General features: G+C 62.9%; 170 protein-coding genes and 3 pseudogenes (1 of these 173 cut by a window edge). 99 read left to right on the forward strand and 74 right to left on the reverse strand.

Annotated elements, in window-relative coordinates:
- Nucleotides 1-353, forward strand: partial view of a L,D-transpeptidase gene (locus tag DPM33_RS11515; protein ID WP_342634329.1) — the 3' portion only. It extends 295 nt beyond the left edge of the window; 353 of the gene's 648 nt are visible here — the last part of the coding sequence; its start codon lies beyond the left edge, outside the window; its stop codon occupies nt 351-353.
- Nucleotides 354-428: 75 nt separating this feature from the next.
- Nucleotides 429-1355 carry a LysR family transcriptional regulator gene (locus tag DPM33_RS11520; RefSeq protein WP_112097542.1) on the forward strand — a complete coding sequence of 309 codons (927 nt, stop codon included), beginning with the start codon at nt 429-431 and terminating at the stop codon, nt 1353-1355.
- A gap of 24 nt (nt 1356-1379) precedes the next feature.
- On the opposite strand, the gene DPM33_RS11525 is transcribed toward DPM33_RS11520, so the two are convergent.
- Both DPM33_RS11525 and DPM33_RS11530 read right to left on the reverse strand, forming a co-directional pair.
- The gene (locus tag DPM33_RS11525) at nt 1380-11027 is read right to left on the reverse strand and encodes a LysM peptidoglycan-binding domain-containing protein (RefSeq protein WP_112097543.1); all 9648 of its coding nucleotides are present in this window, start codon (nt 11025-11027) and stop codon (nt 1380-1382) included.
- 76 nt (nt 11028-11103) lie between these two features.
- A complete protein-coding gene (locus DPM33_RS11530; protein ID WP_245442084.1) occupies nt 11104-11952 on the reverse strand; it encodes a MurR/RpiR family transcriptional regulator in 849 nt (282 codons plus the stop codon).
- Between the two features lie 223 nt (nt 11953-12175).
- On the opposite strand from DPM33_RS11530, the gene DPM33_RS11535 reads away from it, so the two are divergent.
- From DPM33_RS11535 to sctV, 4 genes are all read left to right on the forward strand, one after another.
- On the forward strand, nt 12176-12358 hold the full coding sequence (locus DPM33_RS11535; RefSeq protein ID WP_142875995.1) for a hypothetical protein: 183 nt from the start codon (nt 12176-12178) through the stop codon (nt 12356-12358).
- Between the two features lie 114 nt (nt 12359-12472).
- Nucleotides 12473-13474, forward strand: coding sequence for a SctD/MshK family protein (locus tag DPM33_RS11540; protein ID WP_112097546.1), 1002 nt, complete (start codon nt 12473-12475; stop codon nt 13472-13474).
- Nucleotides 13471-13911 carry a hypothetical protein gene (locus DPM33_RS11545; protein ID WP_245442085.1) on the forward strand — a complete coding sequence of 147 codons (441 nt, stop codon included), beginning with the start codon at nt 13471-13473 and terminating at the stop codon, nt 13909-13911. Before DPM33_RS11540 ends, DPM33_RS11545 begins: the two co-directional genes overlap by 4 nt.
- A 325-nt stretch (nt 13912-14236) precedes the next feature.
- Complete coding sequence (sctV, locus tag DPM33_RS11555; RefSeq protein WP_112097548.1) at nt 14237-16399, forward strand: type III secretion system export apparatus subunit SctV; 2163 nt, start codon at nt 14237-14239, stop codon at nt 16397-16399.
- On the opposite strand, the gene DPM33_RS11560 is transcribed toward sctV, so the two are convergent.
- On the reverse strand, nt 16366-16710 hold the full coding sequence (locus tag DPM33_RS11560) for a tetratricopeptide repeat protein (RefSeq protein WP_112097549.1): 345 nt from the start codon (nt 16708-16710) through the stop codon (nt 16366-16368). The two genes, sctV and DPM33_RS11560, sit on opposite strands and share 34 nt — an antisense overlap.
- Before the next feature lie 112 nt (nt 16711-16822).
- Here DPM33_RS11560 and DPM33_RS11565 point away from each other — a divergent pair, with 112 nt between their 5' ends.
- The gene (locus tag DPM33_RS11565; RefSeq protein ID WP_112097550.1) at nt 16823-17863 is read left to right on the forward strand and encodes an EscU/YscU/HrcU family type III secretion system export apparatus switch protein; all 1041 of its coding nucleotides are present in this window, start codon (nt 16823-16825) and stop codon (nt 17861-17863) included.
- 32 nt (nt 17864-17895) lie between these two features.
- Here DPM33_RS11565 and DPM33_RS11570 read toward each other — a convergent pair whose 3' ends face one another.
- Complete coding sequence (locus tag DPM33_RS11570) at nt 17896-18576, reverse strand: peroxiredoxin-like family protein (protein WP_112097551.1); 681 nt, start codon at nt 18574-18576, stop codon at nt 17896-17898.
- A 19-nt stretch (nt 18577-18595) separates the two neighbouring features.
- A complete protein-coding gene (locus DPM33_RS11575) occupies nt 18596-21895 on the reverse strand; it encodes an adenylate/guanylate cyclase domain-containing protein (protein WP_112097552.1) in 3300 nt (1099 codons plus the stop codon).
- 356 nt (nt 21896-22251) lie between these two features.
- Between DPM33_RS11575 and DPM33_RS11580 the strand changes: the two genes are divergently transcribed.
- Nucleotides 22252-25113 (forward strand): trifunctional glycosyltransferase/class I SAM-dependent methyltransferase/polysaccharide deacetylase, encoded by a 2862-nt coding sequence (locus DPM33_RS11580; protein WP_112097553.1) that lies wholly within the window; start codon nt 22252-22254, stop codon nt 25111-25113.
- A 180-nt stretch (nt 25114-25293) separates the two neighbouring features.
- Here the strand turns inward: DPM33_RS11580 and DPM33_RS11585 are convergent, their stop codons facing one another.
- From DPM33_RS11585 to DPM33_RS11595, 3 genes are all read right to left on the reverse strand, one after another.
- The gene (locus tag DPM33_RS11585; RefSeq protein ID WP_112097554.1) at nt 25294-26679 is read right to left on the reverse strand and encodes a hypothetical protein; all 1386 of its coding nucleotides are present in this window, start codon (nt 26677-26679) and stop codon (nt 25294-25296) included.
- 104 nt (nt 26680-26783) lie between these two features.
- The gene (locus DPM33_RS11590) at nt 26784-27308 is read right to left on the reverse strand and encodes a GNAT family N-acetyltransferase (RefSeq protein WP_112097555.1); all 525 of its coding nucleotides are present in this window, start codon (nt 27306-27308) and stop codon (nt 26784-26786) included.
- A 178-nt stretch (nt 27309-27486) separates the two neighbouring features.
- Nucleotides 27487-28308 carry a hypothetical protein gene (locus DPM33_RS11595; protein ID WP_112097556.1) on the reverse strand — a complete coding sequence of 274 codons (822 nt, stop codon included), beginning with the start codon at nt 28306-28308 and terminating at the stop codon, nt 27487-27489.
- 206 nt (nt 28309-28514) lie between these two features.
- Between DPM33_RS11595 and DPM33_RS11600 the strand changes: the two genes are divergently transcribed.
- Nucleotides 28515-29930: an adenylate/guanylate cyclase domain-containing protein gene (locus DPM33_RS11600; protein ID WP_112097557.1), complete on the forward strand. Its 1416-nt coding sequence runs from the start codon at nt 28515-28517 to the stop codon at nt 29928-29930.
- A 21-nt stretch (nt 29931-29951) separates the two neighbouring features.
- Here the strand turns inward: DPM33_RS11600 and DPM33_RS11605 are convergent, their stop codons facing one another.
- The 8 genes from DPM33_RS11605 to DPM33_RS11640 form a co-directional block, all read right to left on the reverse strand.
- Nucleotides 29952-30431: a class I SAM-dependent methyltransferase gene (locus tag DPM33_RS11605; RefSeq protein ID WP_112097558.1), complete on the reverse strand. Its 480-nt coding sequence runs from the start codon at nt 30429-30431 to the stop codon at nt 29952-29954.
- A gap of 210 nt (nt 30432-30641) precedes the next feature.
- Nucleotides 30642-31823: an ABC transporter permease gene (locus tag DPM33_RS11610; protein WP_112097559.1), complete on the reverse strand. Its 1182-nt coding sequence runs from the start codon at nt 31821-31823 to the stop codon at nt 30642-30644.
- On the reverse strand, nt 31820-32818 hold the full coding sequence (locus DPM33_RS11615) for an ABC transporter permease (protein WP_112097560.1): 999 nt from the start codon (nt 32816-32818) through the stop codon (nt 31820-31822). The genes DPM33_RS11610 and DPM33_RS11615 overlap by 4 nt, the downstream gene beginning before the upstream one ends.
- A 2-nt stretch (nt 32819-32820) precedes the next feature.
- Nucleotides 32821-34719, reverse strand: a complete 1899-nt coding sequence (locus DPM33_RS11620) for an ABC transporter substrate-binding protein (protein WP_112097561.1) — start codon at nt 34717-34719, stop codon at nt 32821-32823.
- Nucleotides 34716-36611 (reverse strand): ABC transporter ATP-binding protein, encoded by a 1896-nt coding sequence (locus tag DPM33_RS11625; RefSeq protein ID WP_112097562.1) that lies wholly within the window; start codon nt 36609-36611, stop codon nt 34716-34718. Before DPM33_RS11625 ends, DPM33_RS11620 begins: the two co-directional genes overlap by 4 nt.
- Before the next feature lie 143 nt (nt 36612-36754).
- Entirely contained in the window at nt 36755-38095 is a 1341-nt protein-coding gene (locus tag DPM33_RS11630) for an adenylate/guanylate cyclase domain-containing protein (RefSeq protein ID WP_112097563.1), read from the reverse strand.
- 265 nt (nt 38096-38360) lie between these two features.
- A complete protein-coding gene (locus tag DPM33_RS11635) occupies nt 38361-39704 on the reverse strand; it encodes a nucleotide sugar dehydrogenase (protein WP_112097564.1) in 1344 nt (447 codons plus the stop codon).
- A 113-nt stretch (nt 39705-39817) separates the two neighbouring features.
- Nucleotides 39818-40996 carry a DUF3095 domain-containing protein gene (locus DPM33_RS11640; protein WP_112097565.1) on the reverse strand — a complete coding sequence of 393 codons (1179 nt, stop codon included), beginning with the start codon at nt 40994-40996 and terminating at the stop codon, nt 39818-39820.
- A gap of 74 nt (nt 40997-41070) precedes the next feature.
- On the opposite strand from DPM33_RS11640, the gene DPM33_RS11645 reads away from it, so the two are divergent.
- Nucleotides 41071-42153: a glycosyltransferase family 4 protein gene (locus tag DPM33_RS11645; protein ID WP_112097566.1), complete on the forward strand. Its 1083-nt coding sequence runs from the start codon at nt 41071-41073 to the stop codon at nt 42151-42153.
- A complete protein-coding gene (locus tag DPM33_RS11650) occupies nt 42150-42914 on the forward strand; it encodes a polysaccharide deacetylase family protein (RefSeq protein ID WP_112097567.1) in 765 nt (254 codons plus the stop codon). The genes DPM33_RS11645 and DPM33_RS11650 overlap by 4 nt, the downstream gene beginning before the upstream one ends.
- A 1-nt stretch (nt 42915) precedes the next feature.
- Here the strand turns inward: DPM33_RS11650 and DPM33_RS11655 are convergent, their stop codons facing one another.
- From DPM33_RS11655 to DPM33_RS11665, 3 genes are all read right to left on the reverse strand, one after another.
- Nucleotides 42916-43770, reverse strand: a complete 855-nt coding sequence (locus DPM33_RS11655) for an MBL fold metallo-hydrolase (protein WP_112097568.1) — start codon at nt 43768-43770, stop codon at nt 42916-42918.
- A 69-nt stretch (nt 43771-43839) separates the two neighbouring features.
- Entirely contained in the window at nt 43840-44289 is a 450-nt protein-coding gene (locus DPM33_RS11660) for a cyclic nucleotide-binding domain-containing protein (protein WP_112097569.1), read from the reverse strand.
- A 188-nt stretch (nt 44290-44477) separates the two neighbouring features.
- Nucleotides 44478-47192 (reverse strand): ABC transporter transmembrane domain-containing protein, encoded by a 2715-nt coding sequence (locus DPM33_RS11665; protein ID WP_112097570.1) that lies wholly within the window; start codon nt 47190-47192, stop codon nt 44478-44480.
- A 163-nt stretch (nt 47193-47355) separates the two neighbouring features.
- Here DPM33_RS11665 and DPM33_RS11670 point away from each other — a divergent pair, with 163 nt between their 5' ends.
- Entirely contained in the window at nt 47356-48027 is a 672-nt protein-coding gene (locus DPM33_RS11670) for a class I SAM-dependent methyltransferase (protein WP_112097571.1), read from the forward strand.
- Nucleotides 48028-48154: 127 nt separating this feature from the next.
- On the opposite strand, the gene DPM33_RS11675 is transcribed toward DPM33_RS11670, so the two are convergent.
- From DPM33_RS11675 to DPM33_RS11685, 3 genes are read right to left on the reverse strand one after another with little or no spacing between them, the layout of a single operon-like run.
- Nucleotides 48155-49348, reverse strand: a complete 1194-nt coding sequence (locus DPM33_RS11675) for a glycosyltransferase family protein (RefSeq protein ID WP_112097572.1) — start codon at nt 49346-49348, stop codon at nt 48155-48157.
- Nucleotides 49345-50589 carry a glycosyltransferase gene (locus DPM33_RS11680; RefSeq protein WP_112097573.1) on the reverse strand — a complete coding sequence of 415 codons (1245 nt, stop codon included), beginning with the start codon at nt 50587-50589 and terminating at the stop codon, nt 49345-49347. The genes DPM33_RS11675 and DPM33_RS11680 overlap by 4 nt, the downstream gene beginning before the upstream one ends.
- 1 nt (nt 50590) lies before the next feature.
- Nucleotides 50591-51805 carry a glycosyltransferase family protein gene (locus DPM33_RS11685; protein ID WP_112097574.1) on the reverse strand — a complete coding sequence of 405 codons (1215 nt, stop codon included), beginning with the start codon at nt 51803-51805 and terminating at the stop codon, nt 50591-50593.
- Between the two features lie 365 nt (nt 51806-52170).
- Here DPM33_RS11685 and DPM33_RS11695 point away from each other — a divergent pair, with 365 nt between their 5' ends.
- Nucleotides 52171-54555: a mechanosensitive ion channel family protein gene (locus tag DPM33_RS11695; RefSeq protein ID WP_245442086.1), complete on the forward strand. Its 2385-nt coding sequence runs from the start codon at nt 52171-52173 to the stop codon at nt 54553-54555.
- A gap of 201 nt (nt 54556-54756) precedes the next feature.
- Nucleotides 54757-55575, forward strand: coding sequence for a FecR family protein (locus DPM33_RS11700; protein WP_425373485.1), 819 nt, complete (start codon nt 54757-54759; stop codon nt 55573-55575).
- Nucleotides 55576-55644: 69 nt separating this feature from the next.
- Here DPM33_RS11700 and DPM33_RS11705 read toward each other — a convergent pair whose 3' ends face one another.
- Entirely contained in the window at nt 55645-57849 is a 2205-nt protein-coding gene (locus tag DPM33_RS11705; RefSeq protein ID WP_112097578.1) for a CHASE2 domain-containing protein, read from the reverse strand.
- 415 nt (nt 57850-58264) lie between these two features.
- Between DPM33_RS11705 and DPM33_RS11710 the strand changes: the two genes are divergently transcribed.
- From DPM33_RS11710 to apnL, 10 genes are all read left to right on the forward strand, one after another.
- The gene (locus DPM33_RS11710; RefSeq protein WP_112097716.1) at nt 58265-59287 is read left to right on the forward strand and encodes an ABC transporter substrate-binding protein; all 1023 of its coding nucleotides are present in this window, start codon (nt 58265-58267) and stop codon (nt 59285-59287) included.
- A 67-nt stretch (nt 59288-59354) separates the two neighbouring features.
- Nucleotides 59355-61838, forward strand: a complete 2484-nt coding sequence (locus DPM33_RS11715) for an ATP-binding cassette domain-containing protein (protein WP_112097579.1) — start codon at nt 59355-59357, stop codon at nt 61836-61838.
- Complete coding sequence (locus tag DPM33_RS11720; RefSeq protein ID WP_112097580.1) at nt 61835-62875, forward strand: ABC transporter permease; 1041 nt, start codon at nt 61835-61837, stop codon at nt 62873-62875. The genes DPM33_RS11715 and DPM33_RS11720 overlap by 4 nt, the downstream gene beginning before the upstream one ends.
- 110 nt (nt 62876-62985) lie before the next feature.
- Complete coding sequence (locus DPM33_RS11725; protein WP_112097581.1) at nt 62986-63813, forward strand: phosphogluconate dehydrogenase C-terminal domain-containing protein; 828 nt, start codon at nt 62986-62988, stop codon at nt 63811-63813.
- 404 nt (nt 63814-64217) lie between these two features.
- On the forward strand, nt 64218-65159 hold the full coding sequence (locus DPM33_RS11730) for a D-ribose ABC transporter substrate-binding protein (RefSeq protein ID WP_112097582.1): 942 nt from the start codon (nt 64218-64220) through the stop codon (nt 65157-65159).
- 83 nt (nt 65160-65242) lie between these two features.
- Nucleotides 65243-65905, forward strand: a complete 663-nt coding sequence (locus DPM33_RS11735; RefSeq protein WP_112097583.1) for a DUF2291 family protein — start codon at nt 65243-65245, stop codon at nt 65903-65905.
- Nucleotides 65902-67449 carry a sugar ABC transporter ATP-binding protein gene (locus DPM33_RS11740; protein WP_112097584.1) on the forward strand — a complete coding sequence of 516 codons (1548 nt, stop codon included), beginning with the start codon at nt 65902-65904 and terminating at the stop codon, nt 67447-67449. Before DPM33_RS11735 ends, DPM33_RS11740 begins: the two co-directional genes overlap by 4 nt.
- Nucleotides 67446-68510 carry an ABC transporter permease gene (locus DPM33_RS11745; RefSeq protein WP_112097585.1) on the forward strand — a complete coding sequence of 355 codons (1065 nt, stop codon included), beginning with the start codon at nt 67446-67448 and terminating at the stop codon, nt 68508-68510. Before DPM33_RS11740 ends, DPM33_RS11745 begins: the two co-directional genes overlap by 4 nt.
- A gap of 2 nt (nt 68511-68512) precedes the next feature.
- Nucleotides 68513-69547, forward strand: a complete 1035-nt coding sequence (locus tag DPM33_RS11750) for a Gfo/Idh/MocA family protein (RefSeq protein ID WP_112097586.1) — start codon at nt 68513-68515, stop codon at nt 69545-69547.
- Nucleotides 69544-71451, forward strand: a complete 1908-nt coding sequence (gene apnL / locus DPM33_RS11755; protein ID WP_112097587.1) for a D-apionate lactonase — start codon at nt 69544-69546, stop codon at nt 71449-71451. The genes DPM33_RS11750 and apnL overlap by 4 nt, the downstream gene beginning before the upstream one ends.
- A gap of 2 nt (nt 71452-71453) precedes the next feature.
- Here the strand turns inward: apnL and DPM33_RS11760 are convergent, their stop codons facing one another.
- Nucleotides 71454-72167: a transcriptional regulator NanR gene (locus DPM33_RS11760; RefSeq protein ID WP_112097588.1), complete on the reverse strand. Its 714-nt coding sequence runs from the start codon at nt 72165-72167 to the stop codon at nt 71454-71456.
- A gap of 187 nt (nt 72168-72354) precedes the next feature.
- On the opposite strand from DPM33_RS11760, the gene oiaX reads away from it, so the two are divergent.
- From oiaX to dhaL, 5 genes and pseudogenes are all read left to right on the forward strand, one after another.
- Nucleotides 72355-73605 carry a 3-oxo-isoapionate-4-phosphate decarboxylase OiaX gene (gene oiaX / locus DPM33_RS11765; protein ID WP_112097589.1) on the forward strand — a complete coding sequence of 417 codons (1251 nt, stop codon included), beginning with the start codon at nt 72355-72357 and terminating at the stop codon, nt 73603-73605.
- Nucleotides 73606-73607: 2 nt separating this feature from the next.
- A complete protein-coding gene (locus DPM33_RS11770; RefSeq protein ID WP_112097590.1) occupies nt 73608-74939 on the forward strand; it encodes a four-carbon acid sugar kinase family protein in 1332 nt (443 codons plus the stop codon).
- Nucleotides 74940-75044: 105 nt separating this feature from the next.
- Nucleotides 75045-75499: pseudogene (gene derI, locus DPM33_RS11775) on the forward strand (D-erythrulose-4-phosphate isomerase).
- A gap of 207 nt (nt 75500-75706) precedes the next feature.
- Entirely contained in the window at nt 75707-76714 is a 1008-nt protein-coding gene (locus DPM33_RS11780; RefSeq protein ID WP_112097591.1) for a dihydroxyacetone kinase subunit DhaK, read from the forward strand.
- Between the two features lie 5 nt (nt 76715-76719).
- Nucleotides 76720-77328: a dihydroxyacetone kinase subunit DhaL gene (gene dhaL / locus DPM33_RS11785; RefSeq protein WP_112097592.1), complete on the forward strand. Its 609-nt coding sequence runs from the start codon at nt 76720-76722 to the stop codon at nt 77326-77328.
- A gap of 168 nt (nt 77329-77496) precedes the next feature.
- Here the strand turns inward: dhaL and DPM33_RS11790 are convergent, their stop codons facing one another.
- Together DPM33_RS11790 and DPM33_RS11795 are read right to left on the reverse strand one after the other, a co-directional pair.
- Complete coding sequence (locus DPM33_RS11790; protein WP_167449030.1) at nt 77497-78672, reverse strand: acetate/propionate family kinase; 1176 nt, start codon at nt 78670-78672, stop codon at nt 77497-77499.
- Nucleotides 78673-78734: 62 nt separating this feature from the next.
- Nucleotides 78735-81116, reverse strand: a complete 2382-nt coding sequence (locus tag DPM33_RS11795) for a phosphoketolase family protein (protein ID WP_112097594.1) — start codon at nt 81114-81116, stop codon at nt 78735-78737.
- 440 nt (nt 81117-81556) lie between these two features.
- On the opposite strand from DPM33_RS11795, the gene DPM33_RS11800 reads away from it, so the two are divergent.
- From DPM33_RS11800 to DPM33_RS11815, 4 genes are all read left to right on the forward strand, one after another.
- Nucleotides 81557-82525, forward strand: coding sequence for a helix-turn-helix domain-containing protein (locus tag DPM33_RS11800; RefSeq protein WP_112097595.1), 969 nt, complete (start codon nt 81557-81559; stop codon nt 82523-82525).
- A gap of 146 nt (nt 82526-82671) precedes the next feature.
- On the forward strand, nt 82672-84189 hold the full coding sequence (gene adh / locus DPM33_RS11805) for an aldehyde dehydrogenase (protein WP_112097596.1): 1518 nt from the start codon (nt 82672-82674) through the stop codon (nt 84187-84189).
- Between the two features lie 66 nt (nt 84190-84255).
- Nucleotides 84256-84600 (forward strand): DUF779 domain-containing protein, encoded by a 345-nt coding sequence (locus DPM33_RS11810; protein ID WP_112097597.1) that lies wholly within the window; start codon nt 84256-84258, stop codon nt 84598-84600.
- Nucleotides 84601-84698: 98 nt separating this feature from the next.
- Nucleotides 84699-84905 (forward strand): DUF1858 domain-containing protein, encoded by a 207-nt coding sequence (locus DPM33_RS11815; protein WP_112097598.1) that lies wholly within the window; start codon nt 84699-84701, stop codon nt 84903-84905.
- A gap of 6 nt (nt 84906-84911) precedes the next feature.
- On the opposite strand, the gene DPM33_RS11820 is transcribed toward DPM33_RS11815, so the two are convergent.
- Complete coding sequence (locus DPM33_RS11820; protein ID WP_112097599.1) at nt 84912-85616, reverse strand: Crp/Fnr family transcriptional regulator; 705 nt, start codon at nt 85614-85616, stop codon at nt 84912-84914.
- A gap of 204 nt (nt 85617-85820) precedes the next feature.
- Here DPM33_RS11820 and DPM33_RS11825 point away from each other — a divergent pair.
- The 6 genes and pseudogenes from DPM33_RS11825 to DPM33_RS11850 all read left to right on the forward strand — a co-directional run bounded on the left by DPM33_RS11825 (nt 85821) and on the right by DPM33_RS11850 (nt 90926).
- Nucleotides 85821-87019, forward strand: a pseudogene (locus DPM33_RS11825) (NnrS family protein).
- Nucleotides 87020-87180: 161 nt separating this feature from the next.
- Nucleotides 87181-87627, forward strand: coding sequence for a pseudoazurin (locus tag DPM33_RS11830; protein WP_112097600.1), 447 nt, complete (start codon nt 87181-87183; stop codon nt 87625-87627).
- Nucleotides 87628-87884: 257 nt separating this feature from the next.
- Nucleotides 87885-88994 carry a copper-containing nitrite reductase gene (gene nirK, locus DPM33_RS11835; protein ID WP_112097717.1) on the forward strand — a complete coding sequence of 370 codons (1110 nt, stop codon included), beginning with the start codon at nt 87885-87887 and terminating at the stop codon, nt 88992-88994.
- A 71-nt stretch (nt 88995-89065) separates the two neighbouring features.
- Nucleotides 89066-89929, forward strand: a complete 864-nt coding sequence (locus DPM33_RS11840) for an SUMF1/EgtB/PvdO family nonheme iron enzyme (protein ID WP_112097601.1) — start codon at nt 89066-89068, stop codon at nt 89927-89929.
- A gap of 138 nt (nt 89930-90067) precedes the next feature.
- Entirely contained in the window at nt 90068-90400 is a 333-nt protein-coding gene (locus tag DPM33_RS11845; protein ID WP_342634330.1) for a group III truncated hemoglobin, read from the forward strand.
- Nucleotides 90401-90494: 94 nt separating this feature from the next.
- The gene (locus DPM33_RS11850) at nt 90495-90926 is read left to right on the forward strand and encodes a potassium channel family protein (protein ID WP_112097603.1); all 432 of its coding nucleotides are present in this window, start codon (nt 90495-90497) and stop codon (nt 90924-90926) included.
- A 15-nt stretch (nt 90927-90941) separates the two neighbouring features.
- Here DPM33_RS11850 and hemN read toward each other — a convergent pair whose 3' ends face one another.
- Entirely contained in the window at nt 90942-92321 is a 1380-nt protein-coding gene (gene hemN / locus DPM33_RS11855) for an oxygen-independent coproporphyrinogen III oxidase (RefSeq protein ID WP_112097604.1), read from the reverse strand.
- Nucleotides 92322-92426: 105 nt separating this feature from the next.
- Between hemN and DPM33_RS11860 the strand changes: the two genes are divergently transcribed.
- The 9 genes from DPM33_RS11860 (at nt 92427) to ccoS (ending at nt 101460) form a co-directional block, all read left to right on the forward strand.
- A complete protein-coding gene (locus DPM33_RS11860) occupies nt 92427-93140 on the forward strand; it encodes a Crp/Fnr family transcriptional regulator (RefSeq protein ID WP_112097605.1) in 714 nt (237 codons plus the stop codon).
- A 249-nt stretch (nt 93141-93389) separates the two neighbouring features.
- Nucleotides 93390-95000, forward strand: coding sequence for a cytochrome-c oxidase, cbb3-type subunit I (gene ccoN, locus DPM33_RS11865; protein WP_112097606.1), 1611 nt, complete (start codon nt 93390-93392; stop codon nt 94998-95000).
- Nucleotides 95001-95010: 10 nt separating this feature from the next.
- Complete coding sequence (ccoO, locus tag DPM33_RS11870; RefSeq protein WP_112097607.1) at nt 95011-95742, forward strand: cytochrome-c oxidase, cbb3-type subunit II; 732 nt, start codon at nt 95011-95013, stop codon at nt 95740-95742.
- A gap of 13 nt (nt 95743-95755) precedes the next feature.
- Nucleotides 95756-95905: a cbb3-type cytochrome c oxidase subunit 3 gene (locus tag DPM33_RS11875; RefSeq protein WP_112097608.1), complete on the forward strand. Its 150-nt coding sequence runs from the start codon at nt 95756-95758 to the stop codon at nt 95903-95905.
- A 2-nt stretch (nt 95906-95907) separates the two neighbouring features.
- On the forward strand, nt 95908-96771 hold the full coding sequence (ccoP, locus tag DPM33_RS11880; RefSeq protein WP_112097609.1) for a cytochrome-c oxidase, cbb3-type subunit III: 864 nt from the start codon (nt 95908-95910) through the stop codon (nt 96769-96771).
- A 171-nt stretch (nt 96772-96942) separates the two neighbouring features.
- A complete protein-coding gene (gene ccoG, locus DPM33_RS11885; RefSeq protein WP_112097718.1) occupies nt 96943-98502 on the forward strand; it encodes a cytochrome c oxidase accessory protein CcoG in 1560 nt (519 codons plus the stop codon).
- Nucleotides 98499-99014 (forward strand): FixH family protein, encoded by a 516-nt coding sequence (locus tag DPM33_RS11890; RefSeq protein WP_112097610.1) that lies wholly within the window; start codon nt 98499-98501, stop codon nt 99012-99014. The genes ccoG and DPM33_RS11890 overlap by 4 nt, the downstream gene beginning before the upstream one ends.
- Nucleotides 99011-101293: a cation-translocating P-type ATPase gene (locus DPM33_RS11895; RefSeq protein WP_112097611.1), complete on the forward strand. Its 2283-nt coding sequence runs from the start codon at nt 99011-99013 to the stop codon at nt 101291-101293. Before DPM33_RS11890 ends, DPM33_RS11895 begins: the two co-directional genes overlap by 4 nt.
- The gene (gene ccoS, locus DPM33_RS11900; protein ID WP_112097612.1) at nt 101290-101460 is read left to right on the forward strand and encodes a cbb3-type cytochrome oxidase assembly protein CcoS; all 171 of its coding nucleotides are present in this window, start codon (nt 101290-101292) and stop codon (nt 101458-101460) included. Before DPM33_RS11895 ends, ccoS begins: the two co-directional genes overlap by 4 nt.
- Nucleotides 101461-101573: 113 nt before the next feature.
- Here the strand turns inward: ccoS and derI (DPM33_RS11905) are convergent, their stop codons facing one another.
- From derI (DPM33_RS11905) to DPM33_RS11930, 6 genes are read right to left on the reverse strand one after another with little or no spacing between them, the layout of a single operon-like run.
- Nucleotides 101574-102029, reverse strand: coding sequence for a D-erythrulose-4-phosphate isomerase (gene derI, locus DPM33_RS11905; protein ID WP_112097613.1), 456 nt, complete (start codon nt 102027-102029; stop codon nt 101574-101576).
- 2 nt (nt 102030-102031) lie between these two features.
- Nucleotides 102032-102799 carry a triose-phosphate isomerase gene (locus DPM33_RS11910; protein WP_208648392.1) on the reverse strand — a complete coding sequence of 256 codons (768 nt, stop codon included), beginning with the start codon at nt 102797-102799 and terminating at the stop codon, nt 102032-102034.
- 16 nt (nt 102800-102815) lie between these two features.
- Nucleotides 102816-103778: a sugar-binding transcriptional regulator gene (locus DPM33_RS11915; protein ID WP_112097615.1), complete on the reverse strand. Its 963-nt coding sequence runs from the start codon at nt 103776-103778 to the stop codon at nt 102816-102818.
- Between the two features lie 32 nt (nt 103779-103810).
- Complete coding sequence (locus tag DPM33_RS11920) at nt 103811-104752, reverse strand: sugar phosphate isomerase/epimerase family protein (RefSeq protein WP_112097616.1); 942 nt, start codon at nt 104750-104752, stop codon at nt 103811-103813.
- Nucleotides 104752-106269 (reverse strand): glycerol-3-phosphate dehydrogenase, encoded by a 1518-nt coding sequence (locus tag DPM33_RS11925; protein WP_112097617.1) that lies wholly within the window; start codon nt 106267-106269, stop codon nt 104752-104754. The genes DPM33_RS11920 and DPM33_RS11925 overlap by 1 nt, the downstream gene beginning before the upstream one ends.
- A gap of 1 nt (nt 106270) precedes the next feature.
- Nucleotides 106271-107863 carry an FGGY-family carbohydrate kinase gene (locus DPM33_RS11930; RefSeq protein ID WP_245442087.1) on the reverse strand — a complete coding sequence of 531 codons (1593 nt, stop codon included), beginning with the start codon at nt 107861-107863 and terminating at the stop codon, nt 106271-106273.
- 807 nt (nt 107864-108670) lie between these two features.
- Between DPM33_RS11930 and DPM33_RS11935 the strand changes: the two genes are divergently transcribed.
- The 10 genes from DPM33_RS11935 (at nt 108671) to DPM33_RS11980 (ending at nt 120301) form a co-directional block, all read left to right on the forward strand.
- The gene (locus DPM33_RS11935; RefSeq protein ID WP_112097719.1) at nt 108671-109312 is read left to right on the forward strand and encodes a DUF2291 family protein; all 642 of its coding nucleotides are present in this window, start codon (nt 108671-108673) and stop codon (nt 109310-109312) included.
- Nucleotides 109309-110847, forward strand: coding sequence for a sugar ABC transporter ATP-binding protein (locus DPM33_RS11940; protein ID WP_112097619.1), 1539 nt, complete (start codon nt 109309-109311; stop codon nt 110845-110847). The genes DPM33_RS11935 and DPM33_RS11940 overlap by 4 nt, the downstream gene beginning before the upstream one ends.
- Nucleotides 110848-110868: 21 nt before the next feature.
- Nucleotides 110869-111921 (forward strand): ABC transporter permease, encoded by a 1053-nt coding sequence (locus DPM33_RS11945; protein WP_112097620.1) that lies wholly within the window; start codon nt 110869-110871, stop codon nt 111919-111921.
- 114 nt (nt 111922-112035) lie between these two features.
- The gene (locus DPM33_RS11950; RefSeq protein ID WP_112097621.1) at nt 112036-112983 is read left to right on the forward strand and encodes a D-ribose ABC transporter substrate-binding protein; all 948 of its coding nucleotides are present in this window, start codon (nt 112036-112038) and stop codon (nt 112981-112983) included.
- Nucleotides 112984-113126: 143 nt separating this feature from the next.
- Nucleotides 113127-113999 carry a DeoR/GlpR family DNA-binding transcription regulator gene (locus tag DPM33_RS11955; RefSeq protein ID WP_112097622.1) on the forward strand — a complete coding sequence of 291 codons (873 nt, stop codon included), beginning with the start codon at nt 113127-113129 and terminating at the stop codon, nt 113997-113999.
- Nucleotides 114000-114076: 77 nt separating this feature from the next.
- Nucleotides 114077-115603: an FGGY-family carbohydrate kinase gene (locus tag DPM33_RS11960; RefSeq protein WP_112097623.1), complete on the forward strand. Its 1527-nt coding sequence runs from the start codon at nt 114077-114079 to the stop codon at nt 115601-115603.
- Nucleotides 115600-116367, forward strand: coding sequence for a DeoR/GlpR family DNA-binding transcription regulator (locus DPM33_RS11965; RefSeq protein ID WP_112097624.1), 768 nt, complete (start codon nt 115600-115602; stop codon nt 116365-116367). The genes DPM33_RS11960 and DPM33_RS11965 overlap by 4 nt, the downstream gene beginning before the upstream one ends.
- The gene (locus tag DPM33_RS11970) at nt 116364-118064 is read left to right on the forward strand and encodes a glycerol-3-phosphate dehydrogenase/oxidase (RefSeq protein ID WP_112097625.1); all 1701 of its coding nucleotides are present in this window, start codon (nt 116364-116366) and stop codon (nt 118062-118064) included. Before DPM33_RS11965 ends, DPM33_RS11970 begins: the two co-directional genes overlap by 4 nt.
- A gap of 258 nt (nt 118065-118322) precedes the next feature.
- Nucleotides 118323-119282: a cation-transporting P-type ATPase gene (locus DPM33_RS11975; RefSeq protein WP_112097626.1), complete on the forward strand. Its 960-nt coding sequence runs from the start codon at nt 118323-118325 to the stop codon at nt 119280-119282.
- The gene (locus DPM33_RS11980) at nt 119279-120301 is read left to right on the forward strand and encodes an ABC transporter transmembrane domain-containing protein (protein WP_112097627.1); all 1023 of its coding nucleotides are present in this window, start codon (nt 119279-119281) and stop codon (nt 120299-120301) included. The genes DPM33_RS11975 and DPM33_RS11980 overlap by 4 nt, the downstream gene beginning before the upstream one ends.
- A gap of 240 nt (nt 120302-120541) precedes the next feature.
- Here DPM33_RS11980 and DPM33_RS11985 read toward each other — a convergent pair whose 3' ends face one another.
- The 5 genes from DPM33_RS11985 to DPM33_RS12005 all read right to left on the reverse strand — a co-directional run bounded on the left by DPM33_RS11985 (nt 120542) and on the right by DPM33_RS12005 (nt 125673).
- On the reverse strand, nt 120542-121675 hold the full coding sequence (locus tag DPM33_RS11985) for a substrate-binding protein (protein ID WP_112097628.1): 1134 nt from the start codon (nt 121673-121675) through the stop codon (nt 120542-120544).
- An 87-nt stretch (nt 121676-121762) separates the two neighbouring features.
- The gene (locus tag DPM33_RS11990) at nt 121763-122035 is read right to left on the reverse strand and encodes a hypothetical protein (RefSeq protein WP_112097720.1); all 273 of its coding nucleotides are present in this window, start codon (nt 122033-122035) and stop codon (nt 121763-121765) included.
- A 90-nt stretch (nt 122036-122125) separates the two neighbouring features.
- On the reverse strand, nt 122126-123592 hold the full coding sequence (locus DPM33_RS11995) for an HD domain-containing phosphohydrolase (RefSeq protein WP_245442104.1): 1467 nt from the start codon (nt 123590-123592) through the stop codon (nt 122126-122128).
- A 570-nt stretch (nt 123593-124162) separates the two neighbouring features.
- On the reverse strand, nt 124163-124774 hold the full coding sequence (locus DPM33_RS12000) for a cytochrome b (protein WP_245442088.1): 612 nt from the start codon (nt 124772-124774) through the stop codon (nt 124163-124165).
- A 62-nt stretch (nt 124775-124836) separates the two neighbouring features.
- Entirely contained in the window at nt 124837-125673 is an 837-nt protein-coding gene (locus DPM33_RS12005; protein WP_112097722.1) for a universal stress protein, read from the reverse strand.
- A 167-nt stretch (nt 125674-125840) separates the two neighbouring features.
- On the opposite strand from DPM33_RS12005, the gene DPM33_RS12010 reads away from it, so the two are divergent.
- Nucleotides 125841-126239: a c-type cytochrome gene (locus DPM33_RS12010; RefSeq protein ID WP_167449031.1), complete on the forward strand. Its 399-nt coding sequence runs from the start codon at nt 125841-125843 to the stop codon at nt 126237-126239.
- Between the two features lie 66 nt (nt 126240-126305).
- A complete protein-coding gene (locus DPM33_RS12015; protein ID WP_112097630.1) occupies nt 126306-127865 on the forward strand; it encodes a bifunctional aminoglycoside phosphotransferase/ATP-binding protein in 1560 nt (519 codons plus the stop codon).
- Here DPM33_RS12015 and DPM33_RS12020 read toward each other — a convergent pair.
- On the reverse strand, nt 127860-130559 hold the full coding sequence (locus DPM33_RS12020) for a bifunctional acetate--CoA ligase family protein/GNAT family N-acetyltransferase (RefSeq protein ID WP_112097631.1): 2700 nt from the start codon (nt 130557-130559) through the stop codon (nt 127860-127862). The genes DPM33_RS12015 and DPM33_RS12020 overlap by 6 nt on opposite strands.
- A gap of 150 nt (nt 130560-130709) precedes the next feature.
- Here DPM33_RS12020 and DPM33_RS12025 point away from each other — a divergent pair, with 150 nt between their 5' ends.
- From DPM33_RS12025 to DPM33_RS12045, 5 genes are all read left to right on the forward strand, one after another.
- Entirely contained in the window at nt 130710-131096 is a 387-nt protein-coding gene (locus DPM33_RS12025; protein ID WP_112097632.1) for a DUF302 domain-containing protein, read from the forward strand.
- On the forward strand, nt 131096-132967 hold the full coding sequence (locus DPM33_RS12030) for a heavy metal translocating P-type ATPase (RefSeq protein WP_245442089.1): 1872 nt from the start codon (nt 131096-131098) through the stop codon (nt 132965-132967). The genes DPM33_RS12025 and DPM33_RS12030 overlap by 1 nt, the downstream gene beginning before the upstream one ends.
- Before the next feature lie 14 nt (nt 132968-132981).
- Complete coding sequence (gene trxC, locus DPM33_RS12035; protein ID WP_112097633.1) at nt 132982-133431, forward strand: thioredoxin TrxC; 450 nt, start codon at nt 132982-132984, stop codon at nt 133429-133431.
- Nucleotides 133432-133515: 84 nt separating this feature from the next.
- Entirely contained in the window at nt 133516-133902 is a 387-nt protein-coding gene (locus tag DPM33_RS12040) for a hypothetical protein (protein WP_112097725.1), read from the forward strand.
- 27 nt (nt 133903-133929) lie between these two features.
- Nucleotides 133930-134520 carry an NAD(P)H-dependent oxidoreductase gene (locus DPM33_RS12045; RefSeq protein ID WP_112097634.1) on the forward strand — a complete coding sequence of 197 codons (591 nt, stop codon included), beginning with the start codon at nt 133930-133932 and terminating at the stop codon, nt 134518-134520.
- A 157-nt stretch (nt 134521-134677) separates the two neighbouring features.
- Here DPM33_RS12045 and DPM33_RS12050 read toward each other — a convergent pair whose 3' ends face one another.
- A complete protein-coding gene (locus tag DPM33_RS12050; RefSeq protein ID WP_112097635.1) occupies nt 134678-135166 on the reverse strand; it encodes a cupredoxin domain-containing protein in 489 nt (162 codons plus the stop codon).
- A gap of 254 nt (nt 135167-135420) precedes the next feature.
- Between DPM33_RS12050 and DPM33_RS36170 the strand changes: the two genes are divergently transcribed.
- On the forward strand, nt 135421-135699 hold the full coding sequence (locus DPM33_RS36170; RefSeq protein ID WP_167449032.1) for a PepSY domain-containing protein: 279 nt from the start codon (nt 135421-135423) through the stop codon (nt 135697-135699).
- Nucleotides 135677-136276 (forward strand): cytochrome b/b6 domain-containing protein, encoded by a 600-nt coding sequence (locus tag DPM33_RS12060; RefSeq protein WP_112097637.1) that lies wholly within the window; start codon nt 135677-135679, stop codon nt 136274-136276. The genes DPM33_RS36170 and DPM33_RS12060 overlap by 23 nt, the downstream gene beginning before the upstream one ends.
- A 60-nt stretch (nt 136277-136336) precedes the next feature.
- On the opposite strand, the gene DPM33_RS12065 is transcribed toward DPM33_RS12060, so the two are convergent.
- Nucleotides 136337-137320 carry a zinc-dependent alcohol dehydrogenase family protein gene (locus DPM33_RS12065; protein ID WP_112097638.1) on the reverse strand — a complete coding sequence of 328 codons (984 nt, stop codon included), beginning with the start codon at nt 137318-137320 and terminating at the stop codon, nt 136337-136339.
- An 89-nt stretch (nt 137321-137409) separates the two neighbouring features.
- Nucleotides 137410-137577 carry a hypothetical protein gene (locus tag DPM33_RS36175; protein ID WP_167449033.1) on the reverse strand — a complete coding sequence of 56 codons (168 nt, stop codon included), beginning with the start codon at nt 137575-137577 and terminating at the stop codon, nt 137410-137412.
- 225 nt (nt 137578-137802) lie between these two features.
- Between DPM33_RS36175 and DPM33_RS12070 the strand changes: the two genes are divergently transcribed.
- The 3 genes from DPM33_RS12070 to DPM33_RS12080 all read left to right on the forward strand — a co-directional run bounded on the left by DPM33_RS12070 (nt 137803) and on the right by DPM33_RS12080 (nt 139980).
- Nucleotides 137803-138450 (forward strand): helix-turn-helix domain-containing protein, encoded by a 648-nt coding sequence (locus DPM33_RS12070; RefSeq protein ID WP_112097639.1) that lies wholly within the window; start codon nt 137803-137805, stop codon nt 138448-138450.
- A 44-nt stretch (nt 138451-138494) separates the two neighbouring features.
- Nucleotides 138495-139010, forward strand: a complete 516-nt coding sequence (locus DPM33_RS12075; protein WP_112097640.1) for a GNAT family N-acetyltransferase — start codon at nt 138495-138497, stop codon at nt 139008-139010.
- 268 nt (nt 139011-139278) lie between these two features.
- Nucleotides 139279-139980: a CBS domain-containing protein gene (locus tag DPM33_RS12080; RefSeq protein ID WP_112097641.1), complete on the forward strand. Its 702-nt coding sequence runs from the start codon at nt 139279-139281 to the stop codon at nt 139978-139980.
- A gap of 127 nt (nt 139981-140107) precedes the next feature.
- On the opposite strand, the gene DPM33_RS12085 is transcribed toward DPM33_RS12080, so the two are convergent.
- Nucleotides 140108-140659, reverse strand: a complete 552-nt coding sequence (locus DPM33_RS12085) for a LysE family transporter (RefSeq protein WP_112097642.1) — start codon at nt 140657-140659, stop codon at nt 140108-140110.
- A 14-nt stretch (nt 140660-140673) separates the two neighbouring features.
- On the opposite strand from DPM33_RS12085, the gene DPM33_RS37870 reads away from it, so the two are divergent.
- Entirely contained in the window at nt 140674-141048 is a 375-nt protein-coding gene (locus tag DPM33_RS37870; protein ID WP_483466564.1) for a hypothetical protein, read from the forward strand.
- Between the two features lie 29 nt (nt 141049-141077).
- Here DPM33_RS37870 and DPM33_RS12095 read toward each other — a convergent pair whose 3' ends face one another.
- The gene (locus DPM33_RS12095; protein ID WP_112097643.1) at nt 141078-141338 is read right to left on the reverse strand and encodes a DUF6455 family protein; all 261 of its coding nucleotides are present in this window, start codon (nt 141336-141338) and stop codon (nt 141078-141080) included.
- Nucleotides 141339-141471: 133 nt separating this feature from the next.
- On the reverse strand, nt 141472-142167 hold the full coding sequence (locus tag DPM33_RS12100; RefSeq protein WP_112097644.1) for a VIT1/CCC1 transporter family protein: 696 nt from the start codon (nt 142165-142167) through the stop codon (nt 141472-141474).
- A 239-nt stretch (nt 142168-142406) separates the two neighbouring features.
- Here DPM33_RS12100 and DPM33_RS12105 point away from each other — a divergent pair, with 239 nt between their 5' ends.
- Genes DPM33_RS12105 through DPM33_RS12115 form a run of 3 tightly spaced genes read left to right on the forward strand, consistent with a single transcriptional unit; the run spans nt 142407 to nt 145451 of the window.
- Nucleotides 142407-143198 carry an FMN-binding protein gene (locus DPM33_RS12105; RefSeq protein ID WP_112097645.1) on the forward strand — a complete coding sequence of 264 codons (792 nt, stop codon included), beginning with the start codon at nt 142407-142409 and terminating at the stop codon, nt 143196-143198.
- 4 nt (nt 143199-143202) lie between these two features.
- Complete coding sequence (locus tag DPM33_RS12110) at nt 143203-143943, forward strand: FAD:protein FMN transferase (RefSeq protein ID WP_112097646.1); 741 nt, start codon at nt 143203-143205, stop codon at nt 143941-143943.
- Nucleotides 143940-145451, forward strand: a complete 1512-nt coding sequence (locus DPM33_RS12115) for an RnfABCDGE type electron transport complex subunit D (RefSeq protein WP_112097647.1) — start codon at nt 143940-143942, stop codon at nt 145449-145451. Before DPM33_RS12110 ends, DPM33_RS12115 begins: the two co-directional genes overlap by 4 nt.
- Nucleotide 145452: 1 nt before the next feature.
- Here the strand turns inward: DPM33_RS12115 and DPM33_RS12120 are convergent, their stop codons facing one another.
- From DPM33_RS12120 to DPM33_RS37600, 3 genes are read right to left on the reverse strand one after another with little or no spacing between them, the layout of a single operon-like run.
- The gene (locus DPM33_RS12120; protein WP_112097648.1) at nt 145453-146793 is read right to left on the reverse strand and encodes a sensor histidine kinase; all 1341 of its coding nucleotides are present in this window, start codon (nt 146791-146793) and stop codon (nt 145453-145455) included.
- Nucleotides 146793-147458 carry a response regulator transcription factor gene (locus tag DPM33_RS12125; protein WP_112097649.1) on the reverse strand — a complete coding sequence of 222 codons (666 nt, stop codon included), beginning with the start codon at nt 147456-147458 and terminating at the stop codon, nt 146793-146795. Before DPM33_RS12125 ends, DPM33_RS12120 begins: the two co-directional genes overlap by 1 nt.
- Entirely contained in the window at nt 147455-147799 is a 345-nt protein-coding gene (locus DPM33_RS37600; RefSeq protein WP_342634332.1) for a PepSY domain-containing protein, read from the reverse strand. Before DPM33_RS37600 ends, DPM33_RS12125 begins: the two co-directional genes overlap by 4 nt.
- Here DPM33_RS37600 and DPM33_RS12135 point away from each other — a divergent pair.
- Nucleotides 147798-148172, forward strand: a complete 375-nt coding sequence (locus tag DPM33_RS12135) for a hypothetical protein (RefSeq protein ID WP_112097651.1) — start codon at nt 147798-147800, stop codon at nt 148170-148172. The genes DPM33_RS37600 and DPM33_RS12135 overlap by 2 nt on opposite strands.
- Nucleotides 148173-148225: 53 nt before the next feature.
- Nucleotides 148226-148693, forward strand: coding sequence for a DUF2231 domain-containing protein (locus DPM33_RS12140; protein WP_112097652.1), 468 nt, complete (start codon nt 148226-148228; stop codon nt 148691-148693).
- Nucleotides 148694-148846: 153 nt separating this feature from the next.
- On the opposite strand, the gene mgtA is transcribed toward DPM33_RS12140, so the two are convergent.
- Nucleotides 148847-151528 (reverse strand): magnesium-translocating P-type ATPase, encoded by a 2682-nt coding sequence (gene mgtA, locus DPM33_RS12145; RefSeq protein ID WP_112097726.1) that lies wholly within the window; start codon nt 151526-151528, stop codon nt 148847-148849.
- A gap of 10 nt (nt 151529-151538) precedes the next feature.
- Complete coding sequence (locus DPM33_RS12150) at nt 151539-152348, reverse strand: universal stress protein (RefSeq protein ID WP_112097653.1); 810 nt, start codon at nt 152346-152348, stop codon at nt 151539-151541.
- Between the two features lie 252 nt (nt 152349-152600).
- Here DPM33_RS12150 and DPM33_RS12155 point away from each other — a divergent pair, with 252 nt between their 5' ends.
- Nucleotides 152601-154088, forward strand: a complete 1488-nt coding sequence (locus DPM33_RS12155; protein ID WP_112097654.1) for a PAS domain-containing sensor histidine kinase — start codon at nt 152601-152603, stop codon at nt 154086-154088.
- Complete coding sequence (gene fixJ / locus DPM33_RS12160) at nt 154078-154689, forward strand: response regulator FixJ (protein WP_245442092.1); 612 nt, start codon at nt 154078-154080, stop codon at nt 154687-154689. Before DPM33_RS12155 ends, fixJ begins: the two co-directional genes overlap by 11 nt.
- Here the strand turns inward: fixJ and DPM33_RS12165 are convergent.
- Both DPM33_RS12165 and DPM33_RS12170 read right to left on the reverse strand, forming a co-directional pair.
- Entirely contained in the window at nt 154686-154949 is a 264-nt protein-coding gene (locus tag DPM33_RS12165) for a hypothetical protein (protein WP_342634333.1), read from the reverse strand. The two genes, fixJ and DPM33_RS12165, sit on opposite strands and share 4 nt — an antisense overlap.
- 62 nt (nt 154950-155011) lie before the next feature.
- Nucleotides 155012-155314, reverse strand: a complete 303-nt coding sequence (locus DPM33_RS12170; protein ID WP_112097656.1) for an SDR family NAD(P)-dependent oxidoreductase — start codon at nt 155312-155314, stop codon at nt 155012-155014.
- Between the two features lie 385 nt (nt 155315-155699).
- On the opposite strand from DPM33_RS12170, the gene DPM33_RS12175 reads away from it, so the two are divergent.
- On the forward strand, nt 155700-156242 hold the full coding sequence (locus DPM33_RS12175) for an Hsp20/alpha crystallin family protein (protein WP_112097657.1): 543 nt from the start codon (nt 155700-155702) through the stop codon (nt 156240-156242).
- A 69-nt stretch (nt 156243-156311) separates the two neighbouring features.
- On the opposite strand, the gene DPM33_RS12180 is transcribed toward DPM33_RS12175, so the two are convergent.
- Complete coding sequence (locus DPM33_RS12180) at nt 156312-156503, reverse strand: hypothetical protein (RefSeq protein WP_112097658.1); 192 nt, start codon at nt 156501-156503, stop codon at nt 156312-156314.
- Nucleotides 156504-156715: 212 nt separating this feature from the next.
- Between DPM33_RS12180 and hemA the strand changes: the two genes are divergently transcribed.
- The 9 genes from hemA to arcC all read left to right on the forward strand — a co-directional run bounded on the left by hemA (nt 156716) and on the right by arcC (nt 165732).
- Nucleotides 156716-157993 (forward strand): 5-aminolevulinate synthase, encoded by a 1278-nt coding sequence (gene hemA / locus DPM33_RS12185; RefSeq protein ID WP_112097659.1) that lies wholly within the window; start codon nt 156716-156718, stop codon nt 157991-157993.
- A gap of 75 nt (nt 157994-158068) precedes the next feature.
- A complete protein-coding gene (locus DPM33_RS12190) occupies nt 158069-158497 on the forward strand; it encodes a DUF2267 domain-containing protein (RefSeq protein ID WP_112097660.1) in 429 nt (142 codons plus the stop codon).
- Between the two features lie 3 nt (nt 158498-158500).
- Complete coding sequence (locus tag DPM33_RS12195; protein WP_112097661.1) at nt 158501-159211, forward strand: phosphoribosyltransferase; 711 nt, start codon at nt 158501-158503, stop codon at nt 159209-159211.
- An 11-nt stretch (nt 159212-159222) separates the two neighbouring features.
- The gene (locus tag DPM33_RS12200) at nt 159223-159672 is read left to right on the forward strand and encodes a pyridoxamine 5'-phosphate oxidase family protein (RefSeq protein WP_112097662.1); all 450 of its coding nucleotides are present in this window, start codon (nt 159223-159225) and stop codon (nt 159670-159672) included.
- A gap of 91 nt (nt 159673-159763) precedes the next feature.
- The gene (locus DPM33_RS12205; protein ID WP_112097663.1) at nt 159764-161008 is read left to right on the forward strand and encodes an MgtC/SapB family protein; all 1245 of its coding nucleotides are present in this window, start codon (nt 159764-159766) and stop codon (nt 161006-161008) included.
- 115 nt (nt 161009-161123) lie between these two features.
- On the forward strand, nt 161124-162590 hold the full coding sequence (gene arcD, locus DPM33_RS12210) for an arginine-ornithine antiporter (RefSeq protein WP_112097664.1): 1467 nt from the start codon (nt 161124-161126) through the stop codon (nt 162588-162590).
- A 10-nt stretch (nt 162591-162600) separates the two neighbouring features.
- Nucleotides 162601-163815: an arginine deiminase gene (locus tag DPM33_RS12215; protein WP_112097665.1), complete on the forward strand. Its 1215-nt coding sequence runs from the start codon at nt 162601-162603 to the stop codon at nt 163813-163815.
- Nucleotides 163816-163826: 11 nt separating this feature from the next.
- Nucleotides 163827-164828: an ornithine carbamoyltransferase gene (gene argF / locus DPM33_RS12220; RefSeq protein WP_112097666.1), complete on the forward strand. Its 1002-nt coding sequence runs from the start codon at nt 163827-163829 to the stop codon at nt 164826-164828.
- Nucleotide 164829: 1 nt separating this feature from the next.
- Nucleotides 164830-165732 (forward strand): carbamate kinase, encoded by a 903-nt coding sequence (arcC, locus tag DPM33_RS12225; protein ID WP_112097667.1) that lies wholly within the window; start codon nt 164830-164832, stop codon nt 165730-165732.
- 43 nt (nt 165733-165775) lie between these two features.
- Here the strand turns inward: arcC and DPM33_RS12230 are convergent, their stop codons facing one another.
- Complete coding sequence (locus DPM33_RS12230) at nt 165776-166138, reverse strand: SHOCT domain-containing protein (protein WP_208648385.1); 363 nt, start codon at nt 166136-166138, stop codon at nt 165776-165778.
- Nucleotides 166139-166290: 152 nt separating this feature from the next.
- Here DPM33_RS12230 and DPM33_RS12235 point away from each other — a divergent pair, with 152 nt between their 5' ends.
- Nucleotides 166291-167544 (forward strand): MFS transporter, encoded by a 1254-nt coding sequence (locus tag DPM33_RS12235; protein ID WP_112097668.1) that lies wholly within the window; start codon nt 166291-166293, stop codon nt 167542-167544.
- Between the two features lie 44 nt (nt 167545-167588).
- Here DPM33_RS12235 and DPM33_RS12240 read toward each other — a convergent pair whose 3' ends face one another.
- On the reverse strand, nt 167589-168551 hold the full coding sequence (locus DPM33_RS12240; protein ID WP_112097669.1) for an alpha/beta fold hydrolase: 963 nt from the start codon (nt 168549-168551) through the stop codon (nt 167589-167591).
- 102 nt (nt 168552-168653) lie between these two features.
- Nucleotides 168654-169232 carry a hydrolase gene (locus DPM33_RS12245; protein WP_245442093.1) on the reverse strand — a complete coding sequence of 193 codons (579 nt, stop codon included), beginning with the start codon at nt 169230-169232 and terminating at the stop codon, nt 168654-168656.
- A 97-nt stretch (nt 169233-169329) separates the two neighbouring features.
- On the opposite strand from DPM33_RS12245, the gene groL reads away from it, so the two are divergent.
- Nucleotides 169330-170952 (forward strand): chaperonin GroEL, encoded by a 1623-nt coding sequence (gene groL, locus DPM33_RS12250; protein WP_112097670.1) that lies wholly within the window; start codon nt 169330-169332, stop codon nt 170950-170952.
- Between the two features lie 68 nt (nt 170953-171020).
- Nucleotides 171021-171209 carry a hypothetical protein gene (locus DPM33_RS12255; RefSeq protein ID WP_082048831.1) on the forward strand — a complete coding sequence of 63 codons (189 nt, stop codon included), beginning with the start codon at nt 171021-171023 and terminating at the stop codon, nt 171207-171209.
- A gap of 165 nt (nt 171210-171374) precedes the next feature.
- Here DPM33_RS12255 and DPM33_RS12260 read toward each other — a convergent pair.
- The 9 genes and pseudogenes from DPM33_RS12260 to DPM33_RS12300 all read right to left on the reverse strand — a co-directional run.
- A pseudogene (locus DPM33_RS12260) lies at nt 171375-172316 on the reverse strand (P-type ATPase actuator domain-containing protein); the annotation flags it as partial.
- Nucleotides 172317-173921, reverse strand: coding sequence for an MBL fold metallo-hydrolase (locus DPM33_RS12265; protein ID WP_112097671.1), 1605 nt, complete (start codon nt 173919-173921; stop codon nt 172317-172319).
- Between the two features lie 10 nt (nt 173922-173931).
- A complete protein-coding gene (locus tag DPM33_RS12270) occupies nt 173932-174768 on the reverse strand; it encodes a universal stress protein (protein WP_112097672.1) in 837 nt (278 codons plus the stop codon).
- 44 nt (nt 174769-174812) lie between these two features.
- Nucleotides 174813-175640 (reverse strand): universal stress protein, encoded by an 828-nt coding sequence (locus DPM33_RS12275; protein WP_112097673.1) that lies wholly within the window; start codon nt 175638-175640, stop codon nt 174813-174815.
- Nucleotides 175641-175712: 72 nt separating this feature from the next.
- The gene (locus DPM33_RS12280) at nt 175713-176138 is read right to left on the reverse strand and encodes a DUF3775 domain-containing protein (protein ID WP_112097674.1); all 426 of its coding nucleotides are present in this window, start codon (nt 176136-176138) and stop codon (nt 175713-175715) included.
- A 311-nt stretch (nt 176139-176449) separates the two neighbouring features.
- Nucleotides 176450-177706, reverse strand: coding sequence for a Do family serine endopeptidase (locus DPM33_RS12285; RefSeq protein WP_208648386.1), 1257 nt, complete (start codon nt 177704-177706; stop codon nt 176450-176452).
- 149 nt (nt 177707-177855) lie between these two features.
- The gene (locus DPM33_RS12290) at nt 177856-178152 is read right to left on the reverse strand and encodes a c-type cytochrome (protein ID WP_245442107.1); all 297 of its coding nucleotides are present in this window, start codon (nt 178150-178152) and stop codon (nt 177856-177858) included.
- A 99-nt stretch (nt 178153-178251) separates the two neighbouring features.
- Nucleotides 178252-180018, reverse strand: coding sequence for a PHA/PHB synthase family protein (locus DPM33_RS12295; RefSeq protein WP_245442094.1), 1767 nt, complete (start codon nt 180016-180018; stop codon nt 178252-178254).
- Nucleotides 180019-180136: 118 nt separating this feature from the next.
- Nucleotides 180137-180520 carry a phasin family protein gene (locus DPM33_RS12300; protein ID WP_112097677.1) on the reverse strand — a complete coding sequence of 128 codons (384 nt, stop codon included), beginning with the start codon at nt 180518-180520 and terminating at the stop codon, nt 180137-180139.
- A gap of 384 nt (nt 180521-180904) precedes the next feature.
- Here DPM33_RS12300 and DPM33_RS12310 point away from each other — a divergent pair, with 384 nt between their 5' ends.
- From DPM33_RS12310 to DPM33_RS12325, 4 genes are all read left to right on the forward strand, one after another.
- Nucleotides 180905-181438 (forward strand): flavin reductase family protein, encoded by a 534-nt coding sequence (locus tag DPM33_RS12310; protein ID WP_112097731.1) that lies wholly within the window; start codon nt 180905-180907, stop codon nt 181436-181438.
- A 104-nt stretch (nt 181439-181542) separates the two neighbouring features.
- Nucleotides 181543-182370, forward strand: a complete 828-nt coding sequence (locus DPM33_RS12315) for a universal stress protein (RefSeq protein WP_112097679.1) — start codon at nt 181543-181545, stop codon at nt 182368-182370.
- A gap of 67 nt (nt 182371-182437) precedes the next feature.
- On the forward strand, nt 182438-183871 hold the full coding sequence (locus tag DPM33_RS12320; protein WP_245442095.1) for an NRAMP family divalent metal transporter: 1434 nt from the start codon (nt 182438-182440) through the stop codon (nt 183869-183871).
- Between the two features lie 548 nt (nt 183872-184419).
- Nucleotides 184420-184896, forward strand: a complete 477-nt coding sequence (locus tag DPM33_RS12325) for a plastocyanin/azurin family copper-binding protein (RefSeq protein WP_245442096.1) — start codon at nt 184420-184422, stop codon at nt 184894-184896.
- A 99-nt stretch (nt 184897-184995) separates the two neighbouring features.
- Here the strand turns inward: DPM33_RS12325 and DPM33_RS12330 are convergent, their stop codons facing one another.
- Together DPM33_RS12330 and DPM33_RS12335 are read right to left on the reverse strand one after the other, a co-directional pair.
- A complete protein-coding gene (locus DPM33_RS12330; protein ID WP_112097682.1) occupies nt 184996-185400 on the reverse strand; it encodes a baeRF12 domain-containing protein in 405 nt (134 codons plus the stop codon).
- Between the two features lie 171 nt (nt 185401-185571).
- Nucleotides 185572-185913 (reverse strand): ArsR/SmtB family transcription factor, encoded by a 342-nt coding sequence (locus DPM33_RS12335; protein ID WP_342634334.1) that lies wholly within the window; start codon nt 185911-185913, stop codon nt 185572-185574.
- Nucleotides 185914-186038: 125 nt separating this feature from the next.
- On the opposite strand from DPM33_RS12335, the gene DPM33_RS12340 reads away from it, so the two are divergent.
- The 4 genes from DPM33_RS12340 to DPM33_RS12355 all read left to right on the forward strand — a co-directional run bounded on the left by DPM33_RS12340 (nt 186039) and on the right by DPM33_RS12355 (nt 191855).
- Nucleotides 186039-187331, forward strand: a complete 1293-nt coding sequence (locus tag DPM33_RS12340) for an NAD(P)/FAD-dependent oxidoreductase (RefSeq protein WP_112097683.1) — start codon at nt 186039-186041, stop codon at nt 187329-187331.
- A 27-nt stretch (nt 187332-187358) separates the two neighbouring features.
- A complete protein-coding gene (locus DPM33_RS12345) occupies nt 187359-187562 on the forward strand; it encodes a YgaP family membrane protein (RefSeq protein WP_112097684.1) in 204 nt (67 codons plus the stop codon).
- Between the two features lie 82 nt (nt 187563-187644).
- Complete coding sequence (locus DPM33_RS12350) at nt 187645-188655, forward strand: efflux RND transporter periplasmic adaptor subunit (RefSeq protein WP_112097685.1); 1011 nt, start codon at nt 187645-187647, stop codon at nt 188653-188655.
- Nucleotides 188652-191855, forward strand: coding sequence for an efflux RND transporter permease subunit (locus tag DPM33_RS12355; RefSeq protein WP_112097686.1), 3204 nt, complete (start codon nt 188652-188654; stop codon nt 191853-191855). Before DPM33_RS12350 ends, DPM33_RS12355 begins: the two co-directional genes overlap by 4 nt.
- A 571-nt stretch (nt 191856-192426) precedes the next feature.
- On the opposite strand, the gene DPM33_RS12360 is transcribed toward DPM33_RS12355, so the two are convergent.
- From DPM33_RS12360 to DPM33_RS37420, 6 genes are all read right to left on the reverse strand, one after another.
- On the reverse strand, nt 192427-194157 hold the full coding sequence (locus DPM33_RS12360) for an SEL1-like repeat protein (RefSeq protein WP_112097687.1): 1731 nt from the start codon (nt 194155-194157) through the stop codon (nt 192427-192429).
- A 24-nt stretch (nt 194158-194181) separates the two neighbouring features.
- A complete protein-coding gene (locus DPM33_RS12365; protein WP_245442097.1) occupies nt 194182-195537 on the reverse strand; it encodes an HlyD family type I secretion periplasmic adaptor subunit in 1356 nt (451 codons plus the stop codon).
- 67 nt (nt 195538-195604) lie between these two features.
- Nucleotides 195605-197935 (reverse strand): peptidase domain-containing ABC transporter, encoded by a 2331-nt coding sequence (locus DPM33_RS12370; RefSeq protein WP_245442098.1) that lies wholly within the window; start codon nt 197933-197935, stop codon nt 195605-195607.
- A 190-nt stretch (nt 197936-198125) separates the two neighbouring features.
- The gene (locus DPM33_RS37415) at nt 198126-201896 is read right to left on the reverse strand and encodes a DUF4347 domain-containing protein (protein WP_112097690.1); all 3771 of its coding nucleotides are present in this window, start codon (nt 201894-201896) and stop codon (nt 198126-198128) included.
- A gap of 93 nt (nt 201897-201989) precedes the next feature.
- Nucleotides 201990-202289, reverse strand: a complete 300-nt coding sequence (locus DPM33_RS12380) for a hypothetical protein (RefSeq protein ID WP_146770230.1) — start codon at nt 202287-202289, stop codon at nt 201990-201992.
- A gap of 780 nt (nt 202290-203069) precedes the next feature.
- Nucleotides 203070-206602: collagen-like domain-containing protein (locus DPM33_RS37420; RefSeq protein ID WP_483466565.1), on the reverse strand; the 3533-nt coding region annotated here is incomplete at its 5' end.

Consider the following 206602-nt stretch of genomic DNA (forward strand, 5'->3'; position numbering starts at 1 on the left):
GTGAGACGCAACCGAAGGGATCAATCGTGATCAACACCAGGGAGCGGCGTCTCTATTGCGTATTGGGAGGCGGCAAGGCGCTGCGATATGCGGTCGGCGTCGGCAAGGAAGGTCTGGAATGGTCCGGTCGCGATACGATTTCGAGCAAGAAGGACTGGCCGGATTGGCGGCCGCCGGCCGAAATGCGGTTCAGGGAAGCATCAAAGGGCCGCCTGCTGCCGGCGCGCGTCGCGGGAGGAACGAACAACCCATTGGGCGCACGCGCGCTCTATATCGGCAACACGCTTTATCGCGTTCATGGCACCAATCAGCCATGGACCGTCGGGCAGGCCAACTCCTCCGGCTGTATCTGAATGACCAATGAAGACGTTATTGACCTATATGACCGAGTGAAGATCGGCGCCCAGATTATTGTCCGGCATTGAATCGTGATCCCTTTCAACATCAAGCAGCTCGAAACCTTTCTCCTGGTGGCGACTTTCGGAAGCTTCCGGAAGGCTGCCGAACGCTTGAACACAACGCAGCCGGCGGTGTCGACGCGGATCGCCGGTCTGGAAGAAGCGCTCGGTGCCAAGCTGTTCGAGAGGCAGAGCGGCACCGTAAGGCTGACCGCCGAGGGCCAGCGGCTGCTGCCGCCGGCACAGCGGGTCCTGCGTGTCGCCGAACGGCTGCAATTGACGGCAAACTCTCTTTCAGAGACAGCGGGAGTGCTCAGGCTCGGGGTTGCGGAAACCATCGTGCACACCTGGCTTCCCGATTTCCTCAAGGAATTGCAGGCGAACTATCCGCTGGTCGACACCGATATCGTCGTCGACACGACGGCGACCCTTCGCAATGAGCTCATGTCCCACCGGCTTGATCTTGCAGTGCTGATGGGCCCCATTCAGGAATACAGCATCGAGAATATGGAGCTGCCCTCCTTTCCGCTCGTATGGGTCTGCTCGCCGTCCCTGAAATTGCCCAAGCGAGGCAAGCTGACGCTGAACGACCTGATGCAATTCCCGATCATCAGCTATGCGCGCACGACGCGACCCTACAGCGAACTTTACCGCAAGCTGACCGGCGAACTCGAAGCGGCGCCGCGTATCTTTCCGGCCAATTCGCTGGCCGCTTCCATCACCATGACGCTGAACGGGATCGGTATCGCCTCCCTCCCCAGGGAAGTCGTCCAGGATCATACCGCCAGCGGCACGCTACGCATCGTCGACTGCGAATGGCATCCCTCCGACCTGCGGTTCACCGCTTCCTACTCCTCCGAACCGACCAATCCGATAGCGGAGCGTGCGGCAAAGCTGGCTGGCTGCACCGCACATGCATTCGCCGCAAGAATCGGCAAGGCGCAGCCTGCCGACTAGCTCTCGAGGCGAGCCCGGGGCGTCTCAGCCGACCGCCGCAATCGGCAGGTAGATGCGGTCGCCGGAGAAGATCATATCCGGGCTTAGAATATGATCCATGTTCAGCACCACCGTATCCGCCACATCGGCGGAATGCGCCTTGGCGATCAGGCGGATGCTGTCGCCGCTCCTGACCTCGACCCACTGATAGCCGTCCTTCTCCAGTGTCGGGTTTGTGCGGCCCTGCGGATTGCTGCTGCCTTCGGGATGAACCTCGACATAGTCGCCGGAAGCCCAACCGCTGTGCATTTTGCCGTCCGGTCCAAAACCTTCGACGGGTATCCAGGCCTCTCCCGACGGATCGGTCGAAGGCTTCCCGGTCTGTTCGACGAACGAGCCGGGGCGCAGAACCGTGACGGCCGCGGAGTCGCCCTCGGGCTGGCTCCGCAAATTCAGGCCGTCGTCCGCCGACACCACGAGTTGCGGGAAGTGTTCGGGTGGGGTCTTCGGCTCGTCTGGAACGTCCGGATGATCGTCGGGCTTCTGGGACGCATCGCCATCCGGCTTGTTCGGATCTGGCGGGGCGGCCGGTTTCGAGTCCCATGGTTGGGCAAGCAGTGAGTCCAGCGAGAAGAGAAGCATGCCGATGCCGAAGGTGATGCCCAGCGTCCATCGATCCGCTGTGGTCCATCGTTTGTCGGACTTTGCAGCGGCCGCGATATCGGCATCGGTCCGCGGCACCGAGCGGCGGTTCATCCGGTCCGTCCTTATCGCCGACGCCCAGAACTCCGCGCAGCCGAAGGTGAACATGCCGCCCGCGATCGTGGCGATCGGCGCCGGCCAGGAGTGCAGCGTATAGACCGCGCAGCCGAGCACATAGCCGGGCCCCGCCAGATGCTCGGCCAGGTTTCGGATCACCGGCCTGCCGGTGAACGACTGCAGCATCGACTTCGTGCCATAGACGACGTTGCCGAGCGAGAACGTGCTGTTGACGAGAATATCCTTGCCCTGGACCATCCCGGTCGCGGCCCCTGGCGCCGCGGCAATGAACGTGGCGCCGCCGAGCGCATTGAGGAACCGCCCGAACGGCTTGTGACCTGCCGTCGCGTTGGGAAAGATCGCCTGCGCGCCAAACACGAACCCCCGCACGCCAAAGGCAACTGCTCCGGCGGTGGCGGTCCAGGTCGGAGGCAACGAACTCCACAGCACGTATGAGGTGGTCGACATGCCGCCAAAGGTGGCGAGAGCCTGAGCGTTCTCGCGCATCCTGGCATGGCTGAGCGCCAGGTCGACGCTGGCGGCCTGATCCGGCGTCATCGCCTTTTTATGGGTCGCTCGGAAGGTCGTCAGCTGCAGCACGGAGAGGGCGTTTTTCTGGTCCCCGCTCATCCACTCGAACTGCTCGGGCGTGAACTTGCGGAACTGGCCGGGGCTCGTTTCCTCGAACTGCTTTGGTGTCGCCGCTTCGATCTGCGGCTGGGTGAGAGCCTCGGTGTGGTGGATGGTGAAAGCGCCCCACTGATCGCGGGTCAGCAGGGGGATCTGCCTCTCGGTCAGCCACGGCACCTGCCTGGGATCGAGCTTCGCCACGTCCACGGAGCTGATCATGGCTTCGGGAATGGCTGGAACCTGGCGCTCGGTCAGGTTGTTCAGCAATCCGGCTTCGCCCAGATCCTTGAATTGCTGCGACGTGAACTTCGAGATCTGGCTGGGCTTGAACCACGGAACCTGGCGCCCTTCCAATGTCGACGCGTCGACGAGCCCGACTTTGTCCCCTTTCACCGCCTGCACCTGGGGTTTCGTCAGGTGACGGGTCAAGCCGGCCTTGCCGAGGTCATGGAACTGCTGGTCGGTCAGATTGCGGATATGGCCCTCGGTGAGCCAGGGAACCTGCTTCTCGCCGAGGCCCGCTATGTTGACGAAGCCTATCTTTGCCTTGGGGATACCGCGCAGCTGGCTCTTGGTCAGATAGGGCAGCAGGCCGGCCTGATCCATGTCGCGGAACTGCTGTTCGGTCAGTTCGGCCGCCTGCTCGCGCTTGAGCCATGGAACCTGGTTCGGCTGGAAGTCGGCCATGACGAGATCCGGCACCTGATCGAGCGGGGTCGCCCTAACGCCATCTCGCGTGAGCGGCCCGTTGTTCGAAGCCTTGTTTGCCGGTGCGGGACGGCCAGTTTCACCGGCGAGACCGGAACCCGAAGAGGTATAATCGTCGTACACGCCATCGGCGTACCGGCTGTAGAAATCCACGTAGGTTCCGTCCGCAGTGCTTGGCTCCTTGTCACCGAATAGCGCCGCCATCTCGTCAACGGCTTGTGTTCGATCAATCTCGCCAGCCTTGTAGCGGGCGAAGACATCGGCTTGGGCGGAATTCCAGTCGGTGCCGAGGATGGCTGCCGGCTTGCCGCCGTTTGCTGCAAGCTCGTCGGCAACGGCGTACTGAACAAATCCCGCCTCGCCCTCGACGTTCAGATAGGCGGAGACCACCGCATCCCTGTAGGTCTGCCGGTCCGGGAAATCCCCTGGATGGAGATCGATTGGAGCGTCCCCGACGTGCGACAATTCGTGGCCGAGCATGTCGACGAATTCGGCAAGCACGGTGTCGCCGTCCGCGTCGTCGGCACGGAACGTCTCGGCGTCGACAAAGACGACCTCCACGTCGCTGATATATTGTGACCCGGTCGCGGTCAGGTCGTCGCCTGACTGGGCGTCGGAAATCCTCAGATCGTGCCGCGCGGGATTTACGATGCGCACGTCTTTCGCGTGAGCGTCGCGCAACAGTTCCATCAATGTCGGAGACCGGCTGATCTGATCGATGAGATTGGTTTTGGTGACCTCCAGCATGCCGAGGCTCTGAGGGAGCATGTCATCGAGCAGGCTTGCCGCCTCCTGGCGGTTGGCGGCGATTTCGTCCTGCGTAAGCGGCTTGGCGGATGACGGACCTTTTGAGCCATCCGCCGCAAATCCCTGTCCTTTCGGCCCTGGCCTGGGCGCAGGCCGGATGCCCTCCCCACCGGCTTGGGGTGGCCCCGCTTGCGAGGAAAGGAACGTCAGCACGCCATAGGCAACGTCCTGGCGCATGAATCCGCCGTCGACGATCGACGGGCCGAAATCGCTCTTGAACTGCTCGATTGCTGCAAGCTTGTCAGGCTCCGCCCTTTGCTCAAGTCCGTTCAGGAACTCGTCCAAGGATGCCTTACTACCCTTTGGGATGCCGGTCGCGGCGCCGTCGCGCGAGGATTCCACCGCGCGGGCGAGCCACGCAGGGATCGTCAACTGGTCGGATTGTCCGTCGGCCCGATCGAAGGTCAGTGTCGCGTTTTCGCCCTTGGCGATCGAAGGAGCGGTGTTGGCCGCCTTCGACTTGTACTGGAACCTCACTTCGGCGCTGTAAGCCACCGCGCCTGCCGGCAGCGGAGGCGTGGAGAATGAAACCGTGTAGCGTGTCGCCGGGGTGCCATCGGAACCGTAGAGGTTCCTGTAGATGTTGCCGGCGCTTGGCATGTAGCGGGACTGTGGCGCCCCTTCGGATTGGAAACGCGCCGGAAGCCAGGACTGTAGCGTCGACTTCACCTTGTAGGTCGCGGAAGTGACCATCCGGTCCGGATTGAAACCCAGCGCGCCCGGCATCCTGCTGCTGTCGTTGAAGATGACGTCGACCAGCATCGCCTCGGGATTGACGACACGCGCTTTTTCGCCGGTCAGCAAGACAATGTCCGCCGTAGGCGATTTGCCCGGTATGGCTGAAAGCCGCAATCCGCTCAGCGTCGGCTCATCGACCAGGGACACGGTGTTCGACGGATCGATCTGGCCGGACTTGACGAGATCGCGGATCGACCGGATTCCATCGCCCTGCCCGATGGCCGTTATGAGTTCGGATGCCTTGGCCGGGTCCTCGATGGCGAACTGGATCTTCAGCTTTGTCGAGCCAAGCGCCGACTGAATCTGGTCGAACGCCTGTGCGGACACAACGTCGCCCGGCTGCAGCGTGTCCTTCACAGGCAGTTCGGGACGCTTCTCGAAACCGATACGCGGCATCTGATCGACGGCCGCGACATGATTGGCCACGATCGGCAGGCGTATGCCGGCCTTGGTCTCGGCCATGATGCGATCGAATGGAAGCGTGCCCTGCAGCGCGACATGGCCGGAACTGTTTTCCGCCGGCACGCCGAAGAAATCATGCTGGCCTGGCGCGAGGCTAACCTCCTTGCCGCCCAGCGAAGGCGTGTAGATCATCTCGATCACGGTGCCTTCCCCGTCGGGCGTCATGCCGACGATGGCGGCATCGACCGGCTTGGCCTCGTAGCCGTTGGCATCGTGGAATATCGCTTTGCTCGCCGCCGCGGACAGGTCGCTGCTGCGAACCGGGAAGGCCGTCTGATTGGATACCGGCCAGACACCAGCCTGAAGGCTGGTTATGTTCCTGTATTCCCGTGCCCGGAAAGACACCACGCCCTGGGTGCCGAGCGCGTCCTTGACCGGTGCCAGGCTGCGCTGGCCGACGCTGTCGAGGATCGACCATCCGATCATGCCGAAGTCGGTTTTGGTGCCGACGCCGAAGCCGACCGCGGCGATGGTCGGCGATCCGATCCCGAACGCCTGGCCCGTGTTCAGCCTCACCCGGAAGGTGACGCCGACACGGAAATCGGGCAAGGTCTCACGAAGCGGCGTGCGCGGTATCTGAACCCCGTCCGGACCATAACGCTCGGCCATCTCGCGGCTGGAATAATAGCCTTTCTCCTGTTCATAACGGTTCACCAGTTGCTCGGCGCTCAGGCTGTCGAGATAAGCCGACGGCGTCTTCGGATCCTTGCCGCTGGTGTAGACGTAGCCGCTCGTGTCGCGATCCGGCATGCCGGTGAAGCTGCGTGTCTGCGGATCCCACACCAGGCGTACCGGTGCGTCCGTTCCCGTTGGCTCGCCCGGCACGACGATGGGGTCGCCATCGGCGGGATGCGGTGTGCCCTGGGCGGTCGAGCCATCGGGGTCGCGGCCCGTCGGCACCGTCGGATCATTGCCGCCGACGTCATCGGTCTTGATCACTTCTCCCGGGATCACCGGGTGGCTGGGATCATGGAAGACCTGCTCTCCCGTCGGTCGGTAAACGCCGTCGGCGCCGATTTCATAAACGTTCATCGGACGCCCGGAGGGACCGGGGCCAAGCGCCGGCGGCGACTGCCGCGGGCCCTTGCCGCCGGGCGGCTGCTGAAACGGGCCGCCGTTGCCCGGCGGCGGATTGGCCCCGGGAGCATTGGGGGGCGCCTGCGTGCCCGTTCCTGGCCGCATCGTGCGCAGGCCGTGGATGCCGAGCCCCGTGCCGGTGACGCCGGTGCCAAGACCCGTCAGCGCGTTGGCAAGCTGGAGACCGTTCATCTGGTCTCCGTTGGCGGCGAGATCGTAGGCGGATGTCGCCAGCAAGGGTGCGCCGACAATCACCGAGCCGACATCCAGCCCCCAAGCCGCCTTGTTCAGTCGCGCGGTCGATTGCATGTAGGTGCGGGTTTCGGACGCCAACGCCCAGTCCGACCGCGTCGCGCCGATGCTGCCGGCGAAGGCACGCGGGCTGGCGGCAAGGCCCGCCAGGAACGACTCGCTCTTCGCCGCCATGCCGATGGTGCGCAGGCCGCTGGAGGCCATGGGCAGAACCGTCGCCGCGGCGCTGGCGATGTTGGTCAGCGACTCGGTGTCGTACCACTCGCCGCCGTGATCGAGATGGTTGACCTCGTTTATGACGGCTCTCGTTCCAAGATAGGCAGCACCCGTATAGGCCAGCGGCGCGGCGACCGGCGCGGCCGGCGTGAACGACAGGATGGTGGCGATGCCGGTGCCGATGCCGACCAGCGGATCGACGACCTTATCCCAGACCGAGACGTTTCGCGCCTTCACCACCTCGAGCGCGATCTTGCCGTCGGCTCCCGCCTTCATCTCCAGGTTCTTGGGAACGACGAGCTTGCCGTTCTCGCTGAACTGGCTGTTGTTGTCCTGGAAATCGCCGAGGTCATCGAACTTCTTGCCGGTGGCATCGACATAGCGGGTGTTGCCGTCCCCGTCGCGCACCGCAAAGAGCGTCACCTGCTGCGTTCCAACCTGGTCGTCGACATAGAAGATCGGCACGCTGCGCACAGACGGATTGTCGCCGCCGATGTCGCGGATCTCGTCCGTCACATTCTCTATCGCGTCGCGGCCGTCATCGGTCGAACCGTCCAGGCCGAGCGTCTTGGCGACCGTTTCATCAAGGGCCGTGCCAGGCTGTTCGTGGAACTCGTTGTCGTGACCCTTACCCTTGGCGAAGAGTTGCTGGTACTTCGGTTGATAGATGGCGTCGAGCGTCTGCTGCTCGTGCTCGTCCAGATAGGTCTTGTCGACCGTCGTGTTGTCATCCGCCAGAAGCGAGGGCTCGCTGAGCCGAAGCTCGTGATAAACGTTGAAGGACTGCAACTGTTTGCGCAGATCCTCGGCCTGCGATATCTGAAGCCTGACGGCACCCAGCTTGAGCTTGGCGACCGCCAGTTCGGGATCGACCCAGCGACCGCTGGCATCGTCGTCTTCCGTGTCGAGATCGATCCAGATCGCCTTCCCGCCCTTGGTCAGCGCATCGATCCCCGTCTTGTCGTAGTTTTGGGCAACGTCCGGCGCCACCTTGATCTTCTGCCCGCCCACGTCGATCTCGACCGGCTGCGCGCCATCGGGCAGCGTGCCCGCGGGGGCGTCGACCGTTCCCGGCTTGTGGTTCTTCAGCGCATTGTCGAAATTGGTCTGCAGCGCCGGCAGTTGGGTCTTGAGGTCGGCAATGCTGTCGCCGAGCTGCTTGTCCAGGACGTCGTTCAGGTTCTTGGCCGCCTGCTCCTCGCTGGCCCTCACCGATTGCAGGCCATTTGCCGTGCAGACCTTCGCGTTGGAATCATAGCCGGCCAGAAGCGTCTGCCAATCCTTGTTGAGTTGGCGATCGCGATATTCGTCCCTGACATTCTTGTCGGTCAAGCTGTAGGTCAGCTGCTGTTCGGTGGTTCCCTCGTCGAAATGGTTCACCACCCAGAGCTGGCCGTCGCGGATCTCGAGCGTCGAGTTCTTGTAATGCCCGAGGTAATCGCCGTTGATGCGATTGTACTTCTCGTCGAAGTTGAACTTCTGCTCGCCAAGATACTCGTTGGACAGCTTCTGCTCGAGATCCGTCTGCCGCGCGTTGACCTGCGTGGCATCGGCATGGGCGTCGAAATAGTTCTGGTAGGCCTGAGCCAGTTCGAGCTGACTGCCTGCCGTCGCCTGCAGGGCTTTGAGGTCTTTGTATTCCTTCGAGTCCACGGGAGCGCCGTTCAGTTCGGCTTGCCCCACGAGGAAGTCGATGGTGAGCTTGTCGCCCTTGCTCAGATGCAGGCCGACCTCGGAGAACAGCTTGTCGACGGCGGCATGGTCGGCGACGCCTTGGTCGTATCGCGGACGAAGGTCGGGGGTGCCCCGCGCACTGGCTGTCGGCGCATTCGGATCGCCCAGCGGCGTCAGCGGGCCTTGCCCGGCAATGGCGTCCTTGAGGACGCGCCCGGCATTCTCATATTCGCCGCGGGCGTCCCGCGCGTTCTGCAGCAAGGTGTTGGCCTTGGTCAGCCGCTCACGTGCATCGGCAAGTGAGCCCTTCGGCTTTTCCGGGGTCCATTGAAGGCCCTGAGGCGCCAGCGCCTTGTTCAGGATGATCTGCGCGCCATCGACCGCATCCTTGTAGGCGGGATCGAGCATATCGACGTTGAGCTGCTCCTGCCCCTGGCCTGCGAGAGCCCGCGTCTCGGTGACTCGCGACAGCGCGACGTTCTCGTCGATGATGGCCTGAGCGACCTGTGGATCGACCCAGGTCCAGACGCCGTCGACCTTCATCGGCGTCCATTTCCCGCCGGAGGGCGCGTTGCCCTGAGGCGGATCATCAAATGGGTAGACGACCTTGTTCTGCCCGTCCAGCTTGGGCTTCATGGGTGTGCCCAGATCGTATTTATCGAGCAGGGCCTGTTTGTCCTGCCCGGCTTTTTTCGCGGCGGCGATCAGGCTGGGCAAGGTCTCCCCGGCCAACAACCCCTCGACGAAGGTCTTCACGACCTGTCCTTCCTTCGCCTCCTCGGCGTTGCTGCTGTTGGGGTTCACAGCCAGCAGTGTTTTGGCCAGCGCCTCCTGCGTGCTTCCCGCCTCGATCTGCAGGTCGGTGCCGGTGGTGTCGTTGTGCAAGGTCGAGCTGCCATCGGGCTTGGTGGTCAGCGTATAGCCGTTGAAGGTGACCTTCACGGTGGTGCGCGTGCCGTTGTCGATGGTGACCTTTTCTCCGGCGTTGATGATGTTCGGATCGCGAGAGGAGCTGAAAAGCTCCGGATTCGCGCGCCTGAGATCATCCAGCGTCACGCCATATTGCTTTGCGATCAGGGTCAGGTTGTCGCCCGGCTTGACCTCGTGCTCGACGGGCTTGCCGCCATTGATCTTCTCGGTGATGGTCGTCGTCTTGCGCCCGTCCTTGTCGGTGACGGTCTTGGTTTCGGTTCCGCTGCCATCGATGGATCGCGAGGTTTGCTTGCCGTCGGCCGTGGTCGTTACGGTGCGTACGTCATGCTGATAGTCGTGCGAGTAGACGGTCTTGTCGCCGCTGCGCGGATCGACGATCTCGACCGACTGCGCGTCGCTGCTGTCGGTGGCCTTGACCTGATAGCCGGCGGCCTGCAGCTCGGCGATCACCTGCTGGTCGGTGAGGCCGTTTTCCTTTGCGATCTGGTCGATGCTTTTTCCGTCGGCAAGACCGTTCTTGATGTTCTGCGTGCTGGCCCCACCTGGATCCTGGGAGAACTTCAGAACGGTTTTGCTGCCGTCCGGCCCTGTGACGGTGGTCACGGGAAGAGAAGGACCGGCGCCCGGCGTCACCGTTTCCACCGACGCGCCGTTGGGCAATGACGTCCGCTCGGTGACGGTTCCAGTCCCGAGGTCGTCCTCATAGCGCGTCGTTACGGCGCCGGTGTCTGAATTGTAGCTGGTGGTTTCCTTGCGTCCGAGCCCATCCCGGATCGGTGAGGTCGTCGTCGCGCCACCGGGTTGTTCCTGGACGGTCGCATAGTAGCTGTCGTGCTGGTAGTCATAGAACTGCGTGACGGCGCGGCCGCTGGGATCCGTGATTTTCGTCGTCTGCGTGTCGCCGTTTGGCGCACTGCTGTCCGACACGGTCATCCCGCCGGACCTGAGCGCTGCAATAACCTGCTCGCGGGTCATGTGGCGGTCAGACGCGATCTGGTCGATGCTTTTGCCTCCGGTGACGTCGTTGACGATATCGCGAGCGGTGGTCGCTGCAGCGGGATCGTCCTTGGCCGGGCTCCCATCGAGGTCCACCAGGGTCACGGCCGGCGCCGCGAGATTGGTGTTCACGTAGAGTGCCGGCGTCACCGTCGTGCCATTGCCGGATGTGCCATTGCTGGCGTTCGCGACATTGACGCCCGGCGTGGCCGGGGCCGTTGCCGGCTTCGGCTGAAGGGAACTCAATTGCGTGTTTACATGCGCCAATTCCTGGCGAGCCTGTGCCGCCCAATCGCGCTCGCCCATTCTGTTGGCGAGCCTGATCTGCTCCCGCAGCGCCGCCGCCTGTGCCTCCAGCCGTGCGACCTGGGCGGCATCTGCGTTGGCATTGACCTTCTGCGTCTGGAGGGGCGGCTTGGTGAGCGTTATCGGGCGAACCATCTGGACGACCTCCGGAAATCACTGTTGCCGGCAGCCCGGCCGCCGTCACGCCCGCCCCGACCGCAGCCTTCCGCTGTTATCGAGGGGGCTTCCAATAGATGCCGAAAGCAGCAAGCTGTTCTTCCGACTGTTTCACGCGTTCCGCGGCATTCGTTCCCAACCGCGCCGCCGTCAGCGCCGCCAGGATTTCGACGGCGGCGAATGCCGGCGCCATGCTTCGGAAGAACGATTGCGAATTCGAGGTGACGATGATCGCTTCCCGCGCGACCCGGGTCAGCGGCGACACGCTGCTGTCGGTGATTGCCACCACGCCGACGCCCTGCCGGGCCGACTGGCGCGCCACCTCTATCGTCGTGCGCTCGTAAGGCGACATGCCGACGGCAAGCAGCACGTCGCCACGTCCCGCATGCTGGAGGGCCTCAAGACCTTGTCCGGCCATCTCGCCGACAAGCATAACCTTGCGGTCGCCGCCAGCCGCGAACGACATGATGTCGACGAAATGGCTCGCAACCGGATAAGCCGAGCGTAAGCCGAGGCCGAAAAGATTGCGCGATCCCGCGACGAGTTCGGCGGCCGCGATGAATTGCATGGCGTTGCCGTATTCGCCGAGACTCGAGATCTGAGCGGCGAGAGCGTCGGCGACGATGCCGGCCGTCGAGAATCCCGAATCGCCGTCCCGTTCGGTGCCCTGTCGAGCGGACCCGCCAGCGGTCGTCTCACGTAGCGCGCGCGCATAAAGACCGCGCATGTCCTCATAGCCTTCGAGGCCGAGCCATCGCGCCAGCCGCATCATCGTGCTGTGCGAAACGCCGGCCTGCTGGGCCTGCTCGCGCATCGACATCAGCGCCACGTCCTTGGGATGATCCAGCACAAAACGCGCCGCGATCCGCAGTTGCGGCGGCATAGTCTCAAACCGTTCGGCCAACAGCTCCGCCAAAGGACCTTTTTCCATTCCCATCACCCCATTCACCCCGTCGCTCAGGCTACTCCGTGAACGCCCGCAATGCAACAGTTGGAACAAAACTCACTAGAATATTCCAAGTGGACTTTCATTTTCGACCATCCTGCCCTAAATTGCTACGGCAAGGTCCTGGACCGCATGCATGAGCCCGGGCTTGCAACTTGAACAGCCCCTCAAGGAGACAATGATGGCTGCCACCCCTCCCATTACGTCCGGTTCTGCAGGGTCACCGGAGCAAAACCTGGACAAGATGATCAAGCAACAGGAACGCATGTTTAACCTGGAGATCACGAAAGATATCGCGAAATCCCAGCATGACATGCTGATGAGCACCGCCAAGACGCTCGGCGAATCGGCCGAGAAGGCCTGACGCGAAGGATGCTCGAGCCTATGCGCCGCCGACAGCAACCGGCGGCGCACTTGCATGGCGGAAGTCCATTGTCCGGCTGCATTTGAAATCATCATCGGCGGGAGATGAAGTGGCATGACCGCTAGTCCTATCGGCAGATATCTGGTCGCCGCGCCGGCGCGCCGGCTGCGATCGATTATCGCCCCGTCGCCGTCATCCGCACAGTCTGTCGCGCTCAGCGTGACGCAGGGTTTTCATGCCGGCGCCGAACTCCGTCTGGTTGAAGCCCTGTATACGATCGGCTCCAGCACCGAATCGGACATCGTGCTGAGGGATGCCGGCATCGCTCCGATCCACGCCAGACTGCGGCGCAAGGGCCACCAGTTTGAAATCGAAGCCGTCGGCGGCGATGTCGCGCTCGCCACAGGCGAAATCATTCATCAAGGACAGGGCAGCCGCTGCAGGTTGCCGTTCGTCATCGGTATCGGCGATGCCCGCATCCGGCTCGTCAATCCGGAACGCCCATCGAGCCGGTGGACGATCGGCAACCGCTCCATGCTGGTTGCCGGCAGCGTTCTCTTTGCCGTTTTCGCCGTTTCCGTCGCTGCCAACGGGTTCTCGCTCGGCAAGTCCGACATTGGCCCACAGGCATCTTCTCGAGACGATCAACCGGTCAGAATGGCTTTCGCCGGCGAGCGTGGGCAGGAAGTGCTGGACGATTCATCGCCGGCGCAAATTCAAACCGTCGCCGATGCGGAGAGCCAGCTCAAACAGCGTCTCGATCAGTCCGGCATAAGCAGCGTGACCGTCCAGCGATCGCCCGGGCGCCTCGTGGTTTCGGGCGTGATCCCGGATGACGAGAGCGGCGTCTGGACGGAGACGCAATCCTGGTTCGACCAGACTTTCGGCGCTCATGTTCCCCTCGTATCCAACGTCATGACCGGCAACGCACAGCAGGCACCGCGCCTGACGCTGCAGGCGATCTGGTATGGCGACCGGCCCTACGTCATCGCGGCCGACGGCGCACGCTATCACGAAGGCGCATTCACCGATGACGGCTGGACCATCAAGCATATCGGCGAGACGGAACTTCTGCTGACCAAGGGCGGCGCCACGGTCGCGCTGAAATACCCGTGAACCGCCGGCTTGAAGGGCCGCGCCTCGATTCGGCGAGGATGGAGACTGCCGGCCGCGACGTGCGTCAGGCCGAAGGCGTGCGCGGTCAAACGATCAGCCGGCGACGGATGAACGGTGCCGACAAAACCGCGAAGGGTGCTCAGGGGACGAAATCGGCGACCGCCGCGGAGAGGCCTGAAACGGCGGAATTCCAGGCTTCTCGAGATGCGGCCGGCGAATCGCTGGATGAAATCCTCAGCAACTTCGTCATGCCCGCCATTCCGGAGCCGGCCATCCTGCGCCGTTCGGTGCCCATTCTACAGCATTTCATCGCGAACCTGGTGCCAGACCTTGAGGGCGGCGAGCAACTCAAGACGCTGGCCAGAACGCTGATCGAGGATGAAATCGAACGTCATCGCGACCTGCTTGGCCGCATGCAGGAAGGAATCGAAATCTGACCGACCCGCATGACACCGTCCATCTGCTTCATGTCCTGGGCTACCTCTACGGCTGCCACGGTCAGGCCAAGCGGGGCGCGGCGTACCTGCTTATTGCTGCGCAGCTCTCGCCGGGAAATGCCGGCGTTCTCCGGACGCTGGCGCATCTGCTCATACTGGATGGCGAGGCCGAGAAGGCGCTTGCGACGATTGCCAGGCTGGAAACCCTAGAAGGAATGGATCACCCGGTGCTTGCATTGCTGAAGTCTCGCGCCCTGCTCGTGGCCGGGCGCAAAACCGAGGCGCACAGCGCGTTGCTCAGCTTCCTGTCGCATCGGGCCGCCTGATGACCGCGTCGGAGCGAATTCTGCAATTCCTTGCCGGGCTGTCACGCCGCAGCGACCTGGTCATCGCCGTCCTGATGCTCGTCGCCGTGGTGATGATGCTCATCCCATTGCCGACGTTTCTCGTCGACTTTCTGATCACCGCCAACATCGCCATCAGCGTGCTCATCCTGCTGGCGTCGTTCTACGTTTCTCATCCGCTGCAGTTTTCGTCGCTGCCGTCGGTTATCCTCATCGCCACCTTGTTCCGGCTGGCGATCACGATCACGACCACGCGACTGATCCTGCTGCAGGCCGACGCCGGCGAGATCATTACCGCGTTCGGTACCTTCGTCGTGGGAGGCAGCATCGCGGTCGGCCTGGTCATCTTCCTGATCATCACCGTCGCGCAGTTCATCGTGGTCGCGCGGGGCGCGGAACGCGTCGCCGAGGTGGCCGCGCGCTTCACGCTCGATGCGCTGCCGGGCAAGCAGATGAGCATCGATGCCGAGCTGCGCAACGGCGATATCGATCAAGCCGAGGCGCGCCGTCTGCGCCAGCAGCTGGAGCGCGAGAGCCAGCTGTTCGGCGCGATGGACGGCGCCATGAAATTCGTCAAGGGCGACGTCATCGCCGGGATCGTCATCATCCTGGTGAACCTTGTCGGCGGTTTCGCCGTCGGCACGCTGCAGCACGACATGTCGCTGGGCGATGCGGCCGCGACCTACTCCCTGCTCACCGTGGGTGACGGGCTGGTGGCGCAGATACCGGCACTGCTCGTCGCCATAGCCGCCGGCACCATGGTGACGCGCGTCGGCAGCGCGGATGGGACCGGCGACCTTGGCCGGCAGATCACCAGCCAGCTTTTGCGGGACTCGCGTGCTCTTGCCCTCGCGGCGGTGATCATGGTTGGCCTCGCCATGGTGCCAGGCTTTCCCTCCATCGTGTTCCTGGTCCTTGGCGCCTGCTTCGGCGCGGGCGCCTATGCAATCAATCGCCGCAGCGCTCAGGACTCCGAACCCCAGGACATCGGCCAGATCACGGTGCCGGAACAGCCCAGTGGTTCCGCTTCGCTTTCGGCAATCCCCACCGGAACGCTGCCTGCTTCCTACCGCGTCGTCGTACGCTTTGGAGCTGAACTCGCGGAGACCATCCCGGAGCCCGAATTTGCCGTGCTCGCCGATGGCGTTCGCCGCGAACTCTTCGGCGATCTCGGCATCGACGTTCCGGCCATCGGCATGCAGTCCGACGAGATGCTCTCGCCGCGAAGCATCCGCATCGATCTGGAAGGCGCCCCCATCCTGGACGCCGAGATTCCCGCCGGCCGTATTCTCGTCGAAGCCGACCCAACGCATCTCGATCTGCTCGAGGTGACTTACCAAAAAGCTGCGTCGATCGCCGGCCAGCGCAAATTCGTGTGGGTCGATGACAGCAGCAGGTCGACGCTCAAAGAGGCCGGTTTCGTTTTCTCCACACCCGCCGAAACGGCGGCCAGATGGACCGGAAACGCACTTCGGCTTTACGCGGGACATTTCGTCGGGATCCAGGAGACGCGCAGGCTTCTGTCGGACATGGAGCCGGATTATGCGGATCTTGTGCGGCAGGCGCAGGAGATCGTGCCGCTGCAGAAGATCGCGGAAGTGCTTCGCCGGCTTGTCGGCGAAAACGTGCCGATCCGCAACCTGCGCCTGATCCTCGAAGCACTGATCGAATGGGGTCAACGCGAACAGGACGTGGTCCTGTTGACGGAGTATGTCCGCACATCCCTGAAGCGCCAGATCAGCTTCCGTTCCGCCGGCCGCAACAACATCATCGCGGCCTACGTGCTGCAACGGTCAGCCGAGGATATTCTGCGAAACGCAGTGCAAAGCACATCGTCAGGCACATTCCTGAACCTCTCGGACGACGATGCGCAGGCCTTGGTAAGCGAGGTCGAGCGAGCCCTGTCGCACAACTCCACCGACGCCTCGCCGGTCGTGCTTGCCGCGATGGATGTGCGCCGTCACATGCGCAGCCTGCTCGCGCACAATGCCATCGAGCTTCCGGTCCTGTCCTTCCAGGAACTTGCGCAGGAATTCAACGTCCAGCCGCTGGCGACGATCACCGGCCGTGGCGGAAGATCCGGCGCGCGCGCCCAGGCGCTGCCGTCGGCTCAGGCGAAAGCCGCGCAGGAAGCAGCTTCATGACCAAGGCCGAGCATCGCCCTCCCGTCATTGGGAGCTTTTGCGAGGGCGGCCTGATAGGCCTTGGCGGCATCGGCCGGATATCCGGCCCGCATATAGGCATCGCCTGCCTTGACGAACACGACCGCCTTGGCGTCCGGCATCGTTGCCGCGCGCTGGTAGAGCGCAATCGCGGTATCACTTTCCCCGCGCGCATCGATATCGTCGGCAAGCTTGATCAGTCGATCCGACTGCGAGGACGGGGCTTGGGTCTTCGCGTCGATCGAGCCGGTTTTGGCCGTCTGGCAAGCGGACAGCGCCAGCGCGATAGCCATAGGCAAGAATACGACATGCAACCGCATATCCACCTCTCCGTATTCAAGCCCGGCGCCATCTTACACAGCCCATGGGCCGACTGGAACCACAACAGTGCGGTAAGATTGCAACATGGCCGAAGAAGCTGAGGAAAAGAAACTTCCGGCATCCGACAAGAAGCTGCGCGACGCGCGTCGCAAAGGCCAGGTTCCCCAGAGCCGCGACCTTATCTCGGGCTTCACATTCTTCGCAGTGCTCGCGTATCTTTACTTCTCCTGGCCGATGCTCTTCAGGCACCTTTCGGAACTCGTGCAGACCGTGACCGTGCCTGGCGGTTCGTTTGGCGATGTCAGCCTGCTCGCCATCCGGCATTTCTTCTCGCTGCTGATGCTTGCCATGCTGCCGCTGGTCGCCATCGTTGTCGTTTTCACCGCGGTCTTCGGCATGCTGGGGACGTTCGGGCCGGTCCTCTCGTTCGAGCCGCTCAAGCCGCAGTTCGATCACATAAACCCGGCCAAGGGCCTGCAGAAGATCCTTTCGCTCCGCAACGTCATCGAGTTTGCCAAAGGCGTGATCAAGCTGGTGATGCTGGCATGCCTCTTCGTCGTCATCCTGATCACATGGCTGCAGCCGCTTTTCGATGCGCCGGGTTGCGGTCCGTCATGCCTGGGGTCGGTGATCAAGGCAGTCCTGACGCCTCTGGGAATCGCCGCCAGCCTGGCTTTCGTCGTCATCGGCGTGATCGATGTCCCCATTCAACGCTGGCTGTTTCTTCGCGACATGCGCATGACGACGACCGAGTACAAGCGCGAACACAAGGATCTCGAAGGCGATCCCTTGATCCGCCATGAACAGCAGCGGCAGCGGCGCGAGGCGGTGATACGGCCAGCGAAGCTGGGCGTGAAAAATGCGGTCATCGTCTTCGTATCCGGTGACCGGGCCGTGGCGTTGCGTTACATCAGGGGCGAAACGCCGGTGCCAACGGTCGTCGGCAAGGGTCAGGGGCGCGTTGCCAACGAGATAGTGGCTCAAGCGCGCCAGGCCGGTATTCCGTTGGTCGAGGATAGCGCCCTCGCCGAAGCGCTCTTCGAGAATGCGAACACCGGATCATATATCGGCCAGCAGATGTTTGCGCCGGTCGTTCGCCATCTCGTCCGGCATGGCCTCACTTGAGGGCGTTCAGTGTCCCTGCCCCGTTCGCAAGCCTATTGGGCGACTTGGGACACGGCTGACATCAGTTCCTGCGGGTTTGGCGCCCCAAACATGTATCGCCCACCCTCCGGAACCTCCGTGAAGCTCCAGCGGACGATTCCCTGCCTGTCCAGCAGGAACTGACCGACCAGTTGTCCGTGTCCCGTCGCAATCATCCGCTCGTCGGCTTCGGTCAGTTCGTAGTGGTCCTTCTTGTCGAGGATTTCGCCGGCCGCCATAGGGTTCATGGGACCGGGCAATTCGCCTGGCATCTCGACCCGCATTTCCATGGCCGCCGCCATCGAGACCTTGTACGGCCAGACCGTCTCGGTTTCGGTGAATTCGAGATTGGGCAGGCCAAAAGCACGATGTGAAGCGCGTTCAGGGTCGGAGGCCGCAAGCAGATTCGGCATCGGGTGGTAGCGGAAATAGAGACGCGCCCGCTCGATCGGTGTGTTGACCACCGTCAGGCTCCCCACGCCCTTTTCGCGCAGCTCCGGATCTAGTCGCGCCTGGGCGGCGATATGGCGCCGGCAGAACGCGCAGTGCAGGCCCCGAAACAAGCCGATCAGCACCGGTTTTTGTCCGCGAAAGTCATCAAGCGCGATCTTGCCTTCCTGGGTGATGGCGTCGAGCACCACGTTCGGCGCGCGGTCGCCCGGCTGAAGCGGCATCAAGTCAATACGCGCGGACATTTCCAACCTCCCACCCCGGCTAGTCGAGAAAAGGCAGCACCACAAGCGTTTCCGGGTCGAGCCCGTGCTGAGCGCATATACCCTGCGCCAGGGAAAAGTAGCGTTCGGCCTCGGCCAGATTGTCGAGGTCGAGATTAAGCGTTGCCAGGCCATCATAGCACGGAAACAAAAGTTGCGGTTCACCCGTGTCGCGCGCCACGTCCAGTGCCTCGTGGAACAATCCAGCCGCCAGATCCGGACGGCCGTTGCATTGGTGGATCTGCCCAAGCACGATCAACGGCACGGGCAGGTGCTCTCGCTGGTCGAGTGCCCGGTCGATCTCGATCGCTTTCTCGGCGGCAGGCACGCCCTCCGTGGGACAGCGGTCTGTGAAAGTACAGCAAGCGACCGCCAGATTGACGAGAAGGCGGGCCTGGAAGCCCAGATCACCGATACGGCGCGCCACTTCGAGACCGCGGCGGCAGACCTCCATCGCCCGCGCCGGGTCGATGGTCGTGTACAGCACGCCGAGATTGGTGTAGCCCCGGCAGGCCGCGCCCAGCAGCCCGGCGGCTTCGGCCAATTCGATGCTGCGCTCGACCTGACGCACGGCTTCATGGTTTCGCCCGAGCCGGGCCAGCGCGACAGCCTTGGTGTTGAGCGCTTCAGCGGTCGCAAGCGTGGCATCACGCCCCATCTCCGAGACATGCTCCGTTGTCAGAGTGCCGACGCAATCCAGCGCCGCGTCTGCCCATTTCGCGGCAAGCGCGTGATCTCCGCTTCGGAACGCCTGCCGCCCACGTTCCTGCCAAAGATGGGCCTTCTCGACCGGGGCGTCGGCGCCGTCGAGGAGCGCTGCCGCTTCAGCATAGCGGGCTTCCGCCTTGTCGCGCTTGCCGACGTCCCAGAGCAGTCGACCGATCTTACGCAAAACGCGCGCCGAAGCGACACGATCGGTTGACTCGCGGTATGCCTGCAACACCGTCTCGTAGTGGTGGTGCGCGATCTCGCGGCGGCCAGCCGCGCCGCTCAGATCGGCAATGCGTTCTGCAATTGCCAGTTTGAGCGGTGTTTGCCCGATCGCACCCAACGCCGTCAGTGCTCGCTCGTAGAAACGAAGGGCGTCGTCGTTGGCGTAGATCATGCGAGCGCGATCGCCTGCAGCCTGCAGGTAATGCGCGCCCCTCTCCCGCTCGGCACTCTGCGCGAAATGATGACCGAGCACGGTCAAATCCTCGAGCCGTTCCGGCTTGTCGCCGAACAGTTGTTCCAAGGCAGCGCCGACCCGCCCGTGGATGTCGGTTCGGCGTTGCAGGAGCAGATTCTGGTAGATCACGTCCTGCAGCAATGTTTGCGTAAAGCGGTAGCTCTGCGATGAGACCGAGCCTGATCCAGCAACTTCCTCGATGATCTCCGCATCGCAAAGCAGTTCGCAGCCGGCTTCCAGCCGGCCGGGATCGGCTGTCACGGTTTTCAGAAGTGTGGCGTCAAAGCGCGGGCCGATTACCGCGGCCTCCTGGGCCAACCGGCGCACCTCTTGGGGCAACCGGTCGACCCGAGCAAGCAGCATGGCCTGGATGGTGGCGGGAATGCCGGTTTCGACTTCGCCTGCCACAGTCCGCCATCGCTGGCCCTCGCGCGTCAGTACCCCGCGATCGATAAGGCCGCGAACGATCTCCTCTACAAAAAGTGGGTTGCCGCCCGCGCGATCGAGTATCTGGTCGAGAAGCCCTCCTGCGGAGTTTACCCAGCCCTCGCCGAAAAGCGCCGCCAGCAGGCTGCGTCCGTCATCACTGTTGAGCGGTGAAAGCCTGAGCGCTGTGTGACTGACCCGACTTGAATCGAGCTGGCCGTTATCCGGCCCCGGACGATGCGTGACCAGCACCATCAGCCGCGTGCGTTCCAACCTGTCCATCACGAAACGCAGTGCCTCGAGCGACACGGCGTCGGCCCAGTGCAGGTCTTCGAGGACAATCAACAGCGGCGACAACGCAAGCCGCCGTTCGATGATCGTGCGGACGGCGTAGAGAATTTGCCGCCGCAGTTGCTCGGGCTCGACATGCTGCAAGGTGGCATCGGGGTCGCCAAGGCCAAGCACATGGTAGAGCAAGGGCAACAGCCGCTTCGCCTCCTCACCCTGTAGGCCAAGATCGGTAAGCAGGGCTGCGAGCTTCCCCCGCATTTCCTCTCCACTGTCGTTTTGCATCATCCCGGCGGCGCTACGCACCACTGCGCCCAAGGTGCCAAATGATTGTTCGCCCAGCGGTGAGCACGTGGCCTGCCGCACGGCGACGTTGCGAAAACGATCCTCGTCGCCGACGCGGGCGACGAACTCCTTCACCAGCCGCGATTTGCCGATACCCGCTTCTCCGACGAGGCGCACGAGCTGGGCCGAGCCGCCGCACGCCTGATCGAGGCACGCCAGCATTCTGTGGAGCTCCGCGCCACGACCTATCAGCGGAGCGCCGAGGCCGAGCGCCTCGAGTCCGCGCGCCGCGCGAGGCGCCGCGAGCGGTACGCCCAGACGATGGACGAGCACGCTGCCGGCCTTGCCACGAAGACCGACATCGCCCAGCGACTCGTAAGCGAAGGCATGCCGGGTCAGCCTGTGGGTGAGCTCGCCGACCAGCACCTCACCCGGTGCGGCCATCGATTGCAGCCGTTGCGCCGTGTTCACCGTGTCGCCGGTCACCGAATAGGATTTGGCGGTGCCAATGCCCAATCCGCCGGTGACGACCGGACCGGTGTTGATGCCGATGTGGAGCATCAGCGGCGAGCCGGAGCGGGGCGCCCTTTCGGCGAGCCGCGCCGTCCGGGCGATCATATCGAGAGCGGCGCGAAGCGCTCGTTCGGGATCGTCTTCGTGCGCGACGGGCGCACCGAACAGGGCAAGCAGTGCATCGCCCATGAATTTGTCGACGAAGCCATCAAATTTCTGCACGGCCGCCGTCAATTCCTGGAACAGCTCGTTCTGCAGCGTCTGCATCACCTCGGGGTCGAGCTGTTCGCTGAGTGTCGTGAAGCCGCAAAGATCGGCGAACAGGACCGTTACCGTCCGCCGATCGGCATCGGATGCCGGATGCCGCCTTTCTTCGCCTGCGATGTTCGCAAGCAGCGACGGAGGTCGAGAGGGCGGCGCAATGGTCCGGCTTGGTGGCGGGGCAGGCGCTTCCACGACTTTTGCGGATCCACCCATGCTTGCCCCACATTTCGGACAGAACCCGAAATCGGGCGCGCAGAGATAGCCGCAACTCGCGCATGGCACCGGCTGGCGCCTGCCGCACTTCGGACAGAAGGCGTAGCCGCTCTCGACCTCGTACCCGCACCCCGAGCAGTCCATGGAACAGACCTCACTTGGGCCGTTACGGCGTGATTCCGCTGCGCACGTCACGGTGTTCACTAGGATGAACCGATAGCTGTCGACCGGCAAGCGGCTGCGCAAATGAGCCTTGAGAACGCAACTCGCAAGCCCCGGCGTATCGACCTCGGATCTAGCTCCCAGGTTTCAAGCCACTCCTTTGTGCCTGCCTCCAATTCGCCCCGATCTTGACATGAGCATTGCTGCCATCCGATGCCGTCATTCGTTGACATCCCCCGACTCTTGCCGAAGAAAACGAAAGCTTGATGATCCAGGACAATGCCACCTCATGCGCTGCGGTATCGGCGCTCAGTGCCGGGCGAAGCGGGTAAGACGGCGTGACTTATATTCCCTTGGTTTCAATCGTGGTCCCCGCGCACAACGCCGAGGAAACGCTGGCGTTCGCGCTCGATTGCCTGCTCGATCAGGAAATAGCGGATTGGGAGGCGGTCATCGTCGACGACGCCTCCACGGACCGCACCCCCGCGATCATCGCCGGTTATGTGGAGCGCGATGCCCGCTTTCGGACGCTGAGCTCTTCCGCGTTTAGCGCCGCCGGCGCGCGCAATGGTGGGATTTCGACGGCGCGCGGCCAGTGGCTCATGTTTCTGGACGCGGACGACTGGGTGGATGCCAGCTTCCTTGCGAAAATGCTGGCTGCGCTGAAAACCGCTCCCGATGCGGTGGCCGCCTATTGCGGTGCCCGGCGTGTGATGCCCGATGGCGGACTTACCCCGTCGAGCATCTCGACGGAGGTTGCGGTCCAGCCGTTCGAAACATTCGCCCGCCGGTGTTCCATTCGCACGCACGCGCTGCTGGTCGACCGGGAGACAATCGTCGGGTTGGGCGGTTTCGATGTGTCGCTGCGCACCTGCGAGGACTGGGATCTGTGGCAGCGTCTCGCACGTCTAGGCGGAAATTGGGTGATGGTCGACGAGCCGCTCGCTTTCTATCGGATCAGCCCCAACTCGCTGTCGCGCACTTCGGCGCAGGTGATGGCAGATGCGGAAATCGTGATCGCCCGCGGCTTTTCTCCTGATCCCAGGGTCAAACGCCCCGCACCGGCTCACGCCAATGGAGCGATCGAGGCGAACGGCGGCACTGCTTCCGAAGCGCTCGCGTGGTTCGCTCTGTGGAACGCCGCGTCGGATTGCGGCAGCGGCTCGCGCCCGATCGACTTGCAGCCCCTCTATGCGCTGCCGGCAGGACGTAAGTGGGCGCGTGAGGCCGCCAAGGTGATCTTCGATGGGCTTATGGTCGGAAGCCTGTCGGCGCCAGCGCAACTGGCCGCCAGGTGGGACGGGTTCGGTGGCGCCATCACCGGGTTGATCGTCGAACTCGGCAAGCTCTGGGGCGATCCGGCTACGGGTCGCCGAGTTCAGTATTATCTTGAGCAAATGCTTCTCGACGTCGACGACCTTGCCGCGCCGCGCAGGCTGGCGCTGACATTGGGAATTCGCGTCGACGCTCGAAATCCGACCTCGGTCGAACTTCCGGAAGGAATCGATCAAATCTACGCCCATCTGATGATGGACGGCCAGATCGAGGCGCGCCTGCAGTTCGGCGCGCTCGGGACAGTGACGAGGCGTCACTGGATTGAATTAACCCCGAATTCCGTGCCCGCTGAGCAGCTTGTGCGCCGGCCTGATCGGGACAGCCACTTCGGCAAGCTAGCGCGATTGGCGGCCGAAGCGCGGGCGCTGGTCCGGTCGAGCGCCGAAGCTCCAGGACCCCTTGCAGCGCCGCGCCGTGCACGGCCTGCGGATGGGAACGACAAGGATCGCACGTCGTTCTGGAATCACCATTTCGCGACCGAGGATCCCTGGAACTATACTTCGCCCTACGAGCAGGAAAAATATCAGCGGCAGCTCGAAATTCTGCCTGCCGGTCCCATCGGCCGGGCGCTTGAACTGGCCTGCGCGGAGGGCCACTTCACGCGGCAGTTGGCGCCGCGAGTGGGCCGTTTGACCGCGACTGACATCTCCGCCGTAGCCATCGGGCGAGCGCGTGCACGATGCGGCGATTTGCCCAATGTCGAGTTCGGCGTACTGGATTTCTCCGCCGACGCGCTGCCGGGCAAGATGGACCTCATCGTCTGTTCGGAAGTGCTCTACTACCTGGACGATCTCGCCGAGTTGCGGCGCGTTGCCAAAAAACTCGTCGAGGCGTTGGCGCCTGGCGGCAGTTTCATCAGCGCGCACGCATTCGTCCTGCGTGACAATCTTGAAAGGACGGGCTTCGACTGGAACACATTCGGCGCACAAGCGATCTCAGAGACGCTGGCAGCGACCGAAGGCCTCGTCCTCGAGCAATCGATTGAGACCGAGCTCTATCGCATAGACCGCTTCCGACGCCTGTCGCCAGGCGATGTGGCGACGGAACCGATGGTTGATCATGTGCCCATCCGCGCGCCCGTCGAAATCGGCGTCGCGCGAAAAATCGTCTGGGGCGGAGCGCGGGCCTTGCGCCGCGACGTCGCACGTAGCGAGCGGCGACAGCATATCCCGGTCCTCATGTATCACAGCGTCGCCGACGATGGTCCGTCCGCGCTGGCCCGGTTTCGGTGCACGCCCGCCGCATTCGGCAGCCAGATGGCATGGCTGCGCGCCAACGGCTTTCACGCGATTTCGTCCGAGCAGCTGGAATCGTTCATCGCCAACCGTCAACCCTTCATTGGCCGCCCGGTGCTCATCACGTTTGACGACGGTTTCCAGAACTTTGCCGACCATGCGTGGCCGATCCTGCGCGCAAACGACCTGACCGCGGAAGTGTTTCTGGTGACGGACCTGGTGGGTGAAAGTGCACAATGGGACGCCGTCAGCGGGCCGCCGACGCCGCTTATGGACGCCGCGACGGTGCGCCGCCTCGCCGGCGAAGGCGCGTTCTTCGGGAGCCATCTGGCGACGCATCGCGCGATCGATGGCCTGTCGAGTTCCGACTTGGCCGCCGAGCTCCTGCGTTCCCGCATGTTCATCGAACGGTGGACCGGCCGGCCAACCACGGCGTTCGCGGCACCCTTCTCCGTCACCGACCGACGGCTTGGCCGGCTGGCCAAGGAGTGCGGCTATCGGATCGGCTTCGGCGGCAGACACGGTCCGGCGAACCTCGATTGCAATCCCATCGATCTTCCGCGCATCGAGATCCGCGGGGATCGCTCGCTCGATAACTTTGTCGGCATCATCGAGGCGGTGCTGGAATGAAGCGGCCGGATCAGACGCCTAGAGCAATTCCAGGAAAAGTGCGAAGCGGTTAGGTTCGGCGACTTGACCGTAGCCTCCGTCCGGAATTGCGTAAAAACAAAGGGATAGAGCGTTTCGCCGTTTCCGTGAAACGGTGAAACGCTCTAGAAAATCGACCTGAAGCAAAGCCTGGGCCGAGGCTCAGGTCGCCTTGATCAGCGCCCGGCCGATCTTGCGCCATCGGGCGTTTTCGCGAACCAGTTTCAGGTCGTCGGTCGTCTCGGCAAATGTCCGCGAACGATATTGCCGGAGCAGATGCGGGAAGAGCGCCCCTTCCGGCAGGCCGGCGAGTTGCTCGCGGACCGAGATCCTTTCATCGATGACCCGCATGCCCCAGGCATTTTCCCGAACCTGCAACTCCGCGGCCAGATCGCGCTCTTCCGGCTCGTTTTCGTCCAGCGCAGCCAGCAGGATCGAGTGGAAAATCGCTACATAGCCAATCTGTCTCAGGCCGCCCACGACCCGCACACGCGGCAATATGGCGAGAACGAGGAACATCAGGAACAAGTTCGGCAGCAGCACGCCGTCGAGCAGCGCCCGCCTGAGATGCAGCCGCTCGAACGGGATAGAGAGGCCGTGCGGCCTGTCGGGCTCGATCAGGTGCCCGTCCTCGAGGACGAGCTTGCGCACGCGCTCCTCGCGGATACCCCAGAAATAGGCCGTGGAATTGGGCAGGAATCTGCCAAACGGGCCCGATGCGGCCTCTTGCAAGGCACGTTCGAGACGCTGGCGCCTTGCGGGCTCGATGAGCAGCCTGGAAAGAAGGCTGCCGTCATGTTCCAGATGCCGGGCCATGGCAGCCGCGGCAAGCCGGTCGTCGATGAAAACCGGCAGGGCCATGCCGGAACAATCCCATTTGGCGACCAGATCCTCGTTGAGGGCTGTCAGCGCGTCGGCGGCGGTTCCAAACACCTTGTCATGGCTGGCAAGCAGTGTGCCCAGCCAGCGGCTGGCATCCGTTTCGTCGCCCACCGCTTCGAGCGCGCGCTTGTTGAGGGAGACAGGACCGGCCACGCAGGCACTTTTGCGGCACAGTTTGTGGCGCCCCATGCCAAACAGGTTGACCTTGTCGTCGCCGACATCGAGCCATCCCGGCCCCTCCCGGCCAATTGTCTCCATGGTCATAGTCGTTCCCACGAAGCCGAAGAAGGCCGACAGCCCGTTTTCGACCGCGCCGAGCCAGGCAAGCAGGACGGCATCGAAGGTGATCCGGTCCATCAGAAGCAGGCAATGCAGGCCGGACTGAATCACCGGCCTGTGCTCGAATTCGTCGAGGGCCTTGCCGATCGCGTCAGGCTGCATGATCACGCCGAGGCGCTGATGCAGGACTTCGCGCAGGATCGAGCGGGCAGCGATCGCCGGGCCGGATGCAGGCCTTGCCACCGGCCGCCACAGATGACGGGCGTAATCGGAAACCGGTGCATCCCAGTTCTGCTCGATGTCACGCACGACTTCCGGGCAGAGCAGCGACAGCACAGCCAGAATTTCCGCCGGGGGCTTAGGGGCTGGGTCAAATACGGCGGTCATTGGCCTCGTCTAACCGCTTGCGCTGCAAACGCCAAGGGAGACCAGACTTGCTGGATGCGGCCGCCCCACAACAAAGATCGTCCACTCTATCGAAACAGCGGATATCAGAACCGCAACCGGGCCATGCTCAGCAGATCGTGGTACTGCCCGTCGGTAAAACCGGCCTTCACATGCCGACCTTCGACCTCGAAGCCGTGGCTCGTGTAGAGACGGACGGCCGGTTCGTTGTCGGCATAGACGGTCAATTCGACCCGCTTCAGCGCGCGCCAGTTGTCGGCCACATCAAGCAGCGCGCCAAGTATGGCAGAGCCGATGCCCTTGCCGACGAAGGCATCGTCAAGGCCTATATTGATCTCGCCGATATGCGAACGGCGCGGCGAACTCTGCGCGACCAGGCTGCCATGGCCGACGACCTTGCCGTCCAGCTCGGCAACGATCCAGGTGGTTTCCTGGCCGGACTTGGCGATGCGCCGCTCGACCTGCTCCACCATTTCGAAGGGCATCCTGAGCGTGCCCGAGCGGAAGCCTGGCATGTTGAAGATGGCGCAAAGTGCCTCCGCGTCGCTTGGTCGGACGGACCGGAGCTGCGGCTGGATTTTCTCGGAGGAAGGCGAGGTCGTGCTGGTCATGGCGTTCCCGGCTACAGCAATTCCAGGAAAAGGGTGAGCGGTTTTCCGCCCGGAATTGCATCAGAACAAGTGATAGAGCAGTTCGCCGTTTCCTTGAAACGGCGAACTGCTCTAAGGCAATCGGCCCGGCACGATGCACCGGACGTCACCTGAAAATCCAGCCGTCTCTGCAAACCTATTATACCGACTGCGAGCCAAAATACCGGGAGGCCGCATAGAGTTTGAAGGCGCCGCTGATGCCGATCCAGCCGAAAAGGGCGAGCCAGCACAATGTCTTCGCCGCCGCCCAGTCGATCTTGTGCACTTGGGCGTCAGTGATCACGAGGCCAAGGATGGCAAGCAGGCCGACCAGAAACTGCGCCAGGCCGAGCACCAGCACTTCTTCGCGCGGCGCGCTTTTCCGGACGAGATATGTGCCGCCGGCGCCGGCGAGGAAGATGGCGCTGTAGACCTGGGCGTGGAAGGGATCGACCGGCCATGGCCAGCTGCTGCTGACTGCCAGGGGAAACAGCAACATGCCGACGCCATAGAGCCCAAGGATGGCCGTTTCCACCAGCATATAGCCGCGCCATGCGGGGTTTAGGGTCACGCCTTTTACTGAAGGACGGCCTCTGCCCCGCCACAGGAACAGCCCTGATACCGCGGCCGAGGCAAGATAGACCAGGAACCAGAGCCAGGCCGCTTTGCGCGCGAAATTGAAATAGCCGAGATTGACGAAAGAAGCCGCCGACACGATGACGGTGAAGATGAAGGCCATGACGAGCACCAGCCTGCCGGGCGACCAGCGATTCCACAACAACAGCGCCGCCATCACCGCCATTTCGGCGGTGTAGAAGCCGCCGAGGAAGCGAGCACTGAACGGCGTGACGGGCCAGGGCCAGCGCGGCTTGACCAGTTCAGGCGCGAAAAACAGGCCGGCACCCACGATCAGGACGATGATAACCCCAGCGGAGAAAAGGCGCAGGGCTGCGGGAAATGGCGGGTTGTCGGATGTCGGCATGGGAGAGAGCCCCGAGGATGAATGCCCCATGGACCATCATAGTGCCGCTTGCGGCCGGTGAAAATCGGCCGAATGGAAATTGAACTGTCACCAGGCTTAGCTATTCGAATGACAGTACGGTTCGTTTCGACGTAAAATGCGGCACTCGGACCAAAGACCGGTCCGGTCAACACTCCTCGGGGGGCGCATATTCCGGAGCCGGCACGATGAACGAAGCCCAGGATCTGTTCTCGCTTCTGCGGCAATCGACCGATATCGATCCACAGGCAATCGATGCGATCAAGCGAACCGTCGCGGAGGGCAAGGACCGGGAACTTTGCCGCATCAATGCGCCAACCTTCGCCGCCAAGCATGGCCTCGACGAGGAACGCGCCATCGGCGCTTTTCTCCATGCGGCACGGGTGGGCATCTTCGACATTTCCTGGAATGTTCTATGCCCCGGCTGTGGCGGCGTGCTCGACACCAACGCGACGCTGAAGACCCTGCAGAAGGACGAATACACCTGCGCGCTGTGCTCGGAGGGTTATTCGCCGACCCTCGACGAGATGGTCGAGGTGACATTCACCGTCAGTCCCCGCGTTCGCAGGATTGCCGCCCACAATCCACACGAACTGCCGTTGATGGAATATTTTCGCCAGATCTACTGGGGTTCCGGCGTCGATCTACCGGAAGAGGATTTCGCGAAGACGATGGAAGCGTTCTCGCTGGAGGATATCGAACTTGCACCCGGTGAACGGGCGGTTCTGCAAATACAGCTTCCGCCCGAATTCATCATCGTCTTCGAGCCGGTCACCCATTCAGTGCAGTTCATCGACGTGAAGGGCGAGGCAACAAGCGAGCGCCGAAGCCTCTCTTTGGTCTTCGACCGCGACCATATCCAGAACCAGACGCTGGAGATGCAACCCGGCCCGTTGCGCATTTCGCTGGAAAACAGGACCGACACTCGCGCGCTGCCGACGGTCTTCATCGCCGGCCACGAATTGCATGATCTCCTGGGCAAACGCCGGCCGTTCCTGACGGCCAAGCGCCTGCTCACCAACCAGACGTTCCGCGATCTCTATCGCACGGATACGCTCGACATAAACCAGCGCCTGAAGATCACCAGCCTGACCTTCCTGTTCACCGACCTGCGCGGATCGACCGCGCTTTACGAGCGGGTGGGCGACCTTTCGGCCTTCGATCTCGTGCGCGCGCATTTCCAGGTTCTGCACGAGATCGTCGCGGCTGAGGCAGGCGCGGTGGTGAAGACGATCGGGGATGCGGTGATGGCGACCTTCGCGACGCCTGACCGCGCGGTTGCCGCGGCTCTCAGGATGCGCGATGCCATGCGTGCGCTCAACGACAAGAGCGGACGCGAGGATCTGCTGCTCAAGATCGGAGTCCATGCCGGCCCCTGCATCGCCGTGTCCATGAACGAACGGCAGGACTATTTCGGCCAGACGGTCAACATTGCCTCGCGGGTCCAGAACCTCGCCAACGCGCAGGCGATCTTCGCCACCCGCGCGGTGGTCGACGACAATCTCACTGCCGATCTGTTGCACAGGAACGCGCTGACGCCGGTGCCCCACGAGGTCTCGCTGCGCGGCATTGAGCAAGAGGTAGCGGTATACACGATCCCCTGAAGCCTTGGGGCGGCTGGCCCCTCACACGCGCCTGCAGATGAAATAACGATCGGCGGGCACCGAAGGCGGCGGCGGGAGGCGTTGCAACTGCGGGTGATCGAGCGGCGTGCCGCTGACCGCGATGCCGCCGACGCGAAGCAGGCGCGCGGTCAGATCGGGAAGCCAGGTAGAGGTCACTGCATCGCGATCCTCATAGCCGGTGCCGATGTCGGCATGAACAAGAGCGGCGTCGATGCCAATGAACCTGCTCGCCGTCTCGCGTATTTCGCCGAGCACGAGGTTTTCAGCTTCGGGAATTGAGCTGGCGTGCGCGGCCAGCGCGCGGTCGAACGCCACGATCCGGCGTCCGGGCAGGCGCTCGCGCAGATGGTGGAACGTCCGGCCATTACCGAGGCCGAGCTCGAGCACGGGGCCCTCCATCTTCGCCACCTCGGCGCAGACTTGATCGAGAATGTCGCGCTGTGCGGTCAGCCTGCGGATGAAACTCTCGAGGCGACTCATATGCGTTTGTGTGTCCTGAACCAGCTTGGCGGATCGGCAATGCCCGCGACCAGAACGGTTCGCGGGTGTAACCCGAGGGCGACGTATTAAACCCGATCGAGCCTCGCCGCATATAGAGGCCAACGATGAACACTGCAACAACCCGAACGGGCTGTCGGCAAGGATCATAGCGGGTGGGTCGGCCGCCCGGCGAGCGGCGCGATTGCGACATCACTTGTAGGGGTCCGCGGCGTCCCGTAGGCCGTCGCCGAGGAAGTTGAACGCCAGGATGACGAGAATGACGGGAAGCATCGGCAAAAGCAGCCACGGATAGAACGCGATCACGCTGACGCTGCGCGCTTCGGTGAGCAGGATGCCCCAGCTGGTAGTCGGCGCCCTCAGGCCGAGCCCGAGGAAGCTCAGCGCCGTCTCGCCAAGGATCATGCCGGGTATGGAAATCGTCGCCGTCGCGATCAGATGCGACATGAAGCCGGGAATGAGGTGCCGCCGGATAATGCGGCTGCTGCTGGCGCCCATCAATTGCGCGGCCAGAACGTAATCCTCCTCGCGCAAGGCGAGAAGCTTTGAACGCACGGCCCGCGCCAGTCCGGTCCAGTGGAGCAGCCCGAGGATGACGGTGATGCCGAAATAGATCAGGATCGGACTCCAGGTTATCGGCATGATCGCCGCCAGAGCCAGCCATAGCGGAATGCTGGGGATCGACTGCAGAACTTCGATTATCCGTTGAACGATCAGGTCGAAGACACCGCCGTGATAACCGGCCAGTCCGCCGATGACGATGCCGAGCAGGAAGCTGACACTGATGCCGACGAGGCCGATCGTCAGTGAAATGCGTGCGCCATAGATGATGCGCGAGAACACATCGCGCCCCAACCTGTCGGTGCCGGCCAGAAACAGCTGGCCGTTTTCGGCAGGGCAGACAAAATGCCTGTCACCTTCGATCACGCCCCAGAACCGGTAGCTATCGCCCCTGCAGAAGAAACGGATGCGCTGAACATCATCCTGTTTGTCGATGTAGTTGCGCTTGAGCGTGTCCATGTCCAGCGTCATCTGGCGGCCATAGACGAACGGCCCGACGAACTGGCCATTGTGGAACAGGTGCACCCGCTGCGGCGGCGAATAGATGTAGTCCATGTTGCGCGTGTGCAGATTGTATGGCGCCAGGAACTCGCAGATCAGTATCCCTAGATAAAGCGCCGCCAGGAATATGCCGGATATGAGGGCAAGCCTGTGCCGTCGGAATTTCCACCACATCAGCCGCAACTGCGACGCCTGAAAGACCTTCGACTGCTCCGGCGTCATCGCCTCGACCGACTGCAGGTCAAAGGGCGCAATGGAAACGTAGTGTTGCAGTGGAGCACCCGGAGCGGGCAGCGGCGATTGCGTGTTCATTTGGTGCTGCCGCCCTGCAGACGAATTCGCGGATCAAGCAGCGCCAGCGCGATGTCGGAAATCAGGACACCGATGACCGTCAGGAAGGCGAGGAACATCAGGAACGACCCTGCCAGATACATGTCCTGGCTTTGCAGCGCCCTGATCAGCATCGGTCCGGTCGTTTCCAAGGACAGCACGATCGCGGTGATTTCGGCGCCGGAGATGATGGCCGGCAGGATGGAGCCTATGTCGGAAATGAAGAAATTGAGCGCCATGCGCAACGGATATTTGACCAGCGCCTTGAAGGGATGAAGGCCCTTGGCGCGGGCGGTCACGACATATTGCTTGTGAAGCTCGTCGAGCAGATTGGCGCGCAGCCGTCGGATCATGCTTGCCGTGCCGCCGGTGCCGATGATCAAGACCGGGATCCAGAGATGGGCGAGGATCGACTTCGCCTTGGCCCAGCTCATCGGCTCGCCGAGATATTGCTGGTCCATGAGATGGCCGATGGACGTGCCGAACCAGATGTTGGCGAAATACATCAGGATCAGCGCCAGCATGAAATTCGGAATGGCAAGGCCGAGAAGGCCGAAGAAAGTCAGGCCGTAGTCGCCCCAGCTGTATTGATGGGTGGCTGAGTACATGCCGATCGGAAAGGCGATGAGCCAGGTGACGATGATCGTGACGAAGGAAACCAGCACGGTCAGCCACATTCGGTCCCCGATGACGTCCCGAACCGGCAGCTCATACTCGAAGGAATAGCCGAAATCGCCGTGCAGCATCCCGCCGACCCAGTAGAAGTAGCGAATGACCGGCGGCTTGTCGAAACCATACTCCTTCCGCATCATCTCGATGCGATCGGAATCCACCGCTTCGCCCTGAGCCCGAAGCTCGGCGACATAGCTGTCGAAATAGTCGCCCGGGGGAAGCTCGATGATCGTGAACACCAGCGCCGAAATGATCAGCAGCGTTGGAACCATTACAGCAATGCGCCAGACAATGTATCGAAGCACGCTCAGGACTCTCCAAGCCAGAATGTATCCGGCATGTAGACACCGAAATAGGCGGTCGGGTCGTAGCCGTAGAGGGCCTTGTCAGGCAGATTGCGCAGCCGCGAGGATGCCAGAACCGGCTGGTCCGTTCCGTTCACCGTGCCGATCGAAAACACCTGATCGGTGTAGATCGACAGCATTGAATTCCAGATTTCGGCGCGCTCCGTGGCCCCGGTCGATGCGTTCCAGCGCTTGAGCAGAGCCATCAACTCGACCACGGGCGGAAGATCGGGCGCCTCGCCGGCCGTGCCATGAGACAAGTAGTGGGCACCCCAGAGCGGCCATTGCAGCTGGTCGTCGATGGTGGGAGCCAGCTGGTACGGATTCATGTCGGCGGTCGGCACGCCATTGTCGATGCCCGACCATATCGACATCATGATCTCGCCGCCAAGCGCGCGGCTGCGGAAGATGTCGCGCTGTGAAGTCCGGACGAACAGCGCGATGCCGATCTGGCGCCAGTGATCGGTGATGAGTTCGAGCGCGTCGGTTTCCAGTGTGCTTTCGCCGGCTGTTTCCACGATGATTTGCGCCGGGCGTCCGTCAGAAAGGATCCGCAGGCCGTCGTCGTCACGTGTCTGAAGCCCGACCTCGTCGAGCAGGGCATTGGCCTGGTCGGGATCATGGGCGACCCAGGCTTTCGCGAATTCCGGCCGGTAGAGCGGGCTCTCCGGCAGGACCGTATCGGCACTTTCCTGCGCCAATCCGTAGAACACGGCCAAATTGATCTCGCGCCTGTCGACGGCGAGCGAGAGGGCGCGACGCACGCGCACGTCACGAAAAAGGCCACGCCACACCTGGTCGGAACAATTCAGGTTGGGCAGCAGCGCCAGCCGCGAACCCTGTGTGCGTTTCCACAGATGCATCTTCACCGGGTAACGCTTCTCAGCATCCTTCAGGAACGAGTAATCGGCAAAGTCAATTCCCATGCACTGCAGGTCGCTCTCGCCCGCACCGGTCTTGGCGGAAATGATCGCCGACGAGCTGACATTCATGATCACCCGGTCAACATAAGGCAGTTGCCGGCCATTCTCGTCTATTCGATGAAAGAACGGGTTCCGCTCGAAGACGAACTGCTCGGCCGGCGGCTTGGTCCGGTTCTGCCAGGGGTCGAGCGTCGGCAGTTCCGGGTTCTCCGGGCGATATTGCCGCGACATGCGGATATGCAGGAGCGTCCATTTCTTGGCCCTGTTCTCCTCCATCAGGCCGGCGAGCCTGAATGGATCCTGGTATTTCTTGTGGAACTGCTTGAGATAGGCGGCCGGCAGAACCAGTGATAGCGGCGAAGCGGCAGCGAGCTTGGGCAGGAAGTCGGGATTGGGCGCATCCCAACTATAGCGGACCGTCGAGGGATCGACGATCTCGAATCGCGGCGGCTTGCCGTCCGCCAGCAGGGTCGGGGCGAGCCCGCCTTGCGTAAGCTCATCGTTCAGCCAGACATCTTCCCAGCAATAGCGAAAATCCTCCGCCGTCAGCAGGCTACCGTCAGACCATTTATGTCCTTCCCGTATCTTGAAAGTGAAGACGCGATCGTCCGCCACGTCGAAACTTTCGAGAATGTCGGGATGCAGGTTGAGCTTTTCGTCATAGCCGACCAGGCGGGCATATCCGTAGATCGTCATCATCCGGATATCTTTCTGGCTGCCGATGATCGTGCGCAGCGTGCCGCCATACTGGCCGGGCTGCCGGCCCATCGCAGCGAGGTTCAACACGCGCGGGCTCTTGGGCAGGCGTTCCGACAGTGCCGGCAGCGCCAGGGCCTTCAGCCGCGGCTGAAGAAATTCCGGCTCCAGATCGCCGGCGCGCGACGCGCTCGGCAGAAATGCCGAAGCCATGAGCCCAAGGACGGTGCGCCGGCTGATCAATGGCGTAGCTCGCTGACATTGGCCGTGCGTCGGGCCAGAACGAGGTGGCCGCCTCCAAGATCGAGCGGCGACAGCATGTCCTCTTCGCCCTCGTCGCGAAATTGCGGTCCCCATGCGCTGGTGTCGGAAGCGCCGCTGAGCTTCAGCGTCTTGAAATCCATCGGCCTGTCGAGATCGGGGAAAGGTACCGCGGCGACCAGTGAGCGCGTGTAGGGGTGGACCGGTTTCCTTAGCAGAATTTCGCGCGGTGCAAGCTCGACGATACGTCCGCCGCACATCACCGCGATGCGGTCTGCCATGTAATCCACCACCGCCAGGTTGTGCGATATGAACAGGTAGGTCAGGCCCAGTTCCTTCTGCAGGTCCTTCAGAAGGTTCAGGATCTGCGCCTGGACGGAGACATCGAGCGCCGAAACCGGCTCGTCGCAGATCAGGAGTTCCGGCCCCAGCGCCAACGCGCGCGCAATGCCGATACGCTGACGCTGCCCGCCGGAGAAACTGTGCGGATACCGCTTGATGAAGCGCGGATCGAGCCCGATTGCCTGCATCAGGCTCTTGACCGTGGCGAGTCTGGATGCGGCATTGCCACGTTGATGGATTTCCAGCGGCTCGCTCAAGATGTTCTCCACCGTCATGCGAGGTGAAAGCGACGAAACCGGATCCTGGAAGACCATCTGGATTTTTGCGCGCAGCTTGCGCAGGGCATCTCCCTCGCCCTCCCAGACGTCGATCGGTCCATCGCGGCCGCTGAAGATCACAGAGCCACCGCTGGGGGTGACAGCCCGCATGAGGATCTTGCTGACGGTGGTTTTGCCGGATCCGCTTTCGCCGACCAGACCCAGGCACTCACCCCGCCTGATATCGAAGCTCACGCCGTCCACGGCGCGAACAGAGGTCTGATGATCCCCGCCGAACCATCCGGACTTGCGGATGGTGAAGGTCTTCTTCAGATCCCTGACCGACAGCAGGATGTCGTCCGGCCCCTTCGACGCCGGCGCCGTCTGCTTGCCGAGCAGATTCTCGACATTCACCGGCACCTCGCGGAGCGCCTTCAGCCTTTCGCCAGGCTTCAGCTCGAAATGCGGAACGGCTGCCATCAGGCCTTTCAGGTAAGGATGACCTGGCCGGCGGAATATCGCCTCGACAGGTCCCGCTTCCATGATCTCGCCGTGGTAGATGACGACCACCTCGTCGGCGACATTGGCGACCACGCCGAGGTCGTGGGTGATCAGCAGCATCGCCATGTTCAGCTTGGTCTGAAGCCCGCGCAGCAATTGCAGGATTTGCGCCTGGATGGTGACGTCCAGCGCCGTCGTCGGCTCGTCGGCGATCAACAGGGCGGGCCGGCAGATAAGCGCCATGGCGATCATGGCGCGCTGGCGCAATCCTCCTGAAAGTTCAAAGGGATACATATCATAGGCGCGCTTGGGATTCGGGAAGCCGACAAGGCTGAGCATCTCCTCGGTCCGTGCCTTGCGCTCCGCCCGAGCCATGGGCGTATGAATCTGCAGGGATTCGCTGATCTGGTTACCGATCGTGTGCAGCGGCGACAGCGATGTCATCGGCTCTTGAAATATCTTGCCGATGCGGCTGCCCCTCAATGCCCGGATTTCGGGTCCATCGCGCGCCATCTTCAGGATATCCTGCGTCGTGCCGGGCTTTTCGGGATCGGAGAACAGGATACGGCCACGAACATGGGCGGAGTTCGGCAAAATGCCCATCACCGCCTGGCTGAGAACCGATTTTCCGGAACCAGACTCGCCCACTAGCGCGGTAACCTTGCCGGGCAGGACGCGAAGGTTTGCGCGCCTGACGGCATGCAGCGGTCCGCCGATGATGGCAAAAGAGATGCCAACATCTTCTATACGCAGCAGGTCAACACCCGAATTCATTCCACACCAGCCCCACTCTGGCATATCCAGAAGGGGAGACTACCGCATTGTCAGCCGGGAGCAACTTGGATTCGAAACGGTCGCCAGCGGCGGAACCGGCGACCGGACTGCCTGCTGAAGGCGTTCGGATCAGATCGTGGCGTTTACTGGAGCTTGCTCAGGTCGCCTGCCGACAGCCGCGCGCTATCGCGGTGGAGCAACATGACCTGCTCTGCGTCCGATCTATGGTCGTAAATCGGCTCCAGCACGCCGTCTTGGTCGAGCACCGGAGCACCCGACAGATCGGGTGATAGCACCGTCAGCTTCTGCTTGATGCCGGCCAGTTCCTCGCTACCGAGCGTCAGCCAGGTGTTGGCGCCGCAATAGCTGGCGAAGTCTTTGCTGGCGAGAACGCTGTGCGGATATTTCTTGGTCAGGGTCTGGAGGCGCTGGACCTCGTTTACAGCCGAGCCGAAGGCGGAGAATGTGAGCCGGTCGGTAAGCCCGACATTGCCGAACATCACATTGCCGACATGCAGACCGATGCCGAATTTTATGGCGCCCAACCCCTGCTCCTTTCTGCGCAGATTGAGATCCATAATGCGCGCGCTGGCCTTGTGCGCTGCCGCAAGGGCAGCCTGGCAGGCGATCTCGGACTGCGAGCGGTGCCTTTCGCAAGGGTAGACGGCAATGAAGCCATCACCAATGAAACTCATGATCTGCCCGCCTTTGCGATTGAAAGGCGCGGCGACGGCGTCGAAGAACTGGTTCAGCGTATCGATATAGATTTCGCGGCCGGAGGTTTCGGCAAGTCTTGACGACCCGCGCATGTCGCCCATGACCAGCGCGGCGCGGATCGTGTCGCCCTCGCCGCGCTTGATCTGGCCGTCCAGCACGCGCCTGCCGGCGTCGCCGCCGAGATAAGTGGTCATCATGTTGTCGGCGAGCTTGGTGAGCACTGCCATCTTGGTTGCAATGGCGAGATGGTTCTGGATGCGCAGCAGCGCCGAAATCATGCTGTCGCTGAAGCCTCCAGCACTGTCGGTGGACCAAGACCCCAACATGCCCTGACTTGTGTTGCCGCTGAAGTGCTGGACGAAAGCCATGTAATCGGTGATGCCCATAAGCCGGAGTTCATCGAAAACAGGAAACTCCGGCGGTACCGACGGGTCGAGCCGGCGTCGCAGATGGTCGAGCTTGTTGCTGAGCAGATGGTAGTACGGGCTGGTCAGGAACCTGTCGGACGGCACGCCGTCATTTTTGCGGAAGCCTTCCACTTCCATGCCCTGGCCGCGAAGCCAGGTGAAGCCAAGCGCATCATAAAGCGGATGCAGCATCGAAAAACTCAAATGCACCCGCTTCAGCGGCAGGCCGGCGGCGGCCAGCCGTTCACAAAAGCCCTTTACCAATGTCTCCAGGTCGTTGCCCGCCAACGCCGATTGGGTCAGCCAATCGGCAACCTTGTCCATGAGAATGGGGGAAATTTCTGCTTGCGCTGTGCTCATGCCATCTCGAAACCCGTCGAAGACGGGCCATTCTCCTCTGATCTGCCCACTACACAGTCCGCCAACGACCCAAGATAAGACCCTCGAAGTTAATGAGGCGGGCTTCCGCGGCAAAAGCCGGTGAAGAATTTCTCGAATGACCGTCCTTGCAGGCAAGGAACAGGCGTGACCGCATCTATTTCTGGAGCAATATGTGTAGAGGCTGCCGGCGGAGTGCAACCACGATCATGACATTCGGCAAAAGAATTTCCCGGCTCAGACGCCGTCAGGCCTTCACCACCGTCTCTCGGGCCAGCCCGAGGCGGCCAAAAACATTGCGTGTGTCGACGATCAGAAGGGCGTGATCAGCGATCGCCTGATAATCGATCGCGTCGTGGTCGGTCGCAACCACGACGGCATCGAAACCCTTCAAGGCCGCCTCCGTCAGTTCGACCGAGCGGCGCCCCTTGATCGCCATATGCTCCCGTGTGGTTGGGATCTCGCTAACATGCGGATCGTGGAATTCCGCCTTGCCGCCCCATTCCTCGATGAGTTCAATGAGCCGCAATGAGGGGCTTTCGCGGATGTCGGGCACATTCTTCTTATAGGCGAGCCCGATGATGAGAATGCGCGATCGGCTGAGCGCCTTGCCGCGGCGCCGGTCCAGTGCTTTCGCCAGTTCATCGACCACATGACGCGGCATAGCCGTGTTGATCTCTGCCGCCAGCTCGATGAAGCGGGTCGGCAGTTCGTATTCGCGCGCCTTCCACGTCAGGTAGAAGGGATCGATCGGAACGCAGTGCCCGCCAAGTCCGGGGCCAGGATAGAAAGGCATGTAGCCGAAAGGCTTGCTCTTTGCCGCCTCGATCACTTCCCAGATGTCGATGCCCATCGCGCCGAACACGACCTTCAACTCGTTGACGAGGGCTATATTGACCGAGCGGAAGATGTTCTCCGTCAGCTTGACCGCCTCGGCAGTCGCCGTGGTGGAAACCGGAACGACGATTTTGACCACGCCTTGGTAGAAAGCCCGCACGAGCGTCGCCGCGTCTATGCCGTCGCCTGCCACGACCTTGGGAATCGTCGCGACTTCAAAGCTGCGGTTGCCGGGATCCTCGCGTTCAGGCGAGAAGCCGAGGAAGAAGTCCAAATTCGACCGTAAGCCGGTTTCTTCCAGCATGGGCTTGATCACGTCGTCGGTGGTGCCGGGATAGGTGGTTGATTCGAGCACGATCAGCTGGCCGAGACGCAGATGCTTCGCGATGGTGCCCGCGGTGCTCCTGACAAAGGAGAGGTCCGGCTCACGGTTTTTCGTCAGCGGTGTCGGAACACAGATGACGATGACATCGCAGACGGCCAGTTCGGCGAAATCAGCAGTTGCGCGGAACCGTCCGCTCTCCACCTGGTCGGCAAGGGCTGTCGACGTCACCGCCTCGATGTAGGATTTGCCGTTGTTCAGGCTCTCGACCTTCTGAGCTTCGATGTCGAAGCCGGAAACCGGGAAGCCGGCGCGTGCGATCGCAACCGCCAGCGGCAACCCGACGTACCCCAGTCCGATAACGCCGACTTGCGCGGCGCGCGTCGAAATCCGGTTTAGAAGACGGTCATATATCGATTGTGGGGCGTCCAAGAATCCGCATTCCCGTGAATTCGAACAGGCCCTCCGTTCCCATGGCGAGGCTCACCTGTCCCAAGAACCATGGCCGAGGCATATTGCGGAAGATCGATTTCCGCAAGCCGTCATCAAACCGGCAGCTTGGCCTTCAGGCTTGCGGCAGCCATCGCATAGCCGCCGGCCGCGCCGTCGATGAAATGAACGTGATCGCGCTGCAGCGGCGAGGCGACGAGGCATGTCATCAAGGCTGATTTCTGGCGCTGCAGGCCATAGTTGCAGATGCCCGCCTCTTCCGCCTGTTTCAGCCGGTCTTCGATCCGCTGCAGCACATCCGCGTCGACGTCGATGGTCATCTTCAAGCCATCGTCGAACTTCCGGAAATCCGAATTGCTGGCCACGTCGCGCTTGTAGACCTTCGGATCGAAACTGCCGACCGTCCAGCCAAATCTGTCGGAGACGGCCGTAAGCGTCATCAGGAATATCACCCAGAGCTTCGACAGCCACCGCCGTCCTGGCGGCGCCACGGCCCGCGCCTCCACATCGAGGCCGGCGGGCAGCAAACTGTAGCCGGGCCCGTCCACCGGCACCGGGTGGCCATCGCGTTCCTGCCTGCCGGCAAGGGCGATGATGTCGGAAACCAGAAATTGAAAACCGCGCAAGTCGCGCGATGCACCCGGTATGGCTATGATCGAGACGATCTCGCCATGCCGTGCTTCGATCGGGTTCCAGCGGCAGGACAGGCCGGTCAGATCCGGCCGCGCGCCGGCCGGCGCAGGGTCGATGCGGTAGCGCCCGGCTTTCATCTCGGCCTCCGCCCAACTGCCGCCACCGCCGGCGAACATGGCATAGAAGACCGCTTCGGAGGCCTGGAACCTCGCAACGCGAACGTCGAGGCCTTGCGCTCTTATATCCGTTATCGGCACGATTGCGGCACGCAAGGTCAGGTCCAGTTCGTCCGCCACCCATCTTTGAACTGCCGCCAGCGCGTTGCGGGTGATCTCCAACGCCGAGCCGGGAAACGCCACGAGCGCTCCGTCGCCGCCGAAGACAAAGGGAAGGTCTTGCCGGCCCAGCGCATTGAGCAACGCCGAAATGACGCTGGCGCCGGCCATATTGACGGTTTTATAGCGTCCGGCCTGGATCGCCTTGGTCGAGCCGACAATGTCGGCGGTGGCCAGCGCCCAGCCATCCGGGAGAGGCCGGTAATTGTCGATATCGGCAACGCTTTCGAACTTTGCGAAAATCGGCAAAGAAGCGACAAACGGGTCGGACACGGCGGTTGTTTCCATGAGCATCAGATAGCACATTCCACTGCTTGAAGGTGAAGTCGATCGTGCTTCGAAATTGACTTGCGCCGGCTTTCCGATGATAGGGTCCGGCGATGCGAATTGCCTTCTACGCGCCGCTGAAGTCACCCAATCATCCCGTTGCCTCCGGCGATCGCCAGATGGCGCGGGCGCTGATCAAGGCGCTGGAGCATGGCGGGCATGACGTCGAACTGGCATCGGAATTTCGTGTGTATCTACGCGAGCCGGAGTCGAAAAGTTTCGATGCTCTCGAGATCGAGGCCCGGGAGGAAGCCGCGCGGCTGACAAGGCTCTGGGATCGTGACGGCAAGCCCGATCTCTGGTTCTCCTATCATCTCTATTACAAGGCGCCCGACCTGATCGGGCCCGAGTTGGCCTCGACCTTCGCTCTTCCTTATGTGACGGCGGAGGCCTCCCATTCGAGCCGCCGCAACGCCGGATTATGGGCCGATGCGCAAGCGCTGGTGGCTGGAGCCGTCGAGCAGGCCGCGCTAAACATCTGCTTCACGCAAAGGGATCGTCACGGACTGGCGGATGCAGTGCCCGACGCCGCTTTTGGCATGCTTTCTCCCTTCATCGACACATCGGCATTCCGGGAAACGCCGGCACGGGGTTGTCCGACGCGCCTGGTTACCGTCGCCATGATGCGCCCGGGCGACAAAGTCGAAAGCTACCGCATGCTGGCGCAGGCGCTCGGTTCGATCGGCCACCTCCCCTGGACCATGTCGGTCGTTGGGGACGGGCCTGCCTGTGACGAGGTCAGGGCGCAATTCGCCGGCTTGCCCGCCAACCGTATCGAATGGCTTGGCGCGATTGAGCCAGCCGCCGTGCCGGATGTCCTCTACAGTGGGGGAATTTACGTCTGGCCGGGTTTCGGCGAGGCCTATGGGGTTGCCTATCTTGAAGCACAAGCCGCCGGCCTTCCGGTGGTAGCTCAGGACATTGCCGGCGTGCCGGAGGTCGTGCGGGATGGCCAGACCGGGTTTCTCACCCCGCCGGGCGATGTGGCGGCGTTCACTGCTGCCATCGAACGGCTTCTGACGCGTAACGACGAAAGAACCCTCATGGCCGCAGAAGCCAGACGTTTCATCCTCGAAGAACGTTCCCTCCGTGCTGCAGCGGCGCATCTGGCCGAGCTTCTTGCGAAGATTCCATGACATCCGATCAGATCTGGCAGCCCTTGGTCGAAGAACTGGCGCGCCGGCAACGGGCGGGCCGTAAGGCAGAGTTCTGGCTGCGCGACGACGACGCCGTGGATCCGACGCCCGCGCTTGATCGGCTGCTCGACCTCAACGCTGAATTCGCGGTTCCGGTCACTCTGGCCGTCATTCCGGCCCTGACTGATGAGAAACTTGTCGTCCGGCTTGACGAGGCGCCGCATGCCACGGTCGCCATCCATGGCTGGGCGCACCGAAATCATGCGCCCGAGGACCAGAAAAAGCAGGAACTCGGCGCGCATCGGCCGCGCGAGGCGGTGCTCGATGATCTGGCTCGCGGGCTCTCGCACATAACCGGCCTGCACGGCGCACGTGCCGTTCCGATGCTGGTGCCACCCTGGAACAGAATCGACGCCGGCTTGGTGTCCGACCTTGGGTCGATAGGATTTGCGGCACTGTCGGTCTTTGGGCCGCCGCAGCCGGCTTCTGTGGCGGTCATCAACAGCAACGTCGACATCATGGATTGGCACGGCACGCGCGGCTGCCGCGATCATGGCCTGTTGGTTCAGGCTATCGTCGCGCAATTGCGGCATGCATTCGACGGCGGCGAGCCGGTCGGCCTGCTCACGCACCATCTCGTACATGATGAATCGGCGTGGCTTTTCCTCGACCGGCTGTTCACGGTCACCGCGCGGACCGAGGTCTGCGCATGGCTTCCGATCAGGACATTGATCGAGCGCGGCGCCGGCAGAGGAAAATAGCTCAGCGCTTTTCGTGCAATGAGACCGGAAATTTGAGCGTCTGGCCATCTCGCGCGGCAAAAGCGCCGGCAAACCTGTCTTTGGCCAGTTTCTCGATCGCGTCCAGCTCCTCGTCGGTGCGTGCCGGATCGTGGTGAAACAACGCAAGCTCCCGCGCGCCGGCCGCCTCGCAGAGCTTGACGCCCTGTTGCCATGTCGAATGCCCGTTACCGCGGCGGTGTTCCATTTCCTCCTCGGTGTAGGCGCAATCGTAAATGACGAGGTCGGCATCTTCGATCAGGCCGAGCACCGCCTGATCGAGTTTGTCCGGCTCATGCTCGGTGTCGGTGATCACCGCCACGACGCGGCCGCCCCATTCGACCCGGTAGCCTATGCAGCCGCCCGGATGGTTGAGACTGCCGGTTCGGACCACCACCCCTTGGCGCGGCCGAAGCACGTCTCCGGATACGAAATCGCGGCAGTCGATGCTTGCCTTGCAGATATCGAGTTTCACCGGAAACCACGGCGGCCGCATGAATTCGTCGACCATCTGCCGGGTCGTCATGCGTCCCGCAAGATGGCCGGACCAGAGCCTGACTTTGACACTGCGGTCATAGATCGGTTTGAAAGCCGGCAGCCCGATGATGTGATCGTAATGGCAATGGGTGAAAAACAGGTCGAAATCGGTGACGCCCGATGCCCGAAGCGCTCCGCCGGCAGCCCGCAGCCCAGAGCCCGCGTCAAACAGAAGCGTATGCTTGCCGCATCGCATCTCAATGCAGATCGTGTTGCCGCCATAGCGAGAGAATTCTGGCCCAGATACCGAAATGCTTCCGCGGACGCCCCAAAACCTGACCAGGAAAACGTCGTCGTCCATGCTACCCCTTCGCAGGTCGCCCATGGTGGCCGATGTCATCACGACGGCGAGGATTGAGCGCGTCATTCGTTACCTGGCGCTTCGCGCATCGATCAGATCCGCGGTCGTATGGCTTAGGCGATCGGCAAGCACCCGCACCATCTCGATGGTCATGTCCGGGAATTCCCTCATAAGCCTCAGGAAATGATCCTTGCGGATTCTCAGGACTTCCAGCGGGCTTGCGGCTCTGACGGTGGCGGTGCGATAGACGTTGCACAATATGGCGATCTCGCCAACGATCGAATTTGGAACGATCTCGGCAACTTTTATCGGACCGCTGTCGGAATCGACCAGAACATCCGCCTTGCCCGAAAGGATGACATAGGCGGCGTCCCCCTCGTCGCCCTGCCGGAAAAGGATCTCGCCGGCTCGGTAACTCACGCGATCGGACGTGAACGCAAGCAGCTTGAGCTTTGCCGGCTCGATGCCAGAGAACAAGGGAACGCGTTGCAGCATTCCAACCTCATCCTTGAGCAGCATTGTCGCAAACCTTCCCAAAATTCACGTCTGCCAGACTAGAACAACCTACACCCAGATGGAATCAATTCTGTTTCCGGCCAGCGGGACGAACCACGCGAAAGGTGGCGAACTCACTCAGTGGAAACCTCAATCCCTTGACCTTCAGCAAGTTCCCATCGGCAGAATGATCCCTTCTGGACGTCCAATCCCTATGACAGCAATTCCTTGAAGATACCGTTCCCCGCCAACAGTGTCTCGTGTGTTCCGTCTTCCACCAAACGCCCCAGGTCGAAGACGACAACGCGATCGAACATCATCCCCATCGCCGGGTTCGTCACGACCCACACAATTGCCGGCGAATGGCCGTCGCGTCTGGCTTCCTCGAGCACGTTTCGCAGCACCTTATCCTGCACCCGCTGGTCGAGCGCCGACAAAGGCCGGTTGAGAATGAGAAAATCGGGACGCTTGAGCAAGGCCCGGGCGACATCGAGCTTCTGTCGCTGTCCAGCGGTCAGCCGCCTGCCGCCGGCGCCGACGTTGAAGTCCAGGCCGACGTCCAGGAGCTCCGAATAAAGCCCCAGTTCGTCAAGAATGTCATAGACGATGGAGCGTATACGGTCCGGCGCGTCCGGATGGTTGTTGCCCACACGCCCGAATAGGACATTGTCCATGACGGTGGCCGCGGCAATGTATTTGGCAGGATCGTAGCGTTCGACCGCATTTTGCAGGTCGGGCGGCAGGTTTTCATAGAACTGGTTGCGAGCGGCGATGATCTTGCCCATCAGCTCCTCGCTCAAAAGGCCGAAGCGGTGCCGGGGTTCGATATAGGCAAAGCTCAAGCTGACGATCATGGCGCGGTCGTTCTCGGAAACCCCCTCGTAGGGGCGGTTCTTGAGCCGTTGCAGCAAGGTTTCGTAGGCAGGTATCTCCTCGGCGCTCATGAAAGCGAGTTGCTGAAAGAACTGATGATCGGGCGGCAGGTCGGCAAACAGCTCGATCGCCTGTTCGGCGATCTCCATGCCCATTTCGTAGAACGTGCGGTCGAGGCCGGCTTGCTTCAGCACGGAAGCAAAATAGGGATTGGCCGCCAGGGCCCTGTCTGCCAGTTCGGGGCCGGCGGCAGCGCCGAAGAGCAGGTTTTGGCCGATCGTTGCTTCCTTGTTGTAGGCGCCCGGTTCGAAAGGAACCACCAGCTCGCTCAATCCTTCATGTTCCAGGCGGGTTCGCAGCGCCGCGCGAAGTTCGACGATCCGCCCGGCAAGCTCCGAGTGACGCGTGAGGTCGGCCGAAGAGCGCAAGCCAAGATCCAGAATGTCGCGCGACAGAACAACCGCGTCGAGCACCCGGCGTATGGCTTCAAAGAGATCGTGCGGGCCGGTAGCGCCGGCGGAAGCATAGTCGATCCAGTCGCTGCGGACATCGAGATCCGTATTGCCCGACCGGCGCGCCTCGTTGATATTCCATCGGCGCTGATCTGCCGCGGCACCGTCATAAGTCACCGATGTCAGCGGTGCATGCTTCAACCCGTAGAGCAGGTTGTCGCGCAGGCTTGCATGGAACAGGAAAACGTCCGATGAGGCATAGGATATGCGCCGGCCGGTCACTGCTTCGGGGAGTTCAAGCAGGTCCTCGGCGCCCGAAGCGACCCTTCCGCTGTTTGGCCAGTCCAGCCGCGCGAAGGCTTCTGCAAGCGCCTCCGCTCCACCTGTGGCCGTGCTGACCAGCGCCACCGTCTCACCCCGCTTGACCTGGAGCGAGATACGATCGAGGAGCATTGCACCGCCATCGTCCGCCATCGACAGGTTGATCGCCGACAGCGGGTCGGCCATCGGACCGGGATCGTCGACCGTCAAGGCCCCGATTCTCGGCGAAATGACACCCTCGACGGTGAACTGTTCAACGACCTGCTGGTATTTGACCTGGACATCCTGCCGCGCCTGATCCCAGTCGATCAGTTCCTTCATCGGTCCGGGCAGGTCTTTGTAGGCGCTGATCACGGCCACGAGCTGGCCGACGTCCAGCCGTCCCAGGATGACCAGGTACCCGCCGATCATGTAGAATAGAAAGGGCGTGAGCTGGGCGAGGAAATTGTTGAGGAACTTCACCATGAATTTCCACTGGTAAAGGTCGAAGCGGATCTTGAAGATGAGCCCAAGCCTGGCAGCTATGTCCGCGCGCTCGTAGTTTGAGGTATCGTGGACGTGGACCGTGCCGATGCCGTCGACGATTTCACCGACCCGGCCCGAAAGCGCGCGCGCCGTCAGCTGCCTTTCGCGTCCGAGCACGATCAGGCGGCGCCGCATTCGCGGGATGAGCACGATCTGGATCGCCACGATGACGACCGCTATCATTCCAAGCCAGAAGTTCTGAACCATGATGAACAGCATGGCCGTCAGCGCCTGGCCGCCGAGCAGTACAGGCTGCAGAAAGGCATCGCCGATGAAGCCGCCCAGCGGCTCCACCTCGTCCTTCACCATGGTCGCCACTTCGGCGGATTTCACCCGCTTGAAATAACGCGGCGGAAACCGCAGCACACGATCGACCAGTTCGAAGCGGATGCGCCGCAGCATGCGCTCGCCCAGGCGGCCCTTGTAGGTGTTGATGTACAGCTTGAACAGCCCGTTGATGACGACCAGCAAGAGGAACACGAAGCTAAGTGCAAACAGCGTCTGCATCCGGTCGAGCTGAAAACCGTGAAAGAACTGGACTTCACCAATGAACGGAAGGTCATAGTGCAGCTTCAGGAATGGTCGGGTCGCGTCCGCTTGCTCGAAGCCGCGACCCTGGATCGGGCCGTTGACGATCAGCTTCGGCAGGTCGAAAGACATGAAATACGGGATCATCGAAAGCAAGACGATCAAAACTATCCCGACCTGCTGCTTCTTGGTGTGCGTCCAGATATAGCGGGCTAGGCTGGGTTCCATAAGCGATTGCGGGCCTTCAGTTTAAAGAACAAAGTAAAAGCACCTGCCGGCGAACGGCGCATCGGCAGTCACCGCCGGCGACACGATCGAAGCCTGCGAAGCGGCACTGCGGGGTCAGGAATGCGTTGTGTCGCCCGAAATCCCAACATACAAGGCGAATATGATGGATATCACGCAACCACGCAATGCCGGCATGGACGGGCACGAGCAAGCCCTGGACCTCACGCGGGGAATTGCCGCCTATGTCAACCACCCTCTCGTAGCAGGGTTGGCGCGCGTCATTGCCAAGCATCCGACGGCCGATATAGCCAACGCCTTCAACCACAAGCAGGTCGCCTGCAAGATGTGGGCGCTCGACAGGCTGTTCGAGAGCCTTGGCGGCCGGTTCGGGCGCATATGGGTTCTGGGTGGATGGTACGGCGTATTGCCGGCAATGCTTTTCAACGACGCCCGCTTCGATATTGCGGCAGTCGATAGCATCGACATCGATCCCGAAGTCGCGCCGGTTGCCCGGACCCTCAACCGGGAAGCCGGCGACCGGTTCCAGGCGCTGACGGCCGATATGTACGCAATCGACTATGCGGCTGGACGGCCCGACCTGGTGGTCAATACGAGCTGCGAGCACATAGCCGATCTGCGCGCCTGGCTTGCCCTGCTGCCGCGGGGCACGAATGTACTGCTGCAATCGAACGACTATTTCAGCGAGCCGACGCACATCAACTGCGTGGCTTCGCTTTCAGCTTTCGAAGCAATGGCGGCGCTGCGCGAGGTGCGGTTCTCCGGCGAACTGCCGACAAAGAAATATACGCGCTTCATGCTGATTGGAACTGTTTAGAGCAATTCCAGGAAAAGTGTAGGCGGTTTTCCGTCCGGAATTGCGTCAAAACAACGAGACGGAGTGGTTCGCCGTTTCCATGAAACGTGAAACGCTCTGTACATTTCGCCCCAGGAGCGTCGCTCGATCATCCATCGTCCGTTCGAGCGTGAACTTTTCCGAAGCCGGGTTCCAATTTCTGGGACCATGTGCGATACCGCTCGCGCAGGATTTGCGCCGAGCGACGCGCGCCCTCCAGATCGAGACGATGCGCGGATGGCCTCGGTGCTACAAGCGCCTGTTCGATCGCTTGCGCCAAACCTCCGGGCGTCAGGTCCTTCTCCATCAGCACCGTTGCAAGACCGAGTTCTTCGAGCATCAGGGCGCGAACCGTCTGTTCGGTTTCCCCGCCGGCTGCGAATGGAACGAGCAGGGAGCGACAACCCGCGCGCAGGACATCGCAGACCGTGTTGTAACCCGCCTGCGATACCGACAGGCGGGCGCCGGTCAGCAGGCTGGCGAAATCCTCGCGGAACCGAAAGATGGACAGGCCCGCCGGAACATTGCCCGCGATCGCGTCAAACTCGTCTTTCGGCAGGTTTGGGCCGGTGATCAAACACCATTTCCAAGCGTTGTCGGCATTCCGCGCCGCCGCGATGGTGGATCTGACGAGGCTCTTCCCGGCAGCCCCGCCACCGACCGACACCAGAACGTCGAAGCGCTCTGAAGTCGCGGCCGGTCGCGGCGCGGCAACGAGGCCTGTGTAGGCAACCTCGGCCCCGATCGCCCCAGCCAGTGGAAATGTCTTGTCGATGGTCGCGAAAGCCGGATCGCCGTGAACCATGACAAGGTCGAAATGTCTGTTGATGAGATCGACCGTTTCCTCGTTCCGGCCCGGCTTGACGCGCTCCTGAAGGATATCGCGCACGGATGTCGCCAGCAGCGGTCTGGGTGACGCCGCGTCGATGGCCTCGATCAGCGGCAAGAGTTCGAAACGCATCTGCCGGCGCCCAAATGGAAACGCCTCGACGATGACGATATCAGGCCTGCAATCGCGGAATGCCTGCAGCAGCATCTCTGAACGGCGTTTCTTGAATTCATCGTCGACGGGTTTGCCCTGCAGGTCGACAAGTCCGGAAAATCCTTCATCACCGGAGGTGACGGGTGGCAGCGTCACGGATCTTACACCCGGTCCCGGAAACCCCGCGATCGGCGCTCCGCCGGTCACCACGGTTACGTCAAACCCGTCGTCGGCCAGAGCCGCCGCGATGCGGCTGGCGCGCGCGAGATGCCCGATGCCCAGGAGATGCTGGACATAGAAGAAAGCGCGCGACCGCTTCATCCGGCGGCCCGCCACTCCCGCTCGAACAGATCCTTGAGCTGTCCGATGCTTGCGATATGATCGAAATTGCCGCGCACGCGCCGCTCCGCGGCGTCGCCGAGGCGGACGCGCAGCATGGGATCACGGATCAGGCGCTCCAGCGCCTTTGCAAGGGCAATCGGGTTTTCCGTCGGAACCAGCAGCCCGGTTTCATCCGGCGATAAAAGCTCCGGCACGCCGGAAATATCGGTCGACACGCAGGCAAGCCGCTGGCTGGCCGCCTCCACCAGAACATTCGGCAGACCGTCGCGGTCGCCGTTTGCGGTGATCCTGCAGGCCAGGGCGAAGATGTCGGCGCTGCGGTAGTGCTCGAGCACCTGCTCCTGCGCAAGCGCGCCTTTCCAGGAGACGCGACCGTCCAGGCCGAGCTTTCGCGCCAGTGCCTTCAGCCGTTCCAGTTCTTCACCGTCGCCGATATGCTCGAAACGCCACGCCAGATCACCAGGCAAGAGGGCAAGGGCCTCCAGCAAGGTGTCATAGCCCTTCTTTTCAACGGCGCGCCCGACACTCAGAACGATCACCGGTTCGTCCGGCGCCGAGCCGTCACGCTGTTTGCGCGCATCGCCGAAACTGCCGAAGCGATCAAGGTCGAGCCCATGGTAGCTCAGGTGCACGGACGAGTTGCCGTTGGCGAGCTTTTTCAGACGGTCGAAGCCGGTTTTCGTGCAAGTGACCGTCCAGCGCGCCGAGGAAAGCTTGCCGGCCAGATCCCAGTCCGCAGAGGTCCAGATGTCCTTGGCATGCGCCGAGCAGCTCCAGGGCAGGCCACGCAACTGGCTGGCATAGCGCGTCACCGATGCCGGTGTGTGCGCGAAATGTGCATGCAGCCAGCCCGCGCCTTCCGGCCATTCGGCTGCCAGCACGAGCGCTTGCCCGAAGCGCCGTACCCGATTGCGCGTAAAGTCGCGGGGGATATCGGCAATCAGCGATCCGAGCGCACGCCAGAAGCCCGGCCGCGGCAGACAGGCAAACAGCGAGCGAAGCACGCGCAGCGGCTCTTCATGCAGATATTCCGGCAGATAATGGACGGGCGCCTTGATCTCGTCATGCACGGGGTGGCGTTTTGCGTCGGTCGGTCGCCTGAGCGCGAAAAGTATCAGGTCGAACCCCGCACGCTCCAGACCGAGCAGTTCCTGCGCGATGAAGGTTTCCGAAAGCCGCGGATAACCCTTCAGAACCACGACGATCTTGCGATTTTGCAAGTCAGTTCATTCCTTCAATGACCGACAGGTGATGGCCGGCCCGCCGGTCTAGGAGTTCCGCGACGATTTCTGAAATATGGGGCAGCCCTTCGAGCGTCAGATGCGGATTGCTCTGCGATGGGCGGGGCCGGTCGGGCAGCGCCACCAGTGCATCGGCAAACCGCTGGGAATCCTTGGCTTCCTCCGGCAAAAGCATCTCGACGAGGCCGAGTTCGGCTGCGCGCCGGGCGCGGATCAGCTGTTCCTCGCGGGGCTCGACGCGCGGCACGATCAGCGCCGGCTTGTCGAAAGACAGTATCTCGCAATAGGTGTTGTAACCGCCCATCGCCACCACCGCCTTGGCGCCGGCAATGAGGTCTTCCATGCGGTTATCGAACTCGATGATCCTGACGTAGGGGATCTTGGACCCCTTCCTGAGCAGCTTGTTGCGCTTGCGCGCCGGCATGTAAGGCCCAAGCACGATCAGCGCCCTATGCTGCAATTGGGGATCCTGCTGATAGGCATCGATGACGTCGTGGATCAGTTCGGCGCCGTCACCGCCGCCACCGGTGGTGACGAGGATATAGTCGCCCTCGGGCCGGTGGCCGGGCAACTCGTTCCGCTGCAGGCTCCGTTGCAAGAAACCGACGAACCGCATCTTTGCCCTGACAGCCGGCGGCACATCCAGGCCGGTCAACGGATCGTAGAAATCCGGCGGACCATAGGCCCACACCTTGTCGTAGAACAAACCTATCTTGCGCATCACATCCCTGCGCGCCCACTCCGCTTCGAGCAGATGCGGCGCATCCATTACCTCGCGCAGGCCAAGCACGAGCGTGGTGCCCCGCGTCTTGAGGTAGGATAGCGTGTCCTCGATCTCACCGCGCAGGCCGAGCGGCTCCTTGTCGACGATGAAGATATCCGGCCGGAAGGTCTCGGCTGTGTGGCGGATGATCGACTGGCGCATCCTCAGCGTCTCATGCAGATCGATATCCTTTTCCAGCGAGGTGTATTCGCCGTTGCGCAACTTGATGACGCTGGGGATCTTCACGAAGTCGACACGAGCGCGGTAGTCGAAGGCGCCAGCGATGGTCGCACCCGAAATGATAAGCACCTGAAGTCCGTGGAAATCCTCGACCAGCGAATGCGCGATCGTTCGGCAGCGCTGCAAGTGGCCGAGCCCGAACGTGTCGTGGCTGTACATGAGAATTCGAGCGTTTTGTGCGTGCTGGGTCATTTCTGAACGTCTTTTGGAATTCTCGCCTTGGGAACCGGGGCGGCTGGGAAGCCAGCCTTGGGCCTAACCGACCTGTTGTGAAACATGAGGCGGCAATTTTCAATTCGTATTACTAAAGAGGGTCCATATGCTGAAGCCAGCAGGCTGTGTCTACTCCGTTGCCCGCTTGCCATGTGGTCGGAAAGAACCTGTATCACTTTGCCAATGCGTTGTAGCGGCAAATGCATGCCGTAGGAGCGATCGCATCGCGCGAACGCGGCTCCATGGAAGGCTGCGGATCTTGGGCGAGCATACACACCGCGAAGTGGGTGTCCTGAGTGAAATTCGCCGCCAGGCACCCGTCGCAGACTCGCAACGATGACGTCTTGAACCGCAACATCGGTTTCTTCAAGGTAAGGCAACGACGGACATGGATGTCGTTGATTGCCGATTTTGACCGGAAGGCTAACAGTACGATGCCACTCATAGATCGACGATTGGGAGCCAGGAACCCGGCGCGCCCGGCAAGACGTCTCGGAGATTTGACGGCGATGTTGGTCCTGATTGCCAGGTCGCTCGTCCCTGGGGTTGTCGCCCTCTTGTTGGCCGGTCCGGCACAGGCGCAGGCGCCGGCGACCGTCCCGCCCGAAAGGGTCAAACAACTGTTCGAGCTTCTCGACGACCCGTCGGTGAAGGCCTGGGTGGCCGAACAACGAAATCAGGGCGCCGGATCAACCGGAGCGCCTGCCGCGGCAGCAGCGGCTCCGCCGGCCGACGCGTCGTCCGACGCCGTGGCCGCACCAGGCCAGATGAACACGATGGCATCCTCGACGCTCGATCGGATCAAGCATCATATCGAAAAAATCATGCAGACTTTGCCCCTGCTGCCAGGCCAGTTCGCGCACGTTCGGGCAAACACCATGCAGGATATGTCCAGCAGGGGGTCGGCCGGCATATTCTTGCTGATCGCGGTGTTCATTGCAGCCGGCGTGGCGCTCACCTGGGCAACGTACAAGCTCACTCGCCCATTTCGTCTTTGGATTATCGCGCAATCGAAGGATACGCCCATCGGACGAGCCAAGAAGATTGGCGGACGCGCGCTTTATTCCAGCTTGCTGATCGCCTCGTTCGCATTGGGCAGCGCCGGCGCGTTCATGTTGTTCGATTGGCCAATGCTCATCCGTGAGATCGTGTTGACATTTCTGATGGCTGCCGTCGCTACGGCGGGTGTGCGCATGTACCTCGCAGCCATGCTCGTCCCATCCTTCATGAAGGTCGAGAACGCCGTTGAGGTTCGTGCTTTGCCAATCACCAACGAAGCGGCTGACCATTGGTTCTATTGGCTACCCCGGATCGTCGGCGTCTTTGCCTTCTTCGCCGCCGCGTTCAACCTCCTGCCTGGTCTCGGCATCGATCGGGATGGAATGGTGGTCCTGTCGCTAGGCGCCGATTTCGTAATGCTGTTGCTGTTTCTGCTTGCCGTTTGGCGTCGGCCAAGAACGCAGCGGGAAGGCGCGCACCACACGGCGGCGTCATGGATGTTGACGGCCTATTTCGTCGTTCTGTTCCTGCAGCGGATCGCCGGCCTATATATATTCTTCTGGTTTACCCTCGCCGCATTCTTCCTGCCTTTGGCAATCGTGCTGGCGCAGCGCGGGGTCAATTTCGTCCTGCGGCCGGGTTCGGAAGATCTCGGCCGGCCGACCATCCCGGCGGTGACCATCGCGGTCATCGATCGCGGAATCCGGATGATCTTGATCCTGGCGGCGGCTTACCTGCTCGCGCGCGTCTGGGGCCTGGACATGCAATCCATGCGGGGCAGCGACACGACGACGACCTTGATATTGCGCGGCTTGATCAATGTCGTGGTCATTGCCCTCGCAGCCGATTTCGGCTGGTCGATCATCAAAGCCTTGATCGAACGAAAGCTGGGCATCGAAGCATCGCACCCGGTGATCAGCGATGAAGACGTCCCGATCCCCGATCCGCAGCAGGCGCGGCTGCACACGCTGTTGCCGATCATCCAGAACATTCTGCTCGCAGTGATTCTGGTGATGGCGGTGCTGATGATGCTCGCCTCAATTGGCATCCAGATCGGCCCGCTGATCGCCGGCGCCGGCGTCGTCGGCGTCGCCGTGGGGTTTGGCGCACAAACCATCGTCAAGGACGTGATCTCAGGCGTGTTTTATCTGCTCGACGATGCTTTTCGTGTCGGCGAATACATTTCATCGGGCAGCTACAGGGGTACGGTGGAGAGCTTTTCGCTGCGCTCGGTGAAACTGCGCCACCATCGTGGCCCGCTGTTCACGATACCTTTCGGCGAACTCGGGGCGGTCCAGAACCAGAGCCGCGACTGGGTCACCGACAAATTCAACATCACCGTCGGCTATGACACCGATATCGAGTTCGCCCGCAAGCTGATCAAGCGCATCGGCCTTGAACTGGCGGAGGATCCCGAATTCAAACATTGGGTGATCGAACCGATCAAGATGCAGGGCGTACAGGAGTTCGGCGAGTACGGCATCGTCTTGAGGGTCAAGGTCACAACCAGACCGGGAGGCGCCTTCAGTATGAAAGGCAAATTCTTTCTACGCCTCCGCCAGGCCTTCAAGGAGCAGGGCATCGAACTTCCATTCCCGACCGTCCATGTCCAGGGGCTGCAGGATCCCCATGGGGCAGAGAATGCACCTTTGGAGATCACACCCGAGTTGCAGATGGCCGTCGCGCAGTCGCACACCAGGCGCAGAAAAAAAGCCAGCACGACGGAGTAGGAAAGCTTAGACACCGGTCGCATTTGTGGACTTTTGCCTTCCAGCGTCGCCTGATCGAACGAGCAATGTCCTACTTCAATTGAACTACGCCTCCCATTCAAGCATGTGCTAATAAAAGCATTGCAGGAGGATGCCATGCCGTCCCTGAGGTGGGCTGCTATTGTCGCCCTGGCCGCGACATTCAACAATGCGACACCGACAATGGCCGCCGAAGCAGTGGGCCAGGCGGTCGTGATCAAGACTGCCGTTACCGGCGCGACCGGACCGCTGGAAGTCAAGTCGCCCGTGCATCGGGACGAACGTATCAAGACATCCAATTCCGGGCTTGGCCAATTCGTGTTCCTGGATGGCACCAAGCTGGCGGTGGGATGGGGTTCTTCCGTCGTCATCGACAAATACGTCTTCAACGACGACAATTCAGTGAAGAACCTTACCATCCGCGCTGCCAAGGGAACGTTTCGCTGGATAAGTGGAAGCTCGCCTTCCTCCGCCTACCAGATCGTGACGCCTGCGGGCACGATAGGCGTGCGGGGAACGGCGTTCGATGTCCACATCGCGCCCAACGGCAAAACCGCCGTCGTGCTCCTGAAAGGATCGGCCCGCTTCTGTGGCGGCGGCGGATGCAGGGAACTGAAGCAGCGCTGCGATTGTGTGGTCGCGTCGCCATCAGGCGCAATGACCGACGTTGTAAAGGTCAATCGATCTGTGCTCACCGCACTCGGCACCCCGCGGGCATTGCCGTTCCTGACCGGCAGTCAGCAGCTTTCGGGAGGCCTTGCCGCAATCGGCGGAAATTGCGGGCTCAAGGCCTCCATTGAGAACGAAGGTGCCGCGCTGCCGCAGCGCAAATCTGCGGCACCCGGTCCACCCAGTCCGGGCACGCCCAATCCGCCGAGCCCGCCGGACCCGCCACCGCAAGGCGACACGGATGACGGCAACAATGGCCATGGAAACGGCCCGGGTAAGCACGATCCGAGTAATCCTGGAAAATCCAACGGTCCTGGCCGCGCCAACGGATAGGGAAAGGGGTGGCAACGGCAAGAGCCACCGAAAGCCGCTCTTTTTCTTGGCGTGTCCGGTATTCGGCGGTCAGGAACCGGAGCCGAATTGTTGCTCCGCATAGCCGGCATCCACTTCCACCGCCGCCCCTGCCCGTTTGGCAAGAAAATCACCCGGTCTGCGCGATATCCGGGCATAGAAGTCCTGCAAGCCTGCCGGCAGGCCCGCGGCCTTGGCTTTGGCAGCCGTCACGATCTTTCGGCTGCCCCGGGAGCGCGACTGCAGCGCCTCGACGAGCTTGCCGTGGAGGAGCCGCAATTCGGCAAAATCCGGCGACGACCCGACATTTTCATCGCCGACGACGGCATTGAGCCTCGTCCTCACCCTCTTTCCCTTGAGCTCCAGCGATCCCGCTTCGAGCAGGGCCCAGCCCGCCAGCGATCGCACTGTGTCGTCGGACGCGAGGATGTCGAAGTTCACCGCCTTGCACGCCGTCTCGATACGCGCTGCGATGTTCACCGCGTCGCCAACGGCGGAATAGTTGAATCGCGACTCCGCACCCATGTTTCCGACGCAGGCGATGCCGGTATGGATTCCGATACCGATGCGGATCGTCTGCCCGGCCCCGAATCCGAATGCATCGCTTTCGTTGAGGCGAGCAATCGTCTCGCGCATGGCCAATGCCGCGCGAACGGCCTTGGCAGGATGATCTGCGACATCGACCGGGGCATTCCAGAAGGCCATGATCGAATCGCCGATGAACTTGTCAAGTGTGCCTTCATTGGCGGTGACATGACGGCTGAGCGCATCGAGAAGCGTGTTCAGAAATCGCACGACGGCGGTGGGCGGAAGTGTTTCGCTGATCTCGGTGAAGTTTCGCACATCGACGAACATCACGGTCAGTTCGCGGTCGTCTCCGCCGAGACGAAGCGCGTTGGGCGTGTGCTCGATACGGTAGAGAAGCGATGGCGACAAATATTGGCCGAAGGCCCGCCGGACCGCGCGCCGCTCCCGGTCAGTCACCAGGAAGCGGAAAGAGGTTGTCGCGAAATGCGTGATCGTGCCCATGACGATCGGCGCAAACGGATCGAACAGCAGTCCCGCAAGCGAAAAGGCAAGCCATGATGCGACGAGCGCCAGGCCCGTGATCGCCAGGCCGCAGGCGAGCGCAATCGCGGGGCTTACGAAAATCGTGAGAATCACGAGGAGGCTGCCCAGCGTCGCGATCGACGCAATTTCCAGCCCGTTTGCCCAGTCGGGCCGCGACAGATAGTGGCCAGACAATATCTGCTCGACGATCTGCGCGTGGATGGAGACGCCCGGCACGTTCTCACCGAGCGCCGTGACACGAATATCCTGCAGCCCGGCGGCGGAAGTGCCGACAAACACGATGCTGCCCTCGATCGCGGCCCTTGTTTCTGGCGAGACGCCGCCGGGCGCGAGCACGTCCTTCGCTGAAACATACCGTTCCGCTCTGTCGGGACTGACATAGAGCCAGAGTTCGCCGGCCGAGGTCACCGGGATAACGAAGTCGCCGATCTTGACGGAGGTCATTATGCCCTGCCGATCCGGCGCGCCGGCTATGAGGTAGGTGGAGGCGCCCTGCGCTACCCTTATGGCTTCAAGGGCAAGATCAGGATAAAGCTGCTCGCCATCGGTCAGAAACAGTGGAGTTGCCCTCACCACCGCGGTCGATCTGCCCGGATTGAGGCTGATATGTCCGATGCCGGCGGCATTGGCCTCGAGCTGCGGCCGCAGCGGTGTGGCTGCCCCGATATGGGGAGGAGCATCGACCGGGCTCTCGCCGGTAAAGGCAATGCCAGCCTTCATTTGCGGCCGATAGTTCCCTTCGTTGGAGATGCCGTAGCCCAGGATAACCGGCTTGCCGGCGATAGATCGGGCGAAGATTTCGTCGTTGTCGGGCAGACGGTCGAGCAGAGCAGGATCGATGCCTGGCACGTCGCGGACGACACTGCGAGGCGACAGACGATCGGGTTCGGCGAAAAGCATGTCGAATGCGATGGCCGCCGCACCAAGCTCCGTCAGTTTCTCGACCAGAGCCGCCACGCGATCCCTGGGCCACGGCCACTGCCCGAATTGACGCAATGAAGCCTCGTCGATGTCGACCACGCGGACGGGCACCGACTCGAAGCTGCGAGGTGCCAGCTTTTGATATTGGTCGAACGCCACTTCGCGGGCGAGCCTCAACGGCTGCGGGTCACTCGCCCGGACAATGGTAAGCGCGGCTACCAGCGACAAGCCCAGGATGACGCCGGCCAACTGGACGCGTGTCATGACTTCTGCACCTGTGGCTGTGCCGCGTATCCTTCCTGCATGGTCCCGCCCCGGGAAGTGGCTTTCCGAGCCTCAGGGCTAGGCTGCATTGTTCCCGGCTAATGTGCAATCGCCAACCTTACCGCCCAACGGAATACCGCGGCTCAAGCGCTGGCACGATCAGCCGCTGAGGCGTGCACGAAAAGGTGCAGCCACCCTATCGCCCTCGCATTACGCAAGTCCGGCGTCTCTCGCGAGATAGCGCGGAAGGTCCCGCTGGATTGTTGGCCCGCCATTGCAGTTGCCGCCAAACGGCTTGCCAACAAGAGGTATACTGGTATAACATGTGGATGGTATGGTGTCTTGGGGAGAGACATCCTAAGAAAATGCAAGCATGCCGACCATGTTGGTCGGCGTTTTTTGGGAGGAAACACCGATGAAGTTTGCAATCGTGGCGGCGCTCGCGGGCGCCGCGCTGGGGAGCGTTTCGGTTATGCCGGCGATGGCGTCCTCGGATAAGCCGGTCATCGCGCTCGCCAATGCCTATTACGGCAACACCTGGCGCCACCAGATGGTGGAAGCGTTCGAGGCCTCTGCCAAGGAGGCGAAGGCCGCCGGCCAGATCGCCGACTATATCGTCATGAACGGCGACGGTTCGGTCGCCCAGCAGAACAGCCAGATCGCCGAGCTGATCCTGAAGAAGGTCGACGTGCTCGCGGTAGACGCCGCTTCGGAAACCGCGGTCAACGGCGTCATCGAGAAGGCCTGTAAGGCCGGCATCATCGTCATCTCCTTCGATTCCGTCGCCTCGGCGCCGTGCAACTACCAGCTCAATTTCGATTTCAAGGGTTATAAGGCCACCCAGGCGGAGGCCGTCTTCAAGATGCTCGGCGGCAAGGGCAACGTCATCCAGGTGCGCGGTGTGAAAGGCTCGGCGCCGGACAACGATATGTTCAACGCCCAGCAGTCCGTGCTGGCCAAATATCCCGACATCAAGGTGGTCGCGACCGTCTACGGCCAGGCGACCGCCTCGGTGGCGCAGGCGGCGATCGCCAACGTTCTGCCCTCGCTGCCGCATGTCGATGCCGTGCTCGGCCAGGGCGGCAGCGACGATGTCGGCATCGCCCAGGCCTTCGTCCAGTATGGCGGCGACTATGCCGGCAAAATGCCGGTCATCGAAGGCGGCGGCGGCACCGATTTCGTCAAATGGTGGGCCGACGAGAACGCCAAGAACGGCTATCAGACCGTGTCGATGAACACCACGCCGGGCATCGGCGGCGCCGCCTTCTGGCTCGGGCTGTCGCTGCTCAAGGGCGCCAAGGCGCCTAAGCTGATGATCATGCCGGTGGCGACGGTCGACGCCGGCAACCTCAAGGACTACGCCAAGCTGCCGGGCGGCCAGATCATCAGCCCGAGCTACTCGCTGGACTGGGTCAAGCAGAACCTGCTCAGCAAGTGACCGTTCAGGGATCGGGCGCTGCCGCACGGCCGCGCCCGATCCTTGTCCGCGCAGAACCGGAGGACGAATGTCCCACATCGCCGTTGCCGTACAGGGCACTGCTGCCGGCGCAGTTCCTGCAGCCCCTGCCAGGCCGAGCGTCGTTTCCCTGAGCGGGATCACCAAGAGTTTCGGGCCGACGCTTGCCAATGCGGGGATCGACCTCTCCGTGCAGGCCGGCGACGTGATCGGGCTCGTCGGCGGCAACGGCGCCGGCAAATCGACGCTTATGCGCATCCTGTGCGGCGCGATGTGGCCGACGCTCGGCGCGATCTCCTTTGCCGGCGAAATGGTGGCGTTCGCAGCCTACCACACCGGCGAGGCGCAGCGGCGCGGCATTCGCATGGTGCATCAGGAGCTGTCGCTCTGCGCCAACCTGTCGGTGGCCGAGAACTTTTTCCTGGAAACTCCCGGCGACTCTGCAAGCCGGCCGGGCTGGCGCGCCCTCTACCGTGCCCGTGCCCGCGCCGCGCTCGATGCTGTCTTTCCCGGCAATGGCATCGATGCCGATGCCGATGTTAACCACCTCACCATCGCTGAGCGGCAGATGGTGGAGATCGCGCGCGCCGCGGCGACGCCGGGCGTCAAGCTCATCGTGCTCGACGAGCCGACATCCTCGCTCGATCTCGACCGCTCGAAACAGCTCAGGGCCTTCATCCGCGAGCGGGCGAAGGCGGGGCTAGCCTTCATCTTCATCAGCCACAAGCTGCAGGAGATCATCGACGTCGCCACCGAGGTGGTGGTGCTGCGCAACGGCCGCACCGCATGGCAGGGTCATACCGCCGATGCCTCGATCGGTAAGCTTGTGCAACTGATGGGTGGCGACGCCGATCCGGTCCACCAGCACGCGGTGTCCGCAGCATCCTCCCAAGATGTGCTGGTGCGGCTCTCCAGCCCACTGACGGCCGGGCTTGGCCGCAACATCGACATCGTGCGCGGCGAGATCGTTGGGCTCGCCGGCCTCGAGGGCGGCGGGCAGAAGGAATTGCTTCACGCCATCTTCAATCCGGAGCACAAGCATCGTGCGTCCGTCACAAGGCGGGCGGAGGCAGGCTTCATCGCCGGCGATCGGCAGAAGGAAGGCGTGTTCCCGCTCTGGAGCGTGCTTTCCAACATCAGCATCGGCGCGCTTGCCCGCCGGCCGGCGCTGGGCGTCGTTTCCGAGCGCGCCAACGGCGAAACGGCGAAAGGCGCCGCCAGCAAGCTGCGGCTCGATAACAAGCGCTTCCAGTCCAACATCACCGAACTCAGCGGCGGCAACCAGCAGAAGGCGCTGGTGGCGCGGGCGCTGGTCGCCGACACGCCGATCATCCTGCTCGACGATCCGACGCGCGGCGTGGACATCGCCACCAAGCAGGATTTCTACCGCCTCTGCAACGAGGTCGCGCGCGGCGGCCGGGCGCTGGTCTGGCATACGACCGAGGACGCAGAACTGCTCGCCTGCGACCGCGTGCTGGTCTTTTCCGGCGGCCGGATCGTCAAGGAGCTGGCGGGCGAGGCGATCACCGAGCAGGCCATCGTCGGCGCCTCCTTCGCACAGCCGGAAGACAAAGCCGCCGGCGTTGGACGCAAGCAGACCGCCATTGCCGGACTTGGGCGCAAGCTGGTCAATGCCGCGCCTTTCATCGGACTTGCCGCCGTGCTCGCCACCATGATCGCGATCAACCCGGCAGTCGCCTCCACCTTCGGCCTCGACTTGCTCTTGATGCCGGCGCTGTCGCTCGTGCTGGTGACCGCTGCGCAGATGTTCATCGTCGGCGGCAGCGAGATCGACCTCGGCGTCGGCGCCTTCGCCGGACTGGTCAGCGTGCTCAGCGCCACGCTGCTCTACGATCAGCCATGGCTCGGCGCGCTGGCGCTGGTGGCCGCGCTCGCCGCCTATGCGGGGCTTGGCGGCGTCATCCAGGCGCGCAAGATCCCGGCCATCGTCGTCACGCTGGGTGCATCCTTCATCTGGGTCGGCATCGGCTATGCGCTGCAGCCGACACCGGGCGGCGCGAGCCCGGACTGGCTGACCGCCCTCTTCGGCTGGTCGGTCAGCTTCATGCCGACGTCGATCATCATGATCGCGGCCGTGGCGCTGATCGTGCTCGTCATTGATCGCTTGCCGCTCGGCGTGGTGCTGCGCGGCTTCGGCAATAACCCGGCCGCGATGATCCGTTCGGGATGGTCGCCGACGCGCTATGCGCTGGTACGCTACCTCATCGCCGGTCTGTTCGCCGGCGCCGCCGGCCTGTCGCTGACGGCCATCAACACCGCGAGCGACATCAACTCCGGCAATTCCTACACCTTGCTCAGCGTCGCCGCCGTGGTGATGGGGGGCTGCTCGCTGCTCGGCGGCATCATCTCGCCGATCGGCGCCGTCGCCGGCGCGGTCACGCTGTCGTTGATCGGCGCGCTGCTCGGCACGCTCAGCGTCAGCAGCGACTATAACGCCGCCACGCAAGGGCTGATCCTGATCGCCCTGCTCACCCTGCGCAGCCTGACCGCCGACCGCGGGAGCGAGCCATGAACGCATTCGCAGGCTTCGGCATCTGGGCGCAGCGCAATCGCTGGATCTGGGCGGCGATCGGCGTGCTGATCCTTTGGCTCGTGCTCTCCATCGTCACCAACCGCTTCAGCCTCTCCAGCCTGTCCGGCGTCATTCTGTCGGCATCCTTCCTGACGGTCGTCGGCATCGGCCAAATGTTCGTGGTGACGACCGGGCGCGGCAACATCGACCTGTCGGTCGCCTCGGTGATCACGCTCAGCGCCTTCGTCGCGCTGCTCACCGTCAAGGGTCAGGACGCGAACCTCGCCGTCGGCGTCGTCGCCGCCATCGTGCTTGGCGTTGCCGTCGGGGCGTTCAATTCGCTGCTCGTCGTCGGGCTCGGCATTCCGGCGATCATCGCGACGCTGGCGACCGGCTATGTGCTGGCAACCGCGACGCTGCTATCCAACAAAGCAATCCCGGGTTTCGCCGTCAGCCCTGCCCTCAAGGATATCGCGACGGGACGCATCGGTGGTGTACCGATCATGGCCATTGTCGCCATCGTCGGCGTAGCCTTAACCTCCTTCGTGCTGCGCTACACCGTGTTCGGACAGCTCCTGTCGGCGGTCGGCCAGAACCGCGCCGCGGCGCGGCTCGCCGGCATCCGCAACGGCCGGGTGATCGCGTCCGCCTTCGTCATCTCCTCGGTGCTGGCTTCAGTCGATGGCCTGCTGCTCGGCGCCTATATCGGCGGCGCCTTCCTCGAAATGGGTCAGCCCTATCTGTTGCAGTCGATCGCCGCCGTGGTGCTTGGCGGAACGCTGATCTTCGGCGGCTCGGCGACGGCGCTGGGCACGCTTTTCGCCAGCATCTTGCTCATCCTGATCGTTACCACCATGCAGATCATCGGCTTGCCGCCGGGCGTGCAGGACATCGTGCAGGGCATCGTCGTCATCTTCGTGCTGGCGCTGGCCGGACGACAAGCGCTGGGGAGGCGCGCCGCCGTCGATCCAGCGGATAGCGAGGCGGATCCAGCGGCCAAGGCGGAACCGAGCGCCCCGACTGTCCACTCCGGTTGAGGAAACACAACTCGACGATTCCTCTTGCCAAAATACGGTAGAGTGATCATACCAGTATACAAGGTGACGATTGGCGCGGCTGTCGTCCGAAATTCAGGGAGCAAAGCCAGATGACGACTATTGCGCTGTTCGGTGCGGGCGGGAAAATGGGCTACCGCTTGTCGACCAACTTTCGCGGTTCCCCCTACACGATCCGCCATGTCGAGATCAGCGAGGCCGGCAAGGAACGCCTGAAAACCGGGCTCGGCATCGACACGCTCAGCGTCGACGAAGCGCTCGCGGGCGCCGAGGTGGTGATCCTGGCCGTCCCCGACACGCATATCGGCAAGGTTGCTGCCGGCATCGAGAGCAAACTCGCGGCCGGCACCATGGTCATCGTGCTCGATGCCGCGGCGCCCTTTGCCGGCCATCTGCCGAAGCGCTTGGACCTGACTTACTTCGTCACGCATCCCTGCCATCCGCCGATCTTCAACGACGAAACAGATATGGCGGCCAAGAAGGATTTCTTCGGTGGCGTAAAGGCCAAGCAGCATTTCGTCAGTGCCCTGATGCAGGGACCGGAGGAAGACTACGCCAAGGGCGAGAAGATCGCCCAGATCATCTGGGCGCCGGTGATGCGCTCGCATCGCGTCACCGTCGAGCAGATGGCGCTGCTCGAGCCCGGGCTCTCGGAGACGGTTTGCGCTTCGCTGCTGGTCGTCATGAAGGAAGCGCTCGACGAGGTCGTGGCGCGCGGTGTCGACCGGCAGGCGGCGCTCGACTTCCTGCTCGGCCACATGAACGTGCTCGGCGCCGTCATCTTCGGCGAAACCAAGGGCGTGTTCTCGGACGCCTGCAACAAGGCCATCGAATTCGGCAAGCCGGTGCTGATGCGCGACGACTGGAAGCGCGTCTTTGAGCCGGAGGAGATCGCCGCGAGCATCCAGCGCATCACCTGAGGCGGGTTTGCCCTCTCCCCTTGTGAGAGAAGGTGGATCGGTGCACAGCGCCGAGACGGTTGAGGGGTGTTCCAGCCGAGTGAGACACTCCTCATCCGACCGAGCTTCGCTCGGCCACCTTCTCCCACAAGGGGAGACGGAAGAAACAACTAGCACTCAGGTACACATTACCTGAATTTGTGGTTGACTCATCATACCAGTTGGCCTTAGCTGATCCTGGCTCGTTTCGACCGGATAGCTGAAGGCGGGCCATGGGAGGATGGCGGGGAAACGACAGCGAGAACCGGTTCGGATGAAGCCGAAAGGCTTCCGCACGCCGAACCGAGCTGCCTGCACCGCCGGACGATTTCAGATGCAGACAATCGCCTCGGTCATCCGAGGCGGGTTTTCAACGGGAGGACTTCATGAAATTCACTCGCAGAATGACGCTTGCGGCTTTCGCCGGCGTACTCGCACTCGGCACCGCCATGCCCGCCTATGCGGCGGACCTCATCGCCATCATAACGCCCTCGCACGACAACCCGTTCTTCAAGGCCGAAGCCGTCGGCGCCGAGGCCAAGGCCAAGGAGCTCGGCTACGACACGCTGGTGCTGGTGCACGACGACGACGCCAACAAGCAGTCGGAGTTGATCGACACCGCGATCGGCCGCGGCGCCAAGGCGATCATCTTAGACAACGCCGGCGCCGACGCCACCGTCGCCGCCGTGCAGAAGGCCAAGGACGCCGGCGTTCCCTCCTTCCTGATCGACCGCGAGATCAACGCCACCGGCGTCGCGGTGGCGCAGATCGTCTCCAACAACTACCAGGGCGCCCAGCTTGGGGCGCAGGAATTCGTCAAGCTGATGGGCGAGAAGGGCAACTATGTCGAGCTGGTCGGCAAGGAGTCCGACACCAATGCCGGCATCCGCTCCAAGGGTTATCACGACGTCATCGACGACTATCCGGACCTGAAGAAGGTCGCGCAGCAGTCGGCCAACTGGAGCCAGACCGAGGCCTATTCCAAGATGGAGTCGATCCTGCAGGCCAATCCCGACATCAAGGGCGTGATCTCCGGCAACGACACGATGGCGATGGGCGCATACGCGGCACTGGCCGCCGCTGGCCGCAAGGACGTCATCGTCGTCGGCTTCGACGGATCGAACGACGTGCGCGATTCCATCAAGTCCGGCGGCATCAAGGCGACGGTGCTGCAGCCGGCTTACGCCCAGGCGCAAATGGCCGTCGAGCAGGCCAGCGACTACATCAAGAACAAGAAGTCGCCCGAGAAGGAAAAGCAGCTCATGGACTGCGTGCTGGTCAATGGCGACAATGCTCCCAAGCTGGAGACCTTCGCGCTCACCAACTGAGCCGGCGCGATGCACGCTGCGAGGGGCGAACGCGCGTTCGTCCCTCGCCTCCATTTCACTTTCCGGATGCTTTTTTGACCGCCATGCCGAACAAGTTGACCCGGCTGACCCTTGGGCTGATGCTTGCCGCGCTCGCTGGCATCGGCCTCGGCGCCTGCAAGATCCTGCCGACGCCGTCGGCGCAAGGCGGCGACAGCGCCAACAACTCGGCCTTCAATCCCGACGGGAAGGTCGAGGAAATCTGGGCCTCCAAGGTCATCCCCTATCTGCAGCAGAAGGCCGGGCCGTTCGCGGAAGTCCACGCTCAAGCCAAGGCCGATCAGGCCGCCGCCGGTGCCAAATATGGCAATCCGAAGAAGCAGGCGAACTCGCCATGGACCTTCGCGGTGCGCGTCGAGGGCAAGATCGTCGCCGCCAACACGCAGTCGCGCGCGGGAACCATCGATGTCGACGTCGATGGCGACGGCACGGCGGATGCGCGGGTGCAGATCGGGCCGGCCATGCGCGGCACCGCATTGCGCGACAGCCTCGACTTCGTCCAGTTCAACGATTTCACCAACCAGATCGACTTCGCGCAGTTCGGCAAGGCCTTCAACGCCTATGCCGACAAGACGGTGCTGTCCAAGCTGCCGCGCGAGGCGCTCGAGGGCCGGACCGCCAAGGTGCTCGGCGCCTACACGATCGAGAGCGGCCAGGACCTGCCGCTGGTGACGCCGGCGGAGGCCGAGATCGGGCCGAAGCCATGAGTTCCTCGCCCGGTCACGACGTCATCCTGAAGCTGGAGGACATCTCCAAGGTCTACGCCGGCACCGTCGCGGTCAAGCATGCCAATTTCGAGGTGCGCAAGGGCGCGGTCAACGTGCTGGTCGGCGAGAACGGCGCCGGCAAATCGACGCTGATGAAGATCATCGCCGGCGTCGAACGGCCGACCGCCGGGCGCATCCTGCTCGACGGCAACGAGGTGTCCTTCTCCTCTTCCGGCGACGCGGTGAACCGCGGCATCGGCATGGTGTTCCAGGAGCTGAACCTGTTCGGCAATCTTTCGGTCGCCGAGAACATCTTCGCCACGCGCGAGCTGACCAACCGCTTCCGCAAGATCGACCATAAGGCGCAGGAGCGGCTCGCCGCAGACTTCCTCGTGCAGCTCGAGGCCGGCATCCGGCCCGAGATGCTGGTCGAGGATTTGCGCATCGGCCAGCAGCAACTGGTCGAGATCGCCAAGGCGGTGTCGCTCGACGCGCGCATCCTGATCATGGACGAGCCGACCTCGGCGCTGAGCGCGGCGGAGGTCGAGATCCTGTTCAAGGTCATCGCCGATCTCAAGGCGCGCGGCGTAGCGATCGTCTACATCTCGCACCGGCTGGAAGAGCTGATCCGCATCGGCGACTACATCACCGTGCTGCGCGACGGCCGCATCACCGGCCAGGAGGAGATGCGAAACGTCGACACGCAGTGGATCGTGCGGCAGATGATTGGTTCCGACGCCAAGGATTTCGCCAAGGCCGACGGCCATCAACCGGGCGAAGAGGTTTTCCGCGCCGAGGAGATCTGCTTGCCGCGCGTCACCGGCGGGCTCGCGGTCGATCACGTCTCGCTCTCCCTGCGCGCCGGCGAGATCCTCGGTATCTACGGGCTGATGGGCGCCGGACGCAGTGAGCTGTTCGACTGCATCATGGGCCGCCACGGCCAGGCCAGCGGCAGGATCTTCATCGACGGCAAGCCGGTCAGGGAGCGCGACACGACGCGGCGCATCCAGCGCGGCCTGGCGCTGATCCCGGAAGACCGGCAGCGCGAAGGCCTGGTCTCGATCCTCTCTGTCGCCAGCAACCTGACTCTGGCCAGCCTGTCGCGTTTCGTCAGCCTGTTCCACATCCGTGGCGGCGCCGAGCGGCAGGCCGTTGTGCAGATGGTGAAGGAACTGGCGGTCAAGGTCGCCGATCCGGCGCAGGAGGTGTCCTCGCTGTCGGGCGGCAACCAGCAGAAGGTGGTGATCGGCAAGGCGCTGCTCACCGGGCCGAAAGTGCTTCTGATGGACGAGCCCAGCCGCGGCATCGATGTCGGCGCCAAGGCCGACGTCTTCCGAACCATGCGCAAGCTTTCGCGCGATGGGCTGGGCATCCTGTTCGCCACCTCAGACCTCGACGAGGTGATGGCGCTGTCCGACCGGATCGCGGTGATGAGCAACGGAAAATTGACGGGGATGTTCGATCGCGCTGAGGCGACGGAAGCGGCGATCGTCGCCGCGTCGGCGCTCGGCCACGGACCCGCGCATGGGGAGCAACGCCGATGACCGACATCCCCGCCAAGGCTGCCGCGCCATCCGCATCCGGCGGCTCGCTGCTGCTGACGCTGATGAAGCTCAGGACCTTCATCGCGCTGATCGCGGTGCTGGTGTTCTTCTCGATCGCGGCGCCAAACTTCCTCTCGGCCGCCAATCTGATCCTGATGGCCAAGCACGTCGCGCTCAACGCCTTCCTCGCCATGGGGATGACCTTCGTCATCATCACCGGCGGCATTGACCTGTCGGTCGGCTCGATCGTCGGCCTGTGCGGCATGGTCGCCGGCTACCTCGTGCTCAACGGCATCGACCTGCAAATCGGCTACACCGTCTATTTCAACGTCTTCGAGATCGCGCTGATCACGCTCTTGGTCGGCATCGCGATCGGCGCCGTCAACGGACTGCTGATCACCAGGCTGAACGTCGCGCCCTTCATCGCCACGCTCGGCACGCTCTACGTCTCGCGCGGCCTGGCGCTGTTGTCGTCGGACGGCCGCACCTTCCCCAACCTCGTCGGCAAGCCGGAACTCGGCACCACCGGCTTCGGCTATCTCGGCGCCGGCAAGCTGCTTGGACTGCCGGTGTCGATCTGGATCCTGCTCGTGGTGGCGCTTGGGGCGGCGTATCTCGCCAGATACACGCCGCTCGGCCGCCATATCTTCGCCGTCGGCGGCAATGAGCGCGCATCACGCATCTCGGGCGTGCGGGTCAACATGGTGAAGATGTTCGTCTACATGTTCTCCGGCTTCTGCGCGGCGATCGTCGGCCTCATCATCTCGTCCGAGCTGATGGCCTCCCATCCGGCGACGGGCGAGAGCTTCGAGCTCAACGCCATCGCGGCTGCAGTGCTCGGCGGCACCTCGATGTCTGGCGGTCGGGGCACGATCGGCGGCACCATCGTCGGCGCCTTCGTCATCGGTATCCTGTCCGACGGACTGGTGATGATGGGCGTCAGTTCGTTCTGGCAGATGGTCATCAAGGGCCTCGTCATCATCGTGGCGGTGGTCGTCGACCAGGCGCAACGCCGGCTGCAGAGCCGCGTTACGCTGATGCAGATGGCGAAGGTGGGCTGACCATGACTGAGTTGCATGGAGCGCTGATCGGCTGCGGCTTCTTCGCCGTAAACCAGATGCATGGCTGGCTTGACATCGACGGCGCTTCGATCGTGGCGATCTGCGACCGCGATCCCGAGCGCCTCAGGATCGTCGGCGACCAGTTCGGTGTGGCGAAGCGCTACAGCGACGCGGCGGCGATGTTCGCGAACGAGAGCCTCGACTTCGTCGACATCGCCACCACCGTAGGCAGCCATAGGCCGCTGGTCGAGATGGCGGCCGCGCAGCGTGTCCCGGTGATCTGCCAAAAGCCGTTCGCGCCGACGCTTGCCGACGCCAAGGCCATGGTGAAAGCCTGCGCCGACGCTGGCGTGCCGCTGATGGTGCATGAGAACTTCCGCTGGCAGTCGCCGATCCAGGCGGTGCGTGCCGTGCTCGACAGGGGCGAGATCGGCACGCCCTTCTTCGGCCGCATCTCCTTCCGCTCGGCCTATGACGTGTTTTCCGGCCAGCCTTACCTGGCGACGGGCAAACGCTTTATCATCGAGGATCTCGGCATACACATCCTCGACATCGCCCGCTTCCTGCTCGGCGACGTGTCGAGCCTCACTGCGCGCACCAAGCGCGTCAATCCCGCCATCGTCGGCGAGGACGTGGCGACGATGCTGATGGACCATGAAGGCGGCGCAACGTCGGTGGTCGATTGCAGCTACGCAACGAAGCTTGCCACCGAACCGTTTCCCGAGACGTTGATCGAGCTCGACGGCAGCGACGGCACGATCCGGCTGGCGCAAGGCTACCAGCTGACGGTCACCGGCAAAAGCGGCACCGCCGTCAGCGACGTGTCGCCGCCGCTGCTCTCCTGGGCCTCGCGGCCATGGCACAACATCCAGGAAAGCGTCCTGGCGATCCAGATGCATTGGGTGGATTGCCTGGCGACGGCCAAGGAGCCGGCGACGTCCGGCGCGGACAATCTCAAGACATTCGCTCTGGTCGAGGCTGCCTATGCCGGCGCCGCCAGCCGGCAGCCGGTACGGATCGACGATCTGCTCAGATGACCAAACACCCCCTCCTCCTCTACGGCACGCGCGTGGCCGAGGCCGAACCGGTTCGGCTCAGTGCAGGGCCGCTCAGCGCCGATTTCGTCAACGGCAATCTGCGCACCATCCGCCACGGCAGCATCGAGGTGCTGCGCGCCATCGCCTATATCGTGCGCGACCGCGACTGGGGCACCTATGAGCCAGCCCTGTCGGATCTGGTCATCGAGCAGAGCGACGAAAGTTTCAGCGTGCGCTATTCGGCCAGTTGCGAGGGACCGGGCGGCAGCCGGCTCGGCTTTGACGCCACGATCGAGGGCCATGCCGATGGCCGTCTCACCTTCGATGTAAGCGCGCTGCCCGAAAGCGATTTCGAGACCAATCGCTGCGGCTTCTGCATTCTGCATCCGATCGCCGGTCTCGCCGGCAGCCCGGTGACAGTCGAGCACACCGACGGCCGCCGGGTGGATACGAAGCTGCCGCTGCTGATAGACCCCTGGCAACCCTTCAAGGACATGCGCGCCATCACGCATCAGATGCGACCCGGTGTCAGCGCCGAATGCCGGATGGAAGGCGACATTTTCGAGATGGAGGACCAGCGCAACTGGTCCGATGCCTCCTACAAGACCTATGTGCGGCCGCTCGCGCTGCCATGGCCCTATATACTGCCTGCCGGGCAAACCAATCGTCAGACGATCACCCTGCGCATTGCCGGGGACTCTCGGGTGGCTGCCGCGCCAACCGGCGCCGAACCGGTGCACATCGAAATTGGTGAGGCCGGCGCGAAGCTGCCAAATATCGGCGTGGTGATCTATCCCGAGGACGTCGAGACGGCGCTCGGCAATTTGCCGCTGCTCGACAAGCTTGGCCCGCAGCAGCTTCTCCTCCACCACGACCCGACGCGCGGCCATGGCCTGGGCGCTTTGCAGGCTCATGCCGAACTCGCCGCCGCATTCCCCGCCAGGACGACACTTGAATGCGTCGTCGCCTGCGCCGGCGATCTCGACGGCGAACTCTCCGATGTCGCCGGGATGGTGCGCAGGGCCGGCTTGCAGCTCGACGCCGTCGCGGTCTCGCCTTCGGTCGACCGGCAGTCGACCCCGCCCGGCAGCACCTGGCCGGCCTGCCCGCCGCTCGAGGATCTCTATGCCGCGGCCCGTCGTGCCTTCCCCGGCATCCGCCTCGGTGGCGGCATGTTCAGCTATTTCACCGAGCTCAACCGCAAGCGCGTTCCAGCCGGCGCGCTCGATTTCGTCACCCATTGCACCTGCCCGATCGTGCATGCGGCCGACGACCTCAGCGTCATGCAATCGCTGGAAGCCCTGCCTTTCATCACCCAGTCGACACGGGCGATCTACGGGGCGAAGCCGTATCGCATTGGCCCTTCGACCATCGCCATGCGGCAGAACCCCTATGGCGGCGCGACCAAGGACAATCCGGACGGCCAGCGCATCGCCATGGCCAATCGCGATCCGCGCCATGCCGGCTTGTTCGCTGCCGCCTGGACGATCGGCTATGCCGCGCGCGTGGCGCCGGCCGGGCTTGAGATGCTGACGCCCTCCAGCTTCACAGGGGCGTTCGGCTTGCTGGCGGCCGCCGGCGAACCCGCTGGGGAAGGAACGCAGCGGCCAATCTTCCACGCAGTGCGTGGCCTCGCCGCGCTGGCCGGCCATACTTATATCGCTACGCGCTCAACTGACGAGGACCGCGTGGCGGTGCTTGCGGGACGTTCGCCGACCGGCGTCATCACAACCTGGCTGGCAAACCTCACGCCGGACGATGTCACTGTCGACGCCTCGGCGGTTGTCGGCGAAACGGCGGAGCCAGCAGCGGTCTGGGACGAAGCGGGTGGGCGCACGCTTGAACTGGGCGCGGCTACAGGGCGCTTCACCATGCCGGCTTACGCCATAGCCAGGATCGGCTGAGCCTATTTCTCCGAGTTCATCACGTAGAGGGCGCGCGAGCGCTCGAGGTGCTTGATCATCGCCCTCTCGGCGCCCTCGGCATCCTTCTTCTCGATGCGGCCGATGATCTCTTCGTGTTCGGTCAGCGTGAACTTTTCCTTGCCGGTCCAGATCAGCATCTCGGTGTGATATTCCTTCAGCCAGCCGAGCATGGCTTCGCTGACCGCGACATAAATCGGATTGCCGGAGATCGCCGCGATCTGGGTGTGGAAGCGCATATCGGCGGAGATGAAGGCCTCGGCGTCGCCGCGCGCGGCACGCTGCTCGGCGACGGTCGCCTTGAGCCGCTGCACGTCTTCCGGCGTCGCCTTCTCGGCCGCTTCCCTGACCATGCCTCGCTCGAAGAAGATGCGGGCGGTCTTCAGATGCTCCAGCGTGTCCTTCGACGACGACAGGATGATCTTGGCGGCGCCGTCGACCTGCTTGATGATCGACTTGGCCGTCAGTTGCAGCACCTTGGCGCGCTCGCCGTGCGAGATGGCGACCAGCCCCATATTGCTCAGCGCCTGCATCGCCTCGCGGATCGCCGGACGCCCGACCTCGAAGCGCTCCATCAGTTCGCGCTCGGACGGCATGTCGTCGCCCGGCTGCAACTCGCCGCTGGTGATCAGCCGCTTCAGCCTGGCAAAGACTTCATCGGAAAGCTTGCGCCGGACGATCGGTTCCGAACGGTTCATTGCCGCGAATCACTCCCTTGGCCCAGTCCCAATCTAGCACCGCGTCCGCAAATTCCGGAATGCCCGTCGTCCCCTCGCATGGCGTGCCACCGGGCAGGATATTGCTTGCAATGCTTATGTACTCATTATACCAGATTTCAGGCGCAGGGAATTCTTTTCCTGCCTTTTCGACTGGGTATTGCCGGCCATGATCACCCTCACCTATCGCATCGAGACCCCGGGCAGCATCGAGGCGCTGGCAGCCAAGATCGCCAGCGACCAGTCGACCGGCACCTTCGTTGCGTTGCCTGGGGAAACCGAGGAGTTGAAGGCGCGGGTGGCGGCGCGCGTGCTGGCGATCCGGCATTTGCCCGACGCGGCGCAACCTTCGATACCCGAGGCCGGCCCCGGTCCCTTCAAGCGCGCCGATGTCGACATCGGCTTTCCTTTCGACGCGATCGGCACCGATCTCGCAGCACTGATGACGATCGCCATCGGCGGCACCTATTCGATCCGAGGCTTTTCCGGCATCCGCGTCGTCGATATGAAGCTGCCGGAAGAATTCAGGGGCGCGCATCCAGGCCCGCAATTCGGCGTCGCCGGCAGTCGCCGGCTGACCGGCGTCGAGGGCCGGCCGATCATCGGCACCATCGTCAAGCCGGCGCTGGGCCTCCGGCCGCACGAGACGGCCGACCTGGTGGGCGAGCTAATCGAGGCTGGCGTCGACTTCATCAAGGACGACGAGAAGCTGATGAGCCCGGCCTATTCGCCGTTGTCGGAGCGGGTGAAGGCGATCATGCCGCTGATCCACGACCATGAGCAGAAGACCGGCAAGAAGGTGATGTACGCCTTCGGCATTTCGCATGCCGATCCGGACGAGATGATGCGCAACCACGATTTGGTGCTCGAGGCCGGCGGCAATTGCGCGGTCATCAACATCAACTCCATCGGCTTCGGCGGCATGGCTTACCTCAGGAAGCGCTCGGGCCTGGTGCTGCACGCGCACCGCAATGGCTGGGACATCCTCACCCGCCATCCCGGCCTCGGCATGGATTTCAAGGTCTGGCAGCAGTTCTGGCGGCTGCTCGGCGTCGACCAGTTCCAGATCAACGGCATCGCCTCGAAATACTGGGAGCCGGACGACTCCTTCATCCGCTCCTTCGAGGCGGTGACCACGCCGCTGTTTTCGCCGGCCGATTGTGCCCTGCCCGTGGCCGGCTCCGGTCAGTGGGGCGGTCAGGCGCCCGAAACCTATGCGCGCACCGGGCGCACGGTCGACCTTCTCTATCTCTGCGGCGGCGGCATCGTCAGCCATCCGGACGGACCGGGCGCCGGCGTGCGCGCCGTGCGGCAGGCCTGGCAGGCGGCGGTCGAGGGCATTCCGCTCGAGGACTTCGCCAGGAGCCACACTGAGCTGGCGCGCTCGATCGAAAAGTTCGCCGACGGCAAGGCGGCGTGAGCATGCAGGACCTGCTCCTCAGCTATTATGGCGACGACCTCACCGGCTCGACCGACGTCATGGAGGCGCTGGAGCTCGGCGGCGTGCCGACCGTGCTCTTCATGCGCAAGCCCGATGACGGACTGATGGCGCGCTTCGCGCATTGCCGTGCCGTCGGGCTTGCCGGCACCAGCCGCAGCGAATCCCCGCAATGGATGGATACGCATCTGACCGAAGCCTTCGCCTGGCTGAAGTTGCTTCAAGCCGAGATCTGCCACTACAAGGTCTGCTCGACCTTCGATTCCAGCCCGACGATTGGCAGCATCGGCCGGGCGATCGAGATCGGCCGCGCGGTTTTCGCGCAGGACTGCGTGCCGCTGGTGGTCGGCGCGCCGCAGCTCAAGCGCTACACCGCCTTCGGTCACCTCTTCGCGGCCTATCGCGACAGATACTACCGCATAGACCGCCATCCAGTGATGAGCCGTCACCCCGCGACGCCAATGGATGAATCCGACTTGCTGGTGCATCTGTCACGGCAAACAGACCTTCCGTCTGAATTACTCGACCTTGCGACGCTGCGCTCGCCCGGCCGGTCGGCGGCCTTCGACAAGCTGACCACGGATTCATCGATCCTGCTTGTCGATGTCGACAGCCCCGAAAGCCAGGCACTGGCCGGCAAGGAGATCTGGCGCGCCCGCAAGCCAGTCGGATTTTTCGTCGTCGGTTCCTCCGGCATCGAATATGCGCTGCTGCCCGAATGGCAAGAGAGCGCGGCTTCCGGCGCGAGCACCCGGTTCAAGCCTCCAGGTTCCGCCGACCGCATCGCCGTGGTGTCGGGCAGTTGCTCGCCGACGACGGAACGGCAGATCCGCCATGCGATGAGCGACGGCTTCGACGGCATCGAGGTCGACCCGATCGAGCTGGTCTCGGAGGGTTCCGACACGGCGATCGCGCGCGCCGCGGCGGCTGGCAAGGCCAGCCTCGAGGCCGGGCGCAGCGCCATCCTTTACACCGCGCTTGGTCCGGCTGCCGACCGCGGCGCCGAGATCGACCGCCAGGAAGGCGCCCGCCACAAGCTCGGCCGCGGTCTCGGCGAACTGCTGCGCGCATTGACAGTGGAGCAGAAGCTGAAGCGTGTGATCATCGCCGGTGGGGACACCTCCAGTCACGCGTTGGGCCAGATGGGCGTCGATGCGCTGACGGTGAAAATGCCGCTGCCGGCCTCACCCGGCTCGCCGCTTTGCGTTGCCCATTCGAGCATCGCTGCGGTCGATGGACTGGAGGTGGCGCTGAAGGGCGGACAGGTCGGCACCGATCGCTATTTCTCGGCCATCCGCGACGGTCTCGGCGGTTGACGGCGCCGTGCCACACTCACCCGCATTCGAACGCACCGCATCAGCTGTCGGGGGCTATTTCGACATCCTGTCCAGATGCGCCGCAACATTCCAGAGGAGTTGACCATGAGACTTGCAGTGGCTGGCGACAGCGCCGGCGAAGGCCTGGCCAAAATTCTCACCGATCACCTGAAGGACAGGCACGACGTCTCGGAGGTGTCGCGCACCGAAGCCGGTCCCGATCCGTTCTACGCCAATCTGTCAGACCGCGTCGCCACTGATCTGCTTGCCGGCAAGTATGACCGCGCCATCCTGATCTGCGGCACCGGTATAGGCGTCTGCATCTCGGCCAACAAGGTGCCGGGCATTCGCGCCGCGCTCACCCATGACACCTATTCCGCCGAGCGTGCCGCGCTGTCGAACAACGCCCAGATCATCACCATGGGCGCGCGCGTGATCGGGCCTGAACTGGCGAAATCGATCGCCGATGCCTTCTCAAGGAGACGTTCGATCCGCAGGGGCGCTCGGCCGGCAATGTCGCCGCCATCGACCAGGTCGACGCCAAGTACAACGCCCGCTGAGCGTTCGATACTTCGCGCGTCGCGCCCTTGGGCCGGAGGAAGACCGTTCTCACGACGCTGCGAACGTCCAAACGCGCGTCGCGATCCTTCGGATTCGCTCCATGCGCTTTAGCTTTGATTTTACGCATGTCTTTGTCCCGAAACCGGTTCCCACTTTCGGGAGACATGCATTAGTCTGGCCGCCGAGGACGATGCAGGGAGATGCGAATGAGCCTGACGCAGAAGCTGATCAACGACGGCAATGCGGCGGTCGACGAAATGCTGGTCGGCATCATGGCCGCGCATCCCGAGCATCTTTGGCGCCCGGACAACGCGCCACGTGCGGTCGTCGCCAGGCACGGCCCGCGGACCGGCAAGGTGGCGCTGGTCATCGGCGGCGGCTCAGGCCATGAGCCGACCTTCCTGGGCTATGTCGGCAGGGGCCTGGCGGATGCCGCGGCGATCGGCAACGTCTTCGCCTCGCCCCCTCCCCAGCCGGCGGTCGATGCGGCGATGGCCGCGAGCGGTGGCGCCGGCGTCCTGTTCATGTATGGCAACTATGCCGGCGACGTGATGAACTTCGACATGGCCGCCGAGCTCTTGGAGATGGAGGGTATCGAGGCACGCACGGTGCTGACCACCGACGACATCGCGTCGGCGCCGCGCGACCAGCGGCAAAAGCGCCGGGGCGTGGCCGGCAACGTGTTCATCTTCAAGGCCGCGGGCGCAGCCTCCGACATGATGATGCCGCTGGACGAGGTGGAGCGGGTCGCCCGTCACGCCAATGACCGCACCTTCACCATGGGCGTGGCGCTGTCGTCCTGTTCGCTGCCGCAGACGCGGCGGCCAAGCTTCGATCTCCCTATCGGCGAGATGGAGGTCGGCATGGGCATCCATGGCGAGCCCGGCGTGCGGCGCGGGCCGTTGCGTTCGGCCAACGACGTCGCCGACGAAATCATGGACGCGATCCTGGCGGAGATGAAGGCGCCGGCCGGCGATCGCGTCGCGGTGCTGATCAACTCGCTCGGCGCGACGCCGCTGATGGAACTCTACATCCTGAACGCCCGGATCGCGGAGCGCCTGAAGGCTGCCGGGCTGGTGGTCCACAAGACGCTTGTCGGCCCCTACTGCACGTCGCTCGACATGGCCGGCGCCTCGATCACCATCATGCATCTCGACGACGAATTGCAGCGCATGATCGACCATCCCTGCGACTGCGCCATGTTCCGGAGCTGAACGGGATGGAATTTTCAACCGGAGATTTGAAAGCCCTTTTCGGCGCCTTCTCCCAGCGGATGGCGGCCGAGCGCGACAGGCTCTGCGCGCTCGATGGGGCGATCGGCGACGCCGACCACGGCATCGCCATGGAACAGGGCATGAAGGCCGCGGCCGATGCGGCGCGGGCCACCAACGGCACGCTGCAGGATGTCTTCAACGCCGCCGCCAAAGGCTTCCTCAACGCGGTCGGCGCCTCCTCCGGGCCACTCTACGCGACCGCCCTTCTGCGTGCCGGCAAGGCCGCTGGCCCGCGTGGGTCCATGCCGAGCGGCGAGTTGCGGGCCGTCATTGCGGCGATGCGCGACGGCATCGTCCAGCGCGGCAAGGCCGAACCCGGCCAGAAGACGATGCTCGATGCCTGGGCTCCGGCCGCCGACGCCGCAGTCGACGGTCGGAATGCCGATGCCATAGCCGCCGCTGCCCGCCAGGGCGCGGAAGCGACACGCGACATGGTCGCAACCGTCGGTCGCGCCGCGCGTCTGGGCGAGCGCTCGCTGGGCCATCCAGACCCTGGAGCGGTGTCGGCCTCCATGTTGGTCGAAGAAATTTGCAATGCGATCAAGCCCGCCTAGCTCGCCTGCCATGGACACCGGCGCCGCTACGATGGTTTCTCGTCAAACGGACGTTGGTTTTGTTTGCTGTTGTCCTTGCGAGTGCTTGTGAGCAACAGACATTCGGCGGAGCACTGGTTAGCCGGCATGTGAGAAGCGTTTCGCCAACGGGCGGGGAAGCCGCGCCAATCAGACCGTCTCGAAGTTGAGCAGTTCCGAAGCCACCGCACGTTCTTCGTCTGCCGGGATCACAAGCACGTCCACGCGGGAATTCGGGGCACTGACCAGATCCTCGCCGCCGCGGTTCAAACCGACATCGATAGCGACCCCGAGCCAAGCAGCGGATTCGCAGATACTGTGCCTGATTTTGGGAGCATGCTCCCCGATGCCAGCCGTGAACACCAGCGTGTCTAGCCCGCCTATCACCGCTGCAAGCGAACCGATCTCAAGCGCCACACGATAGACGAAGAGATCGACGGCGCGCATCGCTGCCGCGTCTTCCGACGCAAGCAGCGTCTGCATATCACCCGAGATGCCGGATACGCCGAGCAAGCCTGATCGCTCGTAGAGCAAGTCGCCCAGCTCATCGGGCGACAGCTTGCGCTCCTGCATAAGATGCAGGAGGACGCCGGGGTCCATCGCGCCGCAACGGGTGCTCATGACGAGGCCGTCGAGCGTCGAGAAACCCATGGTGGTGGCCTGGCTCACGCCCGCCTTCATCGCGCACAGGCTCGCCCCGCTGCCGAGATGGGCGGCGATCGTTCGGCCACCGGCAGCGGCGCCGTAACGCCGATGGAGCTCGCTGGCGATATGGCTGTAGGAAAGCCCATGGAACCCGTAGGACACGATGCCTTGCTCCGACATCTCATGCGGCAAGCCATAAAGTCTTGCGAGTTCGGGCCGCGTCGCGTGGAAGGCGGTGTCGAAGCAGCCGACCTGCATGGCATCGGGCAGAAGGCGGTTGGCGAGGCCAACGAGCTCCAGGTTGATCGCCTGATGAATCGGGGCGAGTGGCTCGAGCCTGCGCAACGCATCGAGCGCACGCTGGTCGAGCAGCGTCGCGCGGGCAAACTCCCGGCCACCATGCACGACGCGATGCCCGACCCTGCGCACCCGGCGCAACAGGCCGCGGCCCGTCAGGTAGGACGCAACGGCTTCGAATGCTTTGTCCATCGAGATCGGACGTTCGCCAAGGCTCCTGTCGAACGGCGGTGTCGTTGCCGTGGGCGCGACATGGAGCCGGGGTCGCTGTCCGATTGACGAGACGCTGCCGCGCACCAGCAGATGAAGCGCGTCGCCCCCTTGAAAGACGGCGAACTTCAGGCTCGAGGAGCCGCCATTGAGGATGAGAATTGTATCGGTCATGGTAGACCGGTCCCAGTCGCTTTCGCGGGCCTCATCCCGGCAACCCGGCGCTTCGTCATCGGCTATTGTTCCCACTTCCAGTCGAGGATCTCAGGGATGTCCCGCCCGTGCTCGCGGATATAGGCTCCGTGCTCGATCAGCTTGCCTTCCATGGCCTGTCTCAGCTGGACGTGCGCACCGGCCGGCTCAGGAATGCGGTCCAACACGCCGAGCACCAGATGGTAGCGGTCGAGCCCATTCAGCACGGTCATGTCGAACGGCGTCGTAGTCGTACCTTCCTCATTGTAGCCGCGCACATGGATGTTGTCGTGATTGGTCCGCCGATAGGTCAGGCGATGAATGGTCCAGGGGTAGCCGTGATAGGCGAAGATGACGGGCTTGTCCCTGGTGAACAGTGCATCGAACTCGCGATCCGACAGGCCGTGCGGATGATGTTCCTTGGGCTGGAGCGTCATCAGGTCGACGACGTTCACCAAGCGAATCTTGAGCTTGGGAATATGGCGTTTCAGGATTTGGGCCGCGGCCAGCGTCTCGAGCGTCGGCACGTCGCCGGCGCAGGCCATTACAACGTCAGGCTCGGCGCCGCCGTCGGTCGATGCCCATTGCCATATACCGATCCCCGCGTTGCAGTGGACCTTTGCCTCGTCGATGGATAGCCACTGCCAGGAATTGGCCTTGCCGGCGACGATGACGTTGATGCGGTTCCATGTCCGCAGCACATGGTCGGTAACGCAGAGCAAGCTGTTGGCATCCGCCGGCAGGTAGACGCGCACGACGTCCGCCTTCTTGTTCAAGGCCACGTCGATGAAACCCGGATCCTGGTGGCTGAACCCATTGTGCTCCTGCTGCCAGACATGGCTGGACAAGAGATAATTCAGCGAAGCGATCGGTCGTCGCCAGGCGAGCTTTCGGCAGGCGTCAAGCCATTTGGCATGCTGGTTGAACATGGAATCGACGATGTGCGTGAAGGCCTCGTAGCATGAGAAGAAGCCATGTCGGCCGGTAAGGAGATAACCTTCCAGCCAGCCCTGACAGGTATGCTCGGATAGAATCTCCAGCACCCTGCCCTCCCGGGCCAGATGGACATCCTCGGGCAGGATTTTTTCCATCCAGGCGCGCTCGGTCACCTCGAAAACATCCTGCAGCCGGTTCGAAGCCGTCTCGTCCGGCCCGACGATGCGGAAGTTCCTGGCGCCTCGGTTCAACGCCATGACGTCACGCAGGAAGCTGCCCATCACACGGGTCGCCTCCGCCTTGACGCTCCCGGGCCGTTCAACCGGGACGGCGTGCTCATGCAGGCCGGGCAGTTCGAGCGACCGGCGCAGCAGACCGCCATTGGCATGCGGGTTGGCGCTCATGCGCATGGCACCTTGCGGCGCGGTGGCGCGAATCGTCGAGACCGGAGCGCCCGCTGCATCGAAAAGCTCTTCGGGCCTGTAGCTTCTCATCCACTCTTCGAGCATCTTCAAATGGGCGGGGTTTTCAGCGAGGCCGGAGAGCGGAACCTGGTGGGCGCGCCAGAAGCCCTCGGTCTTCAGTCCATCCACCTCCTTAGGGCCGGTCCAGCCCTTCGGGCTCCGCAGCACGATCATCGGCCATTTCGGCCGCGGCTGCGCCGTCTTTGCGCCGCTGCGGGCCGTGTCCTGAATCGCCTTGATGCGGTCGAGCGCATCGTCGAGCACCACTGCCATCCGCTCATGCATCATGGCTGGATCGTCGCCCTCGACGAACAGCGGCTCGTAGCCATAGCCGATGAACAGCGCACGCAGCTCTTCCTCGGGGATGCGGGCCAGAATGGTGGGATTGGCGATCTTGTAGCCGTTGAGATGCAGGAACGGCAGCACCGCGCCATCGTGCGCCGGGTTGAGGAACTTGTTGGAATGCCATGACGTGGCGAGCGGTCCTGTTTCCGCCTCGCCGTCGCCGACGACGCAGGCCACGACAAGGTCCGGATTGTCGAAGGCGGCGCCATAGGCATGCGAGAGCGCGTAGCCGAGCTCGCCGCCTTCATGGATCGAGCCGGGCACGTCGGGCGCTGCGTGGCTTGGGATGCCGCCTGGAAAGGAGAACTGCCGGAAGAGCCTCTTCATTCCGGCCTCATCCAAGGCGATATCCGGATTGGTCTCGCTGTAGGCGCCTTCGAGATAGGTATTGGCGACCATCGCGGGTCCGCCATGGCCCGGACCGCAGACATAGATGACGTTGGCGTCGCGCTGCCTGATTGCGCGATTGAGATGCGCGTAGATGAAGCTGAGGCCCGGCGAGGTTCCCCAATGGCCGAGCAGCCTTGGCTTGACATGCTCCAGCCGAAGCGGCTTGCGAAGCAGCGGATTGTCGAGCAGGTAGATTTGCCCGATCGTCAGGTAGTTGGCGGCACGCCAATAGGCATCGATGTCGCGCAGCTCCTGTGCGGACAGGCGATTGGTGCTGGGACGCACGGTCATTTCCGACTCCTTCGCTGGTTCCAAACCGACCCGGCTGACCCTCAACGCGTCAAGGCTGCCACCGGTTCACGACCGTCTGATGTCATGTCGGGCCGCCAATCGATCTACCCGACGAGGAAGGAGCGAACTTTGATCCATCGCAATTGGCGGACACCGCTGTCTTCGCGGCGGTCATTTTTGCTCTCGATCAATGAATGCCCAATCCAGTCCCCGTAGATTGGGGAGTGAAGCGATGGGAATGCCCAAGACGACGAACCCGGCAGGAAGGCCGATCGGTCGACCCAAATGTGGCGGGTGACGGACGGATGGAAAGCATTCTTTGAGTCTTCTGTCGAATTGACGAGTGCGCCGATTGCACGCAGAAACTGGCGCGGGAACGACGCAGCCCTCAAGCGGATCGACTCAGAAACCGAAGTCCGACAGGGTTTGGGAGGATAAGCATGGGAGAGGATCTGTCCGGCCATCATGCCGACCGCATTCAGGCCGCGATCGCTTCGGATGCGGCGGCAAAGTCCGCGCTGGTTGCCTCCTGGCGGCGGTCTTCCAATCTCCATCGGCTCGATCCGGCCGATTGCAGTCCCGCCCGCTATTTGACGGAGCCTGAGCTGGGGCAGGCGCGCCAACGCATCGAGCCGCTCATCCGGGCTGCCCAGTCGAGCCTCGACCGGCTCTACCTTGCGGTAGGCGGCGTCGGATGCTGCGTGTTGCTGGCCGACCGCGACGGCGTGCCGGTCGAACGGCGTGGCGCGCCCGTGGATGACGAAACGTTTCATTCTTGGGGTTTGTGGACCGGCTCCGTCTGGAACGAGGAAAGCCAGGGCACCAACGGGATCGGCACGTGTCTGGTCGAGCAGCGCGTTCTGACGATCCATCGCGATCAGCATTTCCATACGCGCAACACAGGTTTGAGCTGTACCACCGCACCGATTTACGACCACCAGGGCGATCTCGTGGCCGCGCTCGACGTGTCTTCCTGTCGAGCCGATCTCACGGAGGCTTTCGCCAATCTGATTTCGGTGGCCGTGGTCGACGCGGCGCGCCGGATCGAAGCGGAAAATTTCAAGATTGCGTTTCCTAAGGCGCGAATTCTGCTGGCGCCGGTCGCCGACAAAGGTTCCGGAGCGCTGATCGCCGTCGACGCCGACGACCTCGTGGTCGGCGCAACCCGTTCGGCTCGCCTTGCGCTTGGACTTACGCAACAATGCCTCGACAAGCCGATGCCTGCGCGCGATCTGCTCGGTTGGACGGAGAACCGTCCTGAAGTGCTCGCCGAGGCGGAGCGCGGCGTCCTGCAGCGGGCGCTGGCGCGGGCGGACGGAAATGTCTCGGCCGCTGCCCAGGCGCTCGGCATCAGCCGTGCGACGTTGCACCGCAAGCTCAACCGCCTGGATGTTCACAGGCCTCACTGATCCTTCGAATCCACTCACGACTGTCGCAATTCTGCGACACCTCGCGGCCACTCGCTGCATTCGACCTGGTGACAAAAGCGGCGGAAATCGCAAACCTATCTTCCGAAGCGTCGCATCCCGCGACGTCATCTTTGGGAGGAAGACACATGAACAAGGTTGAATTCTCACGCTCGATCAAGGCGCCCTTCGACAAGCGTTACGGCAACTTCATCGGCGGCAAATGGACCGAGCCGCGTTCCGGCCGCTACTTCGAGAACCGCTCGCCGGTGAACGGTCAGCTGCTATGCGAGGTCGCGCGTTCGGATGCCCACGACATCGAGGCAGCCCTGGACGCGGCGCATGCCGCGAAGGACGCCTGGGCGCGCACCAGCGTGGCCGAGCGGTCGCTGATCCTCAACCGCATCGCCGACCGCATGGAGGAAAATCTCGATCTCCTTGCCCGCGCCGAAACCTGGGACAACGGCAAGCCGATCCGCGAAACGACCGCCGCCGATCTGCCCTTGGCCATCGACCATTTTCGCTATTTCGCCGGCGCGTTGCGTGGCCAGGAAGGCAGCCTTTCCCAGATCGACGACGATACCGTCGCCTATCACTTCCATGAGCCGCTCGGCGTTGTTGGCCAGATCATCCCGTGGAACTTCCCGCTCCTGATGGCGTGTTGGAAGCTTGCTCCCGCGCTTGCGGCCGGAAACTGCGTGGTGCTGAAGCCGGCCGAGCAGACGCCGGCTGCCATCTTGCTCTGGGCCGATCTTATCGGCGATCTTTTGCCGCCAGGCGTGCTCAACATCGTCAACGGCTTTGGCCTCGAAGCCGGCAAGCCCCTCGCTTCCTCGCCGCGCATTGCCAAGATCGCCTTTACCGGCGAGACCACGACGGGCCGGCTCATCATGCAATATGCCAGCCAGAATCTGATCCCCGTCACGCTGGAACTCGGCGGCAAGTCGCCCAACATCTTCTTCAAGGACGTTGTCGCCGAAGACGACGACTTCTTCGACAAGGCGATCGAAGGTTTCGTCATGTTCGCGCTGAACCAGGGTGAGGTCTGCACCTGCCCGAGCCGCGCGCTCATCCATGAATCGATCTACGATACCTTCATGGAACGTGCCCTCAAGCGTGTGGAGGCGATCGTGCAAGGAGATCCGCTCGACCCGGCAACGATGATCGGAGCGCAGGCGTCGAGCGAGCAACTGGAGAAGATCCTGTCTTACTTCGACATCGGCCGGCAGGAAGGCGCGGAAGTGCTGACCGGCGGCGAGCAGAACCACCTGCCTGGTGATCTGGCGGGTGGCTACTACGTCAAGCCGACGGTGTTCAAGGGCCACAACAAGATGCGCATTTTCCAGGAGGAGATCTTCGGACCGGTGGTTTCGGTCACGACCTTCAAGGACGATGACGACGCGCTCAGCATTGCCAACGACACGCTCTACGGTCTCGGCGCCGGCATCTGGACACGCGATGGCAATCGTGCCTACCGCTTCGGCCGCGCGATCCAGGCCGGTCGCGTCTGGACCAACTGCTACCACGCCTATCCGGCACACGCCGCTTTCGGTGGCTACAAACAGTCCGGCATCGGCCGTGAGACGCACAAGATGATGCTCGACCACTACCAGCAGACCAAGAACATGCTGGTCAGCTACAGCCCGAAGAAGCTCGGATTCTTCTGATTCTCCCAGGACAGGGCGGGAGGACGCGGTTCGCCGTGTCCTCCCGTGGATTTCATGGAGGAGGCTATGGATCGGTCCTCATCGGGCAAAGTGTCTGCAACGCCAGAGGCGGAGGAGCTGCTGGCAGAGATCATCGCCGATCACGGGCCCGTGCTCTTTCATCAGTCTGGCGGCTGCTGCGATGGATCCTCGCCGATGTGCTATCCGCGTGGCGAGTTCATGGTCGGCGACAATGACGTCAAGCTCGGCGAGATCGGCGATACGCCGGTCTACATTAGCGCACCGCAATATGAGGCCTGGAAGCACACCGATCTCATCATTGACGTGGTGCCCGGCCGTGGCGGCATGTTCTCGCTCGACAATGGCCGGGAGAAGCGGTTCCTGACACGGTCGATCATCTGTACCGTTTGAATGCGAGGAACAGCATCGGCTGCTTGCTCTTTGTCTCAGCACAACGAGCACCCTGGAAATCCAGTGCAACATGCCCGCCTCCAATGCGGACAAGTGGCATGAAACGCAAATTGAACGACGATACGACCATGGACGACTTCATGCGCGCGACGCCGGCGGCAATTCGCGTCGTCCTCAAGCATCGCATGCTGTGCGTCGGTTGCCCGATCGCTTCCTTTCACACCGTCGCCGACGCGGCACGCGAGCACGACCTCGATGAGGATCAGCTTCTCAGCGATCTTCAAGCCGCGATCGACGACGGGTGACGTGAATCAGCTTTTCGAAGTGCGGCCTTCAGCAATGACAAGGAGCCGATGGGGCTCGACCACGACTATCTTCTGGCGCCCGCCTTTGACCAACCCTTGGTCTTCCCAGGCTGAAAGCAGCCGGCTTGCCGTATGAAGCGTGGTGCCGGTCATTTCCGCGACATCCTGGCGTGAAATCGGAAAGTCGATCAGGATCCCTTCCTCGGTCTTCTTTCCCGACTGTTTGATCAACTTGAGCAGCGCATGCGCGACACGCTGCTCCACCTGTTCGGTGGACATCTCGACAACGCGTGAGTGGGCATCCTGCAGCCTGCTTCCCACGGCCTTGTAGGTATTGGCGCTGAAGCTCGGAAAGCTCGCCGAGAAAGTGAGCCACAATTGGCTTGGCCAGGCGAGCACCACGCAATCGGCAGCCGCGATGGCATTCGCCGGATAGGTCGTCCTGCCCAGCGCGCTGGCGATTCCCAGCAGCTCGCCCGGGCTAATGTATCGCACCGTCACCTCGTGCCCATCCGGAGTCGATTTCACCACGCGCACATGGCCGTCGAGCAGCAGGAAGAACGAATGCGCCTCCTGCTCCTGCTCGAACACCCGCTGGTCCCTGGCGACCCGGATGGACCTCGCTTGCCCAATTATGCGATCGAGGTCCGCGGCAGCGATTCCCTCGAAGACGGACAGCCCGGCAATCAGTGATCGATCAAGGCTTGCCAAATGCCTTTCCTCCCAGCTTCAACGGCGCGACGCGCTGGCCCCTGACCAGACTGTGTCACGGACGACCGCCCATCGACAAGGGAAGCCTTCTGCCGCTGCCGCCTGCCAATCACTCTGTTGTTTGCGCTAGGGCAAATTCCATTCCCTGAAGCCCGGATAGAAGAGCCGCGTGGGCACCTTTGCTCGGTTCCAATGAGGCATGTCATGGCAATTCCGCGGACGCGGCCGAGCGCCTATCCGGCGATACTCTCCTACGGCTTCCGACCCTTCTTTCTGCTCGCATCGCTACAGGCCGCCACTGCGATCCTTATGTGGCTGCCCCTCTACTACGGCAGGATGGAAACCCTTAGCCTGTTCCTGCCGGTGGACTGGCATATCCACGAGTTGCTTTTTGGCTATCTGACAGCGGCAGTGACAGGCTTCCTGCTCACCGCGATTCCGAATTGGACCGGGCGTCTTCCCGTGCAGGATTTTCGCTTGCTGGTGCTGGTGCTGCTCTGGATCGCCGGCCGGGTGGCAGTGTTCTTATCGGCGGAGATTGGCTGGCTCTTGAGTGCGGTGATAGACTGCTCCTTTCTTCTCGCCGTGATCGCTGCCGCGGCAACGGAAATCGTCGCCGGTCGGAACTGGCGAAACCTCAAGGTGCTTCTGCCGGTCGCTGTGCTTTTCGCGGCGAATGTCTTGTTTCATGCCGAGGCACACTACCAGGGCGTCTCCGATGCAAGCCGCCGTCTCGGTCTTGGGGCAATCGTGGTCCTCATCATGATTATCGGCGGGCGCATCATTCCGAGCTTCACCCGCAATTGGCTGGCCCGCGAGAAGCCCGGACGGCTTCCCGTGCCATTCGGCGGATTCGATGTCGGGACGATCGCGTTGTCCGGGGTCGGGCTAGCCGCTTGGAGCTTCTTTCCCAACGGCATTGCAACCGGTTCATTGCTGGTTGCCGGCGCGCTCGCAATGCCGTCAGGATGGCCCGATGGGCAGGCTACCGGACGCTGTCCGACCCTCTGGTTCTAATCCTGCACGTCGCGTTCGCTTTTGTGCCGATCGGGCTATTGCTTGCCGGGCTGGCCATTTTCGATCCGGAGAGGATACCGGCGGTTGCCGGCATTCATGCGCTGGCGGTCGGAGCGGTCGCGGGCATGACGCTTGCCGTCATGACCCGCGCTTCGCTCGGCCATACAGGCCGCGAGCTGAGCGCAAACTGGGGAACATCCGTGGTCTTCGTCGCGATCATCATTGCCGCCATTCTGCGCGTGGCGGCGGCGATCCTACCTGACGCGGCAATTCTCCTCCACGTCTCGGCGGCCTTCTGGATTGCCGCCTTCATCGGCTACGCGGTGCTCTATGGCGGAATGCTCGTACGGCCGCGCCTGCAGGCGCGCCCCAAGAGCGCCTCTTGAAAGCCGGCTGGCGACAGTTCCGGCATCGCCAAATTGCTCACCTAATCCATGCCGATCATTTTCGTCGAGCAATTTGCGCCAGCGCAAATCGCCAAGGGTTCCGGTGGTCTACAGGGACCCAACGGTAGACGCCGTGGTGAAACAAAGAAAGGAACTCTACAATGAAACTGCCCCTGATTGCCGCGGCGATCGCCTTGCTCTCCATCGCGGGTGCGGCAAACGCCGAAGAACATGTCGTGCAGATGCTGAACAAGGGTGAGAAGGGCTCGATGGTCTTCCAGCCCGATTTCGTTCGGGCGGCGCCCGGCGACACCATTAAGTTCGTGCCGACCGACAAGACCCACAATGCCGAAATCATCAAGGGAATGATCCCGGACGGCGCCGAGCCCTTCAAGGGCAAGCCGAGCGAGGAGATTACGGTCACCCTGACCAAGGAGGGCGTCTATGGCGTGAAGTGCGCTCCCCACTACGGCATGGGCATGGTGGCGCTGATCGTCGTCGGCAAGCCCGTCAATCTGGATGCGGCGGAAGCCGTCAAGCAGATCGGCAAGGCAAAGCCCGTCTTTGCCGAGCTGTTTGCCGAAGCGACCAAATCAGCTTCGAACTGATCCACGGTATTTGAGACCGCTTCCGGCAATGGCGAGCCGGAAGCACTGGCCGGACAGACTTGGGGAGAGGTCTGATCCGGCCATTTTTATTTGGCGTTTTGACGCCTTCCGCAACTACGGTCGTCGTGTTGCGAGTTGTTTTCGCCAACCATCCAAAAATCAAGATTAATTTTACTGAGGTTTGCGCAAACGCAAAGAAGCGCCGAGCAAAGACACTATGCTGAATTCATCAAAATGGTGAAGTTGAGGAGATGGAAATGCTTACGAGACGCGAAGCTTTGTTGGGTTCTGTTCTCACCGCGGCCGCCGTCGCTGTCGTCGGCGCAGCGCCGGCCATGGCGGGCGCCAAGGCACAGAATGTCGCCGGACTGCCGCGAGAGAAGGTGACCCTGGTCGCGCCGCCTTTCGTGCACCCCCACGACCAAGTGGCCAAGGGCGGCCCCAAGGTCGTCGAGTTCACGATGAAGATCGAAGAGAAGCCTCTGGTCATCGACACCGACGGCACGCAGCTCAACGCCATGACCTACAACGGCTCCATTCCGGGCCCGCTCATGATCGTGCATGAAGGCGACTATCTCGAGCTCACCCTGATCAATCCCGATACCAATACGCTCGCCCATAATATCGACTTCCACGCGGCGACCGGCGGACTCGGCGGCGGTGCCCTGACGCTGATCAACCCGGGCGAGCAGGTCACGCTGCGCTTCAAGGCGACACGGACCGGCACGTTCGTCTACCATTGCGCGCCTGGCGGCGCGATGATCCCGTGGCATGTCGTGTCCGGCATGAGCGGAGCGGTTATGATCCTGCCGCGCGACGGCCTGAAGGACGACAAGGGCAAGCCCGTCCGCTATGATCGCATCTACTATATCGGCGAGAACGACTTCTACATCCCGCGCGACGAGCAGGGAAAATTCAAGAAGTACGACTCGGCCGGCGACAATTACGACGACACCGTGAAGGTGATGCGCGGCCTGATCCCGACGCATGTCGTGTTCAACGGCAAGGCAGGATCGCTGACAGGCGAGAACGCCATGAAAGCGAAGGTCGGCGAGACAGTTCTCATCGTCCATTCTCAGGCCAACCGCGATACACGTCCGCACCTGATCGGCGGCCATGGCGACTTCGTCTGGGAACAGGGCAAGTTTGCCAATCCTCCGGCCAAGGATCTCGAGACCTGGTTCATTCGCGGCGGTTCGGCGGGCGCGGCGCTCTACACGTTCCTGCAGCCCGGCGTCTATGCGTACGTCAATCACAATTTGATCGAGGCAGTCGAGCTCGGCGCGACCGCGCACTTCACGGTCGAGGGAAAATGGGACGACGATCTGATGATGCAGGTCGAAGCTCCCAAGGCGGTCGCCTCATAGGCGGAAAGGCTGATCGCCCGCAACCCGCCGGCACCGCCGGCGGGTTGCATCACTAGGCGGAGTTTTTGGGCATGTCCTTCGATCCTGTCTTCACGTTTGGAACGATCGCGGCCGCCGCCCTCATCGGGCTCGGCGTCAACCACGCGATCGATGGGACGCTCTCGCGATCCCGGGTCCCGATGGCCTTGGCTGAACTGGTGACCCTGGCGCCCGGGTCATTCGAGCACCCGCGGCCTGGCGAATTCCTCAAGGACAACCATCCCGCGCCGGCACCGGTGGCGAAGGAGATCATCGACAAGCCGCTGGAGATCATGAAGTTCCAGGTGACCGCATCGGATTATGACCGTTGCGTTTCGGATGGCGCCTGCAAGCCTGCGGACTCGCGCCTTGCCGGCAACGTTCCGGCGACGGGCGTCAGCTTTCTCGATGCGCAGGCTTACGCGAATTGGCTATCGGCCAAGACGGGTGAAACCTGGCGCCTACCGACCGACATCGAATGGGCCTACGTCGCAGCCGAACGATTTCGGGCAGACATTGAAGCGGGCGACGGCGACCCTGCGGATCCGGCGAGGCGATGGCTTACTCTCTATCGCAACGAGTCCGCGCTCGGCCGCAAAGCAGATCCTGAGCCTCGGCCCCTCGGCGCATTTGGAGCCAACTCGAAGGGTGTGGCGGATGTAGCCGGCAATGTCTGGGAATGGACGTCTACCTGCTATGTCCATGCGACGATGTCCGGCGGTGCCGTTGCCAGCTCGGTCAGCAATTGCGGCGTGCATGTTGTGGAGGGCTTCCATCGCACTTACATGTCGAACTTCATCCGCGACGGCAAAAGCGGCGGCTGCGCGGTCGGCACCCCGCCGGACAATCTCGGGTTTCGCCTGGTCCATGACCGCAGCTTCCTGCGGGCTGCCCTCCGCCGCCTTGGCCTGACCTGATTGCTTGAACAAGGACTATGAATGACCTCGAAGTCAGTCTTGCCTGATAGAGTTCGGCCTGCTGCCGAACAGCCCCTGGTCCGTTCTGGCGTCGATCGCGCATCGATAGGGGCACTGGTCCGCAAATTCTATTCCAGGGTGAGAACGGACAAGCGCCTCGGCCCCATTTTCGCCCGCGAAATCGTTGGTGACTGGGAACCTCACCTGGAGAAGATGACGGACTTTTGGTGCTCCGTCATATTGAAGAGCGGCGACTATCATGGCCGGCCGGTGCCGGCTCACATGAAGCTCAACGACGTCACCGAGTCCGACTTCGATATCTGGCTGGCTCTCTTCGGTGAAACGGCGTCCGAGCTCTTCATTGACGAGATCGCCGCGGTATTCATCGAGCGGGCCGAACGGATAGCAACAAGCCTGAAGCTCGCGATGTTCTTTCGTCTCCGCTCCGCCGCCAGCGCAACCGTAGAGTAGATACGGTCTCGCCGGCACGATGGAATGGCAGAGCCGGTTGCCGTTTTGATCCAGAGCAAATGCGGTGGCAGCCGGAGCCGCTAGTCTTCCTCCGATGATCCTCAATCTTTGCATCGGTACGATCGTCATAAGCTTGACGGTTGTGATCCACACTTTCGGCCTTATTGCGATCACTCATGCCATGGCGCGGCTCGTGGCGCTCTTTCGCATGCACGGCCGGCGCAGCCGGGTGCTGGCCATGATCACGGTAGTGATGGGCCTTTTTGCCGTCATGACCGCGGAAGTCTGGCTATGGGCTGGCGTGTACCGATTGCTCGGAATCTTGAGCGACTTCGAGACGGCGCTTTACTTCTCGACGATAACCTTCTCGACAGTCGGCTACGGAGATGTCGTGCCGGCCCACGGCTGGCGCGTGCTGGCGGCCCTGGAGGGCATCAATGGCTTTCTGTTGATCGGCTGGTCGACCGCCTATCTGATCGCGGCCGGCACCCGTGTCGGTCCCTTCAGGGTCGGCGAGCACTTCTGATCCGCGGCTCCGAGCTCAAACCGCCAACGAGTGTCTGCCGGTTCCATTGTCCAGATATTTGTCAAACTTGGCCGCCACCGTCCTGATGAGAGGACGGCTTTCCTCCGGCACGATGAAGTTTTCACCGTCGAGCCGAAGAAACTGGCCGGCGCCGCTGATGGCCAGGCGGCTCGCTTCACAGAGCAGCGTTTGGCCGACCGCTCCAAAGCGTTCGACAAGGTCTACCGCTGAGAAGGTGAAGTTGCACATCAGACGCTCGATGACCCAGCCCCGTGCCAGGTCATCCAGACTGAACTCGACGCCTCGCGCTATCGCCAGTTGTCCGGAATCCACGACCTTTTCGTACTCACCGGTCGCCACGATGTTTTGTGCATAGCCTTGGCGAAACCGACTGATCGAGGAGGGGCCAAGACCGATCAGGGTCTCGCACTGGTCCTCGGTATAGCCCTGGAAATTGCGACGAATCTTGCCGGCACGCGCGGCAACCGCCAGCGCATCCCGCGGTTTTGCGAAATGATCCAGTCCCAAGGCCTCGTAGCCGGCATCGACGATCAGTCGAGCGGCACGCTGCGACTGCGCCAGGCGCGCGGTGGAATCCGGCAGCCAGGCTTCGTCGATCATCGTCTGGTGTTTCTTGAACCATGGCACATGGGCGTAGCCGAACAAGGCCAACCGGTCTGGCGTCAGCGTTAGCGCTTGAGCGACGGTCGCCGCAACGCTCTCGCAGGTCTGATGCGGGAGCCCATAGAGCAGGTCCAGATTGACAGAAGAAACGCCGCGCGCGCGCACCGCATCGACTATGCTCTTGGTCAGCGCGAAACTCTGCTCGCGATTGATCGCCTTCTGCACCTTGGGATCGAAGTCCTGGACACCAAGGCTTGCTCGCGTCATGCCGATGGCCGCGAAGGCATCGAGCCGGCCCTCGTCCATGTCGTTCGGATCGATCTCGACGCTCAGACTGGCATCGTCGAGGAAGTCGAACCGCTTCCGCAACGCCTTCCCCAGCATAAGTATGTCGTCGGGCTTCAGCATCGTCGGGGAGCCGCCGCCGAAATGAACGGCTCGGACCCTGCCCCTGCCGCTTACAAGTCCACCAACCGTTTCGATTTCCTTGTGGAGCGAGCGCAGAAAGGTGGCCACCGGCTCATAGTGGCGTGTCTGCTTGGTATGGCAGGCACAGAACCAGCACAACCGGTCGCAATAGGGGATATGCAGATACAGTGATATCTCGTCATCGCCTTCAAGCGCAGCCATCCATCCCTGGACAATCACCGCGTCGACGCCCGGATGAAAGTGCGGGGCCGTCGGATAACTCGTGTAACGCGGTACATTGTCGCCAAGCCCCGCGATCGGGTTGAGGCGAGTGGAAGAGAGGGGAATGGCGGGAGAAGACATGGCGGTCAAACTGCCTGAACGACGCCGGCAAAACCTTGATCTCGATCAAGGCGGCGCCGGTCGCGACTGCGCAGACTGTCATCCCTATCCACCACGGGCGTGGCAATGACCGCCAGACATGACGTTCAACAAGCTGACGTTCTCGCGATTTGCAAATCCTGCGAAACGCGCCAGGGCGGACTATGTGGCGCGCTCAAGGCCCGCCAGCTGGTCGAGTTGGCGAAAGCCTCGTCCAGGCACGAGATTTTGGCAGGAACGGAACTGCCCAACGATGGAACCTACTCGAGCCTGTTGTCCGGCGTGGTCAAGCTCACAAGGAACCTGTCGGATGGTCGCCAGCAAATTGTCGGGTTTTATTTCGCACCCGATTTTCTGGGCAGGCCATTCGAGGCAAAAAGACCAATCAAGACCGAGGCCTTGACGAATGTGGCCCTGTGCTCGTTTCCGAGGACGGTCATCGATCGAATGATCGATGAGACGCCCGAACTTGGACGTCAGTTGCTAAGACATGCGTTGGGCGAGCTCGACGACGCACGCGACTGGATGGCTGCGCTGGGGCGCAAGACGGCGTCCGAGAAGATCGCAAGCTTCCTTCTCATGGTCGCAAGAAACATCGCGGCCTCAGGACATCCAGGAAACTCGACAAGCTTCGATCTGCCGCTGACTCGCGCCGACATCGCCGATTTTCTCGGACTGACGATCGAGACGGTAAGCAGGGAACTCTCCCGGCTGCGATCCGACGGCGCGATCCGCATCGCAAACAAGCGGCAGATCAGCCTCCCGAGCATTTCTCAGCTCGAGCAACGCTGCGGCGACTGAACCGCGGTCTGGCTTTGCCAAAGCTCGGCATGGTTTGCCTTTCACCAAGGCCTTTTTGCAGCTCGCTTCGTCGGCGCCCTTTTGGCAGGTCGCTTCGCGTCCGGAGCGTTCTGGCAGTCGGCACGGGCACACCCAAACAAAAAGCGGTTCGCGTTTGACTTGGATCAAGGCTCCGGAATCGAAAATCCCGAAATGGTGCCGCGAGCGGGAATTCCGCCGAACCTTTCGAGACGAGATCGGGGACTTGCAATGAAATATGGCACGGAGATCGTCCTTCTAAGCCTTTTTGCTTTTGGTGCCGTTGTGGCTGCCGGATTCGGCGCGGACGAGCCCTTTCGCCAGCATATGTGGGTTCTGTTCTTCGTCGTCGCCGGCTTCACGGCGATCCTGATGCGCAATTCGGACTTCAAGCCGGCGCCGCTGGTCGACCCTGAGGCCTATATGGACGGCCCGGTGCGTTACGGCGCCATCGCGACCATGTTCTGGGGCGTCGTCGGCATGCTGGTGGGCGTGATTATCGCGCTTCAGCTCGCTTTCCCCGACCTCAACATCCAGCCCTGGTTCAACTTCGGCCGCCTGCGCCCGCTGCACACCTCCGGTGTCGTCTTTGCCTTTGGTGGCAACGCGCTGCTTTGCACCTCGCTTTACGTCGTCCAGCGCACCTGCCGGGCGCGGCTGTTCGGCGGCAATCTCGCCTGGTTCGTGTTCTGGGGTTATCAGCTTTTCATCGTCATGGCCGCGACGGGCTATCTGCTCGGAATCACCGAGAGCCGCGAATATGCCGAGCCGGAATGGTATGTCGACATCTGGCTGACGATCGTCTGGGTTGCGTATCTGCTGCTCTTCCTCGGCACGATCCTGAAGCGCAAGGAACCGCATATCTACGTCGCCAACTGGTTCTACCTCTCCTTCATCGTCACCATCGCGATGCTGCACGTCGTCAACAATCTGTCGATGCCGGCATCGTTCCTTGGGTCGAAGAGCTACTCAGCCTTCTCCGGCGTCCAGGACGCGCTCACGCAATGGTGGTACGGCCACAACGCGGTCGGCTTCTTCCTCACCGCCGGTTTCCTGGGCATGATGTATTACTTCGTGCCAAAGCAGGTGAACCGACCGGTTTATTCCTACCGCCTTTCGATCATCCACTTCTGGGCACTGATCTTCCTGTACATCTGGGCGGGTCCCCATCACCTCCACTACACCGCCCTGCCCGATTGGGCACAGACACTGGGCATGGTGTTCTCGATCATGCTGTGGATGCCTTCCTGGGGCGGCATGATCAACGGCCTCATGACCCTCTCCGGGGCTTGGGACAAGATCCGCACGGACCCGATTGTCCGCATGATGGTCGCGGCCATCGCCTTCTACGGCATGTCGACCTTCGAAGGTCCGATGATGTCGATCAAGACCGTCAACTCGCTGTCCCACTACACCGACTGGACAATCGGCCACGTCCATTCCGGCGCGCTCGGCTGGGTCGGCCTGATCTCGTTCGGCGCGATCTACTACATGGTGCCGAAACTATGGAACCGTCCGCGGCTCTACTCGACCCGACTCGTGACGTGGCACTTCTGGCTGGCCACGCTCGGCATCGTCGTCTACGCGGCGGTCATGTGGGTTTCCGGCATCATGCAGGGCCTGATGTGGCGCGAGTACGACGAACAGGGCTTCCTGGTCTATTCCTTTGCTGAAACCGTCGCCGCCATGCATCCCTACTACATCATGCGCGCCGCGGGTGGCGCCATGTATCTCGCCGGCGCCCTGATCATGGCCTGGAACATCACCATGACCATCCGCGGTTACCAGCGCGAGGAACAACCTCTGCCGGGCTCCGCGCCCGCTATCCAGCCTGCCGAATGAGGAGCCAGACATGGGCCTGATGGACAAACACGCTCTGATCGAGAAGAACGCGACCCTTCTTCTCGTCGGATCCCTGCTGGTCGTGACAGTCGGCGGCATCGTCGAGATCGCGCCGCTCTTCTATCTCGACAACACGATCGAGAAGGTCGAAGGCATGCGGCCTTACTCGCCGCTCGAACTCGCCGGTCGCAACATCTACGTGCGGGAGGGATGCTATCTCTGCCACAGCCAGATGATCAGGCCGTTCCGCGACGAGGTGGAACGCTACGGTCACTACAGCCTGGCTGCGGAGTCGATGTACGACCACCCGTTCCAATGGGGATCCAAGCGGACCGGACCCGATCTCGCACGCGTCGGCGATCGCTACTCCAACAGCTGGCACGTCCAGCATCTCATCGACCCGCGTTCCGTCGTGCCGGAGTCGATCATGCCGAGCTATGCCTTCCTTAAGGACACACCGATCGAGGTGAAGAATTTCTCGACGCATCTGGTCGCGAACAGGCGCGTTGGAGTGCCCTACTCCGACGACATGATCGCCCACGCCAACGCCGATCTGATGGCGCAGGCCGACCCCAATGCCGACACGTCGGGCCTCGAGGCGCGCTATCCGAAGGCCAAGGTCGGTGATTTCGACGGCAATCCCCAGCAGGTCACCGAGATGGATGCCCTGGTGGCCTACCTGCAGATGCTCGGCACCCTGGTCGATTTCAAGAACTACGACGAAGCCGCCGGCTATCGCTGAGGAGAAACAACCGATGGACTACAACTTGATGCGGGAGTTTGCCGACAGTTGGGGCCTGCTTGCCATGGCCCTGTTCTTTGTCGGCTGCATCGCCTTCGCGCTCCGTCCGGGTGGCAAGGCACATGCCGACCACGCCGCACAGATCCCTCTCCAGGACGATTGATCATGAGCAACGAGCATATCGACGAAATCTCGGGCGTCGCGACCACTGGCCATGAGTGGGACGGGATCAGGGAACTGAACAATCCTTTGCCGCGCTGGTGGGTTATAACCTTCTACATCACCATAGCCTGGGCGATTGCCTACACGATTGCCTATCCCGCGTGGCCAATGCTGAGTTCCGCCACCAAGGGCGTTCTGGGCTTTTCCAGCCGCAACGACGTCAAGAACGAGATGGCTGCGGCCGAAACCGCCAAGGCCAAGTATGTGGCGGCAATACAATCCAAGACTGTTTCGGAGATCGCAGCGGACGACGCCTTGCGCGAGTTCGCCGTGGCGGCGGGCGGTGCCGCATTCAAGGTCAACTGCGTGCAGTGTCATGGATCCGGTGCCCAAGGGTCGACAGACTTTCCGAACCTCAACGACGACGATTGGCTTTGGGGTGGCAAGGCGGAGCAGATCCAGCAGACCATCACCCACGGCATCCGGTTCGCAGCGGACGCCGATACCCGCCAGTCGGAGATGCCAGCCTTTGTCGATGTGCTCAAGCCGGAACAGATCGCCCAAGTCAGCGCCTACGTGGCCAGCCTTTCAGGACCGGTGCTCGACAAGAGCCTGATCGAGCCCGGCGCCAAGGTTTTCGCAGACAATTGCGTGGCCTGCCATGGTGAGAACGCAAAGGGCAACAGGGAACTCGGAGCTCCAGACCTGACCGATGCGATCTGGCTCCATGGCTCGGGCGAAGCTGCCATTGCCTTGCAGGTACACACTCCGAAGAACGGCGTGATGCCCGCCTGGGTCGGCCGGCTCGGCGAGACGACGGTCAAGGAGCTCGCCGTCTACGTCCATTCGCTTGGCGGTGGAGAATAGGACGCGGGGGCCTGTTCTTTGCCCTCAACCGTCAAGCGACGAGGCCCGGTCTGGACCGGGCCTCGACTTATTTTGATCGTTCAATTTGACCTGCGTCAACGCCACACGGCGTGAGCGACTGCAAGACTGCCGGACAGAAGCGGCATCATTTCGCCGCGATTGGAGATCGTCGTGCTCGATCAGACGCAGGTAGAACGGCTCGAGGCCGAAGCGGTCAATTCCGCAAAGACGCGACAGCCGCTTTACGCTGCGCGCAAGAAGATCTTCCCGAAGCGCGCCTCCGGCCGTTTCCGCCAGTTCAAATGGCTGGTGATGGCGATCACGCTCGGCATCTATTATCTGACGCCATGGCTACGCTGGGATCGCGGACCGTTTGCGCCCGATCAGGCCGTGCTCATCGACCTGGCCAATCGTCGTTTCTATTTCTTCTTCATCGAGATCTGGCCGCAGGAGTTCTACTACGTCGCCGGTCTCCTCATGATGGCGGGCGTCGGTCTTTTCCTGATCACGTCGACGGTCGGACGGGCCTGGTGCGGCTACGCCTGCCCGCAAACCGTCTGGGTGGACCTGTTCCTGGTCGTCGAACGCGCGATCGAGGGCGATCGCAACGCCCGCATCAAGCTGGAAACCGCCCCCTGGAGCGCACGCAAGCTCTTCCTGCGCGCGTCCAAGCATGCCATCTGGCTCGTCATCGCGGCTGCCACGGGCGGCGCCTGGATTTTCTACTTCGCCGACGCGCCGAAGCTGCTTGGCGAAGTCGTCACCGGCACGGCGGCGCCCGTCGCCTATGTCACGATCGCCGTCCTGACCGGCACGACCTATGTGTTCGGCGGACTGATGCGCGAACAGGTCTGCACCTATATGTGCCCCTGGCCGCGTATTCAGGCCGCGATGCTCGACGAAAATTCGCTGACGGTGACCTATAACGACTGGCGCGGCGAGCCGCGTTCGCGCCATGCCAAGAAGGCTCTTGCCGCCGGTTTGCCGGCCGGCGATTGCGTCGATTGCAACGCTTGCGTTGCCGTCTGTCCGATGGGGATCGATATCCGCGACGGACAGCAGCTCGAATGCATCACCTGCGCGCTCTGCATCGACGCCTGCGATGGTGTCATGGACAAGCTGGGACGTGAGCGCGGGCTGATCTCCTACGCGACGCTGGCGGACTACAACGCCAACATGGCGGTGGCGACCGCCGGCGGCACCGGCCCTGTCAGCCCGGCGCTCGTAAGAACGCCGGGCGGCGCCTTCGTCGACGGCCTGGCGCATTTCCACCTGGGCAAGATCTTCCGGTTGCGCACCTACATCTATCTCGGTGCATGGTCGGCGATCGGGCTGGCCCTCGTCTATTCGCTGCTGACGCGCGAGCGGCTGGAACTGAATGTCCTGCATGACCGCAATCCTCAGTTCGTGACGCTTTCGGACGGCTCGATCCGCAACGGCTACACCGTCAAGCTGCTCAATATGATACCGGAACCACGCACGATCGAAGTCACGCTGCAGGGTCTCGACGGCAGCGAGATGAGCATCGTCGGTATCGACCAGCCCCCGAGCCGGTCATTCTCCATTGCCGCCGAACCAGACCGGCTGAAGGTGCTGAAGGTCTTCGTTCGCCAGCCGGCGGACCAGGTCAAGGAGCCGGCGCAGAGCTTTGAATTTCGCATCAAGGATACAGCGAGTTCCGAATCCGCCGAATACACCGCCAGTTTCAATGCGCCGGAGAAGGGCAAATGAACACCGATTTAAAAAAGGCGCGCGAGTTCACCGGCTGGCACATGTTGATCGTGATCGTCGGTTTTTTTGCAGTGGTGATCGGGGTCAACCTCACCATGGCCACGCTCGCCAGAACGAGCTGGACCGGCCTCGTTGTCGAGAACACCTATGTGGCGAGCCAACAGTTCAATGAGGAGGCGCGGAAAGGAAGGGCGCAGGCGGCCTTGGGCTGGACAGGCAAGCTTACCGTCGCCTCGGGAGAAGTCCGCTATAGCCTTATCGATGCGCATGGCAAAACGCTGCCGCTGCAGGGCGTCAGAATATTGTTCCGGCACCCCGCCTACGAGGCCGAAGATGAAACTCTGACACTCGCCGCGCCGGCCGGCGCCACGTCGGGCAACGCAGCAGAGTTCGCCGTGCGGCACACGCCAAAGGATGGCGTCTGGATCGTCGAGATCGATGCCGACGCCGGCCTTGCCTCTCCGTTCCGCGATGTCCGCCGTGTCATGATCTCGAACGGAGCCCTGCAATGAGCTGTTGCGCGCCGGGGGCCGAAATGGCTCTGGAGGTCGTCGACGCGGCATCCGCTGTGCCGTCCAGCGACGAAATAAGACTGGCCAGCCGCGCGCTCGACGGGGGCTGTCGCCAGACGGATCTGTCGGTTCCCTCGGTTCATTGCGCCGGCTGCATCCAGGCGATCGAGGCTGCGCTGGCGAAGATCGAAAACATAGATTCCGCCCGCGTCAATCTCTCGACCAAGCGAGTATCGGTTCGCTGGCGCGGGGAACAGGTCCCGCCTTTTTTCGCAGTGCTTTCAAGGCTGGGCTATCAGGCACACCTGTTCGACCAGGAAATCCAGGAAAAGGACAGAGCCCTGTCGGAATTGATCCGGGCCGTCGCCGTCGCCGGCTTCGCGGCCGGCAATATCATGCTGCTCTCGGTGTCGGTCTGGTCCGGTGCCGAAGGCGCGACGCGGGACCTGTTTCATTGGCTGTCGGCGTTGATCGCCATCCCCGCGCTCGCCTTCGCCGGCGGCATCTACTTCCGCTCTGCCGCGAACGCGTTGCGTCACGGCCGAATGAACATGGACGTGCCGATCGTGGTGGGTGTGTCGCTCGCCTACGCGATGAGCCTTTACGAGACCATCAACCATGGCGAACACGCCTATTTCGACGCCTCGGTTTCGCTGCTTTTTTTCCTGCTGATCGGCCGCACGCTCGACCATGTCATGCGGGAGCGGGCGCGAACGGCTGTCAATGGCCTCTCGAGGCTCGCGTCGCGGGGTTCGCTTGTATTGAGGGATGACGGCAAGCGCGAATACGTGCCCGTCGCCGAACTCGTGCCCGGACTGCGCCTGCTCATCGCGGCTGGAGAACGCATACCGGTCGACGGCGACATACTCAGCGGAAACTCCGACCTCGATTTCTCGATCGTCTCAGGCGAGAGCGCGCCAAAGGCCGTCGGTGCCGGCGCCCATGTGCAGGCCGGCACGCTCAACCTGACGGGTCCGCTGACGATGCAGGCGACCGCGGCGGCGAAGGACTCCTTCCTGGCGGAGATGGTCCGGCTGATGGAGGCCGCCGAAGGCGGTCGATCGCGCTACCGGCGCATCGCCGATCGCGTATCGGCCCTGTACGCCCCCGTCGTTCATCTGGCGGCCCTTTTGACATTCCTCGGCTGGGTCGCTTCCGGCGATTGGCATCGCGCGATGACGATCGCCATTGCCGTGCTGATCATCACCTGCCCCTGCGCGCTCGGCCTTGCGGTGCCGATCGTCCAGGTCGTAGCGGCCAGACGCCTTTTCGAGGCCGGCGTCATGGTCAAGGACGGATCGGCGATGGAGCGGCTTGCCGCTATCGACACGGCGGTCTTCGACAAGACTGGAACGCTGACGCTCGGGCGACCAAAACTGGTGAATGCTCCCTCGATCGATCCGACCATGCTTGCGGTCGCGGCAGACATGGCGGCTCATTCCCACCACCCGTTCTCCAGGGCCATCGCCAGCTATGCGGGATATTCCGGCCAACCCGATGTCGAATCCGTCAGCGAGCACCCGGGCTTCGGCGTGGAAGCGATAACGGAGGGGAATACGTGGCGCCTTGGAAGGCGAGGATGGGCAGGCTGGAAGGCGCGCACCGGCGGCGAAGGCAAACTCGGTGGCTATGGCGGCACCGTGCTCTCCAAGAATGGAAACATCGTCGCGTGCTTCGCATTCGAGGATGCGCTTCGGCAAGACGCCAAGGCAACGATCCAGCAGTTGAAGAACGCTGGGGTGTCGGTCGATATCTTGTCCGGAGACACCGCGAAGGCCTGCAGCGAGGTTGCCAAATCGTTGGGAACCGACAGTTTCGTGCCGGCTCTATTGCCCTCCGGGAAGGTGGAATGGATCGAGTCGCTGACCCGCGCCGGACATAAGGTGCTGATGGTCGGCGACGGTCTCAACGACACACCGGCATTGCGGGCAGCATATGTTTCGATGGCTCCCGCAACCGCGGCAGACATTGGCCGCCAGGCGGCGGATTTCGTCTTCCTGCGCGAAAGTCTCCTTGCGGTCCCCCTGGCGATGGATGTCTCGCGAAAGGCCGGGCGGCTCATTCGCGAGAACATAACCATTGCGATCGTGTACAACGCCTTTGCCGTTCCGATCGCCATTCTGGGATATGTCACGCCGCTCATCGCGGCGATCGCGATGAGCGCCTCTTCCCTGATCGTGATCGCAAATGCGATGCGGCTTCAGGCAACGGCGAAAGTGGCACCTCGAGCGGCTCCGACCCGACGCCGCACCGACATCATCGAAGCGGCCCACCCATGACCACGCTCGCCTATCTCATTCCCGTGGCCCTGTTCCTGGGAGCGCTTGGTTTGTCCGGCTTCCTGTGGGCCCTGCGCAGCGGTCAGTACGAGGATCTCGATGGAGCCGCGGAGCGGATACTAATCGAGCCCGATGAGAGCACCGACGAAGTCTCGCGGCCAAAGTGATGCAAATCAAAGCGCTGTGGCGCTTGCCGCGGTCGGACGCGCTTTAGAGCGTTTCGCGATTGCCAGGAAACGCTCTTCTTGCAATGCCGACCAAGCCAAAGCCGCTCGAAGTTTCAGCGAGCGTTGTACTTGGCGTCGACCTGGTCGATGGCGGCGACATTGCCGGCCGAGCGCCCCTGGGGATCGAACGTCTCCTTGAGGAAGGCATCGGCGATCGACTTCGCCAGTTCAGGCCCGATTACGCGCGCGCCCATGGTGATGATCTGGGCGTTGTTCGACAGCGCGGCGCGCTCGGCGGAATAGGTGTCGTGAGTGAGCGCGGCGCGAATGCCCGGCACCTTGTTGGCCGAGATGCAGACGCCGATGCCCGTGCCGCAGATCAGGATGGCGCGGTCATATTTGCCGGCCAGCAGATCGCTCGCCACGCGGTCGGACAGGTTGGCGTAGAACGGGTCGGGGCCGGCTTCGGTGCGCGACACCTCCGAGACGTCGTGCCTGTCCTTCAGGTGATCGGCGAGAATTTTCGCCAGGCCTTCGCCGGCGCTGTCGCCAGCCACTGCAAGTCTCATGGTCAACTCCTCTGGAATGTTGCGGCGCATCTAGACAGGATGTCGAGATAGCCCTCGGCGGCCCATGCGGAGCGTCCGATGAACAACCCGTCGATATGCGGGCAGGCGATGAGTTCGGCGCAATTGTCCGGGTTGACCGAGCCGCCATAGAGGCAAGGGACCCGGCGCCCGAGAGCGTGCTGAGCGGTCGCGATGATCTCCGCCTGGCGGGCGTCGGCGTAATCCGAGCTCGCCGGAATGCCGTTGACCCCGATTGCCCAGACCGGCTCGTAGGCGAACACGATCGGAGCATGCTTCTGTGCTGCGGAAAGCTTCGACAAAGCGCCGCGCACCTGCCGGTCGAGAACCTCGCTGGCACGCCCCGCCTCGCGTTCTGCCAGCGTCTCGCCGATGCAGATCAGCGGAATGAGGCCATGGCGAACCGCGGCTTCGGTCTTGAGGCCTACCGTCTCGTCCGTCTCGCCGAAATGCTCGCGGCGTTCGGAATGGCCGAGCTCGACGATATCGAGATTGCAATCCTTCAGCATCACCGGCGAAATCTCGCCGGTCCATGCGCCTTCGTCGGCCCAATGCATGTTCTGGGCGCCGACCTTGACGGACGTGCCCTCAAGCATCGCCTTGACCTCGCGCGCGGCGGTGAAGGGCGGGATGACGAAGCGCTGGATGCGCGGATCTCCCTCCGGGTCGGCAAGCAGCCTGCCGGCGAAGGCGCGCGCCTCAGCCAGCGTCTTGTTCATCTTCCAGCTCGTGCCGATCCAGACTTGAGGCAGCTGTGTCATGCGATGGTCATTCCGTTTCGTTCACGAGAGCCCTGGCAGTCGACTCGTCGGTGATGAGACCCTTCAACCGCGCGCTTTTGAGCACCGCGCGGACGGCCTCTACCTTTGTCGGACCACCGGCGATCGCGATGATGCGGCTATCCGCCGGCCCGTCCAGATCGACCGCGAGCGTGCGGGCGGTCAGCGTCGTTTCCAGCACCCGGCCGCGCGCGTCGAAGAAGTGGCCGAGCATTTCGCCGACGCCGCCGACGGCAGTGATCTCGCCAATCTCGCGCGGCTCGATCATGCCGGTCGCCACGAGCTGGGCGCCCGCATCCGCCGTGCCGATGCCGACGAATTTCAGCGTCGCTCGGTTCGACATCTCGAAGATTTCCCGCACGCCGCGCTGCGCCAGGAGCACTTCGCGGTCTTCCGCGGAATTGGCAAAAAAGGGTACCGGCATGACATAGGCTTGCGCGCCGGTCTTTTCGGCAAGTCGGTGCATGACGTCGTGCGGATTGGCGGCATAGTTGCGCGTCAGGCCTCCGAGCAGCGAGACGAAGCGGACGCCGGCAGCCTCGAAGCGCGGCAACTGATGCACCGCGGCGGCGAGCGTGCGGCCATGGCCGATGCCGATGACCCTGTCCTCGCCGCGTTCCATCTCGCGACGCAGGAAGCCGGCGCCGGCGATTCCCAGCGCCCGCAATGGCAGGCTGTCCTCGCCCAGATCCGGCGCGACCTCGCAGAAGTCCAGCCCGAAGAGATCGCAGAGCTGGTTCTCCAGCAATGCGCACTCGACGACCTCGCCGTCGATCGAGACTTTGACCGCGCCGTCGGCGACGGCCCGGGCGATCAGGCGATGCGCCTTGACCGACGGTAGCCCCAGTCGCTTCGCCACCTCGGCCTGGGTAAGCCCGCCGGCATAGTGCAGCCAGGCGGCACGGATCGCGAGCGACCCTTCAGGGTCCAGTCGACCTGGGCGTTTCGGCATCTGCTGTCCTTGATCGCGGGTTCGGGCCATTCTCAGCCGGCCCGGATATTCAGGCTTTGCACGCCCGTGTCGATATGGGGAGCCCAGAAGGCTATGCTCTCGGCGATCTGCGCGACGACCTGCCGATCGTCAGGCTCCCGTTCCTTGAAACTCAGCTCCAGGCAGATCTCGTTGTCGACGGCGCCACCTTCGGCGAAGGCCTTCAGCAGCGGCTCGGGATGGATGCGGCCCCTGGCGTTGAACGCCGCGGTGAACGGACGATGCCCGCCCTTGTCCATGAGACTTTGCTTGATATGGATGATCGGCGACAGCTTCGGCACCGCGCGGGCCCAGGCATAGGGATCGTAGTCGTCCGGATTGGCGCTGGTCACGTCGCCATGGTCGATGTCGGCCATCATCCACATCGGCACCGACATTTCGGCTTTGGTCAGCCTGTCCTGCAGCTTCAGGCATTCGGCGATCGTGTGGCCGAACTCGCGCCCGATGCTCATCGGCTCCCAGAAAACGTAACGCAACCCCGCCGCCTTGGCGTGTTCGGCCACCTCCGCCCAGCAATCGACGGCGATCCGGATCAGGTCCTCGCGCCGGGCCGGATCGTCATAATCCTTGTAGGTGAAGATGGCGAACTGGGTGCCGACTGAAACACCGCCGAGCTCGGCGGTGATGTCGGCGAAGGTCTTGAACCAGTCGACGTAGTAGCGCCGCACATCGCCGTCGGGATGGCCGAAATGGTTGAGCCGGCCATAGGGGCCGGTCATGCCGCTCGTGACGCGCACGCCGGTGCGCCGCAGGGCCGCGATCATCTGCCGGGTCAGGCGCCGGATCACCGGCGCCGGCCAGCTCGGATTGATGAACTCATGCGTCAGTTGCAGGTCGCGCAGCCTGAGGTCGCGCGCGACGGTCTCGACCAGGTCGTCCGGATCGGCGAAGCGGTTGACCAGCGGATTGGTGTTCAGGGAAAGCGTCAGCGCCATCACGCGGCCTCGGCAAGGCGCTCGGCGTCGAACCACATGGCGAAGGCGTCCCGTTCCGCCGCGGTGAGATGCAAATGGTGCTTGGTGCGCCGAAGCAGGATGTCGTCGGGCGTGCGCGCCCATTCCCGGGCGACGAGATAGCGTACCTCTGCCTCGTAGAGCAGGCCGCCGTGATGCCGGCCAAGGCCGTCGAGGCCAGCCGCGTCCTTCACGAGGTCCCTGGTGCGCGCGCCGTAGAGCCGTCCGTAGTGATGCACGAGATCGCGCGGCATCCACGGATAGGCTTCGCGCAGGCCGTTGGCGAAAGTCTCGTAGTCGGCATCGGGGATTTCGCCGCCAGGCAGCGGCGTGGTTTCGGTCCAGTCCTCGCCCATCCGCGGGAAAACATGCTTCAGCCGGTGCATGCCGCGTTCGGCCAATTCGCGGAAAGTGGTGATCTTGCCGCCGAAGACGTTGAGCAGCGGCGCGCCGCCGCTCTCGTCGAGGTCGAAGACATAGTCGCGCGTCACCGCGGACGGATTGCCCTTGCCGTCGTCGAACAGCGGCCGCACGCCGGAGAAGGCGTAGAGCACGTCCTGGCGCCGCAGCTTTTCCTTGAAGTAGCGGTTCACCGCGGCAAGCAGATAATCGATCTCGGCCTCGTCGGCCCTGACGTCCTCGGCGCGGCCGTCATAGGCGATGTCGGTGGTTCCGATCAGCGCCATGTCGCCTTCATAGGGATTGATGAAGATGACGCGTTTGTCGTGGTTCTGCACCAGGTAGGCATTGGCGCCTTGCCAGAACTTCGGCACGATGATGTGGCTGCCTTTGACCAGGCGCACATTGCGCGACGAGTTCGATCCCGCGACACGGCCGATGACGTCCGAAACCCAAGGACCGGCGGCATTGACGAGGCAGCGGGCGCGAAAGACGCGCGTTTCCCCGGTCATCGCGTTTCTCGTCGTCACCGTCCAGGCGCCATTCTCGCGGCGGGCGGAGACGGCGGGCGAGCGGGTCAACACCTCGGCCCCGCGCTCGGCGGCGCCGAGAGCGTTGAGCACCACCAACCGCGCATCGTCCACCCAGCAGTCGGAATATTCGAAGCCGCGCGTATACTGGTCGAGCAACGGCGTTCCTTCCGGATCGTGCTCGAGGTCGAGCGTGCGCGTGCCCGGCAGCCTCTTTCGGCCTCCCAGATGGTCGTAGAGGAAGAGGCCGAGCCGCACCAGCCAGGCCGGCCGGTCCTGCGGGCTGTGCGGCAGCACGAAGCGCATCGGCCAGATGATATGGGGGGCTGCCTTGAGCAGGACCTCGCGCTCGATCAACGCCTCGCGCACCAGCCGGAACTCGTAATATTCGAGATAGCGCAGGCCGCCATGCACCAGCTTGCCGGAACGCGAGGACGTGCCCTCGGCGAGGTCGTCCTTTTCGCACAGCACGACCGACAGGCCGCGACCTGCCGCGTCCCGCGCGATACCGGCTCCGTTGATGCCGCCGCCGATGACGAAGAGGTCGACCGTTTTCGGCTCAAGCCCCATCCTATGCTCCTTGCGGCATCTTGGCGGAGGCGCCGGCCGTGTTGCGGCGCTGGGGGGCCAGCATGTCCCAGGCTGGCCCCAAGGCACGGCGCGCCGCGCCGAATGCCGGAAACAGCCCGTCATAGACGCCGATCAACGCCGGATCGGGCGCCTCGGCGGGCCCGAGCAGCGGCGTGACCCAGTCGGCGATACAGGCGTCCATGTCGGGATAGGCGCCGATGGCGACCGCCGCCATCATCGCGCAGCCGGCGGCACCCGCCTCCTCGCGCGAGGATACACGCACCGGCGCGTGAACCGCCGCCGACAGGATGCCGCGCAGTCCCTGCGAGCGGGCCGCGCCGCCCGACAGCCGCAGCTCCGACGGCAGGTCGCCCATCGCCGCGTAGCAGTCGCGCATGGCCAGCCCCAGCCCCTCGAGGACGGCACGAACGAGGCTTGGGTAGCGATGGTTTACCGACAGGCCAACGAAGCCGGCCCGGGCGTTGGCATTGACGAACGGCCCGCGCTCGCCGGCCTCCGAAATATAGGGGTGATAGACGATCTGGCCGGGCCGGCTGTCGTCGAGCCAGCGATCGATGCGGGCGACCAGATCGCCGTGACCGGCCTCGTGCCCGAATTCCTTCAGCACATCCGAGGCGAGACCGAGAACCCAGTCGATGTTGAGCGTGGTCGCCATGTTGGTCTGGACCTGCGTCACCAGATCCGGGACCGGCAGGGTGATGACGTAGCCCGAGCCCTCCTTGTTGAGGTGCACGGCGCCTGTCGGCACGGCCCGCATGTGGACGCCGGTCGAGCCGACGATCGAGCAGGCGACATCCCCCTCGCCACCGCAGACCCCGGCGCCGAGCGCGGTCATGACCATGTCGACATAGCCGAGGCTGACGGGCGTGCCCGCTTTCAGCCCCGTCTCGGCCGCCGCCTCGGCGGCAAGCGGATGGGTCACCATCGTGCCGTCGATGATCTCGGGCAGCAGCTTGCGCCGGCCGGAAAGGCCGAGCGCCTCGATGACCGTGTCGTCGTAGCGGCGGGTGCGGAAATTGCCGAAGGTGAAGCTTGCTTCCGACGGGTCGGTGGCGCGTACGCCGGTCAGGTTCAGATAGAGCCAATCCTTGCAGTGCAACACCACTTCGGCATGGTCGAGAAGCTCGGGCGCGCGGCGGTCCATATGGGCCATCTGACTGCCCTGCTGGCAGGTGTTGAGCCCGGTTCCCGTCGCCTCGAAACGGGCGCGGCCGAGCGGGCCGGCGGCCAGGCGCTCGACGGTGGGCGCCGCGCGGGCGTCGAGCCACAGCCATGCGTCGGCGACCGGCTTGTCTTGCCGACCCACGAGCCAGGTGCCATCGCCTTGCGCGGTCACCGCCAGCGCCGCGGTGCGCGTCGCCAGGTTTTCAACCTTGTCGCCGAGCCCTCGAAGCGCAGCTGCGCAGTCGCGCCAGGTCTGGGAGAGCGACTGCGTCGCCGAACCGTCGGCGCCAGACGCATAGCGGTTCGGAACCGAAGCGGACGCGATCTGGCGGCCGTTCAGCTCGAAGGCGACCGCCTTGATGACCGACGTGCCGGAATCGATACCTATGATGACGTCAGCGCCGGCCACGGGTCTCTCCGCATCCGATGCGACCATGCCTGGATCGGCAACAGGGCAATGTCCGTTTCCTCCTGATTTTCCCGCCTGAGGTCCCACCCGCTCGCGGGCGGCGGCGAAAGATACGCCGTTGCGCACTCCTCCGTAACGGCGCCTACACAATTCATCCTAAGTTATCATGGAAATAACACAATGGATGATTTTTTTTGCAGACATCGAAAATTTTTTCAGTTACGCTGATATCAGTCAGGAGGAAATCGACAATCCGTCCCCCCGTCGTTCTCACCAAGCAGGCGGGAAGCGGACGAACAGGCGACCGGATGCTTCAGGCTTGTGTTCAGCTTGCGCCTCGGCGCAGGACTGGCAGCGTAATTGACAATAAAATTAATGGTTTACTGACTGTCATTCGCTCCTGCGGCATTGCCGTACCGTGCCTGCGAGATGAAGAATTTCAACGATCTGCCATGGCGGCAATCTAGAATATGAGACCGTTTTCGGGAGATGCCGATCTGAAACCCGCAGGGCCGGGCACGCCCTGCAACAGGCCACAATCCGCACCTAAAACGGAATTTAAATCTAACATGCTTGACGCAGAAGATAACATTAACATAACATAATTCTGACAGATGGGCGTGGATGCGGTGGGAGGGAAGAAGCTGCATCGCCGGCCAAGGGTGGAGAAAATCGATGCAAGCAAGCGACCCTTTTACGCCGTGTCACCAATCCGGCCGCAGGCGTGCCTGGTGGATCCGCAACGCTTCCACATCGGCCCCTGCCCGCCTCGTTCCATTGCCGGCAAGGCTCTGAATGATGAACGCCATGTCGACCCCGAAGGCCCCCGCCGCGCCACGCCGCGGTCTGACGGTCGTGATCGGTCTCGGCATCGTGGTCCTTGCCGCGATCGCTCTCGACACGAAGGTGGTCCGGATCGGATCGTCCGCCGACGTTAGCCAGGAGGCATTTTCGCCCGACCGTTTCGGCGAAAAGGAATTCCCGCGCATCCAGGCCTTCGTCGTCGAGCACGCCGTCGCCGCCGCCACCTTCGGACCGGCGGTCATGGCCGACAAGAATGCCGCCGCCAAGCAATACGGAACCGCCTCGTCGACCGGTGCGATCATCCCGATCAGGCTGACGGCGGTGGCGGGCGAAGCGAAATCGGGCGTCTACGAGCTCAAGGCCGACGGTGTGCCGGCCGACATCCATGTTCGGGTGCAGGCCGGCCCGGCAATCAACGGCACCGATCTGCGCGATGCCACGGGCGATATCGTCTTCGGCAAGTTCAAGAACCAGATCGAGTACCAGGACGCCGGCTCGGGCATCAACCGCGCCATGAAGAAGGCGACCCTCGACGGTATCGACACCGCCAGCCTCTCCGGCAAGACGCTGGAAATCTTTGGCGTTTTCCGCCTCATCAACCCGAAGAACTGGCTGATCACACCGGTTAAGGTCACCGTCAAATGAGCGGCGCTGCGACATCCCGGCCGGCCGGCGAAGTGGTTCTGGCGGCGCGCAACATCGCCAAGTCCTACAACGGCGTGAAGGCGCTGAAGGGCGTCAATTTCGACATCCACCGCGGCCAGGTGACAACGCTGTTCGGCGAGAACGGCGCCGGCAAGTCGACCCTGATGAAGATCCTCTCCGGCGTGGTGCAGCCGACGTCCGGCGAGATCGTTCTCGACGGTCAGCCCATCGTGTTTTCCTCCTCCACCGACGCGCGAAACCACGGCATCTCGATCATTCATCAGGAGCTCAGCCTCGCGCCCAACCTGTCGGTTCGCGACAACATCTTCATGGGCCGCGAGATCACCGGCCCGACCGGTGTCAACTACGCCGAGGAGGAACGCCAGGTCCGCAGGCTGCTGCAGGAGCTCGAGGAGGAAATAGATCCGCTCACCCCTGTCGAGGAGTTGCGCCTCGGACAGCAGCAGATCGTCGAGATCGCCCGCGCGCTTTCGGTCGACAGCCGCATCCTCATCATGGACGAGCCGACCTCGGCGCTGTCGGCCACCGAGGTCGAGGTTCTCTTCAGCGTCATCCGCGACCTCACCGCCAAAGGCGTGTCGATCGTCTACATCTCGCACCATCTCGAGGAGGCCCTGCAGATCACCGATCATGCCGTGGTGCTGCGGGACGGCAACATGACCGCCTACGCGCCACGCGCCGATATCGATCTGGAATGGATCGTGCGCAACATGGTCGGCGAGAACTACGACCTGGGCAATCCGCCGGCCGGCCATGATTTCGGCCCGGTCATGCTTTCGGTCCGCGACCTGACCGTGCCGGATCCGGCCGGAGGCGGCTACAACGTCGTCGACCGCATGTCGCTCGACGTCAGGGCCGGCGAGATCGTCTGCATCTACGGCCTGATGGGGGCCGGCAGGACGGAACTGCTCGAAACCGTCGCCGGCAAGCTGAGCGCGACGTCCGGCGAGATCGTGCTCGAAGGCAAGGAGATTTCCCATCTTGCCATCGGCGAGCGCATCGCCCGCGGCCTTGTGCTCGTGCCGGAAGACCGCCAGCGCTACGGGCTCGTCCAGACGATGTCGGTCGGGCAGAACCTTTCGCTCGCCTCGATCATGGAATTCACGCGCGGCGTCTTCACCTCTATCAAGCTCGAACGTGCGCTGGTCCAGAAATCGATCCGGGACGTGACGGTCAAGACCGATGGACCGGACGTGCCGATCGGGTCGCTGTCGGGCGGCAACCAGCAGAAGGTGGTCATCGGCAAGATGCTCGCCACCGATCCCAAGGTGATCCTGCTGGATGAACCCAGCCGCGGCATCGACATCGGCGCCAAGGCCGAGGTGTTCCGGATTCTGGCTCATCACGCTGCGGCCGGGCAGGCCGTCGTCTTCACGACATCGGAAGTCAACGAATGCCTGTCGATCGCCCACCGCATCATCATCATGCGGCGCGGCCGGATCTCGGCCGAGTTCACTTCGGACATCACCAAGGAAAAGATCATGGCCGCCTCGGGCGAGGCCGTGGCGGCCTGAGCGGAACACGGAAAACGAACAATGACGCAAACGAGCGCCAACCGCATGTCTTCCCAGGTCTCGCCCGTCAAGGGAACAAGCAACCCGATCAAGCTCCTGCTGAAGGGCCGCGCCTTCTTCGCGCTGATCGCCATCGTGGTCGTCTTTTCGTTTCTGTCGCCGAACTACCTCACCGTCTCCAATCTGCTGATCATGTCCTCGCACGTGGCCATCTACGGCATACTCGCGATCGGCATGCTGCTGGTCATCCTTAGCGGCGGCATCGACCTCTCGGTCGGCTCGATCCTGGCTCTGTGCGGCGTTGTCGCCGGCGCGCTCATGCAAGGCCTGGAGTTGAAACCGCTCGGCGTCATCCTGTTTCCGCCGGTATGGGCCGTGGTGGTGCTGACCTGCGCGCTCGGCGCCGCGCTCGGCGCGCTCAACGGCATCCTCATCGCCTGGTTCAAGGTGCCCGCCTTCGTCACCACGCTGGGCGTCATGTACATGGCGCGCGGCATCGCGCTGCTGCAGACCAACGGCCTTACCTACAACAATCTCGCCGGCCGGCCGGAGCTCGGCAACACCGGCTTCGACTGGCTGGGTTTCAACCGGCTGTTTGGAGTGCCGATCAGCGTGCTGGTCCTGGCGGCGCTTGCCGTGCTGACCGGGCTGATGCTCAGCCGCTCTTCCTTCGGCCGCTGGCTCTATGCCGCAGGCGGCAACGAGAACGCAGCCGACCTGTCGGGCGTGCCGGTCAAGCGGGTCAAGATCACGGTCTATACGCTCTCTGGTATCCTGTCGGCCATCGCCGGCCTGGTGCTGTCTTCGCAATTGACGTCGGCCGGGCCGACCGCCGGCACCACCTACGAGCTGACCGCGATCGCGGCGGTCGTCATCGGCGGCGCCGCGCTGACCGGCGGGCGCGGTACCGTAGGCGGGACCATGCTGGGCGCCTTCGTCATCGGCTTTCTTTCGGACGGCCTGGTCATCATCGGCGTCTCTTCCTACTGGCAGACCGTCTTCACCGGCGCCGTCATCGTGCTCGCCGTGCTCATGAACACCATCCAATATGGGGCCCGCGGCGTCCGACAGTGACGCCGCGCCTCGCCAAAAGCTTCTCCGGACGCAAGGAGATCGACCGGAAAGAAGGCCGAGAAAATCGGCAAACCGCAATCCGCAACTGCAATCTATAAGAAGGGAGTGAGAGAAATGATCGATAAAGCCAGAAGGATCCTGTTGGTCGCGGCCGCCACGCTGCCGCTGATGGCAAGCCATGCCTGGGCGGCGGGCTTGATCAGCATCATCGTGACCGATCCGGCCAATCCGTATTGGCTCACCGAAGGCCAGGTCGCCAAGGCCACGGCCGAGAGCCTCGGCTACACCGCCAATGTCAGCGCCCACAAGGGCGACACCAACACCGAAAGCACGATGATCGACACCGCCATCACCAACAAGTCGGTGGCGATCATCCTCGACCCGGCCAATGCCGACGGTTCGATCGGCGCGGTCAAGAAGGCGATCGCCGCCAACATCCCGGTCTTCCTGGTCAACGCCGAGATCAACCAGGATGGTCTCGCCAAGGCGCAGCTCGTCTCCAACAACGCCCAGGGCGCCGCGATCGGCGCGCAGCAGTGGGTCGAGGCGATCGGCGACAAGGGCAACTATGTCGAGCTGTTCGGCAACCCCGCCGACAACAACGCGGCGACGCGCTCGAACGGCTATGAGACCGTGCTCACCCAGTATCCTGACCTCAAGAAGGTCGGCAAGGAAGTGGCCAACTGGGACCGCACCCAGGGCTACCAGAAAATGCAGTCGCTGCTGCAGGCCCATCCCGACATCGTGGGCGTCATTTCCGGCAATGACGAGATGGCCCTCGGCGCCATCGCGGCGCTGAAGGAGGCCGGCAAGCTCTCCCAGGTGAAAGTCGGCGGCTTCGACGGCTCGCCAGACGCGGTCGCCGCCGTCAAGGCCGGCGAAATGCAGTACACGGTTCTGCAGCCTGTCGCGGTCTTCTCGGCCGAAGCAGTGAAGCAGGCCGACAAGTTCATCAAGACCGGCTCGACGGGCGCTGCCTCCGAGAAGCAGCTCTTCGACTGCGCCCTGATCACCAAGGACAATGTCGACAAGTACACCGGGCCGTTCACGCTCTCCCAGTGAACCGCCGGATCGGGGCGCGCGGCGTTGCGCGCCCCTTTTCCTGCCGCGCAAAGGCATTCGATGCGCAAAACACTGCTCGCCCCTGAGGTGCCTGCTTGCCATCGGCGCCAGATATGCGAATGGCATCGGCAGGAGAGGCTTGGATGACAGATCGCGAGATTCGGCCCGAGCAGGCGTTGAAGACCCTTGCCGGGGATCAGGTGCCCGCCGACAGCCGCCATGCGCGCCAGCTGGCGCGCCGTCGAATGATTGCCGAGGCCGTCATGGCCGAGGGCACGATGCGCATCGAGGACCTCACCGAGCGTTTCGGCATCAGCCTGATGACCGCGCATCGCGACCTCGATGAACTGGTCGAGAAGGGATTGCTGCGCAAGACGCGTGGCATCGTCTCGGCCGCCCCGACCAGCCTCATCGAATCGAGCGACGTCTACCGCTCCTCGCGCCAGGGAGCCGAGAAGCGCGCCATCGCGCAGGCGGCGGCGGCCTTCCTGGAACCCGGACAAGCCGTCTTCTTCGACGATTCCACCACCGTCCTGCAGCTCGTGCCGCATCTTGCCGCGCGCGTGCCGCTGACGGCGATCACCAATTCCATCACCCTGATGAACGAGCTCAAGGATACGCGCGACCTGACGCTGCTCGGGCTTGGCGGCCAGTTCTATAACTGGTGCAATGCGTTCATGGGGCCGGTCACGGTCACGGAGATCCGGCGGCTGAGGGCCGATCGCGTCTTCATGTCGATGTCGGCCATCACGGATGGCATGGTGTTCCACCAGTCGCCGGAAATGGTCGAGACCAAGCGCGCCATGTTCGACAGCGCCGCAATGCGCATCCTGCTTGCCGATCACACCAAGTTCGAGCGCCGGGCGCTGCATGCCATGTGCGCGCTGAACGAGTTCGACGTCATCGTCGTCGACGACGGAATCCCGCCCCGACAGGTCGAGGAGATGAAGGCAGGCGGCATGACTGTCGTCGTCGCTCCTGTGCGACAAGAAGATGTTACCACCGGCAAATTGTAACATCCATTGATGTTAATTTAACATGGTGCTACGTGATAACCTCAGGAGATGCACGCTACGTGCATGGCGAGGAGCTTATGTCCTGTCTGCTGGGGATCGATAGCGGCCTGACCGTCACCAAGGCGGTGGTGTTCGACGAAGCCGGCGCGCCGCTGGCCGTGGCCCGCCGCCGGCTGCCGCAGATCATCTCCGGGCCGCGTCATGTCGAGCGCGATATGAACGAGCTGTGGCGCGCCGCCGCCGAAGCGATCGCCGAAGCGGTCTCCGGCTGCGGCAGACCGGCCTCGGACATCGCCGGCGTCGCCGCCACCGCGCATGGCGACGGCCTCTACATGCTCGACCGCGACCGCCAACCGCTCGGGTACGGCATCCTGTCGTTGGACAGCCGGGCCGGAGAAATTGCCGCCCGGTGGCAAACCGACGGGACGGCCGGCAAGGCGCTGTCGCGGACCGGCCAGACGCCGCACGCCTCGGCGCCGTCTTCGCTCCTGGCCTGGATCCGCGAGCGGGAACCGGAGCGCTTTGCCCGCATCGGCCACGTTCTCGCCTGCAAGGACTGGCTGCGCCTCTGCCTGACGGGAAGCCTCGGCACCGATCTCACCGAGGCGAGCACCTCGTTCACCGCCGTCTACAGCCAAACCTACGCGCCGGACATCCTGCCGATCTTCGGTCTCGAAGCGCTCGGCGATGCGCTGCCGCCGGCCATGCGGCCGGACGAGGTCGTCGGCGCCGTCACGGCGCAGGCGGCGCGCTCCACGGGCCTGCTTGCCGGCACGCCGGTCGTGGCCGGCCTGCACGACGTGACCGCCTCGGCGCTCGGCATCGGCGGCTATGGCGAAGGCGTGGTCGCCATCGTTGCCGGCACCTATTCGATCAACGAGACGGTCTCAGCCGTGCCGCACATCGACGCCCGCTGGTTCTGCCGCAGCGGATTGAGGCCCGGCGAATGGAACAACATGTCGATCTCGCCGGCATCGGCGGCGAATTACGACTGGTTCCTCGACACGCTGTGCGGCTCCGAGCGGGCGGCGGCGGAAACGGGCGGGCACTCGATCCACGCCATCGTCGGCCCTGAAATCGAGGCGGCGTTGGCGCGGCCCTCGACGCTGCTCTTCCATCCCTATCTGTTCGGTTCGCCGCATGGCCCGACAGCCAGCGCCGGCTTCCTCGGGCTGCGCGGCTGGCACGGCCGCGGCGACATGCTGCGCGCGGTGATCGAAGGCATAGCCTTCAATCATCGCGTCCACGTCGATGCGCTGCGCGAAGGTTTTGCGCCGCGCGAGGCGCGGCTGACCGGCGGCATTTCCCGCAACCCGGCCTTCGCGCAGGTTTTTGCCGACGTGCTCGCCATGCCGCTCACGGTGACCGAGACGGAGGAAGCCGCCGCATGGGGCGCCGCACTGTGCGCCGGCGCCGGCGTCGGCTTGTTCGCCTCGCCGCGGCACGATCCTCGCGACCTCGCCACACTTGGCCGCACCTACCGGCCCGACCCCGAGCGCAGCGCCGCCATGGACAAGCGCTACCGGCTGCACTGCGACATCGCCGACCGTTTCGCCGAGGTCTGGCCATCGATCGAAGCGCTCGCGGAAGGGGGAGAGCGATGAACGCGGACAATCGCCGGCAGGACATTGCCGATTATGTCATTCAGCATGGCGAGGCGCGCATCGACGAGCTCGTGACGGCGTTCGGCGTCTCGCGCATGACCATCCATCGCCATGTCGACGAGCTGGCGCGCCAGGGCGTGCTGCGCAAGCTGCACGGCGCGGTCAGCGCGCAGCCGTCCGGCGTCTACGAAAGCCTCTTCCGTTTCCGCGAGACGCATGCGGCGGCGGCCAAGCGCGCGCTTGCCCGGGCGGCTCTGGCCGAGATCGAGCCGGGGCAGGTCGTGCTGCTCGACGATTCGACCACCGCCAACGCGCTCGGCCCGCTCCTGCCGCAGGTCGCGCCACTGACCGTCGTCACCAACAGCCTGTCGCTGGCGGAGCAACTGGTGGACAAGGACGAGCTGAAGCTAATCCTGCTCGGCGGCGAATACCATCCGACCTACAACGCCTTCATCGGCCACATCTGCGAGAACGCGCTGCAGAAGATCCGGGTCAATCTGCTCATCTGCTCGGCCTCGGCGATCGACAAGACCGCGACGCTGATCCAGGATCCGCAGGTGGTGCGGGTGAAGCAGGCCATGGCGGCAGCGGCCTCGCGCAGCGTGCTGCTCATCGATTCCTCCAAGTTCGGCAAGGTGGCGCTGCACCTGTTCGCGGACCTCACCGACTTCGATCTCGTGCTCAGCGACGACGGCCTTCCCGACGAGGTTGCCGGCAGCCTGAAGGCGGCCGGGGTCAATCTCAAGATCGTGCCGGTGCAATGACCGGGACGACACGCGATGTCGATGTCCTCATCATCGGCGCCGGCATCAACGGCGCCGGCCTGTTTCGCGATCTGTGCGAACAGGGCCTGCGGGTCGCGATCGTCGACAAGGCGGATTTCGGTTCCGGCACCAGCGCCGCGCCGTCGCGGCTCATCCATGGCGGCATCAAGTATCTCGAAACGGGTGAGTTGGGCCTCGTCGCGCAATCGACGCTGGAGCGCAACCTTTTGCTGCGCAATGCCCCGCATGCCGTGCGGCCGCTGCCGACCGTCATCCCGATCTTTTCCTGGCTGACGGGCATCGGAGCCGCGCTGCGCACCCTTTTCGGCAGCACGACCGCTCCGCGCGGCCGCGGCGCTCTGCTGATCAAGATCGGCCTTGCCATGTATGACTTCTACGGCGCTCGCCGCCGCGTCATGCCCCGGCATGGCATGTGGTCGAAAGCGCGGGCGCTGAGCGAGATACCGCCGCTGACGTCGGGCATCGTGGCGGCCGGCACCTATTATGACGCCACCGTCCGTCATCCCGAGCGGCTGGTGCTAGAACTTCTTCAGGACGGCGTCAGGGCAAGCCCTCAATCCGAGGCCTTGAACTATGTCCAATTGCTGGACAGCGACGGCAGCGTCGTGCGCTTCGCCCTGCCCGACGGCGGCGAGCTCGGCTTCCGGCCGCGCATCGTCGTCAACGCAGCTGGGCCATGGATCGACCATGTCAACACGGCGCTCGGCGCGCCGTCACGGCTGATCGGCGGCACCAAGGGCTCGCACATCGTGCTCGACCATCCCGACCTGCTGCGGGCGCTGAACGGCCGCATGATCTATTTCGAGGCCAATGACGGCCGCATCTGCCTGGTGTTCGACTATCTCGGCCGGGCGCTGGTCGGCTCGACCGACATACGCGCAGCCGACCCCGAGACGGTGCGCTGCGAGGATGACGAGATCGACTATTTCCTGGCCAGCCTGCGCGAACTCCTGCCCGGTCTTGCCTTCGGGCGCGAGCAGATCGTCTATGCCTATTCCGGCATCCGCCCGCTTCCGGCGTCGGACGGCACGGCGCCGGGCCTGATCAGCCGCGACCACTCGGCGCCCGTGATGGAAACCGAGGGTGACCGGAACTGGCCGATCGTCTCATTGGTGGGCGGCAAGTGGACGACCTTCCGCGGTTTCGCCGAAGAGGTGGCGGATATGCTCTTGTCAAGGCTTGGTCAGCCAAGGCGGGTAAGCACGCAAAGCCTGGCCATCGGCGGCGGCCGCGACTTTCCGGCCGATGCGGTTGCGCATGCCCGCTGGATCTCCGCCGTCACAGCTGACACGGGAGCGTCGCCCGCCCGCACCGAAGCACTGCTCGACCGCTATGGCACGACGGCCCGCCTCATTCTGGCGCACGAAGCCGAACGACAGGCGAAGCCGCTTGCCGGCTCGTGCGACTATACGTTGGCGGAAATCGATTGGCTGGCGCGCAACGAAAATGTCGTCCATCTGGCGGACATCGTCATGCGGCGCACCGCATTGGCGATCACGGGCCGGCTCAGCCGCGCCAACCTTGAACAAATCGCCGATACCGCGGCGGCCGCGCTGGCGTGGAATGCCGGACGGCGCGAGAAGGAGTTGGAAGCGACTTCAAAGGAGCTCACGGAGCGGCACCGATCTTGCTTCGAACAGCCGGGAAGCCAGTTGACTTCATCGCGTTTTTCGTGAGCCAAAACCACGAAGCTTACGGTGTCGCTCCGCATGATCCCGTGAACTGCGAGCGAACTGCCCCGCGATGCCGGCCACCCAGGACAGGCAAACACCTCACATGGCGAGGATGCCTCGCGAGTGAAGCGAAGCTGCCCTCGACATCGAGGCCGACGCAAGTCGCCCCGTAGTGACGGTCTTCTTGCTCGCCGAAAACCTGCTACTAGGTCTGATGGCGCCTCAGCAACGCACCACAAGCCAACAAAATCAAGGCGATACATGAAGGGTCGCACTTCGGGTTTGGTTAAACTCGACTTCCACGGCGGCCAATTGCCTGGGATCAATGCCAGAGAACTTGATTGCCGAACATCCGCACGATGGCGACTCGGCGGGATCATCGATCGCCGGGGCAGACTCGAACCCGTCCCGGCGATCGACGGCGCCGAAGGTGGTCTTATCCCGGAGCATTACTTCACCGATCTGGCCTCCCTTCCTAAGCCTGTTCTAGCAGCGGCTCCGGCAGGACGATGGTCTCGGTTCATGCAACGCTCCGAACTCTCCAGCGCATCTATCGCGCAGCCTGCTCAGATCGTAATTCTCCCGGCCTTGATGCCGATCAAGGGGCCTCTCGGCCTTCTTCGCTATCAAACCGTGATGAGAAAGAACTCAGCCTCCCCAACGTGGCGCGGCGTAGGCGGGCCCCACTGGTCGCGACCGACTATCGAGGTGCTGCAGGAATGCCACTCTCGGCTTGCCGGGCTGACTTCGACCGAGGCGCGCAACGGGCTTTCGCGCCACGGGCCAAACACGTTCGCCGATCATCGGCGAGAACAAGCGCTGGCGGTCCTGTTGTGGCAGTTTCGCAACCCGCTGGTTCTGGTCCTGATCGTCGCGGCGATCGTTTCCGGTGTTGTCGGTGAAGGTCGCGAGGCCGTTATCATCGGTGCAATCATCCTAGTGAGTTGCGGTCGCGGCTTCAGTCAGGAATACAGCGCGTCTCGCGCGGTCGACGCGTTGAAGCAGCGCATCACGGTCGCTCATGCCCTGGTCTCGGAATGGTCGAAGAGGCTCTTTTTCGAGCACGACCGGCACCACCGGGGGCCACGCCGGCGCGCAAGGCATGGCCGAGCGACAGTCCCGGGCCTGATTGAGGATGCCCGTTCAGCTTGTCACCGACAGGATATGTTGCCCGTATCGGTTGGACTGGAAGAAGAGGCGACGGAGGTGCGCCGAAGGTGAGCGGAGTTTTCGCGACGATTGCGCGGCGCTTCACCCCGTTTGAGCCGACGGCCGACGTGATGCGCCCTGGCGAGAAGTTTCCCGGCTTTGTCCGGCGCGCCAGCGGCATGCATCAGGTCTATGTCAGCGTGATCGCAATTTTGGTTGCCTTGGCCAACTTTATCCCCATCGACCTGCAGAGACGGATCGTCGATGTGGCGATTGCCGACAAGAACGTACGGGCGCTCCTGATGCTCGGCGGCCTGTATCTTGCGGCCATACTCCTGCATGCGGGGCTGAAGTACGCCCTGATCGTCTATCAGGGCTGGGTCGGAGAGAGCGTGGTGAAGACGGCCCGCGACCAACTCGCTGTCGTCGCCACGCAAAGGTCCGCGCGCGACCACGCAAGGAGTGGCCAGACCGCCGGCATCATCGGCAACGAGATCGACTACGTTGGCGCATTTGTCGGCACCAGCATCTCTGAATGCGTAGTCAACGTCACGATAATGATCTCCATAATATCTTACATGATCTACATGCAGCCGGTGATCGCTTTGGTCAGCGGCGTGTCACTTCTGCCGCAGATCCTGCTTGCGCTTTACATGCAGAAGGACCTGAACACACTCGTGGAACGGCAGGTCGCGCTGGTCCGAAAGCTTGGCAACCAGGCAGTCAATTCCTTCGCCAGTCACTCGACGAAGCGCCGAGCGGCCTTTCGCACCATACGCTCGATCTTCAGCAACCGCATCGAATTCTATTTGTTGAGGTTCGGGCTGAAGACGTCGATGAATGTAGCCAACGCGATGGGGTCGCTGATGGTCCTGATCGTTGGCGGCTATCTTGTGATCCGTGGGCAGACGACGATCGGCACGATCGTCGCCTTCATTTCGGGCTTCCAACGCTTGTCGGAACCCACGGGAGAACTTCTCGACTTCTATCGCGACTATTCGCAAGCGAAAGTGCAATTCCGGATGATAATCCAGTGGGTCGACGGCGATCATCCCGCGCAGACCGAACATTCCGCCCACCGCGAGAATTGATCGATGATCTTGCCAGCCGGCCTGTTGCGGGGACAGGTGTTCCGGCGGACCTGAAGGGACGCCTTTTCGTACAGAAAATCAATATGTTGGCGACCGGTTCGCCAACCCGTTTTCCTCGTATTCTCTCGTATGGTCTGGCGAACCCGAGAATGAGGCGGAGGACCGGCGATCGGTGGATGGCGAGGGCACCATCTGGTCGTCCTCGCCGATTGGAAGAACAGCGATCGGGGTCCGCGCGGTTCACCCCACGTTGCTCAGTTGGAATTCTTCGGTAAGCATGCGCTCGTTGGGGCCAATCGGACCCAGGTTCCTCACCACCTTGAATCGACCACTCTGCGCCTGTGCGATGTACATGTTCATACGCACATGATGCTGGCCGGGAACCATCTCCGCCGGGCCGCCTGGTCCCTCGCTGATCCGAGCGTGATCGAGCGCCCGGATAACCGCGTCGCGCTCGACGGTGCCGGCCTCATGAACGGCGGCTTCCCACATCTTGATCGCCCGGTAGTGGCCGGTGCAGCCGCTGCCCGCGGTGAACATGGCGCTGCCGGGGAACCGGTCGCTGTAGCGGCGCAAGAGCCCGCGCCCGAACGGATCGTCGATTTCCTGGTAGTAGTCGAGGCAGCTGTAGAGGCCCTCGATCTGCTCGGGCGGCACCAGGTTGAAGAAATTCTCGTCGAAGTAGGTGCAGACGATCTTGCCGCCGCGCTTGCCGAAACCGGCCCTGTGCAGTTCTTCGAGGAACGGCGTCAGGCCCGGCGGCACGATCGTGTTGAAAACCACGTCGGTGCCGCTCGCCATGATCTGCTGCACCGTCCGCCGAAAATCGACGGTGTCCAGCGGAAAATACTCCTCGCCGACGATCTCGCCGCCATTGGCGCGGACAACCCGGCTCGCGGCCTTGTTCAGCAAATGGGGCCAGATGTAGTCGGCGGAGGGCAAATAAAACCGCTTCGCCCCGGTGCTCCTCATCAGCCACGGTATCAGCGGCTCGACCTGCTGCGCCGGCACGGGTCCGGTGCAGAAGATCAGTGGGTCGCTTTCCTGGCCTTCATACTGCTCGGTGTAGATGTAGAGCGTCCTGCCTCGGGTGACCGCCTCGCTCTTGATGGCCTGGCGGGTCGAGCTGTAGATGCCACCCACGACCAGGTCGACCTTATCGACGTCGATCAGTTTCGCGGCCTTTGCCTTGGCGACACTTTCGGTGGTTTCACCGTCCTCGATGACCAGCGCCACCGGCCGGCCGAGCAGGCCGCCCTGTGCGTTGATATCGCCGACGAGCATGGTCGTGAGGTTCGCATTGGCAATGCCCATGAATGACAAAGGGCCGGTGAGTTCGGCGATAAGCCCTATCCTGATGGGTTTCGGGTCCATCTGATTTCTCCGATTTCAGTGTTCGCGTTAGGGCGGTACGAAGCGTGGCGCGCGCCCGCCCGTCGGCAGGCGGCGCACGGCGTAACGTCAGGCTTCGTAGTGTCCGAGCAGCAGCGCGGCCTGCGGCTTGCCGACATGGCCGGCTTCCTGCAGGATCGCCGGCACCTCCGGGTCCGACACGAAGTTCTTCCAGCCCTCTGAGTCCCAGTCGAAGATCGCCCAGACGCGGTCGGGCTCGCTCGGGTCGCGGAACACGGTTGCGCCGTTCGAGCCGTGCAGCCGGCGCTTGTCGGCGCCCTTGGTCGAAAAGATACGGATGAAGTGGTCGACGTCCGCGACCTTGGTCGTTGCGAGAAGCATCTGATTTCCTCCTGTCGGTCGCGGCCACCGTTGGTCCGTCGACAGGATCACGATGCGCGCCTCGAAATGGGTGCGCATGGGGTGGATTCCCTATGCCTGCGTCTCGCCCGGCCTCACAAGGCCATGCTCGACCGCGTAAAGCGCGGCGGCAGCGCGGGTCGTGACGCCGATCCTGCCATAGATGCTCTGGATATGGTGGTCGGCGGTCTTGGGCGAGATATCGAGCCTGCGCGCCGCTTCCTTCGCGGTCAGCCCGGCGGCGATCAGGCGCAGCACCTCGATCTCACGCGCCGTCATGCCGGCCAGCGCCCGCGGCGTCGCCCGGCGCGAAGGCTGCCCCGCGAAGGCCAACACGGCCTCGGCGGCATCGGGGCAGATACAGCCGTCGCGAACAGCGGCGCGCAACTGCGCCGCCGCCGCGTCGCTGGACAGCGCCTTGCGGTGAGGGCGTTCCTCTCGCGACGTCTGGAAGGCTTCGGCGGCGGCGAGGATCCTGGCTGCCGGGGAAAGATCGGCGGCACCCACCTTGCGGTGATATCCCGAACCATCCAGGCGCTCGTGATGACGCAGCACCAGCGCGGCCATTCCCTCGCCCTCGCGGCCGAAGGATGCCAGCGCCCTTTCACCGTAATAAGCGTGCAACTGCGCCGCGTCGCGTTCGCGCACCGACAATGGGCCGTTGCGCATCCAGGTCGCCACCGGCACCACCAGTTCGCCGATGTCATGGATACATCCCGACCAGCGCAAGGCACGCACGTCAGGGACTGGCAGTCCGATCCGCTGACCCGCACCCGCGGCCAGTTCCGAAACCATGCGCGAATGGCCCTGCGTAAAGGGCATGCGCATGTCGATCATGTCGGCGATGGCGAGGAATGCCTCGTCGCAGGCCGCCTCATCCAGCGTCACCGGCGGGTCGGGCTCCAGCGCCAAAATCGTCTCGCGATCGACTGTCACGCCGATATCTTTCATCAGCGCGGCCGCGTTGGCCGAGACCAGCCGGGCCAGATCCGCTTCATATGGGCCGTCGCCCCGACTTGCGATCGTTTCGGCCATCCCGTCGATACCGACGGCTTCGCTGAGCGCTATGGCATCCTGCGCCAGCGTGATCAGTCGTACTGCCGGCAGAACATCCTTGCCAGTCATCCCACGCGGCAGGCCCTTGCCGTCCCAACGTTCGTAGATCTGTCCAAGATTGCGCCGGACTTCATTCGACAGGCCGAGCCGCTCGCCGATCCGCTGCGCGACCTCGCAATGCGCCGTCAGCACCGGGCGGGCCACCGCGAGCGCCTGCGACATCGCTGCCTCGATCGCCTTCGACTGCGCGTCCGGGGCGAGATCGTAGTAGAACCTCTTGAAGGCCTGAACGAAGACCCTGCCCAATTCCGCGCGATTGCCCATGTCGAGACCGACGAGGTCCTGGCGCAGCGCGATTTCATCGCCGAAGGTGGCCGCCAGCAGATCCGTATCGGCATTGCAGCCGACATAGCGCAGCATGGACAGATGATAGGCATCGCGCCGAACCTGGTCAGGAACGCCGGCAAGCTCCGCGATGCGCATGGCGGTCACGCACGATTTCAGGGCGAAATCGCGGGAATGGCCTGTCGCGAGGTCCGATGCGTAAGCAAGGACCATCATGAAATCCGCTCGGCGTATCGAGACTTCCGTCATCGCAAACCTCAATCAGCCGATGCTGGCCGGCGCGCCTGATTCCCAGGCAAGCCGAACGCGCCGCGGCTTGAAATGTCGAACCAGGCCCGAGGCCTTGACTACACCACGTTATATCAGCAACTTATAATATAAGTAAGCGGTTGATTTCCTCACAGATTTGAGCTGCTTGCTGGCCCGCCGTCGAACCCCGGCGGCGGGCTCACCGTGTGAGTTCTAGCGTGGAACACTACATCTGCTGTTCTGCAAGGGCAGTAATGGCGCGTCCCTGCACCATTCACATCGATCTTTTGATGCCTTAGGTGCTGAATGGAACGTGCCGATCGGCGGTGAATTGTTCAACTGGATGAAGCGCTTTTCACAGAAAGCACGGAGGCTTCGACCTGACGCTGGCTGCAACGGAATGCCGTCCAATGCTGGCGTGGTAGGGTAGACGAGTTTCGAGCCATTGGCGATCTCGGATCAATCTGGCGACGCCAACGGATTCATCCGCTCGAGTGTCCGGTCCTTCAGAACGAATTGATGCCACAGCGCGATCAGCGCGTGCAGGCCCGCCAGCCAAAGGATCAGCGTTCCTCCCGTCTCGTGCAAGTCGGCAATCTCTCCTGGCGCACCCTGCACTGGCGTCGCTAGGCTTGGCAGACCGATGCCGAAGATGGACACGGACAACCCGAGCCGAGAGGCTGCATACCAGCCGCTCAATGGCAGCGCGATGAGGAGAGCGTAAAGAACGGTATGTCCCGCGCGCGCCGCGAGATCGAGCCAGCGCTTCTGCGGATCCTCGATTCGAGGCCCAGCGCCAAGCCATCGAGCCACTAGACGAGGAATAACCAGAAGCAGCACGGCAAGCCCGACCGTAAAGTGAACGTAGGACGGGTCGGTACGGGCGTGACGACCGCCCACCGCCGTGAACCAGGCGACAACCACAAGCACTGCGGTCAGCCAATGAATTGCGATCGTGATCTGCGGATAGCGATGCATCAAGGGTGCCTTCAAGTTCGGTTCGCGCTCCCACAATCGCGAAAGCGCAAGTATGTTCCAGGGCGCAGCGATTCTGCCCCGTCGATAAAACATCGAAGAGGCTCCTGCGCGCGAAAGTCTAGATCTCCAATTTTCGTCCTCGTTGAATGCGCGTTTTAACGCGCCATAAGAACCGGGAGTCTGGGGTCTTCGATCATGGATCTGGTCACGCCGCCGAATATCCGCTCGCGCAGCCGGGAATGACCGTATGCCCCTATGATCATGAGTTGGGCGCCGATATCGACCGCATGCTGGCGGAGGACGTCGGCGATCGAGTGGTTCGAACTCGGCAAACGGTCGACCTCTACCTTGACGCCATGCCGGGAGAGATAGGTCGCGACGTCCGCGCCAGGTTCCGCGCCATGGTGCCGCTCGTCTTCGACCGGGTCGATCATCACAACGCGCACATCGTCTGCGCCAGACAGGATATCCAGTGATTCTCGCAAGGCGCGCGACGCTTCCAGGCTGGCGTCCCACGCGACAAGCACGCGTTTTGGTTTCAACGTCGCGGACGCCCCTTTGGGGACAAGCAGGATTGGCTTTCCGGATGAAAACAGCGCGCCTTCAATGACTTTATGCTTGAGCGTATGGCTCGCCAGCAAGTCCGGCCCAAGAACGGTTAGATCGGCGTAACGCGCGCGCCGGCCGATGACCTCATCCGCCCAGGCATAGTCCGGATAGTCATCACTCAGGTCCGTCGATACGGGGCTCGCCGACAGCATTTTGGAGACGGCCGAATTTCGCTTCTCCAGCATTTCCATTTCAGCTTCCCGCTCCGAGAGCCAAGCCGGCGAGACCACCTCGGCATATGCTCCGCCCGAGGGGGGCGCCGCGATGACCAGAACAAGCACCGAGAGGTGCCCATCGATTTCTTCGCACAGATCGGTGGCAAGCTTCAGATCATCGTCTCCCTGATCGGCTCCCGTAACCGTGAGCAATGTCTTGAATGGCATAGCGGCGACTCCTTGTTCGAGAAAGTCCACAGAGGACGTAGCCGTAGCCAGGTGGTCGCCGAGCTTCCTTGCGCTGAATCAAACCGATCCCTCGTCGAGATTGATCCCGGTCAACGTATGGGCATGTCGTCCGCTTTATCCTGACACGACAGTTGGAGGCGGATTCAATGCGATTCTGGGCAACGATCGGGTTTTCGGCGCTGATGTTGAGCGCCGCTGCAGCACAACAGATGAGCAACGGACAGCAGGAATATCTGAATTCCTGCGCTGTCTGCCACGGTGTTGATGGCAAGGGCGACGGACCAATGGCCGACGTATTGCGCAAGCGCCCTGCCAATTTGACCACGCTCGCAAGGCGAAATGGCGGGGAGTTTCCTTATTGGCGCGTGTACGCGACGATCGACGGCCGCGGCCTCGTTCCCGAGCATGGTGAGCGCGACATGCCGATCTGGGGCAATCAGTTCCTGCCTGACGACGTGAAGAAATACGGTCCCTACGGCGGGGAGGCTGTAACCACGGAACGCATTCAGAACCTCGCCGGTTACGTACAGACGCTTCAGCGCTAGCAGGACGGCAGCGCTGTAGGGGTGAGACCGAAACAACCAAGCAACAGAAGCCAATGGACGCACGTGATGATCGCTGAGAACCAGGACATGGTGGTCGAGATGTTCAAGGATCCTGCCACCTATGGCGAGGTGGGGCCCGTCGAAATGATCGAGACCCACATTTCCCGAATTTTTCTGGTCGGACGACGTGCATTCAAAATGAAGCGGGCGGTCAAGCTGCCCTATGTCGATTTTTCGACGCCGCAGTTGCGGCTCGCCGCGTGCGAAAAGGAAGTGGAGTTGAACTCCCGAACGGCGCCCGGTCTCTATCTCAATGTCCACCGCATCACACGCGCGGGAGACAGGCTTGCCTTGGACGGATCGGGCGAACTGGTTGACGCCGCCATCGAGATGGTTCGCTTCGATCAGTCAAACCTCCTCGATCGCATGGCCGCCGCGGGAACGTTGACCCCCGCGCTGATGACAGGCGTGGCGCGCATGATTGCGCAATACCACCGCAGCGCTGACGTGATCCATGCCGGCGGCGGATCGGCGAACATCGGCGGCGTGCTTGAAATCAATTCGGCCGGATTTGCGACAAGCCACGTATTCGATGAAAAGGAGATCGCAACACTCGACAAAGCGTTCCGCGATGCACTCGCCCGCCACGCCAGCCTGCTTGACCGGCGCGAGGCGACAGGCCGAGTCCGCCGCTGCCATGGCGACCTGCATCTGCGCAATATCTGCCTGCTCGATGGTGAGCCTCGGCTGTTCGATTGCATCGAGTTCAATGATCAGATCGCCACGGTCGATGTCCTCTACGATCTCGCATTCCTGCTGATGGATCTGTGGCACCGCGGCTTCCCACAATTCGCCAATCTGGTGATGAATCGCTATCTCGATGACGCCGACGACGAAGACGGATTCAGCCTTCTGCCATTCTTGATGGCGGTGCGGGCAGCGGTGCGCGCGCACGTCATCGCAACACAAGTGGAGGAAGGCGGCCCCAACCCCGCACAGCTGATTGCCGAGGCGCGATCCTACTTCGAGCTCGCACGCGCCTTGCTTACTGAAACACCGCCTCGGCTCGTTGCGATCGGCGGTCTGAGCGGCTCGGGCAAGACGACGATCGCTGAAGCGCTCGCACCCCAAATCGGCGCGCCACCAGGCGCCCGGATCGTCGAGAGCGATCGCATCCGAAAGGCCATGCATGGCGTGGCTGCCGAAACCAGGCTGCCCGACAAGGCTTATCGACCCGGCGTATCGGAACGCGTCTATCGCCAGATCGCCTGGCGTGCGGAACTCATCCTTGCCCAAGGTGGCTCCGTCGTCGCCGACGCTGTTTTCGACAAACCGGAAGATCGCGGCAGGATCGAACGCGCGGCGAATGAAACGAATGTCGCGTTCGCGGGTATCTGGCTGGCCGCCGATCCACTGGTGCTTTGGCGTCGTGTCAGCCAGCGAAAGGGGGGGCCTTCCGATGCCACGGTCGACATCCTGTCGCGGCAGTTGCAGCGCGATGCCGGTCCGTTGGCCTGGCGCAAGATCGAGGCAGATCGCAAGGTGGCCGAAATCACAGCCGAAATGCTGGCCCTGGTTGAAGGAACCTCTTCCTCCGCGGTCCGCCTCGGCAAGACGGGATCATGAAATCGACCGGTCTAAACTCACCTCCAGGGAAGCCAGGGACAGGCCCGGCTCGCTAGGATGGTGCGCCACCGCGAAACCGAATTCCCGGCACATTGTCAGCATCTTGCGATTTTCGTTGAGGATTGTGCCTTCGATGCGGCTGATGCGTTCAGCCTTGGCATAGTCGATGATCAGTTTCAGCAGGGCCCAACCAAGGCCATGGCTCTGCAGGTCGGACCGCACCAGCAAGGCATATTCGCCAGTCCTGTGATCAGGATCACAGGAAAGCCGGCCGATTCCGGCGAGCGCTCCCGTGCTCTCCTCGATCACTACGAAGGCGATGTCGCGATCGTAGTCGAGTTGCGTTAGCCGCTTCAGCATCTGATCGGGAAAGTTCCTGCGTGGCGACAGAAAACGCAGCCGCAGGTCGTCGGGCGAAATCTTCGCCAGGAATGCAGGGTAAAGGGAAAAGTCCGACGGCATGATTGGCCGGATGTGGAAGGACATGTCGTCAGACACGAGATCGCGGCCCCACCCGGATGGATAGGGCCTGATGGCAAGGGCCGGGTTCGGCGCAGCTTCATCCACCCGCCCCGGATCGATTTCGATACGGGCGTCGAGCGCGATCACCCCCTTGGCGTCGGCCAGCAGCGGATTGATATCGAGAGCGACCAAGCAGGGGAAGTCGACGATCATTTGCGACAGGCCGTTGAGCGCGGCAAGGATCGCGCCCCGGTTGGCTGGCTCATGATCACGATAGCCGGCCAGCAGCCGGCCTATTCGCGTGTTGTCGATCAGATCTCCAGCCAGCACGTCGTCGAGCGGCGGCAGGGCTATCGCCGTGTCACTCACGGCCTCGACCGCGGTGCCGCCGGCGCCAAAGAGAATAACCGGGCCGAACATCGGGTCCAGGTTCATCCCCAGGATGAGTTCCTGCGCATGCCTGCGCACGACCATGGCCTGCACCGTGTAGCCATCGAGCTTCGCCCCAGATGCCTGCGATCTCATGCGTGTCTCGATCGACTCTGCGGCCTTTACCGCCTCCTCGGCACTCGCAATATCGAGGACCACGCCGCCGATGTCGGACTTGTGTGACACGACCCTCGACAACAGTTTCACGACTAGCCGCCCGGAGTTCTCGAGGAGGCGGACGGCAGCCCGGGCCACTTCCGGGACAGACCGCGCAACGATGGTTTCCGGTACGGCGATGCCATAGGCGGCGATCGCCGCTTTTGCTTCCGGCTCCGTCAGCATGCGCCGCCCTTCGGCAGCCACCTGCCGAAAGATGGCATGCGCCGAGGCCCTGCCAGTGACTTGACCTTCTGTTCGGCAAGAAGGCGCACGCAGCAAAGACTGCTGTGCACGCGACCATTCGCTGAGATAGGACGCAGCGGTCGCCGTATCCTCTGGAGTATCGAAGCTCGGGATGCCTGCTTCCGTCAGGATGCGCCGGCCCTCCTGAGCGGTATGCCCGCCGAGCCAGCACGCGAGGAGCGGCTTTCCTCCGATCTCGCCTTCGTCGCCGAGCTCGGCCACCTTCCTTGCGACTTCGGCGGAGGAACCGAGCCCGGTCGGGCAGTTCATGACCAGGATGACATCCGTCCCGGGATCCGCCGCCACTGCCTCGAGTGCAGCACGATATCGTTGCGGGGCAGCATCGCCGACGATGTCGACGGGGTTTGCGTGCGACCAGGTCGTCGGCAGCACGCGGTTGAGCTGCTCGATCGTGGGCGGCGAAAGCATGGCCAACTCGACTCGGCGTTCGACGAGCTTGTCGACCGCGAGAACGCCCGCGCCGCCGCCATTGGTGACGATGCCGACGCGCGCCCGCTCGAGCGGGGAGTAGCGCCCGATCGTTTCGGCGGCATCGAGCAATTCGGCGAGGTCCTTGACGCGCAGCACCCCCGCCCTTCGAAGCGCCGCTTCCACGACCCGGTCGGCGCCAGAAAGCGCGCCGGTATGTGTCGCAGCCGCCTTGGCCGCCTGCTCATGCCGGCCCGGCTTGATTGCAATGACAGGCTTGAGCCGTGCCGCCGCCCGCGCGGCCGACATGAATTTGCGCGCATTGGGTATGGTTTCGAGATACATCACGATCGCTCGCGTGTGAAAATCCCCCGCCAGCATGTCGAGGCAGTCGCCGACGTCGACATCGGCCATGTCGCCGAGCGAGATGATCCTCGAAAAGCCGACATCGTTTTCTGCCGCCCAATCGATCAGCGACGTGGCAATCGCGCCTGACTGCGAAATGAGGGCGATGTTCCCGGGTTGCGCGGCCATGTGGGCGAAACTTGCGTTGAGCTTGGCAGGCGGGATCATCAGCCCGACCGTATTCGGACCGATGATACGCATGAGCGAAGGTTTGGCCGCGTCGAGCATCGCCTGGCGTAGACCGTTCTCGCGATTTAGCCCCGCGGTGATGACGACCGCGGCGCGCGTCCCCTTCCCGGCGAGGTCCAGCACGATGCCGGGAACGGTTTCTGGAGGTGTCACGATCACAGCCAGATCGGGAACGCCCGGCAGATCGGCGACCCTCTGGTAGCAGCGATGGCCAATCACCTGCGAATGTTTTGGATTGACGGGCCAGACGTCCCCTTCGAAGCCGCCGCTGACGATGTTGTCGAAGACGACGCGACCGACCGAACCAACGCGCTCGCTGGCGCCGATGACAGCGACAGATCTTGGCGAAACGGCGTATTCAAGATTTCGGATTGTCATTCCCGAAGCTCCTTGCCGCCAGATTCACCAAAGGCTCGGCGCATTCATTGCGCTGGATCAAAGCGCCGCGCGGTCCCTTGCGCCTAGCTGCGAAGTCACTGCTCGCAAGCCGTCATTTCCAGCGAGGATCGCCGTCGTAGGAGAAACGCAATGAGTTATTACTTCAGCAAAAACCTCGACATGCCGTTTGCCGCGGCGATCGAACATGTCACCAAAAAGCTTGCCGGCAAGGGCTTCGGCATCCTGACGAGGATCGATGTCCAGCACACGATGAAGATCAAGCTGGGCGTCGACTTCAAGCCCTACATGATCCTCGGCGCCTGCAATCCACATTTCGCGTGGCGCGCGCTGCAGGCCGAGGACAAGATCGGCGCGATGCTGCCTTGCAACGTGATTGTAACCGAGATCTTGCCAGGCAAAGTCGAGATTGCCGCAGTCGATCCGGCAGCGGCGATGGGGGCCATCGAGAATCCAGCACTTGCCGCAACGGCAAAGGATGTCCGGTTGTTGCTGCAGGAATTGATCAGCGAACTTTGATGGCTGACGCCATGGATGAGTCCGCACTACGGCGCGCGCTTCTGCTCATCGCCACAACGGGTCTGGCACTCGGGTTGGGCGTATGGCGGAGCGGCACTGTTCCCCTCTCGCCCGACACAATCTGGACAGCGGCAACCCTGCCCGTCGTTGCCACGCTCGCCATCTCCATCTTGCGCGATTTCTGGATCGGCAGGATCGGCGTCGACGCGATCGCGCTGGTTTCGATGTCGGCGGCACTGCTGCTGGGGCAGGCCCTGGCAGCGGTGGTTGTCGCCATCATGTATGCCGGCGGCACGGTGCTGGAAGACTTTGCGCGCGGCAGGGCGGAACGCAATCTCAGAGCGCTGACCGACAGGGCGCCGCGCTTGGCGCATCGAAAATCCGCACAGGGCGCCGAAACCATCCCCATCGATCAAGTCGCGATCAACGACGAATTGCTGGTACGGGCCGGCGAATTGTTGCCGGTCGACGGCACTCTGATTGACGGTTCGGCCGTGCTCGATGAATCGAGCGTCACAGGCGAGCCCTTGCCGGAGCGCAGAGGCGCCGGCGACGCATTGCGCAGCGGTACCGTCAACGCCGGCGAGGCTTTTGTCATGCGCGCCTCGGCCATCGCCGACAACAGCACCTATGCCGCGATCGTACGTATGGTCACTGCCGCGCAAACCGCGAAAGCGCCGTTCATACGCCTGGCCGATCGATTTGCGTTGGTGCTCCTTCCGGTCACGCTGCTGCTCGCCGGCATCGCCTGGCGCCTTTCAGGTGACCCGATCCGCGGTCTCGCCGTTCTGGTGGTTGCTACGCCCTGTCCGCTGATCCTCGCGGCGCCCGTGGCATTCATCGGCGGCGTATCACGTGCCGCCAAGGCTGGCATACTCATGAAGGGCAGCGCGGCACTCGAGGCGCTGGCCCGGATACGCACTGCCGTCTTCGACAAGACCGGAACTTTGACACTCGGCGGCGCCGAGCTCGTCGAGATCGACGTAGCTCCCGGCCAGGAGCCGGATGAATTGCTACGGTTGCTGGCTTCATTGGAACTGGCTTCGCATCATGTTCTAGCGGATTCGATCGTCCGCATGGCCCGCCATAGAAAGCTGACGCTTTCCCAACCTCGTCACGTTCGCGAGCATCGTGGGGAGGGCCTCGAGGGTTTGGTTGACGGGACGGCGGTCGCCGTCGGGTCGAGGCCACTGGTTCTTGGGGACGGGCCACTGCCAAAATGGGCGGACAACGGAGAAAAACGGCACCGGGGCGCGCAAGTGCTGAGGGTGTTTCTGGCTTTGGACGGCCGGCTGGCCGGCATCTTCACCTTCGGCGACGCCATTCGCGAGGATGCTGCCGACACCCTTGGGGCTTTACGTTCGGCAGGGGTCGCGAGGATAGTGATGCTCACTGGCGACGACGCCGCGGCGGCCGAGAAGATTTCCGCTTCGCTCAAACTCGACGCTGCCTTTGCCGATGCCACGCCGGCGGACAAGGTCGGAACGGTCGAGGCCGAGAAGGCGACGGCGCCGACGATGATGGTCGGCGACGGCATCAACGACGCTCCTGCGCTCGCCGCGGCGACCGTCGGCGTCGCGCTGGGGGCTCGAGGCGGCACGGCTTCATCGGAAGCCGCCGATGTTGTCGTGCTGACCGATAGCCTGAAGCCAGTCGCGGAGGCATTGCGGATCGCCAGGCGCACGCGCGGAATCGCCCTGCAAAGCATCATCGTGGGACTGGCGCTCTCGGGCGCGGCGATGATCGCGGCCGCCATGGGGCACTTGACGCCAGTGGCAGGCGCATTGCTTCAGGAGGGGATAGATGTCGCCGTCATACTCAATGCGCTGCGTGCGCTTGGTCAGGGACGCTTGGAACACAGTCGTAAATAGGAGCGCTGAAGGTCATGACGCGGGAGAATCTGGTGGTTTGCACCAAATGCGGCGTGGTCAACCGCCTGCCGGGCGGCCGGAACGGCACCGACGCGAAATGTGGAAAGTGCGGTGCGCTGCTGTTTTCAGGATTACCGCAGGACGTCGACACCGCGAACTTCGATCGTCAAATCGGTCGCGGCAGTCTGCCTGTCCTTGTCGACGTCTGGGCTCCATGGTGCGGACCCTGCAGGACGATGGCGCCCGCCTATGAGGCCGCGGCGAAGGCGCTGGAGCCACACATGCGCCTGATCAAGCTGAATTCCGACAGGGAGCAGGCCATCGCGGCGAGGTTAGGTATTCGCGGCATCCCTACGATGATCCTGTTTCACCGCCAGAAAGAAATAGCGCGAATCTCGGGGGCAATGAGCGCCAGCCAAATCGTCGGCTGGGTTCGCGGCCATGTGTCGACAGGCACAGGCTAGCCTGTGGGGAAACCAAGGCCCGTTTGACCTTGATCAAGGTTCCGTCCGGACGCTGCGATAGGAATGGCCTCGAAGGAGTTTGCCATGACCACTTTGCACGACCTTACCCCCAAATTCAGGAACATCCGCCTGCTTCTCGCTCGCGAGAAGGGCCATCCCGAAGGCGATCGTGAAGAAGGCTATGACGTGCTGGCGCCGCTCACCGACGAGGGACGCCTGGACGCAAAGGAGTGGAAGTCGCACCAGGCGCTCTGTCGTGTCCGCCACTTCCGAGTTGGCGAGGACGATCTCATCGGCCGTTTGCGTCGCAAGCCGGGCGGACAATGGTTTTTCGACTATGCCGAGGGCGACCGTGACGACGAGGCCGGATTCCACCTCGATGATGAACGCTTCGTGACCGGCGAATATGTCTCGATAAGGCGCAACGGGGCCATGCACACCTATCAGGTCGCCCGGGTCGAGCAGCCGTAGCACCTCTCAAAGCCGGTCGGGGGAGCCATGACGCGTCGCATACTCGTTCTCATCGGCCATCCCGACCCGTCCCCCGATCGGCTCTGCCGCGCCCTGGCGTCGGCATATGTCGAAGCCGCCGAGCGGGCAGGTCATTCCGTGCGCCAGATCGACCTCGCCTTGCTGGATTTTCCCATGCTCCGGACGATGCAGGAGTTCGAACACGGGACGATCCCCGACGGCCTCGAGGAAGCAGCCGACGCCGTCGCATGGGCGCAGCATTTCGTCTTTGTCTTTCCACTTTGGCTCGGCACCGTGCCAGCCTTGCTCAAAGCCTTTCTTGAGCAGGTGATGCGACCAGGCACTGCCTTCGCCTATCCGGCCGAAGGCGAGAGTTTTGCCAAGTCCTTGTTGCGCGGCCGCTCCGCGCGTTTGGTCGTGACCATGGGAATGCCTGCGGCCGTCTATCGGATCTGGTTCCTCAGCCACGGGATTGCCGGCATGCGGCGCGGCATCCTCAATTTCGTTGGCATCAGGCCGGTGCGGGAAACACTGTACGGCATGGTTGCGAGCGCCAGCGACGCAAAGCGGGCGAAGTGGCTCGGACAAATGCGTGTGTTCGGTCAGCGAGGGCTTTGAGCCACTGATCCGGAAAAATCGCGGGAGTGCCGGCTCGGCGGCAAAGCCCAGAGCCGACAGTCTTAGCAAAATGCCCAAAATTCGGGAGCGAGACAGGCGGTCACGGCAGGCGCTTCGAGGCGACACCGCAGCGGTTTTCGGCCAAGAGCCGGCCAGCCTACGGATCGACTGTAAACTCGGCCCACATACCGGCACCGTAGTGACCTGGCACGTTGCAGATGAGCAGGTACTTTCCAGCCTTCAGATCAACGGTCAAAGAACCTGATTTGCCGGGATCGAGCTCCGAAACCTCGCCCTTGTCGCCAGCCTTGTCTTCGTCGACCCGGTTCTCGGCATCAATGTAGGGAAGTGGTTTCTTCGGGTCGGCGAGGAACATCACGATCATTTCGTGAATGGTATCCTTCGAATCATTCTTCACCTTGAAGGTAACCTCTCCGGCCTTCACCGCGCCGGGCAAGACCTTCATGCCCATGGTTGCCCTGGTGATGTCCAGTCCTGGTGCCGCATAGGCAAGCCCCATCGGCATCTCGGTGCTCGCACCCTTGTCCCAAAGAGAGACCTGGACGAGCGATGCAGCCTGGACGGCGCCGGAACTGCAAGTCGTCAGCATGGCCGCGGCGAGTCCAAGCTTGGATATGGTGTTCATGGTGGTCCTCCTTCGGGGCGGCAGCATGAGCGCTCATGCCCCACTTCACCCTGCTCGCGCACCCGTCCGCCGTCCTTGCGCGAAATCAAACTGACCGTGGCGAAATCAGATGCCGCGCCGATGCATCTGTCAGCCAGTTGTCAGGTTTGATCGGCTATGTCGCCGCAATGACGGTGAAATCATCGTCTCGCAGGACCGATCGAAATCCCAACCCAGGCGCGACGCTCGCGCCCGATAGCTCAAATGGAGTCATCATGTATCGTACACTCTTTCTCGCAGCGCTTGCCGGTATGCTTGCTGGGCCGGCGCTTGCCGCCGGCGGCACTTGCAGCACCGCCCCGAAATCACAGTTCAAGCCCAAGGCAGCGCTCGAGGCGCAATTGACCGGTGAGGGCCTGACGGTGCGGCAAATCAAGGTCGAGAAGGGTTGCTACGAAGTCTACGCGGTCGACAAGGCGGGCAAGAAAGTCAACCTGGCCTACAATGCCGAGACCCTTGAAAAGCTCGACAATGCCGAAGCCGGCGAGAACTGATCGCAGCATTTCAGCAGCGGCGGACAGGCAGCCGGCGTCAGAGGGAGTAGTGCGTGTCTGGGACCGGGTCGTGCGGAGTTTCCACTGGGCGCTGGTGCTCAGCTTCGTCACCGCGTGGTTGACAAGCCATTCCTCGGAAGACATCCATCATTGGGCTGGTTATGCCGCCGGCGCGCTGGTCGCGATGCGGCTCGTCTGGGGCGTTCTGGGAACGCCCTATGCGCGCTTCTCGCAATTCCTGCACGGTCCGGCGACGGTGTTGGGCTATCTTTCCGCGATGCTGAGCGGTCGCGAGGCACGCTACATCGGCCATAATCCCGCAGGCGGCGCGATGGTGGTCGCGTTGATTGCGGCGATAAGCGCAACCGCGCTGACCGGCTGGCTGATGACCACGGATTCCTATTTCGGCGTAGCATGGGTCGAAACGGCGCACGGTTTTGCCGCGCACGGTCTGTTGCTGCTTGTCCTGCTCCACATTTGCGGCGTGGCGCTGGCAAGCTTCCGGCACCGAGAAAACCTGGTTCGGGCCATGATCACGGGGCGAAAACGCAGGGCCAAGCAAGCCGATGTCCCCTGACGATCCACCAGCCTTTCCGACACCACAGGAGAGAATCCCTCGTTCGGCGTAGCTCGTGCGTCACGGCCGCAGGACGGCGGCGCCGCTCAGCCTGCCCGTCCGCAAATCGTCCAGCGCCTGGTTGGCCCGCTCAAGCGGATAGACCTTTGTGTGCGTGCGCACCTGAGCGCGCTGCGCTATCGGAAAGAATTCCTCCGCGTCACGGCGAGTAAGATTGGCGACTGAAACCAACTCTCTTTCTTCCCAGAGAAGCCGGTAGGGCATCGATGGGATGTCGCTCATGTGGATACCGCCGCAAACCACGCGGCCACCTTTGCGCACCGCCCGCAACGCCACTGGCACCAGTTCGCCGACCGGGGCGAAAATGATCGCGGCGTCCAGCTCGACGGGAGGCAATTCGTCAGACGATCCTGCCCAGACAGCGCCCAACGAGCGCGCGAATTCCTGCGCCTGAATATCACCAGGCCGCGTGAAGGCGAAGATCTGACGCCCCTGCCAGACCGCGACCTGCGTGATGATATGCGCGGCGGCGCCGAAGCCGTAGATGCCCAGTCGCCTGCCCCCGCCCGCCTTCTTGAGGCAGCGCCAGCCGATCAGCCCTGCGCATAGGAGCGGCGCCAGCGATACTGGATCCGCCGCGGCATCGAGCTCGAAGGCGAAACGCTCGTCGGCAACCACATGAGTTGCGAAGCCGCCATCCCGCGTGTAGCCGGTGAACAAAGGGAGATCGCAAAGGTTCTCGGCGCCGGCGACACAGTAAGGGCAATGCCCGCAAGTATGTCCCAGCCAAGGGACGCCTACTCTCCGGCCGAGCCGAGACTGTGACACGCCCTCGCCAACCAGGTCCACGATGCCGACGATTTCGTGACCGGGGACAAGCGGCAACTTCGGCCGCGGCAGATCGCCGTCAACGACATGCAGGTCGGTCCGGCAGACGGCGCACGCTTCGACCCTCAGCCTCATCTCGCCCGGTCGCGGCGTAGGGTCGGGGCGATCGATAGCCTTCAAAGGAGTGCCGGACCTCTCCAGCACCATTGCCTTCATGACACACCTCGGTCCGGAAATGATGGGACGGAGACCTTCCGCCCCGGTAACAAAATCGGAAATGCACTGCCTGATGTGGATCGGCCCTACTACCTGATCTTCACCGCCTGCGACCGCACATGGCGGTGGTCGAAGCCGTAGCTCGCTGCAACGTGACTGCGCTTCCGAGCCGAAAGCATTTCGAAATAGAGGCCTAAGGCGGCGAGATAGGCCAGGCCGAGTACCCCAGCCCAGATTTCGATGATGTCGGAGGTCATGACCAAATTCCCTTGGTTGGATGGTTGACCGAATAATCGCCCAGCCAATTCGTGCCGACCTTGATCGTGGTCAATCGCATAGTGCGCAACACGCTCGGCGATGCATGGATCGATCGAGTGCCTTCGGGCTCGGCTCTAGGTAGTTTCCCGTAGGGACATAACCGAATTTCGGCGTGGCGGGATTTGCGCGATTGCTGTTGTCACGAATTCACCGGGACCACAGCCATGTACGCTCAAGCTTCCGCCAAGATCGAACTGGCGTCATACACGCCCCATCAGAGCCCCGCACCCGTCTTTGACGGGGCGCCAACGCAGCCGGTCAGCTTCTTCCCCGCGGGCACCGAGATCTACGCCCAGGGCGAAAAGGCGGGCGCTCTCTACCAGGTCGAATTCGGCGCCGTGCGCATCTATCGCCTGCTTGCCGACGGTCGCAGACAGATCAGCGCTTTCCATCTGGCGGGAGAAACTTTCGGCTTCGAAGCCGACACCACCCACCACTTCTTCGCCGAAGCGATCAACGCTACCGGCGTGCGGGTGTTTCGCACCCCGTCGGGCATGGACATGTCCCGCCAGCTGCTGCCTCTCGCCTTGAAGGGGCTAACCCGTGCACAGGAACATCTCCTGGTGCTTGGCCGCCAGAACGCCATCGAGCGCGTCGCGGCATTCCTCGTCGAAATGTCGGAGCGCCAGGGTGGGTTGAGGCAGGTGGAACTGCCGATGTCGCGCAACGACATCGGCGACTATCTCGGCCTCACGATCGAAACCGTGTCGCGGGTCTTCACTCGCCTGAAGGAGAAAGGCGTGATCCGTCTGCCCAGCCTTCGCAGCATCGAAATCCTCAAGCGGGACACGCTGCTGGCGATGGGGGAATGAGGCATTCGAAACAGCTCCGCGCATCAATCCTGAAAGGGACGACAATGAAAAGCACGCTCACCACGCACACCGGATTTCGTTTTGAAGTGCGCCGCGCTCGCCCTGACGACGAGCCGCTCGTCGCGGAGTTCTTCAAACATGTAACGCCAGAGGATTTGCGCTTCCGTTTCCTCGGCGCCGTTCGGGAAGTGTCGCATGAGCGCTTGGTGGCGATGACCCGTTCCGACGATCCGCATATCCATAACTTTCTCGCCTTCTCGACAGACGGAATGCTGATTGCGGTGGCGACGCTCGCAGCCGATCCGGCCGACCGTCGCGGCGAGGTCGCCATTTGCATCCGTGAGGATCGCAAGCATCTCGGCGTCGGCTGGGAGTTTCTCGGCTATATAGCGCGTTACGCCGACGACCATGACATCGAGACGGTCGAGTCGATCGAGAGCCGCGAAAACCGGGCGGCGATCGAGCTGGAGCGCGAAATGGGCTTCACCGTCAGGACAAATCCTGACGATCCGACGCTTGTCGTGGTTCAGCGGAAGCTCGGCGCCAAGCTGGCGAGTTGAGACCTTGCCGTCTTCACCCGCATGGAAGGTTACTACCAGGGTCGTGCGATCGCGGCAGACGTGGCGGCTCATTCCAACCACCCGTTCTCCAGGGCCGCATCGCCAGTTATGCCGGGTATTCCGGCCAGGATCTCGCCGAAGCCGCGGAGCGGATATTGATCGAGCCTGACGGGCAAGACAACGAAGGCCGGCAATCAAACTGACGCAGATCAAAGCATCATTGTTCTCGACATCCGAAAAAGGGGCTCACGGAGAGCAGGAGATTTCGATGCAGGCCCACGACATCATGACGACGCCGGTGGTCACGATCGCCGCCACTGCCTCAGTCGCCGATGCGACCGAGCTGATGCTGAGCAGGAATATACGCTGCCTCCCGGTCGTGGGAGACGATGGATCGCTGGCCGGCATCGTCAGCGAAGGCGATTTTCTGCGCCGAGAGGAACTTGGCACCCGACGGAAGCGGCCTCGCTGGCTCGAATTTCTAGTCGGCCCCGGCAAGGTTGCCGACGAATATGTTCGTGCGAACGGACGCCGGGTGGACGAGGTAATGACAACTGGCGTCGTTTCTGCGGCGCCTGGCATCTCACTCGCCGAGATTGTAGAGCTCATGGTGACCCACGACATCAAGAACGTGCCTATCCTCGATGCCGGTCACCTTGTCGGCATCGTCAGCCGCTCCGATCTGATGCGCACCCTGCTTCGCACTTTGCCAAAATCAGGCGCGGCGACCGTCGACGACGAGGTGATCCGCAGGAATATTCTTGCCGAGTTGCGAGGGCAATCCTGGAGCGTCGGTGGCGACCTTATCGGCGTGACCGTCCAAAAAGGAGAGGTCGAACTGAATGGCGCAATTTTCGACGAGCGCCAGCGCAAGGCCGCTGTCGTTGCCGCCGAGAACGTTGCCGGGGTCAAGAAGGTCACGGACAAGCTCTTCTACGCCGGACCGTTGTCGGTCGTGCTTGTCTCCTGACGGGCGTGGCAGCGGATTCTATCGCCCAATAGTCGACCCGACCCCCTGGCCCTTCCGACCCACCTACTCCGCCGGCGATCATGGCGCCGCGGCAAGCGCGGCCCGATCCCGATCTTCCCGTCGAGTGTTAGAGCGCCGCCGCGGCTAATAGCGGTCGGAGCAGAAGCAGGGCAAATCCAAGAAGCGCCGCGCCGGCGACCTTGTCGGCTATCCTCTGGCGTTGACGAAGCTGCCTGCCAAGCAAGACCCAAAGCGATCCAGTAACAGCGGTGATTCCGACGAGCGTCATCCAGAAAATGCCAAGCTCGCGCGGACCGGCATCCGTTGGCACCATCGCCAGGCAATAGATGAATGCCTTGGGATTGAGGGCGGTGATTGCCAGCAGGGAAAGGCTATCGCGGCGCTCCGATCCGTCGATGGAGGTGCTCGCCATAAGGCGCAACGCCAGAACTGAAAGCCATGCGACGGCGACCAGTTTGAGTATCTGGATGGCGTCCGGCGGCATCAAAGGACGCGACAAGAACCAGAAAGCCGCCGCGATCCCGTAGCCGCACGCCTGTGCCGCCAAGAGCTTGGTCGCCTCCTTGCGCTTGACCGCACCCGCCATCAGAAGGGCGTTGGTTGGCCCTGGAGCGACAAAGAGCAGAAATGCTTCCAGAAGAAATACACCGTTCTGCATCAGTTAGCCGCCATGTGACCTATTTGCTCGCACTTTCCACGCTGTCCGCGATGAAGACGCCGTCTGGACCGAAGGCACCTTCGGCGATGACGCCCTGCTCTGCCTGCTGCGTGTCGGTGGCCGAGAAGACGACCGCAGCGTCCTACGCGTATGATCGTGCCCTTTTCGACGAGACCATCGAGGCGAATGCGCTGCCCCGGCGGCACGTTCGCGGCAGCGAGGTCGGCCGGCATGTGGAAATGGGAGGCCTTCCGGCCAAGCGCGTAGAAGGTAAGCCCGGAAGCGGCGCCCAAGAAGAGCAGCCCCGCCAGGATCACCGACAGTCGCTTCTGCTTGCGCGTCATCCCCTGCCCCTCGCCGTCGTCCGTGGAATCGGCCAAAGGCGGTGATTTTCCAGCTTGTTTGCCGTCGGCGCCAATCAGCGGACAGATTGCAGCCGAGCGATCAAATCGCCATTGCGGCAATAGGCTGGCGGATGATCGGCATGCGTGGTTTCGTCGAGCCACGCGGCGCATTCGTCCTGATGGCCGCAAGACCGGCACCGATCAACGGCACGACTGGTGACGGCTGCGTGATCCGCCACAACTTTCAACTGCCTGTCGACGCCCATCTTCTGCATCATGCGTCCCATCAAGGCAGTTCTAGCGTCAACTCCAATCAGATATTCGAGAAAGCTCATGTCATCACACTCCTCAGATGGCAAATCATTGCCATACCAAGCAGCCTTCAACGTTGATCTCGATCAACGAAAGAGCCACCCGACTTGGATTGCGCAACCTGAAGACTGGAGCAACCATGCCCGGCGGAGCCGCCTAGCCTGCGACACCGAAGATTGCGCCGATACCCGCGGTCAGTGCCATTGCCAGCGCGCCCCAGAAGGTGACGCGAAGAGTGGCCTTCACCACATTCGCGCCGCCGGCCCTGGCGCCGATTGCGCCCAGCAGCGCCAGGAACAATAGCGATGCGATCGAAACGACGGCGACAAGTCTGGAGGGCGGCGAAAACAACACCATGGCCAGCGGCATGATCGCGCCGACTGAAAAAGCCGCTGCCGAGGCCAGCGCGGCCAGGATTGGTCGTGCGGCGGTTGTCTCGGAAATACCAAGCTCGTCACGCGCGTGGGCGCCCAGCGCGTCCTTGGCCATCAACTGGTCGGCCACCTGCAGCGCCAACTGAGGCTCTATGCCGCGATCGATATAGATCTGGGCAAGTTCCTGCCTCTCGAACTCAGGCTGGTTCGCAAGTTCCTTTCGCTCACGAGCAAGGTCCGCCAACTCGGTGTCGGATTGCGAGCTCACCGATACATATTCGCCGGCCGCCATCGACATGGCGCCCGCCACCATGCCCGCGACGCCTGCCACCAGGACGCCGGCTGTAGTGGCATTGGCGGTTGCAACGCCGATAATCAGGCTGGCGGTCGAGACAATGCCGTCATTCGCGCCGAGCACCGCGGCCCGTAACCAGCCGACGCGTGACACCAGATGATTTTCAGTGTGAAGACGACTCATAGCTCATCGATTTCGCAAGGGTTCGCGCTCGCATCGGCAGGGTTAGAAAGCTGTCGAAGCTTATTGGCCACCCCGGACAATACCCTGATCCAGATCAATTTGGTGACCAAGTGTCCCCAACCTGAACATTTTTCGGACGACCCCGCGCTGACAGCCAGTTGTCAGCTAACTCATGAGATATTGGCCCCAGCATGCGCCGGCTCGGCCGTGGCGCGCCTTGAATCTGGGATGCAACATTTATGAAAAAGATCGCCTTATCCCTCTTCGTGATCGCCTCGTCCGGGGCCTATGTCCTGGATCAGGCGGGCAGGCAACCGGGCAACGATCTGATCGACACGCAGGGGTCCGCAAACGCCGCGGAGCAGAACACATTGCCACTGCTCGCCCCGCCGGCTCCGGCTGACGCGGTCCCGGCCCAGGCGGCGGCGTCCACATTGGGCCCCGGCCAGAGCGCGACACAAGAGCCGGCGCCACGAAAGCCGGTAGAGATAGGGCACGACACCAGTGCGACGATGACAGCCCCCGCGCCGAAAACGACTGTCGCCGTCGAACCGCTGCGGAGCCCACAGCTACCGCCTCCACCAGCCAAGCAAAAAGCGGAGCTCCCACCCTTGAATGCCCCTCCTCAGGAGACACCTGCATTCGCGGTGACGCCCGCCGTTTATATTCCAATCCCGCAGCCGCGACCGGCCTATCCGCAGGCAGCAGCGCGCGTCATTCATACCGGCATGAAGCTGGCGGGCCACGGCTATGCCGACGGGGTCTACACGGGTCCCGCGGCCGACGCCTATTACGGCATCATCCAGCTTCAGGCGCTCGTTCAAGGTGGCCGGCTGACGGCCCTCAAGATACTCAAGTATCCCAATGACCGTCGTACCTCCGTCAGCATCAACCGGCAGGCGTTGCCCATGTTGCGTGATGAGGCGATCAGCGCGCAAAGCGCCGATGTGGACATCATTTCGGGCGCCACGCTGACCAGCAGGGCCTTTATCCAGTCGCTTGGCGGCGCGCTGAAAAAGGCTTCCTCCTGACACCATGCGCGAGACACGGATTCTGATGGGCATGCCGATCACGGTCGACATCGGCGGCACGCCTGGCACGCTGATCGCCAGCGTCTTCGGCTATTTCGAACAGGTCGATCGCCGTTTCAGCACCTACAGGACCGACAGCGAGATTTCCGCCATCAACAGGGGCGACGTTCCAGTCAAGGATTGGAGCGCCGAGATGATGGAAGTGCTGGCACTCGCCGAGCGGACAAGGAACGAGACCGATGGATTTTTCGACATCCATAAGGCCGATGGCTCGCTCGATCCGTCGGGTATCGTCAAAGGTTGGGCCATTCGCAACGCAGCCGAAATTGTCCGCCACGCGGGTGTTCGCGACTTCTTCATCGAAGCGGGCGGTGACATCCAGTCTTCAGGCAGGAATGCTTCCGGGCAAGACTGGAGCGTCGGCATCCGCAACCCCTTCAAGACGGATGAGATCATCAAGGTCATCTATCCGCGTGGTCGCGGCGTCGCCACTTCCGGCACCTATGCACGCGGCCAGCACATCTACAATCCGCATGAGCCTTCCGACGCCATCGCCGACATCGTCAGCCTGACGGTCATCGGATCCGATGTGCTCGAGGCCGATCGCTTCGCCACCGCTGCCTTCGCCATGGGCTCGGACGGCATCCTGTTCATCGAGCGGGCTCCTGGGCTGGAGGGATATGTCGTCGACATCAACGGCCGCGCGACGCCGACGAGCGGATTCGGAGAGCTTTGCGAACCATGATCAAGGCAGTCGACCGGTTCCTCGATCACGTGACCATGTACAGGCTGGTGCTCTACTATCTGATGGCACTGCTGGGTGCGGCCTTTGGCTTCGGCTTCGTAAAGCTCGTGCCGCATGATCCGCTTGCACTCGCCTACACCACGGCCCTGGCGGTTTCGGCCTGCTGGGTTACCAACAAGGCTTTCGCGCTTGTCTTCGAGATTCCGGCGAACAACGAGTCCGTCTACATCACCGCACTCATTCTCGCCCTCATCCTCGATCCGGTGACCGTCACGGACCTGAACGGCATCGCCGCCGTCGCTTTCGCCTCGGTCTGGGCGATCTCATCCAAGTTCATCTTCGCGGTCGGCAGAAAACATCTTTTCAATCCAGCGGCCCTCGGCGTGGCGCTGTCGGCGCTGCTGCTTGACAGACCCGCTACATGGTGGGTCGGCGGCAATCCCTGGCTGCTGCCCCTGGTGGCGATCGGCGGCGTTCTCATCGTACGAAAACTACGTCGCCTGGATCTCGTCGCGACATTCGTGGCCGTAGCCTTGGTGACCGTCCTGGCGGCAACCGAGCCCGCGCGATATGGCGATGCCCTTAGGGAGACGCTGAATTCGTCGCCGCTGTTCTTCTTTGCCTTCGTGATGCTGACCGAGCCATTGACCGCGCCCACCACACGCTGGCCGCGTATCGCCTTTGCCGCCATCGTCGGCCTCCTGTTCGCGCCCAACATCCATGTCGGCTCGTTCTATTTCACGCCCGAACTTGCGCTTCTGGCGGGCAATCTCTTCGCCTATTCGGTGGGCCCGAAAGGCCGCTTCGTGTTGACATTGGAACGCATCGAGCAAACCGCGGCCGACAGTTATGACTTCATCTTCAGGTCACCGCGAAAGCTTGCCTTCCAGGCAGGCCAGTACCTTGAATGGACGCTTGGTCTCGACCGTTCCGACAATCGCGGCAACCGGCGCTACTTCACCCTCGCCTCTTCTCCCACCGAGCAATCGGTACGGCTGGGAGTGAGGTTCTATCCGCAATCGAGCGCCTTCAAGCAGGCGCTTGGCAGCATGAAGCCCGGCGCCACGATCCACGCCTCGCAACTGGCTGGCGATTTCACGCTGCCATCCGATCCCGATATCAAGATGGCCTTCCTGGCAGGCGGCATCGGCATCACGCCCTTCCGTTCAATGCTGCAGTATCTTGTCGACCGCAAGGAAGTGAGGCCGATCGTCGTTCTCTACGGCACAGAGACCCGGGACGACATCGCCTATCAAGACGTGCTCGGCTCCGCGAGGCGCGAGCTGGGCATAAGGACGTACCACGCGGTGGCCAAAGGCGCTGTGCGCGGCCAGTACCCCGGTTATATCGACGCCCGTCTGGTGCGCCTGACCATGCCCGACTATCTCGAGCGCACCTTCTACATTTCCGGCCCCCAGGCTATGGTCAAGGCATTGCGCCAGAAGCTGCTGGCCATGGGCGTCAGCCGTTCGAGGATAAAGGTCGACTATTTCCCTGGTTTTGCCTGACTCAACCATGCCGGGGCAGGTGGATCGTCACCGCCAGACCGGGACTGGCATTTGCCATCGCAAGGCGGCCGCCATATGCCTCGACGATATCCGAGACGATCGCCAGGCCGAGACCAGTGCCGCCGCCCTTGCTGTCGAGCTGCACGCCGCGGGACAAGGCGGCATCCCGTGCAGCCTCGGGGATGCCCGGACCATCATCGACAACCGTGATGATGACCTCGCCTGCGGTCGCAGATGCGCTTACGCGAACCACGGATTTCGCGAACCGCATCGCATTCTCCAATAGATTGCCCAGAACCTCCGAAAGGTCGCCTTCGTCGATAGGCGCCATGAAATCTTCGGCGCTATCAATCTCGAATGAGAGCTGCTTGCCCTGTGGCGTCCGTTTGATCACGGCGACGACGCCGGCCGCCACCTCCTTGACCCGGCACGTTGCCTTGCCGGAAACACCAGGCGCCAGACGGGCGCGTGCCAACTCCCGCTCGACATGGCGGCGAATGGCGCCTGTGCTCTTTTCGATTTCGTCGGCAAGCTCCGTTTCGCCTTTCTTGCGCAAAGTCCGGATATCGGCGGACAGGACCTGAAGGGGGGTCTTAAGCCCATGGGCAAGATCCGTGGCGCGCGAGCGGGCGCGCATGAGGGCTTTCTCCTGAGCGTCGAGCAGGCGATTTATCTCGTCGGCGAGTGGCTGCACTTCGCTCGGTGCAGCTACATCGATCCGAGCCGAGCGCTGCGCAATCACGTTTCTCACGGCGACCCGCAAGCCCTCCAGTGGCGCCAAACCGACGGTGATCTGGATGAAGAAGGCTCCCATCAGAGCGAACGCCAGCACGATGAGCGCCGGCGTGAGATCACGGACATACTCGCCTACCGAGACTTCCACATTGCGATGATCTTCGGCCACGACGGCGCGAAACGCCCGCCCGTCGGCATCGGTGATCGTGCGCAAGACCGCAACGGTGAGTTCGCCACCTGGCCCCGTGAGTTCTGCCTTGCGCAGCTCGCCACTGGCATCCTGGCCGGGTAAGGCGAGCGTGGCGTCCCAGAGCGATCGCGATCGAACGAGGTTGTGCGTGGCCAGATCTTCCACTTGCCAGTAGTGCCCGGACAGCGGACTGGCGAAGCGTTGGTCGGATAGCGTCGAAGCGACCGACAGGCGGCCGTCGGATGCGAAGCTCGTCGCGCCGATCAGCTCATTGAGGTCGACGGTGAGCTCGCTGACGACCCGCCTCTCGACGTTGAGCTCAAACAGGTAACGCAGGCCGACGCCGGCGATGCCGAGCGCAATCACGATCGAGATTGCTGCAGCCGACCAAAGCCTGAAGCGGATCGAATTGCGCATCAGTCGGGTCCGTCGGGCACGAGGTATCCGAACCCGCGCCGTGTCTCGATCACATCGCTGCCAAGCTTTCTGCGAAGACGCGCAACGATGACTTCGATCGTGTTCGGGTCGCGGTCATTGTCGGAGCTGTACAGATGTTCCGCCAGTTCAGTCGGCGCAACCACGCGGCCGGAATGATGCATCAGGAAAGCGAGGAGCCGATACTCCAACGGCGACAGCGCCACGGGAACGCCACGAAGCGAGATGCGCATCTGGCGCGTGTCGAGCAGCAAGGGACCCGACTTCAACACCGGCGCGGCCTGCCCGCTTGAACGGCGCAGGATAGCGCGCAGCCGCGCCAGCAGTTCCTCCATCTCGAACGGCTTCGGAAGGTAATCGTCGGCGCCGGCGTTGATGCCGTCGACGCGCTCAGTCCACAGTCCTCGCGCCGTCAGGATCAGGACTGGAAAGCGGCGGCCATTGGCACGCCAGCGCTTCAGCACCGTGAGACCGTCCAGTTTGGGCAGTCCCAGATCAAGAATCGCCGCATCGTAGTTCTCGACATCGCCGGCAAACCAGGCCGCTTCTCCGTCATTGACGATATCGACGGCCATGCCCGACGCCTTCAAGACGGCCGCGATATCGGCCGCAATGCGCGGTTCGTCTTCGGCCACGAGAATCTTCATTTGTGGTCGCTTTCATCGCCCAACACGCCGCCCGCACCGGCATCGACGTCGACGATCCGGCGCCTGCCGTCAGCAGCGACCACCTGGAATCGATAGACCCACCTGTCTCCCGCCCGTATGAGATCGACCGCAACGATCTCGCCGGGAGCCTTGGCGCGGACAATGGCCATTATATTGGCAAGGCCCTCGATTTCGCCGCGCTCATAAAGATCGCGCGCCCGATCGTGGTCATCGTCGTCGTCTTGCGCCCGAACGGCTATCGGCGCGGCCAGGACAAGCCCGACCACACCGAGAGCGGCTAGGCGCATCAACACTATTTTCATGGAAGAGAGCTGTCGCATGCGCAAGCTGTCAAACCGCTGTCAATCACTGTCAGCCGACGGCAAGGACAAGGTCCTTATCAAGAGCCGTCGCGCCCGATGTTGGATGCGCGGAGAAGGATACGAAACCATGCGCAATTTCCCTGTTTTGCTTGTCGCTCTTGGAGGCCTCACCGCTTTCGTCATACCCGCCGCCGCTGAATCCAACCGCGGATCATGTGCACCCTCCCCCACCGCTTCCGATACGATCGACCTTCAGGCCATCCCCATGATGAGCGCGACTGGTCCCAAGTCGGTCAAGGGCGTCGGCGATGACGAGTGCGACGGCGGCAAATCCGTGTCCGACACTCGCGCCAGTCCGCAAGACGAGGAACTCGGCGACAGCGACGATTGACGCACGCTTGAGCTTCTAAAGCTGCTCCTTACTGTTCCTGGAGAACAATTCCAATGCCTGCGATTCAGCATGTCCATCCAATTCTAGTGCATTTCCCTATTGTGCTCATCTACACACTCGTGATCATCGATCTCGCGGCGCTTGCCGGCAGCAATGCCGTGACAATGCGATCGGGCGTAGGAACGATTTCCACCTTCGTCGCCGTCGCCGCGGGATTGTTCGCCATCGTCACCTGGCTCTTCGGCGGCATGGCCCTCGATTACGCCGAGGCTACCGGTTTCAGCAGCGAAATAGCGGAGATGCACGAGAGCTTGGGCACGATCAGCGCCGTCACCTTTCTGGGCTGGGGCGTCATCCGGCTCGCGCTGTGGATACGAAATCGCGAACTGAGGACGCTGGCTCTCGCCGTTCCCGCCATCGAAATAGCCGGCGCAGCGCTGGTCACGGTAACTGGCTACTATGGCGGCCAGCTCGTCTACGACCTTGGAGTCAACGTCGCCAAGGCTGCCGTGGGGGGCTGACACCGGAGCGTTCTCCCTTGGGCTGTCATGGTGCATCCACCGTGATGGCCCACGCTTGGCCATGTGGACCGTTGCAATCGGCAAGCGGAGGATGCCTCGACCGACAAGCAGCTTCTCCTGGCCTGGGCCAGACCGACCGATCCCCCCTCCGCTTCATCCGTTGAAGCGGACTGATTTGCTTGTGGCGCGATCCGCATGGGGCCTTGTCGCCTTTCGTGACCGCCTGCCCCGGCTGCCATGCTCAAAAAGCCAGGTCTTGGTGACTTCCGACACAACGATATACAGCGTCGTGATGGCCAGCAGCCCGGCCAGCACCGGTACCGAAAGCGGGACGAACCCGAACCAACCCGCGAAGGGAGCGAAGGGGATAGCGATGGTAACGACGCCAATGCTTAAGGCGAGTGCCACAAGCAAACGGCTGGGACGGCTGCGCCATAGCCTCCTCTGCGTGCGAACGACGAGCACGATAGCGAGTTCCGTCAGCACGGACTCGACAAACCAGGCGGTCTGAAAAGTCGCTGACGCGGCGCGCACGACCAGCAGAAGGAATGCGAAGGTCGCGAAGTCGAACAACGAGCTCACCAACCCGAAACTGACCATGAAACGCCTTACGAAATGGATGTCCCAGTGCCGCGGTTTGCGCACCTGATCGGCATCGACATTGTCGCCCGCGATCGCGAGGGCCGGGATGTCGGAAAGGAAGTTGTTCAGCAGGATCTGTTTGGCCAGCAGCGGCAGAAACGGCAGGTAAAGCGAAGCGGCGGCCATACTGATCATGTTGCCGAAATTGGCGCTGGTCGTGATGGAAATATACTTCATCGTGTTTGCGAACGTCTTGCGGCCGTCGTCGACCCCGTGCACCAGCACGCCCAAGTCGCGCTTGAGCAGGATGATATCCGCCGCCTCGCGAGCAACGTCGACAGCGGTATCGACCGAAATGCCGATATCCGCCTCATGGAGCGCCGGCGCGTCGTTGATGCCATCGCCAAGATAGCCGACGACGTGGCCGCTGCGACGCAGCGCCTCGACAATGCGTTCTTTCTGGTTCGGATCGATCTCCACGAAGAGGTCCGTCTTGCGCACTCCGGCGAGCAGCCCGTTCTTCGTCAGCTTCGAGAGGTCTTCGCCGGTCATGATCCTGTCGGACCGAAGACCTACAGCCTCGGCCAGATGAGCGGCGACATAGCGGTTGTCGCCGGAAATGACCTTTACGCCGATGCCGCGATCGGCGAGTGCCGACAAGGTTTTCCGCACCCCCTCCTTTGGGGGATCGAGGAAGAGCAGGAAGCCGGCGAACGCCATTGCTGTTTCGTCCTCTCGGCTGAAGCCTTTCTTATCTTCGAAGCGCCGGATCGCCAGGCCGAGAACGCGATAGCCTTGCGCGCTCCAACGCCTGAACTTTTCGTCTATAGTCTGTCGCTCGGTCGATCCGAGGGGCTGCAGGCCGTGTTGGTCTTGCACGAAAGCACAGACCTCGAGGACATTCTGCACCGCGCCCTTGGTGATCAGGATCTGTTGGCGCCCTCCCTGCTGGACCGCCACCGACAACCGCTTGCGTATGAAATCGTAGGGGATCTCGTCGATCTTGGTGAAATCGGACAGGCCTTCCTGTCCGGACCGCGCGTCGGCTATTGCTTGGTCCAGAGGATTCTTCAGCCCGGTTTGCAGCGTCGCATTTAGCCGTGCCCAGAGCAGGACCTCCTTCGAAGCATTGCCCTCGACGTCGAACGATCCATCGAGGTGAATGACGCCTTCCGTCAACGTTCCTGTCTTGTCAGTGCACAGCAGGTCCATACTGCCGAGGTTCTCGATCGCATCGAGACGGCGCACGATGACACCGCTGGCGGCCATGGTCCGTGCACCTCTGGCCAGGGTGACGCTGATGATCGCGGGAAGCAGTTCGGGCGTCAGGCCAACCGCCAGCGCAAGCGAAAACAGCAGCGACTCTATCAGCGGCCGCTCGAGCATCACGTTGGCAAAGAACACGAGGATGACGATCACCAGCATGATCTCGGTCATCAGGTAACCGAACTTTCTGATGCCGCGCGCGAACTCGGTCTCCGGGATGCGTCGCTCCAGGGCCTCGGCGATCGATGCGAACTCGCTTTGCGCTCCCGTGGCGACAGCAAGCACCTTTGCCGTTCCGCTGCGAACCGACGTGCCGGTGAAAACCGCATTGGTCCGCTGCGCGATGCCGGCATGGGGCGCCGACCGGCCGGCGGACTTCACGACAGGAAACGTCTCGCCCGTGAGAACGGATTCGCTGACATTGAAATCCCGCGACTCCAGAATCACACCATCGATGGGAATGAGATTGCCGGCGGAGAGGCAGACGACGTCGCCAGGAACGATAGTCTCCACATCGACACTTCGTTCGAAGCTGTCCCGCAGCACCGTAGCCTTGCGGGAGATGCGCTGCCGCAGCGCCTCCATCGCGCGGGAAGCGCCATATTCCTGGGTGAAGCTGAGAACGCAGCTGGCAAGTACGATCACGCCGATGATCGCTGCCTCGTGACCCTCGCCGACGAAAATCGAAATGGCGGCGGCAAATACGAGTATCAGGACCAACGGGCTGCGAAATTGACGGATGAAGACCGTGAACGCAGAACCGTTTGAGCGAAGCGCCAGCGCATTTCGACCGAATTTGCCAAGTCGAATCGCTGCGTCGACGCTCAAAAGACCAGAGGAAGAGGTCTCCAACCGCTCGATCAACTGGTCTGTCTCAAGCGACCAGTAGGCGTGCTCGTTGGCGGCAGGTCGGCCGCGCCCGATCGACTGCTGCTCGGTTGCCACGGCTGCCGGCCGGTCTGCTTCGTGTGCCGAACCGATGGCCATCGCCGCCACATCAATTCGACAGCAGGCGATTGATGCCGTGGTCGTCGATCAGCGAGCGCGTGACGCCGCCAAAGACCCATTCCCTCAATCGGCTGTGCCCATAGGCGCCGGAAACGATAACGTCGGCATGGATCGAGCGCGCAAACGTGACCAGCCTCTCGCCGTCCGCTTCACCCGCGATGACCTCGGTTCGAGCCATGATGCCGTGCTGCTCCAAAAATACCGCGACGTCGGCGAGGCTGTTTCTAACATCTTCGCCGTACTGGGGTTCCATCGTGGCAACCACCACCTCGTTTGCCTTTGCAAGGAGCGGTAAGGAATCGCTCAAAGCCCTTCGCGCTTCCTTGCCGTCCTTCCAGGCAACGAGCACGGTCTGACCGCGGACGTGTTCGGTATTGCTTGCGGTGACCAGCACCGGACGCCCGGCGCCAAGCACCAGGCCTGCGATATCAGCGGCGCGGAAGACGTCCTCCCCGCCATCGGCAGTCACGATGAGATCGACCGAACGGGCCACACGGCCCAAGGCACGCGTCGGCCCGCAAATATGCTGCGACCATTCGCTACCAATCGAGGCCGGGACGAGCCTCCAGAAAATCTCGGACATTTCGGCAAGACGCTTCTCGATCTCGGTACGCTGGATTTGCATGACCTCGCCCTCGTAGACGAGGCCCTCTCCCGTCGACACCAAGGGCGGAACGTCCGCCGCCGCGAGGCCAATGAGGTGAGCGTCGAAGCGCTCGGCCAATTCAGCCGCGAGTTTCACCATCGGCGCGGGGTCTGCATCGACGGCCAAATTGACGACGATTGTTTTGTAGGACATTCGGGCACCTTCAGGGATGACGCATGGCTTCCTGATTGCCATCCCGCGCGGGGCAGAACCTTGACGTCGGTCAAATCAATGGTCTGTTTGCGAATGCGGGCCCGAGTGCTAAATCATCAACCCCATACCTTCATCTCAGAAGCAGGATGCAATGTGAGCAAGGGAGAGTCAGCTGCCGCGGACACCATCTCTGGCACGTCGGGCCCGCCCCCGGGACGTGACGAGTTACCGGAGCATGGGCTTCTTGCGCTGATGTTCGAGCAGGCACCGGGCTTCATGACATTGCTCAAGGAGCCTGGGCACATATTCGAATTGGCAAATGCGGCTTACAAGCGAATGATCGGCCGGCGGGAAGTCATTGGCAGATCAGTGCGTGAGGCGCTCCCGGATCTCGCCGGTCAGGGCTTTTTCGAGCTGCTCGACCGGGTGTACGAAACCGGCGAGCCCTATGTCGGCAGAAGCGTCAAGGTCGTCTATCGCAACACCGAAACAGGCGCTCCTGAGGAGCGCATCCTCGACTTCGTCTATCAGCCCATCCACGCCAGGGACGGCCGCATTACGGCTATCTTCGTTCAAGGTACGGATGTCAGTGAGCTATCGTTCGCCAACGCCGCCCTCCAGTTGCGCGAAGATCACCTGCGCTCGATCCTGGCGACGGTGCCTGACGCCATGGTCGTCATCGATGAACAGGGCTTGATCCAGTCCTTCAGCACGGCCGCCGAAACGTTGTTCGGCTATAAATCCCATGAAGTCATCGGTCAGAACGTCAACCTGCTGATGCCGACGCCTTATCGCGAGGAGCACGATGCCTATCTGCAACGATACCTGTCCACCGGGGAGCGTCGCATCATAGGACTGGGGCGCACCGTGACGGGTATGCGCAAGGACGGTTCGACCTTCCCGATGGAACTTGCCGTGGGCGAAATGCATCCAGGCACGGGCCGCTTCTTCACCGGCTTCTGTCGCGACCTGACAGAACGCCACAAGACGGAGGCCAGGATGCAGGAACAGCAGCAGGAACTGCTGCATATGGCGCGCTTCACGGCGCTCGGAGAGATGGCCTCGACATTGGCGCATGAAATAAACCAGCCGCTGACGGCGATCACGAATTACCTCAAGGGAAGCCGGCGTCTCTTGGAAAGAAGTAATGATCAGCACGCCGCTCTGTTGCGGGATGCGGTCGAAAAAGCAGCGGAGCAGGCCCTGCGCGCCGGCGACGTCATTCGTCGCCTCAGGGATTTCGTCGCGCGTGGTGAAAGTGAGCGTCAGGTCGAACGCCTGCCGTCTCTGATCGAAGACGCCTCCTCGCTTGCGTTGGTGGGCGCCAGGGAAGCGGACGTGCGTGTCACCTACGAGCTCGATCCGGCGGCCGAGCTTGTCTTGACGGACCGCATCCAGATCGAACAGGTGCTGCTGAACCTGATGAGAAACGCGGTGGAGGCCATGCAGGGGGCGCCACGCCGCGAGTTGCGGATCATCACTGCTGTCCGGCACGATGGCATGGCGGAAGTCGGCGTGATCGACACCGGGCCGGGCCTGGCGCCGGAGGTATCAGCCCAGCTTTTCCAGCCTTTCGTCACCACAAAGAAACAGGGCATGGGCGTGGGCCTGTCCATTTGTCGCACTATCGTGGAGTCGCATGGTGGCCATATCTGGGCTGAGGCAGTGCCCGGCGGAGGCACCGCGTTTCGGTTCACCTTGCGCGCCGTCGATAAGGAAGAGGTTACCCGTGGTCAGTGATATCGTGCATGTGGTCGACGACGATATCGATGTGCGCAAGTCGCTGGGTTTTCTCCTCGCGACAGCCGACTTTGCCGTACGCCTTCATGAATCCGCGAGCGCATTCCTGGCAACGGAACCGAAGGAGATCGCGGGTTGCATCGTCACCGACGTGCGCATGCCCGGCATTGACGGCATAGAGTTCCTTCGGCAATTGAGGGCACGCGGCCATACCGTTCCGGTTATAGTCATGACGGGGCACGCCGATGTCGCCCTCGCTGTCCAGGCGATGAAGGAGGGGGCTGCCGACTTCATCGAGAAACCGTTCGACGACGAGGTGCTGATCGAGGCGATCCGATCGGCCGTGGACAATAGCAATCACGCCGTCGCTACGCATCCGCAATCAGCTGAGATCCGCGCGAATCTTTCCAAGCTCTCCGATCGCGAGCGTCAGGTGCTCAACGGACTTGTCTCCGGATTGCCCAACAAGACGATCGCCTATGATCTCGGCATCAGTCCGCGCACCGTTGAAATCCATCGCGCGAACGTTATGAGCAAGATGGGTGCCGGCAGCCTGTCGCATCTGGTGCGCATGGCTTTGATAGCCGACCCCAAGACTTAGTGGGAATTCCGCACCGGATCCCAATCGCCTTTCTCGGGATCCCATGGGCGCCAGTGGGTGGGATGGACTTCGACACGTGCCCCGGTCGCGGCATTTTTCCAACCCATCGACTCTTTCCTGCAAGGAAATACGAGCACGTGCACACCGTCTTGATCAAAGACAGCCAGTTGAAGGCTTGGGCCAAATGGCGCGCTCGCGATGGGATTCCACATCGGATCATCTTGATGCAAGGAATTGTTCGACGCTTTGATTTTGATCATTTCTCGACCGGCGCCACTTTCTGTCGCGCTCCGGCTTCGCGGTCCACTGGGCCTTTGATTGATCATCTTGCCGTGCTCCCACCGTCGATCAGGTGATAGCTGCCGGTTAGGAAGCCCGCCTGATTTGATAAAAGCGCGTGTTTGCTCGCCACAAAGGCGCAAGCGTTCGGCCTTCCGACCGAACCCAGTATGGACGACATGCTCCCGAGCTTAGACGCGATCCGCCCAGCGGTATCCACCGCTGAGGAATGGTCGGTATCCGCGACGACGACATGCGTTCCACGGGTGGCCAGCTCAAGGGCAATGGCCGCGCCGATTCCCGATCCAGCCCCGGTGGCGATCGCCGTTTTGCCCTTGAAATCCATGGTCGTAGCTCCGTTGATAAGTAGCCAACTAGCGATCGCCGAAGCGCGTCGCCTTGACTGCCGTCAAATCCAGATCGTTTCGTATGCCGCGCAGGATCATCTCCGTTTGGCCAAATTCGACTCTTCCTCGGTTGTTTGACTCGGATCAAAGATCGCAACTCGTAGCGGTGCTTGGATGCGGGCCTCGACAGGTCAGTCAGGATGGGCCATGCGGGCGCGACGATCCGCGCCAAACGCGGAGAATCGCGAAGTGGTGGACCAGCTGGCAGGACGCCTGCCGAGCGGGTCCGCTGGCCTCGGCTCTAACACCTTGTGGCAATCCTGGTGGGAAGAGCAGAGGCAGCGGCACCTGCCTATCAAACTGTTCAATCTTATGGAGAGAACCATGGCTGAAGCCGCCACCAAACTGCCTGTGAAAACCGAAAAAGCCACGCCTGCCTCGCCAAGATCGGATAATTGGACGACGCCGTTCGAGAGCTTGCGTCGCGAGGTCGACCGGCTTTTCGATGACTTCCATCCCTTCGATTTCCGGCTGCCGTCTTCTCGTTCGCTTTTCGGGCGCGAACTGCCTGCGTTGCGCAGTGCCGGCTGGCCGGTAGCGCCGGCAATCGACCTCGTTGAAAAGCCCGACGGGTTCGAGATCACCGCCGAACTGCCGGGCATCGACGAGAAGAACGTCGATATCAAGCTCGCCAACAACGTCCTTACGATCAAGGGCGAGAAGAACGAGGAGAAAGAGGAGAAAGACAAGGACTATTACCTCTCGGAGCGCCGCTACGGTTCTTTCCAGCGGTCGTTCCAATTGCCTGATGGGGTCGATGCCAACAAGATCGACGCCAGCTTCGCCAAGGGCGTGCTGACTGTGAAGATGCCCAAGACGGCGGAGGCGCAGAAGGCCGAGAAGAAGATCAGCGTGAAAGCCGCCTGATGGCGCCTACAAGTGCCAGTGCCCCGGCAGGTGTACTGGCACTGCTTTTCCAGCCTGGTTGTAGTCGACTTACCCGGGCTGATCGTCCGGCTTGGAGGGAGCATTCTCCCTTTCCGTGTCTGCCTGCTGTTCCGCGATTTCAAGCTTGTGCTTCTCTCGCGCAAGCAAGCCTTCAATGACCCGCCGCTTCTCCGGGTCATTCTCCCGGGCGAGCAAATCTTCGAAATGGGCGATGTTGGCCCGTGCAATGAACCGGTCCACGACACTTCCCTCAAATGCCGACGAAACGCTCTGATGTTACAATGGACATGGCCGCCATCCTACCCCAGTTCGTTCACATTCTACCGCGCTCTCAGACTCAGGCGCCAGGCAAGACTTGTTCAAGAATTTGACCTAGCTCAATGTGAGAGCCGCGCTTTGAAGGCAAAAGCAATCGAAGAACCTCCCCGCGGCCAGGACAGGAAACTTCGGACATGAACTACCAGCGGTTCTTCGAGGATGCGATCGACCAGCTCCACGCCGAGCGTCGCTACCGCGTTTTCGCCGACCTCGAGCGCATCGTGGGCAAGTTCCCGCGCGCCATCTGGCGTTCCAACGGCCGCGCCCAGGAAATCACCGTCTGGTGCTCCAACGACTATCTCGGCATGGGCCAGAACCCGGATGTGATTGCTGCCTTCCAGAGCGCCGCCGGCAGGATGGGTTCGGGCGCCGGCGGCACCCGCAACATTTCCGGCACGTCCAACCCGCTGGTCGAGCTCGAGCATGAGCTCGCCGACCTGCACGACAAGGAAGCAGCACTCGTCTTCACTTCCGGCTTCGTCTCCAACGAAGCCTCGATCTCGACCATTGCCCGGCTTCTGCCCAACTGCCTGATCATCTCGGACGAGCTGAACCATGCCTCGATGATCGAGGGCGTGCGCCGCTCGGGCGCCGAAAAGAAGATCTTCCGCCACAACGACGTCGCGCATCTGGAAAGCCTCTTGCAGGCGGCCGGACGCGAGCGCGCCAAGCTGATCGTCTTCGAAAGCGTCTATTCGATGGACGGCGACATCGCGCCGATCAGGCAGATCGTCGAGCTCGCCGAGCGCTACAACGCCATGACCTATATCGACGAGGTCCATGCCGTCGGCATGTACGGCCCGCGCGGCGGCGGCATCACCGAACGCGAGGGCCTTGCCGACCGCATCGACATCATCGAAGGCACCCTCGCCAAGGCCTTCGGCACGCTGGGCGGCTACATCACCGGCACCAGCGCCGTCATCGACGCGGTGCGCTCCTATGCGCCGGGCTTCATCTTCACCACCGCGCTGCCGCCGGCGATCGCGGCCGCCGCCACCACCTCGATCCGGCATCTGAAGCGCTCGCAGGCCGAGCGTGACGCGCAGCAGAGCCAGGCCGCCCGCACCAAGCAGGTGCTTGCCGCGGCCGGGCTGCCGGTTATGGAATCGGCCACCCATATCGTGCCGGTCTTGGTCGGCGACCCCGAGCTTTGCAAGATGGCCAGCGACCGCCTGCTCGGCGTGCACGGCATCTACATCCAGCCGATCAACTATCCGACCGTGCCGCGCGGCACCGAGCGGCTGCGCATCACGCCGACGCCCTTCCACTCGGACGCGCTGATCGCCGAATTGCAGGACGCGCTGGTCGAGACCTGGGATGCGCTGGGCATCCCCTATGGCGCCGCCGGCCAGCCCGCTATCGTGAAAACCGATCGGATCATCCCACTCATCGTGAACAACGCGGGCGGCTGAATCCCGGGCGTGAAACTTGATCCGGCGCAATGGGCCGGTTCGGCCCAAGTGAAAGCGAATTGAAGGATAACCAAGATGACCCATTCAGTTTCGCACTCCTCCATTACCCACTCCGCCGAGCAGGCGCAGCAATGGGTGAACGAACTCGCAAAAGATTTGGACTGGAATGAGCAGAGCGCGTTTCGGCTGTTGAAGTCGGTCCTCCATGCCTTGCGCGATTGGCTCTCGCCCGAGGAAATGGCCGACCTGTCGGCTCAGTTGCCAACGCTGATCAGAGGCATCTACTTCGAAGGGTGGAACGCAAGCCAACTGGTATGCGAGCGCAAGAAGCGCGACTTCGTGATCTGCGTCAGGAAAAACTTCGGCTACGAGCCGGAGATCGATGTCGACAAAGCAATCAGCGCGGTGTTCAAGCTCCTCGACCGCCACATTTCCCACGGCGAGATCGTCCAGGTCCGCAATTCCATGAAGAAGTCGCTCCGCGAACTCTGGCCGGAGGGATGACCGATGTTTCGTGATCGCCAAGAGGCGGGACAAAAGCTCGGAGCATCGCTGGAGCTGATTCAGCTGAAAGATCCGATCGTCCTTGCCCTGCCACGTGGTGGCGTTCCCGTCGCTGCCGAGGTGGCGAAGGCCCTCAAGGCGCCGCTGGATCTGGCGATCGTTCGAAAAGTGGGAGCACCGGGAAATCCGGAACTGGCAGTGGCCGCTATCGTGGACGGCGACCCACCGGATGTCGTTCTCAACCGGGAGATCGTGGAAGCCTACGCTCTCGATGACAGCGCCCTTCGTGTTCTGATCGCTCAGGAACGCCCCGAATTGGAGCGGCGCCGAGCCGCTTATCGTGGGAAAGACCTACCATTGTCAGTCGCCGGCAAAACCGTTGTCATCGTCGACGATGGGGCAGCGACGGGAACGACGATGAAGGTCGCCATTCGCGCGTTGAAGCGCCGTTCGCCGCGAAAGATCATTGTCGCTTTGCCCGTGGCGCCTCCTGAGGTCGTCGATGAACTTGCGCAGGAAGCGGATCTGACGATCTGCCTCGTTCAGCCTGCCCGTTTTCGTGCGCTCAGCTATTACTATGGCACCTTCCCGCAGCTTTCCGACAGCGAGGTTCTCGACGTGCTAGCCTTGGCTCGCCCAAACCGCCGCAATGCCGAGGAAAGAAGACGCTCGGGTGCCCGCACCGCCGATAAATCGCGTGAAGCCGGCACATAGGAATTTCGGCGATGCAAATCCGTACCCTTTCCGCGCTCGAATGCACGAAACTGCTGACAGCCAATCGCGTCGGCCGCCTGGGCTGCGCGAAGGATGGACAGCCCTATGTCGTGCCAATCTATTATACCTATGCAGACAATCGCCTTTATGCATTTTCAATGCTGGGGAAGAAAATCGACTGGATGCGCATCAATCCGCTTGTATCGGTTCAGGTCGACCGACACGGCAGTGCCCAAGGTTGGAAAAGCGTCGTCGTCAGCGGGCGTTATGAGGAATATCCCGATCGGATCGGGCACAAGGCGCAGCTCGAACACGCATGGTCGTTGCTCAGCAAGCACGCCGACTGGTGGGAGCCAGGCGCACTCAAGCCGATCGCCTCCTCAGACGCGGAGCATCTTCCCCATGTGTTCTTCAGCATCTTCATCGTGGAGGTTTCGGGCCGCGAGGCGTCGGAGAGCTAACCCGACAGTTGCCAGCCCGAGCGGTAGCTGTGGCAAGCCAGCCCCCAGTGGAAGGGGCGGGCTGCAAATGCAGCCGGGTTGAGGCCTGTTCATGGATTGGCTCATCGTCCAACTTGGCGTCGGCTTGGCTATAGGCTTGCTCGTTGGACTGGAGCGCGGTTGGAGAGAGCGCGACGCGCCCGACCGGAGCCGAACAGCAGGCATTCGGACATTCGGTATCGCCGGGCTTCTTGGCGGCGTGGTCGCGGCATTGGCCGAAGCAGTCAACGCGATGTCGGTGTTGGTCGCCGGCTTCCTTGCTTTCGCTGGCATCTTCGCATGGTTCAAGGCCCGCGAAGCCGCTCATGATGAGGATTTCAGCGTTACGACCGTCATTGCGGGGCTGGCTGTGTTTGCCCTTGGCGCACTCTGCGTGGCCGGTGATTTTCGCGTCGCGGCCGCTGGCGGCGCGGCACTGGCGGCACTCCTTGCAAGTCGCGAAATCCTGCATGGGCTCTTGAAGCGTCTGACCTGGATCGAGCTGCGCTCCGCATTGGTCCTGGCGGTGATGACGGCCGTAATCCTGCCCCTGCTGCCAAATCGTACGCTGGACCCCTGGGGCGGTTTCAACCCATGGGAAATCTGGCTTCTGACAGTGCTGATGGCCTCGATTTCGTTCGCCGGCTATGTCGTGGTTCGTGCCTTGGGCAATACGCGCGGCTTGCTTGTCAGCGCGCTTGCTGGCGCCGTCGTTTCGTCCACTGCCGTTACTCTATCATTGGCTCGCACGGCCAATGCAGCAAAAAATCCCATCTCTTTCGCGGGTGCCGCGGCGCTGGCAGCGATGGTTTCGATCTTGCGTGTTTGCTTCGTCACTGCGGTGCTCCTGCCGAGTGTAGCCGTATCCATCGCCGCACCCGCGCTTGCTGCTGCGTTGGCGTTTTGTGCCTGCGGAACGTTCGCCTTGGCATTTCGCGACGAGAAGACCGATAGCCCCGGCGCGGCGCGTAATCCATTCGAACTGGTTCCCCTGCTGATGTTTGCGTTGCTGTTTGGAATCGCCTCGACGGCAAGCGCCGCGTTGGCCCTCCAATTCAAGGAGCAAGGCCTGCTGGCGAGTTCCGCTATTGCGGGCGCATTCGATGTCGATGCCTCCGTGCTCAGCGCCATACGACTGGCCAAGCAGTCGATCCCGATCGAAGTGGTGGGCCATGCGGTCCTGACGGCGCTGATGGCCAACGCAATCGGGCGCCTGTCCCTGGCGATTGTCGCAGGGCCGGCGAAATTCTGGCTGCCCCTTGCCGGCATGACGTTCACCGCCACGGCTGCGGGCTATGGCGTCGCGCGCTTCTTCTAGCATCGTGGCGGCCTGATTTTCGGCCGCTGTCGCAAGGGATCGGATTTGACCGGCATCAAGGCCGGCGGCCTTCTTTCCTGCTGGACTCCTCCCAGTTCAAATTCGGGAGAGCATCATGTCCACGACGGAAATCAACATCCCAATCCGTGAAGCCGTGACCACGGCTTCGACGAAGCTCCGGCTGGGTTCCCTGACAGCGCTGGTGATCGGCTCGATGGTGGGATCAGGCGTCTTCAGCCTGCCGCAGAACATGGCGGCTGGCGCGGGTCCGCTCGCGATCCTGATCGGGTGGGTCATCACCGCGGTCGGCATGCTTGCCCTTGTGTTCGTCTACCAGTCGCTGGCGGTGCGCCGGCCCGAGCTCGACGCCGGCCCCTATGCCTATGCCAAGGCCGGCTTCGGTCCGTTCGTCGGGTTCAATAGTGCCTGGGGCTATTGGATCAGCGCTTGGGTCGGCAACGTCTCCTACGCGGTAATAGTGTTCAGCGCGCTGTCCTATTTCTTTCCTGCCTTCGGGGACGGGAACACCTGGCAGGCGGTGATCGGCGCATCGATCCTGCTGTGGGCCATCCACTTCCTGATCCGTGCCGGCATTCGCCAGGCCGCGATCGTCAACACCGTCGTGACCGTGGCCAAGATTGCTCCCGTCGTCCTCTTCGTCGGCGTCGTCGCCGTCGCCTTCAAGCTCAACGTCTGGTCGCTCGATTTCGCGGGTCTCGGCAATGCCTCACTCGGCACCATCGCGGCTCAGGTCAAGAGCACGATGCTGGTGACGCTCTGGGTCTTCATTGGCATCGAAGGCGCCAGCGTGTTCTCTGCACGGGCGGAGCGCCGCAAGGACATAGCGAGCGCGACGGTGCTCGGCTTCTTCACGTGCCTCGCGCTCTACGCATTGGTTTCACTGCTTTCGCTCGGCATCCTCAGCCAACCTGAACTCGCCGCATTGAAGAACCCGTCGATGGCAGGTGTGCTGGAAGCGGTTGTCGGGCCCTGGGGAGCCGTGCTCATCAATCTCGCGCTCGTCGTCTCGGTCGTCGGCGCGTTCCTGAGCTGGACGCTGCTTGCCGCCGAGATTCCGCATGTCGCCGGCAAGGACGGGACCATGCCGAAGTTCTTTGGCCGAGAAAGCGAGCGCGGCGTTCCTTCGACGTCGCTGCTCATCACCAACCTGCTCGTCCAAGCCTTCCTTGTCATCACGCTCTTCGCGCAAAGCACCTACCAGGCGCTCTTCTACATCGCCTCGGCCGCCATCCTCGTGCCCTACATTTTCTCCGGCGCCTTCGCCGCGAAGTTGGCATTGACCGGCGAAAGCTACCAAAGCGGCGAGCGACGCACAGGACCGCTCCTCGCAGGTGTGCTGGCAACGATCTACGGGTTGTGGCTCGTCTATGCGGCGGGACCTGCGTACCTGTTCATGTGCGCGATCCTCTATGCCCCGGGCATCATCTTCTACGTCTGGGCCCGTCGCGAGGGCAGTCAGCGCGTCTTCCACCCGGTGGAAGCAATCATCGCGGTCGCGCTGGTCGCCGTCGCAATCCTTGCCGTCTACGAGATGTGGACCGGCGCCGTCAGCGCGCTTTGAGAGCCATCCCATGACAAATCTCGGGGTACATTCGGAAGTCGGTCGCCTGCGCGAAGTGATGGTCCACAGGCCGGATCTCAGCCTGCGCAGGCTGACCCCGGACAACTGCAAGTCGCTGTTGTTCGACGACGTGCTGTGGGTAAAGCGGGCGCGCCAGGAGCATGACGTCTTCGTCGACGCCCTACGCGAGCGCGGCGTGATCGTCCATTCGTTCGGTGAATTGCTCACGGAAACCATGGGCATCGGCAAGGCCCGAGACTGGCTTCTCGATCGCCGGGTGCATGCCGGGGTCGTTGGCCTCGACATGGTCGACGAGATGCGCGGCTGGCTGAACGAAATGTCGGCCGGCCTGCTGGCAACCTGTCTGGTCGGCGGCATCGCTCGCGCCGAGCTGCCGTTCGAGCCCAAGGGGCTGACCGGAAGGACCCTTGCCGCGCAGGACTTCGTCCTGCCGCCGCTGCCCAACCAGCTGTTCACGCGCGACAGTTCCTGCTGGATCTATCGCTCGGTGTCTGTCAACCCGATGTATTGGCCCGCGAGGCGGCCCGAAGCTGCTAACGTCGAGGCGGTCTACCGCTTCCACCCGCATTTTCGTGACGGCGGCATTCCCTTCGTATCACCCCAGGTCGGGACGGGTATCAGCCTGGAAGGCGGCGACGTCATGCCGGTTGGCGGCGGTGTCGTTCTCGTGGGCATGGGCGAGCGCACCACGCCGCAGGCGGTCGGTGATCTTGCCCGCGGCCTTTTTGCCGCCGGCGAGGCCACGCGCGTGATCGCGGCACTTATGCCTCGTGATCGCTCCTTCATGCATCTCGACACCGTCTTCACTTTCTGCGACCGCGACCTCGCGACCATGTATCCACCGGTGGTCGAAAGATTGCGCACCTTCTCGATCCGACCCGGAGACGGTGACGCCGCGGTCGAGGTCAGGGAAGAGAACGCCCCCTTCACAAAGGTCGTTGCTGAGGCTCTCGGACTGAAATCGCTGCGGATCATCGCCACCGGCGGCGACCGCTACGAGGCCGAGCGTGAGCAGTGGGATGACGGCAACAATGTCGTCGCGGTCGAGCCCGGTGTCGTCATCGGCTACGATCGTAACGTCTACACGAACACGCTCCTGCGCCGCGCCGGTATCGAGGTGATCACTGTCGAGGGCGCCGAACTCAGCCGCGGCCGCGGCGGCGGCCATTGCATGACCTGCCCCATCGCCCGCGATCCCATTTGAAAGGACACCCAATGTCGATCAACCTGCATGGCCGTTCGGTGCTCTCGCTGGATGACCTTTCCGCCGAGGAAATCCGCTTCCTCCTGAAGCTGGCCGCCGATCTGAAGGCCGCCAAGCAGGCCGGGCATGAGATACCCCGCCTGGTTCGCAAGAACATCGCCCTCATCTTCGAAAAGGACTCCACGCGCACGCGGACGGGATTTGAAGTCGCCGCCTATGATCAGGGCGCTCACGTCACCTATTTCGGTCCGTCCGGCAGCCATATCGGACACAAGGAATCCATGAAGGACACCGCCCGCGTGCTCGGGCGTATGTATGACGCGATCGAGTATCGCGGCTTTGCGCAGCATCAGGCCGAAATGCTGGCAACGCATGCCGGGGTGCCTGTCTACAACGGCCTGACGGATGAAGCGCATCCGACGCAGATCCTCGCCGATTTCATGACGATGCGCGAATTCACGCACAAGCATCTATCGGATATGACCGTCGCATTCGTCGGCGAGGGACGCGACAATGTCGCTCAGTCGCTGGCATTAGGAGCCGCCAAGGTCGGCATGGACATGCGCATCGCATCACCGAAGGAGCTCTGGCCAGACCAGGAATTCTGCAATCATGTCAAGGGTGTCGCGGAGCGCAGCGGGGGCCGCTTCCGACTCGACGAAGACATGAAGGGCTGCGTCCAGGATGCTGACTTCATCTATACCGATGTCTGGATGTCCATGGGCGAGGACAAGTCCGGATGGCCGGAGCGCATCCGCCTCCTGACGCCATATCGGGTGACAAAAGATATGATGGCGGCCAGCGGCAATCCGCATGTGAAATTCATGCACTGCCTGCCGGCGTTCCACGACACCGATACCGAAGTCGGCGCCTATATCGCGCGTGAATTCGGTATCGACTGCATGGAGGTGACCGACGAGGTGTTCGAGTCCGGCGCCTCGATCGTCTTCGACCAGGCGGAGAACCGCATGCACACGATCAAGGCGCTGCTCGTCGCAACGATCGGCAACTGACATGCTGATCGTGGCTGCGCTGGGCGGGAACGCACTGCTGCGGCGTGGCGAACCCATGACCGCCGAAAACCAGCGCAACAACGTCAAGCGCGCCGCATCCGCCCTGGCCGCGCTGATTGAAGAAGGCCATTCGCTCGTGATCACGCATGGCAATGGCCCGCAGGTCGGCCTGCTTGCGCTCCAGTCGGCTGCCTCACCGGATGGGGCTTTCCCGCTCGACGTTCTGGGCGCCGAGAGCGCCGGCATGATCGGCTACATGATCGAGCAGGAACTCGCCAACCTCGCCTCTCAGCGACTGTACGCTACACTGCTGACGCAGGTGAAGGTCGATCCGAACGATGCCGCTTTTTCGCATCCGACAAAGCCGATCGGGCCAGTCTATGACGAACCGTCAGCGAGACGGCTTGCAGCGGAGCGCGGCTGGTCGATAGCGCCCGACGGCGACAAATGGCGCCGGGTCGTGCCCTCGCCTCGTCCGACCGAGATTCTGGAAGCATCCGTCATTTCCTTTCTCGTCGACCATGATGTCATCGTCATCTGCACGGGTGGTGGCGGCGTTCCCGTCGTCACGCGCGAAGATGGCGGCATGGTCGGCGTCGAAGCTGTCATCGACAAGGACCTGGCCAGTTCGCTGCTGGCGCGCCAGCTGAAAGCCGACATGCTGCTCATGCTGACGGATGTCGATGCAGTCTATGCCGGCTTCGGCACGCCGGATGCCCGCGCTCTGCGCAATGTCGGAGCAACGGAGCTTTCGGGGAAGGATTTCCCCGCCGGCTCCATGGGACCCAAGATCAACGCGGCGATCGAGTTCGTCCAGGCGACGGGCAACCCTTCGGCGATCGGCCGGCTCGAGGACGCGGTGGAGATCGTCAAGCGGCGCCAGGGCACCTGGTTCGAACCCTAGCTTCGTTCGGAACTCATCCTCGCAGCCGGGGCGCCAACGCCACTTATTCGCCGAGCACGCGGCGCCTTTCCTCGAATTCTTCCTTATCGATCTCGCCGCGCGCAAATCGCTCGCGAAGAATATCAAGCGGTGCTCGGCTCGCGACCGGGTGATGCGGCGACACTAGCCCCGACCACGGTCCGCCCAGCCCGCGGACGACAATAACCGCGACTGCCACCAGCATCGCGAGGAAGAGGATCATGAACAGCGGACCGAAAATCATGGCATACCAACCTCCACCCCACATCATGTGGGGCCCCCAATCGTACCTTCCGATGTCGGACGGCGCCTGCGCCCGCGCCGCGCTGGGCACAAGGGCCAGAACAGCGCTTGCGGCCGCGACGGACTTCATCAAAGCCTTCTGCATTGGCTTGCTCCATCTTGAATGAACAATATTCTACGCCGTTGGTCGGGTTCCACTTTGCGCGAGATCAACCGCGCTCGCGGCGTGCTCGCATAGCGGCGCCACGGCCGGTTCGCTACGCTGAGCTTGACTCGTTGCCGACAGGGCGAAGGGGCATGGAACAGTTCAAGGAAAACACCTCCGTCCGCCTCGGGACCATCCCTGCGGGGATCTGGGCGCTGGGCTTCGTCTCGCTGCTGATGGACGTCTCGTCGGAGATGATCCACGCCTTGCTGCCGATCTATCTCGTCACCGTCATGGGAGCATCGATGGTGACGGTCGGCACCATCGAAGGCATTGCCGAGGCGACGGCCGCCATCACCAAGGTCTTTTCGGGCGCGCTGTCGGATTGGCTGGGAAAACGCAAGCTGCTAGCGGTCATCGGTTACGGCCTCGCCGCTTTCACCAAGCCGGTATTTCCGCTGGCTTCCTCGATCGGCTGGCTTGTGGCGGCTCGCTTTGTCGACCGCGTCGGCAAGGGCATTCGCGGCGCTCCGCGCGATGCCCTGATCGCAGACATCGCTCCCGCGCATGCGCGCGGCGCAAGCTTCGGGCTTCGGCAGGCGCTCGACACGGTTGGCGCGTTTATCGGGCCGCTCCTGGCGATCGGTCTCATGTGGCTGACCGCCAATCAGTTTCGGACCGTGTTCTGGGCCGCGGTCGTTCCCGGCCTCCTGGCGGTCGTGCTGTTGGTCGCGGCCGTCCGTGAGCCGGCTCGGCCCGCCGGCCTGCGCGAAGTGCGTGCTCCTCTGAGCCTGTCTGAGCTCAGCCAGCTGGGATCGCGCTTCTGGCTGGTCGTCTGCGTCGCTACCGTGTTCGCATTGGCCAGGTTCAGCGAAGCGTTTCTCATACTGCGCGCGCAGGGCATGGGCTTGCCGGTCGTGCTCGTCCCATTGGTGCTCGTGGTCATGAACGTGATCTACTCGCTCGCAGCCTATCCAGCCGGCGTGCTTTCGGATCGCGTCAATCGTCTGACGATGCTCATTCTCGGCTTCCTGATCCTCATTGCCGCGGACATCGTGTTGGCGTTTCCCGGAAATCTGACCGGCGTAGCGCTCGGCGTGGCTCTTTGGGGCCTGCATATGGGGCTAACGCAAGGGCTTCTGGCAACGCTCGTCGCCGATACCGCCCCGCCGGAACTGAGAGGCACCGCCTTCGGTATGTTCAATCTGTCGGGCGGGTTGGCGCTGCTGGCCGCCAGCCTGCTGGCGGGCGCGCTCTGGGATTTGTTCGGGCCGCGAATGACCTTCCTGGCGGGCGCGGGCTTCACGGCGCTGGCGCTCCTTGGCCTTGGCCTGGTGCGTTGGCTGATGCCGTCTCTTGGACGTAATGGGAGCACGGAGGAGGAAGGCACGGTGTCCGGTTCCTGACGCGCCGATGCTGAGCAACCCGCGTCGCCGTCCGGCCTATCGGATCACGGAATCACGCCCGCTCCCTCCAAGAACACGCGGACTGCGTTGCGAACCTGCTGCGCGTGTCCAACCAAAAGATGTCCACCGGTATCGTAGACGACCAGCTTTGCACCGGGAATCCTATCGGCTGCGAATTCGGCCGCCGGCAGCGTGTTGAACAGGTCGTCGCGCGCGGAGATGATCATTGTCGGCGCAGTGATTTCCTTCAACGGCAGTTCATGCAACTGGGGGACGCTGTCGATCTCGATTCCGGGGAACCGCAGCGACAACGGCTCGATGCTCCTGACGAAGCTCATGACGCGCTCCCTCTCGGCCTCAGGCGCGACCGCTACCAGCGCCGGCCGGACGCCGAGAAAGCGAATGAGTATCGACGGCGCGACGGTCTCGGCGGCCCACCACGCGAAATCGCCGCCGACATTGACGGCCCAGAAGGCGAACCTGTTGCCCAGGCTCACATTGATCGAGACGGGGCTGGTGGGCGAATAAAGCGCTGGGACAATCAGAACGAGGGCGGCAACCTTGTCAGGGTGCCGCAGTGCCAGCTCGACCGCCGAACGAGCGCCGGCCGAAACGCCGACAACCACCGCTTTGGGGACGTTCAGCCTGGAAAGCAGCGCTGCGTGCGCGTCGGCCTGCGCGGCTGGCGAGGCGTTTTGCGGAACGGGTGTGCGCAGATAGCCGAAGCGCGACGGCGCGATGACCCGAAAGCCTCCACCTGTAAGATCGGCGGCAAGGATGAGTCCCAGGTCAAAACCGCCGCCGGCGCCGTGGATCGACAGCAGTGGAATGCCCGCGCCGCTGTCGGCATATTCGATCGGGCCGATGTCGAGGTTGGCGACCAGACTGCCTTGGCTGACGGCGTGGCGCAGACGGCCAAGCTCGTTCCTGTAAAGCAAGAGAGCCACACCGATCGTGGTCGCAATGGCGATGAGCATGACCAGCAGCAGACCGCCAATTCTACTCATTGCGAAAGCTCCTCCAGGGGACGAGCGACGATGGACCCGAACGACCTGGAGGCAAATGGATATCTCAATCCTTTGGCACCGCAAGGCGTACACCCGCGGGAGCTAAGCCACGGCCGCGACGCCAATGACGTAGTTCTTCCCATAGGCCGCGGCGCATTTCGGGCATGTGGTATAGAAGAAATACACGTCGCTGGCCTGGGGATTGTGTTGGCGCGCGAGTTCAAGCATCTCCTCATGCCAACCCTTTACCTGCTCGAACGCCCCTTCGAACACCTTGGTGATGAAGTCGCCGGTCAGCGTGATCATTTCCTCCCCGGGCACCACCTTCGAAATCGAGAAAAGATGCTCGCTTGTCCAAGGCGAGAGATCACGGCTCAGGACGATGAACTGACCTTCGGCCGAGGCGCCGGCGTCGTCGATGTGCTCGTTGACGCGCGAAAAGACGCTGCCCATATTCACCGGAACATGCATGACGCTGTGGGTTGTCGCCCTCACGAATGGCTTATCGGTGAAGTGCAATTCCTGATCGTCCCAGCCACCCGGGTTGAATTTGGGGCAGCAACCGGTCGTGTTGACGCTGGCATCGTAGTGCGGTGTTTCGTTCGTCCGCATGACCACCTCCTGATGTGAGCTGACGGCAGCAGAGCAGCCAAGGACCTTTTCGACATTGATCGCGGTCAACACGGCGGATGTGTCGCCATGGCGCAATTGATGCGCATCAAAGCCGGTCGGCGAAAGCAGAGCTATGTGAATCGGTCTGATAGCCCCGGAGACCACCATGGCTCACAAACAGGTATTGTTCCGCTCAGCGGCGCGCGAAAAGATCCTTCGCGGCGCGACCCAGCTTGCCGATGCCGTACGGGTAACGCTCGGTCCGCGATCGAAGTCCGTTCTGATCGAGAGGAAATGGGGCGCCCCGATCGTCTGCAACGATGGGGTGACGATCGCCAAGGAATTCGACCTGAAGGATCCGGAAGAGAACCTTGGCTCGCGCATGCTGAGACAGGCTGCCGAGAAGACCGGCGACATGGTCGGCGACGGTACGAGCACGTCGACCATCCTCGCCCATGCGATGTTCGCCGACGGCGTGCGCAACGTCGTCGCCGGCGCCAGCGCAATCGACATCAAGCGCGGACTCGATCGTGCAGCTAAGCGCGCTATCGAGACGCTCAAGCAGATATCGCGGCCGGTCTCGACGAGGCGCGAAAAGGAACAGGTGGCGACGATCTCCGCCCACAACGATCCTCTCATCGGCGAACTGATTGGTCAGGCGATGGAAAAGGTCGGCGGCGAAGGTGTGATCACGGTCGAGGAATCCAAGACCACCGAAACCGTCCTCGACGTGGTTGAAGGCATGCAGTTCGACCGAGGTTTCCTTTCCCCCTACTTCGCGACCGACACCGAAAAGATGGAAGCGGTGCTCGAGGACGCGCTCGTGCTTATCGTCGAGAAGAAGATCTCTACGCTCAACGACCTCATCAAGCTGCTCGAGGCCGTGGCCAAGTCAGGCTCGCCCTTGCTGGTGATCGCCGAGGATGTCGAGGGCGAGGCTCTGGCCACGCTCATCGTCAACCAGATCCGCGGCACGTTCAAGAACTGCGCCGTGAAAGCACCCGGCTTCGGCGACCGTCGCAAGGCCATGCTGCAGGACATTGCCATCCTGACGGGCGGGCAGGTGATTTCGGAAGACCTGGGCCTCAAGCTCGAGAACGCTGCAATGGCCCAGCTTGGGCGCGCGAAGCGGGTGGTCGTCGATAAGGACAACACCACGATCATCGGCGGCAGCGGCGACCAGAAGGCCATCAAGGGACGCGTCGAGCAGATCCGCCGCGAGATCGGCGATACGACGAGCGACTATGACCGGGAGAAGCTGCAGGAGCGGCTCGCCAAGCTCGCGGGCGGCGTCGCCGTCATCAAGGTGGGCGCACCGACCGAGGCCGAGATGAAGTCCAAGAAGGAAGCGCTCGACGACGCTATCAGCGCCACCAAGGCGGCTGTCGCGGAGGGCATCGTGCCCGGTGGCGGGCTGGCGTTGCTGCGCTGCATTGGAGCGGTCACCGAGGAAGAAGCGCGTTGCGAAGGCGACGAGCGCACCGGCATCCAGATCCTCAAGCGCGCGCTCGAAGTGCCCGTGCGCCAGATCGCCGAGAATTCCGCCGTCGACGGCGGCGTGGTCATCGCCAGGATGATGGAAGGCAAGGGAAATTTCGGCTTCGATGCCGGCCGCAAGGAATATGTCGACCTAGTCGAGGCCGGCATCATCGATCCGACCAAGGTCGTGCGCATCGCCCTGGAAAACGCCGTCTCCGTCGCCAGCGTTCTCCTGCTCACGGAAGCGACCATGACCGAGATTCCAGAGGCGGCGAAGGAGCGCGCGCTTGAACCGGAAATGTCGATGTAGCTGGAAGCGATTGCTCTGGAAGACTGAAAGCGAGCGCGGAGGCGTCACAAAGAGAACGGGAGTCCATGATGGCACAGAGAATGGACAGGATCGAGGTCGGCATGGATCTGGCCGTAAGATGCCGAGTTACCGAGACCTGGCAAGACGATCTAGGCGACCAATGGGTCAAGGTCCTCATCGAGGGGTATGACATGCCGGTCAAATTGAAGGCGGTCCATTTCTACCCCTTCGATGATCGCGACGTTGCCCGCGCCTAGTACGATATCAATACCGGCAAGCGAAGATCCGAAACAAGGCTCTCAGGTACCTGCCCAGCCTTGGCAGCGCTCTTGCGTCGGCGAGACCGGAGGCCCACATGCAAACCCGCGAGCGAGAGGCGGAAAGTTCAGCGGCACTGCCGTCGGCCCCGGTGTTCGTGGCTCGCGGGCTGAGCAAGGTCTACGGCTCGGGCGACTCGCAAGTGACGTGAGCACGACGGGAAATTCTTCCGGCAACATGGACATGCCTAGCGCGATACCCGCAAGCACGGCGTCAAGCCAACCGCCCCGCAGCAGCCCGTAAAGCAAAACCGCGACGACGCTGACCGCACCGCCGACCATCGCGAAAATGCGTACGACGCGCCTCATCTGTCCCTGCAATCGCGGCGGCTCTGCCTCCATTGAACCCAGCGAGTGCCCGATCTTCCCAATTTCACTTCGTGGGCCAGTCGCCAGGACTTCGCCAATGCCTGAACCGCGAACGATCAGCGAACCCGAGAATAAGAAAGGCAGGTCGTCACCGCCTGGCCGGCGCTCGATCGTTGGCGGGGCGCCGTCGGCGGCAATCTTTCGGACCGGCACGGATTCGCCTGTCAGCAGGGATTCGTCGCTCTGCAGGTCCTGGCTCTGGAGAAGCCTGGCATCGGCCGGGACCCGGTCACCCTCGCCGAGCACGACGAGATCTCCCCGGACAACCTCACGGCCCGCTATGCGCTTGCGTTCACCAGCACGTATGACCAGGGCGCGAGGGCTGGTGAGGTCCCGCAATGCTTCAAGGACGCGCTCGGTGCGCGTCTCCTGGATGATGGTTATGCCGATCGACATCGTGCCAAATGCCAGCAGGATCAGCGCCTCCTCCAGGTTGCCCAGAAGCAGATAGACGACGCCTCCGCCAAGCAAGAGGGCCAGCATCGGTTCGCGAATGACCTCAAGGGCTATTCTAAATGGCGTACGCCGACTGGACTTGGGCAGTTCGTTCGGCCCCTCGGCGAGAAGTCTGGCCTGAGCCTCGGTTTCGCTGAGGCCGCGCAGGCTTTCTCCAATTTCCGAATCGCCAGCCCCACTTTGCGTTTTCTCGAAACTGGGGGCTCCTATCAACTGCTGCATCTAATCGCCCTGGGCAGCAAGTGCTCGTTGCATTTGCCTGATGATCTTGGCTCGACCTCGCTCATCCGCAGCCGAGTTGACCGCCTCGCTCACATCCAGCAAAAGCCGGGAGAGGTCGTTATGCCAATCTAGGCGGCCGACGTTCTCCGGCTTGAGCCTGCGAGCATGGTTGATCTCGACCGGTAGGCAGCCCTCGGGGCTCAATCGGAACCCGTCGTCGAGCTGTGGCTTGATGATATTGCCTTCTGGAAACGATCCCTTGAGACGCTCTCCAAGCCCTGCAAGACCTTCCTCTTCGCCGTGGGTCAGAAATAGCGATTGCCCGACGGGGCCGCGAGCCAATATCCAAGCCATGAGCTCGGCTGCATCCGCATGACCGGAATATAAGTCGAACAGGGTGACGTTCGCCCTGACTTCGATCTCCTCGCCCTGGATACGCACACGCCGGGCGCCATCCAGCAATATTCTACCCAGCGAACCCTGGACCTGATACCCGGCCATCATAACGGTGGCGTTCTTACGCCAGAGGTTGGCCTTGAGATGGTGGCGTATGCGCCCCGCATCGCACATGCCGCTTGCGGCTATCACCACGAAGAAGCCTGTCAGGCGATTGATCGCCTTGCTCTGCTCCACGGTATCGGTGAACCGCAGCTCGGCTGAAATCAAAGCCTGACGCAACACGTCGCCGTTCTCGATTTCATCGGCATGTCTCTGGAATATGGCGCTTGCGCGTGTGGCCAACGGCGAATCGACGAATATGGGGGCTCTCGGAACCTCGCCGGTCTGCATGAGCAGATGAAGATCAACCAGCAGTTCCTGCGTCCGCTCGACGGCGAAGGAGGGAACGATGAGAGGACCCTTCGCCCGTGCAGCGCCGCGCACGACGTCGCCGAGCATCGAGCGTCGCCGGTCAGGCGAAACGTCGGGGCGATCCCGGTTGCCATAGGTTGCTTCGCAGACGAGATAGTCGGCCCCGGTAGGACCCTGCGGGTCGGTTTGCAGCAGTTTGTGCCCCGGACCTATGTCGCCCGAAAACACGATGCGCATCGGTGACGTCCCACCTCCATCGATTTCCAGTTCGACAGACGAGGAGCCTAGCAGATGGCCCGCATTCCAGAAGCGGACCCGTAGACCTTCGGCTACGGTCATCCAGTCGCCATATTTCGCACCCCGAAACAGAGGCATGCATGCGACCGCATCTTCCTGGCGGTAGATCGGTTCGACCAGCGGCCTGCCGCGCTGCGCGTTGCGGCGATTGAGATGGTCCACTTCCGTTTCCTGGATATGCGCCGCGTCCGGCAACATGACAGAGCAAAGATCGATCGTAGCGGCCGTTGCGTAGATCGGTCCGCGAAAGCCATGCCTGACCAGCTTGGGCAGCAGACCGCTGTGATCGATATGCGCGTGGGTCAGGATGACCGCGTCGATCGCATCCGGCGGAAATGGGAATGCGCCATAGTTCAGTTCCCGTTCGGATTTCGAACCCTGAAACAAGCCGCAATCGATCAGGATCCGCCAATGTGGCGTTTCAATTTCGTAGCATGACCCTGTCACGCAACGCGTCGCGCCGTGGAAGCGCAAGACGGGATGCTGATCGCGATCCACGATCGTACACCTAATGGGACATCAACACCGGCAAGCGCAGATCCGAAAGTATTCCTTCGGTTGCCCCTCCGAGCACGAAGTCCCGGAGACGAGAATGACCCCATCCGCCCATGACAAGGAGGCTGCCATTGATCCTTATGGCATGGTCCTCGAGCGCGGCACCGATTTCGTTGTCGCCCGCGTGGATCTGCTCGGCCTTGGCCCGGAGACCTCGCGCCGCCAGACCATTCGCCAAGCGATCGCCAATATCCTCGCGAGGCAGAACTTTCTCATCCGTCACAGTAATGATGGATATTGTCGATGCCCGCTCCAGGAACGGCCTGGCATCGGCCACGGCCCTTGCCGCCACCCGGCTGCCGTCCCAGGCGATCACCACGTGATCGAGCACGCCGACATCTTCGTCGTCCGGAAGAATCAAGGTCGGCCGACCCGAGCTGAACACCACCTCCTCCGCGGTCGCGCGGATTGATTCGATATTGCGCGTCCATCCCACCATACAGAGGTCAAAATAGCGGCCCTCCGTGGCGGCCGTTTCGCCGATGAAAGCGGGCTGCGCTTTCAACTCCTGACTGGTCAGGGTGACTTTGCATCGCGCGGCTTCGGCGGCGACGGTCTCCAGCAGGGCCTTGCCACGTTTCCTGCTGGCAGCGTTGGCCTCGCGGATTTTTTCAGGAAGGTCGAGCAACAAGCTGGACAATGCGTTCGAGACGTCCGGAATGTCGACGTTGATGACCGCCGCATCCAGGGTGGCGTCTAGCTGGTTGGCCACCGCCACCGCGTTCGAGGCAACTTTCGGCCCCGGCGGGTCCGGATAAGTCGGTACGAGCAAGGATGTCAACAGTTGCATCGACTTGTTTCCTTTCGGTTGTAGGACAGGGCTGCTGTGGCTATTCAGTTTGACAACAGCCTGTGGAACGAGCCAGACTTGAGCAGCGATCGTGTCGCGCCCCCGAACGCCCACTCCCGGAACCGGCTACGGCCATAACCACCGGCCACGATGAGATCGGCGCCGATTCGATCGGCCTCGACGACGATCGACTCCCCGACTGATATTCCCTCGCTTTCAAGCAACTGCGACCGCGCCTTCACACCGTGTTTCATCAGGAAGCGCACCACATCCGCCGCGCCATCCCGCGCGGCAAGCGTACCTTCCTCGGCAGCGCTGAAGACGGTCACCTCCTTGGCATTGCGCAGGAAAGGCATAGCGTCGACTACCGCCCGCCGCGATTCACGGCAATCCTTCCAGGCGACCATCACCCTCTCACCTTTGAAGGCTGCGAGGCCGTCGGCTGCAAACAGAACCGGCCGGCCAAGGGACAGCACCAACGCGCCAGGATCCACGGTTCTTTGGTAGTCGCCGGCGACGGACGCAGCCGGCGCTCCGGTGATCACCAGATCGGCCGCGCGGGCGTGCAGGGCAACGGCGCGCGTGGGATCATCGAGCTCCGCGCGCCATGATGCGCGCGCGTCGTTGCCGGCGACGTCGAGGAACTCCTCCTTGAGCTTCTTGACGCGCTCCTCGATTTCGTGGGTTCGGTAACGCAGAACTTCCGCCACCAACGGGGAGGATTCGCTTGGCGACACCAGAGCGGAAGGCTCGGCCGCAGCCACCGCGATCAGATCCGCCTCGAACTTCCTCGCGATCTGCCGCGCGAAAAGCAGGCGTGGGGTAGCCGGAGCATCGATGTCGAGCTGAACAAGTATCGTCGTGTAGATCATATCCGGACTCCCTGAGAGGCCGGTAGATCAGCACGGGCCAGAGCCGCACGCTTTGATGCACGTCAACTTCTTTCAGCCGGAGCACGACAGGCCGATAGCATCGAGGCCCGCCTCAAGGTGATCGCCAAGCAGCGGATTGCCGCAGAGATAGTCAGCTGTGTGTCTGTTGTGCGCATAGGCGGCCTGCTGGCGAACCTCATCCCAATCGGCAGCCTGGCAGTCGTCCCTGCCAAGCCACGTCAAGGCGACGAGATCGACCTGCTCATCGACGGAGAGCTCCGAGATCAGAGACTCCAGTTCTTCGCGCACGGGGTCATCATCATGGTCCTGGAGCACGGCGATTTCATTGTCGTCCGTCGGATTCGATCCCGTGTCCGGCTCAGTGACGGCAACCTTGACGTCGAACCCATGCGCCTTGGCGATAATGAAGCAGACCTTCGCGACGGGAACCGTCAGTTCAGGGGGCTCGGTGTCCTTGCTTCCGATTCCGCGCCTCATCGGATATCTCCTCGGTAGCTCACCATCATCATTCGCGTCGGTCGCTGGTGAACCGCAACATCATCAGGAACAGGTTGATGAAATCGCGATCAGCGCCCCAATCAGCGCCTTGTTCGAAATCGCCTCGATTTGGGCACTCTAGCCGAGAATATCCGGGCTTCGGGCATCATTGAACATCTGCCTGCTCCGTCAGCGCTTACCGCCAAGCATGCCACGGCCCCAGCCGGATGGGATTGATGCGGATCAAGCCGACATAGTGCCCGCGGCAGAAATGCCATTTCGCGAAAGTGCCGAGGCGCGTTACCTGCGGCTCACGGAATGACGAGGTACTGGATACCGCCGGCATGGAAGATCCCGAGCAGCAGCAGCTTGTTGAATCGGTTCGCCCGTTGCGCCACCTGCGTGGCGGAGTGCACTGGTTGCTGATCGACGCTCACGATGAAATCGCCGGCGATCAACCCTGCCTGCGCAGCATCGCTCTGCGGGTCGACAGCCAGGATCTCCGCGCCGTCCGCCTGGCCATAGGCCGCGGAATCCGGCGAGATATCGGCTAAGGCTACGCCGGCAAGCAGCCCCTCGCCTTTGACCAGCGCCGTGCTCACGGTATTTGCTTCCCGGAGTTCCACCGGCAACTCCAGCACCCTGTTGTGCCGGTCGATGGTGAGCCTGGCCTTTGCGCCAGCGCCGAGCAGTCCAAGCGCCGTTCGAAGGTCAACGTCGCTGCGTATCGGCCGACCGTCCACGGCAACGACGACATCGCCAGCAAGGATGCCGGCGCTGCTTGCCGCGGATCCGGCCATGACCCGGCTGACGAGCGCGCCTGCGGAGATCTTCAACCTGAAGGCCTGAGCCAGCAGTGGCGTGAGATCCTGTATCAGCATGCCCAGTTCCCCGCGCCTGATCTTTCCGTGGGCGATCAACTCGCGCACCGCGTCCTTTGCCATATTGGATGGAATCGCAAAGCCTATCCCGACATTGCTCCCGGCCGGTCCGAAAATGGCACTGTTGATGCCCACCAGCTCGCCCTGGAGGTTCACGAGGGCACCTCCCGAATTACCGGGATTGATCGACGCATCGGTCTGGATGAAATTCTCCAGACCATCGGAACCAAGGCCCGACCGCCCCAATGCGCTGACAATGCCCATGGTGACGGTCTGGCTCAGACCATAGGGATTTCCGACGGCGGCAACATAGTCGCCGACCTTGAGGTCGCTCGAGTCTCCCAGCGGCAGCGAAGTCAGCCTGTCGGCTTTTATCTGCACGACCGCGACATCGGTCGGCTGATCCATGCCGATGACCTTGGCCGAAAACGATCTGTGATCCAGCAAGGTCACGGTGATCTCGTCGGCGTTTTCAAGCAGATGGCTGTTGGTCAGCACGTACCCGTTCTTTGCGTCGACGATCACGCCTGAACCGGCCACCTGGAAAGAGCGCTCGCTTGGCGAGGGTTGCTCGGGAAGCCCGAAGAACTTTCGCAGGAAAGGGTCGGACAACATCGGATCGGGTCCAGCATTGCCGCTCCCCTGGATGGCAATGCTGACGACGCTGGGAACGACGCGTTCCAGCATTGGAGCCAGCGATGGCATCTCGTTGCCAACGCGAGATGGTTCGGCAGCCCGGACAACCGCGAGTGTCGACAGGAGCCAGATACCCGCAAGTATCAGCACTACGCCAAGAGTTTTGCGTTCCGCGCCGGCCGAGTGGTGATGACCTCTCGTCATCGGCTCAGACTCCTGATGTAGGCAACAATCGCCCCGATCTGTTGAGGATCAGCGACAAATTCCGGCATGTCAGGGTGACCGGTCGATATCCCTTCCGCCAACGCTTCTTCCAGATCCTCGATCGGATAACGCAGGTGCAACAGGCGAAAGGGCGGTGCGTCGGGATGCGTACTTTTGCCGGTCGAGCCAATCGCGTGGCAACGGGCGCAGTTTGCTTCCACGAGCTTCCTGCCATGGGCAATCTGCGGATTTTCTTGCGCCCAGGCGGATGGCCCGCCGGCAAAGACGGCCATAAGCGCGACAATTTTCGACACAGCCGGACGTTTCATGGCTTCCAAATACGCGACGAATGAACGCCTGACCTTGATCTGGCGCAAACCGGCGAAGCCGCCCTATCGCTGGAGAACATATGTGCCGGGCGCCGCGCAAACCGTTTTCGCATCGCCTGAGGCGGCGACCCGACCGGCCTCGACTTCGGCGCCGGAATGGCTTGTCAACCATTCGATCCAGACAGGCCACCAGGAGCCATGAATTGTGGTTGCATCCCTCGCCCAATCGTCCGGGTCCGGACGGATATCCGTATGGCGGCATCTGAGCTTTCTATAGGCACGGCCTGGGTGTCCGGGCTCGGATACAATGCCCGCGTTGTGTCCGCCGGTCGTCAACACGAAGTCGATGTCCGTATCGAGGAGATATGTCAGCTTGAACACCGAACGCCATGGCGCGACATGGTCCGTCTCGGTCCCGACCGCAAATACCGGTGCTCGAATGTCTTCCAGATGAACAGGCCTTTCCTCGACGCAAAAGCGTCCTTCGACAAGGTCATTGCTCAAATAGAGTTGCCGCAAATACTCCGACTGCATGCGGAACGGCATGCGCGTTGAGTCCGCATTCCAGGCCATCAAATCGGTCATCGGGGCGCGTTCACCCAGCAGGTATTCGCGCACGATGCGTGACCAGATCAGGTCCTGCGAGCGAAGCATCTGGAAAGCGCCAGCCATGCGGCGCTGATCGAGCGTCCCTTCGACCCACATCACGTCCTCGAGCAGCGTGATCTGGCTATCGTCGATGAAGAGGCCGAGTTCGCCCGGTTCCTCGAAATCGACCTGCGCTGCAAAGAGCGACAGGCTGGTCAATCGGTGATCGCCGTCACGGGCCATGGCCGATGCGGCGATCGATAGCAGCGTCCCGCCAAGGCAGTAGCCTACCCCGTGGATCCGGCCGGTCCCAGTCGCCTCCTCGACCGCATCCATGGCCGCCATCACGCCGAGGCGGCGATAGTCATCCAGTGACAGACCAGCTTGATCGCCACCCGGATTGCGCCAGGAAATACAGAATACCGTGTAGCCGTTCTGAACAAGGTAACGGACCAGCGAATTCCGCGGCGAGAGATCAAGAATGTAGTATTTCATGATCCATGCGGGAACGATGAGGATCGGCTCCTGCTTCACCGTCTCCGTCATTGGGGCATAACGGATCAACTCGATCAGTTCGTTTCGGAAGATCACCTCGCCCGGCGTGGCGGCAACCTCGATGCCAGGCCGGAAGTTTTCCGTGCCGGCCGGTGGCCTGGCATCGATGAGGCGAAACAGGTCGTCGATGAGGTTGTTGGCGCCGCTGACAAAATTGACGCCGGCTTTCCGGAGGGTGTTGTCGATGACCTCCGGGTTGAGCGTCGGGAAATTCGAAGGCGAGACGGTATCCAGGATTTGCCGGCTGTAGAACTCGACCAGACGCTCGTGCCTCCGCGTGACTCCCGGAAGCCCGCTGGTCGCGTTGTGCCACCATTGCTGGGAGAGCAGGAAGGCCTGCTGAATAGCGTTGAAGGGGAATGCCTGCCACGCCTGGTGCTGGAACCTTCGGTCTTGCGGCAAGGGCGTGATCGTTGGCGCGGCGGTTCCCATTCCGACCCCGCATCGAAACAGAAAGTCACTCAACCGCGCCAGCTTCTCGACCGCCTTGGCGGAGACCTCGCCTTGCCTGCCCGGTGACGAGGATAGGTGCAGCAGCCAATCCTGCCAGGCCTGCAAGAGGCTGATCGGCGAAATCCCTGCCGTAAAGGCCGCCACGAGGGCATGCGAGAGCCTGTCGACATCTCGATAGATGCTGCCGCCTTCTTCGTCCGGCAGCGGCGGTGCTGGGGAAGCGATCGCGGTCACGACCGCATCCTGGCTGGATTTATGCCGCTTCCTCGAATCCCGCGCGTTGTCGCGAATGCTCCGAACGGAAGACCGACCGGCGGTCGGTTTCCGCCTGCTTTTCCCTGGCCGCAACATCTCAAGTCGCAAGCGTTGCCGCGGCCATGTCGTCCATCGTCGTTTTCGCCTCCTTGCGGACCTGGCCGGCTGTTTCCGAAGCAAGCCTGGCGCCAATGGAAGCGAATTTGCCAACCTCGTTCGCATAGTCGGACGTGGCGTTCTGGACGAAGTTCACGAACACGTCGAAGGCATCGACGAATTCGTCACCACGAGTCAGTTTCTCGATGAGCTTCAGGTCATCCTCGAACCGCCGCTTGAGGAAGGTTACGCTTTCAATCTGGTAGCGCAGCAGCGCGCCGACCGAATGCGCTTGCATCGCGGCGGTCGCTCGCAAGAATTTTTGGCCGGTCTGGGCGAAAGGCAGCAGTTCGGGCGCGCGAAACTCTTCTGGTTTCCAGATCATGATGTCTTTCCCTTCGCTCTTGGCTTCAAGGTTTTGTTTTGGGCTGACGGGACCGGGGAGTTGCGTCCGAAGCCGCAGCTCGCCGACAGGCGTTCACTTTCCCTGAAGGACGCCGATTCGAAATAAATCGTGGCCCCGGCGATAAGGCCGAAGATGAGCACAGCGCCCCATAGGAGGATATCTTCAGCGGACATGGACGAATTCCTTCTCTGTCCTTTCCGAGCATCGCAGGGCCGACGCAAACCGGCATTGATCATGATCAATCGGGCTCATCGCCATTCGGTCCGGCATCTCGCTTTGACGCCGATCAAGGCGACGGACGGCAATGCCCGCGACAAGTCGACGGCAACAAACCAATTTGCAGGTGCGAGGCGAGAGACGAATATGAAGGAATTGCCGCTTGCCGAAGTCTATCGGCTCATCGAACCCGGTCCGGTCGTCATGCTTTCGACGCGATCCAAGCAAGGCCGCTCGAATGTCATGACCATGTCCTGGCACACGATGGTGGCAGTCGCGCCGCCGACGATTGCCTGCATCGTATCAAGCAATGACCTCTCGTTCTTCGCCTTGCGTCAAACGAAGGAGTGCGTGGTTGCAATCCCCGCCGTCGGCCTTGCGGAGAAGGTCGTCAAGGTCGGCAACTGCTCTGGCCGGGATACGGACAAGTTCGCAACGGCTTGGTTGACGCCGCTTCCCGCCGAGCGGGTGTCGGCGCCGCTGGTGGCCGAGTGTTTCGCCAATCTCGAATGTCGCGTGGTCGATACGCGGCTTGTCAACAAATACAATCTCTTCGTGCTGGAAGTCCTCAAGGCCTGGATCGATCCGGGACAGCCCAAGCCGAAAACCATCCATCACGTCGGGAACGGCAATTTCATTGTCGATGGTGAAGTAATCCATCTGGAATCCCGCATGCCTTGAAGGTCGGGGCGGCTCAGAAGTGACTTTGATCCGCATCAAGGCACGCGCTCTTCTCCGAGATAGGGTTCAAGTCATCGAGAACGACCAAACCGAAAGCGTGTGCGATGAGCTACAAATCGATTCTCCTGAACTTCAACATCGATGGCCCGATCGAACCGCTCACGCAGCTGGGTGTGAGCCTTGCCAAGCGCTTCGACGCGCGTCTGATCGGCTTCTGCGCCGCGGACGCTCCCTTGCCAGTGACCATGGCGCCCGAGGGCGCGGCCATCGCCGCCGAGATCTGGGAACAGTCGAGGGATGAAATCCGACGTCGTTTGAACGATCTGAAGGGCGAGTTCGCCACGCTCGTGGCCGCGGCGGTCGAGACTGGCTGGCATGGCGAAATCGAGAATCCGGATCATGCATTGGCCAGGAGAACTCGCATGGCCGACTTGGTTGTGACTGGTGCGTCCCAGGGCGCATCTACGGGCGATTCCTACCGCACGGCCGATCCAGGGTCCCTGGTGCTGCGCGCCGGTCGGCCCGTCCTGGTCGCTGCCCATGGCGCGGCGGATTTGCCGGCCCGCAAGGTCGTGGTGGCGTGGAAGGACACGCGAGAAGCACGGCGCGCGGTGGCGGACGCTGTGCCGCTGATGGTGATGGCCAATGAAGTCACCGTCGTGGCGGTCGATCGCAATCCCGATGATTGGATCAGGGACGGCGTCGATGACGTGACGAGCTTCCTGGCCGGTCACGGCATCAAGGCACGCACCGAAATCATCAAGACCGACGATGATGAAAACAACCGTCTGGTCGACTTTTTCGCCTCGGTGAACGCCGAGCTCATCGTGTCGGGTGCCTACGGACACAGCCGGTTGAGGGAATGGGTATTCGGTGGCGTCACCCGCTCGCTGCTCGACGAGGTCTGGCTCAACCGGCTGATGTCGAACTGACACGCGACTGATTGCGAATGACTGATGGGCTTCATCCGATCTGCCGACTGAAGATTCTGCGCTGGGAGTGGCGACGTTGCGGTCAACCCGGCTGCGCGCCCGCGCGCAACTCGTCAGCGCCGGGCCGACCAGGGTAGGAGCCGACGTCGATCAGCTGCAGGCGGCGGTGTCGAAAAGCCGCGCGAAACCTCCAATGAACCTTATCCAAAAAAACTCTGAAGAAGCTGCCGCGTCGAGCGGGTTGGGCCGTTTGCTCGGTCGACTGAAGGAGCACCCTCTGGCTCGCGTAGGCCCGGGTTTGATCACCGGCGTCGCCGACGACGATCCGAGTGGTATCGCCACCTATTCGCAGGCAGGCGCTCAGTTCGGCCTCAACATGCTCTGGACGATGCCGCTTTGCTTTCCGCTGATGGCGGCGGTCCAATCGATGTGTGGCCGTATCGGACGCGTCACGGGAAAGGGACTTGCCGCCAACATCAAGACGCACTTCCCGCCTTTCGTGCTGATGTTCGTCGTTGCGCTGCTGCTCGTGGCGAACACGCTCAACATTGCCGCCGACATAGCTGCCATGGGCGAGGTCGCAGAGCTGGTGACCCGCATGAACCGGCACATTGCTACTCTAATCTTCACACTGGCCACACTGGTCCTGCAGGTGTTCGTCCCATACCATCGCTATGTCAGTTTCCTCAAATGGCTGACACTGTCGCTTCTTGCCTATGCCGCGGTGCTTTTCATGGTCCACGTGCCGTGGGGCGAGGTAGCGCTTCGGACCGTGTGGCCCAGGCTGACGATGAACGCCGAGACCGCCACAGTGGCCGTGGCGATTTTCGGCACGACGATCAGCCCTTATCTCTTCTTCTGGCAGGCCTCCGAGGAGGTCGAAGAAATGAAAGGCGCCCCTCCCTTGATCGTAGATCCGACACGATCGGGGGGCGAACTGCGCCGGCTGCGCTGGGATACCTGGAGCGGCATGTTTTACTCGGACGCCACGTCCTATTTCATCATCCTGGCGACCGCCGTCACACTCAACGCTGCCGGTGTCACGAACATCGAGACAGCCGCGCAGGCGGCCAGCGCCTTGCGGCCGCTGGCGGGCAATTTCGCTTTCGTCCTTTTTGCGATCGGAATACTTGGCGTTGGATTGATCGGTGTGCCGGTGCTCGCGGGCTCGGCGGCTTATGCGCTTGCTGAAGCGATGGGGTGGCAGGAGGGACTTGAGCGCAGTGCCAGCGACGCGCGCGGCTTCTACGGCATCATCGCGGTGAGCGTCCTGGCAGCGCTGGCCATCCAGTATTTGCCCGTCAGCCCAATGAAAGCGCTGTTCTGGAGCGCCGTCATCAACGGAGTTGTCGCAGTGCCGCTGATGGTGGTGGTCATACTGCTGGCCTCGAGCCATTCGGTGATGGGACCTTTCACCTCTGGCCGTCCGATCGTCATCCTCGGCTGGGTCGCGACGGCACTGATGGCGGGAGCATCGATCATGATGCTTTTTCCCAGCTAGAACCCGGCAATCATCGCGACTGGGTACCGCGTGAGGGCTTATTTTCGATTCATTGATCGAGATCAAATATTTTCCCACTGCGACCGGCCATATGTTTTGAATCAGCGCCAAAGGTAACTCCCCTCGAATGAGAAACACCGTCGCCACGCTCGTCGACACGTGCAATGCCGAAAGAAGCAAGGGATCGGATTTTCCAACCATTTGGAAAGAGGTGCTGAAGTCGCATCCCTGCGTGAGCGGACAACCGGTGCAAGACAGCGGAGAGGCAGGCCCCATCTTGAGGGTCCCGTTGCTCACGGGTCAGTTCCTCGTATTTTTGGGTTCGCATTTCTCTCTCTTGTGAGCTGAGTCCGGCACCGAGCTATTGACGCTTGGTATCGCGCCTTGGTGCCTGCGGTTGCCAGGCAGCAAGGATATCCACGCCTCGATCCGCACGCCATCTGTCGTCAGCGTTCTGTCAGGTAGCGCTTGCTAGACACCGCGCGCGACCGATCCGATTCAAAGCAGCCCGCCAGCTGTGGTCGCCGGATGGCGGTCAGGAGACTTCGATGCAGTTTTTGAAAGTTGGATTGGCGTTGGCCATGCTTGCAGTTTCGGCGCCGGCATTCGCGGGTTCCACGGTCAACGTCAAATTGTGGGACAAGGATGGCGACATGAACCCCGACGCCAAGATGGGGATGGGCATGCCGGCGAATATGAGCATGGCGATGATGAAGATCGAGGTCGACAAGAAGACCGTGCCGGCAGGCAAGGTTACCTTCGATGTGACCAACACGTCGAAGGCTTCCGTCCATGAAATGATCGTCGTGCCCGTGGCCGACCCGAAAAAGACGACGCTGCCATATGTTTCAAACGAGAACCGTGTCGATGAGGATGCGGCCGGCCATCTTGGTGAAGTCTCGGAGCTCGATCCAGGCAAGACAGGGTCGCTGACGCTCGACCTCAAGCCCGGCTTCTATGCAGTCTTCTGCAATATCCCCGATCATTTCATGAACGGTATGTGGGCAACCATCAAGGTTCAGTAAGAGTGCGCCGAGCGCGCCCGGCCAAAGGCCGTGGCGTGCTCGGCAGCGAGCGCATCGACACGTTCCATCGCTTCGGTCCGATGCGGAACGCCGATCGGGTCAGGCAATCTCTATGGCGCCTTTGATCGACATGACGGAATGCTTGACGAAATCCTTGGCGATCTCGCCGACCAGTTTGGCGCTCAAGGAGGGCTGATAATGCCGTCGCAGCTCTCCAAGCGTGCGAGGGTCGGCGATGATCAAGACATGCTTACAGTAGTCTTGATGCGACTGATCATTGAGATAAGTCGCGACCGATCCGGCAAAGTCGTCCTCACGCAGCCGAGACTCGTCCGGATTGGCGGTTGAGCTGCGATGCCTGCCGCCGGAACCGGCGCGGGCCATTTCAAGGATGGGATCCTCGACTTCGATAAGCTCGATATGAGGTTCGTGCCCCTTGTTATGAAACAGCCGCAGGATCTCGCCGTCAGTCACGGCGACGAGTGTGCCGTTGTTCAGGATCATGTGTTTCTCCAACGCTGGATCAGCCGAGCGCTGTAAGGCCGTCCGATCTTTTCGTTTGCCGTTGGCAGGCAGCTAATGCCGGTTCGACCTGGGCCGCATTGACCTTAATCAAAGCCGCGCATGTCATGACCGGTCCGATATGATGAAAGGTGCGACACGTAATGCGCCGAGTTAATTCGGGCAGAAGGCGGCATGTAGCGCCTCGATCACCGTGAGCACCTCCGGCCGCGTAATACGGTAGTAGACCGTCGTGCCGTCCCGGCGCGCCTCGACCAAACCATCGGCCCGCAACCGCATGAGCTGTTGCGACATGGGCACCTGGTCGATGTCGAGCAGCTCTCGCAGCTCGGCCACCGAACGCTCCTCATTTCCAAGGGCGCATAGCACGAGCAAACGCTGTGGATGGGACAGGCTCCGAAGCAGGTCCGCAGCCCTGCCTGAGGCGGGAATCAAATCTCTTACATTCATGTTCTTGAATTTATGATCTTTGAATGTTACATGCAAGGTCGCCATTCGGATTTGCTGGCGCGGTCACCTTACAGCCGCGCCGTCGCGTTTGGAAATTGAGCCCGATCAAAGCGGAAATGCGGCTTCCCGCTCACGATGCTGCGGAAAGCCGAACCAAAGGGAGGATCATCATGTCCCACGTTGTCGTCCTCGGAGCAGGTCTCGGCGGCACGATCATGGCGTACGAAATGCGCGATAAGCTGCGCAGCGAGGATCGGCTGACTGTCGTCACCCTCGGCACATCCTATTCCTTTGTACCTTCCAATCCCTGGGTGGCGGTTGGTTGGCGGGAGCGAGACGACGTCACCGTCGATCTGACGGATACCTTCAAGCGGCGCGGCATCGCGTTGCGGCCTGAAGGCGCGAGGAAGGTGCATCCGCAGGGAAACCGCATCGAACTCAACGATGGCTCCTTCGTCGACTACGACTATCTGATCATCGCGACCGGCCCCGACCTCGCCTTCGATGAGGTGCCGGGTCTCGGGCCAGCCGGCCATACGCAGTCCATCTGCCAGATCGACCATGCCGTCGCCACGCGGGCGAAGTTCGAGGAACTGGTCCGCAAGCCCGGGCCGATCGTCGTGGGCGCGATCCAGGGCGCGTCCTGCTACGGCCCGGCCTATGAATTCGCCTTCATCCTCGACACCGCGTTGCGCAAGGCCAGGGTGCGCGACCGCGTGCCGATGACCTTCGTGACGCCGGAGCCCTATATCGGCCATCTCGGACTCGACGGGGTCGGCGACACCAAGGGCCTGCTCGAAAGCGCCATGCGCGATCGCCACATCAAGTGGATCACCAACGCCAAGGTGGCTTCGGTCGACGCCGACATGATGCATGTCGAGGAAGTCAATGAGGACGGGACGACCAAAGCCAAGCACGACCTGCCCTTCGCCTTCTCGATGATGCTGCCTGCCTTCCGCGGCGTTCCGGCGCTGATGGGGATCGAGGGTCTTGTCAATCCGCGCGGTTTCGTCACCATCGACAAGCACCAGCGCAACCAGGCCCATCCCAACGTCTTCGCGATCGGCGTCTGCGTCGCCATTCCGCCGGTCGGCAAGACGCCGCTTGCCGTCGGCGTTCCCAAGACCGGCTTCATGATCGAATCCATGGTCACGGCCACAGCCGAGAACATCGGCGCGCTGCTGCGCGGCGCGGAACCCAGGGCCGTCGCCACCTGGAACGCGGTCTGCCTCGCTGATTTCGGCGATGAGGGCATAGCCTTCGTCGCGCAGCCGCAGATCCCTCCCCGCAACGTCAACTGGTCCTCGCAGGGCAAATGGGTCCATGCGGCGAAGGTCGGGTTCGAGAAGTACTTCCTGCACAAGGTGCGGCAGGGAAAGAGCGAGACCTTCTACGAGGGGCTGGCGCTCGACGTCCTGGGCATCAAGAAACTCAAGGCCATCCACATAGAGCCGGCCGAATAGCCCGGCGACATTTTGGAGAAAAGGATCATGACGATAGACAAGGCAGTTCTCATGTTTGCGGGCTTCGTGGTGCTGATATCGCTCACGCTCGGCATCTACTATTCGCCCTACTGGTTCCTGCTGACGGCATTCGCCGGGCTCAACATGCTGCAGGCCTCGATCACGGGCTTCTGCCCGGCAGCGATGGTCTTCAAGAAGCTCGGCTGTAAGCCGGGCGCAGCGTTCAAGTAACGGCAGGTCATCGAGCAACGGCCGCTAGCCGGGAGGCGGCTCAGTCGCTCCCTGTCCATTTCAACCGACCGAGATTAGCGCAATGAGATCCCTGCAATCGGCCCTGGCGAAGATTCTTCTGATCGGTTCCGCCGGCTTCCTCGCGGTTGATGCCCGCGGCGCCGAATTCATCGTCAAGGCCTCCACCGTCACGGAGATGAAGGCGGTGTATGGCCAGGTGGAGAGCCGCAGCGTGCTGCCGGCAAGAGCCAGGATCTCGGGAACCGTCGCTTCCGTCCGAGTCTCGGAGGGTTCCCAGGTAGGCAAGGGCGACGTGATCGCCACGGTGGTGGATGACAAGCTCGCCTTGCAGCTCAGAGCCGCCGACGCCAAGATCGCGGCGCTGAATTCGCAACTCGATAGCGCCCGCACCGATCTGCAGCGCGCGCAGGATCTGCTGGCCAAGGGTGCCGCCGCGCAAAGCCGGGTCGACGCCGCGAAGACGCAGTTCGATGTCGTCACGAACCAGCTGGCGGCCGCGATGGCCGAGAAGGCGGTCATCGAGCAAAGCGCAAAGGAAGGTGATGTCCTCGCTCCGGCCGACGGCCGGGTGCTGACGGTTCCTGTGGCGGCCGGCTCGGTGATCATGGCGGGCGAACCCCTCGCGCGGGTAGCGTCGGGCCAGTATTATCTGCGACTGTCCTTGCCGGAACGGCATGCCGTCGAGATCACGGAAGGCGCCCGAGTCGACATCGGCGAACGTGGCACGGGCACCAATGCCGGCTTCGTCAAGGCTGGCGAAGGGCAGGTCGCCAAGGTCTATCCCGAGATCGAGAACGGTCGTGTGATTGCCGACGTGGAAGTCGCCGACATCGGGACCTATTTCGTCAACGAGCGCACGCTCGTGTCCATACCGGTCGCCAAAAGGACCGTGCTTGGTGTTCCGCCCGAGGCACTCAGGATCGTACACGGCATAGACTATGTCACGGTTGAGACGGCGGACGGCGCGCTCGAGGTCGCGGTCGTGCTGGGCGCGACGTTCCAGGACGCCGGCCACCCGCGCGTCGAGATCCTGAGTGGTCTCGCCGACGGCGACAAGGTCGTCCTGCCATGAAGCTCGGCATCGCCGGCTGGCTTACCCGGTCCTTCATCGCATCGCCGCTGACGCCCCTGTTCCTGCTGGCCGCGCTGGCGCTTGGGCTTGTGGCACTGATGACGCTGCCGCGCGAGGAAGAGCCGCAGATTTCCGTGCCCATGGTCGATATCCACGTGTCCGCGAACGGCCTGAAGGCCGAGGATGCCGTCAAGCTCGTGACCGAGCCGCTAGAGACGATCATAAAAGGCATAGACGGCGTGGAGCATGTCTACTCCCAAACCAGCGATGACGGCGCGCTGGTGACCGCTCGCTTCAAGGTCGGCACCAGTTCGGACGCCGCGATCCTGCGCATCCACGAAAAGGTGCGCGCCAACATGGATCGAATCCCTGTCGGCATCCCGGAGCCGCTGATCGTCGGGCGCGGCATCGACGACGTGGCCATAGTGGTGGTGACGCTCACGCCGGCGCCACAAGCGGCTGCACGCTACGCTTCGGCGGACCTGACACGTCTTGCGCATGAACTGCAGGTCGAGGTCGCAAAGCTTCCCGATATCGGGCTCACCTACATCGTCGGGGAGCAGCCGGAAGAGATCCAGGTCGAGCCAGACCCGGAAAAGCTCTCGCTGGATGGTATCACGCTGCAGCAATTGACGGGCAAGATCGCGGGCGCCAACCGCTCTTTCCAGATCGGCACCGTGCGCGACCAGGGCAGTCAGCGTGTGTTGGTGGCCGGCCAGACGCTGCAGGCTTTGTCCGACATCGGCAACCTTTTGCTGACGGCTCGCGACGGCCGGCCGGTCTATATCCGCGACGTCGCCAGCATCGTGCTCGCGACGTCGCCGGCGGAGAACCGCGTCACCAACATCGCCAAGTCCGACTCCGGTCTGGTGCGCACGCCGGCCGTGTCGGTGGCGATCGCGAAGCGACCGGGCACCAACGCCGTCGTCATCTCGGATACGATCGTGAAGCGTCTCGAGCAGGTGCGCGGCCAGATCTTCCCGAAAGACGTCGAGATGCGCGTGACGCGCAACTACGGCGAGACGGCCAATGAGAAGGCGAACGAACTGCTCTTCCATCTGGGCCTGGCGACCGTCTCCATCGTGCTCCTGGTCGCCGTCGCCATCGGCTGGCGGGAAGCGCTGGTGGTGGCCGTGGTGATACCCACGACGATCCTGCTGACCATGTTCGCATCGCGCGTCATGGGCTACACGCTGAACCGCGTCAGCCTGTTCGCCTTGATCTTCTCCATCGGCATCCTCGTCGACGACGCGATCGTGGTCATCGAGAACATCGCGCGCCACTGGCTGATGGACGATGGACGCTCGCGCGCCCAGGCGGCGATCGATGCGGTCGGCGAGGTCGGCAATCCCACGATCGTGGCGACGCTGACCGTGGTTGCGGCGTTGCTTCCCATGCTGTTCGTCTCCGGCCTCATGGGTCCCTATATGAGCCCGATCCCGGCCAACGCCTCGGCCGCGATGCTGTTCTCCTTCTTCGTCGCGGTGATGGTGACGCCGTGGCTGATGATGAAATTCAGTGGGAAGGCCGGCGCGCATCACCATGCCGGCAGCAGCCATGGCGGTGTCCTTGGACGGGTCTACGTCGCGGCGGCGCGGCCGATCCTGAAGTCGCGTTTCCGGGCGTGGGCCTTCCTCCTGGTTGTTGGCATTGCCACGATTGGGTCCATGGCGCTGCTCTACACCAAGCACGTGACGGTCAAGCTTCTGCCCTTCGACAACAAGACCGAACTCCAAATTGTGGCGGACCTGCCCAGGGGCTCCTCGGTCGAGGACACTGACCGGCTGCTGCAGTCTGCCGTGAACCGTCTGGCCTCGGTGCCAGAAGTGGTTTCGTTCCAGACCTACGCAGGCGCCTCCGCGCCTTTCAACTTCAACGGCCTCGTGCGGCACTACTACCTGCGATCGAGCCCAGAACAGGGCGACATCGCCGTCAACCTGTTCGCCAAGGGAGACCGCAGCCGCGCCAGCCATGCCATTGCGCTCGACTTGCGCGATCGCTTGAAGGGAATGGCGATGCCGGAGGGCACGGTCCTCAAGGTGGTCGAGCCACCGCCCGGACCGCCGGTGCTCGGCACGCTGCTGGCCGAGATCTACGGCCCGGACGCCGAGACCCGCCGTGCGGTCGCGGCCAAGGTGCGCGAGACCTTCCTCAGCATCCCGTTTATCGTCGACGTCGACGACAATTTCCACAACCAGCCGGAACGGCTCCGGCTTTCGATCGACCAGGACAACCTGGAATATTACAAGGTCGAGCAGGCGGATGTGTACGACACGCTGAGCTATCTCTACGGCGGAACCACGGTCGGCTACTCGCACCGGAGCGGCGGACGCCTGCCGATACCGATCCGTATTGCTTTGTCCAAGACCAACGGGGTAGTCGACCAACGCGCCCTGGCGACGCCGGTGGCCGCCAACGCCCTGCCCGGCGCGCGCGACGTTGTCGAGCTCGGCGACGTCGTGCGGGTGAGCCGAGAGCGGGCCTCCTATCCGATCTTCCGCCACAACGGGCGCCCGGCCGAGATGGTGATGGGCGAACTGGCCGGCGCGTTCGAGGCGCCCGTCTACGGCATGCTTGCCGTGGACGACGCGATCGCCAAGGCGGACTGGAGCAACGTCCCGAAGCCGGCGATCGCCCTGCACGGCCAGCCGGACGACGAATCCAAGCCTACCCTGTTGTGGGACGGCGAGTGGGAGGTGACCTGGGTGACGTTCCGCGACATGGGCGCCGCCTTCATGGTGGCCATCCTCGGCATCTACATCCTCGTCGTCGCACAGTTCGGATCGTTCAAGCTGCCGCTGGTCATCCTGACCCCGATCCCGCTGACGCTGATCGGCATCATGCTCGGCCACTGGGCGTTCGCCGCGCCCTTCACGGCCACCTCGATGATAGGCTTCATCGCGCTAGCCGGCATCATCGTTCGCAATTCGATCCTGCTGGTCGACTTCATCCGTCATACGCGAGGCGAGGATCGTGCGTTGCTCGAAGTGCTGCTCGAGGCCGGTGCTATCCGCTTCAAGCCGATCCTGCTCACAGCCTTGGCGGCGATGATCGGCGCCGCGGTCATCCTGACCGACCCGATCTTCCAGGGGTTGGCGATCTCGCTGCTGTTCGGCCTCGCCTCCTCGACGCTGCTGACGGTCCTCGTCATTCCGGCGATCTACATTGCATTGAGAACAAATGTGTCGAAATCCCAATAGAGTTGTTTGCGATCATCATAGTCTCATGCCGGCGCTGCCGGCTTGCCGGCTCGGCGCAGCCGCCTGCCATGCAGGATCAATTTATTGGGCAGGCGACGCGGCCGCCAACTCAAATCCGGGCTCAACGTTCCAGACAAGGCATCGGGGCTGCATGCGCGGACCATCGGACGGAAGCATCTGTCACGCGATCCGAAGATCCAGGATAGATGCATCCCTTGGAGTGGGGGGCTCCAGTCAGCCAGGGAGACAGTGTCTCGTGTACTAGCCAAGCCGACATGCCGTGAATTTGGTGGGCCCGGAGGACGTATTTAAGTACATTGATTTTATTTACGTTTTCATGGGCGCAGATTGAGAATCTTCCCGTATCGTCCCGTATGGTTCCGCGACCCACTCAGCCCGAATCCAATACTTCATGGGCACTACTCGCGTTTGGCAGATGGGGCTCCATGCCATCAAGGGCTCGTCGTGCCAATATCAAGCGTAAGGGGGCAGTTCGCTACATCTCCAGAACCCACACGGTCCCCATGGGCACAAACCACATTTGATCAGGCTTGAAATCAATGGAACGTTATCAAGCCAAATCGATCTCGGCCAACTCGTCGGCGGCCTCGTTGACGCCTTGAGCAGCTGCCCGCTCGAGCCAAGTGCGGGCAGCGGCGGGATCGCGCTCACCGGCGGTACCCTTGGAGAGATAACGCCCCAGCATCAGTTGCGCGTGTCCATGTCCACCCTCTGCTGCGGCCACAAACCATTTCTGTGCCGCCTTATGGTCGAAAGACAGGCCTTGGCCAGACTCGTACAGGGCGCCGAGCGCGAACATCGCCCCAACATGACCAGCGAGAGCCGCTCGCTCGAACAACCGCGCCGCCACCGCAGGTTCTGCTGAGCCACCTCGTCCGTTGAGCAGCATTTCCCCAAGGGCAGCCTGCGCGTCCGGAAAGCCGGCTTGGGCCGCCCGCTTGTACCACAGACGAGCCTGCTTTGGGTCCGGCGCAACACCGCGTCCGTCTTGCAGGGCTCGCGCGTACATATACTGGGCCTCGGGAACCCCCTCGGCGGCGCGCCTCAACCATTGCGCCGCTTGTGTCTCGTCTTGGCTCACGCCGACGCCGTTGGCAAAACAGAGCCCTAGATTGAACGCCGCAACCAGGTCGCCTGCAGATGCAGCCGCCGAAAACCAGCGGGCAACGCTTGCACGGTCGACCGGTTCGCCCGCCCCTTCAAGAACGAGATTTGCGAGGTCGGTTCGTGCCTCCAGGTTTCCGCTTTCGGCGGCCGCTCGGAGCCAGCGGGCACCCTCCTCCGAATCCTGCGCTACACCGTTTCCGGTAAGATACAGGGAGGCCAGCGCTCGGGACGCAGCTTGATGACCGGCCCCCGCCGCCTTCCGATACCATGCTGCAGCCTCTACGAAGTCCTGTCTCCCGCCTTGCACGTAACGTTCGCCCAGAAGATACGCTGCCTCGCCGTTGCCCGCGAGCGCGGCACGGCGCATCCACGCTTCGCCGGCATCCGGGTCGGGTTCGACAAGTCCGCCCTCGATCAGCGCCAGCCCCAGTCGGAACTGAGCTGCGGTCAAGCCTCCTTCCGCGGCCTCCTGATAGAGCCGGGTGGCTTCGGGCAGATTGCGTTCCACGCCTATCCCCTGCTCATTCAGCACGGCCAGGAGATAGATTGCGGTCGGCAAGCCGGCGGCGGCGGCCTGCCGAACGGCGCCCACAATCATGCCTCGTTTGGCAGGATCACCAAGCCGCGCGAGCGAAAGGGCTAGCCCGAGAGCCCCCTCGGCAGAGCCGCCGGCAGCCGATTTCTCGTACCAATGAAGTGCAGCATCTGCGTCGCGCATCTGCTCTGGACCGCTGGTGTGGATATAGCCAAGGATGGCTTGCCCTGCTGCGGACCCTGCCGCAGCTGCTTTCTCCGCAACGGCAAGCGCGGCTGCAAAGTCCGGCTCGCCGGTGGAGTCGCGCTGGAACAGGCGTTGTGACTGAACGCCCGGTTCATCTTCCGCCGACGCAAGCCCACTCACGTAAAGGGCGGCCAGAAGCGATTGCGCTTCCACGTTCCCGTGCTCGGCCGCCCGCTTGAGCCAGCGCGCGCCCTCCGACCGACTGGCAGGCACACCTGTTCCTTCGAGGTAGCTCCGAGCGACTCGATACTCCGCCTCGACGATGCCGGCGCGAGCCGCGACGCTCATCAGCGCAAAAGCTTCGGCGGCCCTGCCATTGTCGGCAAGTTTGATCGCCCGGCGAAAGGCGACCGCCGGGGAAGCTATGCTTGCCAGCCGATCAAATATCGCCATCAGTCGAAAACCTGCTGCCGGCCATCACGGCTCCCGCATCGCTTCCTGGCTGACAGGGAGCATCGCGCCGAGGATGTACTTCAGCACGGTTCTCTGGCCGACTTTGACATCGGCTGTGACCGGCATACCGGGCGTAACCGCAAAACCGGCTGGCACGCCATGCAGGGCAACCTGATCGAGGGAAATCCGCGTCCGATAGAAAGGCTCGGATGGAAGCATGGCCAGCGAGTTGTTCGGATCCCGCGCCTGCTCCTGCGCTGAAAATGAATCCGGGCTCAGTGCCCGTACCGTCCCGTGGGCGAGACCGTATTGCGAATAAGGGAAGGTATCGAACTTGATGACGACCGGATCGCCGACATGCACGAAGCCACTGCTTCGCCCGACGATGTTCGTCTCGATCTCGAGCGGCGCGTCAGCCGGCACCAGCGTGAAGAAGCGCTCACCCGATTGCAGGACCGAACCGACCGAAACTTTCGCCACCGATTGAACGATGGCATCCGACTCGCTCTTCAGCTCGACCAGCTGTTTGCGGAGCTTCGCCTTATTCAGCAGTTCGCGGGCATCGGACATCCGCGCGCTCGCCTCCGAAAGGCTCTGAGAAACTTCGGCCCGCCAGCCCTGAATGAAACTGTCGCGATCTGCTGCCACCGCGGCCTGCTGGCGTTTGGCGGCTTCCGCGGTCTGCTCGGCGTTGCTGAGCGCCCTCGACATCTCCGCGCTGTTGTCTTCGGCCAGCAGCGTGTTGAGACGACTCCCCACCTGCCTCGCTTCGAGTTGCTTGCGCATCTGCTCGATCGAAGCCGCGACGGCCAGGCGCTGGCGGTAGCCGTCTGCGTCCGACTGCGATCGCGAGATGACCGAGGTCAGTTCATCGTGCTGGCGGTCGAAGTTCTCGACCTTTGCGTCATAGACGGCCTTGCGGCGTTCGAATATCGACGCCTGCAGGGTCCAACTGGGATCCAGGCCATCGTAGCTGAATGCCTGGCCCGCCGCCTCAGCCTTCAATCGGGCCACCTCTGCCTCGAGCGTCGACACTTGCGTAGCCAGTGCAGCAAGGTCCGCCGATGCGAAGGTGGCGTCCAGCCGAGCCAGTATCTGCCCAGCCTTGACGCGCTGTCCCTCGCGCACCTCAATCGAGCGGACAATCGCCGTCTCGAGCGGCTGCACGACGATGTTCGGCGATTGCGAAACCACGAGCCCGCGCGTTGTCACCACCTGGTCGACCGGTATCAGCCATGCGAGCACGATCAGCGCAACGACAAGGCTGAAAGTGATCCATACGATGCTGCGCGCTACCAAGGGTATGGGCGCATTGGCGATAGCAGTCGACGGCCATTGAAACTCGAGTATTGCCGGAGTCGTCGGGTCAGGGCTCTTCATGCGCCAACGCGAAGATGGAGCTGTGAGAGAAGTGCTGCTCATCGGTTGACCGGTCCTTGAGACATGCTCATATCAACCTGGGCGGTACGACGGTGGGGCGAGCGCCTCGTCCATCGAGATGCCGGTTTTGTTGCGACCACAGCTGGCGATACACGGAGCATCGCTCGAGCAGCGTCGCATGCGGCGCGACGTCGAGCACCTTGCCCTGGTCCATGACGAGAATCTGGTCGCACTCGGTCAGCGAGGCAAGACGATGCGAGACGATGATCATCGTGCGGCCGCTGGCGATGCGCATCAGGTTGGCGTTGACCACGGCTTCGCTCTCCGGGTCGAGCGCGCTGGTCGCCTCGTCGAGGATGAGGATCGTCGGATCGTGAATGAGAGCACGCGCAATGGCCAGGCGCTGCTTCTGGCCTCCGGACAGATTGGGCGAGCCTTCCTCTATGTAGGTATCGTAGCCGTTGGGCATCCGTTCGATGAATTCCTCGGCGCCGGCAAGATGCGCGGCGCGCATCGCATCCGAGAGCGTAAGGCCGCTGCGGCCGGCGATGATGTTGTCACGAATCGAACCGCGGAACAGGAAGTTGTCCTGCAGCACCACGCCGAGCCCCCTGCGCAGATGACGCAAGTTGATCTCCTTGAGATCGACCCCATCGAGTTTGAGGAAGCCGGTATAGTCACGGTTGATGCCTTGCAGGAGGCGCGCGATGGTCGACTTTCCCGACCCGCTGCGTCCCACGATCCCGAACATGGTGCCGGCGGGGACGTCGAAGCTCACACGATCGAGCGCGGGCGTCTTGGTGCCGGTGTAGCTGAAGCTCAGGTCGCTGAACGTGATCCGTCCGCGCAGCTTTGGCCTTAGGCCGACGGCGTTCGAGCTCGTTTCCGACGGCCGGTTGAGCACCGAGGCGACCTCGCCGATCGCCGCCCCGACCTCCTCATAATCCTCGACCAATCGCGCCAGCCCGACCAGTGGCTGCGCGACGCGCTGGGATATCATCATGAATGCGAACAGGCCGCCGACCATGTAGCCCGAGCTGTCGTTCATCGCCAGATAGGCGCCGATGAGCATGGTGCCGAGCACCATCACCCGCTCGATCGGCGTGACCAGTGTCTGCGGCCAATTGGCAAGCCGCCCAAACGCCAGGCGCGCTTTTCCCGCTTCCGCCACCCGGTCGTCCCAAAGCGCCTTGCGCTGAGGCTCCAGGCCAAGCGCCTTGACGGTCTTGATCCCTACGACGGTTTCACCGATCGCGGCCGACTTCCAGGTCTCGGCCTCGACCACTTGCTTGTATCTGCCGCGTAGGGGCTTGAGGAAGGCCAGGATGATCAGCATGATCACGACGGCGCAGGCGACCACGATCCAGGCGAGCGTGCTGTTGACATAGAACATCACCGGCACCAGCACGCAAAGCGTGATCAAATCCAAAAGCGTGCTCAGCAGCTTTCCCGTCATGAACTCGCGGATGCGATAGATCTGAGCGAGATGGTACATCGTCTCGCCGGCCGGATGTCGTTCGAAATAGTCGAGCGGCAGCCGCAGGAGCCGGCCAAAAACATGCAGCTGCAGCTTCGTATCCAAGCGTGCGCCGACGACATTGATGATCAAGCGCCGCGCGTGGCCAAGCAGCGTCTCGTAGGCGAACACGACGCCAATGATCGCCGACAGCAGCACCAGCGTCGACATGCTGTTGAACTGCAGCACCTTGTTGACAACCGTCATGACGATGAGCGGTGGCAGGATCGTCAGGACGCTGAGCGTGACGGACGCGATGCCAATGTCGCGCAACGGCCGGCCTTCGAGCCGCACGAGTTCCGCCAGCCATTTGAGAGTGAATGGCGCATCGGCCGGAATGTAGGAGCGGGCCGCACGCAAGAGCACGGCTTCGCCGGTCCACACCTGCGACAGCCGCAACTCATCGATTGCGACGGGGCCTTCCGCTTCAGGCGCATCGACGCTTTTGAGGAGGACCACGTTCCGTTCGGCGCTGGCTCCGGCGAGAATTACGGCACCACCGTCGCTGAGCAGAAGGACGACAGGTCCAGCGTCGTGAAAGCGCAACAGATGGGACCAGCGTATGCGCACGGCACGCGACCACATGCCGGCGTTGCCAGCCCATTCGGACAGGTCCGCCGCGGTCACGCTGGCGCCTTTGAAATCGTTCGGATCGAGCTCCACGCCGTGATAGCGGGCGGCTCGCAGCATCGCCCTCAGCCGAGGGTTCAAATGGTCGATCTCGGCCGGGCCGCCTGGGACGAAAACTGCTGCCCTGCTCGCGGTCGCCTTGGCGACGCCGGCATCGGCTTCGACAGGCACCGGAACAGCCTTGATCCCAGGATTCGAGGGCACGCTCACCATGAACTCTTCTTCCAGCACGCAAACGAGTGTCAGGGGCATCCTCAACCGGGACGCTTAGCCCAAGGCACCCGCAACTTCCTTATACCCCGAGCGGGCCGTCCTTGCGACTCTCGCAACTCCACTTACTTCCACATGGTGAACGCGCGGGCCGTCCTTTGAAGAGCCCGCGCGTTCCATGTTCCGTCTTGAGCCGGCGGCTGTCCTTTAGCCGCCGGTCGGCATTTCGTTCTTACCCTTGCGGCTTCAGGAGATCCTTCAGGATCGACTTGGCCGTCTGATCGCTGTCGGTATGGCCCACGCCGGGCTTGGTCGTATCCAGATTCGGGTCGTTGCTTGCGCCGCCGCCCTTGCCTTGGTTGTTGCCAAACCCGCTGACCTTGCCGAGGGCGCCCAGAAGATCGGTCGCAACCGACCCGCCGGCCATCCCGACGAGGGAACGCAGCGACGTGTAGTCGCCATTGCCGCCGCCATTGCCTCCAGAACCGGACGACAGGAACTGCGTGGTGTCCTTGAGACCAAGTGTGCTGGCCGTGACATTGGCCTTGTTGCCGCCTCCGTTTCCGTTGCCCTGGCCACCGGCAGAGTTGCCCTGGCCATTGTGCGCGCCATTGTCACCATTGTTGTGGTCGCCGGAGTTGCCAGGCGCGGGCTGCTCGCCATTGCCGTGCCCGTTATTGCCCTGCTGACCGCCGTGATCGCCGGTTCCACCGCCTGAGCCGGTGGGGCCGGTAGACCCGGTCGGACCGGCCGAACCGGTAGCCCCGGTAGCGCCTGTAGCACCCGTCGAACCAGTTGCCCCGGTCGAGCCGGTGGCACCCGTGGCTCCAGTTGCGCCGGTGGCACCTGTTGCTCCGGTATCACCGGTTGCTCCTGTTGCGCCCGTGGCGCCGGTTGCTCCAGTTGCGCCGGTCGCACCTGTGGCACCGGTAGCACCCGTCGAGCCAGTTGCCCCTGTGGCTCCAGTCGCGCCGGTGGCACCTGTTGCTCCTGTTGCGCCCGTGGCGCCGGTTGCTCCAGTTGCGCCGGTCGCACCTGTGGCACCGGTAGCACCCGTCGAGCCAGTTGCCCCTGTGGCTCCAGTCGCGCCGGTGGCACCTGTTGCTCCGGTATCACCGGTTGCTCCCGTCGCGCCCGTGGCGCCCGTGGCGCCGGTTGCTCCGGTATCGCCGGTCGCACCTGTGGCACCGGTTGCGCCAGTTGCGCCAGTTGCACCTGTCGAGCCTGTGGCACCCGTCGAGCCGGTTGCGCCGGTCGAACCCGTGGCACCGGTTGCTCCAGTGGCACCCGTCGAGCCAGTCGCACCCGTCGAGCCCGTGGCACCCGTGGCGCCAGTAGCACCTGTCGAGCCGGTTGCTCCAGTCGAGCCCGTAGCGCCGGTTGCTCCGGTAGCACCTGTCGAGCCGGTTGCGCCGGTCGAACCTGTGGCACCGGTTGCTCCAGTATCACCCGTCGCACCCGTCGAGCCGGTTGCTCCGGTCGAGCCCGTGGCTCCCGTCGAGCCGGTAGCTCCAGTTGCGCCAGTGGCACCCGTGTCACCGGTTGCGCCCGTCGCTCCAGTGGCGCCGGTCGCTCCCGTGTCGCCGGTTGCTCCGGTCGAACCCGTGGCACCGGTTGCTCCGGTAGCACCCGTCGAGCCTGTGGCGCCGGTCGCACCGGTGGCGCCCGTGTCGCCGGTCGCACCTGTGGCACCGGTCGCACCTGTCGAGCCAGTCGCGCCGGTTGCACCCGTGGCGCCGGTCGAGCCTGTGGCTCCCGTCGAGCCGGTAGCTCCAGTTGCACCGGTGGCACCCGTGTCACCAGTTGCGCCCGTTGCTCCAGTGGCGCCGGTCGCTCCCGTGTCGCCGGTTGAACCCGTAGCGCCTGTTGCTCCAGTGGCACCCGTCGAGCCTATGGTTCCAGTCGCACCGGTGGCGCCCGTGTCGCCGGTTGCACCTGTGGCGCCGGTAGCACCTGTCGAGCCGGTGGCGCCGGTGGAACCCGTGGCGCCTGTTGCGCCAGTCGAGCCTGTGTCGCCAGTTGCTCCGGTCGCGCCTGTGGCACCTGTCGAACCCGTAGCTCCCGTCGAGCCGGTTGCGCCAGTGGCACCCGTGGCACCGGTTGCTCCGGTCGCGCCAGTTGCACCCGTTGCTCCGGTATCACCCGTCGCACCCGTCGAGCCAGTGGCACCCGTCGAACCGGTAGCTCCAGTTGCACCGGTGGCACCCGTGTCACCAGTTGCGCCCGTTGCTCCAGTGGCGCCGGTCGCTCCCGTGTCGCCGGTTGCGCCGGTCGAACCCGTGGCGCCTGTTGCTCCAGTGGCACCCGTCGAGCCTGTGGTTCCAGTCGCACCGGTGGCGCCCGTGTCGCCGGTTGCACCTGTGGCGCCGGTAGCACCTGTCGAGCCGGTGGCGCCGGTGGAACCCGTGGCGCCTGTTGCGCCAGTCGAGCCTGTGTCGCCAGTTGCTCCGGTCGCGCCTGTGGCACCTGTCGAACCCGTAGCTCCCGTCGAGCCGGTTGCGCCAGTGGCACCCGTGGCACCGGTTGCTCCGGTCGCGCCAGTTGCACCCGTTGCTCCGGTATCACCTGTCGCACCCGTCGAGCCAGTGGCACCCGTCGAACCGGTAGCTCCAGTTGCACCGCTGGCGCCCGTGTCGCCAGTTGCGCCGGTCGAGCCAGTGGCACCGGTCGCACCCGTGGCTCCTGTCGAGCCCGTTGCTCCGGAGGCGCCGGTCGCGCCTGTGGCACCCGACGAGCCCGTGGCGCCAGTCGCACCAGTGGCGCCCGTGTCGCCAGTTGCTCCAGTTGCGCCGGTGGCACCGGTCGAGCCAGTTGCACCGGTAGAACCGGTTGCGCCACTCGCGCCCGTAGCGCCCGTGTCACCGGTTGCGCCTGTAGCGCCGGTTGCACCCGTGGCGCCAGTCGCGCCCGACGAACCGGTTGCGCCGGTTGAGCCGGTGGCGCCAGTTGCACCGGTAGCTCCGGTGGAGCCGGTTGCGCCGCTCGCACCCGTTGCACCGGTCGCACCCGTGGCTCCCGTCGCGCCTGTCGCACCCGTGGCGCCTGTCGCACCCGTCGGGCCTGTAGAGCCCGTCGGTCCAGTCGGGCCGGGAGAGCCGCCGGCCGCTACAGTTATGGTGCCCCCAGCAAAGTGATTGCCATCATTGCCCGGCCCAAATTCGTTGATTTGCGTGGTGACGAAAGAATAAGTCGGTGGGTTGGTCGGTTGGACCCCCGGGGTACCGGGGTCGGCGTCGATAGGAGTAAGAGTGCCGTATAGGTGAAAGCCGGAGTCGTAAATGAGATAGGTATGAGTGACGTCCGGAACTGTAATAGTTGCCGAAAAGGTTGGAACCTTTCCGTTGTCTGCGGATGGGAGGTTAAAGCTACCAACGACTGTGTCGTCAGTATTACCAACTGTACCGTTTGTATCGACAAGATAGTACGTATTAATATTGTTTCCGTTACCAGAAGTTATAAGCCCAGTAAGTGTCAGATCGCCCGATGTTGCGAGCACACCAGTGAAACTTGCTACACCATGCGCACTCAGCGGAGGCAAAGGCGCGGAGGCTCCAGCCTGTGCGGATAGTTTCCAGGTGCCGCCCAAGGCGGGTGCGCCAACCAGCGATCTGGATGCGCTGACGTCTGCGACGATTGCCTCTTCCAGCGCCGCTACGAAGGCCTCGCCTACAACCCCTGATGCCGTCGCGCAGCTCCACAGCCGCAGCTCGCCGTCGGCGGCAAGCGCCTCGCCGATTGCCGCGAAATCCTTGGGAGATTGCTTCACCGTGGCGGCAGACCACGCGCCGGCGGTGAATTGAATCCGTCCTGGCGCTCCGTGGGCCATGACGTGGACAGCCTCGAGTCCGCTATGGCCTGCGAGTGCGGCGGCGATCTGCCGCGCGACCGGTTGCACGCCGTCGAGCACGACCGCTCGAACTTCGGATCTCAGATTACCGAGAACGGTCTCTATGTCAGAGATTGACGGATCCACAAAGAGAATTTCAGAGGCGCGGGCGGCCATGACTGGCTCCTGTTGGCTTCAAATTAATTCAGCAAAAAAGCGCTCACAGGGCTGTTCGGCGAGCGTCGCGGACGTGAAGTGCGGGGACGGCGGTCATCGCCCGACCGGGCCGACGGCGCCGGTGGGGACCTCCACGCGCAGGAAGCTTGCGACCTCGAATTTGCCGCCGTCCTCGAACGTGCCGATGGCGAACGAACCGGCAGTGCTTGGGACTTTCACGGTAATGGCGACGGCCAGGCTCCGTTTGACCGCCTTGGGGAGTATCACTTGGCCGACGATCGCGGCCTTGGCCTCGTCCACAATGAAATAGGTTTCATTGTCGGTCGTATCGCCGATCGGCAGGATGCCCCGGACAGTGACTTCCATGGCGCCAAACCCTGCTGTGTAGCTCATCAATCTCTCCTAAAGTGGCAGCGGCCGTACCGCGCTTGCGACGACGAGACCATTCTCATCGCCTGGCCGGGTCGAACCCGCATCAGTCATTTTTTGTGTGGAGACGCCCTCCGGCGCTGGCGCGTTTCTGCAGCGCCATGGGCCGACATATCGGCCCCAGAAATGTTGCCGGCGAAGCTCGCCAGCGGATCAATCGGGAGTTCGGCGAAGGCCAGATCGGCTCGGTTCGCGCACGACGTCACACGATACATAACGCACTCCACCCCAAGGCCGCCGATAGACCATCGACGGCTCTCGCCAACTCCCGCAAATGAAACCTATCCGTCGCACCCAGACAGGTATGGACGCCACCGAAAGAGTCGCGTCGAACGTAACTCCACAGTAATCCGCAACCCGGCAACCACGGGCCATAACGGGTATGTAAAAGTTACCATATTAGTGAATTAGAAAATTATTGATTTGTAAACGTTGAATCGAGGATTTGTTAACGAATTTGCAACTCCTGGTTAGGCGCAAACGACCTGGAAGAAATCGAGGATCCACAAAAACAGAGCCATCGCAAAGGCTTAGTCGAGAGCAATGTTCTCGGGCGGTCTCGCAGATGTGATGGAGCCAGCTATCTGGGCGAGCGGCGACGCGGGCAAAGGTCGGCACGGCGCGTCATATTCCCGTATGCGTTCGCTATGAAGAACGCGCGGGACGCTTTTCGCGAAGCCCGCGCGTTCCATGTTCCGTCCTTGAACCGGCGGCTATCCGTTGCCGCCGGTTCCGTGACCCTGTTCATCCATTCGGCTTCAGGAAATCCTTCAGGATCGACTTCACCGTATGGTCTGTGTCGGCTTGACCCGCGCCGAACTTGGTCGTGTCCAGCGTCGGATCGTTCTTCGCTCCGCCACCTTGATCGTGGGTGTTGCCAAATCCCTTGATCTTGTTCAGTGCGTTAAGGAGATCGGTCGCAACCGAGCTGGACGCCAGGCCAACCAGGTAGCGCAGCGACGTATGATCGCCGCCGCCATTGTTGCCGGAGCCGGACGACAGGAACTGCGTCTTGTCCTTCAGCCCCAGGGTGGTCGTCGTGACCTTGCTGGACTTTAAGGTCGAGGCCGCGGAAACGCTGGTCGTGGTCGGTGCGATAGTGCTTTGATGACCACTTGACGGTCCAGTCGGACCAGCAGGTCCAGTCGGCCCGGTCGGGCCAGCAGGTCCGGTCGCGCCCTTGGGCCCGGTTGCGCCGGTCGAGCCAGTCGCTCCGGTCGCACCTGTCGCCCCGGTCGAGCCCTTCGGTCCGGTGTCGCCCTTGGGTCCGGTCGAGCCGGTTGCGCCGGTCGCTCCGGTCGCACCCGTCGCCCCGGTCGAGCCCTTGGGTCCGGTGTCGCCCTTCGGTCCGGTCGAGCCGGTTGCGCCGGTCGCTCCGGTCGCACCTGTCGCCCCGGTCGAGCCCTTGGGTCCGGTGTCGCCCTTCGGTCCGGTCGAGCCGGTTGCGCCGGTCGCTCCGGTCGCACCTGTCGCCCCGGTCGAGCCCTTGGGTCCGGTGTCGCCCTTCGGCCCGGTCGCTCCGGTTGCGCCGGTCGCTCCGGTCGCACCTGTCGCCCCGGTCGAGCCCTTGGGTCCGGTGTCGCCCTTCGGCCCGGTCGCTCCGGTTGCGCCGGTCGCGCCGGTCGCACCTGTCGCCCCGGTCGAGCCCTTGGGTCCGGTGTCGCCCTTGGGTCCGGTCGAGCCGGTTGCGCCGGTCGCTCCGGTCGCACCCGTGGCGCCGGTCGCACCCGTGGCGCCGGTCGAGCCCTTGGGTCCGGTGTCGCCCTTCGGCCCTGTAGATCCGGTCGAACCGGTGGCTCCCGTGGCTCCGGTCGCACCTGTCGAGCCGGTGGCTCCCGTGGAACCGGTAGCGCCCGTATGACCAGTTGCGCCGGTGGAACCTGTGGCCCCCGTTGCCCCGGTCGACCCGGTAGCGCCAGTCGCCCCCGTAGCGCCGGTCGCACCGGCAGCACCCGTGGCTCCGGTATTACCGGTTGCACCCGTTGCACCTGTTGCACCGGTAGCGCCTGTAGCCCCGGTATCGCCAGTGGCGCCGGTCGCGCCTGTTGCTCCAGTCGAGCCCGTTGCGCCAGGATCGCCGGTCGCACCTGTTGCTCCGGTGTCGCCAGTCGCGCCGGTGGCACCCGTAGCTCCGGTCGAACCGGTTGCTCCGGTATCGCCAGTCGCGCCTGTAGCGCCCGTTGCTCCGGTGTCGCCAGTCGCACCCGTGGCACCCGTCGCTCCGGTATCGCCAGTCGCGCCCGTGGCACCAGTTGCTCCGGTGTCGCCGGTGGCACCGGTGGCGCCTGTAGCACCCGTGGAACCAGTAGCGCCGGTATCGCCCGTTGCGCCGGTCGCACCAGTTGCTCCGGTGTCGCCAGTCGCGCCTGTGGCACCAGTTGCTCCAGTATCGCCAGTCGCGCCCGTGGCGCCTGTTGCGCCGGTGGCACCCGTGGCTCCGGTCTCGCCGGTCGCACCCGTCGCCCCGGTATCGCCAGTCGCACCTGTGGCGCCCGTTGCGCCGGTGGCACCAGTTGCTCCGGTATCGCCAGTCGCACCCGTAGCACCCGTTGCTCCGGTATCGCCGGTCGCACCTGTGGCACCTGTTGCACCCGTGGCGCCTGTCGCACCGGTGGCACCAGTCGCTCCGGTATCGCCAGTCGCGCCGGTAGCACCAGTGGCCCCAGTATCACCAGTCGCACCCGTGGCACCAGTTGCTCCGGTATCGCCAGTCGCACCCGTGGCGCCCGTCGCGCCCGTGGCGCCTGTCGCGCCTGTGGCACCAGTTGCTCCGGTGTCGCCAGTAGCACCGGTCGCGCCCGTTGCTCCGGTGTCGCCGGTCGCACCGGTGGCACCTGTTGCGCCAGTGGCACCTGTCGCTCCAGTCGAGCCGGTAGCGCCCGTGTCACCCGTCGCGCCGGTGGAACCAGTAGCACCGGTATCGCCCGTTGCGCCGGTAGCGCCAGTTGCTCCGGTGTCGCCAGTCGCACCCGTAGCGCCGGTGGCACCAGTTGCTCCGGTATCGCCGGTCGCACCCGTGGCGCCTGTTGCGCCAGTGGCACCTGTCGCTCCAGTCGAGCCGGTAGCGCCCGTGTCACCCGTCGCGCCGGTGGAACCAGTAGCACCGGTATCGCCCGTTGCGCCGGTAGCGCCAGTTGCTCCGGTGTCGCCAGTCGCACCCGTAGCGCCGGTGGCACCAGTTGCTCCGGTGTCGCCAGTCGCACCCGTAGCGCCGGTGGCACCAGTTGCTCCGGTATCGCCGGTCGCACCCGTGGCGCCTGTTGCGCCGGTGGCACCTGTCGCTCCGGTATCGCCAGTCGCACCAGTGGCACCCGTGGCCCCTGTATCGCCAGTCGCGCCAGTAGCACCCGTTGCACCGGTCGCACCGGTGGCTCCGGTGTCGCCTGTTGCGCCGGTAGCGCCTGTAGCACCCGTGGAACCAGTAGCACCGGTATCGCCGGTCGCACCCGTCGCACCAGTTGCACCCGTGGCACCAGTTGCTCCGGTATCGCCAGTCGCACCCGTGGCGCCTGTTGCGCCCGTCGCACCCGTGGCGCCTGTTGCGCCGGTGGCACCAGTTGCTCCGGTATCGCCAGTCGCACCGGTGGCACCCGTTGCGCCGGTGTCGCCGGTCGCGCCAGTGGCGCCTGTTGCGCCGGTGGCACCTGTTGCTCCGGTCGAGCCGGTGGCGCCCGTATCACCCGTTGCGCCAGTGGCACCCGTAGCTCCGGTGTCGCCAGTCGCACCAGTCGCACCAGTCGCGCCTGTTGCGCCGGTGGCACCTGTTGCTCCGGTCGAGCCGGTGGCGCCCGTATCACCCGTGGCGCCGGTCGCACCCGTGGCTCCGGTGTCGCCGGTTGCACCTGTAGCGCCTGTTGCGCCGGTGTCGCCAGTCGCACCCGTAGCGCCTGTTGCGCCGGTGGCACCCGTGGCTCCGGTATCGCCGGTCGCACCGGTAGCGCCAGTTGCACCGGTGGCACCCGTGGCTCCGGTGTCGCCAGTCGCACCCGTTGCGCCAGTTGCACCGGTGGCACCCGTGGCTCCGGTATCGCCAGTCGCGCCCGTGGCGCCTGTTGCGCCAGTCGCACCCGTGGCTCCGGTATCGCCAGTCGCGCCCGTGGCGCCCGTTGCGCCGGTAGCACCCGTCGCTCCGGTGTCGCCAGTCGCACCCGTGGCGCCCGTTGCACCGGTAGCGCCAGTTGCCCCGGTATCGCCCGTCGCGCCGGTCGCACCCGTAGCTCCGGTATCGCCGGTCGCGCCCGTGGCGCCCGTTGCGCCGGTTGCACCAGTTGCGCCGG

Origin of the sequence: Mesorhizobium hawassense, from assembly GCF_003289945.1 — a bacterium.
Lineage (GTDB): Bacteria > Pseudomonadota > Alphaproteobacteria > Rhizobiales > Rhizobiaceae > Mesorhizobium > Mesorhizobium hawassense.

Excerpts from the sequence above, each read along its gene's own strand:
- DPM33_RS11525 (WP_112097543.1), bottom strand. The coding sequence starts at position 11,027 with ATGGTTCGCCCGATAACGCTCACCAAGCCGCCCCTCCAGACGCAGAAG.
- DPM33_RS11535 (WP_142875995.1), top strand. The coding sequence starts at position 12,176 with ATGGCTGCCACCCCTCCCATTACGTCCGGTTCTGCAGGGTCACCGGAG.
- DPM33_RS11540 (WP_112097546.1), top strand. The coding sequence starts at position 12,473 with ATGACCGCTAGTCCTATCGGCAGATATCTGGTCGCCGCGCCGGCGCGC.
- sctV (WP_112097548.1), top strand. The coding sequence starts at position 14,237 with ATGACCGCGTCGGAGCGAATTCTGCAATTCCTTGCCGGGCTGTCACGC.
- DPM33_RS11560 (WP_112097549.1), bottom strand. The coding sequence starts at position 16,710 with ATGGCTATCGCGCTGGCGCTGTCCGCTTGCCAGACGGCCAAAACCGGC.
- DPM33_RS11565 (WP_112097550.1), top strand. The coding sequence starts at position 16,823 with ATGGCCGAAGAAGCTGAGGAAAAGAAACTTCCGGCATCCGACAAGAAG.
- DPM33_RS11570 (WP_112097551.1), bottom strand. The coding sequence starts at position 18,576 with ATGTCCGCGCGTATTGACTTGATGCCGCTTCAGCCGGGCGACCGCGCG.
- DPM33_RS11575 (WP_112097552.1), bottom strand. The coding sequence starts at position 21,895 with ATGGACTGCTCGGGGTGCGGGTACGAGGTCGAGAGCGGCTACGCCTTC.
- DPM33_RS11585 (WP_112097554.1), bottom strand. The coding sequence starts at position 26,679 with ATGACCGCCGTATTTGACCCAGCCCCTAAGCCCCCGGCGGAAATTCTG.
- DPM33_RS11590 (WP_112097555.1), bottom strand. The coding sequence starts at position 27,308 with ATGACCAGCACGACCTCGCCTTCCTCCGAGAAAATCCAGCCGCAGCTC.
- DPM33_RS11595 (WP_112097556.1), bottom strand. The coding sequence starts at position 28,308 with ATGCCGACATCCGACAACCCGCCATTTCCCGCAGCCCTGCGCCTTTTC.
- DPM33_RS11600 (WP_112097557.1), top strand. The coding sequence starts at position 28,515 with ATGAACGAAGCCCAGGATCTGTTCTCGCTTCTGCGGCAATCGACCGAT.
- DPM33_RS11605 (WP_112097558.1), bottom strand. The coding sequence starts at position 30,431 with ATGAGTCGCCTCGAGAGTTTCATCCGCAGGCTGACCGCACAGCGCGAC.
- DPM33_RS11610 (WP_112097559.1), bottom strand. The coding sequence starts at position 31,823 with ATGAACACGCAATCGCCGCTGCCCGCTCCGGGTGCTCCACTGCAACAC.
- DPM33_RS11625 (WP_112097562.1), bottom strand. The coding sequence starts at position 36,611 with ATGAATTCGGGTGTTGACCTGCTGCGTATAGAAGATGTTGGCATCTCT.
- DPM33_RS11630 (WP_112097563.1), bottom strand. The coding sequence starts at position 38,095 with ATGAGCACAGCGCAAGCAGAAATTTCCCCCATTCTCATGGACAAGGTT.
- DPM33_RS11640 (WP_112097565.1), bottom strand. The coding sequence starts at position 40,996 with ATGTGCTATCTGATGCTCATGGAAACAACCGCCGTGTCCGACCCGTTT.
- DPM33_RS11645 (WP_112097566.1), top strand. The coding sequence starts at position 41,071 with ATGCGAATTGCCTTCTACGCGCCGCTGAAGTCACCCAATCATCCCGTT.
- DPM33_RS11650 (WP_112097567.1), top strand. The coding sequence starts at position 42,150 with ATGACATCCGATCAGATCTGGCAGCCCTTGGTCGAAGAACTGGCGCGC.
- DPM33_RS11655 (WP_112097568.1), bottom strand. The coding sequence starts at position 43,770 with ATGGACGACGACGTTTTCCTGGTCAGGTTTTGGGGCGTCCGCGGAAGC.
- DPM33_RS11660 (WP_112097569.1), bottom strand. The coding sequence starts at position 44,289 with ATGCTGCTCAAGGATGAGGTTGGAATGCTGCAACGCGTTCCCTTGTTC.
- DPM33_RS11665 (WP_112097570.1), bottom strand. The coding sequence starts at position 47,192 with ATGGAACCCAGCCTAGCCCGCTATATCTGGACGCACACCAAGAAGCAG.
- DPM33_RS11670 (WP_112097571.1), top strand. The coding sequence starts at position 47,356 with ATGGATATCACGCAACCACGCAATGCCGGCATGGACGGGCACGAGCAA.
- DPM33_RS11675 (WP_112097572.1), bottom strand. The coding sequence starts at position 49,348 with ATGAAGCGGTCGCGCGCTTTCTTCTATGTCCAGCATCTCCTGGGCATC.
- DPM33_RS11685 (WP_112097574.1), bottom strand. The coding sequence starts at position 51,805 with ATGACCCAGCACGCACAAAACGCTCGAATTCTCATGTACAGCCACGAC.
- DPM33_RS11700 (WP_425373485.1), top strand. The coding sequence starts at position 54,757 with ATGGCCGCCGAAGCAGTGGGCCAGGCGGTCGTGATCAAGACTGCCGTT.
- DPM33_RS11705 (WP_112097578.1), bottom strand. The coding sequence starts at position 57,849 with ATGACACGCGTCCAGTTGGCCGGCGTCATCCTGGGCTTGTCGCTGGTA.
- DPM33_RS11710 (WP_112097716.1), top strand. The coding sequence starts at position 58,265 with ATGAAGTTTGCAATCGTGGCGGCGCTCGCGGGCGCCGCGCTGGGGAGC.
- DPM33_RS11715 (WP_112097579.1), top strand. The coding sequence starts at position 59,355 with ATGTCCCACATCGCCGTTGCCGTACAGGGCACTGCTGCCGGCGCAGTT.
- DPM33_RS11720 (WP_112097580.1), top strand. The coding sequence starts at position 61,835 with ATGAACGCATTCGCAGGCTTCGGCATCTGGGCGCAGCGCAATCGCTGG.
- DPM33_RS11725 (WP_112097581.1), top strand. The coding sequence starts at position 62,986 with ATGACGACTATTGCGCTGTTCGGTGCGGGCGGGAAAATGGGCTACCGC.
- DPM33_RS11730 (WP_112097582.1), top strand. The coding sequence starts at position 64,218 with ATGAAATTCACTCGCAGAATGACGCTTGCGGCTTTCGCCGGCGTACTC.
- DPM33_RS11735 (WP_112097583.1), top strand. The coding sequence starts at position 65,243 with ATGCCGAACAAGTTGACCCGGCTGACCCTTGGGCTGATGCTTGCCGCG.
- DPM33_RS11740 (WP_112097584.1), top strand. The coding sequence starts at position 65,902 with ATGAGTTCCTCGCCCGGTCACGACGTCATCCTGAAGCTGGAGGACATC.
- DPM33_RS11745 (WP_112097585.1), top strand. The coding sequence starts at position 67,446 with ATGACCGACATCCCCGCCAAGGCTGCCGCGCCATCCGCATCCGGCGGC.
- DPM33_RS11750 (WP_112097586.1), top strand. The coding sequence starts at position 68,513 with ATGACTGAGTTGCATGGAGCGCTGATCGGCTGCGGCTTCTTCGCCGTA.
- apnL (WP_112097587.1), top strand. The coding sequence starts at position 69,544 with ATGACCAAACACCCCCTCCTCCTCTACGGCACGCGCGTGGCCGAGGCC.
- DPM33_RS11760 (WP_112097588.1), bottom strand. The coding sequence starts at position 72,167 with ATGAACCGTTCGGAACCGATCGTCCGGCGCAAGCTTTCCGATGAAGTC.
- oiaX (WP_112097589.1), top strand. The coding sequence starts at position 72,355 with ATGATCACCCTCACCTATCGCATCGAGACCCCGGGCAGCATCGAGGCG.
- DPM33_RS11770 (WP_112097590.1), top strand. The coding sequence starts at position 73,608 with ATGCAGGACCTGCTCCTCAGCTATTATGGCGACGACCTCACCGGCTCG.
- DPM33_RS11780 (WP_112097591.1), top strand. The coding sequence starts at position 75,707 with ATGAGCCTGACGCAGAAGCTGATCAACGACGGCAATGCGGCGGTCGAC.
- dhaL (WP_112097592.1), top strand. The coding sequence starts at position 76,720 with ATGGAATTTTCAACCGGAGATTTGAAAGCCCTTTTCGGCGCCTTCTCC.
- DPM33_RS11790 (WP_167449030.1), bottom strand. The coding sequence starts at position 78,672 with ATGACCGATACAATTCTCATCCTCAATGGCGGCTCCTCGAGCCTGAAG.
- DPM33_RS11795 (WP_112097594.1), bottom strand. The coding sequence starts at position 81,116 with ATGACCGTGCGTCCCAGCACCAATCGCCTGTCCGCACAGGAGCTGCGC.
- DPM33_RS11800 (WP_112097595.1), top strand. The coding sequence starts at position 81,557 with ATGGGAGAGGATCTGTCCGGCCATCATGCCGACCGCATTCAGGCCGCG.
- adh (WP_112097596.1), top strand. The coding sequence starts at position 82,672 with ATGAACAAGGTTGAATTCTCACGCTCGATCAAGGCGCCCTTCGACAAG.
- DPM33_RS11810 (WP_112097597.1), top strand. The coding sequence starts at position 84,256 with ATGGATCGGTCCTCATCGGGCAAAGTGTCTGCAACGCCAGAGGCGGAG.
- DPM33_RS11815 (WP_112097598.1), top strand. The coding sequence starts at position 84,699 with ATGAAACGCAAATTGAACGACGATACGACCATGGACGACTTCATGCGC.
- DPM33_RS11830 (WP_112097600.1), top strand. The coding sequence starts at position 87,181 with ATGAAACTGCCCCTGATTGCCGCGGCGATCGCCTTGCTCTCCATCGCG.
- nirK (WP_112097717.1), top strand. The coding sequence starts at position 87,885 with ATGCTTACGAGACGCGAAGCTTTGTTGGGTTCTGTTCTCACCGCGGCC.
- DPM33_RS11840 (WP_112097601.1), top strand. The coding sequence starts at position 89,066 with ATGTCCTTCGATCCTGTCTTCACGTTTGGAACGATCGCGGCCGCCGCC.
- DPM33_RS11850 (WP_112097603.1), top strand. The coding sequence starts at position 90,495 with ATGATCCTCAATCTTTGCATCGGTACGATCGTCATAAGCTTGACGGTT.
- hemN (WP_112097604.1), bottom strand. The coding sequence starts at position 92,321 with ATGTCTTCTCCCGCCATTCCCCTCTCTTCCACTCGCCTCAACCCGATC.
- DPM33_RS11860 (WP_112097605.1), top strand. The coding sequence starts at position 92,427 with ATGACCGCCAGACATGACGTTCAACAAGCTGACGTTCTCGCGATTTGC.
- ccoN (WP_112097606.1), top strand. The coding sequence starts at position 93,390 with ATGAAATATGGCACGGAGATCGTCCTTCTAAGCCTTTTTGCTTTTGGT.
- ccoO (WP_112097607.1), top strand. The coding sequence starts at position 95,011 with ATGGGCCTGATGGACAAACACGCTCTGATCGAGAAGAACGCGACCCTT.
- DPM33_RS11875 (WP_112097608.1), top strand. The coding sequence starts at position 95,756 with ATGGACTACAACTTGATGCGGGAGTTTGCCGACAGTTGGGGCCTGCTT.
- ccoP (WP_112097609.1), top strand. The coding sequence starts at position 95,908 with ATGAGCAACGAGCATATCGACGAAATCTCGGGCGTCGCGACCACTGGC.
- DPM33_RS11890 (WP_112097610.1), top strand. The coding sequence starts at position 98,499 with ATGAACACCGATTTAAAAAAGGCGCGCGAGTTCACCGGCTGGCACATG.
- DPM33_RS11895 (WP_112097611.1), top strand. The coding sequence starts at position 99,011 with ATGAGCTGTTGCGCGCCGGGGGCCGAAATGGCTCTGGAGGTCGTCGAC.
- ccoS (WP_112097612.1), top strand. The coding sequence starts at position 101,290 with ATGACCACGCTCGCCTATCTCATTCCCGTGGCCCTGTTCCTGGGAGCG.
- derI (WP_112097613.1), bottom strand. The coding sequence starts at position 102,029 with ATGAGACTTGCAGTGGCTGGCGACAGCGCCGGCGAAGGCCTGGCGAAA.
- DPM33_RS11915 (WP_112097615.1), bottom strand. The coding sequence starts at position 103,778 with ATGCCGAAACGCCCAGGTCGACTGGACCCTGAAGGGTCGCTCGCGATC.
- DPM33_RS11920 (WP_112097616.1), bottom strand. The coding sequence starts at position 104,752 with ATGGCGCTGACGCTTTCCCTGAACACCAATCCGCTGGTCAACCGCTTC.
- DPM33_RS11925 (WP_112097617.1), bottom strand. The coding sequence starts at position 106,269 with ATGGGGCTTGAGCCGAAAACGGTCGACCTCTTCGTCATCGGCGGCGGC.
- DPM33_RS11935 (WP_112097719.1), top strand. The coding sequence starts at position 108,671 with ATGTCGACCCCGAAGGCCCCCGCCGCGCCACGCCGCGGTCTGACGGTC.
- DPM33_RS11940 (WP_112097619.1), top strand. The coding sequence starts at position 109,309 with ATGAGCGGCGCTGCGACATCCCGGCCGGCCGGCGAAGTGGTTCTGGCG.
- DPM33_RS11945 (WP_112097620.1), top strand. The coding sequence starts at position 110,869 with ATGACGCAAACGAGCGCCAACCGCATGTCTTCCCAGGTCTCGCCCGTC.
- DPM33_RS11950 (WP_112097621.1), top strand. The coding sequence starts at position 112,036 with ATGATCGATAAAGCCAGAAGGATCCTGTTGGTCGCGGCCGCCACGCTG.
- DPM33_RS11955 (WP_112097622.1), top strand. The coding sequence starts at position 113,127 with ATGACAGATCGCGAGATTCGGCCCGAGCAGGCGTTGAAGACCCTTGCC.
- DPM33_RS11960 (WP_112097623.1), top strand. The coding sequence starts at position 114,077 with ATGTCCTGTCTGCTGGGGATCGATAGCGGCCTGACCGTCACCAAGGCG.
- DPM33_RS11965 (WP_112097624.1), top strand. The coding sequence starts at position 115,600 with ATGAACGCGGACAATCGCCGGCAGGACATTGCCGATTATGTCATTCAG.
- DPM33_RS11970 (WP_112097625.1), top strand. The coding sequence starts at position 116,364 with ATGACCGGGACGACACGCGATGTCGATGTCCTCATCATCGGCGCCGGC.
- DPM33_RS11975 (WP_112097626.1), top strand. The coding sequence starts at position 118,323 with ATGAAGGGTCGCACTTCGGGTTTGGTTAAACTCGACTTCCACGGCGGC.
- DPM33_RS11985 (WP_112097628.1), bottom strand. The coding sequence starts at position 121,675 with ATGGACCCGAAACCCATCAGGATAGGGCTTATCGCCGAACTCACCGGC.
- DPM33_RS11990 (WP_112097720.1), bottom strand. The coding sequence starts at position 122,035 with ATGCTTCTCGCAACGACCAAGGTCGCGGACGTCGACCACTTCATCCGT.
- DPM33_RS11995 (WP_245442104.1), bottom strand. The coding sequence starts at position 123,592 with ATGCGCATCGCGGAGCTTGCCGGCGTTCCTGACCAGGTTCGGCGCGAT.
- DPM33_RS12000 (WP_245442088.1), bottom strand. The coding sequence starts at position 124,774 with ATGTTTTATCGACGGGGCAGAATCGCTGCGCCCTGGAACATACTTGCG.
- DPM33_RS12005 (WP_112097722.1), bottom strand. The coding sequence starts at position 125,673 with ATGCCATTCAAGACATTGCTCACGGTTACGGGAGCCGATCAGGGAGAC.
- DPM33_RS12010 (WP_167449031.1), top strand. The coding sequence starts at position 125,841 with ATGCGATTCTGGGCAACGATCGGGTTTTCGGCGCTGATGTTGAGCGCC.
- DPM33_RS12015 (WP_112097630.1), top strand. The coding sequence starts at position 126,306 with ATGATCGCTGAGAACCAGGACATGGTGGTCGAGATGTTCAAGGATCCT.
- DPM33_RS12020 (WP_112097631.1), bottom strand. The coding sequence starts at position 130,559 with ATGACAATCCGAAATCTTGAATACGCCGTTTCGCCAAGATCTGTCGCT.
- DPM33_RS12025 (WP_112097632.1), top strand. The coding sequence starts at position 130,710 with ATGAGTTATTACTTCAGCAAAAACCTCGACATGCCGTTTGCCGCGGCG.
- DPM33_RS12030 (WP_245442089.1), top strand. The coding sequence starts at position 131,096 with ATGGCTGACGCCATGGATGAGTCCGCACTACGGCGCGCGCTTCTGCTC.
- trxC (WP_112097633.1), top strand. The coding sequence starts at position 132,982 with ATGACGCGGGAGAATCTGGTGGTTTGCACCAAATGCGGCGTGGTCAAC.
- DPM33_RS12040 (WP_112097725.1), top strand. The coding sequence starts at position 133,516 with ATGACCACTTTGCACGACCTTACCCCCAAATTCAGGAACATCCGCCTG.
- DPM33_RS12045 (WP_112097634.1), top strand. The coding sequence starts at position 133,930 with ATGACGCGTCGCATACTCGTTCTCATCGGCCATCCCGACCCGTCCCCC.
- DPM33_RS12050 (WP_112097635.1), bottom strand. The coding sequence starts at position 135,166 with ATGAACACCATATCCAAGCTTGGACTCGCCGCGGCCATGCTGACGACT.
- DPM33_RS36170 (WP_167449032.1), top strand. The coding sequence starts at position 135,421 with ATGTATCGTACACTCTTTCTCGCAGCGCTTGCCGGTATGCTTGCTGGG.
- DPM33_RS12060 (WP_112097637.1), top strand. The coding sequence starts at position 135,677 with ATGCCGAAGCCGGCGAGAACTGATCGCAGCATTTCAGCAGCGGCGGAC.
- DPM33_RS12065 (WP_112097638.1), bottom strand. The coding sequence starts at position 137,320 with ATGAAGGCAATGGTGCTGGAGAGGTCCGGCACTCCTTTGAAGGCTATC.
- DPM33_RS36175 (WP_167449033.1), bottom strand. The coding sequence starts at position 137,577 with ATGACCTCCGACATCATCGAAATCTGGGCTGGGGTACTCGGCCTGGCC.
- DPM33_RS12070 (WP_112097639.1), top strand. The coding sequence starts at position 137,803 with ATGTACGCTCAAGCTTCCGCCAAGATCGAACTGGCGTCATACACGCCC.
- DPM33_RS12075 (WP_112097640.1), top strand. The coding sequence starts at position 138,495 with ATGAAAAGCACGCTCACCACGCACACCGGATTTCGTTTTGAAGTGCGC.
- DPM33_RS12080 (WP_112097641.1), top strand. The coding sequence starts at position 139,279 with ATGCAGGCCCACGACATCATGACGACGCCGGTGGTCACGATCGCCGCC.
- DPM33_RS12085 (WP_112097642.1), bottom strand. The coding sequence starts at position 140,659 with ATGCAGAACGGTGTATTTCTTCTGGAAGCATTTCTGCTCTTTGTCGCT.
- DPM33_RS12095 (WP_112097643.1), bottom strand. The coding sequence starts at position 141,338 with ATGAGCTTTCTCGAATATCTGATTGGAGTTGACGCTAGAACTGCCTTG.
- DPM33_RS12100 (WP_112097644.1), bottom strand. The coding sequence starts at position 142,167 with ATGAGTCGTCTTCACACTGAAAATCATCTGGTGTCACGCGTCGGCTGG.
- DPM33_RS12105 (WP_112097645.1), top strand. The coding sequence starts at position 142,407 with ATGAAAAAGATCGCCTTATCCCTCTTCGTGATCGCCTCGTCCGGGGCC.
- DPM33_RS12110 (WP_112097646.1), top strand. The coding sequence starts at position 143,203 with ATGCGCGAGACACGGATTCTGATGGGCATGCCGATCACGGTCGACATC.
- DPM33_RS12115 (WP_112097647.1), top strand. The coding sequence starts at position 143,940 with ATGATCAAGGCAGTCGACCGGTTCCTCGATCACGTGACCATGTACAGG.
- DPM33_RS12120 (WP_112097648.1), bottom strand. The coding sequence starts at position 146,793 with ATGCGCAATTCGATCCGCTTCAGGCTTTGGTCGGCTGCAGCAATCTCG.
- DPM33_RS12125 (WP_112097649.1), bottom strand. The coding sequence starts at position 147,458 with ATGAAGATTCTCGTGGCCGAAGACGAACCGCGCATTGCGGCCGATATC.
- DPM33_RS12135 (WP_112097651.1), top strand. The coding sequence starts at position 147,798 with ATGCGCAAGCTGTCAAACCGCTGTCAATCACTGTCAGCCGACGGCAAG.
- DPM33_RS37600 (WP_342634332.1), bottom strand. The coding sequence starts at position 147,799 with ATGCGACAGCTCTCTTCCATGAAAATAGTGTTGATGCGCCTAGCCGCT.
- DPM33_RS12140 (WP_112097652.1), top strand. The coding sequence starts at position 148,226 with ATGCCTGCGATTCAGCATGTCCATCCAATTCTAGTGCATTTCCCTATT.
- mgtA (WP_112097726.1), bottom strand. The coding sequence starts at position 151,528 with ATGGCCATCGGTTCGGCACACGAAGCAGACCGGCCGGCAGCCGTGGCA.
- DPM33_RS12150 (WP_112097653.1), bottom strand. The coding sequence starts at position 152,348 with ATGTCCTACAAAACAATCGTCGTCAATTTGGCCGTCGATGCAGACCCC.
- DPM33_RS12155 (WP_112097654.1), top strand. The coding sequence starts at position 152,601 with ATGTTCGAGCAGGCACCGGGCTTCATGACATTGCTCAAGGAGCCTGGG.
- DPM33_RS12165 (WP_342634333.1), bottom strand. The coding sequence starts at position 154,949 with ATGATCAAAATCAAAGCGTCGAACAATTCCTTGCATCAAGATGATCCG.
- DPM33_RS12170 (WP_112097656.1), bottom strand. The coding sequence starts at position 155,314 with ATGGATTTCAAGGGCAAAACGGCGATCGCCACCGGGGCTGGATCGGGA.
- DPM33_RS12175 (WP_112097657.1), top strand. The coding sequence starts at position 155,700 with ATGGCTGAAGCCGCCACCAAACTGCCTGTGAAAACCGAAAAAGCCACG.
- hemA (WP_112097659.1), top strand. The coding sequence starts at position 156,716 with ATGAACTACCAGCGGTTCTTCGAGGATGCGATCGACCAGCTCCACGCC.
- DPM33_RS12190 (WP_112097660.1), top strand. The coding sequence starts at position 158,069 with ATGACCCATTCAGTTTCGCACTCCTCCATTACCCACTCCGCCGAGCAG.
- DPM33_RS12195 (WP_112097661.1), top strand. The coding sequence starts at position 158,501 with ATGTTTCGTGATCGCCAAGAGGCGGGACAAAAGCTCGGAGCATCGCTG.
- DPM33_RS12200 (WP_112097662.1), top strand. The coding sequence starts at position 159,223 with ATGCAAATCCGTACCCTTTCCGCGCTCGAATGCACGAAACTGCTGACA.
- DPM33_RS12205 (WP_112097663.1), top strand. The coding sequence starts at position 159,764 with ATGGATTGGCTCATCGTCCAACTTGGCGTCGGCTTGGCTATAGGCTTG.
- arcD (WP_112097664.1), top strand. The coding sequence starts at position 161,124 with ATGTCCACGACGGAAATCAACATCCCAATCCGTGAAGCCGTGACCACG.
- DPM33_RS12215 (WP_112097665.1), top strand. The coding sequence starts at position 162,601 with ATGACAAATCTCGGGGTACATTCGGAAGTCGGTCGCCTGCGCGAAGTG.
- argF (WP_112097666.1), top strand. The coding sequence starts at position 163,827 with ATGTCGATCAACCTGCATGGCCGTTCGGTGCTCTCGCTGGATGACCTT.
- arcC (WP_112097667.1), top strand. The coding sequence starts at position 164,830 with ATGCTGATCGTGGCTGCGCTGGGCGGGAACGCACTGCTGCGGCGTGGC.
- DPM33_RS12230 (WP_208648385.1), bottom strand. The coding sequence starts at position 166,138 with ATGCAGAAGGCTTTGATGAAGTCCGTCGCGGCCGCAAGCGCTGTTCTG.
- DPM33_RS12235 (WP_112097668.1), top strand. The coding sequence starts at position 166,291 with ATGGAACAGTTCAAGGAAAACACCTCCGTCCGCCTCGGGACCATCCCT.
- DPM33_RS12240 (WP_112097669.1), bottom strand. The coding sequence starts at position 168,551 with ATGAGTAGAATTGGCGGTCTGCTGCTGGTCATGCTCATCGCCATTGCG.
- groL (WP_112097670.1), top strand. The coding sequence starts at position 169,330 with ATGGCTCACAAACAGGTATTGTTCCGCTCAGCGGCGCGCGAAAAGATC.
- DPM33_RS12255 (WP_082048831.1), top strand. The coding sequence starts at position 171,021 with ATGGCACAGAGAATGGACAGGATCGAGGTCGGCATGGATCTGGCCGTA.
- DPM33_RS12270 (WP_112097672.1), bottom strand. The coding sequence starts at position 174,768 with ATGCAACTGTTGACATCCTTGCTCGTACCGACTTATCCGGACCCGCCG.
- DPM33_RS12275 (WP_112097673.1), bottom strand. The coding sequence starts at position 175,640 with ATGATCTACACGACGATACTTGTTCAGCTCGACATCGATGCTCCGGCT.
- DPM33_RS12280 (WP_112097674.1), bottom strand. The coding sequence starts at position 176,138 with ATGAGGCGCGGAATCGGAAGCAAGGACACCGAGCCCCCTGAACTGACG.
- DPM33_RS12285 (WP_208648386.1), bottom strand. The coding sequence starts at position 177,706 with ATGCTGGAACGCGTCGTTCCCAGCGTCGTCAGCATTGCCATCCAGGGG.
- DPM33_RS12290 (WP_245442107.1), bottom strand. The coding sequence starts at position 178,152 with ATGGCCGTCTTTGCCGGCGGGCCATCCGCCTGGGCGCAAGAAAATCCG.
- DPM33_RS12300 (WP_112097677.1), bottom strand. The coding sequence starts at position 180,520 with ATGATCTGGAAACCAGAAGAGTTTCGCGCGCCCGAACTGCTGCCTTTC.
- DPM33_RS12310 (WP_112097731.1), top strand. The coding sequence starts at position 180,905 with ATGAAGGAATTGCCGCTTGCCGAAGTCTATCGGCTCATCGAACCCGGT.
- DPM33_RS12315 (WP_112097679.1), top strand. The coding sequence starts at position 181,543 with ATGAGCTACAAATCGATTCTCCTGAACTTCAACATCGATGGCCCGATC.
- DPM33_RS12325 (WP_245442096.1), top strand. The coding sequence starts at position 184,420 with ATGCAGTTTTTGAAAGTTGGATTGGCGTTGGCCATGCTTGCAGTTTCG.
- DPM33_RS12330 (WP_112097682.1), bottom strand. The coding sequence starts at position 185,400 with ATGATCCTGAACAACGGCACACTCGTCGCCGTGACTGACGGCGAGATC.
- DPM33_RS12335 (WP_342634334.1), bottom strand. The coding sequence starts at position 185,913 with ATGGCGACCTTGCATGTAACATTCAAAGATCATAAATTCAAGAACATG.
- DPM33_RS12340 (WP_112097683.1), top strand. The coding sequence starts at position 186,039 with ATGTCCCACGTTGTCGTCCTCGGAGCAGGTCTCGGCGGCACGATCATG.
- DPM33_RS12345 (WP_112097684.1), top strand. The coding sequence starts at position 187,359 with ATGACGATAGACAAGGCAGTTCTCATGTTTGCGGGCTTCGTGGTGCTG.
- DPM33_RS12350 (WP_112097685.1), top strand. The coding sequence starts at position 187,645 with ATGAGATCCCTGCAATCGGCCCTGGCGAAGATTCTTCTGATCGGTTCC.
- DPM33_RS12355 (WP_112097686.1), top strand. The coding sequence starts at position 188,652 with ATGAAGCTCGGCATCGCCGGCTGGCTTACCCGGTCCTTCATCGCATCG.
- DPM33_RS12360 (WP_112097687.1), bottom strand. The coding sequence starts at position 194,157 with ATGGCGATATTTGATCGGCTGGCAAGCATAGCTTCCCCGGCGGTCGCC.
- DPM33_RS12365 (WP_245442097.1), bottom strand. The coding sequence starts at position 195,537 with ATGAAGAGCCCTGACCCGACGACTCCGGCAATACTCGAGTTTCAATGG.
- DPM33_RS12370 (WP_245442098.1), bottom strand. The coding sequence starts at position 197,935 with ATGCCCCTGACACTCGTTTGCGTGCTGGAAGAAGAGTTCATGGTGAGC.
- DPM33_RS37415 (WP_112097690.1), bottom strand. The coding sequence starts at position 201,896 with ATGGCCGCCCGCGCCTCTGAAATTCTCTTTGTGGATCCGTCAATCTCT.
- DPM33_RS12380 (WP_146770230.1), bottom strand. The coding sequence starts at position 202,289 with ATGAGCTACACAGCAGGGTTTGGCGCCATGGAAGTCACTGTCCGGGGC.